The organism is Rickettsiales bacterium Ac37b, assembly GCA_000746585.2.
Taxonomy (GTDB): Bacteria; Pseudomonadota; Alphaproteobacteria; order Rickettsiales; family Arcanibacteraceae; genus Ac37b.
Genome location: CP009217.2, coordinates 346,029 through 576,714, shown reverse-complemented (window position 1 = coordinate 576,714; position 230,686 = coordinate 346,029). Strand labels below are relative to the sequence as shown.

General features: G+C 31.4%; 212 protein-coding genes and 5 tRNA genes (2 of these 217 only partly in view). 126 read left to right on the top strand and 91 right to left on the bottom strand.

Annotated elements, in window-relative coordinates; genetic code table 11:
* Together NOVO_02800 and NOVO_02795 are read left to right on the top strand one after the other, a co-directional pair.
* Nucleotides 1-453 carry the 3' portion of a hypothetical protein gene (locus NOVO_02800; GenBank protein AIL64951.1) on the top strand. 408 nt of this gene lie to the left of the window's left edge, so 453 of the gene's 861 nt are visible here — the last part of the coding sequence; the start codon falls outside the window, past its left edge; the stop codon is at nucleotides 451-453.
* Nucleotides 454-484: 31 nt separating this feature from the next.
* Nucleotides 485-1,444 (top strand): Integrase core domain protein, encoded by a 960-nt coding sequence (locus tag NOVO_02795; protein AIL64950.1) that lies wholly within the window; start codon nucleotides 485-487, stop codon nucleotides 1,442-1,444.
* A gap of 332 nt (nucleotides 1,445-1,776) precedes the next feature.
* On the opposite strand, the gene lpxK is transcribed toward NOVO_02795, so the two are convergent.
* A complete protein-coding gene (gene lpxK / locus NOVO_02790) occupies nucleotides 1,777-2,754 on the bottom strand; it encodes a Tetraacyldisaccharide 4'-kinase (GenBank protein AIL64949.1) in 978 nt (325 codons plus the stop codon).
* A 344-nt stretch (nucleotides 2,755-3,098) separates the two neighbouring features.
* On the opposite strand from lpxK, the gene NOVO_02785 reads away from it, so the two are divergent.
* The 3 genes from NOVO_02785 to murD all read left to right on the top strand — a co-directional run bounded on the left by NOVO_02785 (nucleotide 3,099) and on the right by murD (nucleotide 8,681).
* Complete coding sequence (locus NOVO_02785; protein ID AIL64948.1) at nucleotides 3,099-3,578, top strand: phosphohistidine phosphatase; 480 nt, start codon at nucleotides 3,099-3,101, stop codon at nucleotides 3,576-3,578.
* A 9-nt stretch (nucleotides 3,579-3,587) separates the two neighbouring features.
* Nucleotides 3,588-6,947 (top strand): ATP-dependent helicase/nuclease subunit A, encoded by a 3,360-nt coding sequence (gene addA, locus NOVO_02780; protein ID AIL64947.1) that lies wholly within the window; start codon nucleotides 3,588-3,590, stop codon nucleotides 6,945-6,947.
* Between the two features lie 318 nt (nucleotides 6,948-7,265).
* The gene (murD, locus tag NOVO_02775) at nucleotides 7,266-8,681 is read left to right on the top strand and encodes a UDP-N-acetylmuramoylalanine--D-glutamate ligase (protein ID AIL64946.1); all 1,416 of its coding nucleotides are present in this window, start codon (nucleotides 7,266-7,268) and stop codon (nucleotides 8,679-8,681) included.
* Between the two features lie 137 nt (nucleotides 8,682-8,818).
* Here murD and NOVO_02770 read toward each other — a convergent pair whose 3' ends face one another.
* From NOVO_02770 to map, 6 genes are all read right to left on the bottom strand, one after another.
* On the bottom strand, nucleotides 8,819-9,745 hold the full coding sequence (locus NOVO_02770; protein ID AIL64945.1) for a Ribosomal protein S6--L-glutamate ligase: 927 nt from the start codon (nucleotides 9,743-9,745) through the stop codon (nucleotides 8,819-8,821).
* Entirely contained in the window at nucleotides 9,720-10,937 is a 1,218-nt protein-coding gene (gltP, locus tag NOVO_02765) for a Proton glutamate symport protein (protein ID AIL64944.1), read from the bottom strand. The genes NOVO_02770 and gltP overlap by 26 nt, the downstream gene beginning before the upstream one ends.
* A 490-nt stretch (nucleotides 10,938-11,427) precedes the next feature.
* Nucleotides 11,428-11,514 (bottom strand) — tRNA-Leu (locus NOVO_02760).
* A 115-nt stretch (nucleotides 11,515-11,629) separates the two neighbouring features.
* Entirely contained in the window at nucleotides 11,630-14,005 is a 2,376-nt protein-coding gene (locus NOVO_02755; protein ID AIL64943.1) for a Pentapeptide repeats containing protein, read from the bottom strand.
* A gap of 126 nt (nucleotides 14,006-14,131) precedes the next feature.
* Nucleotides 14,132-14,821, bottom strand: coding sequence for a hypothetical protein (locus tag NOVO_02750; protein AIL64942.1), 690 nt, complete (start codon nucleotides 14,819-14,821; stop codon nucleotides 14,132-14,134).
* A 16-nt stretch (nucleotides 14,822-14,837) separates the two neighbouring features.
* Nucleotides 14,838-15,629: a Methionine aminopeptidase gene (map, locus tag NOVO_02745; GenBank protein ID AIL64941.1), complete on the bottom strand. Its 792-nt coding sequence runs from the start codon at nucleotides 15,627-15,629 to the stop codon at nucleotides 14,838-14,840.
* A gap of 79 nt (nucleotides 15,630-15,708) precedes the next feature.
* Here map and yfaY point away from each other — a divergent pair, with 79 nt between their 5' ends.
* From yfaY to envZ, 6 genes are all read left to right on the top strand, one after another.
* Nucleotides 15,709-16,431 (top strand): CinA-like protein, encoded by a 723-nt coding sequence (gene yfaY, locus NOVO_02740; GenBank protein ID AIL64940.1) that lies wholly within the window; start codon nucleotides 15,709-15,711, stop codon nucleotides 16,429-16,431.
* A 222-nt stretch (nucleotides 16,432-16,653) separates the two neighbouring features.
* Complete coding sequence (locus NOVO_02735; GenBank protein AIL64939.1) at nucleotides 16,654-16,902, top strand: hypothetical protein; 249 nt, start codon at nucleotides 16,654-16,656, stop codon at nucleotides 16,900-16,902.
* A gap of 89 nt (nucleotides 16,903-16,991) precedes the next feature.
* On the top strand, nucleotides 16,992-17,399 hold the full coding sequence (gene fur / locus NOVO_02730) for a Ferric uptake regulation protein (GenBank protein ID AIL64938.1): 408 nt from the start codon (nucleotides 16,992-16,994) through the stop codon (nucleotides 17,397-17,399).
* Nucleotides 17,400-17,510: 111 nt separating this feature from the next.
* Entirely contained in the window at nucleotides 17,511-18,851 is a 1,341-nt protein-coding gene (gene miaB_2, locus NOVO_02725) for a (Dimethylallyl)adenosine tRNA methylthiotransferase MiaB (protein AIL64937.1), read from the top strand.
* A 15-nt stretch (nucleotides 18,852-18,866) separates the two neighbouring features.
* Entirely contained in the window at nucleotides 18,867-19,718 is an 852-nt protein-coding gene (locus tag NOVO_02720; protein AIL64936.1) for an EamA-like transporter family protein, read from the top strand.
* Nucleotides 19,719-19,728: 10 nt separating this feature from the next.
* Nucleotides 19,729-21,054, top strand: coding sequence for an Osmolarity sensor protein EnvZ (envZ, locus tag NOVO_02715; protein ID AIL64935.1), 1,326 nt, complete (start codon nucleotides 19,729-19,731; stop codon nucleotides 21,052-21,054).
* Nucleotides 21,055-21,286: 232 nt separating this feature from the next.
* Here envZ and NOVO_02710 read toward each other — a convergent pair whose 3' ends face one another.
* Together NOVO_02710 and NOVO_02705 are read right to left on the bottom strand one after the other, a co-directional pair.
* Nucleotides 21,287-22,138, bottom strand: coding sequence for a hypothetical protein (locus NOVO_02710; protein AIL64934.1), 852 nt, complete (start codon nucleotides 22,136-22,138; stop codon nucleotides 21,287-21,289).
* Between the two features lie 164 nt (nucleotides 22,139-22,302).
* The gene (locus NOVO_02705) at nucleotides 22,303-22,980 is read right to left on the bottom strand and encodes an undecaprenyl pyrophosphate phosphatase (protein AIL64933.1); all 678 of its coding nucleotides are present in this window, start codon (nucleotides 22,978-22,980) and stop codon (nucleotides 22,303-22,305) included.
* A gap of 141 nt (nucleotides 22,981-23,121) precedes the next feature.
* Between NOVO_02705 and phnP the strand changes: the two genes are divergently transcribed.
* The 17 genes from phnP to NOVO_02620 all read left to right on the top strand — a co-directional run bounded on the left by phnP (nucleotide 23,122) and on the right by NOVO_02620 (nucleotide 42,490).
* Nucleotides 23,122-23,922: a Metallo-beta-lactamase family protein gene (gene phnP, locus NOVO_02700; GenBank protein ID AIL64932.1), complete on the top strand. Its 801-nt coding sequence runs from the start codon at nucleotides 23,122-23,124 to the stop codon at nucleotides 23,920-23,922.
* A 4-nt stretch (nucleotides 23,923-23,926) separates the two neighbouring features.
* The gene (gene egsA, locus NOVO_02695) at nucleotides 23,927-25,225 is read left to right on the top strand and encodes a Glycerol-1-phosphate dehydrogenase [NAD(P)+] (protein ID AIL64931.1); all 1,299 of its coding nucleotides are present in this window, start codon (nucleotides 23,927-23,929) and stop codon (nucleotides 25,223-25,225) included.
* 164 nt (nucleotides 25,226-25,389) lie between these two features.
* Complete coding sequence (gene rpsL / locus NOVO_02690) at nucleotides 25,390-25,761, top strand: 30S ribosomal protein S12 (protein AIL64930.1); 372 nt, start codon at nucleotides 25,390-25,392, stop codon at nucleotides 25,759-25,761.
* 29 nt (nucleotides 25,762-25,790) lie between these two features.
* Nucleotides 25,791-26,261 (top strand): Ribosomal protein S7, encoded by a 471-nt coding sequence (gene rpsG / locus NOVO_02685; protein AIL64929.1) that lies wholly within the window; start codon nucleotides 25,791-25,793, stop codon nucleotides 26,259-26,261.
* A gap of 18 nt (nucleotides 26,262-26,279) precedes the next feature.
* Nucleotides 26,280-28,361: an Elongation factor G gene (gene fusA, locus NOVO_02680; GenBank protein AIL64928.1), complete on the top strand. Its 2,082-nt coding sequence runs from the start codon at nucleotides 26,280-26,282 to the stop codon at nucleotides 28,359-28,361.
* A 31-nt stretch (nucleotides 28,362-28,392) separates the two neighbouring features.
* Nucleotides 28,393-29,592: an Elongation factor Tu gene (tufA_1, locus tag NOVO_02675; protein ID AIL64927.1), complete on the top strand. Its 1,200-nt coding sequence runs from the start codon at nucleotides 28,393-28,395 to the stop codon at nucleotides 29,590-29,592.
* Nucleotides 29,593-29,598: 6 nt separating this feature from the next.
* Nucleotides 29,599-29,674 (top strand) — tRNA-Trp (locus NOVO_02670).
* Nucleotides 29,675-29,704: 30 nt separating this feature from the next.
* Nucleotides 29,705-29,899: a preprotein translocase subunit SecE gene (locus NOVO_02665; GenBank protein ID AIL64926.1), complete on the top strand. Its 195-nt coding sequence runs from the start codon at nucleotides 29,705-29,707 to the stop codon at nucleotides 29,897-29,899.
* A gap of 3 nt (nucleotides 29,900-29,902) precedes the next feature.
* A complete protein-coding gene (gene nusG / locus NOVO_02660) occupies nucleotides 29,903-30,448 on the top strand; it encodes a Transcription antitermination protein NusG (protein AIL64925.1) in 546 nt (181 codons plus the stop codon).
* 21 nt (nucleotides 30,449-30,469) lie between these two features.
* Entirely contained in the window at nucleotides 30,470-30,910 is a 441-nt protein-coding gene (gene rplK / locus NOVO_02655) for a Ribosomal protein L11 (protein AIL64924.1), read from the top strand.
* 2 nt (nucleotides 30,911-30,912) lie between these two features.
* A complete protein-coding gene (gene rplA, locus NOVO_02650; protein AIL64923.1) occupies nucleotides 30,913-31,635 on the top strand; it encodes a Ribosomal protein L1 in 723 nt (240 codons plus the stop codon).
* Between the two features lie 16 nt (nucleotides 31,636-31,651).
* Complete coding sequence (gene rplJ, locus NOVO_02645; protein ID AIL64922.1) at nucleotides 31,652-32,164, top strand: Ribosomal protein L10; 513 nt, start codon at nucleotides 31,652-31,654, stop codon at nucleotides 32,162-32,164.
* Nucleotides 32,165-32,200: 36 nt separating this feature from the next.
* The gene (gene rplL, locus NOVO_02640) at nucleotides 32,201-32,575 is read left to right on the top strand and encodes a Ribosomal protein L7/L12 (GenBank protein ID AIL64921.1); all 375 of its coding nucleotides are present in this window, start codon (nucleotides 32,201-32,203) and stop codon (nucleotides 32,573-32,575) included.
* Between the two features lie 130 nt (nucleotides 32,576-32,705).
* A complete protein-coding gene (gene rpoB / locus NOVO_02635) occupies nucleotides 32,706-36,764 on the top strand; it encodes a DNA-directed RNA polymerase subunit beta (protein ID AIL64920.1) in 4,059 nt (1,352 codons plus the stop codon).
* Between the two features lie 17 nt (nucleotides 36,765-36,781).
* Entirely contained in the window at nucleotides 36,782-40,942 is a 4,161-nt protein-coding gene (gene rpoC / locus NOVO_02630) for a DNA-directed RNA polymerase subunit beta' (protein AIL64919.1), read from the top strand.
* A gap of 694 nt (nucleotides 40,943-41,636) precedes the next feature.
* Nucleotides 41,637-42,029: a Transposase gene (locus NOVO_02625; protein ID AIL64918.2), complete on the top strand. Its 393-nt coding sequence runs from the start codon at nucleotides 41,637-41,639 to the stop codon at nucleotides 42,027-42,029.
* Between the two features lie 152 nt (nucleotides 42,030-42,181).
* Complete coding sequence (locus tag NOVO_02620; protein ID AIL64917.1) at nucleotides 42,182-42,490, top strand: hypothetical protein; 309 nt, start codon at nucleotides 42,182-42,184, stop codon at nucleotides 42,488-42,490.
* On the opposite strand, the gene NOVO_02615 is transcribed toward NOVO_02620, so the two are convergent.
* Nucleotides 42,487-42,882 (bottom strand): Transposase, encoded by a 396-nt coding sequence (locus tag NOVO_02615; protein ID AIL64916.1) that lies wholly within the window; start codon nucleotides 42,880-42,882, stop codon nucleotides 42,487-42,489. The two genes, NOVO_02620 and NOVO_02615, sit on opposite strands and share 4 nt — an antisense overlap.
* Before the next feature lie 1,144 nt (nucleotides 42,883-44,026).
* Here NOVO_02615 and gyrA point away from each other — a divergent pair.
* From gyrA to ada, 3 genes are read left to right on the top strand one after another with little or no spacing between them, the layout of a single operon-like run.
* On the top strand, nucleotides 44,027-46,723 hold the full coding sequence (gene gyrA, locus NOVO_02610; GenBank protein ID AIL64915.1) for a DNA gyrase subunit A: 2,697 nt from the start codon (nucleotides 44,027-44,029) through the stop codon (nucleotides 46,721-46,723).
* Between the two features lie 20 nt (nucleotides 46,724-46,743).
* Entirely contained in the window at nucleotides 46,744-47,229 is a 486-nt protein-coding gene (coaD, locus tag NOVO_02605) for a Phosphopantetheine adenylyltransferase (GenBank protein AIL64914.1), read from the top strand.
* Nucleotides 47,230-47,241: 12 nt separating this feature from the next.
* On the top strand, nucleotides 47,242-47,760 hold the full coding sequence (gene ada, locus NOVO_02600; protein AIL64913.1) for a Regulatory protein of adaptative response: 519 nt from the start codon (nucleotides 47,242-47,244) through the stop codon (nucleotides 47,758-47,760).
* Nucleotides 47,761-47,975: 215 nt separating this feature from the next.
* Here the strand turns inward: ada and NOVO_02595 are convergent.
* A tRNA-Asn gene (locus tag NOVO_02595) sits at nucleotides 47,976-48,050 on the bottom strand.
* A gap of 134 nt (nucleotides 48,051-48,184) precedes the next feature.
* On the opposite strand from NOVO_02595, the gene ptrB reads away from it, so the two are divergent.
* The 4 genes from ptrB to rplT all read left to right on the top strand — a co-directional run bounded on the left by ptrB (nucleotide 48,185) and on the right by rplT (nucleotide 51,750).
* Nucleotides 48,185-50,323, top strand: coding sequence for a Protease 2 (gene ptrB, locus NOVO_02590; GenBank protein AIL64912.1), 2,139 nt, complete (start codon nucleotides 48,185-48,187; stop codon nucleotides 50,321-50,323).
* A gap of 26 nt (nucleotides 50,324-50,349) precedes the next feature.
* A complete protein-coding gene (gene hopD2, locus NOVO_02585) occupies nucleotides 50,350-51,111 on the top strand; it encodes an Effector protein hopD2 (GenBank protein ID AIL64911.1) in 762 nt (253 codons plus the stop codon).
* A gap of 78 nt (nucleotides 51,112-51,189) precedes the next feature.
* Complete coding sequence (rpmI, locus tag NOVO_02580) at nucleotides 51,190-51,393, top strand: Ribosomal protein L35 (GenBank protein AIL64910.1); 204 nt, start codon at nucleotides 51,190-51,192, stop codon at nucleotides 51,391-51,393.
* Between the two features lie 3 nt (nucleotides 51,394-51,396).
* Nucleotides 51,397-51,750, top strand: a complete 354-nt coding sequence (gene rplT, locus NOVO_02575; protein AIL64909.1) for a Ribosomal protein L20 — start codon at nucleotides 51,397-51,399, stop codon at nucleotides 51,748-51,750.
* A 567-nt stretch (nucleotides 51,751-52,317) separates the two neighbouring features.
* Here the strand turns inward: rplT and NOVO_02570 are convergent.
* Nucleotides 52,318-53,439: a Major Facilitator Superfamily protein gene (locus tag NOVO_02570; protein AIL64908.1), complete on the bottom strand. Its 1,122-nt coding sequence runs from the start codon at nucleotides 53,437-53,439 to the stop codon at nucleotides 52,318-52,320.
* Nucleotides 53,440-53,563: 124 nt separating this feature from the next.
* On the opposite strand from NOVO_02570, the gene NOVO_02565 reads away from it, so the two are divergent.
* Together NOVO_02565 and NOVO_02560 are read left to right on the top strand one after the other, a co-directional pair.
* Nucleotides 53,564-53,956, top strand: a complete 393-nt coding sequence (locus NOVO_02565; protein AIL64907.1) for a Transposase — start codon at nucleotides 53,564-53,566, stop codon at nucleotides 53,954-53,956.
* A gap of 152 nt (nucleotides 53,957-54,108) precedes the next feature.
* On the top strand, nucleotides 54,109-54,417 hold the full coding sequence (locus NOVO_02560) for a hypothetical protein (protein ID AIL64906.1): 309 nt from the start codon (nucleotides 54,109-54,111) through the stop codon (nucleotides 54,415-54,417).
* Nucleotides 54,418-54,710: 293 nt separating this feature from the next.
* On the opposite strand, the gene fliQ is transcribed toward NOVO_02560, so the two are convergent.
* From fliQ to NOVO_02540, 4 genes are read right to left on the bottom strand one after another with little or no spacing between them, the layout of a single operon-like run.
* Complete coding sequence (gene fliQ / locus NOVO_02555; GenBank protein ID AIL64905.1) at nucleotides 54,711-54,977, bottom strand: Flagellar biosynthetic protein FliQ; 267 nt, start codon at nucleotides 54,975-54,977, stop codon at nucleotides 54,711-54,713.
* A gap of 2 nt (nucleotides 54,978-54,979) precedes the next feature.
* Nucleotides 54,980-55,402 carry a Flagellar hook-basal body protein FliE gene (locus NOVO_02550; protein AIL64904.1) on the bottom strand — a complete coding sequence of 141 codons (423 nt, stop codon included), beginning with the start codon at nucleotides 55,400-55,402 and terminating at the stop codon, nucleotides 54,980-54,982.
* A 20-nt stretch (nucleotides 55,403-55,422) separates the two neighbouring features.
* The gene (flgC, locus tag NOVO_02545) at nucleotides 55,423-55,890 is read right to left on the bottom strand and encodes a Flagellar basal-body rod protein FlgC (GenBank protein ID AIL64903.1); all 468 of its coding nucleotides are present in this window, start codon (nucleotides 55,888-55,890) and stop codon (nucleotides 55,423-55,425) included.
* Nucleotides 55,887-56,234, bottom strand: coding sequence for a Flagellar basal body rod protein FlgB (locus tag NOVO_02540; GenBank protein AIL64902.1), 348 nt, complete (start codon nucleotides 56,232-56,234; stop codon nucleotides 55,887-55,889). The genes flgC and NOVO_02540 overlap by 4 nt, the downstream gene beginning before the upstream one ends.
* Nucleotides 56,235-56,400: 166 nt before the next feature.
* Between NOVO_02540 and NOVO_02535 the strand changes: the two genes are divergently transcribed.
* On the top strand, nucleotides 56,401-56,610 hold the full coding sequence (locus tag NOVO_02535; GenBank protein ID AIL64901.1) for a hypothetical protein: 210 nt from the start codon (nucleotides 56,401-56,403) through the stop codon (nucleotides 56,608-56,610).
* A gap of 22 nt (nucleotides 56,611-56,632) precedes the next feature.
* Nucleotides 56,633-57,451, top strand: coding sequence for a putative rhodanese-related sulfurtransferase (locus NOVO_02530; GenBank protein ID AIL64900.1), 819 nt, complete (start codon nucleotides 56,633-56,635; stop codon nucleotides 57,449-57,451).
* Nucleotides 57,452-57,463: 12 nt separating this feature from the next.
* Here the strand turns inward: NOVO_02530 and NOVO_02525 are convergent, their stop codons facing one another.
* From NOVO_02525 to NOVO_02515, 3 genes are read right to left on the bottom strand one after another with little or no spacing between them, the layout of a single operon-like run.
* Entirely contained in the window at nucleotides 57,464-57,595 is a 132-nt protein-coding gene (locus tag NOVO_02525) for a hypothetical protein (protein ID AIL64899.1), read from the bottom strand.
* Nucleotides 57,596-57,614: 19 nt separating this feature from the next.
* Nucleotides 57,615-58,172 carry a hypothetical protein gene (locus NOVO_02520; GenBank protein ID AIL64898.1) on the bottom strand — a complete coding sequence of 186 codons (558 nt, stop codon included), beginning with the start codon at nucleotides 58,170-58,172 and terminating at the stop codon, nucleotides 57,615-57,617.
* Complete coding sequence (locus NOVO_02515) at nucleotides 58,159-58,338, bottom strand: hypothetical protein (GenBank protein ID AIL64897.1); 180 nt, start codon at nucleotides 58,336-58,338, stop codon at nucleotides 58,159-58,161. The genes NOVO_02520 and NOVO_02515 overlap by 14 nt, the downstream gene beginning before the upstream one ends.
* A 344-nt stretch (nucleotides 58,339-58,682) precedes the next feature.
* On the opposite strand from NOVO_02515, the gene fbaB reads away from it, so the two are divergent.
* The 6 genes from fbaB to kdpE all read left to right on the top strand — a co-directional run bounded on the left by fbaB (nucleotide 58,683) and on the right by kdpE (nucleotide 64,608).
* On the top strand, nucleotides 58,683-59,609 hold the full coding sequence (gene fbaB / locus NOVO_02510) for a Fructose-bisphosphate aldolase class 1 (protein AIL64896.1): 927 nt from the start codon (nucleotides 58,683-58,685) through the stop codon (nucleotides 59,607-59,609).
* Entirely contained in the window at nucleotides 59,606-60,172 is a 567-nt protein-coding gene (gene efp / locus NOVO_02505) for an Elongation factor P (GenBank protein ID AIL64895.1), read from the top strand. Before fbaB ends, efp begins: the two co-directional genes overlap by 4 nt.
* Nucleotides 60,172-60,951: an Inositol-1-monophosphatase gene (gene suhB / locus NOVO_02500; protein ID AIL64894.1), complete on the top strand. Its 780-nt coding sequence runs from the start codon at nucleotides 60,172-60,174 to the stop codon at nucleotides 60,949-60,951. Before efp ends, suhB begins: the two co-directional genes overlap by 1 nt.
* Nucleotides 60,952-61,021: 70 nt before the next feature.
* A complete protein-coding gene (locus NOVO_02495; GenBank protein AIL64893.1) occupies nucleotides 61,022-62,104 on the top strand; it encodes an OmpA family protein in 1,083 nt (360 codons plus the stop codon).
* A gap of 297 nt (nucleotides 62,105-62,401) precedes the next feature.
* Nucleotides 62,402-63,343 carry a Malonyl CoA-acyl carrier protein transacylase gene (fabD, locus tag NOVO_02490; protein ID AIL64892.1) on the top strand — a complete coding sequence of 314 codons (942 nt, stop codon included), beginning with the start codon at nucleotides 62,402-62,404 and terminating at the stop codon, nucleotides 63,341-63,343.
* 557 nt (nucleotides 63,344-63,900) lie between these two features.
* Entirely contained in the window at nucleotides 63,901-64,608 is a 708-nt protein-coding gene (kdpE, locus tag NOVO_02485) for a KDP operon transcriptional regulatory protein KdpE (protein AIL64891.1), read from the top strand.
* A gap of 116 nt (nucleotides 64,609-64,724) precedes the next feature.
* Here the strand turns inward: kdpE and NOVO_02480 are convergent, their stop codons facing one another.
* Complete coding sequence (locus NOVO_02480; protein ID AIL64890.1) at nucleotides 64,725-65,561, bottom strand: hypothetical protein; 837 nt, start codon at nucleotides 65,559-65,561, stop codon at nucleotides 64,725-64,727.
* A gap of 120 nt (nucleotides 65,562-65,681) precedes the next feature.
* A complete protein-coding gene (gene mutL / locus NOVO_02475; protein AIL64889.1) occupies nucleotides 65,682-67,541 on the bottom strand; it encodes a DNA mismatch repair protein MutL in 1,860 nt (619 codons plus the stop codon).
* Between the two features lie 519 nt (nucleotides 67,542-68,060).
* Here mutL and sppA point away from each other — a divergent pair.
* From sppA to mraY, 7 genes are all read left to right on the top strand, one after another.
* Entirely contained in the window at nucleotides 68,061-68,966 is a 906-nt protein-coding gene (gene sppA / locus NOVO_02470; protein AIL64888.1) for a Signal peptide peptidase A, read from the top strand.
* A gap of 339 nt (nucleotides 68,967-69,305) precedes the next feature.
* On the top strand, nucleotides 69,306-69,971 hold the full coding sequence (gene phoU / locus NOVO_02465; protein AIL64887.1) for a Phosphate transport system protein PhoU: 666 nt from the start codon (nucleotides 69,306-69,308) through the stop codon (nucleotides 69,969-69,971).
* Nucleotides 69,972-69,980: 9 nt separating this feature from the next.
* Complete coding sequence (gpmI, locus tag NOVO_02460) at nucleotides 69,981-71,531, top strand: 2,3-bisphosphoglycerate-independent phosphoglycerate mutase (protein AIL64886.1); 1,551 nt, start codon at nucleotides 69,981-69,983, stop codon at nucleotides 71,529-71,531.
* Between the two features lie 15 nt (nucleotides 71,532-71,546).
* Complete coding sequence (gene lepB, locus NOVO_02455; protein ID AIL64885.1) at nucleotides 71,547-72,323, top strand: Signal peptidase I; 777 nt, start codon at nucleotides 71,547-71,549, stop codon at nucleotides 72,321-72,323.
* Complete coding sequence (rnc, locus tag NOVO_02450) at nucleotides 72,295-73,008, top strand: Ribonuclease 3 (protein ID AIL64884.1); 714 nt, start codon at nucleotides 72,295-72,297, stop codon at nucleotides 73,006-73,008. The genes lepB and rnc overlap by 29 nt, the downstream gene beginning before the upstream one ends.
* Nucleotides 73,009-73,419: 411 nt before the next feature.
* Nucleotides 73,420-74,805, top strand: a complete 1,386-nt coding sequence (gene murF, locus NOVO_02445; GenBank protein AIL64883.1) for a UDP-N-acetylmuramoyl-tripeptide--D-alanyl-D- alanine ligase — start codon at nucleotides 73,420-73,422, stop codon at nucleotides 74,803-74,805.
* The gene (gene mraY / locus NOVO_02440; protein ID AIL64882.1) at nucleotides 74,806-75,897 is read left to right on the top strand and encodes a Phospho-N-acetylmuramoyl-pentapeptide- transferase; all 1,092 of its coding nucleotides are present in this window, start codon (nucleotides 74,806-74,808) and stop codon (nucleotides 75,895-75,897) included.
* 97 nt (nucleotides 75,898-75,994) lie between these two features.
* Here the strand turns inward: mraY and NOVO_02435 are convergent, their stop codons facing one another.
* Nucleotides 75,995-76,327 carry a hypothetical protein gene (locus NOVO_02435; GenBank protein AIL64881.1) on the bottom strand — a complete coding sequence of 111 codons (333 nt, stop codon included), beginning with the start codon at nucleotides 76,325-76,327 and terminating at the stop codon, nucleotides 75,995-75,997.
* A gap of 314 nt (nucleotides 76,328-76,641) precedes the next feature.
* Here NOVO_02435 and ychF point away from each other — a divergent pair, with 314 nt between their 5' ends.
* Nucleotides 76,642-77,733 carry a Ribosome-binding ATPase YchF gene (gene ychF / locus NOVO_02430; protein AIL64880.1) on the top strand — a complete coding sequence of 364 codons (1,092 nt, stop codon included), beginning with the start codon at nucleotides 76,642-76,644 and terminating at the stop codon, nucleotides 77,731-77,733.
* Nucleotides 77,734-77,939: 206 nt separating this feature from the next.
* On the opposite strand, the gene NOVO_02425 is transcribed toward ychF, so the two are convergent.
* On the bottom strand, nucleotides 77,940-78,326 hold the full coding sequence (locus tag NOVO_02425; protein AIL64879.1) for a Helix-turn-helix domain protein: 387 nt from the start codon (nucleotides 78,324-78,326) through the stop codon (nucleotides 77,940-77,942).
* Nucleotides 78,327-78,567: 241 nt separating this feature from the next.
* Here NOVO_02425 and NOVO_02420 point away from each other — a divergent pair, with 241 nt between their 5' ends.
* Nucleotides 78,568-79,923, top strand: coding sequence for an RNA polymerase factor sigma-54 (locus tag NOVO_02420; GenBank protein ID AIL64878.1), 1,356 nt, complete (start codon nucleotides 78,568-78,570; stop codon nucleotides 79,921-79,923).
* 29 nt (nucleotides 79,924-79,952) lie between these two features.
* Nucleotides 79,953-80,315 carry a Ribosome-associated inhibitor A gene (locus NOVO_02415; protein ID AIL64877.1) on the top strand — a complete coding sequence of 121 codons (363 nt, stop codon included), beginning with the start codon at nucleotides 79,953-79,955 and terminating at the stop codon, nucleotides 80,313-80,315.
* A 233-nt stretch (nucleotides 80,316-80,548) separates the two neighbouring features.
* Here NOVO_02415 and glpX read toward each other — a convergent pair whose 3' ends face one another.
* On the bottom strand, nucleotides 80,549-81,547 hold the full coding sequence (gene glpX / locus NOVO_02410; GenBank protein AIL64876.1) for a Fructose-1,6-bisphosphatase class 2: 999 nt from the start codon (nucleotides 81,545-81,547) through the stop codon (nucleotides 80,549-80,551).
* A gap of 266 nt (nucleotides 81,548-81,813) precedes the next feature.
* Between glpX and ftsK the strand changes: the two genes are divergently transcribed.
* Both ftsK and NOVO_02400 read left to right on the top strand, forming a co-directional pair.
* Complete coding sequence (ftsK, locus tag NOVO_02405; GenBank protein AIL64875.1) at nucleotides 81,814-84,054, top strand: DNA translocase FtsK; 2,241 nt, start codon at nucleotides 81,814-81,816, stop codon at nucleotides 84,052-84,054.
* 67 nt (nucleotides 84,055-84,121) lie between these two features.
* Nucleotides 84,122-84,712: a Uracil DNA glycosylase superfamily protein gene (locus NOVO_02400; GenBank protein AIL64874.1), complete on the top strand. Its 591-nt coding sequence runs from the start codon at nucleotides 84,122-84,124 to the stop codon at nucleotides 84,710-84,712.
* Between the two features lie 50 nt (nucleotides 84,713-84,762).
* Here NOVO_02400 and NOVO_02395 read toward each other — a convergent pair whose 3' ends face one another.
* The gene (locus tag NOVO_02395; protein ID AIL64873.1) at nucleotides 84,763-86,184 is read right to left on the bottom strand and encodes a Putative malate transporter; all 1,422 of its coding nucleotides are present in this window, start codon (nucleotides 86,182-86,184) and stop codon (nucleotides 84,763-84,765) included.
* Nucleotides 86,185-86,356: 172 nt separating this feature from the next.
* Entirely contained in the window at nucleotides 86,357-86,791 is a 435-nt protein-coding gene (locus NOVO_02390) for a hypothetical protein (GenBank protein AIL64872.1), read from the bottom strand.
* A gap of 114 nt (nucleotides 86,792-86,905) precedes the next feature.
* Between NOVO_02390 and NOVO_02385 the strand changes: the two genes are divergently transcribed.
* Both NOVO_02385 and NOVO_02380 read left to right on the top strand, forming a co-directional pair.
* Nucleotides 86,906-87,190 (top strand): hypothetical protein, encoded by a 285-nt coding sequence (locus tag NOVO_02385; GenBank protein AIL64871.1) that lies wholly within the window; start codon nucleotides 86,906-86,908, stop codon nucleotides 87,188-87,190.
* Nucleotides 87,191-87,317: 127 nt separating this feature from the next.
* On the top strand, nucleotides 87,318-88,796 hold the full coding sequence (locus NOVO_02380; protein ID AIL64870.1) for a Leucine-rich repeat protein: 1,479 nt from the start codon (nucleotides 87,318-87,320) through the stop codon (nucleotides 88,794-88,796).
* Between the two features lie 121 nt (nucleotides 88,797-88,917).
* Here the strand turns inward: NOVO_02380 and rnd are convergent, their stop codons facing one another.
* Nucleotides 88,918-90,078, bottom strand: a complete 1,161-nt coding sequence (gene rnd, locus NOVO_02375) for a Ribonuclease D (GenBank protein AIL64869.1) — start codon at nucleotides 90,076-90,078, stop codon at nucleotides 88,918-88,920.
* A 319-nt stretch (nucleotides 90,079-90,397) separates the two neighbouring features.
* Between rnd and NOVO_02370 the strand changes: the two genes are divergently transcribed.
* From NOVO_02370 to flgE, 14 genes are all read left to right on the top strand, one after another.
* A tRNA-Gly gene (locus tag NOVO_02370) sits at nucleotides 90,398-90,472 on the top strand.
* A gap of 113 nt (nucleotides 90,473-90,585) precedes the next feature.
* On the top strand, nucleotides 90,586-90,948 hold the full coding sequence (locus NOVO_02365) for a Type IV secretory pathway, VirB2 components (pilins) (protein AIL64868.1): 363 nt from the start codon (nucleotides 90,586-90,588) through the stop codon (nucleotides 90,946-90,948).
* A gap of 603 nt (nucleotides 90,949-91,551) precedes the next feature.
* Nucleotides 91,552-91,905 carry a Type IV secretory pathway, VirB2 components (pilins) gene (locus NOVO_02360; protein ID AIL64867.1) on the top strand — a complete coding sequence of 118 codons (354 nt, stop codon included), beginning with the start codon at nucleotides 91,552-91,554 and terminating at the stop codon, nucleotides 91,903-91,905.
* A gap of 217 nt (nucleotides 91,906-92,122) precedes the next feature.
* On the top strand, nucleotides 92,123-92,476 hold the full coding sequence (locus tag NOVO_02355) for a Type IV secretory pathway, VirB2 components (pilins) (protein ID AIL64866.1): 354 nt from the start codon (nucleotides 92,123-92,125) through the stop codon (nucleotides 92,474-92,476).
* Nucleotides 92,477-92,592: 116 nt separating this feature from the next.
* Nucleotides 92,593-92,946, top strand: coding sequence for a Type IV secretory pathway, VirB2 components (pilins) (locus NOVO_02350; GenBank protein AIL64865.1), 354 nt, complete (start codon nucleotides 92,593-92,595; stop codon nucleotides 92,944-92,946).
* Nucleotides 92,947-93,053: 107 nt separating this feature from the next.
* Nucleotides 93,054-95,495: a Type IV secretion system protein virB4 gene (gene virB4_2 / locus NOVO_02345; GenBank protein ID AIL64864.1), complete on the top strand. Its 2,442-nt coding sequence runs from the start codon at nucleotides 93,054-93,056 to the stop codon at nucleotides 95,493-95,495.
* A complete protein-coding gene (locus NOVO_02340; GenBank protein ID AIL64863.1) occupies nucleotides 95,492-98,266 on the top strand; it encodes a hypothetical protein in 2,775 nt (924 codons plus the stop codon). The genes virB4_2 and NOVO_02340 overlap by 4 nt, the downstream gene beginning before the upstream one ends.
* Nucleotides 98,267-98,585: 319 nt before the next feature.
* Complete coding sequence (gene nrdE / locus NOVO_02335) at nucleotides 98,586-100,415, top strand: Ribonucleoside-diphosphate reductase 2 subunit alpha (protein AIL64862.1); 1,830 nt, start codon at nucleotides 98,586-98,588, stop codon at nucleotides 100,413-100,415.
* A gap of 82 nt (nucleotides 100,416-100,497) precedes the next feature.
* A complete protein-coding gene (gene nrdB / locus NOVO_02330; protein AIL64861.1) occupies nucleotides 100,498-101,481 on the top strand; it encodes a Ribonucleoside-diphosphate reductase subunit beta in 984 nt (327 codons plus the stop codon).
* Nucleotides 101,482-101,506: 25 nt separating this feature from the next.
* Nucleotides 101,507-102,424 carry a Porphobilinogen deaminase gene (gene hemC / locus NOVO_02325; GenBank protein ID AIL64860.1) on the top strand — a complete coding sequence of 306 codons (918 nt, stop codon included), beginning with the start codon at nucleotides 101,507-101,509 and terminating at the stop codon, nucleotides 102,422-102,424.
* Between the two features lie 927 nt (nucleotides 102,425-103,351).
* Nucleotides 103,352-104,542 carry a Glutamate-aspartate carrier protein gene (gene gltT_3, locus NOVO_02320; GenBank protein AIL64859.1) on the top strand — a complete coding sequence of 397 codons (1,191 nt, stop codon included), beginning with the start codon at nucleotides 103,352-103,354 and terminating at the stop codon, nucleotides 104,540-104,542.
* Nucleotides 104,543-104,964: 422 nt separating this feature from the next.
* Nucleotides 104,965-106,461, top strand: coding sequence for a Flagellar hook-length control protein FliK (locus NOVO_02315; GenBank protein AIL64858.1), 1,497 nt, complete (start codon nucleotides 104,965-104,967; stop codon nucleotides 106,459-106,461).
* Between the two features lie 17 nt (nucleotides 106,462-106,478).
* A complete protein-coding gene (flgD, locus tag NOVO_02310; GenBank protein AIL64857.1) occupies nucleotides 106,479-107,639 on the top strand; it encodes a Basal-body rod modification protein flgD in 1,161 nt (386 codons plus the stop codon).
* 21 nt (nucleotides 107,640-107,660) lie between these two features.
* On the top strand, nucleotides 107,661-110,645 hold the full coding sequence (gene flgE / locus NOVO_02305; protein AIL64856.1) for a Flagellar hook protein flgE: 2,985 nt from the start codon (nucleotides 107,661-107,663) through the stop codon (nucleotides 110,643-110,645).
* Nucleotides 110,646-110,933: 288 nt separating this feature from the next.
* Here the strand turns inward: flgE and NOVO_02300 are convergent, their stop codons facing one another.
* The 3 genes from NOVO_02300 to ppiD all read right to left on the bottom strand — a co-directional run bounded on the left by NOVO_02300 (nucleotide 110,934) and on the right by ppiD (nucleotide 114,376).
* Complete coding sequence (locus NOVO_02300) at nucleotides 110,934-112,034, bottom strand: putative DEAD-box ATP-dependent RNA helicase (GenBank protein ID AIL64855.1); 1,101 nt, start codon at nucleotides 112,032-112,034, stop codon at nucleotides 110,934-110,936.
* Between the two features lie 49 nt (nucleotides 112,035-112,083).
* Nucleotides 112,084-112,296: a Cold shock protein CspC gene (cspC, locus tag NOVO_02295; GenBank protein AIL64854.1), complete on the bottom strand. Its 213-nt coding sequence runs from the start codon at nucleotides 112,294-112,296 to the stop codon at nucleotides 112,084-112,086.
* 223 nt (nucleotides 112,297-112,519) lie between these two features.
* A complete protein-coding gene (gene ppiD / locus NOVO_02290; GenBank protein AIL64853.1) occupies nucleotides 112,520-114,376 on the bottom strand; it encodes a Peptidyl-prolyl cis-trans isomerase D in 1,857 nt (618 codons plus the stop codon).
* A 62-nt stretch (nucleotides 114,377-114,438) separates the two neighbouring features.
* On the opposite strand from ppiD, the gene tpiA reads away from it, so the two are divergent.
* From tpiA to NOVO_02260, 6 genes are all read left to right on the top strand, one after another.
* Nucleotides 114,439-115,248 (top strand): Triosephosphate isomerase, encoded by an 810-nt coding sequence (gene tpiA, locus NOVO_02285; GenBank protein AIL64852.1) that lies wholly within the window; start codon nucleotides 114,439-114,441, stop codon nucleotides 115,246-115,248.
* Nucleotides 115,249-115,254: 6 nt separating this feature from the next.
* Nucleotides 115,255-115,587, top strand: a complete 333-nt coding sequence (locus NOVO_02280; GenBank protein AIL64851.1) for a preprotein translocase subunit SecG — start codon at nucleotides 115,255-115,257, stop codon at nucleotides 115,585-115,587.
* Nucleotides 115,588-115,601: 14 nt separating this feature from the next.
* Nucleotides 115,602-117,251, top strand: a complete 1,650-nt coding sequence (gene pyrG, locus NOVO_02275; GenBank protein AIL64850.1) for a CTP synthase — start codon at nucleotides 115,602-115,604, stop codon at nucleotides 117,249-117,251.
* Nucleotides 117,252-117,294: 43 nt separating this feature from the next.
* Nucleotides 117,295-118,266: a dTDP-glucose 4,6-dehydratase gene (rfbB, locus tag NOVO_02270; GenBank protein AIL64849.1), complete on the top strand. Its 972-nt coding sequence runs from the start codon at nucleotides 117,295-117,297 to the stop codon at nucleotides 118,264-118,266.
* A gap of 26 nt (nucleotides 118,267-118,292) precedes the next feature.
* A complete protein-coding gene (locus NOVO_02265) occupies nucleotides 118,293-119,330 on the top strand; it encodes a glycoside hydrolase family protein (protein AIL64848.1) in 1,038 nt (345 codons plus the stop codon).
* Between the two features lie 247 nt (nucleotides 119,331-119,577).
* Nucleotides 119,578-120,180 (top strand): hypothetical protein, encoded by a 603-nt coding sequence (locus NOVO_02260; GenBank protein AIL64847.1) that lies wholly within the window; start codon nucleotides 119,578-119,580, stop codon nucleotides 120,178-120,180.
* Between the two features lie 72 nt (nucleotides 120,181-120,252).
* On the opposite strand, the gene rne is transcribed toward NOVO_02260, so the two are convergent.
* Nucleotides 120,253-122,415, bottom strand: coding sequence for a Ribonuclease E (gene rne, locus NOVO_02255; GenBank protein AIL64846.1), 2,163 nt, complete (start codon nucleotides 122,413-122,415; stop codon nucleotides 120,253-120,255).
* Between the two features lie 371 nt (nucleotides 122,416-122,786).
* Here rne and amiC point away from each other — a divergent pair, with 371 nt between their 5' ends.
* From amiC to pheT, 3 genes are all read left to right on the top strand, one after another.
* A complete protein-coding gene (gene amiC / locus NOVO_02250) occupies nucleotides 122,787-123,581 on the top strand; it encodes an N-acetylmuramoyl-L-alanine amidase AmiC precursor (GenBank protein ID AIL64845.1) in 795 nt (264 codons plus the stop codon).
* 136 nt (nucleotides 123,582-123,717) lie between these two features.
* Complete coding sequence (gene pheS / locus NOVO_02245; protein ID AIL64844.1) at nucleotides 123,718-124,794, top strand: Phenylalanine--tRNA ligase alpha subunit; 1,077 nt, start codon at nucleotides 123,718-123,720, stop codon at nucleotides 124,792-124,794.
* Between the two features lie 3 nt (nucleotides 124,795-124,797).
* Nucleotides 124,798-127,173 carry a Phenylalanine--tRNA ligase beta subunit gene (gene pheT, locus NOVO_02240; protein ID AIL64843.1) on the top strand — a complete coding sequence of 792 codons (2,376 nt, stop codon included), beginning with the start codon at nucleotides 124,798-124,800 and terminating at the stop codon, nucleotides 127,171-127,173.
* Nucleotides 127,174-127,211: 38 nt separating this feature from the next.
* Here pheT and NOVO_02235 read toward each other — a convergent pair whose 3' ends face one another.
* The 5 genes from NOVO_02235 to hyfB all read right to left on the bottom strand — a co-directional run bounded on the left by NOVO_02235 (nucleotide 127,212) and on the right by hyfB (nucleotide 132,629).
* Nucleotides 127,212-129,263, bottom strand: a complete 2,052-nt coding sequence (locus tag NOVO_02235; protein ID AIL64842.1) for a hypothetical protein — start codon at nucleotides 129,261-129,263, stop codon at nucleotides 127,212-127,214.
* 15 nt (nucleotides 129,264-129,278) lie between these two features.
* Entirely contained in the window at nucleotides 129,279-129,662 is a 384-nt protein-coding gene (locus NOVO_02230; GenBank protein ID AIL64841.1) for a hypothetical protein, read from the bottom strand.
* Nucleotides 129,663-129,868: 206 nt separating this feature from the next.
* Complete coding sequence (locus tag NOVO_02225) at nucleotides 129,869-130,252, bottom strand: hypothetical protein (protein AIL64840.1); 384 nt, start codon at nucleotides 130,250-130,252, stop codon at nucleotides 129,869-129,871.
* A gap of 279 nt (nucleotides 130,253-130,531) precedes the next feature.
* Nucleotides 130,532-130,915 (bottom strand): hypothetical protein, encoded by a 384-nt coding sequence (locus NOVO_02220; GenBank protein AIL64839.1) that lies wholly within the window; start codon nucleotides 130,913-130,915, stop codon nucleotides 130,532-130,534.
* A 25-nt stretch (nucleotides 130,916-130,940) separates the two neighbouring features.
* On the bottom strand, nucleotides 130,941-132,629 hold the full coding sequence (gene hyfB / locus NOVO_02215; protein AIL64838.1) for a Hydrogenase-4 component B: 1,689 nt from the start codon (nucleotides 132,627-132,629) through the stop codon (nucleotides 130,941-130,943).
* A gap of 277 nt (nucleotides 132,630-132,906) precedes the next feature.
* Between hyfB and NOVO_02210 the strand changes: the two genes are divergently transcribed.
* Together NOVO_02210 and NOVO_02205 are read left to right on the top strand one after the other, a co-directional pair.
* Complete coding sequence (locus NOVO_02210) at nucleotides 132,907-135,210, top strand: putative 3-hydroxyacyl-CoA dehydrogenase (protein AIL64837.1); 2,304 nt, start codon at nucleotides 132,907-132,909, stop codon at nucleotides 135,208-135,210.
* Between the two features lie 498 nt (nucleotides 135,211-135,708).
* Nucleotides 135,709-136,002: a hypothetical protein gene (locus NOVO_02205; GenBank protein AIL64836.1), complete on the top strand. Its 294-nt coding sequence runs from the start codon at nucleotides 135,709-135,711 to the stop codon at nucleotides 136,000-136,002.
* 226 nt (nucleotides 136,003-136,228) lie between these two features.
* On the opposite strand, the gene dnaE1 is transcribed toward NOVO_02205, so the two are convergent.
* Entirely contained in the window at nucleotides 136,229-139,663 is a 3,435-nt protein-coding gene (gene dnaE1 / locus NOVO_02200) for a DNA polymerase III subunit alpha (GenBank protein AIL64835.1), read from the bottom strand.
* A gap of 7 nt (nucleotides 139,664-139,670) precedes the next feature.
* Entirely contained in the window at nucleotides 139,671-140,648 is a 978-nt protein-coding gene (gene mdh_1 / locus NOVO_02195) for a Malate dehydrogenase (GenBank protein AIL64834.1), read from the bottom strand.
* Nucleotides 140,649-140,829: 181 nt separating this feature from the next.
* Between mdh_1 and mmpA the strand changes: the two genes are divergently transcribed.
* The 12 genes from mmpA to NOVO_02135 all read left to right on the top strand — a co-directional run bounded on the left by mmpA (nucleotide 140,830) and on the right by NOVO_02135 (nucleotide 153,592).
* On the top strand, nucleotides 140,830-141,957 hold the full coding sequence (gene mmpA / locus NOVO_02190; GenBank protein ID AIL64833.1) for a Metalloprotease mmpA: 1,128 nt from the start codon (nucleotides 140,830-140,832) through the stop codon (nucleotides 141,955-141,957).
* A gap of 10 nt (nucleotides 141,958-141,967) precedes the next feature.
* Nucleotides 141,968-144,283: an Outer membrane protein omp85 precursor gene (locus NOVO_02185; protein ID AIL64832.1), complete on the top strand. Its 2,316-nt coding sequence runs from the start codon at nucleotides 141,968-141,970 to the stop codon at nucleotides 144,281-144,283.
* 14 nt (nucleotides 144,284-144,297) lie between these two features.
* Entirely contained in the window at nucleotides 144,298-144,864 is a 567-nt protein-coding gene (locus NOVO_02180) for an Outer membrane protein (GenBank protein ID AIL64831.1), read from the top strand.
* A gap of 72 nt (nucleotides 144,865-144,936) precedes the next feature.
* The gene (gene rpiB, locus NOVO_02175; GenBank protein ID AIL64830.1) at nucleotides 144,937-145,365 is read left to right on the top strand and encodes a putative ribose-5-phosphate isomerase B; all 429 of its coding nucleotides are present in this window, start codon (nucleotides 144,937-144,939) and stop codon (nucleotides 145,363-145,365) included.
* A 72-nt stretch (nucleotides 145,366-145,437) separates the two neighbouring features.
* The gene (gene glyA2 / locus NOVO_02170; GenBank protein ID AIL64829.1) at nucleotides 145,438-146,718 is read left to right on the top strand and encodes a Serine hydroxymethyltransferase 2; all 1,281 of its coding nucleotides are present in this window, start codon (nucleotides 145,438-145,440) and stop codon (nucleotides 146,716-146,718) included.
* A gap of 60 nt (nucleotides 146,719-146,778) precedes the next feature.
* Nucleotides 146,779-147,684: a tRNA pseudouridine synthase B gene (gene truB / locus NOVO_02165; protein ID AIL64828.1), complete on the top strand. Its 906-nt coding sequence runs from the start codon at nucleotides 146,779-146,781 to the stop codon at nucleotides 147,682-147,684.
* A 15-nt stretch (nucleotides 147,685-147,699) separates the two neighbouring features.
* The gene (rpsO, locus tag NOVO_02160) at nucleotides 147,700-147,969 is read left to right on the top strand and encodes a Ribosomal protein S15 (GenBank protein ID AIL64827.1); all 270 of its coding nucleotides are present in this window, start codon (nucleotides 147,700-147,702) and stop codon (nucleotides 147,967-147,969) included.
* Nucleotides 147,970-148,190: 221 nt separating this feature from the next.
* Entirely contained in the window at nucleotides 148,191-150,428 is a 2,238-nt protein-coding gene (gene pnp, locus NOVO_02155) for a Polyribonucleotide nucleotidyltransferase (protein ID AIL64826.1), read from the top strand.
* A gap of 22 nt (nucleotides 150,429-150,450) precedes the next feature.
* Entirely contained in the window at nucleotides 150,451-151,146 is a 696-nt protein-coding gene (yciO, locus tag NOVO_02150; GenBank protein ID AIL64825.1) for a Translation factor (SUA5), read from the top strand.
* 129 nt (nucleotides 151,147-151,275) lie between these two features.
* A complete protein-coding gene (locus NOVO_02145; protein AIL64824.1) occupies nucleotides 151,276-151,659 on the top strand; it encodes a hypothetical protein in 384 nt (127 codons plus the stop codon).
* The gene (locus NOVO_02140) at nucleotides 151,660-153,237 is read left to right on the top strand and encodes a hypothetical protein (GenBank protein AIL64823.1); all 1,578 of its coding nucleotides are present in this window, start codon (nucleotides 151,660-151,662) and stop codon (nucleotides 153,235-153,237) included.
* A gap of 118 nt (nucleotides 153,238-153,355) precedes the next feature.
* Entirely contained in the window at nucleotides 153,356-153,592 is a 237-nt protein-coding gene (locus NOVO_02135) for a hypothetical protein (GenBank protein ID AIL64822.1), read from the top strand.
* 186 nt (nucleotides 153,593-153,778) lie between these two features.
* On the opposite strand, the gene NOVO_02130 is transcribed toward NOVO_02135, so the two are convergent.
* Entirely contained in the window at nucleotides 153,779-154,870 is a 1,092-nt protein-coding gene (locus NOVO_02130; GenBank protein ID AIL64821.1) for an Ankyrin repeat protein, read from the bottom strand.
* 288 nt (nucleotides 154,871-155,158) lie between these two features.
* Here NOVO_02130 and NOVO_02125 point away from each other — a divergent pair, with 288 nt between their 5' ends.
* Both NOVO_02125 and NOVO_02120 read left to right on the top strand, forming a co-directional pair.
* The gene (locus NOVO_02125) at nucleotides 155,159-156,391 is read left to right on the top strand and encodes a hypothetical protein (protein AIL64820.1); all 1,233 of its coding nucleotides are present in this window, start codon (nucleotides 155,159-155,161) and stop codon (nucleotides 156,389-156,391) included.
* A gap of 96 nt (nucleotides 156,392-156,487) precedes the next feature.
* Nucleotides 156,488-156,724: a Transposase gene (locus NOVO_02120; GenBank protein ID AIL64819.1), complete on the top strand. Its 237-nt coding sequence runs from the start codon at nucleotides 156,488-156,490 to the stop codon at nucleotides 156,722-156,724.
* 510 nt (nucleotides 156,725-157,234) lie between these two features.
* Here the strand turns inward: NOVO_02120 and NOVO_02110 are convergent.
* The 7 genes from NOVO_02110 to NOVO_02080 form a co-directional block, all read right to left on the bottom strand.
* Nucleotides 157,235-157,627, bottom strand: a complete 393-nt coding sequence (locus tag NOVO_02110; protein ID AIL64817.2) for a Transposase — start codon at nucleotides 157,625-157,627, stop codon at nucleotides 157,235-157,237.
* 69 nt (nucleotides 157,628-157,696) lie between these two features.
* Nucleotides 157,697-161,395: a preprotein translocase subunit SecA gene (gene secA_1, locus NOVO_02105; GenBank protein AIL64816.1), complete on the bottom strand. Its 3,699-nt coding sequence runs from the start codon at nucleotides 161,393-161,395 to the stop codon at nucleotides 157,697-157,699.
* A 90-nt stretch (nucleotides 161,396-161,485) separates the two neighbouring features.
* Entirely contained in the window at nucleotides 161,486-162,040 is a 555-nt protein-coding gene (locus tag NOVO_02100; GenBank protein AIL64815.1) for a hypothetical protein, read from the bottom strand.
* Between the two features lie 28 nt (nucleotides 162,041-162,068).
* Complete coding sequence (locus tag NOVO_02095) at nucleotides 162,069-162,896, bottom strand: hypothetical protein (GenBank protein ID AIL64814.1); 828 nt, start codon at nucleotides 162,894-162,896, stop codon at nucleotides 162,069-162,071.
* A gap of 294 nt (nucleotides 162,897-163,190) precedes the next feature.
* The gene (leuA, locus tag NOVO_02090; GenBank protein AIL64813.1) at nucleotides 163,191-164,165 is read right to left on the bottom strand and encodes a 2-isopropylmalate synthase; all 975 of its coding nucleotides are present in this window, start codon (nucleotides 164,163-164,165) and stop codon (nucleotides 163,191-163,193) included.
* Between the two features lie 170 nt (nucleotides 164,166-164,335).
* Nucleotides 164,336-164,755: a hypothetical protein gene (locus NOVO_02085; protein ID AIL64812.1), complete on the bottom strand. Its 420-nt coding sequence runs from the start codon at nucleotides 164,753-164,755 to the stop codon at nucleotides 164,336-164,338.
* A gap of 112 nt (nucleotides 164,756-164,867) precedes the next feature.
* Nucleotides 164,868-165,011, bottom strand: coding sequence for a hypothetical protein (locus NOVO_02080; protein AIL64811.1), 144 nt, complete (start codon nucleotides 165,009-165,011; stop codon nucleotides 164,868-164,870).
* Between the two features lie 157 nt (nucleotides 165,012-165,168).
* On the opposite strand from NOVO_02080, the gene NOVO_02075 reads away from it, so the two are divergent.
* On the top strand, nucleotides 165,169-165,798 hold the full coding sequence (locus NOVO_02075) for a hypothetical protein (GenBank protein ID AIL64810.1): 630 nt from the start codon (nucleotides 165,169-165,171) through the stop codon (nucleotides 165,796-165,798).
* Between the two features lie 37 nt (nucleotides 165,799-165,835).
* Here NOVO_02075 and NOVO_02070 read toward each other — a convergent pair whose 3' ends face one another.
* From NOVO_02070 to NOVO_02045, 6 genes are all read right to left on the bottom strand, one after another.
* A complete protein-coding gene (locus tag NOVO_02070; protein AIL64809.1) occupies nucleotides 165,836-166,375 on the bottom strand; it encodes a hypothetical protein in 540 nt (179 codons plus the stop codon).
* 127 nt (nucleotides 166,376-166,502) lie between these two features.
* Nucleotides 166,503-167,072: a hypothetical protein gene (locus NOVO_02065; protein ID AIL64808.1), complete on the bottom strand. Its 570-nt coding sequence runs from the start codon at nucleotides 167,070-167,072 to the stop codon at nucleotides 166,503-166,505.
* 22 nt (nucleotides 167,073-167,094) lie between these two features.
* On the bottom strand, nucleotides 167,095-167,487 hold the full coding sequence (locus tag NOVO_02060) for a hypothetical protein (GenBank protein ID AIL64807.1): 393 nt from the start codon (nucleotides 167,485-167,487) through the stop codon (nucleotides 167,095-167,097).
* Entirely contained in the window at nucleotides 167,474-167,722 is a 249-nt protein-coding gene (locus tag NOVO_02055) for a hypothetical protein (GenBank protein ID AIL64806.1), read from the bottom strand. The genes NOVO_02060 and NOVO_02055 overlap by 14 nt, the downstream gene beginning before the upstream one ends.
* 351 nt (nucleotides 167,723-168,073) lie before the next feature.
* Complete coding sequence (locus tag NOVO_02050; GenBank protein AIL64805.1) at nucleotides 168,074-168,376, bottom strand: hypothetical protein; 303 nt, start codon at nucleotides 168,374-168,376, stop codon at nucleotides 168,074-168,076.
* Nucleotides 168,369-168,638, bottom strand: coding sequence for a hypothetical protein (locus NOVO_02045; GenBank protein AIL64804.1), 270 nt, complete (start codon nucleotides 168,636-168,638; stop codon nucleotides 168,369-168,371). Before NOVO_02045 ends, NOVO_02050 begins: the two co-directional genes overlap by 8 nt.
* Before the next feature lie 254 nt (nucleotides 168,639-168,892).
* Here NOVO_02045 and hin point away from each other — a divergent pair, with 254 nt between their 5' ends.
* Nucleotides 168,893-169,471, top strand: coding sequence for a DNA-invertase hin (gene hin, locus NOVO_02040; protein ID AIL64803.1), 579 nt, complete (start codon nucleotides 168,893-168,895; stop codon nucleotides 169,469-169,471).
* Nucleotides 169,472-169,748: 277 nt separating this feature from the next.
* Here hin and NOVO_02035 read toward each other — a convergent pair whose 3' ends face one another.
* A complete protein-coding gene (locus NOVO_02035) occupies nucleotides 169,749-170,465 on the bottom strand; it encodes a hypothetical protein (GenBank protein AIL64802.1) in 717 nt (238 codons plus the stop codon).
* 477 nt (nucleotides 170,466-170,942) lie between these two features.
* Between NOVO_02035 and NOVO_02030 the strand changes: the two genes are divergently transcribed.
* Nucleotides 170,943-171,194: a hypothetical protein gene (locus NOVO_02030; GenBank protein ID AIL64801.1), complete on the top strand. Its 252-nt coding sequence runs from the start codon at nucleotides 170,943-170,945 to the stop codon at nucleotides 171,192-171,194.
* Nucleotides 171,195-171,309: 115 nt separating this feature from the next.
* Nucleotides 171,310-171,573: a Transposase gene (locus NOVO_02025; GenBank protein ID AIL64800.1), complete on the top strand. Its 264-nt coding sequence runs from the start codon at nucleotides 171,310-171,312 to the stop codon at nucleotides 171,571-171,573.
* A gap of 17 nt (nucleotides 171,574-171,590) precedes the next feature.
* On the opposite strand, the gene NOVO_02020 is transcribed toward NOVO_02025, so the two are convergent.
* A complete protein-coding gene (locus tag NOVO_02020; protein AIL64799.1) occupies nucleotides 171,591-172,550 on the bottom strand; it encodes an Integrase core domain protein in 960 nt (319 codons plus the stop codon).
* A gap of 126 nt (nucleotides 172,551-172,676) precedes the next feature.
* On the opposite strand from NOVO_02020, the gene NOVO_02015 reads away from it, so the two are divergent.
* The 3 genes from NOVO_02015 to NOVO_02005 are packed head-to-tail and all read left to right on the top strand — an operon-like array spanning nucleotide 172,677 to nucleotide 173,816.
* On the top strand, nucleotides 172,677-172,976 hold the full coding sequence (locus NOVO_02015) for a hypothetical protein (GenBank protein ID AIL64798.1): 300 nt from the start codon (nucleotides 172,677-172,679) through the stop codon (nucleotides 172,974-172,976).
* Nucleotides 172,977-172,981: 5 nt separating this feature from the next.
* Nucleotides 172,982-173,551 carry a hypothetical protein gene (locus tag NOVO_02010; GenBank protein ID AIL64797.1) on the top strand — a complete coding sequence of 190 codons (570 nt, stop codon included), beginning with the start codon at nucleotides 172,982-172,984 and terminating at the stop codon, nucleotides 173,549-173,551.
* The gene (locus tag NOVO_02005) at nucleotides 173,529-173,816 is read left to right on the top strand and encodes a hypothetical protein (GenBank protein ID AIL64796.1); all 288 of its coding nucleotides are present in this window, start codon (nucleotides 173,529-173,531) and stop codon (nucleotides 173,814-173,816) included. Before NOVO_02010 ends, NOVO_02005 begins: the two co-directional genes overlap by 23 nt.
* A 90-nt stretch (nucleotides 173,817-173,906) precedes the next feature.
* Here NOVO_02005 and NOVO_02000 read toward each other — a convergent pair whose 3' ends face one another.
* From NOVO_02000 to dnaC, 10 genes are all read right to left on the bottom strand, one after another.
* Nucleotides 173,907-174,083, bottom strand: a complete 177-nt coding sequence (locus tag NOVO_02000) for a hypothetical protein (GenBank protein ID AIL64795.1) — start codon at nucleotides 174,081-174,083, stop codon at nucleotides 173,907-173,909.
* Nucleotides 174,084-174,166: 83 nt separating this feature from the next.
* Nucleotides 174,167-174,436, bottom strand: coding sequence for a hypothetical protein (locus tag NOVO_01995; protein ID AIL64794.1), 270 nt, complete (start codon nucleotides 174,434-174,436; stop codon nucleotides 174,167-174,169).
* A gap of 149 nt (nucleotides 174,437-174,585) precedes the next feature.
* Nucleotides 174,586-175,818 carry a hypothetical protein gene (locus NOVO_01990; protein AIL64793.1) on the bottom strand — a complete coding sequence of 411 codons (1,233 nt, stop codon included), beginning with the start codon at nucleotides 175,816-175,818 and terminating at the stop codon, nucleotides 174,586-174,588.
* 83 nt (nucleotides 175,819-175,901) lie between these two features.
* Nucleotides 175,902-178,322 carry a hypothetical protein gene (locus NOVO_01985; GenBank protein ID AIL64792.1) on the bottom strand — a complete coding sequence of 807 codons (2,421 nt, stop codon included), beginning with the start codon at nucleotides 178,320-178,322 and terminating at the stop codon, nucleotides 175,902-175,904.
* Nucleotides 178,319-179,104, bottom strand: coding sequence for a hypothetical protein (locus NOVO_01980; GenBank protein ID AIL64791.1), 786 nt, complete (start codon nucleotides 179,102-179,104; stop codon nucleotides 178,319-178,321). Before NOVO_01980 ends, NOVO_01985 begins: the two co-directional genes overlap by 4 nt.
* A gap of 467 nt (nucleotides 179,105-179,571) precedes the next feature.
* On the bottom strand, nucleotides 179,572-179,943 hold the full coding sequence (locus NOVO_01975; protein AIL64790.1) for a hypothetical protein: 372 nt from the start codon (nucleotides 179,941-179,943) through the stop codon (nucleotides 179,572-179,574).
* 145 nt (nucleotides 179,944-180,088) lie between these two features.
* Nucleotides 180,089-181,165, bottom strand: coding sequence for a UDP-4-amino-4-deoxy-L-arabinose--oxoglutarate aminotransferase (gene arnB, locus NOVO_01970; protein AIL64789.1), 1,077 nt, complete (start codon nucleotides 181,163-181,165; stop codon nucleotides 180,089-180,091).
* A gap of 274 nt (nucleotides 181,166-181,439) precedes the next feature.
* Nucleotides 181,440-182,027: an SCO1/SenC gene (locus tag NOVO_01965; GenBank protein AIL64788.1), complete on the bottom strand. Its 588-nt coding sequence runs from the start codon at nucleotides 182,025-182,027 to the stop codon at nucleotides 181,440-181,442.
* Nucleotides 182,028-182,542: 515 nt separating this feature from the next.
* The gene (dadX, locus tag NOVO_01960; protein ID AIL64787.1) at nucleotides 182,543-183,658 is read right to left on the bottom strand and encodes an Alanine racemase, catabolic; all 1,116 of its coding nucleotides are present in this window, start codon (nucleotides 183,656-183,658) and stop codon (nucleotides 182,543-182,545) included.
* 5 nt (nucleotides 183,659-183,663) lie between these two features.
* Nucleotides 183,664-185,166: a Replicative DNA helicase gene (gene dnaC / locus NOVO_01955; protein ID AIL64786.1), complete on the bottom strand. Its 1,503-nt coding sequence runs from the start codon at nucleotides 185,164-185,166 to the stop codon at nucleotides 183,664-183,666.
* Nucleotides 185,167-185,281: 115 nt separating this feature from the next.
* Here dnaC and dapF point away from each other — a divergent pair, with 115 nt between their 5' ends.
* From dapF to ftsY, 3 genes are all read left to right on the top strand, one after another.
* Nucleotides 185,282-186,121 carry a Diaminopimelate epimerase gene (gene dapF / locus NOVO_01950; GenBank protein ID AIL64785.1) on the top strand — a complete coding sequence of 280 codons (840 nt, stop codon included), beginning with the start codon at nucleotides 185,282-185,284 and terminating at the stop codon, nucleotides 186,119-186,121.
* A gap of 231 nt (nucleotides 186,122-186,352) precedes the next feature.
* Nucleotides 186,353-187,636 carry a (Dimethylallyl)adenosine tRNA methylthiotransferase MiaB gene (gene miaB_1 / locus NOVO_01945; GenBank protein AIL64784.1) on the top strand — a complete coding sequence of 428 codons (1,284 nt, stop codon included), beginning with the start codon at nucleotides 186,353-186,355 and terminating at the stop codon, nucleotides 187,634-187,636.
* Nucleotides 187,633-188,586: a Cell division protein FtsY gene (gene ftsY, locus NOVO_01940; GenBank protein AIL64783.1), complete on the top strand. Its 954-nt coding sequence runs from the start codon at nucleotides 187,633-187,635 to the stop codon at nucleotides 188,584-188,586. Before miaB_1 ends, ftsY begins: the two co-directional genes overlap by 4 nt.
* A 310-nt stretch (nucleotides 188,587-188,896) precedes the next feature.
* Here ftsY and dacB read toward each other — a convergent pair whose 3' ends face one another.
* Nucleotides 188,897-190,264, bottom strand: a complete 1,368-nt coding sequence (gene dacB / locus NOVO_01935) for a D-alanyl-D-alanine carboxypeptidase dacB precursor (protein ID AIL64782.1) — start codon at nucleotides 190,262-190,264, stop codon at nucleotides 188,897-188,899.
* Between the two features lie 510 nt (nucleotides 190,265-190,774).
* Here dacB and NOVO_01930 point away from each other — a divergent pair.
* On the top strand, nucleotides 190,775-192,520 hold the full coding sequence (locus tag NOVO_01930; GenBank protein AIL64781.1) for a Spermidine synthase: 1,746 nt from the start codon (nucleotides 190,775-190,777) through the stop codon (nucleotides 192,518-192,520).
* 162 nt (nucleotides 192,521-192,682) lie between these two features.
* Nucleotides 192,683-193,975, top strand: coding sequence for a Proline--tRNA ligase (gene proS, locus NOVO_01925; protein AIL64780.1), 1,293 nt, complete (start codon nucleotides 192,683-192,685; stop codon nucleotides 193,973-193,975).
* A 492-nt stretch (nucleotides 193,976-194,467) separates the two neighbouring features.
* On the opposite strand, the gene NOVO_01920 is transcribed toward proS, so the two are convergent.
* Both NOVO_01920 and NOVO_01915 read right to left on the bottom strand, forming a co-directional pair.
* On the bottom strand, nucleotides 194,468-194,776 hold the full coding sequence (locus NOVO_01920) for a hypothetical protein (protein ID AIL64779.1): 309 nt from the start codon (nucleotides 194,774-194,776) through the stop codon (nucleotides 194,468-194,470).
* Nucleotides 194,777-194,928: 152 nt separating this feature from the next.
* Nucleotides 194,929-195,321 carry a Transposase gene (locus tag NOVO_01915; protein ID AIL64778.2) on the bottom strand — a complete coding sequence of 131 codons (393 nt, stop codon included), beginning with the start codon at nucleotides 195,319-195,321 and terminating at the stop codon, nucleotides 194,929-194,931.
* 218 nt (nucleotides 195,322-195,539) lie between these two features.
* On the opposite strand from NOVO_01915, the gene NOVO_01910 reads away from it, so the two are divergent.
* From NOVO_01910 to NOVO_01895, 4 genes are all read left to right on the top strand, one after another.
* The gene (locus NOVO_01910) at nucleotides 195,540-199,229 is read left to right on the top strand and encodes a LysM domain-containing protein (GenBank protein AIL64777.1); all 3,690 of its coding nucleotides are present in this window, start codon (nucleotides 195,540-195,542) and stop codon (nucleotides 199,227-199,229) included.
* 3 nt (nucleotides 199,230-199,232) lie between these two features.
* Nucleotides 199,233-199,697, top strand: coding sequence for a hypothetical protein (locus NOVO_01905; protein AIL64776.1), 465 nt, complete (start codon nucleotides 199,233-199,235; stop codon nucleotides 199,695-199,697).
* A 7-nt stretch (nucleotides 199,698-199,704) separates the two neighbouring features.
* Complete coding sequence (locus NOVO_01900) at nucleotides 199,705-200,142, top strand: hypothetical protein (protein AIL64775.1); 438 nt, start codon at nucleotides 199,705-199,707, stop codon at nucleotides 200,140-200,142.
* A gap of 131 nt (nucleotides 200,143-200,273) precedes the next feature.
* Nucleotides 200,274-200,516 carry a hypothetical protein gene (locus tag NOVO_01895; GenBank protein ID AIL64774.1) on the top strand — a complete coding sequence of 81 codons (243 nt, stop codon included), beginning with the start codon at nucleotides 200,274-200,276 and terminating at the stop codon, nucleotides 200,514-200,516.
* A gap of 98 nt (nucleotides 200,517-200,614) precedes the next feature.
* On the opposite strand, the gene NOVO_01890 is transcribed toward NOVO_01895, so the two are convergent.
* A tRNA-Pro gene (locus tag NOVO_01890) sits at nucleotides 200,615-200,691 on the bottom strand.
* Between the two features lie 141 nt (nucleotides 200,692-200,832).
* Here NOVO_01890 and pyrB point away from each other — a divergent pair.
* The 3 genes from pyrB to NOVO_01875 all read left to right on the top strand — a co-directional run bounded on the left by pyrB (nucleotide 200,833) and on the right by NOVO_01875 (nucleotide 203,071).
* On the top strand, nucleotides 200,833-201,747 hold the full coding sequence (gene pyrB, locus NOVO_01885) for an Aspartate carbamoyltransferase (protein ID AIL64773.1): 915 nt from the start codon (nucleotides 200,833-200,835) through the stop codon (nucleotides 201,745-201,747).
* A 160-nt stretch (nucleotides 201,748-201,907) separates the two neighbouring features.
* A complete protein-coding gene (locus NOVO_01880) occupies nucleotides 201,908-202,447 on the top strand; it encodes a hypothetical protein (GenBank protein AIL64772.1) in 540 nt (179 codons plus the stop codon).
* Between the two features lie 105 nt (nucleotides 202,448-202,552).
* Nucleotides 202,553-203,071, top strand: a complete 519-nt coding sequence (locus NOVO_01875) for a hypothetical protein (protein AIL64771.1) — start codon at nucleotides 202,553-202,555, stop codon at nucleotides 203,069-203,071.
* A 21-nt stretch (nucleotides 203,072-203,092) separates the two neighbouring features.
* Here NOVO_01875 and rlmCD read toward each other — a convergent pair whose 3' ends face one another.
* The 7 genes from rlmCD to gabD all read right to left on the bottom strand — a co-directional run bounded on the left by rlmCD (nucleotide 203,093) and on the right by gabD (nucleotide 210,891).
* On the bottom strand, nucleotides 203,093-204,178 hold the full coding sequence (rlmCD, locus tag NOVO_01870; GenBank protein ID AIL64770.1) for a 23S rRNA (uracil-C(5))-methyltransferase RlmCD: 1,086 nt from the start codon (nucleotides 204,176-204,178) through the stop codon (nucleotides 203,093-203,095).
* 113 nt (nucleotides 204,179-204,291) lie between these two features.
* The gene (locus NOVO_01865; GenBank protein AIL64769.1) at nucleotides 204,292-205,011 is read right to left on the bottom strand and encodes an Outer membrane protein PagN precursor; all 720 of its coding nucleotides are present in this window, start codon (nucleotides 205,009-205,011) and stop codon (nucleotides 204,292-204,294) included.
* A gap of 372 nt (nucleotides 205,012-205,383) precedes the next feature.
* The gene (locus NOVO_01860) at nucleotides 205,384-205,722 is read right to left on the bottom strand and encodes a hypothetical protein (GenBank protein AIL64768.1); all 339 of its coding nucleotides are present in this window, start codon (nucleotides 205,720-205,722) and stop codon (nucleotides 205,384-205,386) included.
* Between the two features lie 253 nt (nucleotides 205,723-205,975).
* A complete protein-coding gene (gene rmlA, locus NOVO_01855) occupies nucleotides 205,976-206,917 on the bottom strand; it encodes a Glucose-1-phosphate thymidylyltransferase (GenBank protein ID AIL64767.1) in 942 nt (313 codons plus the stop codon).
* Between the two features lie 482 nt (nucleotides 206,918-207,399).
* Entirely contained in the window at nucleotides 207,400-208,071 is a 672-nt protein-coding gene (gene lolD, locus NOVO_01850; protein AIL64766.1) for a Lipoprotein-releasing system ATP-binding protein LolD, read from the bottom strand.
* Nucleotides 208,064-209,305, bottom strand: a complete 1,242-nt coding sequence (gene lolC / locus NOVO_01845; protein AIL64765.1) for a Lipoprotein-releasing system transmembrane protein LolC — start codon at nucleotides 209,303-209,305, stop codon at nucleotides 208,064-208,066. The genes lolD and lolC overlap by 8 nt, the downstream gene beginning before the upstream one ends.
* Nucleotides 209,306-209,427: 122 nt before the next feature.
* On the bottom strand, nucleotides 209,428-210,891 hold the full coding sequence (gabD, locus tag NOVO_01840) for a Succinate-semialdehyde dehydrogenase [NADP(+)] GabD (protein ID AIL64764.1): 1,464 nt from the start codon (nucleotides 210,889-210,891) through the stop codon (nucleotides 209,428-209,430).
* A 163-nt stretch (nucleotides 210,892-211,054) separates the two neighbouring features.
* Between gabD and NOVO_01835 the strand changes: the two genes are divergently transcribed.
* On the top strand, nucleotides 211,055-211,417 hold the full coding sequence (locus NOVO_01835) for a hypothetical protein (protein AIL64763.1): 363 nt from the start codon (nucleotides 211,055-211,057) through the stop codon (nucleotides 211,415-211,417).
* 68 nt (nucleotides 211,418-211,485) lie between these two features.
* Here the strand turns inward: NOVO_01835 and ibpA are convergent, their stop codons facing one another.
* Nucleotides 211,486-211,935, bottom strand: a complete 450-nt coding sequence (ibpA, locus tag NOVO_01830; GenBank protein ID AIL64762.1) for a 16 kDa heat shock protein A — start codon at nucleotides 211,933-211,935, stop codon at nucleotides 211,486-211,488.
* A gap of 327 nt (nucleotides 211,936-212,262) precedes the next feature.
* Between ibpA and cmk the strand changes: the two genes are divergently transcribed.
* From cmk to NOVO_01805, 5 genes are all read left to right on the top strand, one after another.
* Nucleotides 212,263-212,916: a Cytidylate kinase gene (cmk, locus tag NOVO_01825; protein AIL64761.1), complete on the top strand. Its 654-nt coding sequence runs from the start codon at nucleotides 212,263-212,265 to the stop codon at nucleotides 212,914-212,916.
* A gap of 97 nt (nucleotides 212,917-213,013) precedes the next feature.
* Nucleotides 213,014-214,765 carry a Ribosomal protein S1 gene (gene rpsA, locus NOVO_01820; GenBank protein ID AIL64760.1) on the top strand — a complete coding sequence of 584 codons (1,752 nt, stop codon included), beginning with the start codon at nucleotides 213,014-213,016 and terminating at the stop codon, nucleotides 214,763-214,765.
* A 513-nt stretch (nucleotides 214,766-215,278) separates the two neighbouring features.
* On the top strand, nucleotides 215,279-215,821 hold the full coding sequence (locus NOVO_01815; GenBank protein AIL64759.1) for a LemA family protein: 543 nt from the start codon (nucleotides 215,279-215,281) through the stop codon (nucleotides 215,819-215,821).
* 61 nt (nucleotides 215,822-215,882) lie between these two features.
* Nucleotides 215,883-216,275, top strand: coding sequence for a Transposase (locus NOVO_01810; protein ID AIL64758.1), 393 nt, complete (start codon nucleotides 215,883-215,885; stop codon nucleotides 216,273-216,275).
* Between the two features lie 152 nt (nucleotides 216,276-216,427).
* Nucleotides 216,428-216,736: a hypothetical protein gene (locus NOVO_01805; protein AIL64757.1), complete on the top strand. Its 309-nt coding sequence runs from the start codon at nucleotides 216,428-216,430 to the stop codon at nucleotides 216,734-216,736.
* Nucleotides 216,737-216,740: 4 nt separating this feature from the next.
* On the opposite strand, the gene NOVO_01800 is transcribed toward NOVO_01805, so the two are convergent.
* From NOVO_01800 to NOVO_01790, 3 genes are all read right to left on the bottom strand, one after another.
* Nucleotides 216,741-217,226, bottom strand: a complete 486-nt coding sequence (locus tag NOVO_01800; protein AIL64756.1) for a hypothetical protein — start codon at nucleotides 217,224-217,226, stop codon at nucleotides 216,741-216,743.
* On the bottom strand, nucleotides 217,227-217,535 hold the full coding sequence (locus NOVO_01795; protein ID AIL64755.1) for a hypothetical protein: 309 nt from the start codon (nucleotides 217,533-217,535) through the stop codon (nucleotides 217,227-217,229).
* Nucleotides 217,536-217,687: 152 nt separating this feature from the next.
* Nucleotides 217,688-218,080, bottom strand: coding sequence for a Transposase (locus NOVO_01790; protein AIL64754.1), 393 nt, complete (start codon nucleotides 218,078-218,080; stop codon nucleotides 217,688-217,690).
* A 284-nt stretch (nucleotides 218,081-218,364) separates the two neighbouring features.
* On the opposite strand from NOVO_01790, the gene NOVO_01785 reads away from it, so the two are divergent.
* Nucleotides 218,365-218,739 carry a Transposase, IS30 family gene (locus tag NOVO_01785; GenBank protein AIL64753.1) on the top strand — a complete coding sequence of 125 codons (375 nt, stop codon included), beginning with the start codon at nucleotides 218,365-218,367 and terminating at the stop codon, nucleotides 218,737-218,739.
* 176 nt (nucleotides 218,740-218,915) lie between these two features.
* Here the strand turns inward: NOVO_01785 and NOVO_01780 are convergent, their stop codons facing one another.
* From NOVO_01780 to NOVO_01745, 8 genes are all read right to left on the bottom strand, one after another.
* Nucleotides 218,916-219,671 (bottom strand): Transposase, encoded by a 756-nt coding sequence (locus NOVO_01780; GenBank protein ID AIL64752.1) that lies wholly within the window; start codon nucleotides 219,669-219,671, stop codon nucleotides 218,916-218,918.
* A 95-nt stretch (nucleotides 219,672-219,766) separates the two neighbouring features.
* Nucleotides 219,767-220,726 (bottom strand): Integrase core domain protein, encoded by a 960-nt coding sequence (locus tag NOVO_01775; GenBank protein AIL64751.1) that lies wholly within the window; start codon nucleotides 220,724-220,726, stop codon nucleotides 219,767-219,769.
* 24 nt (nucleotides 220,727-220,750) lie between these two features.
* Nucleotides 220,751-221,272, bottom strand: a complete 522-nt coding sequence (locus tag NOVO_01770) for a hypothetical protein (protein ID AIL64750.1) — start codon at nucleotides 221,270-221,272, stop codon at nucleotides 220,751-220,753.
* Nucleotides 221,273-221,399: 127 nt separating this feature from the next.
* Complete coding sequence (locus NOVO_01765; protein ID AIL64749.1) at nucleotides 221,400-222,656, bottom strand: conjugal transfer protein TrbI; 1,257 nt, start codon at nucleotides 222,654-222,656, stop codon at nucleotides 221,400-221,402.
* Nucleotides 222,657-222,666: 10 nt separating this feature from the next.
* Entirely contained in the window at nucleotides 222,667-223,575 is a 909-nt protein-coding gene (locus NOVO_01760) for a conjugal transfer protein TrbG (GenBank protein ID AIL64748.1), read from the bottom strand.
* A 57-nt stretch (nucleotides 223,576-223,632) separates the two neighbouring features.
* Nucleotides 223,633-224,292, bottom strand: coding sequence for a conjugal transfer protein TrbF (locus NOVO_01755; GenBank protein AIL64747.1), 660 nt, complete (start codon nucleotides 224,290-224,292; stop codon nucleotides 223,633-223,635).
* Nucleotides 224,293-224,360: 68 nt separating this feature from the next.
* Nucleotides 224,361-225,728: a conjugal transfer protein TrbL gene (locus tag NOVO_01750; GenBank protein AIL64746.1), complete on the bottom strand. Its 1,368-nt coding sequence runs from the start codon at nucleotides 225,726-225,728 to the stop codon at nucleotides 224,361-224,363.
* A gap of 113 nt (nucleotides 225,729-225,841) precedes the next feature.
* On the bottom strand, nucleotides 225,842-226,213 hold the full coding sequence (locus NOVO_01745) for a hypothetical protein (protein AIL64745.1): 372 nt from the start codon (nucleotides 226,211-226,213) through the stop codon (nucleotides 225,842-225,844).
* 77 nt (nucleotides 226,214-226,290) lie between these two features.
* Here NOVO_01745 and NOVO_01740 point away from each other — a divergent pair, with 77 nt between their 5' ends.
* Together NOVO_01740 and NOVO_01735 are read left to right on the top strand one after the other, a co-directional pair.
* Nucleotides 226,291-226,482 (top strand): YcfA-like protein, encoded by a 192-nt coding sequence (locus NOVO_01740; GenBank protein AIL64744.1) that lies wholly within the window; start codon nucleotides 226,291-226,293, stop codon nucleotides 226,480-226,482.
* 1 nt (nucleotide 226,483) lies between these two features.
* Nucleotides 226,484-226,888 carry a hypothetical protein gene (locus tag NOVO_01735; protein ID AIL64743.1) on the top strand — a complete coding sequence of 135 codons (405 nt, stop codon included), beginning with the start codon at nucleotides 226,484-226,486 and terminating at the stop codon, nucleotides 226,886-226,888.
* A gap of 16 nt (nucleotides 226,889-226,904) precedes the next feature.
* Here the strand turns inward: NOVO_01735 and virB4_1 are convergent, their stop codons facing one another.
* The 4 genes from virB4_1 to NOVO_01715 form a co-directional block, all read right to left on the bottom strand.
* Nucleotides 226,905-229,370: a Type IV secretion system protein virB4 gene (gene virB4_1, locus NOVO_01730; protein AIL64742.1), complete on the bottom strand. Its 2,466-nt coding sequence runs from the start codon at nucleotides 229,368-229,370 to the stop codon at nucleotides 226,905-226,907.
* Nucleotides 229,371-229,437: 67 nt separating this feature from the next.
* Nucleotides 229,438-229,761 (bottom strand): Conjugal transfer protein TrbD, encoded by a 324-nt coding sequence (locus NOVO_01725; protein AIL64741.1) that lies wholly within the window; start codon nucleotides 229,759-229,761, stop codon nucleotides 229,438-229,440.
* A 130-nt stretch (nucleotides 229,762-229,891) separates the two neighbouring features.
* A complete protein-coding gene (locus tag NOVO_01720) occupies nucleotides 229,892-230,203 on the bottom strand; it encodes a Conjugal transfer protein TrbC (GenBank protein ID AIL64740.1) in 312 nt (103 codons plus the stop codon).
* A gap of 55 nt (nucleotides 230,204-230,258) precedes the next feature.
* A protein-coding gene (locus NOVO_01715) for a Conjugative transfer protein TrbB (GenBank protein AIL64739.1) crosses the window boundary here: on the bottom strand, nucleotides 230,259-230,686 show its 3' end. Its footprint extends 535 nt past the window's final position; the window shows 428 of its 963 coding nt (coding positions 536-963); its start codon lies off the right edge, out of view; the stop codon is at nucleotides 230,259-230,261.

Genomic DNA, 230,686 nt, shown 5'->3' with positions numbered 1-230,686 from the left:
ATTGATATGCCTATTCCAGAAGGGGTTAGTAATGAAGATCCAGTATATGATCCAGACCATGAAGTTCAAATAAAAAGTGTAAATATTAGTTCTAATGATGCCATAACTCAAGGAACAGGGAATAGTAATTTACACGTAATTGAAAATATTATCAGATCAGAAAGTTTGACTAATAGTCATGTAGAAAGAGTAGGTAAAAAAAGAAAGAATTATAATAGAAGTGATGATAGCCCTATAGAAAGAACAGGTAGAAAAAGAAATAAAAATGATGAACAATTTAAGCTTATAATCAGACCTGAACGTACTGTAATATTTGAAGATCCTAATACGGAATTGCGTCCAAAGAATCATTTAAATGGCGTAGAACGTTTAAGTCCTTCGTCTTATCAAAAGAAAGAGCCTAGGTGTACAATTTCAAGGGTTGATGGAAGAAAAAAAGAGTATATAAGTTAAGAGCTAGGGATATAATTAATTTGGAGGAATTGTGGGACAAATATTACATGGCTGCGCCACGACTACGCACGCAATTAGAAAAGAATTACAGCGATCGCAAGCTACGATCAAAGAATTAAGTGAACAATATAATATTAACCCTAAAACTGTGATAAAATGGCGTCAAAGAAAAGAAGAAGGAGTAGAAGATCGCTCTAATGCTCCTAAAAAAGCAACTACTATTTTGAAGCCCGAAGATGAAGCTTTGATTATTGCTTTTCGTAAGTCTACGCAATTACCTTTGGATGATTGCTTTGATGCACTTATTAAAGAAATACCTTATTTAACTCGTTCAAATCTTTACCGATGCCTTAAACGGTACGGTTTATCTTGTTTACCCAAAGAAGATAATATCAAAGAGAAGAAGAAATTTAAGGCTTATGAAATAGGATTTATGCATCTTGATATCACAGAAGTAAGAATTGGTGAGGGAAAATTTTACATATTTGTGGCAATATGTAGAGTGAGTAAATTTGCTTATGTTGAGCTGCATAATAATAGCAATGGCGATACTACAGTTAATTTTCTTGATAACTTGGTAAGTAGCTGTCCCTTTAAGATACATACCATATTAACTGATAATGGTGTTCAATTTGCTTACAATGGTTTAGCCAGGTACAGAGCTCCTAAAGCAAGACATAGATTTGATCTAAAATGTAAAGATTACGGTATCAGGCATCGCACAACAAGGCCTTATAGTCCAAGTACCAATGGTCAAGTAGAAAGAATGAATAGGACTATAAAAGAAGCTACTACTAAGAAGTATCATTATACTAGTAGAGAAGAGTTAGATAGTCATCTACAAGCTTTTGTTATGGCTTATAATTATGCTAAAAGGCTTTCTTCTATTGCTAGAAAAACGCCTTTTGAAATGATCTTGACTTGTTACACACAAAATGCTAATAATTTTAGAATTAATCCTAACCATCAACTACTGAAACCGTACACCTAGTAAATATAGGTAACAACTATTAACTAAAAATTTTATAGCTTTTTAATTTGTTATTTGAGACGTTGTCATTCCTCGTCTCATGTACTATTTACACGACCAGACAAAAAAAGGATGAAATGACCACTCTTTTCTTTACCATTATCATACCCCTGAAAATGTACTCGTGTCCTGGGAAAGAAGGAATAATTACTTTTTTCAGCTATCCCTTTGATGAGAAGTGAAAGAAATAGCAGCTAGGTCATACCTGGTACTTATTATTGCGCTACTTTCTTTATCAGTATCGCTTTCGTAATAATTAAGGACTTTGTAAAGTATGTAAAGTTTTTATAAAATTAAGGTAGTAATTTTCTAATATGCTTAATTAATATGTCCGTAAAAATCTCTCCTAGTTTAATTTCAATAGGCATACATATTATATTACGCTTCTGGTCAGACTCAAGGCGTACTGCGTCTTTTTCAGTGGTGATAAGCTCAGCTTGATGTGATATAGCAAGTGTTTTAAGGTGCTTGATATCTTCAACTGTATATTGATAATGATCGGGAAATATTTTACGTTTTATAATATGTCCACCTGCTTTTTCTATAGTATTAAAAAATTTTTTTGGTAAACCTATGCCTGTAAAGGCTATAAATTTTTTGTCTTTTAAATGTAAATTTTTAGCTATTTTTGTTGAAACGTTAATAACAGGGATATTTGCTGGTATTTTTGATTTTAATGAAGAATTATCTGGACCATTAATTATAATATAGTCAATTTTTTTGAGAGAAGAAGAGAATGTTTCTCTTAAAGGGCCAGCTGGTATTAAGTAGTTATTTCCTATTCCATGCAATCCATCTATAACTAAAATTTTTATATCCTTATGTATAGTTGGATTTTGCAAGCCATCATCCATAATGACCAGTTCAATACCGTCATTAGCTGCTGCTTCAATAGCATCATAACGGTTTTTGTCTATATATACGGGAGCAATTTGAGCGAGTAACATAGCTTCATCACCAACATGAGAGGCGCGATGGTTAGTTAAGTCAACTTTTGTTGTATATGTTGTGTTACCTTTATAACCTCGAGTTATAAACGCTACTTTAACATTATGTTCTAACAATACTTTAGCGATTGCAATGGAAGTTGGTGTTTTACCTGCTCCTCCTGCTGTTATATTTCCAACACATATTACAGGTATGGTAGCTTTTTTTTGCTTAGTAAATATATTTCTTATATGTACTATAAAGGAATATAAAAATGAAAGTGGTAATAGGCTATAAGCAGTATATGATTTTGGCTTATACCAAAAGCTGGGAGTAGTCCACATGATTATATTATATAAGTAATGTTATGTTACTTTACAGTAAAACACTATATTCTTGTAAATGTAAAGTTAATTTGTAATAAGAGTAATATCATTAGCGTTATTGGCTATATATAATATTTATATTCTTGGATTATAATAAATTATACTATAATATATTTTATGGTAAATTGATTTGAATTCGGGACGTTGTCGTTCGTGTACTAATTTGTACTACTTGCGCTTTGCGTACTTAGGACCATTTTAAATTGTCTGGGCTATAAATGTATAATGGAGATAGGATTATTCTTTAGTTAATGGATAGCTATGTGGTTTTTAAATAATAATTTTCTATTTTATGTAAAATTATGAAACATATATGGATTATGCGTCATGCTACTGCTGAAAATGCTTCAAAAGATTATGATAGAAAACTTGCAGAAAAAGGCACACAAGAAGCAATAAAAGCAGCCGAGTTTTTAAATAAATCTGGAACTTTGCCGGAATTAATACTTGCATCCAGTGCGAGTAGAACACGTGAAACAGCAGCATATATTAAGCAAAATATGAATAATAATGTTGACATAGAATTTATTGATGAATTATATAGAGCTGATATGAATCGTATTTTGCAGCAGTTGCAGAAAGTTAATGAACGTTATCAGGCTGTTATATTGATAGCGCATAATCCTGGGGTTTATGAATTTTCTATGGAATTTATAAAGGAAAATCAAGCGTTATTAAAAGCTACTGTACCTGCTAGTATTGCTTATTTTACTGTAGAGTGTAATTTATGGTCATTATTAGATAAGGGTCAAGGTAGTTTACGCTGGTTTTTTATGCCATAAATAATATTTATGTTTGAACAACAATTAAAAGCATCTGATCCTTATATTTCCACTTGGGTAAAAGCTTCTGCCGGTACAGGTAAAACTAAAATCCTTACAGATAGAGTATTAAGATTGTTACTTACTGGTAATAATCCAGCCAAAATATTATGCCTTACTTTTACTAAAGCAGCTGCAACTGAGATGGCCACTCGTATCAATAAAGAATTGAGTGAATGGGCAATTATTGAGGAAAATAAGCTTATCTCACGTCTGACACATATTACAGGAGCAACGCCAACTTCAGATATGCTATATCTAGCACGTCAGTTGTTTTTGATAATACTAGATTCACCAGATATACTAAAAATACAGACTATACATGCTTTTTGTCAATCGTTGATACAACAATTTCCGATTGAGGCGGGTTTATCGATACGTCATGAAGTAATTGAAGAGAATAAAGTTAAAGAATTATTGCAGGAAGCAAAATTAAGCTTATTAAATGATTTAGAACAAACTAATAATACCAAATTACATGAAGCTATAAAATATATGGCATGGTATTTACATGAAAAGACGTTCAATGAATTATTAACTGAAATTGTAAATAATCAAAAGGCTTTTCAATATTTATTTGATTATTATGAAGATTTAGATTCACTTATAGAAAATACTTATAGAGTTTTAGGACTGGAAACAAATATTACTACCTATGAAGCCTTAAAAAGTTTTTATACTTCTATTGATCAAGCAAAATTAGCTGAAATAATACAAGTAATGTTACTGGGAACCAAGACTGATGAGAAGCTAGGAAAGCAATTATTATATTGGTTGAATTTGAATAATGAACAAAAATTAGTTAATTTCGAAATATATAAAGGATTTTTTTGTACTAAAGAAAATCAGCCAAGAAAAGCATTAATGACTCAAAATTTGGTAAAAAAATATCCTGAATTTGATGAATATTTGCAGCTAGAATTAAAGAAAATTTTAGATTTTGTACCATATTACAGCTCTATTAAAGTAGCACATTTAACAGAGCATGTACTCCATATTAGTTATGCATTATTAGAAAGATATAAAATATTAAAGCAGTATAATAATTGCCTAGATTATGATGATTTAATATCTATTACATATGAGTTGTTAGAATCAGATACAGTTAACTCGTGGATTTTATATAAGCTAGATGGAGGAGTTAATCATGTTTTAATAGATGAAGCACAGGATACTAGTCCAAAGCAATGGGAAATAATTCAAAAGCTTGTGACAGAGTTTTTTGTTGGTGTAAATGAAACTGATAGAACTCTATTTGTTGTGGGAGATGAAAAACAATCTATTTTTAGTTTCCAAGGCGCTGATCCTTTACATTTTTCATATATGCAAAATTATTTTAAAGAATATATAGCTAATAATGGATTTGCTTTTAATGTTATAAAACTACCTTTATCTTTTCGTTCTACTTCTGCAATATTAAATGTAGTAGATACAATATTTAATAATCCAGAAATCTTAAAGCATGTTACATATAGTGAATCATTTATTGAACATAAGGCTTATAGGAAAGATAGTCCTGGTTTAGTAACTCTGTGGCCAATCACAACTGTTTCAGATCCTGAAAAGCAAGAAGCATGGAGTTTGCCTTTATACTATAAAGCTGAGGAGACGGTAGAAGCAAAACTCGCAGAAGACATAGCTTTTACTATTAAAAATTGGTTAGATAATAAGCGTATTCTGCAATCTAAAAATAGACCAATAACTCCAGGTGATATTTTAATATTAGTTAGAAGACGTAAGGAGTTAAGCCAATTACTAATTAGCAAATTGAAAAAATATGATATCCCTGTAGCAGGGTTAGATCGGATAAAGCTTAATGATAATTTGGCAATTATGGATTTAATTGCTTTAGGGCAATTTATGATTGTACCGGTTGACGATTATTCCTTGGCTTGTGTGTTAAAATCACCCTTAATTGGTTTGGGTGAAGAAGAATTATTTCAATTAGCAAGTTCCAGGGGAAAGAATTCTCTATGGCAGCAGTTAGAAAATTTAAGTGCTAAAAATTTAATTTTTCAAAATGCTTTTATATATCTGAAAGATTTATTATCTAAGTTAGAATATGGTCCTTATGAATTCTTTTCTTATATTATAGATACTAAGCTTGGGCGTCGTAAATTTTTAGAACGTTTTGGCCCAGAAGTATTAGATCCAATCAATTCATTTCTTGATATATTAATAGAATATGAAGGATATTATATCCCATCATTACAAGGATTTATAGAGTTTTTTACTAAAAGCGATACGGAAATTAAGCGAGATTTAGAGCATGGGATAAATCAAGTTAGGATAATGACAGTACATTCTGCTAAAGGATTACAAGCTCCCATAGTATTTTTACCTGATACAACGTTTACCACTACCAATAAAGATTTATTACTATGGACTATTGGTCAGAATTTGGTATTTCTCTCTACTAAAATTAGTAATAGTAGTTACTGTTATGATTTAAAAAATATTAGGGCAGAAAAAGATAAGGCAGAAAACCTAAGATTACTTTATGTGGCGCTTACTCGTGCTGAAGATGAATTAATAATATGTGGTACTCAAACTAAAAGTAATACCAAAAATAAATGTTGGTATGACATTATAGAAGAAGCAGTTGTTAAACTTGGCAAAATAGAGGAGGATGGAAGTTGGCATGTAGTTTCTGGATATAATGAAAAAATATATATAGATAATGATATTATAAATGCTGATACTTTAGATAGTTTACCTAAATTTCTTAATGATAAAATACCTTTAGAACTACCTTACAGCTATATTGCACCTACTACTCTCTACCGAGAAGAAAAAAATTATGGTTCATTACTAGATTATTCTTCTGTTTCTTTATTAAAAGGAAAATTATTGCACAAATTATTACAATTCTTGCCGAAAATTGGATATACTCAGAGAGAACAGTTTTTAAAAAGTTTTTTTATACAAAATAATTATGCTCCTTTGAGTGAGATAATGAAACGTGAAATAGTCAATAAAAGTTTAGCACTTATAGACTCTCCAGATCTCTGCTCTTTATTTTCAGCAAATTCTAGGAAAGAGTTACCTTTAATTGGAATTTTAAATGAAAAAGTTATAGTGACTGGCCAAATTGATAACTTAGTTACCAATAAGGATGAAGTAATAATTCTGGATTATAAAACTACCAAGTATGTTCCAAAGAATGCTCAAGAAATTCCAGTGAATTATTTACGACAATTACTGCTCTATAGAAATCTATTACACGGTATATATAATGATAAAAAGGTAAGTTGTGCAATAATATGGACTTACACAGCCACGATAATGTATATTGATGACCAGTTATTAAATTCAGTTAATATAACTTAGGAAATTATATATTACTTTGCTGTTCTTCGTTTGTTACTCTTTGTCCTATAGCATGATATAATTATACGCTTGCTAAAATAACTTAATAGTTTATTTTATCAAGATATGATAATGTTATAATATAAAGAATATAATTAAGTATGGATATTTTATATCCTAGAAAGTGTAAAAGTTTATATATAGTAAATTGATTTAAATTCGGGACGCAGTTAGATTAAAGCTCTCCTACTATTTGTAGGCTTTGCTTATTGCTCCTAATCCCAAGTACAACTTAATTTACTATATTATTCGGGTCTAAATAAAGCAATGTAGGTATTTATGATAGAGTTAACTCTATATAGAAGAAAATTAGTTGGAGTATTTGGACTTGGAAAAAGTGGAAAATCCACTATATATTCTTTAGTAAGTAGTGGTACTAATATTATAGCTTGGGATGATAATGAAAATAATCGTCAAGCATGGCTAAATGAGCTGGAGCCTGAATATATTGCTCTGGGTTTGGATCGTATATTAGTAAGTTTAGAAGATAAACGTTGGCATTTGATTGATGTTTTGGTATTAAGTCCTGGTATTCCAACTTTCTATCCAGCGTCGCATAAAGTAGTAGAAATAGCTAAAGAAATTAATTGTGAAATAACATGTGATGTAGAATTGCTATATCGTACTTGTATGCATGCTAAATATATAGGTATTACTGGTACTAATGGTAAATCTACTACCACTAGTTTAATAGCTCATATTTTAAAGTTAGCTGGTTTATATGTAGAAGTAGGAGGTAATATAGGTTTGCCTGTACTTTACTTACAGCCTTTGACTGCAGATGGTATTTATGTGCTTGAGCTATCTTCATACCAACTTGAATTAATTAAAGATACCAAATTTAATATAGCAGTATTATTAAATATTACCCAGGATCATTTAGATCGTTATTTAAATATGGACCATTATATAGAGAGTAAAGTCAAAATTTTTGCTCATCAAAAAGAACAGGATATAGCGATTATTAACGTGGATAATGCTATCACACGTGGAATATATAATAGACTTTATAGTACTCCTGAAAGACTAGCTAAAACCATTCCCATTTCTACAGAACAAATAGTAGCTGGGGGAGTGAGTATTGTAGATAATATATTATATGATGATTTAAGCGGTAATAGTGATCAGTATATACTGAAAGAACTTGAATATCTTCCAGGTAAGCATAACAAAGAAAATATTGCTGCAAGTTTTGCTGTAGCTGCATTACATGATATAGAGGTTTCTACTATTTTAGAAGCTATTTTTAGTTTTAAAGGCTTAAACCATAGATTACAATTTGTTGCTAAAATAGAGAATATCGTTTTTATTAACGATAGTAAAGCCACAAATGCAGAAGCAACTGAAAAAGCATTACTTACTTTTGAAAACATATATTGGATAGCGGGTGGTTTGCCAAAAGAAGGAGGTATAGATATGCTTACGCCTCTCTTTCATAAAATAAGACATGCATTTTTAATAGGACAGGCTGAAGATATGTTTTTTGATATTTTAAGTCAGCAAAATGTTAATACAAGTAAGTGCTATACACTTGAAAATGCATTTAATCTGGCTGTAAAATTAGCCCAGACTGAAAATAAAGAAATAGTAATTTTGCTTTCTCCAGCTTGTTCCTCTTTTGATCAATGGCATAATTTTGAAGAAAGAGGAGATGCGTTTTGTTCGATGGTTGAGGAATTCAAGCTTAGTAAATAATTTTATAGTAAATTGATTTGAATCCGGGACGTTATTACTCTTCGTTCTCCTACTATTTGTTAGGTTAGCGAAGAATGACGCATATGCTAATTCAAATCAAGAAACTATATATGTTAAAGTAATGTATCTATAATATTTCAACATAATTTATTTAATAAAAATGTTGCTAATTTATTAGTTGCTGAAATTCCAGCCTCTTGTTCTGCTTGGGTATTGTAATTAGTATTAGCGTTTATATCATATGTATAAAGTTCTCCATTAGGCGCCGTAATGAATTCTATACCAGCAATTTCAATATTATTTGCAAGTAAAAACTCTTTGTATCGAGCAAGAATTGGATGAGAAAAATCCTGTAATATCTTAAATTTGCTTTCTCCCGCATCAGATACAGCAGGGCAGAAGCTATTTTCTAACGAACAAGAATTAGCTGGGCATAAATTATATCCCATTTTAGTATTAACTTGCAGAGCATATATAAATTCTCCACCAATAAATTCTGTCCTAATAATATGAGGTGTATTAGATTCAATAAATTCTTGAACTAATGTTATACCATCAAAGGGTGTTTCATAACTATTACCATGTATATAATTAAGCAAATTGGTATGGTCATGAAATAAATATACTCCTATACCTTTCCCTCCCCAATTATGTTTAAGTATGAGAGGATAGGGCATAAGCTTAGTAGCCTTTATAATATCTTCTTTACTGAAAGCTGCCATGGTCTTAGGAGTTTTCAGTCCAGCCTTATTAAGCGCATTGAATTGTGCTATTTTGCTAACTTCAAGGTGCATAGCTTGAGTACCATTTATTACTGGTAAATTATATCTTTCTAGCCAAGTGAGTAAGGATAAAGTATAAAAAACGGAATTATGATAACCGCGTTTATACGCCGAGGGACTCATTCTATTAAAAAATACCTCCTGTGGTGGTATTTTTGTTAGATCAATTAGTCCACTATCCGATAAATTCCACTCTTCAAAGGGAGTGGAGACTTTACTTAAAGCTTCTCTTATGGGCACCATCCAATCATTGTTTTCATGAATTATGTATAATTTTTTCATTTATGCTCTCCTGATAAATATTATAATTAAAACTATGATTTAATTTATCTAATAAAAGTACTATTACTACATCTCCAGTGATGTTTAAGGTGGTACGGAAAAGATTTATGATCGGATCAATAGCAATAAGTATAAACATTTCATCCATAGGTAAGTTAAGGGTAGATAGAACTATTGGGAGAATGGATAAAGCACCACTTGGTATACCTGCGGTTCCAATGGGTATAAAAATAGCAATGCTTATTAAAATAATATATGCCTTAATATCAAAAGTAATATTATGTAATTGTGCAATAAATAATACAATTGTAACAATATATATTGCAAGTCCTATCATGTTAAGGGAAGAAGCAAGCGGTAGAAATAATTGCGCATATTTTGAAGAAATGCCTAATTTTTCTTGTGCTATTTTCATAGTAATAGGTAAGACTGCTTTACTGCTACCTGTGGAAAAGGCCATAATCTGATATTCAAGGCTTTTTTTATAAAAAGGTAGGGGAAAGGTTTTAAGAATTAATCCTAAAATGGGTGCAAAAAGTAGATATTGTAGTACAAATAATATTAATAAGATAATTAATAAATCTCTTACAATATATATTTGGTGTAGAGTTGCATGTGAGCTGAAAATAGTAGCGGTTAACATCGAGATACCGTAAGGTGTTAACTTGATTATTATATTCATCATTTCTGAAAATAAAGATGTTGCATATTTAAAGGTGGTGATAAGTTCTTTGCTATAGTGACTAAGTTTGCTAATGGTATAACCAACAAATAAAGCTAATATAACTATCTGCTGCATATTGTGTTGTATAAATGGTAAAATAAAATTAGTTGGTAATAATTGTATAAATGGCATATTGGGTTTGTTTTGGTATGTCACATCTATAGCAACATAAGTGCTAATTTGTGGTAATAATGAAAGAGATATTATGATAGATAGCAAAACAATAAAAAGGGTTATACCTATTAATAAAGTAGATGCTTTCAATATTTGAAATTTTAAGTGTTTGTAGGCATTTATTTCATTAGCAGCAATAACTAATAAGCAGAAAACTAGAGGACTGGCAATCATTTTTAATAGATCAATGAATAGTGTACCAGCATTTTTAAAGAAAAATGAAAATTGTGCTAGTGTTGTTCCAAGTAAAACACCAACTAAAATTCCTATTAAATTTTGAATCCAAAGATGCATTTCTTTACCATATAAAAAATAATTACCTTAGGGTACTGTGTGCAGCAGATTAAGTAGAACAATTACAAGAATTAGGAAATTGCAAACAGTATGTATGAGCTATGCAAGATAAGTGAGGACTCTACAACAAAGAGACATAGGTAATATTTTAATAAAAATATGCATTACAAGTAAATCCTTTAATAATAGCAGATACTGTATATTTACAAGAGATAAGTACTATATCATTGATTAAGCCATATATCAATATAATAATTTATATAGTCAAGGCAATTTAAATATTATGAAGTTGTATCAAAGCTTATGTACTTATTTGTACTACTTGCGCCTTGCACACTTAGTACTATGCATTGCCTTGCTTATGTTTTTCTGAAATGCAGTGTAAATTTAAAAATTAATTAATTTACTTGAAAAAGTTGAAAATAGGTAGAGAATGGAGGTAGTTTTATTTTTTTGGTATGTAAGAAAGGCTTTAATAAAGAATTAATAATGGTGCCCCTGGCCGGACTTGAACCAGCACGCCCTTGCGGGCAGAAGATTTTGAGTCTACCGCGTCTACCAATTCCACCACAGGGGCAATAAAATCGATTTTTTATAGTAATAAACAATAAAATACATTAAGTAAACTAAAATTCTTAATAAAGTTTGTGAATTTTATATTAATGCACATTTATAGATAATATCAACATTATTTAGTTATGATCTTTAAAAGTACTGTGAGATTTAGTGTGTTCCGGAGTAAAATGGTCTTGCCATTTGTGTAACTCCTGTGAAGAAGACTTATTTTTAATCTTTGCTTCGATGTTTTCTTGCTCTTTTAGCTCTTTATCATGGTTCTGAAGTTCTGCTTCTTTGACCTTAATATCTTGTTCTAAATCTTTAGTTGCATATTTAACAAATTTTTCAGCTCCGAATATATCAGATAACGTACTAGTTAAGCCAAAACTAAACCCTAATTTATTATGCATTAGTCTATCTATAGCGATAGCAGCTGAAAATACAGATACTAACGGTACAGCAATTGCAGCAGTTGTAGCTATCACTGTGGCTGCAAGTGCTGTAGGTAAGGCTATATTAGCGATAGCAATTACTACAATTGGTAGGGCTATTGCACCCAGTACTAGTCCTATAGCATATCTATCGTAGATTTTTTTCACTTTTTTTGCCAGAAGTTGTTCGGATTGTATATTACTATAAGTGTATTGCTCTTCACTAGATATAGTTTTAGAAAAGTCAGTATTTTCTATATAAGGTTCTTGACCTTCTTCATAAAAAAGTCCTGCTAAATCTGCATTTTCTAAATTAGTTTCATATATAGTAGCATAGCTAATGTCTGCTTTTAATCTAGCGTTATTAAACTTGGCTCTTGTTAAGTTTGCTTCTCTTAGTCTTGTACCGATTAGAGATGTACAATTTAATTCTGCTTCGGTAAAATCAGAGCCTGAAAAGTCACTATATGATAAATCACTCTGCTCAAGATTAGCACCATTATACTGAGAATTTCTGCTAAAAGTATAAGCAAGATTTATTCCTTTTGCTTGTAGTTTGGAAGCTTTAATGCTTGATAACCATGCGCCTGCAAAGTTTGTTCTATGAGCGCTAGCGCCTTTTATATTGATACCTTCAGCTTCTATATTTATTGCAATTGAATCGTCAAAATGCGCGCCAGAAGCATCTACATTATTTAGTTTAGCTGCGGTAAGGTCAGAATTTTTTAAAGATGCATCGCTTAAATAAGTTTTATCTTCTCGAAAGAAGAAACGTTTTACACTAGAAAAATCAGTACCCGATAAATTACAATTATTTAGGCTTATATGTCTTAAGTTGGCGCCATTGAATTTCGTATAAGCAAAATTACAACTATCAAAATTAGTAAATGAGAGGTTCATATATGAAAGATCTAGGTTTGATAAATCTGGAATAAAATGGCTCTCTTTTTCAGAAATTTTATGAGTCTTAATAATGAATGATTTAAAACTAGGTAGTTTTTGTTCTTTAGTATCCTGTGGTAATAAATTTCTACAGTATATGGCATAGTTCTCTACATCTTCAATACCATATTTTTTATAAACAGCTATAGACTCAGCTTCTTCATGAGTAGAGCCTTTAATATAATTAGGGTCAAATATAGGACTTTTAATAGTGAAATTATGTTCAGGCGTTTTGAGATTAATCTCTTGTGATAATACCCCAGTCTTAACTGCTTGATTTATAGTACCCTTATTATCTCCACTTACGCTAAGTTTGGGACTGATAAATTGAACCTTTCCTTCTGCCATTATCGAAGTGAATTGACTACCGATGTTATTTATAGTACTGAGATTAGTGCCTCGTAAATCCGGGCTCTTTAAAGTACAATTTTGAAACAAAGTTTGAGTAAAATAACAATCTCTTAATATGATATTGTCAATTTCTCCTTTAAATGTACAATTTTCAAAAATTGATCCACTGAAATCTGTGTTGCTAAATCTTGCGTCCAGAATTCTTTCATTGTTATCTAGAGAAAAATCAGCTATAAGCACTGTTCCTTCAGGATAATAATGCCTTAGTATATGAGCTAAATAATTATTTAAACTTCCCTGAGCCACTTCTTTGCCGTTATTACGAAGAGTAATATATTGTTCCAATTGCTGATTAGTAACTTTAATTTTAGCGACTTTAGATTGTGTTGGGTCATATATAGCATCAATCAGATTACATTTTTTAAAAATTTCAGATTTGAGTATAATATTTCCAAGATTAGTACCAGTGAGATCGATATGATTAGTAAAACTACTTCTTTCAAGATTACATCCTGTTAAATTTGCCTGTCTTAATAACACATATTTGCCATTAAACTCTACACCTTGTAGAATAGTATGAGATAAATCGGCGCCTGTTAGATCAATTGTATGATCTTTATCAAATTTGATATTTCCTAAATTAGCCCTAACTGATACCTTTTCCTGATTTTTGTATTCGCTATTTTCTTGTAAATATTCATTAAAGCTAATTTTTACACCGCTGCGTAGTGTATTCATATAGTTTTGTAAATCTTCAAAAGAAGCTGTATATTCAATAATTTTCATAATTGCTTTACTACATAAGTATTATCAACAATACTTATTATATTATTGAAAAGTAAAGATTTTACTAAAATCTAAGAGTTGTTGTAAAGTAATTATATCTCTTAATATCTCTAAATAATAATGAGTTTATAATAAACCGTTTGCTTTAAAGCTATAATGATTCTTATTACTAATAATAACATGATCATGGATTGTGATATCCATTAATAATGCGCTTTGTAATAATTGTTTGGTGACCTCTATATCTTCTTTAGAGGGTTTAATATTACCGCTTGGATGGTTATGTACGAGTATTAATGATGATGCCCCTAAAGAGAGGGCCCTTTTAAGAATTTCTCTAGGATATATCTGTATATGATTTACTGTGCCATGCTCTTGTAACTCATCAGCTACAATCATATTTTTTACATCTAAGAATAATACTCTAAATTGCTTGATCTTGATATGTCCCATGGTTGCTCTACAGTAATCTAAAAGATTTTTCCATGATTCCAATATAGGCCTGGTTGTCATATCTTCTTTGACTAATCTTATGGCTGTTTCTTGTACAAGTTTGAAAGTTGTAATAACGTTTGCACCTATCCCCTTTACATTTAATAAAGAATTTTGATCAGCAGTTAACACTTGGGCAAGACTACCATAAGTATTGATCAGAGATTTAGCTAATGGTTTTTGGTCGCTGCGTGGTTTCGCTAGGCAAAGTAGCAATTCTAGAATTTCGTAATCAGGTAAGGCACCACTATTTGAAGATAAAAAGCGTTTTTTTAATCTTTCTCTATGACCATAATAATGAGGAACAGATTCTATATCAGACATAACATACGTTATATATTTATACTTTGAAAGGAGGACAATATAAACCTTTTGGGGATAAAGTAAAGATTTCATAACCATCTTTAGTGACGCCAAGTGTATGTTCAAATTGTGCAGAAAGAGATCTGTCTCGCGTTGTCACAGTCCATCCATCCTGATTGTTTAGTTTTGTCTCAGGTTTACCTGCATTGATCATTGGCTCAATAGTAAAAAACATTCCCTCTTCCAGTACTAATCCCTTGCCCTTTTTGCCATAATGCAGAATATTTGGTGAGCCATGAAAAACACGTCCTATGCCATGTCCACAATAATCACGTACTACAGAGTAATTATGTTTTTCGGCATAAGTTTGTATGGCATATCCTATATCTCCAAGAGTAGCTCCTGGTTTTACCTGTTCTATGCCCAACATCATTGAATCATAAGTGATTTGTGTAAGGCGCTGAGCTTTGATAGATGGTTCTCCAACCCAGTACATACGGCTAGTATCACCATACCACCCGTCTAATATAACAGTAATATCTATATTTAATATATCGCCTGCAATTAATTTCCTCTCATCAGGAATGCCATGACAGATTACATGGTTGATAGAAGTGCATATTGATTTAGGAAAGCCTCTATAATTTAAGGGAGCTGGTATCGCACCGTTTTCAACTATCTTATTATGACATAAATTATTCAATTCTAAAGTAGTAACTCCTGGTACTACAAATTCAGTAATATAATCTAAAACTTCAGCGGCAAGCTTTCCAGCATTACGCATTGATATAAAATCGCTCTGATTATGAATAGTAATATCTTTATCCATTGACCAATAATACCTCTATTATATAATTTACTATATAATATAATACATAATATAATAAATGGTAGTATAATTTACAATAATGACAAATATTACAGCAGCAATTATCATAATAGGCAATGAAATATTATCTGGTAACACTATTGATGCCAATACTAGCTTTCTGGCAGTGCACTTAAATAAATTAGGTATTAAGGTTATGGAAGTTCGTATCATTCCAGATATACATGAGGAAATTGTACGTCATATAAATGAAATCCGTAGTAAATATAATTATATATTTACTACAGGAGGTATAGGTCCTACACATGATGACATTACGGCTTTAGCTATTGCAAAGGCTTTTGGTGTGGAATTAGAGTTAAATGAAGAGGCTCTTGTATATTTAAAAGAAATATATGATGAATGGGAGTTAACACCACCAAGATTAAAAATGGCCTATATTCCTGAAGGAGCTTCTTTAATTCCTAATGTAATTAGTAAGGCGCCAGGTTTTATTATAGAAAATGTTTATGTCATGGCTGGTATACCAAAAATTATGTACGCTATGTTTGAGGCGATTAAGGATGATCTCATGCATGGGAAAGAAATTTTATCTACTACAATTACTGTTATAGTTGGAGAAAGTATTATTGCTGAAAAATTATCTTCAATACAAGACATGTATCCAGACGTGGAAATTGGGAGTTATCCTATTAATACAGATAATAAATGGGTTACTAATATAGTATTGCGTGCTACGGATGCTAATAAATTAACTCATGTTTCTAATAAGTTAAGAACACTGTTAGATGACTTTTTATAAATTATTTTCAAGCTTGTACTAGCAAATTAATAAAATTTGTTTTATATATTTCTTATAAAAAATTTGTTAGGTAAAAATATACATCTAAATTTCTATAGTTTAAATAAAATACTCTAGCTTTATATATTATTTGTAATTAGTAAGTATGTTTTTGCTTGACTGTTATAGAGAATCTAAGCCAATTTTAGGTTAATTTACTATAAATATTACGTGAGGGTAAATATGGAGAATAATGTGGAATCAATTTCTTCGAATCATTTGAAACAAATTGTAGAAAAAATTGAAAGAATTGAAGAAGATAAAACTAATATTATGGAAGATATTAGAAATGTGTACGCAGAAGCAAAGGCTTCAGGATTTGATAGTAAAATCATACGTCAAATAATCAAACTACGTAAAATGGCTAAGGCAGATCGTGAAGAACAAGAGGAATTATTAGAATTGTATAAAAGCGCTATAGGTATGCTATAACTATCATATGTTTTATGTGTTTATTATTATGTTATTATGTATTAGTATATAATTAAAATTGGATAATAGGTTTAAATAGTAGGTTTTGGGTGTCTAAAATAGAAGAGCTATGTATTACAAAAGGGATTAAAATGACGGAGCAACGCAGAGTAGTAGCAACTGTCATTTCACAGTCCGATGATCATCCAGATGTAGAAGAACTATATAATCGTGCTGTAAAAATTGATCCTAATATTAGTATACCTACGGTGTATCGTACGGTGAGATTATTTGAAGAAATGGGAATTATTGAAAAACATGACTTTAAAGATAATCGTGCACGTTATGAAGGCGCTAGAGAGGAAAAGCATTATCACTTAATAGATCTAAAAACTGGTAAAGTAATAGAATTTAAGAGTGAAGAAATTGAAAAACTTAAGCAAAAGATTGCGCATCAATTAGGATATGAATTAATCGATGACAGATTAGAATTATATGGTATACCTTTGAAAGAATAAATATAAGGTAGGTATTTGCTTAAAACAAATCTTCGTAAATTATAAATCATGCTTATCAATAATATAATTTGTCAAGACTTATAAAGAAATAAATAAATAATGGAAACATTCATGATTGAAAATAAAAAACTCTATATAAAAACTTATGGATGTCAAATGAATGTTTATGATTCGGCAAAAATGGTAGATTTGCTGAAACCTTTAGGTTTTTTGACAGTAGAATCTATGGAAGATGCAGATATGGTAATTTTAAATACTTGTCATATCCGAGAGAAAGCATCAGAAAAGCTTTACTCTGAATTAGGACGAATCAGAGCAGTAAAAAATGCTAAGCAAAAATTAGATGAACATTTAGTAATTTGTGTAGCAGGATGTGTAGGTCAGGCTGAAGGTGAAGAGATTTTTTCAAGGGCACCATATGTTGATATAGTCGTAGGGCCACAATCTTATCATACCTTACCTCAATTACTTAGAGGTGTTGCTCATCAGAAAAAATGGTTGTTAAATTTAGACTTTCCTGAAATTTCCAAGTTTGATACTCTGTCTGAAGAGTCTGGTTCACAAGGAATATCTGCGTTTCTTACCATACAAGAAGGTTGTAATGAATTCTGCAAATTTTGTGTGGTGCCTTACACCAGAGGAGCAGAATTTTCGCGTCCCGTATCTGCTATTTTTAGAGAAGCTGTAAAATTAGTAGAGCAAGGAGCGCTAGAAATTACTTTATTAGGACAAAATGTAAATGCCTATAATGGTGTAGGCATAAATAATGAAGAAAGTGACTTAGGCCAGTTAATTAAAATTTTAGCTAAAATAGATGGTTTAAAACGAATACGTTATACAACTTCTCATCCCCGTAGTATGCATGATAGCTTATTTGATGCTCATGCAAATGAAGAAAAATTAATGCCATTCCTTCATTTACCTATTCAATCTGGCTCAGACAGAATGCTTTCTGCTATGAATAGGAAACACAGTGTTGAATATTATCTTAATATTATTAGGAGATTGAGATTATATCGGAAAGACATTCGTATATCATCAGATTTTATAGTGGGATATCCAGGGGAAACTGACGAGGATTTTCAGCAAACTCTTGAATTAATTGAAGAAGTAAATTACGCTAGCTGTTACTCGTTTAAATATAGTCCACGCCCAGGTACGCCAGCTGCACAGTTAAGCAATCAAGTACCAGAAGAAATAAAATCAGAAAGATTAGCTAAATTGCAGGCACTTACTAATAAGCAGCAAGAAGAATTTAATCGTAGTTCTATAGGCACAATAACAGAAGTATTATTTGATCGTGAGGGTAGGCATGCAAATCAAATTATAGGTAAAACTCCTTATATGCAGCCTGTATATATGAATGATAATAGTTATTTTGGTAAAATAGCAAAGGTGCTTTTAACCAATCTTTCTTCTAATAGTTTGTTAGCTACTATCTATGAAGAATAAAAATTAGAGGTTTTTATGGAAACACAGTTACGGGGAATCAAATGGATGCTTCTTGCTTCATTTACCTTAAGTGTGATATCTATTATTATGAACAAAGCCGAGCTTACTATTAATCTTGTACAATCATATTTTCTTATGTGTATCACTATTACAGTTATTACAGCTGGTTTAATGCTCCTAAAGAAAGAATCTTTTTATACCCATTTTATCACGTCTTACACAATACGCGCTCTTTCTACAGCTTCTAGTATGATGTTATGGTTTTACGTGCTTAAGCTATTACCGGTGAATGAATTAACTGCTATTAGTTACATGACTCCACTACTGAATGTTATGGCAGGGGTAGTAATTTTTAAAGAGTATATTACCATGAAAAGGGTAATGGCTGTTTTGATAGGTTTTATAGGTGTATTAATTATTATAAGGCCTGTATTTTCAGGAGAAGTTTATTCCTATAGTATGGCTATTCTAACAGTGATAATTTGGGTATTAGGGGATGTATTAATTAAGGCACAAACTCACCAGGATACAACTTTAATGCAGATTTTTTATGTTTATTTAACTATTTCTTTACTGCTATTACCCATTGTCATTTTTCAATGGCAAATTCCTACAGTGAAGGATATGGTATATTGTTTATTAGTAGGATTACTGCAATTTATAAATTTTTATGCTGTATTTAAAGCCTATAAATATAGTGCTTTATCTATAGTAGTGCCTTTTGATTTTTCTCGTATGTTATTTACATTAAGTATTACTTATATAATATTTGGTGAAAGGATTAGTATTACTGCTTTTGTTGGAGCTTTACTAATCATGATTGCAACTGTTTATCTAACAAAAAATTTAAAGAGGATCTATTTATAGAGCAGAATGCATGTATAAAACTATAAAATTTTTACGTGATCGCCTAATACCAGATACATTACTAGCAAGATTATTAATGATTTTGGTGATACCTACAGCTTTAACGCAAATTGTTGCTGCTTATATATTTTATGAAAGACATTGGAGTGATGTAAGTGAAAAAATATTAAACTCTATTGCAGGAGATGTAGTTATGGTAGCGCATTTTATGGAAAATAGTGAATTCCTTGATAGAGAGAAGATTATTACACTAGCACATGATAACATGCGTTTAGATATACAATATCGTTTAGGTAAAATGAATATTAGGAGTGGTTATAAAGGTGAAGAAAAATTATCTTTATTATATACAGTAATTACTAATAGGCTGAAGAAGAAAACTAACATAGAATATGCTAATATCACAGGAGACATAAAAGTTACCATACAATTAAGCAGAGGTTATATAATTGTTAATATACCGAATAAAAGATTTTCTACACCAACAACATATATCTTTATCTTGTGGATGACAGGCACAGCTTTTATTTTAACTGTTATTGCTACTATTTTTTGTCGTAACCAAGTACGCTCTATTACTAAATTATCTAAAGTTGCAGACGATTTTGGTAAAGGGTTTAAATCAAGTTATTTTAAGCCAACCGGTGCATTGGAAGTAAGAAGAGCTGGGGGAGCTTTTTTACAAATGCAAGAGAGGATTATACGGCAAATTAATCAACGTACAGAAATGCTTGCGGGTGTATCGCATGATCTACGTACACCTTTAACTCGTATGAAGTTGCAGCTTGCTATGCTTGAACCTAGTCAGGAAATTAGGGAGTTAGAGCACGATATTAATGATATGGAGTATATGATTCAGCATTATATAGATTTTGTTCAAGGTGAGGGGACAGAAAAAGTACAGTATGTCTGTATATCAGATTTATTAATACAAATTGTTAATTTTTATAATGTCCAGAAAATTAGCGTTATATCAAATATAGAAGCTAATATTATGATTAATTTAAAAGTTAATATTTTTAAAAGAGCTATAATAAATGTTATAGAAAATTCTGTATTATATGCAAAAAATCAGGTGAAAATCTCATTAATGACTTTAAAAGAAGAACTTATTATTACCATTGAAGATGATGGTCCTGGGATTCCAGCTGATAAGCGTGATATGGTGTTTAAACCATTTTATCGTTTAGATCATTCTCGTAATTTAAATATAAATGGGGTAGGGCTAGGTTTATCTATAGTACGTGAAGCTGTGAATGGTCATGGTGGACAGATAGAGCTTACAGACTCTGAATCGCTTCATGGATTAAAAACTATTATAACTTTGCCTTTATAATTTTTCAATATTGAGGGTTCTTAGCACCTATGGGACTGTTAACAAAGTCTTTATTAGCAATCTTTTGATCTAATTTTATTCTATATTTCGGTAATTTTTTTGCTAATATTACCAATATTAGCTGCAAAAATTCACTTATATACTCTAAAATTACCTCCAAAATCTTATCTAAAAATATTTTGTTAACAGTCCCATAGTAAAGTGCTTAGAAATCCGCATCAAAGCATATATTTTATCTTTCTTTTTTACTTTCTTGTTTTCGGGCATTAGGTAGAGAAGTTTTTGAAATATTATCACTTAATTCTGTATTTTTAATAATATTTTCTGCTTGTTCACGATCTTTTAATGATATAGCACTTATATCATTACTATATTGTTTCTTATTGTTCTGTTGTTGAGGAGTATTATTATCTTCTGGAACAGACTTTATATCTTGTTGAAATAACTTCTTAAATTTTTGCCATCCTTCAATTATAGGAGGAATTGCCATTTCTCCTATTTCAGCTCCTATTCTATTTCCATAAAAAGCAAGAAATGGTGCTGCCATAGGAGCTATAGGTCCGAGCATTAAAGATAAACCCCCGCCTATGACTAAACCAAGAGTGCCTCCTATTGTTCTATCTAGACTCTCCAAACGTTTGTGAACAAAATCTTTAATGCGGTCTGTAAAAGTACCTTCGGATAACCCACGCATACCAGCTTCTATAGTATTGCCAGCATACATACCAGCAAAATAGCCAGCAATTGCTAAAGCTGGGACTGCTATAGGAGCTAAGGGTCCCATAGCAAGACCTGCAGCAATACCAAGTCCTACACCTGTTGCGGCTCCCAATATTGCACCACCACCATTAGTTTCCTGTTGTTTATTCTTTTCATTGGAGCTTGTGGGGGGAGCTGAAGTAATATCTGCTATATCGTTGGAATTTTTTCCACCTATATGAACTGTATCAAGCTTTTTAGTGCTACCTATATGTATAACATCAGGTTGAGTTTTACGACGCTTTTCTTCTTCTAAATCTGTCTCTTCGATAGATGTTGCTGTAATACCTTGTGATGTGGAATTGTTGTTTGAATCTTTAGACATATAAATATTTTCATATTGGTTAAAGAATTTTTATACTATTAAGAATTGATTATAACATTTGATTTGTTAAAAAGCCACTAAAATATAAAGATGTTAATCTTTGAAGATATTATTAATAACTTCTATAACTATATGTATAATTTATCTAATATAAACCATGTGTCTTAATTAATATTAATAATTTTATTATTTATATATCCACATAGATAAGAAAAAACATATCTACATGCCTTAGTTATAAGGTAACCAAATATATAGCCTCCAATCAAATCAACAGGGAAATGTACGCCTAAAGACATACGTGATATACCAACAGTAATAACTAATAGGGCTGCTAGATATTTTGTATAATAATTTAATAGAGGCCATATGGAAGTAGCTAGTATCATTGCAAAGGTGGAATGCATGCTAGGAAAACTTCCATCCAATTTATGACAACGATTTTGTATAATATCTGCAGGAGTTTGATTAAAATAAGCAATAATGTTAACGTTCTTTAAAAAACATAAAGGCCTTGGAAATTCCAAAGCATATTTGTGTTTTATAACATAACCTATGGAGGCTGCTATTATAGAAGCAATGATAGTAAGTAATATGCTATAAATATATTGATTTGATAGATAATAAATTATATTATTTTTTGTTAGCGTAGATTTGTTATAATACAAATAAATAACTAGGATAATTAATAGTAAACTAAGGAAATTTATAAAATTAAAAAATATACTGGTAATAACCATAATTGTGCTATATACAGGATTCTCAGTAAATAAACTATTAAAAAAATAAAAAATATCAAAATTTAATGATCCCCAATTATATAAAACTTCTTTAATACCCATGAATTCTCCTACTATTAAATTTAAAAATAATATTACATACTGAGTTTAATTTTGCAATGTATTTATAAACATATTAATATTTCATGAGGTATATATTTAATTGGAGTAAATAAATATTTATTTAATATTATATAAGTAAGTATGTTAGTATTATTATTTTGGAAAAATACAATTATGTTAAAAATAGTAATTTTAGGCTGCGGGTCTTCAGCTGGCGTACCTGTTATAGGTTGCAAATGTAACATTTGTATTTCAGAAGAAAAGCGCAATAAGAGGACACGTTCTTCTATTTTAATAGTTAGTGATAATGGAAATATCCTTATAGATACCTCGCCGGATTTGCGTTATCAAGCTCTTGCCAATAACATAAATAGCATTAGTGCGATATTGTATACCCATTATCATGCAGATCATGTTAGCGGTATAGATGATTTGAGATCTTTTAATTATATATCTAAAGGCCCCTTGCCTATTTATGCCGACAAAGAAACTTTATGTTCTTTGCAATCAAAATTTTCTTATGCTTTTTTTAATGAATATGAGACATTAAATTGGTATAAACCTTCATTAATTGTGAATGAAATAACAAATGGAAAAGATTTTTTAGTTAATGGACTAAAAATTACCCCATTTAAGCAGGCACATGGTAATATTTCCAGTTTAGGATTTAAGTTTGGAAATATGGCATATTCTACAGATGTAAATTTTTTATCAGATGATGTTATTGGGCTTTTAAAAGGCATAAAGATATGGGTTGTAGACTGTTTAGGTTATAAGCCTTCAAAGTCACATGCACATCTGGATTTGGTATTATCATGGGTTGAAAAAATTAATCCTCAAAAAGTAATTTTAACTCATATGGGGCATGAAATTGATTATATAGCATTAAAGAAAAAGCTACCTAATTTCATTGAACCTGCGTATGATGGTATGATAATTTAGTATTATGCATGAATGTGTTCAAAAAGCTTTTAACGTAATTGATGGATTTCTTTCTGGATTCAAAGGCTCTCGTAATGATGAATTGTCTCTATATAAAATTTATATTAAGCAAAATCTTTTGAATGAAATAGGAGATATACTTTTAGAACTTCCTTATTTAGGAGAAAAAATTGTAGTAGTGAGTGATGAAAATACTTATAATGTAGCTGCATATAGGATCTGTAAAGCGTTAAGTATAAAAAAAATCACTTCTGTTATACTGCCTGCTAATGTTAAACCTACTATGGATGTAGTGCATAAATTACAAAAGAGAATTCAAGGAATGCATAGCCTTATTGGGGTTGGTAGTGGAACAATCAATGATTTATGTAAGTATATTTGCTATTTGGAAAAAAAGCCATATATTTTATTTGCCACTGCTCCATCAATGAATGGTTATTGTAGCGCAAATGTTTCTATTATTGTTGATGGTTATAAGCAAAGTTTAATAGCAACCTTACCTACAGTGATAATGTGTGATTTAGATATTTTATCTAAAGCACCTTTACGCTTAATACAAAGTGGAATAGGCGATTCTTTATGTAGATCAACTTGTCAGGCGGATTGGCTCATGTCTCATTTGTTATTTAATACAACATACAGTAAAATACCTTTTGAGTGGATTCAAGGATTAGAATTAATATTATGGGATAATATTGAGGAAGTGATTAATGGTTCGGTTGAATTGATACAAATATTAATGTTAATACTTATTTTATCTGGTATTGGTATGTATATGGCTAAAGGTAGTTATCCTGCTAGTCAGGGCGAGCATTTAATTGCTCATTTACTTGAATTAAAATATCCACATAACTATCATGGTGAACAAATAGCCGTGACTACAATTTTTATGGCAGAGTTGCAAGAATATTTATTGAATAAAGATAAAATTACTATTTATCCTGATAATATACATGAAACAGATATAAAAAAGCGTTTTGGCAAAAAATTAGGTAAAAAATACTTTGCTGAAATAAACGATAAATTTTTATCAAGTGTACAAGCGGAGAAAGTTCAGAGTAACATAAAAATGAAATGGTATGATATAAAAGACACAATAAGGAAAAATTATATATGTAGTATAAGATTAAAAAAAATATTATCTAATGCTAAAATGGCAGATAATTATAAAACAATAGGTTGGAAGTATAATGATTACACTGATGCAATTTTATATAGTGCATTTATTAGAAATAGAATAACTTTCTTAGATTTAGCAAGATATTCTAGGTGTTTAGAAGAGTTTGTGAGAAAAATTTTATAAAGAAAATTGTATGTCAAAAATAAGATAAATTAAAATATATTAAAAAAAAGAAAAATTTATCTTGACGATTTCATTGGTAGTTATTAAACTGCGCCATTCTTGCATTTTTATAAGAGAACGTATTGGTATCTAAATCAGATTTTTTTAGTGTTAGGAGTGAATTAATGACCACTATAAACCAATTGGTACGTAAGCCAAGAGAAAAACAGATAAAGAGGAATAAGGTTCCTGCTTTAGAAGGGTGCCCACAAAAGAGAGGTGTGTGTATTCGTGTATATACAACAACGCCAAAGAAACCTAACTCAGCTTTACGTAAAGTGGCACGTGTTAGATTAACAAATGGTTTTGAGGTAATAACATACATTCCTGGAGAAGGTCATAATTTACAAGAACACTCTGTAATTTTACTTAGAGGTGGTCGTGTAAAAGATTTGCCGGGTGTAAGATATCATACAATTAGAGGTGCATTGGATACTCAAGGAGTAAAAGATAGGAAGCGTAGTCGTTCCAAGTATGGTACTAAACGTCCAAAATAATAATGTTTAACAAATGATGAGAGTAATAAATGTCTAGACGTCGTGCAGCAGTTAGGCGCACTATTTTGCCTGATGCAAAATTTGGAGATTTGATATTAGCAAGATTTATAAATTGTATTATGAGATGTGGAAAAAAATCTGCAGCTGAGCATATCGTTTATAAAGCTCTTGAGATAGTTGAGAAAAAATCAAAGCAAAATGCGTTAGAATTTTTTCATGAAGTAATTAAGGCAGTTAGGCCTGTTATTGAAGTTAGATCTCGTAGAGTTGGAGGTGCAACTTATCAGGTTCCAGTTGAGGTACGAGATATAAGGGCTATTGCGTTAGCTATTCGTTGGATTATTGCAGCTGCGGGTAAGCGTCCTGAAAAAACTATGGAAGAAAAGCTGGCTGGAGAGTTTTTTGATGCGTACAACCAGCGCGGTTCTGCTATCAAAAAGCGTGAGGATACGCATAAAATGGCTGAAGCTAATAAGGCATTTTCACATTATAGATGGTAAGATTAAGGGAATAAATTTATGGTAACTCGTACTACTCCTCTAGCAGATGTTCGTAATATAGGTATTTGCGCTCATATAGATGCTGGTAAAACTACTACTACTGAGCGTATTTTGTATTATACGGGTAGATCTTACAAAATAGGTGAAGTACATGAAGGTACTGCTACTATGGATTGGATGCCTCAAGAGCAAGAAAGGGGTATTACTATTACTTCTGCGGCTACAACCTGTTTTTGGAATAATCATCGTATTAATATTATTGATACGCCTGGACACGTTGATTTTACTATAGAGGTAGAGCGTTCATTGCGAGTATTGGATGGTGCAGTTGCTGTATTTGATGGAGTTGCAGGTGTAGAGCCTCAGTCTGAGACTGTATGGAGGCAAGCTGATAAATATAATGTGCCTCGAATATGCTTTGTAAATAAAATGGATCGTATTGGTGCTGATTTTTTCCGTTGTGTAGAAATGATAAAGGATAGGTTAGGTGCTAGACCTATAGTAATGCAATTACCTATAGGGATAGAAGATTCATATATAGGTATTGTAGATTTAGTAAAAATGCAAGCTATAATCTGGGAAAGTGAGAATTTAGGGGCAAATTTTCATTATGAAGACATTCCAGATAATTTAAAAGAGCAAGCTGCTGAGTATCGTGAAAAGCTTTTAGATATGGTAGTGGAATTTGATGATAAGATAATGGAAGCTTATTTGGGTGGTGTAGAGCCTAGTGAAGAAGAGCTTAAAAGATGTATTAGAAAGGGAGCCATTGATGGTTCATTCTTTCCAGTATTTAATGGTAGCGCTTTTAAAAACAAAGGTGTACAGCCTTTGTTAGATGCTGTTGTAGACTTTTTACCTAGTCCTGCTGATGTACCTAATGTAAAAGGGGTGAATCCCGATAATTTAGATGAAATTATAGAAAGAAAAAGCGAGGACTCTGAACCTTTTTCTGCTTTGGCATTTAAGGTTGTGAATGATCCATTTGTAGGATCTTTAACTTTTGTGCGTGTTTATTCTGGTGTTTTAGCTGCAGGAATTAGCGTATTGAATAGTAATAAAGATACAAAAGAACGTATAGGCCGTATGTTATTAATGCATGCTAACAATAGGGAGGATATTAAAGAGGCGTACGCTGGTGATATAGTTGCTTTAGCTGGTCTTAAATCTACTACTACTGGAGATAGTTTGTGTGTGACGACTAATCCTATAATTTTAGAGCGCATGGAATTCCCTAAGCCTGTGATTGAAATCGCTATAGAGCCTAAAAGTGTAGCTGATCGTGATAGAATGGGTATTGCCCTCGCCAGATTAGTTGCAGAAGATCCTTCTTTACATGCTACTGTTGATGAGGAAAGTGGGCAGACAATATTAAAAGGTATGGGAGAATTACACCTTGAAATTATTGTTGATAGGATGAAGCGAGAATTTAAAGTAGAGGCAACAAAAGGTGCTCCTCAAGTGGCTTATCGTGAAACGATTACTAAGGTGGCAGAAGTTGACTATACACATAAAAAACAATCTGGTGGTGCTGGTCAATTTGCGCGAGTAAAAATTATATTTGAGCCTCTTGAGCCTGGTTCGGATTTTCAATTTGAAAGTAAAATTGTAGGTGGATCTGTGCCAAAAGAATATATACCAGGTGTTGAAAAAGGGTTAATGAGTGCTAAAGAAACAGGGGTAGTTGCTGGATTTCCAATGATAGATTTTAAGGCTATTTTGATTGATGGAGCCTTTCATGATGTAGATTCTAGTACTTTGGCTTTTGAGATAGCTGCTAAAGCCGCATTCCGTGAGGGGATTGTTAAGGCTCAGCCCAAATTATTAGAACCAATTATGAAAGTAGAAGTGGTAACGCCTGACGAATATATGGGAGATATTATAGGTGATTTAAATAGTAGGCGTGGACAAATTATGGGCATGGAACCGCGTGGAAATGCGCAGGTAATTAATGCTATGGTGCCTCTTGCTCAAATGTTTGGTTATGTGAATGTTTTAAGATCAATGTCGCAAGGTCGTGCTCAGTATACTATGATTTTTTCTCATTATGATCAGGTACCTCAGCAAGTGGCTGATGAAATAAAGGCAAAATTAGGATAATAAATAATTAATATTGGGAGGAGTAAATTTTATGGCAAAGGCAAAATTTGAGAGAAATAAGCCGCATTGTAATATAGGTACAATAGGTCACGTGGATCATGGTAAGACGTCATTAACAGCAGCAATAACAAAAGTATTATCTGAAGATGCGAGTATAGGTTCAGCGAGCTATGCGGCATATGATTCGATAGACAAGGCGCCAGAAGAAAGAGCAAGAGGAATAACAATTAGTACAGCGCATGTAGAGTATGAAACAAAGAATAGGCACTATGCGCATGTAGACTGTCCTGGTCACGCAGATTATGTAAAGAATATGATTACAGGAGCTGCTCAAATGGATGGAGCGATATTAGTAGTGTCAGCAGCTGATGGTCCTATGCCTCAGACAAGAGAGCATATATTATTAGCGAGACAGGTAGGAGTTCCAGCGTTAGTAGTTGCGCTAAATAAAGTAGATATGGTAGAGGATGAAGAGTTATTAGAATTAGTTGAGATGGAAGTTAGAGAATTATTGAGTTCCTATGGATTTGATGGAGATAAGATACCTATAATAAGATGCTCAGCCTTAGCGGCATTAGAGAATACAGATAATAAGCTAGGTAAAGAAGCGATTATTGAGTTGATGAAGGCAGTAGATGAGACGATACCACAACCTGAGAGGGATATAGATAGAGCCTTCTTGATGCCAGTGGAAGATGTATTTTCGATATCTGGAAGAGGGACGGTAGTAACAGGAAGGATTGAGAGAGGAATAGTCAAGACGGGTGATGAGATAGAGATAGTAGGTTTAAAGCCGACATTAAAGACGACCTGTACAGGTGTAGAGATGTTCCGTAAGCTACTAGATGAGGGTAGAGCTGGTGATAACGTTGGGGTATTGTTGCGTGGTACGAAGAGAGAGGAAGTTCAGAGGGGTCAAGTATTGGCTAAACCAGGTACGATTACTCCGCATACAGATTTTGAGACAGAAGTATATATATTAACGGCAGAAGAGGGTGGAAGACATACGCCATTTTTCAATAATTATAGGCCGCAATTTTATTTTAGAACCACGGATGTTACGGGTACTATAGAATTGCCAGAAGATAAGAAGATGGTGATGCCAGGTGATACAGTAAAATTGAGTGTAAGTTTAATAGCGCCGATTGCTATGGATGAGGGGTTAAGATTTGCGATCAGAGAAGGTGGTAGGACTGTTGGAGCTGGTTTAGTTAATAAAATAAAAAAATAGTTTTATAGGAGTGTAGCTCAATTGGTAGAGCATCGGTCTCCAAAACCGGTGGTTGGGGGTTCGAGTCCCTTCGCTCCTGCCACTGAGTTATTGGTTTGTATTTAGGTATATAATGAAAGTTACAATAGGAATGTTTTTATCTCAGGTGAAGCAAGAAGCTTTAAAAGTTTCTTGGCCTTCTAAAAAGGAAGTTATAACTTCTACTATAGTAGTGATAGTAATGTTGGTATTTTTTTCTGGCTTTTTTTTGCTTATTGATATACTGATACATTATTTAATACAAACTATATTAGGATTAAGGAGTTAAGTTGTGTCAGAAGCGCTGCAGTATTTCTGGTATGTTGTGCATGTATCATCTGGTCAAGAGAAGGCTGTAGCTAAGTCTATTAGAGATCAGGCAGAAAAAGATAATATCTCTGAGATGTTTGAACAAATTGTAGTTCCTGTTGAGGTGGCTACAGAGGTAAAGCAAAGAAGACAGATCTTAAAAGAAAAAAAGATTTTGCCTGGATATATTATTGTCAAGATGGTAATGAGCGATATTACTTGGCATTTGATAAAAAAGGTACCAAAGGTGTACGGCTTTTTAGATGCTGGAGGTAAGCCTAAAAAAATGACAGAAGCAGAAGTTGCTAATATTTTTAAATGTATGGAAGAAGGTGCTATACCTGGTAAAAATATTGTGATATATGAAACGGGTGAGTCGGTTAAGGTTATAGATGGTCCATTTGAAACTTTTGTAGGTGTGGTAGAAGAGGTAGATCCTGAAAAATCTAAACTGAAAGTATTGGTATCAATTTTTGGACGTGCTACAGCTGTAGAATTGGAATATTCACAAGTGGCTAAATTGCATTAAAGGTGAGATTAGAGGAAAGTTATGGCAAAAAAAATAGTAGGTTATATAAAACTTGAAATTCCGTCTGGTAAGGCTAATCCTTCTCCTCCTATTGGTCCGGCTTTAGGTCAGAGAGGGTTAAATATTATGGAGTTTTGTAAGGCTTTTAATGCGGCTACGCAGTCTTTTGAGATTGGTACTCCTGTGCCTGTTGTAATTACGGTTTATGCCGATCGTACATTTACTTTTATACTAAAGACTCCTCCTGTGTCGTTTTATTTGAAAAAAGCTGTAAAATTAACAAAGGGCTCTAGTGAAGCTGGTAAAAAAGCTCATATAGCTGAAGTTACTAAGGCGCAGATATTAGAAATAGCAAAATTGAAATTAGTAGATATGAACACAACTAATCTAGAAAGTGCTTGTGCAATGATAGAAGGAAGTGCTTTATCTATGGGGATAAAAGTAGTAGAAGGTAATGAATAAATATGAGTAATAAACAAAATATAAAAACTCCTGGTAAAGGAGGGAAGAGAATGAAATTAGCTAATGCGAGCTTAATAAAAGAAAAAAGTTATAATGTGTTAGAAATATTAGAGCAACTTAAGCAAAATAGTAAGGTAAAATTTGATGAAACTCTTGAAGTAGCTATCAATTTAGGGGTAGATCCTCGGCATTCTGATCAGATGGTAAGAGGGATTGTTTCTTTGCCTTATGGAATAGGAAAGTCTATTAGGGTTGCTGTATTTGCGCGTGATGCAAAAGCAGAAGAAGCTAAACTGGCTGGTGCGGATATAGTTGGTGCTGAGGATTTAGTGGAGCAAATTAGCGCTGGTAACATTGATTTTGATAAATGTATAGCTACTCCTGATCTAATGCCTTTGATTGTAAAGGTAGCCAAAATATTAGGACCACGTGGTTTAATGCCTAATCCTAAATTAGGTAGTGTTACTGCAAATATTAGTGAGGCTGTAAATTTAGCAAAAAGTGGGCAAATAGAATTTAAAGTAGAGAAAGCTGGTATAGTACATGCTCCTTTTGGGAAGGTAAATTTTTCTGTAGATGCTTTATATGATAATTTAAAAGTATTATTAAATGCTATTATAAAAGCTAAGCCTTCTGGAGCTAAAGGTGCATATATTAAATCTGTTTTTATAACTTCTACTATGGGAGTTGCTTATAAATTGGATTTTAATACTATAGGTCAATAAAAAATTGGTAAAAAATATGAAAACAAGACAACTACAAAAAAAGCAAATAGTTTCTGACTTAGGTCAATCTATTTCTAACACTAATACTATGATTGTTTCTCATTATCAAGGATTGACTGTAAAAGAAATTATGGTGTTACGTAGAAGAATAGACGAAATAGGTGGAAATTTTAAAGTGACTAAAAATAGTTTGGTCCGTCTTGCAGTAATGAATACAGGTTTTGAGCCTTTATCTTCGTTATTTTTGGGGCCAACAGCTATTGCATTTTCTGATAATTCTGTTGCTCTTGCGAAGATTATGGTAGATTATGCCAAAGAAAATGAGAAATTAATAATAAAGGGTGGAATAATAGATAGTAAACTTATTGATACAAATGATATTAAAGCTCTTGCGGCGTTACCATCTATTGAAGAATTAAGAGCTAAAATCATTGGTACGATAATTGCTCCAGCTACTAAGTTAGTATCAGTATTGCAAGCTCCTGCAGGACAACTTGTAAGGATGTTGAATACTTACTCTTCTAAGTAGTTTTAATTTTTAATATAATAATATAAAGAGGTAGAAATGGCAGAATTAAGTAAAATAGTTGATGATATCGCTTCATTATCATTGATCGAGGCATCTGAATTATCAAAGATGCTTGAAGAAAAATTAGGTGTTTCGGCTATGGCGCCAGTTGCAACTGTGGCTGCTGCAGCTCCTGTTGAATCTTCAGCTGCGCAACAAACTGAGTTTACTGTAATTTTAAAATCTGCAGGTAGTGATAAAATTAAAGTTATTAAAGAAGTTCGTGTGATTTTACCTGGGCTAAATTTAAAAGAGGCAAAAGAATTAGTTGAGACTCCAGGTAAGTCTATTAAAGAATCTATATCTAAAGAAGAAGCAGAAAAAATAGCTAAACAGTTGAAAGACGCTGGTGCTGAAGTAGAAATAAAGTAAATTTCTTTATCGATTATATACAACATACCTATACTTGTAGGATAGGTATGTTGTATAGTAAAAATTATAAAATAATATATTGAAAATATAATTTTCTGCTAATGTACCTAACAAAAATACGGAGAATTGGATGAGTTTTATGGCTTTAAGCAAACGTATACGTAAAAATTTTGGACGTATTACTCAAATGGCATCTATGCCTAATCTTATTGAGGTACAAAAAAAGTCATATGATACTTTTTTACAGATGGGATTACGGTCTGTATTTAAATCTATTTTTCCAGTTGAAGATTTAGGTGCTGAATCTACTTTAGAATTTATAGATTATACTTTTGATTCTCCAAAATATTATGTAGAAGAGTGTCGTCAGAGAGGCATTACGTATGCTTCTCCATTAAAAGTTACGTTCAGACTTATAGTGTGGGAGGTAGATCGTGATACGGGAGCAAGAGAAATAAAAGGTATTAAAGAACAGGATGTATATGTTGGTGATATACCATTAATGACAGAAAATGGTACTTTTATTATTAACGGTACTGAAAGAGTTATTGTATCTCAAATGCATAGATCTCCTGGTGTGTTTTTCGATCATGACAGAGGGAAGACTCATTCTTCAGGCAAATATTTATATTCTGCTAGGGTAATACCTTATCGAGGTTCTTGGTTGGATTTTGAATTTGATTCTAAAGATCTGATATATTTTCGTATTGACAGAAGGCGTAAATTATATGTTACAACTTTATTAAGAGCTTTGGGTTTAACTACTCAAGAAATATTGGATGTATATTATGATACTATTATTTATAAAAAAGCTAAAAATGGGTGGTCTGTATCGTTTAATCATGAAAAATTTAGGGGCATAAAGTTATTAAAAGATTTAATAGATGCAAAAACTGGTGATATTGTTGTAGAAGCAGGAATAAAAGTAACGCCGCGTTTAATAAAAAAATTAATTAGTGATGGTTTAAAAGAAATATTAGTAGATGACGATGATTTAATAGGGCAGTATATAGCCGTGAATCTAAAAGATGTTCATGGAGAAATATATTTGAATGCTGGAGATGAGTTGAAGGCAGAAACTATAGAATTATTGAAAAAAATGGGTATAAAAGAAATTCCTGTTTTGGCTATAGATTATAATAAAGTAGGGCCATATATACGCAATACCTTATTGGCAGATAAAAATTTTACTCAAGAAGAAGCATTAGTAGATATTTATAAAGTAATGCGACCAGGTGAGCCTCCATCCTTAGAAGCTGCTAAACTACTATTTGATAATTTATTTTTTAATGTAGAAAAATATGATATGTCAGTTGTGGGTAGGGTAAAGCTCAATGCTCATTTGAATTTATCTATAGAGGAAGAAATAGTGGTTTTAACTTCTGAAGATATTAAATGTATAATTAAAAAATTGGTATCATTAAAGGATGGTGATGGTGAAATTGATGATATTGATCATTTAGGTAATAGAAGAGTGCGTTCTGTAGGGGAATTAATAGAAAATCAATTCAGAATAGGATTAATTCGTATGGTACGTGCAATTATTGAGCGTATGGGAACTGTAGAAATCGATACAGTTATGCCTTATGACTTAATAAGTCCAAAGTTATTAATGGCTGTGATTAGAGAGTTTTTTGGTACTTCTCAATTGTCTCAATTTATGGATCAAACTAACCCTTTATCTGAAATTACTCATAAGAGACGTTTGTCAGCTTTAGGGCCTGGTGGATTAACTAGAGAGCGTGCAAGTTTTGAAGTACGTGATGTGCATCCTACTCATTATGGGCGTATTTGTCCTATAGAAACTCCTGAAGGGCAAAATATAGGATTAATTAATAGTTTAGCTACCTTTGCTCGTGTAAATAAGTATGGTTTTGTAGAAAGTCCTTATAGGCGCGTAATTCATAGCACGGTGATTGATGAAATAGTATATTTATCTGCGATTGAAGAAGGTAAGTATATTATTGCTCAGGCTAATGCAGAAATTGATTCATCAGGAAAATTGATTTCTAATTTAATAAGTTGTCGTCATAATGGTGATTTTGTGATGTCTACTCCCGAAGAAGTGGATTTCATTGATGTATCGCCAATGCAAATTGTATCTGTGGCTGCTTCTTTAATTCCTTTTCTTGAGAATGACGATGCTAATCGTGCATTAATGGGATCTAACATGCAAAGGCAAGCAGTACCTTTACTTAAAGCTGAAGCTCCTTTAGTGGGTACTGGTATAGAGGATGTAGTAGCAAGAGATTCAGGAGCTACTATCGTTGCTAATCATGATGGTATAGTAGATCAAGTAGATGCTACAAGGATAGTAATACGTAATATAAATAATACGGATGGTACTTCTTCAGGTGTAGATATATATAGCTTATTAAAATTTCAACGTACTAACCATAATACTTGTATTAATCAAAGGCCTTTAGTTAGGCCTGGAATGAAGGTAAAACAAGGAGAAGTTATTGCGGATGGTCCAAGTACAGATCGTGGAGAATTAGCTTTAGGTAGAAATGTACTCGTGGCATTTATGCCTTGGAATGGTTATAATTTTGAAGATTCTATTTTAATTTCTGAGCGTATAGTATCTGAAGATGTATTTACCTCTGTGCATATTGAGGAATTTGAGATTATAGCTCGTGACACTAGATTAGGCCCAGAAGAAATTACAAGAGATATACCTAATATTTCTGATGAAAATTTGCGTCATTTAGATGAGGTGGGTATAGTTCATATAGGAGCAGAGGTACAGTCAGGTGATATTCTTGTAGGTAAGGTTACCCCAAAAAGCGAATCACCTATGACGCCAGAGGAAAAATTATTGAGAGCTATATTTGGCGAAAAGGCTGCGGATATTCGTGATTCGTCTCTTTATGTACCACCTGGAGTATCTGGTACTGTTGTAGAGGTAAGAGTATTTACCAGACGTGGTATAGATAAAGATCAACGTTCTTTGGCAATTGAAAGACAGGAAATTAAAAAACTTACAAAGGATAGGGATGACGAATTATATATTATAGAGAATTTTACATATTCCAGACTTAAATCACTATTGTTAGGACAAAAATTAACTAAAGCTCCTAAGGGAAGTAAAATTGGTGCAGAAATTACAGAAGAATTGTTAGATAATTATTCTAAAGGTCAATGGTGGCAAATTGTCGTAGATAATGTAACTATCATGGAAGAGATAGAAACAACTAAAGCGCAACTTGATAAAATTACAGAAGATTTAAATAAGAAATTTGAGAATAAAATAGAAAAATTACGTGGTGGAGATGATTTACCTCAGGGAGCGCTTAAAGTAGTTAAGGTATTTATTGCAATGAAGCATAAATTGCAGCCAGGGGATAAAATGGCCGGTAGGCATGGTAATAAAGGTGTAATTTCCAGGATTTTGCCTATAGAAGATATGCCTTACTTAGAAGATGGTACTCCTGTGGATATAGTACTTAATCCTTTAGGGGTACCTTCACGTATGAATGTAGGACAAATTTTAGAAACGCATTTAGGATGGGCTGCAGTAAATGTAGGAAAAAAGCTAGGCAAATTAGTGGATCAGTTTTATGCTAAGGAAACTGAAATTTCTGGTATTAGGGATGAGTTATCTAATATATATAAACAAGAAGATATAATTCAAAACTTTAACCAAATGAATGATAGTGAGATACTAGATTTTTCTAAAGATTTAAGTAAAGGCGTGCCTGTTGCTACACCTGTATTTGATGGAGCTAAGGAAGCAGATATAGTGAATATGTTAAAGCAATCTGAAGTAGATGAATCTGGTCAAGTTAGATTGATAGATGGTCGTACAGGAGAGTATTTTGATAGAAAAGTCACAGTGGGTTACATATATATGCTTAAATTGCACCACTTAGTAGACGATAAAATACATGCTCGATCTATAGGCCCTTATAGTCTAGTGACTCAACAGCCTTTAGGGGGGAAATCGCATTTTGGTGGTCAAAGATTTGGGGAGATGGAATGTTGGGCTCTAGAAGCATATGGAGCTGCTTATACTTTACAAGAAATGTTAACTGTAAAATCAGATGACGTAGTTGGGCGTATTAAAATTTATGAATCTATTGTAAGAAGTGATCAAAGCTTTGAACCTGGTATTCCTGAATCATTTAATGTAATGGTAAAAGAATTGCGCTCTTTGGCATTAAATATAAAATTAGAGCAAACTAATTAGCGGGAAGGGTATAATAAATGAGCATTAACTTTGTAGGTAATAATGTAAATAGTGTTGAGCAGTTTAATACTATAGGTATATCCATAGCCAGTCCTGAGGACATAAGAGCGTGGAGTTATGGCGAAATAAAACGTCCTGAAACTATTAATTACCGCACTTTTAAACCTGAGCGTGATGGTTTATTTTGTGCCAGAACATTCGGTCCAATTAAGGATTATGAATGTTTGTGTGGTAAATACAAACGTATGAAATATCGTGGAGTTATATGTGAAAAATGTGGTGTTGAAGTTACTGCTTCAAAAGTACGTCGTGAAAGAATGGGACACATAGAGTTAGCAGCACCTGTAGTACATATATGGTTTTTAAGATCTCTTCCTTCTCGTATAGGGATATTATTTGATATAGCTCTAAAAGATTTAGAGCGGATTTTGTATTTTGAAGCTTATATAATTACTGATCCTGGTCTTTCTCCCTTTTCTAATGGAGAAATGCTTACTGAGGAGCAATATGTTAAAGCGCAAGACGAGTATGGAGAAGATAGTTTTACTGCTTTGACTGGCGCAGAAGCTATACAATCTATGTTATCTAATATTGATCTTGAGAAGCTTAAATGGGATTTACGTAAACAATTATCTGAAGTTAATTCAGAAGCTCGTAGTAAAAAAATTGTTAAAAGATTAAAATTAGTAGAAGATTTTATAGATTCTAATAATAAGCCTGAGTGGATGGTTATGACAGTAATTCCTGTTATACCTCCAGAATTACGTCCATTAGTGATGTTAGACGGTGGACGTTTTGCTACTTCAGATTTAAATGAGCTATATAGGCGTGTGATTAATCGTAATAATAGATTAAAAAGATTAATAGAATTAAAGGCTCCAGATATAATAATACGTAACGAAAAGCGCATGTTACAGGAAGCGGTAGATGCTTTGTTTGATAATGGGCGTAGAGGAAGAGCGGTAAAGAATGCAAATCGAAGAGCCTTTAAATCTCTTAGTGATATGTTGAAAGGTAAACAGGGTAGATTTAGACAAAATCTTTTGGGTAAAAGAGTGGATTATTCTGGACGTTCTGTTATTGTGGTAGGGCCAGAGTTAAAATTACATCAATGTGGTCTACCTAAAAAAATGGCTTTAGAGTTGTTTAAACCTTTTATATATGCTAAATTAGAATTATATGGGATGTCTACTACTTTAAAAACTGCTAAAAAAATGGTTGAAAGTGAACGTCCAGAAGTATGGGATATATTAGAAGAAGTTATACGTGAACATCCGGTTTTACTTAATAGGGCTCCCACCTTACATAGACTAGGTATACAAGCTTTTGAACCTGTGTTAATTGAGGGGAAAGCTATACAATTACACCCTTTGGTTTGTGCTGCATTTAATGCAGATTTTGATGGAGATCAAATGGCGGTGCACGTACCTTTGTCAATTGAAGCTCAGTTAGAATCACGAGTTTTAATGATGTCTACAAATAACATTTTAAGTCCCTCTAATGGTAAGCCTATTATTGTTCCTTCACAAGATATAGTGCTTGGTCTATATTATTTAACTTTGTCTTTAGAGGATGAGCCTGGTAGTGGTATGTTATTCACAGGCATTAATGAAATTCATCATGCTTTATTTGTAAAAGCTATAACATTGCATAGTAAAATAAAATGTAGACGTAAAATTAAAAATATAGGTGGTAAAGAAGAGGTGGTACTAGTGGATACTACTCCTGGTAGGATGATAGTAGCTGAATTATTGCCAGATAATAATATAGGTTTTGATTTGATCAATAAAGTCTTAACCAAAAAAGAAATATCAAATTTAATTGATGTAGTATTCCGTCATTGTGGTCAAAAGCAAACAGTGATTTTTGCTGATCGTTTAATGTCATTAGGTTTTTCTTATGCATGTAAGGCTGGGATATCATTTGGTAAAGATGATATGGTGGTACCTCAGAATAAGCATAAACATATTAATCATACTTTGGAAGAGGTAACGCAGTTTGAAAAGCAATATTCTGAAGGATTGATTACTTCTGGTGAGAAATACAATAAGGTGATAGATGCCTGGTCGCGCTGTACTGATCGTATAGCTGATGATATGATGAAAGGTATATCTGCTATCAAACAAAATCATTCATTGAAAGGTAGTGAGAAGGTTAATTCTATATATATGATGGCGCATTCTGGTGCTAGGGGTTCTGCTCCTCAGATTAAACAATTGGCAGGTATGCGTGGATTGATGGCTAAACCTTCTGGTGAAATTATTGAGACGCCTATTATATCAAATTTTAAAGAGGGTTTAACTGTTTTAGAATATTTTAATTCTACTCATGGTGCACGTAAGGGGTTGGCAGATACAGCTCTTAAGACAGCTAATTCAGGATATTTAACTAGGCGTTTAGTAGATGTATCATTAAATTGTGTGGTAACTCATCATGATTGTGGTACGCAAGAAGGTATTATAGCTAAGGCTAGTATAGAAGGTGGTGAAGTTATTGTACCTTTATCAGAAGCGATTTTAGGGAGAGTGTCTTCAATAGAAGTACGTCATCCAATGAGTAATGAAATTATTGTAAGAGCAGGTAGTTTAATAGACGAAAGTGTAGTAGAAAAAATAGATACCGCTGGTATTGAGTCAGTCAAAATAAGATCAGTATTAACATGTCAGTCCAAAGAAGGTGTATGTTCTCTATGCTATGGACGTGATTTAGCTACAGGGTTATTAGTAAGTATAGGTGAAGCTGTTGGTGTTATAGCAGCACAGTCTATTGGTGAGCCTGGTACTCAGCTTACAATGAGAACTTTCCATATAGGTGGTGCTGCGACTAAAGGTGCAGAAGTATCGGGCATAGACGCTTCGCATGATTCTAAGGTTGTATTAATAAATCGTAATATAGTTACCGATAGCCAAGGGCGTAATATCGTGATGAGTCGTTCTTGTGAATTAATACTTGTTGATAATAAAGGGCATGAACGTGCAAGGCATAAAGTTCCATATGGCGCTAAATTGTTAGTAGATGAAGGGAGCGTTGTAAATAAGGGTATTAAATTAGCGGAATGGGATCCTTATACTATACCTATTATTACCGAACGTGCGGGTATTATACAATATAGAGATTTAGTAGAAAATATATCTGTAAAAGAACAAATGGATGAAACCACTGGTATATCAAATAAAGTTATTATTGATTGGAAGCAACAAAGCCGTGGTGCAGAGTTGAGGCCAAGAATAGCTTTAGTAGATAAAAATGGTGAGATGTTAATTTTAGCTAATGGGCTAGAAGCGCGTTATTTCTTGCCAGTAAATGCAATTTTAAATATTGAAGATGGGGCTTTGGTACATGCAGGTGATGTAATAGCTCGTATCCCTAGAGAATCCACTAAAACTAGAGATATTACAGGTGGTTTGCCAAGGGTAGCTGAATTATTTGAAGCTAGAAAACCAAAAGATCATTCTATTATAAGCGAAATAGAGGGAACAGTTGAGTTTGGTAAGGACTATAAATCTAAACGTCGTATTATAATAAAGTCTAATAATGGTGAAGGAGAACCAATGGAATATTTAATTCCTAAGGGTAAGCATATTACTGTTAATGAAGGCGATTATGTACGAAAAGGTGATTTATTAATGGATGGTAGTCCGGTTCCTCATGATATTTTAAGAGTAATGGGAATAGAAGCTTTATCTCGTTATATGGTATCTGAAATTCAACAAGTTTATCGTTTACAAGGTGTAAAAATAGATGATAAGCATATTGAAGTTATACTTAGACAGATGCTGCAAAAAGTAGAAATTGTGGATTCTGGGGAAACTACTTTATTAATAGGTGAGCAGGTTGATAGAGAAGAGTTTGATGAAATTAATCAAAAAGCAATAGCTCAGAAATTTAAGCCTGCGGTAGCCATACCAGTATTACAAGGTATTACTAAAGCTTCTTTACATACTAGATCGTTTATTTCGGCGGCTTCGTTCCAAGAAACTACAAGAGTTTTAACAGAAGCGGCTGTTGCTGGAAAGCGTGATAAATTATTGGGATTAAAGGAAAACGTATTGGTAGGTCGTCTAATACCAGCTGGTACAGGATTTTATATAAATAAAATGCGTAAAATTGCTTATAGTCGAGATAATGAAGTAGTACAAAATAAGCAAAAGAATCAAGATACGGTTGAGGCTGTATAGCGTTAAAATAGACCTCTGAAATAATTTTGTTTTTAGAGGTTTATATTAACTAGGTGCATTCTATATTTTTATAATTCTTAGGTGATTAGAATTTAGTTTCAGGTTAAAAAATGATAGATAATTTGGCTTTTAATATAAAAAAAGGAATTATCATGATTAGAGCAAAAAATAATATTAGAAAATTATTTATCAATTTTAGATAATAATAGAAAAATAAATATTTCTCATAAAAAGCTAATTAGAAAATCTCTATAGTCAGCGTATTTTATAAAAATCATTGGCAACAAAATAATTTAAAATTTATAATATTATGTCACAAAAGACATAGCTATAGAAAGCCTAAAAATATCTACAATTACTTCTACTCAAAGGTGTTGATAACGGTGGGAATTAAAAAATTTCTAAGCCAAGATTAGTCCTGTATAGCTTAGCATTTAATATGATAAGAAATTTACGCATACAAGCAATAATAGCTACTTTTCCTACTTTACCATTATTAACACTTTTGACTACATAGTGTCGTCATGAGATTTTGGCCCACATAATAATAGCTTTTAAAGTAAGGGCAGCTTGAAAAGATTTTCAGTGTTTACAGCGAGTAGAGATTCCTCTTCCCCTTTTATAGTAAATTAAGTTGATAAAGACATGATATATGATATATTAAAAAGCTCATAAACCCAAAACAGTAGAAGCAATGGCATATTCCTTAGATTTACGTAAAAAAGTAATTCACTATGTTAATAAAGGTTATACCAGAGAAGAAGCTGCAAGAATTTTTGGCATAGGTGAAAGAACAATTTATAGATGGTTATCGAGATCGAAATCCGGGAATTTAGCAGCCACACGAGCAGCTAAGACATGGAAGAAGCTTGATCCAATCAAATTATTAAACGAGGTGTCTAAAAACAGCAATTGGCTATTATCTGATTTTGCAAAGGTTTTTAATGTGTCTACAGCTGCTATCTGTTTGGCATTCAAGACTTTGGGGATCACACGAAAAAAAAGACCACACTCTATCGTGAACGGGATGAAGCAAAACGGCAATTATTTTTGGCAGCTATCGCAAACTATAAAGCGGAAGATATAGTTTATATTGATGAGAGTGGAATTGATAGCTATTTGTACTATTCTTGGGGATACAGTCTCAGAGGAAGTAAAGTTTATGGTGATATCTCAGGTAAAAAACATGATTGAGAAAGCTTTATTGCAGGTAAGGTTGGGAAGAAAATTATTGCGCCAATGTGTTTCAAGGGCACATGTAATACAGAAGTTTTTAACGAGTGGGTTAGTCAGTGTTTGGTGCCCGAACTAAGATTTGGTCAAGTTGTAATACTTGATAATGCAACGTTCCATAAGTCAGCTAGAACTAGGAATTTAATAGAAGATATAGGCTGTAAACTTTTATTCTTACCACTTTACTCTCCTGATCTCAACCCAATTGAAAAATATTGGGCTCATTTAAAAGCTAAAATCAAACCTATCATTACTAATTTTAATAACCTTAGCGATGCTATTGATTATGGCTTCTCTATGCCATTCTCAACTTAATTGACTATAAATTCAAGAACAGTATTTTCTATAATATGACGCAATAGGTATAAATAATTATCAATATTTCTTTGAACTTTACGATTTTTTCTTGACGGTATAACTACTTTACAGTTAATTAATTCTGCAGATTCTACAATTCGATTAGTATCATACGCTTTATCAGCAATGAGATATTCTGCCTTTATTTCTTTGGTTAATTCAAAAGCTTCTGAGCAATCAGCTCGGGAACTTTCTGTAACAATAATTCTAACCGGTATACCATTCGCATCCACGGCCATATGTACTTTGGTGTTGATCCCCCTTTTGTCCGGTTCATTTTCTGATTTACGCCTCTTGCTCCCGATGCATGATGATGAGTCTTGATAAAAGTTGAATCTATCATCCACCATTCATAATCTGGTTCATCTATTAATTTTTCTAATATAGATTCCCAGATACCCTTATCTCTCCACCTGCAAAATCTTCGATGAGTATTCTTCCAATCTCCATAATCAGCAGGTAAATCTTGCCAGGGGGTGGCACCTGTACGGAATATCCATAAAACAGCATTAATAAATAAACGATTGTTTTTGGCTATACCTCCTCATTTACCTGGTAAATGTGTTTCTATTCTTGACCATACAACATCTTTTAAATCCTGTCTTCTGTGAGATTCTGTTTTCATTACTTACAATCCTATTATTATTTCTTTATTAGGATTTTTTTAAATAAATTTCAATACTTATCTCATGACGACGCTACCTAAATGAAATAAAGAATTTTACAAGCAGTTTTTATTGATCTAAATTATCGCTGTCTCTGGATAAGAAATTTATAAGAAATAAATTGATAGATTTATATAATTACTGGTATTAAAAGTTTTTTAATGCATCAAAAATGCCTTCAATAAAAGCCCACTTTATCTGAAGGCAATCAAAATTTTGTATACTCTTTTTATATTTTTAATCAATATAATTTCTGTTGATAAATTTTTTTAAATACTCATGATTTAAAAGTTGAATATTGATTACTTAGCTTAGATAGAGCGAATCCTCGAAATAGTAGGAGAGGGAAGAGCTAACTGAGTACGCAAATTCAAATGTTTTTACTATAGTAATTTTAAGGCAGAAATTTTAGTGATAAATAGAGATTAGAATATTTATTTTTATAATCTATAATTAAAAGTAGAATATTATATCATTAAGAAATAATTTTTAAAGTGTTTATGATAATTATCTAAACATAAATTTATGTACAGTCAGAATACTGATCTGATGGTAATGAACTTATAAATAGCTAATGGAAACATAAGATAAAATCTAGCTGTTAAAAAGGTATATTTAAAATGCTAAAAACTATAATGAAATATGTGTTTAGATTGTGGTATATTTGTAGAAAATGATTCTAAGATTTATATTGGTTTATTTTAATTATAAAATTAAGCATAATATGATTTGCAGATAAATTAAAATCCATTATTATGGTTGTGTAGTGTAAAATAAGTTTTGTTCTTATTGTTATATATAATTAAGTGTAACTCCAATAATTAGTTAAATGAATAGTAATATAAATCTTCTTAAATCTGAATTATTACCTGTTTCAATCGAAGACGAAATGAAACAAAGTTATCTGGATTACGCTATGAGTGTAATCATAAGTAGAGCAATTCCAGATGTTTGTGATGGGTTAAAACCGGTACATAGGCGTATTTTATATTCTATGTTTGAATCAGGTTGTTATTCAAATCGACCTTTTCGTAAATCAGCACGTACAGTGGGTGATGTAATAGGTAAATACCATCCACACGGAGATGCTGCTATTTATGATGCTTTAGTACGTATGGCACAGGAATTTTCTCTAAGGCTGCCCTTAATTGATGGACAAGGTAATTTTGGTTCTATGGATGGTGACCCAGCAGCGGCTATGCGTTATACAGAATCAAGATTAGCAGAAGTATCACATTTCTTATTAGATGATTTAGATAAAAATACAGTCGATTTTAGAGATAATTATGATGGGTCTGAGCGTGAACCAACTGTATTACCTGCTAAGTTTCCTAACCTTTTGGTAAATGGTTCAGGAGGAATTGCTGTAGGTATGGCTACTAATATTCCTAGCCATAATTTGGGTGAAGTTATAGATGCTTGTTGTTTATATATAAATAATCATCAAGTCACAGATGAAGAATTAATGGAGGTTGTGCATGGTCCGGATTTTCCTACGGGAGGAATTATTTTAGGCAAAGCAGGTATTAAATCTGCGTTAAGAACTGGACGAGGCTCAATTCTAATTAGGGGTAAAGCTCATATTGAAGAAACTAGAGAAAATAGGCCTTCTATCATTATTACAGAAATACCTTTCCAGGTTAATAAAGCAAAAATGATAGAACGTATAGCGGAATTAGTGCGTGAGAAGAGAATAGAAGGAATTAGTGATCTAAGAGATGAATCAAATAAATCTGGAGTAAGAGTTGTAATAGAACTAAAAAAGGATGTAATTGCTGAAGTTATATTAAATCAATTATATAACTATACTCCTTTACAGACTTCCTTTGGCGTGAATATGCTTGCCTTATATAATAACCAACCGCGTGTAATGAATTTACGTGCTATTATTACTGCTTTTGTAAAATTTAGAGAAGAAGTTATAACACGTCGTACTAGATTTTTATTAGTTAAGGCTCAAAGTCGTGCACATCTGTTAATAGGATTGTCTATAGCAGTATCTAACATAGATGAAATTGTAGCTATGATTAAGGCTGCTCCTGATCCACAAATAGCCAAAGAAAGGTTGATGGAGCGTAGTTGGGAGGCAGATAAAGTACGTTCTTTAATAGAATTAGTAGGTGATGGTAGTAATATATTGCGTGATAATAAATGTTATTTTACAGAAGAACAAGCAAAAGCAATTTTGGAAATGAGATTACAAAGATTAACGGGCTTAGAGTATGAAAAAATTTCACAAGAATTGCAAAAACTTGCTGATGATATAGTGTATTTTAGAGAGATTTTATCTTCAAGGAGTATGTTGTTATCTATATTGAACTCTGAGCTTATAGAGATTAAAAACAAGTATGCAACTAACCGTCGTACAGAAATACAGGAAGCTGAATATGAATATGATATGGAAGATTTGATTCCTAAAGAGGATATGGTTGTAACTGTTACTATGGGTGGTTATATTAAACGTGTACCTCTCTCTACATACCGTGCTCAAAAACGTGGAGGAAAAGGTAGATCTGGTGTTAATATGCATGAGGAAGATGCAATCATTGAATTATTTGTTGCAAATACTCATACTCCAATGTTGTTTTTTTCTAATTTAGGGAAAGTTTATAAACTAAAAGTACATAAATTAGTTCTGGGTAATCCTCAAACTAAAGGACGTGCTCTAGTTAATATTTTTCCTTTAGCTGAAAAAGAAGTAATTACTAACCTTATGCCATTACCTGAAGATGAAGAGCAATGGGGTCAATTGAATATAATGTTTGCTACATCTAAGGGAAATGTTCGTAGAAATAGTTTAGCTGATTTCCAAAGTATTCAGTCTAATGGTAAAATAGCTATTAGATTAGATGAAGACGATAAGTTAATATCTGCTGTTGTTTGTAAAGAAGAAGATCATATTTTATTAGCTAGTAAAGAAGGAAAATGTTTAAGATTCCCTGTTGATGCTGTACGTGTATTTAAGAGCAGAACATCGGATGGTGTAAGAGGTATGATGCTAGGTAAAAATGATTTGGTGATTTCTATGTCAGTTTTACATGGTGCAGAAGAACCTATGGAAACTAGAGAAGAGTTTTTGAAAATACCAGTAGAGGTGCGTATTGCCTTAGCAAATATATCAGAGCCTTTAGAAATGATGCATCAGTTAAGATTACAAGAATTAAAACTTAATTTATCATCAGAAAAAATCCGTGAAATGGCCCAAAGAGAGGAGTTCATTTTGACTGTTACTGAAAATGGTTTTGGTAAAAGGACCTCTGCTTATGAGTATAGAGTTACTAATAGAGGGGGTAAAGGTATATTAAATATTATTACTTCAGAACGTAATGGTAAAGTTATAGCAAGTTTCCCTATAACTCGTTCTGCTGAAATGATATTAATCAGCAATAAAGGAACTTTAATTAGATGTGCAGTATCAGATGTTAGAATTGCGGGTAGAAGTACTCAAGGTGTAGCTATTTTTAGAACTGGTACTGAAGAAGTAGTAGTATCTGCAGTACAAATTCCAGAAGACCAAGAAGAATAGTGATAAAGAGTGTAGTAAATATGTCGGAGAAAATAGGCATTTATCCAGGTACGTTTGATCCTATTACTTATGGTCATATGGATATTATATCACGAGCCTTAAAGGTAGTAGATAAACTTATTATAGCTGTTGCAATAGATGGTACTAAGATGCCGCTATTTATGCCAGACGAAAGAGTAGAAATGGTACAAGTTTCAACTATTGATATGTCTTCTGTACAAGTTAAAAGTTTTAGTGGATTGCTTGTAGATTTTGCCACTCAGCAAGGAGCTTCTGTCATTGTTAGAGGGCTAAGAGCTATTTCTGATTTTGAATATGAATTCCAAATGTCTTGTATGAATTCTAAGCTTGCTAGTCATATTCAGACTATATTTTTACCTGCTTCTGAAAAAACGCATTTTGTTTCATCACGTATTGTAAAAGAAGTATATCGTTTAGGTGGAGATGTTTCTGGTTTTGTTGCAGAGCATATAAAAGAAAAACTAAAGAGACGTTTTAAGCTTTAAAGAGAAGTGGTAATGGATAATAATCGAATAATACAATATATAATTAAAGAATCTATTTTAGGATTTGTTCTTGTGGCACAAAGTAACAAAGGGGTGTGTGCCGTGTTTATAGGGAATAATATTTCATTGTTAGTTTCTAGCTTACAAAATAAATTTTCTAAAATAATTCTTAATAATAGTGATCAGGCTCTTCAAAACGTTGCTAATCAAATAATATCTTTGATTGCCAATCCTACAACTAAGCTAAATGTAGAAATGGAAATTAACGGTACAGAATTTCAGCAAAAAATATGGAAAATGTTGCAAGAAATTCCAGTAGGAGAAACAATTAGCTATAAAGAATTGGCAAGAAGAGCTGGTAATCCTATGGCTATAAGGGCTGCGGCCAATGCTTGTGCTTCAAATCTTTTGGCAATTATTATTCCCTGTCATCGTGTTATTAAAAGTAATGGAATGATTTCTGGTTATCGGTGGGGACAGAGTATAAAGCAGCAATTACTTAAGAATGAAGTTATATCAATTGCCATTTAAAACTCTTCACTAGAAATATAAATGGTTGATAAATATATTAATTAAGTTGTATTCGGGACTAGGAGTTTTGAGCTAATTGCGTTCGTAAGTTCAAATCAATTTACTATAGTATGGGCAGAGGCTTAACTCCAAAAATAATAACGTATAGCAGCGATTGTAACTTATTATTAAAACTTAGCTAAAGATATCAGATGTAGATTTGGTATATGATATTATGGCTCCCCGGGCCGGATTCGAACCAGCGACCAAGCGGTTAACAGCCGCTTGCTCTACCACTGAGCTACCGAGGAACAGTGCAATACAAGCCTCTTATAGCAGATAGTCACGAACTAATCTAGAGTTTTTTTGATAATTTTATTACTTTTATTGTAATTTTTTGACGTTAGTAGTATAAAATAAGATTTTTATGTATATAGAGAATGTTATGGATTATGATCAAGGGTACCTTATGGCTATTAATAATATAACAGAACAGCAAGTTATCGCTAAATTTGCTCAAGAAGAAAATAAAATATTCCCTCCAATTCCTAAAAAAATCCCTCATATTTATAATTATCATAATGAAAAAGTAGTGGATAATTATTATTGGTTAAGAGATGCAAATTGGCCAGATGTAAGTAATAGTAGAATATTAAATTATATTGAGCAGGAAAATTTATATACCTCATATGTAATGAAACCCTATAAAAAACGTGAAGATAGTTTGTTTGAAGAAATTACTTCTAGGATTAAATTAGATGATGTTAGTGTAGCAGTTAAGAAAGATAATTATTTTTACTATAGTAAGACTGAAAAAGATTCAAACCATTCTATAATATGTCGTAAAAAAGAGACATTAGATGCTGCAGAGGAAGTTCTGCTAGATGCAAATGAATTAGCCAAGGGACTAGAATATTTTAATCTTGGAGGAGCTGCCGTTACTCCTGATCATAAGAAGCTAGCTTATTCTACAGATATAATTGGTGCAGAGCGGTATACCATTGTACTAAAAAATTTAAGTGATCATAAATTTTTAAATGATACTATTATCAATACAACTGGAAATATAGTATGGCATGAAAATGGCATAGGATTCTTTTATGAGAAACTTAATGAGCAGTGGCGTTCACAAGAAATATATTATCATAAATTAGGTACAGATACTACTACAGATAAATTGATTTTTAAAGAAGAAGATACACGTTTTTCTGTTAGTGTGGGTAGATCTTCTGACAAAGAATATATTTTTATTGATACGCATAGTGCAGATAGTAATGAAACTTGGTTTATCAAGATGAATGATAAAACCATGACTCCTAAATTGATATTAGCAAGGAAAGATGACCAGCTATATGAGGTAGATCATGGTAATGAGTTATTTTATCTGCGTATCAATGATCATGGTAAAAATTTTAGATTGATAACAAATAATAATACAGATTTCAAACAAAATACTTGGCAAGAACTTATACCATTTAATCCTAAAATTTATTTAACTGGCTTTGCCTTATATAAAGGATATGTGGCTATTGAATTTATACAAGAAGGATTAGATCAAATAAAAATTATAGATATGCATACTAGAAATGAAAAAGCCATTGCTTTTAAGGATCCAACGTATGATGCAGGAATAATGTTTACGACTTATGATGCCACAGCATTAAGATATGGTTATTCATCTTTAAATACGCCAAGTTCAGTGATGGAATATGATTTTGCTACAGATTCTATTACTGTTTTAAAAGAGCAAGAAGTGCTGGGTGGTTATAATAAGGATTTATATAAATCAGAAAGAATTTTTGCTGTTGCACAAGATGGTACTAAGATACCAATATCTTTAGTGTATAAAAAGGAATTATTTAAAAAAGATGGTAGTAATCCTCTCTATCTATATGGGTATGGATCATATGGTATATCAATATCTCCTAATTTTAGTACGCAGAGACTGTCACTATTAGATAGGGGATTTGTATATGCAATAGCCCATATACGTGGAGGCGATGATATGGGATATGATTGGTATGAAGCTGGTAAGTTACTTAATAAAAAGAATAGCTTTAGTGACTTTATAGATGTAACTGAACATTTGATTAAACATAATTACAGTCATAAACAAAATATAGTAATAGCTGGTGGTAGTGCTGGTGGAATGCTTATGGGTGTGTGTGCTAATGAGTGGCCAGATTTATATAAGGCAGTTATTATGCATGTACCTTTTGTGGATGTCTTAAATACTATGTATGATGAAAATCTTCCATTAACGCCAGGAGAGTTTAAAGAATGGGGCAATCCTAAAGATTTAGCCTACTATGAGTATATTAAATCTTATTCTCCTTATGATAATGTTAAAACGCAGTCCTATCCTGCAATGTATGTAACATGTGGTATAAGCGATCCTAGAGTAACTTATTGGGAAGCCGCTAAGTGGGTAGCAAAATTACGAGAAATGAAACAAGATACTAATTTATTATTATTAGAAACAAAGATGGATGCTGGACATAAAGGAGCATCTGGTAGATTTGGTTATTATCGTGATGTTGCTAAGGAATATAATTTTATTTTGAAGATTTTTGGTATAGAGTGAGAGTAATATTTTTAATTATAGTAATTATGACTTTTATCAAGAAAAGTGATGCTAGGGAGTTGATTCTGAGTTCCAAGAATCTTGCTCAAGGGTTACCAGAAAAATTTCGTTATATAGATAATGTTTCAGCAAGTGCACAATTTTCTTATGAATCTTTACTGGCATTAAAAAAATATTATAAAAATAAAAAATTTATTATTATAGATTTAAGACAAGAAACTCATTTATTTATTAATGGTCAGGCTGTTCATGTTAAAACCAAATGCAACTGGGGAAATATTAATAAAACGCTTGAGGAAATTGTTAATCAAGAAAATAAATTAGTAGAAGAAATTAAGCAATTTAATACTATAACCCTCTATAAACAAGATACTGAAGAAGCTATTAAATTTCCAATATATTCGGTGCATACTGAGAAGCAATTGGTAGAATCTTTAGGTATAGAATATGTAAGGTTACCTGTACTTGATCATAAACATCCTTCTAGCGATGTAGTAGAAAAATTTGTAAAATTAGTGAAGAACTCTAAATCGATAATACATTTTCACTGCGCAGCAGGAAAAGGTCGTAGTACAACATTTCTAGCAATGTATGACATTGTCCATAATGCTGTACTTAAGAGTTATAATCAAATTATAGAAACCCAGCTGCTCAACCATGGAAGTAATTTAATCGTTCCTGGTATAAAATATTATTTGCAAGATGAAGGATGTTTTGATATGAATGATTTTTTAGCGCGTACTCGATTTTTAAAAAATTTTTATAAAAAATATTCGCATATATTATAAAACTCTTACTTGAATTTTATTTAATTTTTGTTTATAAAGTATTACGCTGAATTAAAATGTTTGTTATAAGGGATAAAAATGCCTAAAATGAAAACAAAAAGTGGAGTAAAAAAGAGATTTTCTCTTACTGCTTCTGGTAAGGTAAGAAGTGCTCAGGCTGGAAAACGTCATGGTATGGTCAAGAGATCAAAAAGGCATATACGTAATCAAAGGGGTACTACTATTTTATGTGCTAGTGATGCTGCTATCATTAAAAATAATTTTATTCCCTATGGAGGATAAAATATGGCTCGTGTAAAACGTGGGGTAACTAAAAGTGCTCGTCATAAAAAAATATTAAAATTAGCTAAAGGTTATAGAGGCCGTTCTAAGAATTGCTATAGAATTGCAATTGAAAAAGTTGAAAAGGCTTTAAGGTATGCTTATAGAGATCGTAGAAATCGTAAGCGTGATTTCCGTGCGCTTTGGATACAGCGTATTAATGCAGCTGTTCGTGAATATGGATTAGTGTATTCCCGTTTTATAGATGGTATCAATAAATCTGGTATTACAATGGACCGTAAAGTATTAGCAGATTTAGCTGTACGTGAGCCTGAGGCTTTTAAGAGTGTGGTAGAGCAAGCTAAAGCTGCCCTTTAAAATTTGTTATAAAAAACTACCTCTTATTTTTAGGGGGTAGTTTTATGCTATAAACTTCTGTATCTCCTCTGAAATATTCTTAATAAAACAGTTTTGTATATATTTTCATCAAATTGGGATATTCTGATAGTGACCATATTGCTACAAAGAAATAGCATGACCCTATTGGGACTGTTAACAAAGCCTTTATTAGCAATCTTTTGACCTAATTTTTATTATATTTTTAGGTTTAGCTCTATCTGTTTCCTCGCTCATACTAGTATAGTATTTTTATTTGACTTAACTATGTTTGGCTAAAATTACTATAGTTCATCACAAATGTACTAGGTGTATAATTTAAATGAAATGGTATAGTAAATTGATTTGAATCCAGAACGAGGGTTAATTCAAAGCTCTCCTACCAATTGAGGCTTCGCTCTATCGCTCCTCGTTCCAAGTACAACTTAATATACCATAAAATTAGGTCAAAAGATTGCTAATAAAGGCTTTGTTAACAGTCCCATATTAGTCAGACCTATTTCTATATAACCTAGAAAAATATTTTTCTAGGTTATATAGTTTATAGTTTTATGATACAGAACTTGCTACTAATATCCTTCTTTCTTGAAGTGCAAGTAATAATAATCCTATAACACCTATAAATAAAGCTATAGGTATTATACTAACGCCATATATCAAATTATGGCTGCTTGCACTATACATGTTAGTAACAGCGCCAATACAGCTATGAAATCCATATCCAAAGCTCATCATTATCATATTAGCTATACCATTAGTTAAACCTTTGAGATGTTCTGTAACATAGGTTGAAGCTTTATAAATGATTAGGCTCTGATAAGCTGAACAAGCTCCAACAAGTAATAATCCTATAGCAATACCATTTACGGATAGGCTTTTAGATAATATAGCACCAAAAACAGCTAACATACAAGCTCCAGCAGTGATAGAAGATGCTAAATAACTTTGTGTTTTATCGGCAATATAACTAAGTAACGGTAAGCCAACAAACATACCTATAAATATCATTGATAATAGGTAGCTAGTAGTACTCGCTTCTAAGTTATATATGTTTGTTAAAAAGGCATTACCCCAAGCATCAGAAAAACCTTCAAGTGGACCTATCATAAGTCCACCACAACAACATATTGCAACTACCTTATAATTAGCAAAAATAGATTTTATATTATCTATGATACTTTGTTCCTTGGTGTATGGCTTTTCTTTTGGTATCAATATATAAGTAATGAAAGCAAGTATTATACCTATTAAAGCAAAAATTTCTATTACTGCTTTATATCCTAGTGCACTACACATATAAAGAATAGGTCCATTACCATATATTCCACCTATAAGCCCTATAACAACAGCAGCGCTTAACATAGAGGTAAACATTTTTTCATCAAATGCTAGACGAACAATTTTTAATATACCAAGTATTGCAGCTGAAGATCCTATACCTATAATAACTCTTCCTAATAACAATAGGGTCCAATTGTTAGTAAATATAATAGGTAATAATCCTATAACAGTTAACAATATACATATAGTCATTACAAGTTTTGTACCATACCGATCAAGTAAAAAAGCAATAGGTAAATGCATCAAAGCATATCCAATATAGTATATGCCTGAAAATTGGCCAAAAACTGTGGTACTTATATTGAATTGATTCATTAAATCATGCATCATAACATTTGGTATGATTCTTAAAATATATTGATATGCATAGAATATCGATATATAGTAAATTAAGTTGATAAAGACATGATATATGATATATTAAAAAGCTCATAAACCCAAAACAGTAGAAGCAATGGCATATTCCTTAGATTTACGTAAAAAAGTAATTCACTATGTTAATAAAGGTTATACCAGAGAAGAAGCTGCAAGAATTTTTGGCATAGGTGAAAGAACAATTTATAGATGGTTATCGAGATCGAAATCCGGGAATTTAGCAGCCACACGAGCAGCTAAGCCATGGAAGAAGCTTGATCCAATCAAATTATTAAACGAGGTGTCTAAAAACAGCAATTGGCTATTATCTGATTTTGCAAAGGTTTTTAATGTGTCTACAGCTGCTATCTGTTTGGCATTCAAGACTTTGGGGATCACACGAAAAAAAAGACCACACTCTATCGTGAACGGGATGAAGCAAAACGGCAATTATTTTTGGCAGCTATCGCAAACTATAAAGCGGAAGATATAGTTTATATTGATGAGAGTGGAATTGATAGCTATTTGTACTATTCTTGGGGATACAGTCTCAGAGGAAGTAAAGTTTATGGTGATATCTCAGGTAAAAAACATGATTGAGAAAGCTTTATTGCAGGTAAGGTTGGGAAGAAAATTATTGCGCCAATGTGTTTCAAGGGCACATGTAATACAGAAGTTTTTAACGAGTGGGTTAGTCAGTGTTTGGTGCCCGAACTAAGATTTGGTCAAGTTGTAATACTTGATAATGCAACGTTCCATAAGTCAGCTAGAACTAGGAATTTAATAGAAGATATAGGCTGTAAACTTTTATTCTTACCACTTTACTCTCCTGATCTCAACCCAATTGAAAAATATTGGGCTCATTTAAAAGCTAAAATCAAACCTATCATTACTAATTTTAATAACCTTAGCGATGCTATTGATTATGGCTTCTCTATGCCATTCTCAACTTAATTGACTATAATAAACCATACTGACCATGCTACTATACGTGAAGAGTACATAACTTTCTCCTACAGAATAAAATTAAAATAAATATGAATGTAATAATATGTGAAAAAAATGACCTGATCCGCGACTAGCGGAGCCAGTAAAGAATGGCAAAAATATGATAAAATATTAAGTGACAATTACTCACGAATGTAGTTCCTAAATAAGTTTTATTTTAAGTATTTTATTATAAAGGTAATTTTATGGCAGTCAAGCATAATAAATTGTTTATTAATAATTATTACAATTATAATATATTAGCTAGTAGTAATAATTAATTGATTTATATGTAAGACTAATGTTTGTAAATTTTCTAATATATAGGGCATAAAAATAATTAAAGAAAAAGCTACAGCTATTATTTTAGGTACAAAAGCAAGGGCGTTTTCTTGAATTTGTGTGAGAGCCTGAAAAAGTGATACAATTAATCCTACAATCAGCGGTATAATTAAAACTGGTAAAGATACTTTTAATAATACAAACATAGCTTCTTTGGAAATATCTAATAGTAAATTTGTTTCCATAATTAAATCTGCATAGACATGATTTCTTTATATATACCTACTAATTTATCTCGTATATATACAATTTCTTGTAATTGTAATTCTGCTTCACTTACAGTTGTGACTAAATCAGTTAAGTTTGCTTTCTTCAGGGCTGCCTTATTAGTCACTTTTTCAGATTTTTCTAATTTATGACGTAAATTATCAAATACAGATATTAAAGAGGTCATGATACCATCATTATTAGATGTATTGGAAGAGTATAAAATTGCGGAAGGGATAATTCCTTCTTTTACTATTTTATTATGATTATTTAATGTAGATTGGAATATCTGATTAAATTCTTTATTTGTGTTAGGTAATTCACTATTCATAGGTGATAAAGAAGGCTTAATGGCAGAAATTTTATTATAGGCAGTGGTCGCATTTATAAAGTTAGCAGTCATATTTATAACCTGTAAATTGTTTATCTAAGAATATCTAAAGTTTTATCCACCATTGATTTGGAAATTTCAATTGTACCCAAATTAGCTTCATAACTTCTTTGGGCTTCCTTCGCATCGGCATTTTCAATAATCTTTGAAACATTAGGATATAGTACGTATCCATCTCGGTCAGCGGCTGGATGTGAAGGATTAAAAATCTTTTTAAAATCTGAGTAATCATGTCCATATTTAGATACTACAACTTTTGATGCATTGAGCTGGCGATCAAATTTACTTTTAAATTCAATAGTTTTTCTACGATAAGGATTTTTGCCTTGAGTAGTGCTTGTTGATTCTTCATTTGCAATATTTTGAGCTATTACTTTTAATCTAGCACTTTGAGCTTTTAATGCAGAAGCTGAAACTTGGATAGAGGTTAATAAAGGATCTGCAGCAAAAAGAATATTAGGAAATAAAATAAGTAATATTAGATGGTATAATTTTCTCATACATTACTCGAGAATGGTAGTTTCCTTAACGCCTTTATCCTTTTATACATATTTGCAACTAAAGTATAATCTGTTGAATTTTCTGCAAGTTTAGTGGTTTGTTGTTCTAAATTTATATTATTACCATTCATAGTCAATTCTTGGGCATCTGGCATAGGAATAATTTTAAAATTTTGTGAGCTTTTATTACCAGCCATATGCCCAGTTTCAGTTACCATCATAGGTAGCTTTTTATGCATGGTAGCGGAAGTCAGAGATGGTAAATCGAAAGCCTTTTCTTTAGGCATGTTTACTCGTGAAATGTTATCGCTTAAAACTTGATGCCTAGTTCCATAAAAATTCATAATATGTGCTAAATTTAACAAGCTATTATCCCTTTATCAATTGAAACAAATAATGAATATTGCATATATTTATTAAAAATTGGTAAAAACGGTTGAAATTAATCTTGGCTCTTATGACATATAAGGTTATAGTACAGAAAATAATGATCAATTACATGTAGTTATTATGTTATATATTACTAGAAAAATAGGTGAAGCAATTATCATTAATAATGAAATTGAAATCAAAATTATAGAGATAAAAGGCAAAACAATAAAATTGGGTTGCTCTTTTCCCAGTGAAACAGCAATTTTGCGTAAAGAAATATACGATAAAATTATGCAAGAAAATATTTCAGCTAGCTGTACAATTTTGGATGAAGACATTGAACAATAATATAGAAAAATAGGTGGTAGATATGAGTGATATGGTTGTGAGTAGCTTTTATAAATTTACTAATCTTGATTCATATCAAGAGTGGAAATGGCCATTATTAGAGTTTTGCCGTGCTAATGAATTAAAAGGTACAATATTACTCGCGCTTGAAGGTATAAACGCATCTATTTCTGGGACCAGAAAAAATGTTACTCACTTATATGATTATTTACAAAATAATATAGGGGTTAACGTATATAATTCTTTTTTAAAAGAAAATTATGTAAAAGATCATCCATTTTTGCGTATGAAAGTTAAGTTAAAACAGGAAATCGTAAGAATGAAGGCTGGTGAATTAAATATGAAAGAAAATGGGCAATATATAGAACCTAAAGATTGGGATGAATTTATTTCACGTAAAGATGTTATCACAATAGACACTCGTAATAATTATGAAGTTGCACTGGGTATATTTGAAGGTGCTATTAATCCTAAAACGCGTACTTTTACGGAGCTTCCTATATGGATAGAAAATAATATTGCAGGAGCTAAAGATGCTAAAATAGCAATGTATTGTACGGGTGGAATTAGATGCGAGAAATCCACTGCTTACCTCAAGGAAAGAGGATTTCAAGAAGTATATCATTTAAAAGGTGGAATTTTACAGTATTTTCAAGATACAAAGAATGTAAGTGGTAAATGGCAAGGAGATTGTTTTGTTTTTGATGATAGAGTGGCTGTAGATGCAGAACTAAACCCTATTCATAGTATGCTGTGTAAAGTTTGTCAAAAAATTCTAACTACGGATGATTTAAAGCATACAGGTGAATCGATAGAGCATTGTGCAAAATGTTATAATTAAATATTTATAAACTTATGCCTCTGCTGGTGTAAGTATTATACCTGCAGGTGGAATATTTTCATAGATTGTATTAGGAATATTTTCATATATATTATCTTGTGGTGCATTTTGGTCTTGAGATATATCAGATGGTATGGGATGCATAAGTGCGTATCCAAATGCCTTAAGTAGGTTTTGTTCTACTGGGCTGAGAGGTGAGGGAGAATTTAATTTTGTATATGTATGTTTCAAGTAAATTAAAATTCCTGTAAATTATAATGAAATTTGTAAGTTGAATTGCAGCAGCTTCTAACCATGCTATATGGTGACTAGAATTATTTAGGCATGTTGTATTGTCCAGATTAGACACATCTTGAATATAAGTATCATTATGTAAAGCATTGGCAGTAATATCGTATTGCACTGGGCATATAGAATGTGAAACTGAAGCAAGTACATTACTTATATAACTATAGCTAGAATTGCCTTCTATAGAGCAATATTTGTTATATTCATCAACATGACCAGGACATATATAATTTTCAACATAATTAAATGCATTATTCAAGTAAGATATAGTACGTGTATCTACTTCTTGTTCTGTGCCATAGGTAAAACTAGACTTACAAATCACATTTTGATTAATTTGACTATATAATGAGTTATTATAATATATAACTTGTATATTGGTCGTATTATTTGCGTTTAGACTTATATTACACGAATTATCAAGTATAGTCATTATTATAAGAAGAATTTTGTATATATGGTAAAGTTAAATTTACCAATAGAACTTGAGGTTGATAGCTATTTTCGTGTTCATTTAAATCTATTTCAGAAAAATAGCCAGGTTGTTTTGGAGTATGCAGATATAAGAAGTTGGTATTGTTTAAGTTATTATTTAACATATTAATATCTCCATAAATATTTATTTAATTACTATAATAATTAAATAGTAAATACTTAATAAATTTATATGTCAATTATTGTATTTCTAAAAATAATTTAAAAATTAAGAAAACGCTTATAATACGATTAGAAATTTTATATATTAAGATAAGATAAATAAGTTAATAAGATTAAAATTTAATTCTGTTTTTAGAATATGAAGTAAAGTATTTGATTATGTTGTTAAATGTATTATATAGATAAGGATATATTATAAAAGTATATAATAAAGTAAAATTCTAAATTAGATAATGTTATTCATTAGATAAAAAGGTAAAGTTTACTATTTAGAGGAACACACAATATGGAATTAAATCAAACAATAAAAAACATTTTAGATCATTATGAGAGCGATAGTCCGGGAGTAAAAACAAATTTAAGTAGAATATTATTGCAGGGCAAATTAGGTGGTACAGGTCGATTATTAATATTGCCTGTTGATCAGGGTTTTGAGCATGGTCCAGGGCGTAGTTTTGCTGTAAATGAAGACGCTTATGATCCTTATTATCATTATAAATTAGCTATAGAAGCTGGTTTAAGTGCTTATGCAGCACCTTTTGGTATGCTTGCAGCTGGAGCTTCAAATTTTGCTGGATATATACCAACTATATTAAAATTAAATAGCTCTAATTCATTAGTTCCAAGGGATAATATACCTAATCAGGCGATTACGGCTACTGTAAAAGATGCTTTGCATTTAGGGTGCTCTGCTATTGGCTTAACTATTTATCCTGGCTCTGGGGCAGCTTTTGATATGATTGAAGAAGCCAAAGAGCTTATTGCTGAAGCTAAATCTTATGGGTTGGCCACTGTAGTATGGTCATATCCGCGTGGTGGTGATTTATCCAAGGAAGGTGAAACGGCAATAGATGTATGTGCTTACGCTGCCCATATTGCAGCTTTAATAGGTGCGCATATTATTAAAGTAAAACCTCCTACTGCATATATTGAACAAATAGAAGCTAAAAAAATATATGAAAATATGGATTTAAATAGTTTACAAAATAGAATTAAGCATATTAAACAAGCCTGTTTTAATGGTAAGCGTTTAGTAGTGTTTTCTGGCGGTGTAAATAAGAATGTTGATGATTTATATAAAGAAATTCAGGAAATTTATCATGGTGGAGGTAGTGGATCTATTATAGGTCGTAATAGTTTTCAGCGTAGCCGTAAAGATGCATTGGAAATGTTAAATAAAATTATAGAAATTTATAGAGGAAATAATTCATGAGAATAATTGCAAATGATATAAAAGCTGGAAATATTTTGGAATATAAAGGCAAATTATATATAGTAAGTAAAACTCCAACCTGGGCTATGCCTGGTAAAGGTGGAGCGTTTGTTCAAGTAGAAATGAAAGAAATTGTGACAGGTACAAAAATTAATGAAAGGTTTCGTTCTACAGAGGAAGTAGAAAAAGTACGTTTGGATCAAAAAGAATATACATATCTTTACACGGAAGATGATAAGATTACTTTTATGGATAAAGAAACATATGAACAGCTAATTATAGATCAAAATATATTAGGTGAAAAAGTAGCATTTCTAAAGGAAGGTATGGAAGTGGTTATTGAAAGTCATGACGAAAAAGCATTGAACGTTATATTACCTGATACTGTAATTCTTACTGTAATAGAAGCAGATAGTGTTATTAAAGGTCAAACAGTTTCATCTTCATATAAACCTGCTAAATTAGAAAATGGATTACGTATTATGGTGCCTCCATTTATTGAAAGTGGTACAAAAATTATTGTAAAAACTTCAGACCTTACATATGTTGAACGAGCTAAATAATGAATAATTACACTGCTAATATAAATGTAATGATAGGAGCTACGCGCAAAGCGTCTAGACGCTTGCTAAGAGATTTCGGAGAAGTAAATCAATTACAGGTATCAAGAAAAGGTACAGATAAATTTGTTGATATTGCTGCCATAAATGCAGAAAAGATAATTGTAGAAGAATTAAAGCGAGCTCGCCCTTCATATAATGTTCTATTGCATGATAGACAAATTATACATGATGAAAAATGTGAGTTTCAGTGGATAATTAATGCTTTAGATGGGCGAGTAAATTTCTTGCATGCGTCTCCATTTTTCTGTATTTCAATAGCTTTAGAAAAAGTTACCTCTAATAATAAGGAAGTAATAGCATCAGTGATAGATATGCCAATACTTGGAGAAACATATTTTGCAGAGAAAGGCCAAGGTGCGTGGTTAGAAAAACATATGGATACTACTCGAGGTAGGTATAAGTTACGAGTATCTAATAGAGAAAATTTTGATAATTCTGTTTTAGCTATAAATAATATAGAACAAACTATGGTAAATAAGCTGAACGATTTTATAAAGCATAATATATCAATACGTGTTACGGGAAGTGTGGGTTTAAATTTAGCATATGTTGCTGCTGGGCGTTATGATATAGCAATAGACAAAGATGAGTCATGTAATATTATGGCTGGTATTCTATTGTTACGCGAAGCTGGAGGAGAATTTTGTAATATAGGGCATAATGTTATAGCAACTAATAATAGTTTATATAAAAGTTTTGAGTCGATAATGAGCAAATAAGACTTGAATGTTATAAAATTTGGGGTCTATAATAGCAAGAATTGCTTGCTGGTAGGAGGAAAAGCTAATTATGAAAAAGTTATTATTGAATGTAGTACTATATACTTATTTTATGGTATCTATTTTTAATGCTGCATGGGCTTTTGAATACAAAGATATGGGATATAATAAGCCTGATGTTGAATTGCATTTAGAGGTATTAAATCAAGATAGCCCTCTTTACAGGAAAGACATGGCATTTCCAATAGTTTGTAAAGATCAAGTGTATGATAAAATAGAAAATAGAAAATATGAAAAAAATAAGCATCATAATAATATGGAAAAATATGTAGCTAAGGATATAAAGTACGGTACTGTCTTACCCAAAGCAAAGCAGTCTGTACCTAAACCTACAGAGGATCTTCATACAGAGTCAGTAGCACAGTCTAAACAAGATGAAAAAGTTTTACCAATGACGATAGTAACCCCTGTAGAAGTTGTATCCGAGCAAGGGAAGAAAACTCAAGATTTACCTAAAACAGAAATACAAAATTCTCCTGTGGTACCAAATATTGTAAAACCTGTAATGTTACCTGAAAATAATAATTCTGTACAACCTCAATCAAATAGTAAAATGTTGGTTAAAGATTCTGAAAATAAGCAAAATGTATTACCTCAAAACGGACAGATAAATGAAAATTCTTCTATTAAGCCAGTTTCTCCAGTAATACCAACGCCTCCAGTGCCTCCAGCCCCGCCAGTGGTGCCGCCTATACCTGTTCCCTCAGATTTACCTAAAAAAACATTATTAGAAAACCAATCTATGCCTAAGGAAGAGAGCGCAGTTGATCAGGGGGATAAGATTTATAATATTAATTTTGATGGTGGGACAAAGTTATTAAAAGATGTAGAAAAAAAGCTTAATATAATTGCGCGAGATTTACATGATGATAATTCCAAGATATTAAAGATTATAGGCTATATTAAAGCAGAGAAAGAACAAGATGCAGAAACCCGGAGTGCATCATTAAAAAGAGTTATATCAATACGTAATTATTTAGTTGATCAAGGTATATCTAGTACTAGGCTTATGGTGCAGGCAGGAATTTTATCTTCTGGATCTAATACATTTGAGGTTGAAATACAAGAAATGGATAAGGCTAAGCTAGATTAATGTTTTAACCAAACTTGATTTATAGTAAATTAGCTATAATATGTATATCGTAGCTTAAAAGCTCATATGTTTATTGCATGCCTTGTTAATTGGTTATTCTTAAGCTCTAATTTATTATTATATAAGTATTAGGATTGGGCGACCTATAATTCTGGATTCAATGTTTATTATAAAAAATATATTTGATAATATGAGTTGGAATTTATAATAAGTTTTGTTATATAACGGTATGTATAGCATTTGACTATACAACTTAATTTACTATAGTTTGTAAAATATAAAAATATAGAGAGATAGATGACCAAAGCTTTTGTTTTTCCTGGACAAGGTGCTCAGTTTGTAGGTATGGGTAAAAATCTAGCTGAGAATTTTGTAAATGCGCGTGAAGTATTTGAAGAAGTTGATGAAGTTTTAAAGCAAAAATTATCCTATATTATTTTTAATGGATCTATAGAAGAATTAAGTTTGACAGAAAATACACAGCCAGCCCTTATGGCTGTATCTATGGCTTTAGTACGGGTGTTAGAAAAAGATGCCAATATTGATTTGGCACAAGGCGCTTTATTTGCGGCCGGGCATTCATTAGGTGAATATAGCGCGTTAGCTGCAATGAAAGCTCTCACTCTTACAGATACAGCATTATTATTACGCACACGGGGTAAGGCTATGCAACAAGCCGTGCCTGTTGGGCAAGGAGGTATGGCTGCATTACTAGGGTTAGAATTTACAGAAGCAGAATTAATAGCAACTCAAGCTGCAGTTGGTGAAGTATGCCAAATTGCTAATGATAATTCTCCGGGACAAATAGTGTTGAGTGGTACCTCAGAAGCTATAGATCGTGCAGTAAATATAACAATTAGTGTATATGGTAAAAAAGCTATAAAACTAAATGTTAGCGCTCCTTTCCATTCAGAGTTAATGAAACCTGCGCAAGATATTATGAATAATGCTTTGGCTGAAATAGAGATTAAGGCACCAATTTTACCTATAGTTGCAAATGTAACAGCTTTAGATGTTCAAGAGCCTTTGCAAATACGTTCATTACTTGTAAAACAAGTTACTTCTATGGTAAAGTGGAGAGAATCAATAGTATTTATGAAAAATCATGGTGTTGAAACTATTATAGAAATAGGCGCTGGTCAAGTATTAACTGGCCTTACCAAGCGTATAGATAAAGATATAAAATCTATATCTATAAATGATATTGACGATATTAATACCTTAGTAAAAATATTATAAAAGTATCTAATCAGGTTAATACCTTGTTGTTTCTTAAGATTTAATCATTTAATGCTATAGGAGAGATAAGCGAGGCCTACCATTAGTCCCACTCTGGGATAAATAGTAGGAGAGCTTTGAGTTAACCGCGTTCGCAAGTTCAAATCAATTTACTATAGTTTCTTGATTTGAACTAGCATATGCATTCTTCTCTGTTCATCTAACAAAGAGTAGGTTTTGTTCACATTCCTATCTGTTAAGGAAGCTGAAAAAACTATATATCAATTTTGTATTCTCTAAAAACTACTTAATTATAATCGTTTAAATATATTATATTATTTTTTATATTTCATGGTTATTAAGTTGTATTTCATTACTTATTAATAGAGTAAATTGTAGCACCAATATCTTAATGGTTGTATTATTTGCTCTTTTATGTCTATAATTATATACAATATATTTTTCTATTAAATTTCAACTTAAAGTTGTACATTTTCTATTGTATATAACTAAAAACTTTGGTAATTTATCAAATTATTCATGCTTTATACTATGGCTTAAAAAATGAGGAGGGAGTAATGCGTAATATAAAATCTACCGTGTTAATAAGCGATACCATAGTACAAATGCGTAAATTATTAAGGAATGCATTGCAATCTGCTGGCTATAGAACTATTGAAGCTGGTACAGGTAAGGAAACTTTAAGATTATCCCAAGTTATAAAACCAGAATTAGTTTTACTTGATTTAACTTTTTCAGATATATCAAGTGTAGACATTATAGCAAAAATTAGAGCAAGATCTCAGTATATGCCTATAATTGCAACACTTGAGCAAGATAATGATTCTTTGATATTAGACGCTTTTAGTGAAGGTATAGATGACTATATAATAAAACCTTTTAATATTCATATTCTAGCTGCGAAGGTAAAAGCAGCTTTACGTACTGCAAAATTTAAAGAATTACAAGAAATTAAGCTAGAATTGGGTGAAATTATAATGGATTTAGAAAAGCATGAAGTTAGAAAAAGAGGAGAAATTGTTCAGCTTTCACCAAAGGAGTATAATTTATTAGCATATTTAATACAAAATAAAGGAAAAATGCTTACGCATACTCAAATTTTAAATAAAGTATGGGGACCTTCTCATTCGTATGATACTCAGTATTTACGCGTTTATATAGGCCAGTTGCGTAAAAAATTAGAAATGAAACCTACCTCTCCATATTATATTAGAACTGAAGTTGGAATAGGTTATCGTATGGAAAGGCTGGCCGTTAATAATTAAATGAAAAAATGGGGTTAGTCTAAATTTAGAATTGTAGTGACTAAATTCAGACTAACTCATTATTTTAGTTTATTGACCTATGTATGGATCAAAGCACATACCAATATTATGTATTTCTAAGAATTATATTCTTCTTGAGGATAGCATATATTCATAGAAGAATTGTGATAGAGAATATTTTCTATATTCTGAACAGGATTAAAATAATGATTATAAGTAGGTGTTACGGTATTTGCTAAGTTATAGATTCCTTCCTTGATTTCTTCAAGCTCATAAATATAAAAGGTAGTAGATAATAATAGGGTACCTATTAATTCTTGGGTGTTGCTATTTTTATCCAATTGCTTGTGTGCATCTGAAAAATGGTGTAGTGGATGTATTACAGCCCATAAATCATCAGCTGTATTATAGTATGTTTCTATAGATGTACCTTTGCCGGCATTATGATACCATTCGTAAATATGTGCAAGGTGAGGGCCAAAGTCAGTGTATTTTTCAGCATATAATTGTATATCATTTTTAATAAGGCTTAATCCATATAATACTACTGCACCTTTTCCTAGATTAAGCTCAGTATGTTCCATGAATACATTTATAGGAGAAGTTGTAGTGGCCAAAATATTAGACACAACATTATAGCCACAATAAGGTAAGGTTAGTAGAATGTTATGGCTATCTTGATATGGAGTAGTGACATGATTTATAATGGTTGTAGTTGCTAGGATTTCTAAATGATGTAATAAGCCTTCAATTATCAGATGTTTGGTTATAAAATGACCTACGGTTTCAGATATCTCACAGACTTTATTTAATATAGGTAAATTACAGTAGTTGTTTGTGCGTGCATAATATGCAGAATATGAAATAACGGGTGCGGCTATTATAGGTATATATTTATTCACATTGCCTCCTAATTGATAATAATTCTCATTTGCTGCCAATATAGTAACCATATTAACGAAAGTCAACTATCATTATAGTAAAAAATACTTAATCTAATTATTAAATAAAATTTATACAATTTAAATAAGGTAAGAAAAGTCTGTTATATTATTTAGAATAGAGAGAATTAATTATGAACGTCCAAAAAGTTTTTCTATATCTTTGAAGTTTAATTCTATATAGGTAGGACGACCATGATTGCATTGCCCTGAGTGGGGAGTATTTTCCATTTCACGTAGCATTGCATTCATTTCTTCTAAAGAAAGTTTTCTTCCTGCCCTAATACTATGGTGGCAAGCAAACGTTTCAAGAATATGTTCAATAGCGCTACTCAGGCTTAAATCTTCCTCATATTCTAATAATTCATCTGCAATATCTTTGATAAGGGTTGCTACATTTACCTTTCCTAGTAATAGAGGTATTTCGTTAACCATTACGGTATTATCCCCACAAATTTCATAAGTTAAACCCAATTTATCTAGATCATTTCTAGCTTTGTTAAGGGGTATAATTAATTTAGTATCTAGTTCTAAAATTTCAGGTACTAATAATCGTTGTTTAAGGATTTTGCCTTGATTATAAGATAGCTTTAATTTTTCATATATTAATCTTTCATGGGCTGCATGTTGATCTATGATTACTATGCCGGTGTCTTTTTCGGCTATGATATAAGTTGAATATAATTGACTTTTTGCATTGCCTAGATTGACTATAGGTAGTGTAATATCAGTAGATTCTGAAGATATAGTGTTTTTAGAATTTTCTTGTTTATTTATAGGTGCATGTGTAGTAGGCGTAGAGTTTTGATCTAAAAAGGAAGGTGTTACTTCTAGAGGAGTAGAGGCAACAGAAGCTATTTTTTTAGCAGATTCTAGAGGAGCATAATAATTTTTAGTTATATCATTTGATTTAAGGATAGAATTAATATACGTACTCGGAATAGCATTAATAGACGGTTTAAAACTATTAATAGCTTTAGTAGTAATGGTAGTAGAAGTGCGATGTGAACCCTGAGATAAAGCATCTTTAATAGATTTGATAATAATATTACGTATTATATCGCTATCTCTAAACCTTACCTCAGCTTTTGTTGGGTGTACATTTACATCGACTTGATCATATGGAATAGTTAGAAATAAAACTAATACTGGATAACGTTCACGTGGCATAAAATCTTGATAAGCTATTTTAGCTGCGGTGATAATCAGTTTATCCTTAACTGGTCTATTATTTACAAATAAATATAATTCAGAACTCGTATTTCTATTGAAGGTAGGTAAACTAGTATATCCTTGAATACTCAAATTTTCTACCGTTGTATTAAGAGCGAGGCTATTATTTGCAAATTCTTCACCTAATATTACGCTGATGCGCTCTAAAAGTGTTGAAGGGCGTAAGCTAAAAATTTCTTTTTTGTCAGTAGATAAGGAAAATCCCACATTAATATGCGCAATAGCTAATTTATGAACTATGTCAACAATATATTGTAATTCCGTTCTTTCACTTTTTAAAAATTTTAATCTGGTAGGAGTAGCAAAAAATAAATCACGTACCTCAATGATAGTTCCAACCAAAGAAGATGCTGGAATAGTTGGTTCTTTGTCTCCACCATTGATTGTAATCCTCCAAGCATGTTCAGAGTCTTTAGTACGACTAGTTATAGTCATACGACTTACAGAAGCTATAGAAGGTAAAGCTTCTCCACGAAAACCAAAATAAGAAATATTAAGTAAGTCATCTTCTTCTAATTTGGAGGTAGCATGGCGCTCAATAGCTATACCAAGTTCCTCCTTATTCATTCCATGCCCATTATCAGTTATTTGTATCAAATTACGTCCGGCATTTTGTAACAAAATATCTATCTGCGTAGCCTTAGCATCAATTGCATTTTCTATTAATTCTTTTACTGCAGATGCAGGCCGTTCAATAACTTCGCCTGCGGCTATTCTATTTATAGTAGTTGAAGATAAGATCTTGATAGATTTTTTCATATATGGCTTATTAAATAAAAGTTTATTAAATTTAAAATTTAATATTAGAGAATTTATATATATAGTCAAGTTTAGCTGGACTCTTTACCAAAATGCTGTACTTAGCTTAGAACTAAATTAACTGATATAGTAAATGGATTTGGATTCGGGATGTAGTTAGCTCAAAGTTATCCTTCTATTTTATGATAAGGCTTATTTTACCATCATTTAACATATAAGGCTTCGCTTTATCTGCCCTCGTCCCAAATACAACTTAATTTACTATAAAATATACGTGAATAATTACTATATAAATCTAATTATTTGATTGAAAACTAGCGTAATAATAAATAAATGTAGAAGTTTATGCTAATTAAATATACACTTGTAGTGAAAATATTTGAACTTGGGATGTCGTTAGCTCTTTGCTCTCTTACTAATTGTAGGTTTTGCTCTGTATGACTTGTATCAATGATCAACTGTTTTCACTAGTAGTCAGAAATTTATTGAATATTTTTAAGTGGTGGTTAAGGGGGAATTATGTCATTAACTTCTAATATGTTGATGGATAGAAAAAAACTGAAAAGAAATCTATTGATATGGAAGTTAATAGCCATCTTTGCTTTGCTGATTATATTATTATGTGCATTTAATAAACAAGTGCCTATTTTAACAAACCAATCCGAATATATAGCTAGAGTAAGAATAAGTGGTATTATTACTGAAGAAGCAAATTATGAAAAAGTATTATCATCTCTCGTCCAAAATCCAAGAGTAAAAGCCCTGATATTACACATTAATAGTCCTGGCGGTACTGAAGTGGGTAGTGAAATAATATTTGATGCTTTACGTGATATCTCTACCTCTAAGCCTGTGGTTGCCATAATGGGAACAATAGCAGCCTCTGGAGGATATATGATAGCATGTGCTGCTGATTATATATTAGCAAGAAATGGTAGTATTACGGGTTCAATAGGTATTATATTGCAAACATTTGAAGCCGTAGATATGGTTGAAAAAATAGGTATTAAACCATATAGCTTTAAGTCTGCACCTTTAAAGGGTACGCCATCACCTTTTGAGCGGATTACACCTCAAGTAGAACAAGAAATAAATACAGTGATTATGGATAACTATGATTTTTTTGTGAAGCTAATAGCTGAACGTAGAAAAATGACTAAAGAAGAGGTATTAGGACTTGCAGATGGCAGAATATTTACAGGTAGTCAAGCTGTAAAAAATAAACTTATTGATGCAATAGGAGGGGAAAAAGAAGCACTTATTTGGTTACAAGAAAGTAAAAACATTAAAAATCTACCAATACACGATATTAATCTACAAAAAAAGGTTGGAATATGGCAAAATATTGCTAGTATTAGTGGCTGGTTGTTTCCAAATTTATTTGATATTAAGCAAAAAATACAATATGGGCTTTTGGCTTTATAGTGATTAATAAAAATTATGTGGTGTAACCAAAGTGGAGAAAATATAATAAGTTAATTTAAATTTGTGGTATTATTATCAAAATACTTTTGATATAAAATATTATAAATTTTAAATACATATCATGTTATATATCTATCTTTAATAAAATAAATAATAATATTATTAGCAGTTATACCCTTAAGTAAATATAAGTTATAATGTGTTTATTGAAGCATAAATAATGGTTTTTAATATAGTATTAGTAAATTAGAGCTTAGAAAAATACGAGGAGTAATTTGTATGTATTTTAACTTAATTTGACTATGTAAGATAAGAAATAAATAAATGGAGGTACATATAGTGTCCCAACATATAGTAAATTCGTATGATCAGGAATTGTCTGCGCTTGTTAATGCTATTATTAATATGGGAGAGTTAGTAAAAGAATTAGTAGAAATTGCTGGAAAATCATTGCAAGAATTAGATAAAAGCTTTATTGATATAGCTAATATCACTGATCAAAAAATTAATAAATATGATTCTGAGATAGAACATAGAGCGACTGTATTATTGGCGTTAAGGCAGCCAATGGCAATTGACTTACGTCAAGTAGTATCTGCATTAAAACTAGCTGTAATTATGGAGCGTATGGGAGATTTGGCTAAAAATATAGCTAAACGTGCGTCTAAAATTAATATAGAAATAAGTAGTGATATTTTAGAAGATATAGATCAAATGATAGCTATTATTGTCACTATGCTAAAAGATGTAGTAATAGCTTTTAAAATGCATGATGATAATAAAGCTCTTAACGTAGCTGAACGAGATAGAAATGTAGATAAAATATACTATGGCTTAATGGATAAATTAATTAATAATCAGTTAAAACTTTCTTCCAATACAGCATCAATGATGCAATTAATTTTTGTAGTTAAAAATATAGAGCGTATTGGAGATTATGTAACTAAAATTGCTAAAATTACGCACTATATTATTACTGGAGAAAGATTAAAAAAAGCTTTTTAATGGAATAGAATGAATAACACAACACAATCGAGACCATTAGTATTATGTATTTTAGATGGGTGGGGTATTGGCAATAGTGATAATATCGATAATGCTATTACCCAGGCTAGGACCCCTAATTGGGATAATATACTTGAAAACTATCCTCATTCTAAGTTGTTAACTTCTGGAGCAGCCGTAGGATTACCTGAAGGACAAATGGGTAATTCTGAAGTGGGCCATATGACAATTGGTAGTGGGAGAGTTATAAAACAGGATTTACCACGCATCAATGATGCTATTAATAATGATGTTTTGAAAGAAAATGCTTTATTGCAAGCACAGATAGAATATTTAAAAAGTAATAATAAAACTTGTCATCTGCTTGGGATGCTTTCGGATGGTGGAGTACATTCGCATATTGATCATATAATATATCTTATTCAAGTGCTGAGTGCTCATAATATACAAACAATGATGCATGTTTTTTTAGATGGAAGAGATGTATTACCTGGTACTGGTATAGAGTTTATACAAAAACTTTTAAAAATTAGTGAGCATACCAGAGGAGTAGTAAAGATTGCTACGGTAGCTGGGCGATATTTTGCTATGGATCGTGATCAAAGATGGGATAGAATAGAGAAAAGTTACCGGGCAATAGTGCAATCAGAAGGTAATAGAACGGAGGATATTATCAAGGCTATATCTGATAATTATCAGAGCAATATAACGGATGAATTTATTGAGCCTATCATAGTAGGTGCTTATCAAGGTATAGAAAATGGTGATGGGTTGATTATGGCTAATTTTAGAGCTGATAGAGTAAGACAGCTTTTAGCGGCTATTTTAGATCAATCATTTAAAGAATTTTATACCTTAAATTTAGAAATATTTGCTATAGGTATGGTTGAATATTCTAATCAATTAAATAAATTTATTCCTCCTTTATTCCCTGTTGTAACTATTAGCGGAAGTTTGCCAGAAATAATTTCTAAATCTGGGTTAGCTCAATTACGGATTGCTGAAACTGAGAAATATGCTCATGTTACTTTCTTTTTGAATGGAGGGAGGGAAGAAGTATATTCTGGTGAAGAAAGAATTTTGATACCTTCTCCTAAAGTTGCTACTTATGATTTAAAACCAGAAATGTCTGCAAGGTTAATTACCGATAATTTAATTGATGCTATTAAGTCTAAAAAATTTGATTTGGTAGTTGTTAATTATGCAAATAGTGATATGGTAGGTCATAGTGGTAACATGTTAGCCACTATTCAGGCAATAGAGGTGCTTGATGAATGTTTGGGTAGATTACTAAACGCTATATTAACAGTTGGTACTACAATGTTAATTACTGCAGATCATGGTAATGCAGAACAAATGAAAGATGATATTACAGGCGCTGCTTATACCGCACATACAACTAATCCTGTGCCATTTGTAGTCATAGGTAATAATGTTAATAGGTCAATGAGATTAAAGGATGGAACTCTTGCCGATGTTGCTCCTACTATTTTGCATATAATGGATTTACCAAAATCTAATGAAATGTCAGGAGAATCTTTGATAGTTGATATAATTTAAATTTTATGGATGAAAATGTTAAAAAGGGACAAAGCTTATTACGGTGAATTTTTTAGGACGTTTTTGGTTGCTATTATAGTGGCATTAGTATTTAGGTCATTTGTATATGAGCCTTATCACGTACCATCTGGTTCAATGAAGCCTACTTTAATTGATGGAGATTATATTTTTGTTTCTAAATTTTCTTATGGATATAGCAGATATTCATTACCACTAGGATTGAATTTATTTGCAGGGCGTGTTGCTGAATTTGCTCATCCTGAGCGTGGAGATGTTATAGTATTTAGAAATCCTTATCATCCAAGTGTTAATTATATAAAAAGGCTTATAGGATTACCTGGTGATAAAATACAAGTAATGAATGGAGTAGTTTATATTAATGGGGTGGCAGTAGAGCAGATAAGAGAAGGAACATTTATTGATGGTAATGGTAAACACATTGAAAAATATGTTGAAGTTTTACCTAATGGAGTTTCGTATAACGTATTAAAAGATAAGGAACGAGGACCGCTAGATAATACAAAAATATATACTGTTCCTAAAGATAAATACTTCTTTATGGGGGATAATAGAGATAATTCTATAGATAGTAGATTTTTGGATAAAGTCGGTTATGTGCCATATGTGAATATCGTAGGTAAAGCACAATTAATTTTCTTTTCATCAAAGTCTTCTTTATGGGCTATATGGACATGGCTGTATGATTTAAATTTAGATAGATTTTTTACTAAACTAGCACCTAAACAAGTAGTGGGTAATAATTTTGAAAGCATTACAGATAGAGCAAATTAGTAATATAATTGGTTATAAGTTTAATAATGATGATCTACTGGTAGAAGCGCTTACTCATCCGAGTTTGTCTGCGCTTAATCATAATAAAAATATTTTAAAGCAAGGTAATTATGAAAGGCTAGAATTTTTAGGTGATGCGGTGCTTGGACTCATAATTACAGAATTTTTAATCAATGAATATGGTAACGAGCGTGAAGGGGCATTAGCTAAGAGAAGGTCAGCTTTGATTTGTGGTGAAGCATTATCAGAAATTGCAACTCAAATTGGGTTAGGAAATTTTTTGATGATGACCGAAGGAGAAAAAAATGGAGGTGGACAAAAAAATAAAACTAATCTTGAAAATGCTTTAGAAGCATTAATAGGTGCTATTTATATTGATTCTGGTTTCGAAAAGGCACGTCAATTTGTCTATAAATATTGGTTACCGATGGCGCGTTCTGTTAAAACACCTCCTAAAGATCCTAAGACTTCTTTGCAGGAATGGGCACAAAAACAAGGAAAATCTATACCTATATATAATATTATAGATACAAAAGGTCCTGCTCATTTACCAACATTTGTAGTAGAAGTGAAAGTAGATGGATTAGAAGGTGTTTCTGCTTCAGCTTCTTCCAAACGTTTGGCTGAAAGATATGCTGCAGAGCTATTATTGCAAAAAATTGCGTACTTAAAATTAGATAAGTGACGTTATAGTAATTTAGCAAATTTAAATTGCCAAAAAAGATTAATTTGCGATACTTCTATTATCTTAATTTTATGCTGTACAGTATCGTAATTTAGTATATATACAATTATGAGTAAGAATAGTATAGTAAAACAGTTAATCTTGCGATATCATTAATTCTTCGCTCTCCTACTATTTGTTACATTATCGGGCAAAAAAGGAGCAGGTAGTGAGCAAGTGATAAGGTGATACGCGTGAAGAACGGTATTTGGTATTAAGTATAGGAATAATATAATTAGATTCCAGCTTTCTTGGGAAGACAAAGGAAGGAATGCGCAGGAATAACCAAAACATTATAGTATTAACCATAGTTTAAGGAATTGGTATAATAATGATAAGCGTAATAAAACAATAAATTATTAGGAATTCAGAATGTCTTTATGGCAAGCGGAAAAGTTAGCTCAAATTTCACAAGGTACCTTAATTAATAGTACAAATTGGCAGGCAAATTCTTTTTCTATAGATAGCCGTTTAATCAAGCATGGGAATATATTTGTGGCATTTAAAGGCAAAGAAACGGATGGGCATTTGTATTTAGAGGACGCTTTTAGTAAAGGGGCAGTAGCAGCAATGGTAGAATATATACCTGAGAGTAATCCCCATCATTATCCTTTATTATTAATAGGTGATAATTTGCAAGCGCTCAGAACATTTGCGGCGTATAATCGTGATCGTCTTGATACCACTATGATTGCTATTACTGGTAGTGCTGGAAAAACTAGTACTAAAGAGATGATAAAAATAGCTATGAGTTCACAGGCAAATATTTTTGCAAGTTATGGTAATTATAATAATTTATTAGGTACTACCATAGGTTTAAGTAATGTATCTTTGGATATGAAATTTGCAATTTTTGAATTAGGTATGAATCACGCAGGGGAGATGGCTGAATTAAGTTCATATGTTAAACCTGATATTTCTATTATCACTACAGTTGATGCAGCTCATTTAGAGTTTTTTGGTTCAATCGAGAAAATAGCAGAGGCTAAAGCTGAGATATTTTTACATACTAACAAAAATGGGTTTGCTTTTATTAATAATGATAGTTCTTCATTTACATTGTTATATGAGAAAGCTAAGGGATGTGGGATAAAAAATATTATAAGTTTTGGTACTGGACAGAGTGCTAATTGCAAGTTAATAGAATATGCAGAAAATCAAGATTATAGCCTTATAAAAGCTGATATTTTGGGTTCAATTATTACTTATAAAATTAATAGTTGTGGGAAGCATTTCGCTTCTAATAGTTTAGCAGTTTTAGGTGCAGTAGTAGCAAGTGGTGGTGATTTAGAAATCGCAGCTCATAATTTAGGTAATTTTTCTGCTTTGCCAGGGCGTGGTGCCCACCATAATGTCACAAGAAATGGAAAGCATTTTCTAGTAATAGATGACAGTTATAATGCTAATCCTCTTTCTATTCGTGCAGCTTTAAATGTGTTAAGTAATTGTAGAAAATTGCAAGGTAGAAAAATAGCGATTTTATCGGATGTATATGAGCTAGGGGTTGATGCCCCAAAGCTGCATCAAGAGCTTGCTGCAGATGTTATAAATAATGATATTGATAAGGTAATTGCAGTAGGATATAATATGCAATTTTTGTATGATAAATTGCCATCTGAAAAAAGATTAGCTAGTTTTACTAATGTAGATGAAGTTATAAAGGTAATAGATGATTATATAGAAGATGGTGATATGATTTTAATTAAAGGGTCTTTTGGAACCTCAGTATTTAAACTAGTTAAAGAGCTATTATCGTAAATGTTATATCATCTGTTATTTCCATTATCTGAAGTTCATAGTGTTTTCAATATTTTTCGTTATATTACTTTTCGTAGTAGTGGAGCATTACTTACCTCATTGTTTTTAAGCTTTTTTATAGCGCCTAAAATTATAAAATTTTTGAATTCTATTCAAAATGGGGGCCAACCTATTCGGGATGATGGTCCAGAAAGTCATTTACTAACTAAACAAGGTACTCCAACAATGGGGGGGATTATTATATTAATTTCTGCTATAGGCTCTACCTTCATTTGGTCAAATCTTAGTAACCAATATATATTAATAGTGCTTTTTACAACCATAGGGTTTGGCTTCATAGGTTTTGTAGATGATTACCTTAAGGTTAGTAAGAGAAATCATAAGGGCGTGAGTGGTAAGCAAAAATTATTATTTCAGTTTTTAATTAGTATAATTGTGTGTATATGTATCCAACTAATAACACCTAATGAATTGAAATCTCATTTAGCATTACCATTTTTTAAAAATACTCTTATTGATTTAGGGGTATTTTACATAATATTTACCAGCATAGTTATTACTGGTGCTTCTAATGCAGTAAATTTAACAGATGGTCTAGATGGTCTAGCTATAGGAGCGGTAGTTATTGCTTCAGTATGTTTTGCTTTAATTAGCTATTTAGTTGGCAATATTATCTTTGCTAATTACTTACAAATACACTATGTACCTGGAGTTGGGGAAATTACAGTATTTTGTTCAGCTATGATGGGAGCTGGTTTAGGGTTTTTATGGTTTAATGCACCTCCTGCTAAAATTTTTATGGGGGATGTAGGGAGTTTATCGCTAGGAGCAAGTATAGGTGTAATTAGCGTTATTACTAAGCATGAGATTGTATTATCTATTATAGGTGGATTATTTGTGATGGAAGCTTTATCAGTTATGATACAAGTATATTATTATAAATTGTCAGGAGGAAAACGTTTTTTTAAAATGGCGCCGTTGCATCATCATTTTGAAAAACTAGGATGGAGTGAATCTACCATAGTAATACGTTTTTGGATTATAGCTATTATTTTTGCCCTGATAGGGCTCTCAACTTTAAAATTAAGGTAAGGACCTTAAAAAAGCTCCTTACCTTTGGCTCAATTAATACATATAATTAATACATATGATTCTTCATATCTAAAGATTATTGTATTATAAAGATTTGCTAATAGTATAGTAGATCGTCTGCTAGTGAGATATAGCCTGCAAATGGGGAGGCAGCAGCAGAAGTTTTAGCAGCAATATTCTTAACGTTATCTACAAATTTAAAGCAATGGGCACTGAATACACCCATGTTGTACATATTGGTATCCCATTCTCCAGTGTGATCTATTCCTAAAGATGCATTATCATTATGGATATAATTAAAGGTGTCTGTAGGTATTGCCATAGTATCACTAAAACCTTTGATATAATCTGTAAATAGATGAGATACACTATCTAACCCGTCTTTGATTGAAGATAAAACAGATATTAATTTATCTAAGCTTATCAACATATATATTCTCCATGTTTAAACTAATATTAAAGTATTTAATAAGCGCTTATTATTTCATCATATTATATAATAGTTAATGATTTAATAATTTAAACAATTCTTTTATTATATATAATTATTTTAAAGTTATTTTTATATTTAAAATAAAAGAATTAATTATTGACTTTTAATTTAATTTAGAAATTATGACAATATTAATGTTAGAGAAAATTCTTAATAAAACTAGAAAAATAAAGCTTTAATTGATATATTAGAATAATTTTGTTATAACAAAATTGATTTTTATTAAGAAAATATATTATGAGATTATAAATATGGGATTTAAATGTGGTATAGTTGGACTACCCAATGTAGGTAAATCAACATTATTTAATGCGCTAACTGCTACGATGAAAGCTGAAGCAGCTAATTATCCATTTTGTACTATAGATCCTAATGTAGGACGTGTATCTGTTCCAGATGGAAGGCTAAATAAATTAGCAAAAATAGCAGGATCTGCAAAGATTATACCTACCCAAATAGAATTTGTTGATATTGCTGGGTTAGTGAAAGGAGCAAGTCAAGGAGAAGGATTAGGAAATCAATTTTTATCTCACATAAGAGAAGTGGACGCTATAATACATGTTTTGAGATGTTTTCAAAATAATGATATTACACATGTTGAAGGTGAAATAGATCCTGTGCGTGATGCTGAAATTATTGAAATGGAGTTAATTATTGCTGATTTAGAATCGGCGCAAAAGCGTATTCAAGCTTTAGAAAAGAAGGCAAAAAGCGCTGATAAAAACATTCTAGATCAATTGGAAACTATAAAATATATAGAAAAATTTTTAGTAGAAGGAAAGCCAGCCAGACTAGCAAATATTGAAAAGAATAAGTTAAATGCTTTACAATTTATTACTGCTAAACCTATGATGTATGTATGTAATGTTGCTGAGTATGAGGCAGTATCAGGTAATAATTTTACTCAATTGGTTGAAAAATATGCTTTAAAGGAAAGTAGGAAATCGGTTATCATCTCCGCTCAGATTGAAGCTGAAATTTCTATGTTATCTGATGATGAGGAAAAAAAGGAATTCTTGGGTAGTATTGGATTAATGGATACTGGATTATCGCAAATAATAAAATCAGGATATAATTTATTGGATTTGATTACTTTTTTCACTATAGGTCCTAAAGAAGCGCATGCATGGACTGTCGAAAAAAATGCAACGGCTCCTCAGGCCGCTGGAGTTATTCATACTGATTTTGCAAAAGGATTTATTAGAGCAGAAACTATTTCTTATGATGATTATATAGAGCATGTTGGTGAGCAGGGTGCAAAGGAAGCAGGTAAAATGCGCCTAGAAGGAAAAGAATACATAGTGCAAGATGGCGATATATTTCATTTTAGATTTAATGTTTAATTATTTATCAATTTAGAACTGAAAGTATAATGAAAACAGTCTGTAATGAGATACAATATAATAATGCAACATAGCTGCTAAATTTAAATAATAGTACGTTTCTATAAAATAGAGCTATATAATAAGGCTTGTGTTTTTAAGTTTAATTACGATAGCTTTGAATATAATATCAAGTATAAATTGAAAATAATTCCTGATAATAAATGTTAATTACCAGATAACCCTTTGACTAAAGCTAGTATATGTCTTCTGGTTTTTTCATCACTAATATTACTATATGCTCTTACAAGACTTAAAACTTCCTTGTTATCACATTTATTTTTATCTAATAATAGATCAATTTTATCTTCTGCAAGGGCAGGACGTCCTCTTTTGCCTATACCTTCTAGGAAAAAGATTATAGGAGTATTAAGTATAGAAGCTATATCGAATAGTCTACTTAAAGACATTTTATTAATACCACGTTCATATTTTTGTATCTGTTGAAAAGTTACTCCTATAGCATTACCTAAATCTTCTTGACTCATACCTATAGTGATTCTACGAGATTTTAGTTTTTGTCCTATATGGATATCAATTGGGTGTGCTGTCATAAATTGCTAAATCTTAATCCTATATAATTTACATTTAAATTACCAATAATCTACCTTGTACGCTTGGTATTTTAATAACGCTTCGTTAGTAATGCAAGATTAAAAATCATAAATTAAAGATATTTAAACGTTTTTTTTATATTTTTTTTTCTTAAGCGTTTTTTACCAAATATTCATATATTAGTATTTATAATAGAGGTAATATAATAACAATTTAATAATTAGATAATATAAACTATTTATGAATTACAGATTACATTCCGCCTTAAAAATTAAAGCATCCTCTAATATTGTGATGACCAATTCCATGCAAGAATCCATTAAGTTATTACAATTTTCTTCAATAGAATTAGCAGAATATATTAATCAAAAATTGGAGGCAAACCCATTTTTAATTTCTGATAGTGGTGAAGCAGAAGAAAAACACGAATTAGATGAAAGTGAAATAGTAGAAAATAATTATTATAACGTACGTCCACATGGAACAGGCGATAGTACTAGTTATATTGCTTATTCAGAAACTTTTCATGAAAATATAATAAGACAAATATATACTTCAATTTCAGATCATCGAATACGGTTAATAGCTTTCAAACTTATAGAGTATATTGATGACAACGGTTATATAGAATGTGATTTTATATCTCTATCTAGAAATATAGGTTGTAGTATATCTGAGATAGAGTCTACCTTAAGTTTATTACAAAATTTTGAACCAGCTGGCATCTTTGCTAGAAATTTAGCTGAGTGCTTACGTATACAGCTAAATAATATTGGTAAATTAAGCTCTTCTATGGAAAAATTAATAGAAAATTTACCTTTGGTAGCAAATAGTGAATTTGTAAATCTTGCCAGGATTTGTAATGTAGATTTAAAAGAGATATATACTATGATTAAGGTAATTAAAACTCTTAATCCTAGACCAGCTAATATATATGCTAATATGCAGAATCATTCTATAAAACCTGATATATTACTTAAAAAAAACATTGATGGTAGTTTTATAATAGAATTGAATAGTGAAATACTGCCTAGAATATCGGTAAACTACGATTATTATTTGAAAATTAAAAATAAAATTAAAAATCATGAACAACAATATTTGTCAGAACACTTAAAAAATGCTAATATATTAGCAAGGGCAGTGGATCATCGAGTTAAAACAATTTTAAAAGTTGCTAGATTCATTGTTGAGTATCAGAAAGATTTTTTTGAAAGAGGTGTTATGTATCTAAGGCCTTTGACTTTAAAGAATGTAGCTGATGCTTTAAGTTTACATGAAAGTACCATTAGTAGATCTACGGCTCATAAATATATGTCTACTCCGCTTGGTATATTTGAGTTTAAATATTTCTTTTCTTCTTGTATTGGTTCTAATACTAATGATGATAAGCTATCTAGTATAGTAATTAAAAGCTTAATTAAAGGATTATTAGAAAAAGAGCTTACTGATGATAAAACATTATCTGATCAGCGTATAGCCGAAATATTAGGAGAACGTAATATTCAAATTTCTAGAAGGACTGTAGCCAAATACAGGGAGTCTTTGAATATTTTATCATCTTCAAAAAGGAAAATAAGTAAGATGATAGGATAGCTATCGTATTTAATATTATGGAGGGTTTTATGGAGATAATTGCCGGTAAACATATAGATGTAGGAGATGCATTAAAAAAATATGTAAATGAATCCTTTTCTAATAAAATTGAAAAAAAATATTCTGAATTTATTCAAAAAAATGAAATAATTTTATCAAAAGAGCCGCATGCTGACCCATATAGTGTAGATATTATTATTACTCCCAAATCTAAAGTAGGAGGAGAAGTACTGAAAGCAAATGGTACAGGTGATACCGCTTATAAAGCTTTTGATGAAGCTATAGGAAAAATTGAAACTCAATTAAATAAACATAAAAATAAATTAACTTCTCATCATCACAAACATACGAGTGCTAATAAAGAATCTTATTCGTTTATTGGATCACGTTAAAGTACATGAATGTAAAAATATCCAAATAAGGAGTGGTTAATACACTTCTCCTTATTTGGATAAATCAATATAATTTTTTAGAATCATAGTAATTGTCAGGTCTTTTAATCAATATACCCACAAATTTGGCAATTAAAATTAAAGCAATGCATGATATAAAACCTATAATAAGAAACAAAATTATCTCCGTATTTCTAAATTAATTATTAAATTTAATAAATATTTTGCAAGCATTAAAATTTATGCGTAGAGGTTATGTAATGTATACTCGAATTTTTAGAATAGGTAATCATAGAATGAGATGTGTAATGGTTAGATAGTTTTTCTATACCATTTAATAGGGAGCCGCTAGTTACACCTGTTGCAGCAAATATTACGTTTCCCTTAGCTAAATCATCAATCATATATTTTTGATTAGGATCGCTTATGCCCATGTTATAAGCACGTTTTTTTTCGTTATCATCATTAAATATTAGCCTACCCATCATTTGTCCTCCAGTTGCGCGTAGTGCTGCAGCAGCTAAAACTCCTTCGGGAGCACCACCTGTTCCCATGTAAATATCAACATTAGAATTGCTAATAGCTGTAGAAATTACACTTGCAATATCGCCATCACTAATAAGTTGAATTTTAGCGCCTGCCTCTCTAATTTTAGCTATAAGCTCTTTATGTCTTTCTCGCTTTAAGACTGCTACTGTTAAGTCATTAACGTGGCATTTTTTAGCTTTTGCTATATTTTGCAAATTAACGTGAGGTGTGTTATCCAAATCTATTATATTAGGGGGGAAATTGGGTCCTATAGCTATTTTTTCCATATAAACATCAGGAGCGTGTAAAAATCCTCCTTCTTCGGCAATTGCTATAACTGACATAGCTTCCGGTGCAGCATGTGCGCATATAGTAGTACCTTCAAGAGGATCCAAGGCTATATCTAGCTTAGGACCAGAACCTATACCTACTTTTTCTCCTATGTATAACATAGGTGCTTTATCTCGTTCGCCTTCTCCTATCACAATAGTAGCGTCTATGTTAAGTTGATTTAAGGACGAGCGTATAGCACTAACAGCTGCTTGATCTGCGCTTTTTTCATCTCCTTTGCCAACCCAATCAAAAGATGCTAGTGCCCCATCAATACTGACTTTTAATATATCAAACATTAAGTTTTGTTCTAAATTATGATTTCCTTTAGCAAAATTAGATTGAATTACAGTAGATGATTTTATGCTAGCCATTATATCTCCATTGATTTAAACTGCTTATTATGTATATAATATATTAAAAGTTGTAAATATGAATTTTAGGCTATGCGCACCTAATTATGATAAATAGGTTTTTATTTCTTTTGACTGCAAATGATGGTTCAACCCCTGCAATAGGTAAACTATAATTTTCGCTCAAACGCTTCTAAAAACATCCTTTTACCAAATTAGGTGTCCATAGCCTAGTAAATCATATATTGTTTCTTGCATCAGATACGCATGTACTATAATATGTTATTATGAAAATAGCACGAATATTTTATCCCTTTACCGCTAATTTGCATTATATTATAGGTATACTGCTTATAATAATTGCTTGTTTTTTAACAGTTTCTTTAATTACCTATAGTGCAAGTGATCCTTCATTTAATTTAGCTAATGATAACGCTGTACATAATTATGGAGGGGTGTATGGAGCCTTTATTGTGGATCCGTTATTACAATTATTTGGAGGGGCCTCAGCTTTATTCGCAATAATACCGCTATGCTGGGGAATAAGAATCGTAATGCAAAAGGAAATACAATTTTGGCTAGTAAGAATAGCATTTTTATTGTTGGCAGTTATGGCTGTTGCTACAGTATTTAATTTATTATTTACCAAACCTAATGATGAGATTTTTCATAATGGTTATATAGGATATTATGTAGGTATTAAATTAAAAGCTATTTGGCCTTTAACGGTTCCATTATATATTATGCCTATTTCTGTTTTACTCATTAGTATTATGGTAATATTTATTGCGTCTTCGTTGACATTTAAAGAATGCTCGAAGATTGGGGATTTTATAACCTATATATTATGCTATTTATGGAAATTAATAAAAATTACGTTTATTGTATTCAGTTATCCATTTATTTCTATATATCGTAGAAAGAAAGTAGAAGAACAAAATGTATCTTCAAATTTTTCTACAGAATTAAAACGCCAGTTAAAATCTACTACTAGACCTAAAATGAAACAAATAGTAAAACATGCTATAGAACCATTGGGATCATATAAATTGCCTTATACCTCATTATTAAATGTGATTATAGAACGAGGAAAAAAACATCATATGAGCAATAATTTGCTTGCGCATCAAGTAGAAAAACTTGAACAGGTGCTGAATGATTTTGGTATTTATGGACAAATTACTGATGTTCATCAAGGGCCAGTAGTCATTTTATATGAATTAGAACCAAAAGCTGGTACTAAATCTTCGCGCATTATAGGTCTTGCTGACGATATAGCTAGGTCAATGAGCGCAATATCTGCACGTATAGCTGTGATTCCTGGTCGGAACGTTATTGGTATAGAGTTACCTAACCAACATAGAGAAATGGTTTATTTAAGAGAATTGTTAGAAACAGACCAATACAAATCTGGAGAAGAAAAATTACCTTTAATTTTAGGTAAAGATATAGCTGGTAAGGGTGTAATTGCAGATTTAACACGTATGCCACATTTACTGGTAGCTGGTACTACTGGCTCTGGAAAATCGGTGGCTATTAATGTAATGATTTTGTCATTACTTTATAGGCTTACCCCCAAAGAATGTAAATTTATTATGATAGATCCTAAGATGTTAGAGTTATCAGTTTATGAAGGTATTCCACATTTGTTAACACCGGTGGTAACCGAGCCTCAAAAAGCGGTAGTGGCCTTGAAATGGGTAGTAAAGGAAATGGAAAATCGTTATCGAACTATGTCCAATTTGGGAGTAAGGAATATTGCCGGTTATAATAAATACATTATGGAAGCTAAAGCAAAAGGTAAGCAGTTAACCAGATCTATTCAGACAGGATTTGATGCTAAAACTGGTAAGCCTATCAATGAACAAATACCAATTTCTATGGAGCCTTTGCCCTTCATTGTAGTAATAGTAGATGAAATGGCAGATTTAATGTTGGTAGCTGGTAAAGATATAGAAGGGCTAGTACAAAGGTTATCACAGATGGCACGTGCTGCAGGTATACATATGATTATGGCAACTCAAAGACCGTCTGTAGATGTGATTACAGGAGTCATAAAAGCTAATTTTCCTACGCGTGTAAGTTTTCAGGTTACCTCACGTATAGACAGCAGAACAATTTTAGGGGAGCAAGGTGGTGCAGAGCAGCTTTTAGGTCAAGGGGATATGTTATATATGTCTGGCGGAGGGAAAATTGTTAGAGTACATGGTCCTTTTGTTGAAGACCAAGAAGTAGAAAAAATAGTATCTTATCTAATGAGCCAAGGTAGTCCTGAATATATTGAAGATATAACTTATAATAGCGATGATGAAGAAGAGGATAATACTAGTGAAGGTGAATATGATGATTTATATGATAAAGCAGTAGAATTAGTACAAAGAGAGAGAAAAGCCTCTACTAGTTATATACAGCGTTATTTTAGAATAGGATATAATCGTGCCGCTAATATAATAGAGTGTATGGAAAAAGAAGGTGTGGTTAGTAATGCCAATCATGTTGGAAGAAGAGAAGTTTTAATTAAAGAATAATACAAAAATAAAAATCAAACTGCAAAATAAAACATTATACGAAAATATCAATTTCTGATTAAAGGATATGGATAATTTAAATGAGTTATTAATAAAAATAAGAGAATGCAGTAACTGTGCTGCATTTTTACCTTTAGGGGTTCGTCCAATACTTAGAGTTAATCATTCAGCTAAACTATTAATTATAGGACAGGCTCCAGGTATTAGAGTGCATAATAGCGGGATACCTTGGAATGATCGTTCAGGTGATAGATTAAGAGAGTGGCTTGCGATGGATAAAGTAGAGTTTTATAACCATGATAATATAGCTATTATGCCTATGGGTTTTTGTTATCCAGGTATAAATAAGAATGGGGGAGATAATCCTCCACGTCGTGAGTGTGCGCCCAAATGGCATAAAAATTTATTAGATTTATTACCTAACATTAAATTAGTACTTTTGGTAGGAAGTTATGCTCAGAAATATTATTTAAAAACGGAAATGCAAAAAACTATGTGGTTAACAGTTAGACTATGGCATAGATACTTACCTTATTTTTTTCCTTTGCCTCATCCAAGTTGGCGTAATAATATTGCACTACAGAAGAATGGTTGGTTCTATACAGAGTTAGTACCTGAATTACAAGTTTCAGTAAAGAAAACAATTATCTCACGGTAGTTTCCCACGATGCTAGGTGTACACCTAGGATACAATACAAAAATTCTGCCTTACCACCATCCTAGTATATATAACCATATGGAACCTACGGCTATCCATATAATCATATTACAGGTTGATATAATCCCACCTACTTTCCACCATTCTTTTGCTGATAAATACCCGGCTCCAAAATAAATTGGTGCTGAACTAATACCGTAATGGGTTAATCCTCCAGATAGGTTAGATAATACTGCTAATGAGATACCTGCTATTAACGGAGCTACCCCTAAATGGATAAGCATAAGCATAAAAGTAGTATACATAACTGTTGCATGGGCTGTAATACTGGCAAAAAAGTAATGTATATAAAAAAATATGATACCTAAAATAAGAATTATATATGGTCCTTGGGCGTTTCCAAGCATATTTTTTATATTAACTTCAGCCCATGCTGTAATACCAAGCTTTGTTAAAAATTCTGCCATCATAAGCAAAGTAGCAAACCACATTAAAGTTTTCCATGCACCTTTTTCAGTAATAGCATCATCCCAGGATAACACCCCTGTTGTGATCAGTGCTAAAAAACCTATTAAAGCAGTAGTCGTAGCATCAATCTTCCATGCAGGTCCTACTACCCATAATAAAATCATAACGGCAAATGTAATTATCATTATAATCTCATTACGAGAAAGTTTACCCATAGCCGCTAGCGCATGACTTGCTTGTTTTGGAATTTCTACGCTATGTTTTATATCTGGAGGTAATAAAAAATACACCAAATATGGTAATATAATTAGATTTACAACTCCGGGAACAATTGTAGCTAATGACCAATTGAGCCAACTTATATGTACATTTAAAGAAGCAGCTAAACTAGCTATTAAAGGGTTAGCAGCCATTGCTGTTAAAAATAAAGCGCATGTTATAACGTTTGTGTGGAAACATACTGTAATTAAAAATGCAGCAGTATAATTTTTACCAGTTTTATGGGCAAAATAAGGAGATTTTGCATATTCCTCGGCTAAAGATTGTACTATAGGAAAAATAATACCTCCACCTCTTGCAGTAGCACTTGGAATCATTGGTGCTAACAGAAATTCAGTAAATATCAAGCTATAAGATAAACCTATAGTACTATGCCCAAATTTACTAATTAAATAGTAAGCTATTCTCTCACCTAATCCCGATTTAATAAATCCTCTTGCGATAAAAAAAGCTATAACTACTAACCATACTATATGTGAACTAAAGCCACTAAGTGCATTATGAAGTGAAAGAGTATTAGTTAGAACTAAGGTAGCTATAGCAGCAAAAGCTGTAGCTCCCATAGGCATAGGTGAGATAATAATGCCAATAACTGTAATCATGAATATAATAAGAATATGCCATCCTTTAGAGTCTAGCCCTCTTGGAGTTGGTAAATACCACAAAGCTACGCCTAAGAGAATTAAAGGCAGTAATAATTTTAAATTTATTTCCCGTTTTACCATTGGTTTATACTAATACAATTAGTTAAATGGTAACAGATATAAGATATTTATTATATAAATACAAGTAATTTTTATAAAAAAAAATTTATTTATATTTTTGTAAAAGAATTATTAAAGGCAGTCAAAATAAGGAATAAAAAAATAATGTAAGAAACTTAATGAAGAGTTAAATTTATTTTTTGGCAAATTTTAATAAAGTATACAATTGTTGTTCTGAATTATCTATATGTTCGTCTTGTGTTAACAAAGCTAATTCATACCATGCTACATATACTCTTGCTTTATCTTCTATATTTAAACTTAAGTTATTCTTTTGTATTATGTGATCAACTTTAATTATAGATTTAATTAGAGCTTCTGTATCTAGAACGTTTACAGAATGGGTAAATGAATTATTGCTTGTAGAGGATGCAGTTAAATCTTTAACCTCGCACTCTAAAACTCTAGCTAATTTTTCAAGTGTAATGTAAGTGGGATTCTTAACTCTTCCAGTAATAATATCGCGTACTGCTGTTTCGTTTAGGTGTGCACTAAGGGATAAGCCTTTCATAGAAAAGCCTTTCTTAATCATCATTGCCTTTAAGTTCGTCGCTAAATCTTTATCCATAAATACATTATGATACAATTATAAGATTTTTGCACGTGGGATGTTTCCCATTGACAAATGGGTAAAATCCCATTATATTTTGGTTTTTAATTAGCATAGTCTTTGGAGGTGATAATGTATAAAAAACCAATAGATAATCTCATAGGAGAAATGTGTAATACTCAAAAAGAATTGTCTGGTGAGGTATTATTATGGCGTATGGTAATCACACAAGCTTTCATGGATGCTTCTATTAAATCTACTAAAAAGCGTGTATATAAAATGAATAAATTACAAGCAATTTCTTGGTTATTAAGAGATAAAAAGGATTTTTATTTAGTATGTTCGCTTGCGGAGCTCTGCCCTAAGAAAGTGAGAAAATTTGCTTATCAAGAATTAAAGATAAAAGATTTAAATTAATGGGATAAAACCCAAAACAAAATGTAATAAAAAATTTAAATCTTTAATATATGTTTACATAAATTAATAATGTGTTATAATTAAATTTATAATTTTAATTAATATTAAAAATATATAGGTAAAGGAAGTGGCTATAATTGATAAATCATTTTCAAAAAAACAAATTGCAGAAGTGTTACAATTATTAGAATCAAATGCTGCTATTGAAGAGTTAATGATAAGAGATATAGAAGAGATCCAAATAGTTCAAACACTGGGATTAATATTAAGCAACAATATCAAACTAAAATGTATCGAATTTGTAGATTGTGAGATGTCACCATTTGAATATTTGGTAGATACTTTTGATACAAATAAAACTATCTCATCTCTTATAAAATATAGTGCAGACTTAGATGATAATCTTGATCTATGTTTGAAGGATATTGAAAGTTTAGCTCAAATATTGAATAAACCAGATAGTTCTATACACTCCTTAAGATTTTCTGTAAATTTAAGTGATTCAGATGATATAAGCGTATTAATGGAGCGGATAAGTGAAGTATGTCTTTCTTATAATTCACTACGCCATCTTGATCTAAGTTATAATAGTATAGGTTTAGAAGGAATTAAACATATAGCTGAAGGTTTAAGTAAAAATACTACTTTAAGGGTATTATATTTAACAGATAATACAGATCACGATCTAGATGAAGTGTTTGGTATAGGTGACAAGGGAGCATATTATCTTGCTAAGGCGCTAGAAAGTAATACTCATTTAAAATATCTTGATTTGTCAAATAATTTTATAGGAATGTTAGGTCATTCATATTTAGCTTCTACCATGAAAAATAATAAAACTTTAAATGTTTTAAAGTTAAATGTTGAGTATACAAAATACAAAATGCCTGAAATAGGGTATACAGAATGGATAAATTGTTTAAGTATTAATAAGAATATAGTTGTTTTAACATTATCTGAAAAATGTGATGAAGTTGATGAGTTACTGCAAGATAATATAGAACAAGCTACTAGATTAGCTGATATGGTAGTTAATAATAAAACTTTAAATTTATCTGATACTAGAGAATTAATTAATAGAAAATCAGCAGTGCAATATATTTTGGAAAATCATGAAATATCTTTACCAACAGGAAAAATAACTAAGTCATATAGCGAGAAAGAGTCAGCAGAGATGATAGAGAAGGTGCTATTGCCTGTGCGTGGTAAATATACTTTGAGATTGCTTGGGGTTAATCAATTACGTAATGATAATAATCAACAAGCTTCTTGGTTAGAAAATTTGCCACTAAATATTAGGGAGCAAATATTTAGATATAATGTATTTGAAGAAAATATACAGCATAATATTTCTAAAAAACATGAAATTGCTAAAAATTTTATACAAGCAATATTCGACAAAAATAATATGGTAGTTGAAACTTGTCTTTCGAAAATGAAGCATGAAAAATTTGGTATCGCTTTATTAGCTGGTAAGAATTTGGCTAAAGAGTTCTCTACCCAAGAAATAGAGCAACTTATTAATAAGCATGAACAGGAATTTGCTCAAATTACAAAATACTTAGATTTTCCCTGTAAAAATAAAAGAACAATTAGGGAGTTATAGATTATAGCTGCGCCAATTTAAATATTGCTTTGTTATTCATATCTATTCAACTCTTTCCTTAAGTTGACACCGTTGAGGCTTCGCTTTATTCTTAGCCTGGTCCCAAATACAACTTAATTTACTATAGTTCTATGACATAAATATTATTATTACGCATTGTTAATGCAATTTTTCCTTGTTGTAAATCTATCGCATATTTTCCGAAGATATCGTATCTCCAACCTTGCATAGTTTTAATTAAGTAAGAAGATAATGCTTTTTCATTGGAAGAGATAGTTAGTAATTCTTCATCTGATGCAATAATATTAGGTGATATATTATATTCTGTGCTTTTAGATTTTAATAGTAATTTTAACATAGAATATAAGGTTCTATTTGTAGCAGAGCTATCCTCTATAGAAAAACTTAGCTTGGCCTCCATAGATATATAGGATTCTTGTATAGTATTAAATAAAGAAGCTTTTAAAGTTTTATTACGTATAAAATGTTTATTAGCAGGAGTAATAATTGATTTTAATTGAATTAAGCTATCAGGTAGTATTTTGCATATTTCAATTAATGTATTATCTTTTAATAAATGTCCTCTAGGAACATCTAGTTGTTGAGCATTAATTTCACGCCAGGCGGCAAGTTTTTGTAATAATGGAATAGCATTTTTATTTTTAATTTTAGATTTAATCTTTATCCATGCGTGTTCGGGATTATTAATATAGTTAGTTGGATTTCTTATTAATAACATTTCTTCTTCGAGCCATTTCAATCTATTTAACTCCAATAATTTTTTTCTGAGTTTGATGTAAATATCCCTTAAATAATGTACATCGTTAAGAGCATAGGTAATTTGTGCATTACTTAATGGCCTTAATGACCAATCGGTAAATTGATACGTTTTATCTATTTGCACACCAATTAGTTGTGTAGAAAGATTATTATAACTAATTGAGCATCCTAGGCCACAAAACATAGCAGCTGTTTGGGTATCGAAGATAGGGTAAGGTATAGTACCCGATAGTCTGAATATAATTTCTAGATCTTGAGTTGCAGCATGAAAAACTTTAATAATATTATCGTTATTGAAGATATAAAATAAAGGTGTAATGTCTAAATGAGGACTTAGGGCGTCAATAATAACTGTGTGGTTATCCAAGCCAATTTGTATTAAACATAATTTAGGAAAATATGTTTTATCACGCAGAAATTCAGTATCTATGGTAATAAAACTTTGTGAATTTAATAAATTACATAAATTATTAAGTTCAGCAGTAGTTGTGATAATTGTCATATAGTCCTTAATTTATCTAATTCTTTAACAATATAAAAATTGCTTTTCTATGCTTTGTTAAGATTAATATAATAAAATAGTTCAAGTAAGTTGAAATAGTTTTAATATTGCTATGTTGCTTATGTACTAATTTGTACGCATCGTCTTTCTTATCATATACTATTTCAAAACTGTCTTATTCTATACATTTAAAATAACAAAATTAAACATATAATCAAATTTTTTAATATAAATAAATGTATTTTTCTTCAAATAATCTATAAATAAGTTCTTGAAAAAAGTTTTTTCTATGTTATATAGAATGGTGCTTATTACTTAAGCGGGTGTAGCTCAGGGGTAGAGCGCTGCCTTGCCAAGGCCGAAGTCGTGAGTTCGAATCTCATCACCCGCTCCATATTAAATTTGGTATTCTTCTAAAATATGATTTAATTTATGTAAGTTTATGGTGCTTAAGGTGTGCTTGCATAATTATAATTACAAATGACTTTATATAAAATAGGGGAAATAATGCACATTTATATTTTTAATACATTAGATAATAGAATTTACTTTCGTATTTGTCTTCTTTTTTTAGCAGTGTTATTAATAGCTGTAGTGCCTATTGAAGTTATGGCACAAAATAATGATGATGCTATTAGTCGAGTGCTTTGTAATATTGTAAAGCAATTAAATGGTCCTATAGGTAAAGGTATTTCTACTATTGCCATCATAGTACTTGGTATAGGTTTATTCTTGGGCAAATTATCATGGGGCCTCGCGGTTGCAACAGCTATTGGTATAGGTATGATTTTTGGTGCGGCTCAGATAGTAGCGTGGATTAGTAATGGTGTGACTGCTTCTCCAATAATATTTTCTGAGATTTGTCCATAGTTAAATTATATTTAGTTATACATATTTATTACAATTCTACCCATTTAAAATACGTAAAAAATCACTGTAATCAAAATAGTTGATGTTGAATACATCGTTGTTTATTGTTCTATTACTTTTTTTGTATGATAGTGTTCAAGTAGCACAGCACATAGTGATAAGTATAGTGATTTGAATCCAGGACGCAATTATAGCTGTGGCAATTTAAATATTACTTGTGTTGTTCGTTGCCTACAATAGCATTTCTGCGCTTTGCTCCTCACTCCTCGTATTATTTTAAATTGCCTTTGCTATAGCTTAAAGCTTTCCTACTATTTTGTAGGTTTTGCTTTATCTGCCCTCGTCCCAAATACAACTTAATTTACTATAACGATCAATACGGCAATATTTAAATTGTTTAAGCCATCTCTGCTAAGGAAGCCAAAAAACTAAATTGTATTAAAATTAGAAAAAATGACACAGTCTTATAATTTAAGACGTTAATATTCTAAAGTGATAAAAAATTAGGAAACTTATTAATACCTTTCTGTTAATTTTAAGTATGACTAAGGAATTTTTTATGAATCCTAAAATAATGTTAGTAAAAAAGATGAGGTAAGCAATATGTTAAACTATATGCCAGTATTAGAAAATAAAATATATTGGAAAATATTTACAGTTTTTTTTGCGGTTATGCTTTTATTACCGCCAGAAGTTATGGCCCAAACTAGTAATGATGCTATTAGTACGGTATTATGCAACGTTGTTAAACAATTAAACGGTCCTATAGGTAAAGGTATAGCAACTATTGCCATAATAGTACTCGGTATAGGTTTATTTCTAGGAAAATTATCATGGGGCCTCGCGGTTGCAACAGCTATTGGTATAGGTATGATATTTGGTGCTGCACAGATAGTAATGTGGATTAGTGCTGGTACTGCTGGTACTGGTGGTAATGTTACTAATATTTGTACGTAAACCAATAAAAAACTGAATGTAGTTTAAAGTAGTGTCATTTTAATACTAAAACTACTTCAGTATAGAAAAAATGTTACAGTAATAGTCAATTAAAATAGAATATTTTAAATTATCAAAAAATTAGAAGTTTGTTAATATATTTATGCTAAGTTTAGGTATCATTATAGAATTTTTAGGAATTCTACGGTGTTATAATTAAAAGAGATGAGGTAGTGCTATGTTAAATTATATGCCAGTCCTAGAAAAAAAAATATATTGGCAAGCATATGTAGTTTTTTTTCTGGCTATGCTTGTATTATCACCAGAAGTTATGGCCCAAACTAGTAATGATGCTATTAGTACAGTATTATGCAACGTTGTTAAACAATTAAACGGTCCTATAGGTAAAGGTATAGCAACTATTGCCATAATAGTACTCGGTATAGGTTTATTCCTAGGCAAATTATCATGGGGTTTAGCAGTGGCAACTGCGATTGGTATAGGTATGATATTTGGTGCCGCTCAGATAGTAATGTGGATTAGTGCTGGTACTGCTGGTACTGGTGGTAATGTTACTAATATTTGTACGTGAATTTATAAAAACATACAAAAAAGCTTTGATTTGATAGGTATGGTTAGGTGAGTTTTTGTGTATATAACTAATTCTAAGATATGATTGAAATTACAATTTAAAAAGGGGTAAATTATATGTTAAACTATATGCCAGTATTAGAAAATAAAATATATTGGAAAATATTTACAGTTTTTTTTGCGGTTATGCTTTTATTACCGCCAGAAGTTATGGCCCAAACTAGTAATGATGCTATTAGTACGGTATTATGCAACGTTGTTAAACAATTAAACGGTCCTATAGGTAAAGGTATAGCAACTATTGCCATAATAGTACTCGGTATAGGTTTATTTCTAGGAAAATTATCATGGGGCCTCGCGGTTGCAACAGCGATTGGTATAGGTATGATATTTGGTGCTGCACAGATAGTAACATGGATTGGTGCTGGTGCTGCTGGTACTGGGCAGACTATTAGTGGTATATGTTCATAAACCTATAATAAAATTGAATATATTATTTTATTTATGTAGATATAGGATAAATATCGTTTATAGTGGTAAACCGTTATGACTTGATGTGGCAAAGTGTGTAAAAGTATATGGTATTAAGTTTTATAAAGAAAGTAAGTAATTCTGAGATAAGGTTAGAAGTTCCTGTTCATGATTTTATTCCATATGCTTGCCATTATGACTCTAATACAATCCTTACCAAGAATGGGGAATTGTTACAAACTATCAAGCTTGTTGGTTTCTCTTATGAAACTATTGGTGCAGAGAAAGTTAATTTACGTGACACGGTTAGAGAATCGATATTAAAAAATATAAAGAATGACAAGCTTGCGGTATGGTTCCATACTGTTCGTACTAAAAGGAGTCTTGATCCTGGGGCGGGGATAAAATATACGAATAAATTTGTGCAAGAAACCCATAATGCTTGGAGTCATAAAAATTATTGGGATGATAAATACGTAAATGAGCTATATATCACCGTTATACATGAAGGGCATGATACTAAAATACATAATTTAAGCGATGCCATGCTATCTTTTTCGTATTCTGCGCAGCGCTATATACATGAGGAATTTTTATCTAAATCTCATACTGAGTTAAATCAGACTGTAAATAACATGCTTATAATTCTTGAGCAATATGGGGCTAAAAGGCTTGAAATTCAAGAAGATAAAGAAGGTGCTTATTCAGAATTATTACAATTCTTTGATAAAATCATACACATGAAAGAAGAGAGAATAGCAGTCCCTTTAGTAGAATTGTCTAAATATCTTGCGACTCATAAAATTGCATTTGGTAATAATAGTTTTGAAGTTAGAAATGGTAGTAAAAAATATTTTGGTTCTATATTGTCCATTAAAGAATATAGCGAATTGTCAGCTAATGATATTGATATATTATTACAACTTCCATTACAGCTTGTAGTTACTCAGTATATGGAATTTGGAAACTCTAAAAAAATTATTAAGCAATTTGATTATCAACGTTATATTGTTAACTTAACTAATGATCAAGAATTATACAAATATAGTGGTTTAGATGCTTTTGAAGATTCTGACGATAAAGGTTCTAGTTATGGGTATCACCAGCTAACTATTACTATAATAGCTGAGGATATAAATAGTTTAGACCAAAGTATAAAAAGGGCTGCTACAGCTCTTTCACGAATGGGTATTATAACGGTGCAAGAAGACATTAATATAGAGAATTGTTTTTGGTCACAATTACCAGCTAATTTTTCTTATATAAGTCGTAAAATCCCTATGAATCTTGAGTTAATAGGAGGATTTGCCTCGTTGCATAATTTTCCTGCTGGAAAAGTATCAAATGTATGGGGTAAGGCCGTAACTCTATTTAGAACAGCTTTAGGTCCGCCTTATTTCTTTAATTTTCATTATGAATCAAGTGGTCACACTTTTATAGTAGGGCCATACTCTTCTGGTAAAACTACGTTAACTAATTTCTTAATAACAGAAAGTTGTAAGTATTTGCCTAATATATTTGTTGTAGATCAGAATTATCGTTCAAAATTAACGATTAAAGCTATTAATGGTATTTATAAAGAGATTACCCTGAATGGGCCTGATTCTGAAGAAAATATATGTATTAATCCATTACTTTTACCAGATACTAGCGATAATAGAAGTTTTTTGTGTAAATGGTTTAACTATATAATCAATGGTATATCAGCTGATAGAATTTCTCCGCAGGAAGTGGAAGTAATTGAGAAAATGGTAGAAAAGTTATATGCTTTGCCTGTTGAGCAGCGTAAACTTGGCTATGTAGAACAATTGTTTCCTGATGATACTCATCCTGATATTAAAGAATTTTTCCTAAAAAACTTGGCTAAATGGCATGGTGAAGGAGTATATGCAGGTTTATTTAATCATAATTTTTCAGATAATCTAGAAAGTTTATTATCAAAACAAAGAGTGGGGTTTGATATAACAGGAGTTTTAGCTAGTGGAGAAGAATTATCGCTGCCTATAGTATCTTATCTATTATATCAATTTAAGCGTTTTTTAGATGGCAGGCCAAGCATAATAGTGATTAATGACGCATGGTCTATATTAAATAATAAAATTATAGGAAATGAGTTAGAATCGTGGCTAGCAGAATTAACCAAAATAAATGCTATAGCTTTGATTGGCATGGAAATTAGTAGCAAACCAAATGAAAACTATATAAGTAATACATTAATAAAAAATATGGATACAAAAATATTTTTGCCAGATATTAAGGTTCAAGAATATAGAGAAGCTTTTGCGTTGTCTGATAAAGAATTTAAATTAGTACAAATGATGAAGGCAATTAATAGGCATTTTTTATTGAAACAGGGACCATATGCAATTGTTGCAGAATTAAACTTAACAGGATTAGATAATATAATAGCTGTATTATCTGGTAATGAAAAGATGGTAAAAATTGCTGATGATATTATAATAGAACAAGGTGATGATGTGGATAAATGGTTACCAGTTTTTTATAAACAAGTAGAAGAATTAAATAATGAATTATTAAAGGTAAAATGAACATATTAGCTAATATAGTTAGGGCAGTTGAGAATGATACTAGGAGTGAGGATCCGAAGCCGACTAAATGCTCGGTGAGGAGTGAGCGACAACGTGACCATTCCAACTTCGCTGACTATAAAAGTCAGACTATATATAATTATAATAGGAGCCTAGGTTATTTGGTGTTACGTTATTTCTTAATATTGTTTCTTTATTTAATTCCTGTTTATAGTGCAGAAAGTTGCAGTATGCCTTGTTCAAAAGAAGACGATAATAACTGTAGTGATCCCAATCCTTGGGCAGGATCGGAGACATGTGTTAGTAGGCCTAAAAGTAGTAATTATTTTAATCCTCAAATTAGAGTATGTTCAGAAGTATGTTTTTTGCATATATGTACTTGTTCTAACATATTATTATCCAGCCGTGGGGAATGCAAGTATGTATGGCAAGGTCCAATACCTATACGTTTTTGTGCACGAGCGGCAGCTCCTGGATGTATAAAAGATGAAACAGATAGTAACGGAAATTGTACTGGTAATGTAAATAAATCTCCAAGTTTTGGTAATAATAAACCTAGAATTAGAGTATGTGCGTATCAAGATCCATGTGATTTAGGTGATTCAGATGGATTAGTTGGCACAGGTTATATGCCATATCACCATAATACTCCTAAAGGTTCTGGTGGTAGTTCAGCAGCACAAATTCTAGCTTCATCAGCTTTAGTGTTACTTGTGGTATCGCCGCCACTAGCGATACTTACTGGTATTGCAGCGGGACTTGCTGCTATATTTAATGTGTCAAACTATAATACTTGGGTTATGGATGGAGATGGTGCTCATGGATGTGTAGAGGCGCCTGCTGGGCCCCCGCCACCGCCATTTTGTCCTTTTTATCATGAGGGAGATTCAATGACACCGCCTGCGCCATCTATTAATAGAATATGTAATAAAGATGAAGTTTCAACTGGTGATAGTGTTTGTGTAAATACTTTTGGTACGTTGAATGCCTTTGGAAATAGTAGCAGTAGTTTTGAACAACCTTTAGTAAGGATTGGTTTTGACAATTTTATTCCTATCTGTTCAGTAGGGGGAATAAGTAGTAATTGTGTAGAAATTGCTACCAATAGTGGTAATGTTGATGAGATTCACAGTAAGTATCAAGATAGGATTCCAGCATGTAATGGTGGTTCTACTAATACTCCATGTGTAAAATTTATTGGTTATACTCCTATGAGTGATCAATCTAAAGGTTACAGAGTAGTATATTATATACCTGATGGCAGTTTGCCAGCTCAAACTGTTACTAATTGGTACCAAGATCCATGTGATACTCCTCCATCACAAACGAGCTGCATGGGTGCTGGTAATTCAAACTGTCAGAGATTAAATTTATCTTTATATGGTATAAATGATGGTAATTTTTATGATATAGGATATGAGTTTCCAACTCCTGGTAGTACTTCAGGAAATCCTGTCAATCAGAATAGAAGCAGTATACAAAATATCATAGATACTAATAACCGTAATAGATCGTTTAAGGCTCAAATTAATTCTGATACTCCTATGCAAATTTGTGTATCGGAATTAAATACAGATGGCTCGCCAAAAGAAGAGATAGGTTGTTTTGATAGACCTCCTATTCCAACACCTATTATAGCTAGTTGTAATGTACAAGCGTGTGCTATGCCGTGTGTAGTGGATGGTAATACTACTAGTTGTGCAAATCAGAATGTCTGCATACAAGCAGGTTGCACTACTACGCATATGAAACCACAAATGGTAGTTGGACTTGGAATGACTCAAGGCTTAGTGCAGGTTGGAGTTATAGATATGCAATCAAGTTCATCAATAACATTGCATGGTGTAAATTTAAGTGCATATATTACAAATGATGATAATGATACTCCGGATAACAATGGTAATTTGGATGATTCTTCTTATTATAATCCTCCAAATAAAACTTCGGCATGTTTTAGTAATGATCCATGTAATGGAGGAGTAATACCAAGTGGCACTGCTGGCAGCGCTTCTGCAAGTAATAGCTGTTGTTATACCGAAGGTTTAAGGTTCCTAAATGCAGTATATAGAGGTGGGGGAACTAAATTATGTCTTGATAATAATGTAAGCCAAGCAAAATATGTTTTATCTAAGGCAAATGGAGGTGCTATAAGTGCTCTTCCTAATGATGTTTTAATAAATCCTTATACTACTTGTCAATCTATTGATTATCCTGGTAGGGTAGAGCCAACTTGTCCTGTGACTACGGGATGTTGTAATAGTGTTACTGGTCCTAGATGCTCTGGTAATACACCTGATACAGCTAAAATAATTAATACGAGCACAGAAGGGATAAGAAAACAAACATCTGTGGAAGCAGGGTTATGTGTTGCTATACCACAATTATCATGTAATGAGATAACTACCCCTGGTGCAGATGATGGTAATGCAACTTGGAATGCGGCTAGTGCTGCAGATCAAGTAACTGGAACATGTGTAGCCGGATATGCTCAATCAGCTAGTGGTCCTCCAACTAGGATTTGTTATGCGTTTGGTGATCAAGGCGCTTGGGGATATGTGCAAAATCCTTGTGGCGTTGCCTCTTGTTCTAAAATTACTGCTGCACGTGCTCAGGATGGGTATGCTAGCTGGGAGGCTATTGAAGCTGGTAAAAAGCAGACTGGAAAATGTTTACCAGGACATGTACAATCCACTACTTTCCCTCCTACTAGGTATTGTAATGTTAGTGGTTCGTCTGCTGAGTGGGATACAGTAGTTAATCCTTGTAACTAAGGTAATGTGTTGCATAAAATCATTCAATCGGTATATTAATCTCAAATATTTTACTATGATATTTGATATGTACGCTATTTTGTAGGTAGATCGTATCTTTGGAATGTCAAGCTAAATTCAGGGTCGCTATACTAAATGTAGTGGTATTTTATTTTTTTCTACAATATATATTATTTTCTAGACACGTAACCAAAATATTCTATAATTACATATAGTAGGTAAATATTAAATAAATAGGCAATTATGCTAGGATGGTGTACAGAACCTAGAAGGCCTTTTTTAAAAAAGATAATTAGAACGTAAGTATTGGATGGGGAAAATGGCAACAAAATATAAAATCAAAATCAATCAAAATAGAGACAATAATATTACTGATTTTGGTAAGGCTTTATTGAAAGATAGATATTTGATAGATAAAGAAAGTTACCAAGATTTATTTTCAAGAGTTGCCAGCCATTATGCAGATAATAAAGATCATGCCAATCGTTTATATGATTATATAAGTAATTTTTGGTTTATGCCAGCTACTCCTATTTTAAGTAATGGTGGTACTAAGAGAGGCTTACCTATATCTTGTTATGTGAATGAGACTGAAGATAGTTTAGAGAGTATAGTAGATTTATGGAATGAAAATGTATGGCTAGCAGCTAGGGGGGGCGGTATAGGAAGTTATTGGGGTAAATTACGCTCTATAGGTGAGCGTGTTAGAGGAAATGGAAAAACTTCAGGTGTTATACCATTTTTAAAGGTATTAGATTCTTTAACTTTAGCAATATCGCAAGGTGATTTAAGAAGAGGTAGTGCAGCTGTATATATACCTATAGATCATCCTGAGATAGAAGAATTTATAGATTTAAGGAAGCCAACAGGTGGTGATCCTAATCGTAAAGCCTTAAATATACATCATGGTATTGTTATTACTGATAAATTTATGCAAGCTGTTGAGAAAGATATACATTGGGAATTAAGGAGTCCTAAGGATGAATCTGTCGTTAGTACAGTGCCAGCACGTGATTTATGGATTAAACTTTTAACAACTAGAATGGAAACAGGAGAGCCTTATTTATTATTTATAGATAATGTAAATAAGGCTATTCCAGAACATCATAAAAAATTAGGATTAAAAGTTAAAACATCAAATTTATGTAGTGAAATTACTCTACCTACAGGTATGGACCATCTTGGTAACATGAGAACTGCTATATGTTGTTTATCATCGTTAAATCTTGAATATTTTGAAGATTGGCAAAAAGAGGAAATGTTTATACCTGATGTTATGCGTTTTCTAGATAATGTTCTACAAGATTTTATAGATAATGCTCCTTCGTCAATGGCAAAAGCTAAATATGCTGCAATGCGTGAACGTAGTATTGGACTAGGTGTAATGGGATTTCATTCGTTTTTGCAAGCTCGTACTATACCAATAGAATCAGTAATGGCAAAAGTTTGGAATAAAAAGATCTTTGAACATATCAGGATTGAGGCAGATAAGGTTTCAAAAGAATTGGCTGAAGAGAGAGGGGCATGTCCAGATGCTGCGGAGGTTGGCGTCATGGAAAGATTTAGTAATAAGTTATCTATAGCACCAACAGCTTCTATTTCTATTATTACAGGTAATACTTCTCCTGGTATAGAGCCATATGCAGCTAATAGTTTTGTACAAAAAACTTTAAGTGGATCTTTTGCTGTTCGTAATAAGCATTTAGCTAAATTACTGGACGAAAAAGGTATGAACAATGAGCAAGTGTGGAGTTCCATAGTGACTAATGAAGGGTCTGTACAACATTTAGATTTTTTATCTCCTCTAGAAAAGGATGTATTTAAAACTGCGCCTGAAATAGATCAAATGTGGCTTATAGATTTAACAGCTGACCGTACTAAATATATATGTCAGGCTCAATCTGTAAATTTATTTTTTCCAGCTAATGTGCATAAAAAAACCTTACATCAAGCACATTATCAAGCATGGAAAAAAGGCATTAAAAGCTTGTATTATTGTCGTTCTACTTCTATACAAAGAGCTGACAAGGTATCACATAATGTGGTGAAAGTAGAAATTGAAAAATGGTTTAAAAAAACTGACTATCAAGAAAATAACACTAATATTCCTTCTATTTTAGGTGGTGATGAGTGTTTAGCATGTCAATGATTTATAAAACAGATAGATTATAGATTTTTGGAGTAATAAAGATTTTTATTTATATAGTAACAGAGATTATAATGAGGAGCACATGTCGTTATTAGATGCTAAACCAATATATAAGCCATTTTCTTATCCTTGGGCTTATAATGCATGGCAAACACAACAAAAGATTCATTGGCTACCAGAAGAAGTACCGCTTGCTGATGATGTAAAAGATTGGAAGAAAAATTTAACACCTGGTGAAAAGCATTTACTTACGCAAATATTTAGATTTTTTACTCAGGCAGATATAGAAGTAAATAATTGCTATATGAGACATTATTCTAGAGTATTTCAACCTACCGAAATACAGATGATGTTAGCAGCATTTTCAAATATGGAAACTATACATATAGCTGCCTATTCGCATTTGCTTGATACGATTGGTATGCCAGAGACTGAATACCAGGCTTTTTTGAAATACAAGGAAATGAAAGATAAATACGATTATATGCAAAAATTTGGTGTTGAAACTAAGCAAGATATAGCTACAACTTTGGCGGTATTTGGAGGGTTTACTGAAGGTCTACAGCTTTTTGCTTCTTTTGCTATTTTATTAAATTTTCAACGTTTTAATAAAATGAAAGGCATGGGACAAATAGTAACCTGGTCTGCGAGGGACGAGACTTTACATACCAATTCCATCATTAGATTATTTAAAACTTTTGTACAAGAAAATCCTGAAGTATGGAATGAAGAGCTAAGAAGTAATTTATATGAATCTTGTGCAACTATTGTACATTTTGAAGATGCATTTATAGAGTTAGCATTTGAAGTTGGCGATGTACAAGGATTAACTGCACGTGAAGTAAAACAATACATACGTTATATTGCAGATAGACGTCTTTTACAGCTAGGTCTTAGAGAAATATATTTGGTAGATAATAATCCTCTACCTTGGATGGATGAAATATTAAATGGTGTAGAACATGCTAACTTTTTTGAAAATAGAGTGACTGAGTATACTAAAGCTGCTACCGTAGGCACGTGGGAAGAGGCATTTTCTTCATTTGCTATAGAGACGGTATCTTAAAAATTATTCGTATAAGATAATATATATGCAAAAGATACGTATAGGTACGAGAAGTAGCAAGCTTGCTTTAATACAAGCAGAAATGGTTAAGAATTCATTGCTTACTGCTTGGAGTAACAGGGAGCTTGATATCGAGTTGGTACCTATTACAACAACTGGAGATAAAAGGCTGGATATTAAGTTATCTGATGCTGGTGGCAAGTGGTTATTTACTAAAGAAATTGAAGATGCGTTGTTAAAAGGTGATATAGATATAGCTGTACATTCGTGTAAGGATATGCCTGTAATATTACCTAAAGGGCTAGGTATTTGCGCTGTATTAAAGCGAGAAGATCCAAGAGATGTATTACTTGTAAATAGTAAAGGTTCATTGCATGAATTACCAAATAAAGCTACAATAGGTACTGCTTCATCTAGGCGTAAAGCTCTATTACTAAATTTTAGAAAAGATTTTAATATAATAAATTTTCGTGGTAATGTACAAACTCGTATTGAGAAATTAAATCAAAAAATGGTAGATGCTACAATCCTAGCGCTTGCAGGATTAAAAAGGTTGAATATTGATCCAAATATTTATCACATTATACCCTCAGAAATTATGCTGCCTGCTGTAGCTCAAGGTATAATTTGTGTAGAATCAAAAATTACTAATAGCAAGATTAATGAATTAATATATAAAATTAATCACTATGAAACTGAATTATGTATGAAAGTTGAGCGTACATTTTTAGAGAAGCTAGGAGGAGATTGTAGTACGCCTATTGCAGGCCTTGCAGAATTCAATAAACAAGGAAATTTAGTATTTCAAGGTATGGTAGCATCTACCGATGGACAAAAATTATATAAAATATCTGAAGAAGCTACTAAAGATGATATGTTACTACTCGGTATAAATGTAGCAGAAAAACTTCTTCAGCAAACTAAGGGAGCAAAATTATTCTAATCACCTTATAGAGAATCAAGTTGGAATGTGTGGTATAGGGAACTATTAACAAAATCTTTATTATAGTAAATTGATTTGAACTTGCGGAAGCTGTTAGCTCTCCGCTCTATCTGTCCTACTCTCAGACAAAAAAGTGAAATAGTGAACAATTAGGTTATACCCGCAAAAGCAGGTATCTCATGAGTCTGGAACATTACTAGATTACCACTTTCGTGGTAATGACATATAAGCTTTTTTTATTCAACACCATTGACTATATATATTAATAATTTGATATTTTACTCGCAACAAATAATATATTTTATCTCATAATATTAAATCCGTTCTTCTATTTTATTTTATTTTTTTTCTTATCTTTTATATTTAAACTTAAAGTATCAATAATCGTCTAAATATTTTTGTCAGCTTATTACATTTAAAGATTTTTAGGACCCTATAAACTCAGGACTCACGCTAAAAAATTATAACTGCATTTTTGGCTACAGTTAATATTAATTTTTTAATCATCATCCTTCGTAAATTCTCCTTAAGGAAATTACTCCTTAAGTACTGACCTATTCTTTAAACGATTACTGATACTCATCATGGTATATATAATTTTTGATCTATGGAAGTACCTTTTTTTAATTTTTTCAAAAATTTTTATTTTTTAATTAAAAAATAATAAAAATATAAGAAATTTAATTATTAGATGCTACTGAGATGGAAAAAACATAGGTTTTTCAAAATCTTCTGCTTATGAGAGAAGTGAAAGAGATATTATCTCCTCATATATTATCAAGTAAAGCATTAAAATAATAATATGTTGATTAATGCATTATTATTTTATTAAATAAAAATATTATTATTGACTGTTATTTTCCTGTACATTTCGCATAATTTTTTATATAAAGTATTTATATGTCTAACCGTTTATGTAGTAGGTAGGTGTTCATAAAAATTTTAAAAAATACGATTTTCCATGTCTGTTGTGCGATTATTATTGCCGTATTATGTACTTCACATTTTAATCATCAAACAAAACAACTCTTTCTTACATTAAGTATATCACTTAGAACATTATTAATTTTTATATTGCCATTTTTGATTATAACCTCAATTTCATCTGCTTTAAGTAATATACCCAAAGGAGCTAAGTATTTTGTAATACTATTACTACTTGGGGTTTGTATTTCTAATTTTTTACATGTGATATTGGGATTTAGTATCGGCAATTTAATTATTACTGAGCAAACTAGCTATAATATCAACCCTATTCATTCAGAGTTAACTCCCTTCTGGACTTTAAAGTTACCTGTTTTAATTTCAGGTAATTCACAACTAATTATAGGATTTTTATTAGGATTTATTTTAAATGTAATTCATTTACCTCGCCTTAAAAGCTCTATAAATTTTGTAAACAAGTTATGTATGCTATTTCTTTCAAAAATATTTGTGCCATGTATACCGTTATTTATATTTGGATATATGGTCAAAATTATTGATGAAAAACTTTTTAGTGATTTATTAGAAAATAACTTAGATATAATGCTAAAAATGGTAGGCTTTGTTATATTGTATATATTATTTCATATTATATTAATATCTAATTGTAATATTTATAAAATTCGTATGTTGATGAAAAGCCTTATTCCTCCTATGATATCATCATTTTCTACTATGTCTAGTTCTTCGGCATTGCCTTTTACCTTATCCACAGTAGAAAAAAATGTAGGAGATAAGAATTATGCAAATTTTGTTTGTCCTACAACAATGAATATTCATATGGTTGGTGATACTATATGTATTCCTATTATGTCTATATTATTAATGAATTTTTATGGTATAGAGGTATCACTACAGCAAATATTAATATTTGCCTGTTATTTTACATTAACCAAATTTTCAGGAGCAGGCATTCCTGGAGGAACCATTTTTATTATGTTACCTGTTTTAGAAAAAACTTTAGGATTTACAGCAGAAATGTGTAGCCTAATTACCAGTATGTATATAATAATAGATTGTATTACTTCTTCTTCCAATGTAGTAGGCAATAATATTTTTGCTATATATCTTTATCCTCTATACAAAAAATTATTCTATAATAAATTAGAGTATAAAGAAGTTTTGGAATCTTAATATATATTAAGGAATTTTATATTCTAGGAATAAATTTCCTAGTTATAGATTTTTACCAAATTCTGAATATAGTTTTATTTCTTAAAAAAGTATTAGGATCTATGCACATAGCCTAGAATGATATTGCCTATTATAGTAAATTAATTTGAATCCGGAACTCGGTTATAGCTGTGCAATTTAAATATTACTTTGTTGTTCGTTGCCTACAATAGTATTTCTACGCTTTCTGTCCCTCACGCCTCGTATTATTTTAAATTGCCTTTGCTAGAGCTCAAAGCTCTCCTACTATTTGTAGGCTTTGCTTTATCTGCCCTCGTCCCAAATACAACTTAATTTACTATATTTCTATTGTTAAGTACAATTCTTAAAAAGTTTATCTTAAATTGAAAGAAGTTGGCATATATTTTGCTTATTAGATTAGTATGGAAAATATAAATTTAAATTCAGTAAGCGTACCTGCAGTCCTTTCTACACAGAAGCCTATTTCTATGCTAGTAGATACTGGCGCAAACGTAGTAAACGATTTATCAGTCTTTAACATATTGTTAGGGGCCTTAGATACTAAAGCAAATCCCGAAGGTATAGCAGAAGACATAGAATTAATTAATAATACCGAAAGCGTAAGTGTTAATTTAGAAACTACAAAAAATGATGAAGAATTGCTACCGTTATCTATTGATGCATTATTAATGCCAATACCTACATACGTAAATTATCATCTACCAAACGAAGTGATGCTTGAGGAGAATTCAAATATCCAAGGGATTGATCACGTTAAATTTGCATCATTAAATAGAAATTCTGAAACTGAGCAAACTTATATAAACGATATTCAATTGTTACATGAAAGCAGTAGCAAGTTGCATAGTAAAAAGCCTATCTCTACGAGCGAGATTTTAGAGAGTTATTTAGAAAATAATATAAGCCAAGATTTGGCAGATTCTATATCTGAGGCTAGCGTAGAAAGAAATGAATATAATAGTAATCCTAACAGAATGGATCCGGAATATAAAATAGATAAAAATCAAAAATTAGATATTGAAAAACTCGATCTCGCAAAAAATTCCCATACTAGCATAGAAGCAGTGATTACTCGAGATGAGATAGAAATTGCTCAACAGGTGTCTGTTAAGGATAGCAACATTATAAATGTAAATAATAAGTTTTTACTACCAAAAGAATATAATAATATTTCTGATCACGACAAATTAAATATTCAAGGTAAATATAAGATGGGAGAATTGTCCTGGAATTTTATAGCTCCACCTGATGAAGCAAAACAAATTGTTTCAACGACAGTAGAAAATTCTATAGGACAAAATGTGGATATGAAAGAAATGTTCCAATCCCAAGCAATAAAAATGACTGAAATAGCTGGGACTGAAATAATTCATGATAATCGTTCTTCTGTAAATATAGAGAAATTTACTCCATCTGTTCAGATAGAAGATAAAAATCATACAGAATTTGATCAAGTAGAATTAAAGGCTATGTTTGATAAGCTTCAAATGAAGATAGCTCAAACTCGTGATACACAAGATAATACGCAAAAAATTACTATACAGTTATACCCGGAAGAACTAGGTACGCTCGAAGTGAAGATATCTCTAAACGATAAACATAATCAACATAATAATATTATAAATGTATTTATTGAAAGACCACAAACTCTTGAATTATTTAAACAAGATATGCGTGTTTTAGAACAAAATTTACAAAATTTAGGCATATTATCAGAATCTACTAACATTAATTTAAGCTTGCAATATAGCGGTTCTGGCATGCCCAAAAATTATAATACTAATGAAAATTTTGAATATCAAACTAAATATGGTGCGGATTTTTACAAACAATCAGAAGAACAAAAAATATTGCCTATATATAGACATAATAATAGGCAACTCGATATTGTAGTTTAAGGAGGAGGGAGAAGTTAATGACTAGTATTGATACTCAGAGTAGTTATGGTAATAGTCTTCAAGCTATTTCTGCAAAAATAGAAAGTAGCAGTGAAAGATTTTATAAAGATAAAGAAGCTTTTTTAAAGTTATTAACAGTGCAGCTAACTAATCAAGATCCAACTAAGCCTTTAGAAACTAATGAATTAAGTCAGCAATTAATTAGTATGGGTGCTGTTGAACAACAAATTAATACTAATAAATTGTTAGAAGAACTGGTTGCAGCTAATCAGGCTAATAAGTTAGACAAAGCTACATCTTATATTGGGCATGAGGTAGAGTTAGATTGCTCTGAAATTCTAGTCAGTCCTGATAAAGCTACAAAAGTTGTGTATAATCTTACAGGCGAGGCTGTTAGTAATAATGTAGAAATTGTTGATAAAGCTGGCAATATAATACGTACTTTTAAAGGCGATGTGGCACAAGGTATGCATGAATTTTATTGGGATGGAAAAGATGATAAAGGTAAACAAGTAGCTCTGGGTGTATATGATGTACGGGTTAAAGCTAAAAATGCATCTGGCATTGATATATATGGTAATAGTAAAATCAAAGGTATAGTAAAATCTGTGAAATTAGAAGATGGACATCCTATAGTTGTTTTAAATAAAGGAGAAGAAATAGAGTTTAATAAAATTACAGCCGTGCATGCTAATCATCACGAAGATTTAAAATCATATTTAAATAAAATGGTTGAATTTAATAATTCGAAAATTAAATGGGATGGTATACAAAGCTCAACTGTGAATTTAAATTTTAATAAGGCTGAAGAGATTGCTTTTATTAAAGTATTAGATAAAGCTGGGAATGTAGTTCGAAGCAAATCCGAGCGTAATATCCCAGCAGGAATACACCAGTTTATATGGGATGGAAAAGATAATGATGGAAAAATTCAACCGGAAGGTAAGTATAGTGTAAGCGTAGTAGGTGAGTTTGATAAACCAATTATAAATGTTAGTAATGCTAGGGGTGTTGTAACAGGTATTAATACTTCATCAGTTAATCCAACTCTTACTATCAATGAACATCTAGAAATAGATCCGAAAGATATATTGTCGGTAGTAAATAGTGTTAATAAACAAGATAATATTGAGCAACTTAAGGCTCATATAAATTCTCTAACTAAGAATAGTATGTGAATCTAAAAAGGGAGGTGTATAATGAGTATATATAATGCAATTTTAGCTGCAAAATCTGGTTTAGATGGCCAAAGCCGGGCAGTAAATACCGTTTCTAATAATATCGCTAATATCAACACAGATGCCTATAAACGCGGGGAAACAATTTTTTCTACCTTAATTACATCAGCTGGCTCAACTACTGGGAGTAGTAATGGTGGTGTTTTAGCTACTGACCGTCAATTAGTAGATCAAGAAGGTATAATTAAAAGTACGCGTATTGGTACAGATTTAGCTGTATCAGGTGAAGGATTTTTTGTAGTATCTAAGACACCAGATGTCACGACAGGTAATGGCGAATATCTATATACTAGAGTTGGGTCTTTTCGTAAAGATAATCAAGGAAATTATGTAAATTCAGCGGGTTATTATCTTCTAGCGTGGCCTCTTGATACACAAGGTAGATTGCCAGGAGATACAGGAAATACTAATACTGTTTCTAGTGCACTACTTCAGAGCTTACAGCCCGTTAATTTAAGTACATTTACTGGTTCAGCTTCAGCTACTACCCAAGTAAATGTAGGTGCAAATTTAACTAGTTCTAAAGCAGCGTTTAAAGGAAATGGAGTAAGTATTAGGATGCCATCCTTTGGAAATAATGCTCATATAGACGCTGAGGCCATTATTGATATAGATAATAGTGGTACAAGCGCATTAAATTCAGGTGATTATTTAAGATTTACACCAGATGGTCTTAATTTTTCTTATGATTTTTATTATGATGGCGTGCAGGGAAGTGACGTACCTTCAGGTATAGTGCGGAGTAATGTAATTAATAGTGTAACACCAATACTTGGCGCTGATTCTCCAACGCGTGTGTTTAATACCGGGGTAGTAGCTGGAGACAGTTTTTCAATTTCAAATGAAGCATCAGGCACTGTTACATTTACTTTTGTAGCAAATTCCCCTAATACTCTGGTAGGTGAGTTTAATAGCTTATCTAGTTTGGCTAATGCTATTAAACAAACAAAAGGCCTAACAGCGCGTATTAATAGTGCTGATAATCAATTGTTGATATCTGCTCTTGATGGTAATGAGTCTTTAACCTTTACTAATAACCAAGGCAGTTTTGTAACTGCTTTAGGTTTAACTAATACGTTGGCAGCTCCTAATAATAATAGATTTACTACTTTAAGTGGGTTATTAAATTTAGCCAAATCTGCAACAGGTTTAAATGGTAGCTTAACCGGTTCTAGTAATGATGTACTCGAAATTACCTCTAGTAATCCTCTTGGTAATTTAAGGGTAGAAGCTATAAGTGGAGGACAAGTTAATACTGGTAGCATATCTTCGCCATATAGTATTGCTTCTGAATTTGGTATTAGTACAACTTTAGGGTTAACTGATACTATACCTAATTCTGGACGTGGAGTTACTTTAGATGTTTTACCTACTTCAAATAACAATAATGGCATACTTCCAAGAGATGTTATAGATATAGACAATTCGGGCTTCAATGTTTTGAATTCAGGTGATGCCTTAAGTTTTCTTTCTTCTGCTGATGGTATGGTAGCAGTTGATCTAACTTATGATGGTATTGCTAGGAGTAATGAAGCGGCAGTTGCTACTCCTATAATGGGTGCAACTAATGGTACTGATGTATTTACAGCAGGTATTGCTGATGGCGATACAGTGACTATTACTGTAAATGCTATTCCTTATACATTTACATTTCAGACTGCAGCACCAAATCCAGCTCTTGGACAGTTTAATAGTATGGCAACCTTAGCATCGGCTATTAATACTCTTCCAGCTTCACAAGCTGTTTTATCTGCTAGGGTAAATGCGGCAAATAATAGGCTTTTAGTAACTCCTCTGGATGGAACGCAAGCCATGACTTTTACTGATAGTGTAGCGGGGGCAGTTACTGGTGCACTCGGATTAAATAATACTATTGCTCAGCCTGATAGATTTACTACTTTACAGGGACTTGTTGACTTGATCAATGCTTCTACTGCTACATCTGGCTTGCAGGCAGAAATTGTAGATAATAAAATCAATATTACCCCTGTAGATGAGGAACCAGTTGTAGTTAGTGCATCAGCAACAGCCGTAGGTATTGGTAATAGTGGAGGAACATCTACAGAAGCTTCAATTTTTGGTGAGCTTGGTATAAGTATTAATAATGGTAAGCAGCTAATACCCTCTTATGATCCAACAGGCGCAAATGCACCTAATATGGCAAGTGGAAGAATAACTCCGCATTTTTCTAGGAATACGCGTATTTATGATGCATTTGGTATAGGTCATGATTTTAGAATAAGTTTTTTAAAGACTTCACCTAATGAGTGGGCAATTGAAATATATTCACTTCATCCTGAGGAATTGACTAATATGTCAAATGAATTTGGACAAATAGCTTATGGTACAGTAAGATTTAATGGAGAAGGCACTTTGGCCAGTGTTTCTACTTCACTTCAAAATCCTATTAATATTACATGGGCAAATCAAGCTATTAATTCTTCTATAACTTTTAATTGGGGAACAGCCGGTATACCCGCAAGTTCCGCTGCTTCTAATACTAATGTTGTAATAGGTAAGGCTGATGGACTTTCTCAGCTTGATTCGGCCTTTTCTGTAAGTTTTGTAAATCAAGATGGTTTTGAAGTAGGCCAATTAAGTGGTATTAATATAGATCACACTGGTTTAGTATATGCAAACTTTAGTAATGGTACCTCTAAAGCAGTATTCCGTGTGCCACTTGCCATATTTGCCAATCCCAATGGTCTTTCAGCTTATGCTGGTAATGCATATGGACAAACTAATTTATCTGGTGAGTTTAATTTAAAAGAAATAGGTTCAGGCGGAACAGGAACTTTAACTCCTGCTGCTTTAGAGCAATCTAATGTTGATTTATCTGAAGAATTAACAAGAGCAATCATCATACAACGTGGATATCAATCTAATGCACAAGTAATTAGAGTATCAGATTCTATGTTAGAGGATTTAAGCCGTATTATTGTATAGAAACTTTAAACAATAAAAAGGATTGGTGGTAATTTTTGCCGTACATAAGTAATAATTAAAAACTATCTATAAATAATATAGATAGTTTCTTGATTTGAACTTGCGGACGTGGTTATAGCTGTGGCAATTTAAATATTACTTTGCTGTTCGTTGCCTACAATAGTATTCCTACTCTTTGCACCTCACGCCTCGTATTATTTTAAATTGCCTTTGCTATAGCTCAAAGCTTGCCTACTATTTTTAGGCTTTGCTCTATCTGCCATCGTCTCAAATACAACTAAATTATTACTAATTTATATCAATTTTTCGATTGATAGCTTTCCACTTGCTTTTATCATATGGAGAAACAAGACTTACAGCAAAACCCTCATTACCAGCGCGTCCAGTTCTTCCTATTCTATGAATATAATCATCTGAACATTGCGGTACATCATAATTAATTACATGTTTTACATGTGGTATATCAAGTCCTCGTGCTGCTATGTTAGTTGCTATCAAAATTCTATAACTCTCGTTACGGAATGATTTGATAATTTGATTTCTCTGACGTTGTTTTAAATCACCATGCATAGCTTTTGCAAAGAGTTGGTCAACTTTTAGCTTGTCTAGCAATTTTTTTGCTAAGAATCTAGTATTAACAAAAACAATTATTGAACCATCTCTATTACGTATCTCTTTAACTAAATGATTATATTTTTCTGGTTCAGAGGCATAAATCACCTGTTGCTTAATTTTGCCGTTAGATTTTTTAGAGGCAGTATCAACTGCTACTGTCACTGGCTTATTAAGATATTTTTGTGCTAAAGCTACTATATTATCTGGTAAAGTTGCAGAAAACATAAGAGTTTGGCGTGTCTTAGGTAGAAAATTAATAATTTTTTCTAATTGAATACCAAAGCCTAAATCAAGCATTGTATCTATTTCATCTAATACAAGAGATGTAATAGAAGAAGACACAATACTCTTTTCTTTTAAGTGATGATTTACGCGTCCAGGTGTGCCAATAATTAATTGTGGTTTTGCTTTAAGTTGTTTTAATTGTAATTCTATAGATGCACCCCCAATTAGAAGTGCAGTTTTTATATGAGAATTACGACCTAAAAGACTTTTAGCAAAATCAATAATTTGTGTAGCCAATTCCCGCGTTGGTGCAAGCACCATTGTGGTACTGGAAGGATTTTCAGTTAGCTTAGCAATTACAGGTATAATAAAAGCGGCTGTTTTGCCTGTACCTGTTTGTGCTGAAGCTAATACATCCTGGCCTTTCAAAATAAAGGGTATAGCCTTATTTTGTATAGGAGTAGGAGTATTATATTTGATCCTTTCTATAGACTGTAAAAGAACTTTAGGTAAATGAAATTCAGAAAAATTTGTAATAATACTAACCATTCAATAAAAAGTTTATAAAAAATTAACAATATAAAAATAGTAAGTATTATTAATTGTTTAGTAGTTTTAAGTTTGTTGCGGAAATCTTACCTTTACTTTCCGATAAATCGAAAGACACCTTATCACCTTCATTTAAAATATGAATGCCTGCTTCTTGAAGAGCACTTATATGTACAAAAACATCATTATTAGGTTTATCTGAACGTTGGATAAAACCATAACCTTTTTGTAAATTAAACCATTTTACTACACCAGTAGTCATAAAAAAACCTCCTTTAGAAATAATGTACAAGTAAAAATATACTCACAGGCGTCCAGTATTTATGTAGGAGGCTTCGGATAGAAGGGACCGTTATAATCTACTTAATGGTTAAACCCTAGGAATACATATATACACAATAAACTACTTGCTCGACATGTCGAGCAAGTAAGAAATGACCTTATATCACAAATCTAATATTAAAGCAATAATAAATATTATATTTTTATTCACTAGAGTTATATTCGTTTTTAAGCAGAGAGTAATTAATTTTTATAGGGTATTTATGATGTAAATAATTCAAGTAATCTTCTAACAAAGAAGATTCAAGTTGTTCTTGGAGATTATTGATTATCTCTTGATTAGGCATAGTTTCCTTATTGATAAGGATGGTTTTAACGATACCAAATAATTTATTTCCTTCACTATCTGTATGAATAGAGGTTACAGTATTAACTTTACTGTTAAATAATTCTTGGATTAAAGATTCCGGCCATTCCCCATGCGTATTACGTTTTATATGCTGCATATTATAGATTTTAGCTACTGGCGTAGATGAGACCATACCATTTAAATCATTAATATTTTGTTGCACTTCTTCTGCAAATTTTTGTGCTTTATTTAACACTTCCTTTAGTTGTTGGCTTTTATACCATTCATTATTTATTTGCTCTTTGATTTCTTCAAATGGTTTGGGATGTGAAGCTAATATCTGATTTACTTTGAGCAAGAAATATCCAGAATTGTCAGGTAGCATGTTAATAGTTTCCTCTTGTTCTGGTGTGTTAAACGCATATTTTAATATATCTTTAAAATAAGTAAAATCTGTAGCTTTATTACTTTGGTTAACAATATTACCATTGTTATCTAGAAAGTCAGAAGTTTTAATCTCATGCTTAAAACCAATGTTATTACTAATTTCTTCAAGAGTATTACCGGCAGCTATTTCATCTTCAATAGTTTTTCTTAAAGAAACAAGTTTTTTTTCTGATAAAAGCTGTAATAAATTATGATAAGTACTTTTTTTTGCTTCTTCTAATGTTAAAGTTTGTATAGGAAATACAGATTGGACTTTGATAACATGAAAGCCAAAAGGTGATTGAATAACATTGCTTACTTCCCCTTCTTTTAAAGAAAACGCTATATCTTTAAGTTCTGTTGGTAATTGTTCTTTAGTAATATTTTTTAAAAAGGAATTTTTCTTCGCAGAATCAAATTGCAAGTTTTTGTATGCTTCCTCTGCTTTTTCTTCTGTGTCAAACACATAGTTTATAATATTACGAGTTTCAGGTTTTTGATATTCGTTTAAATGATTTTCATATTCTTCTTTTATTTCATCCTCTGAGAAATGTGAATTTTTAGCTATAGTATCTGCGTTAATAATTAAATAACTAAATTTTCTGTATTCTGGAGCATAAAATTGAATTTTATTTTCATCATAGTATTTTAATAAATCTTCTTCAGAAGCAGGCTGTATATTAATATCGTTTGGTGAAAAAGAAATGATGTCTACGATGCGTTCTTCGGTATTGTAGCTATTCGTATATTTAGCAATATTAGTTAAAGATATGGGTTGTTTTTTAAGTGTATTAATTAAAAATTTGGAAGCTATGTCTTGTTTAACTAAATTAATGTAATGACGCTCTTTTATATTGTTGTTTGCTAAAATTTCATTAAATTTATCTTTATCAAATGTTCCAGAAGCATCATGAAAAAGAGCTTCAGATTTTATATAGCTTGCAGCGGTATTATCGCTAACTCTAATGTTAAGATTTTTAGTTTCAAGCTCTAAAAGTTTATCGTTTATTAATCTGCTTAAGATAATTTGATCGATATTGAATGATTGTAATTGTTGAGGGGTAAGGGGTGCACCAAGCATTTGCTGTAATTTGTGAAGTTCATTTCGTTTTATATTCATAAACTCATTAATACTTATGTTTACGTTACCGTCTATTTCAACAACATTATTATTATAGTTTTTGAATATATCTCCTACACCAAATATAACAAAGCTAATAACTATTAATATTAAGAATATTTTGAATAGAATATGTTGTGATGCAGAGCGCATTAATTGAAGCATTATTATAATTCACCTAATTTATTATATTTATAAATATCTAACTAAATTGACTTTATAACATTATGTACGTAAAGTGGCAAATACAAATTCTATCAAAGAACATAATAATTGTGGTTAAAATGGATAAAAAGATAATAATAGCAAATTGGAAAATGCACGGTACTCATGAATTTATAAATGAGTTTATATTGCAGATGACAAAATTCAAAAACTATTTTAATAAATGCGATGTTATAATATGTCCACCTTTTACTTTATTATACAAGCTACAAGAAATTAGTAAATATGGTATGTTTTTAGGTGCTCAAGATTGTCATTTTGTTTCAGATTATGGTGCATATACTGGAGATATTAATGCTGCTATGCTTAAATCTGAAAAATGCAGCTATATAATTGTAGGGCATTCTGAGCGCCGTAACTATCACCAGGAAAATAGTAAATTAGTAGCAGAAAAGGTAACGGCAATACATAAAGAAGGAATGATTGCAGTAGTTTGTGTTGGAGAATCTCAAACTGATAGAGATCAAGGTCAGGCTTATAGTGCTGTTTATAATCAATTAAAAGAATCTTTACCTCCTACGGTACATCCTATGAATACAATTATAGCATATGAGCCAGTTTGGGCTATAGGTACTGGTATCATACCATCTGTTTTAGACATTATGAACATGCATAAGTTTATTGGAGAAAAAATAAATAATAATGCATTTGAAAAAAAATATAAACTGATATATGGTGGCTCAGTAAAGGCAGATAATGCTGATAATATATTATCAATTAATAATGTAGATGGATTATTAGTTGGTGGTGCAAGTTTAAACGCAGAAGAATTTAGTAAAATAATTCAAAATTCAATCAAAAATATAGAGTAAAAAATAATGCAATTAGTTTTTTTTGTAATACAAATTATTATAGCAGTATTATTAGTATTGGTAATATTAATGCAAAAAACCAGTAGTGATGGATTAGCGGGCTTAGGTGGTAGTTCTAATAACCTTATGTCTAGTAAATCGTCAGCAAATTTTTTGACTAGATTGACTATTATTTTAGCAATATTATTTATGCTTAATAGTTTAATATTAGCAAAATTATCTATGGGTGAAAACAAGGAAACTTCAATATTTGATGAACAAACTTTACCAACTAAAGAAGTTATTAACAAGGATTCTCATAAGAATGAGAATCAAGGGCGTGTACCATTAGCAGAATAGAGAATTTAAATCATATGACAAGATACATATTTATTACAGGGGGAGTAGTATCATCTTTGGGTAAAGGCCTTGCCGCAGCTAGTTTAGCTGCTTTATTGCAAGCCAGAGGATTTAAGATTAGACTACGTAAATTAGATCCATATTTAAATATTGATCCTGGTACTATGAGTCCTACCCAGCATGGAGAAGTGTTTGTTACAGAAGATGGTGCTGAAACAGATTTAGACTTAGGCCATTATGAAAGATTTACAAATGTAAATGCTCAGAAAGGAGATAATGTTACGTCTGGTAAAATATACTCAACTTTATTAGCTAAAGAAAGAAGGGGAGATTATTTAGGTAGGACTGTACAGGTGATTCCGCATGTTACTGATTTAATTAAAGAGTTTATTACTGCAGAGAATGAAAATATAGATTTTGTCTTGTGTGAAATAGGTGGTACGGTAGGAGATATAGAAGGCCTACCTTTTTTTGAAGCCATAAGGCAACTTGGTTATGAAATGGGTAGAGATAAAACTTTATACATACATTTAACATTAGTGCCTTATGTTGCAGCTGCAAAAGAGCTTAAAACTAAGCCAACCCAACATTCAGTTAAAGAGTTAAGGTCTATAGGTATAGAACCTAATATATTATTGTGTCGTTCAGAAAGAGAAATACCCGATAGTGAAAGAAAAAAAATAGCATTATTTTGTAATGTAAAAGAGGAAGATGTAATTACTGCATTAGATGTTAAAACTATCTATCAAGCACCGATTGCTTATTGGAAGAAGAATTTAGATCAGCGGGTGCTAAATGCATTTGGTATTTTAAATGCTGCTGAACCAGATTTATCTAGATGGTATGATATAGTACAGAGAATTGAATCTCCAATTACAGAAGTGAAAATAGCAATTGTTGGTAAATATATTAAATTATTAGATGCATATAAATCTCTTATAGAAGCTATAAATCATTCAGCGATAGCATTAAATACTAAGGTGAGTATTAAATGGGTTAATTCAAGAAGTTTAAATAAAAATAATGTTGAAGAAAAATTATCTGATATACATGCGATTTTAGTACCGGGGGGTTTTGGACAGGAAGGTATTGCTGGTAAAATATTGGCAATTACTTATGCGCGTAATAATAATATACCATTTTTAGGGATTTGTCTTGGTATGCAATTAGCTGTAATAGAAATTGCACGTAATTTATGCCATATTACAGGCGCTTCTTCTAGTGAATTTGGTTTATGCTCAGATTCAGTAATAGGCTTGATGACGGAATGGGTGCGTGGTGATAATCAAGAGACACGTTGTTCAGATGGAGATTTAGGTGGAACTATGCGTCTTGGTGGATATAAATGTTATTTAAAGCCAGGCAGTCGTGTTAAAGAGATTTATAAAGTAGCTGAAATTGTAGAGCGTCATCGTCATCGTTATGAAGTTAATATAAATTATAAATCAAAGCTTGAACAAGCAGGGGTTACATTTTCAGGAGTTTCTCCAAATGGTCATTTGATGGAAATTATTGAATTAGAAAATCATCCTTGGTTTATAGGTGTACAATTCCATCCAGAGTTAAAATCTCGGCCTTTTGCACCTCATCCTCTGTTTTATTCGTTTGTTAAAGCTGCAATAGAGTATTCTGAACAATCAGCAGAGAGTATGATTGTGAAATAAATTATGTCCTATTTACTGGTTAATTTATGAAAGTTAAAGCAATATGATTATTATAACTGGTGTAGGTGGGTTTATAGGCTTTCATGTTGCAAAGTTTTTGTTGCAGGAAGGTAGGCAAGTATTAGGTATAGATAATCTTAATGATTACTATAATGTAAAATTAAAATTAGATAGATTAGAAATACTTAAACACTATAATAATTTTACATTTGAAAAGTTAGATATATCTGATACAAATGCAATATTATCTTTAAGCGAGCAATATAGTAAAACTCGTATTATTATAAATTTAGCTGCTCAAGCTGGAGTTCGTTATTCTCTAGAAAATCCATTTACCTATATCTCTAGTAATATACAAGGTCTAATTAATATGTTAGAGCTAAGTAGAAGATTACCCTTGCTTGAACATTTTATTTCAGCTAGCTCTAGTTCAGTATATGGTAATGGGGTTAATATGCCATTAAAAGTAGAGGATAATACCAAAAAGCCTATTTCATTATATGCCGCAACAAAGTCTTCAGGTGAATTAATGGCTTATAGCTATAGCCATTTATATAAAATACCTATGACGGTGCTTAGGTTTTTTACTGTATATGGCCCGTGGGGAAGGCCAGACATGGCTGTATACTTATTTACTAAGGCTATTATTGATGGAAAACCTTTAAAATTATTTAATCGTGGAGAGATGAGGCGCGATTTTACATATATAGATGATATTGTAGCAGGTATTATAGGATGTATAAATAAGCCTCCTATTACACAAACACCTCCTTATAAAATATATAATTTAGGTAATAACAATAGTGTTCTATTAAAAGACTTTTTAAAAATTTTAGAAGAATGTATAGGTAAAAAGGCAATTGTTGTTGAAGAAGAAATGCAGCCTGGAGATGTGCAGGATACATATGCAGATATTACTGATTCCATAAGAGATCTTAACTTTAAGCCTCAAACTGATATTAAACAAGGTTTAGAAAGATTTGTTGAATGGTTTAGAAGTTATTATAAAGTATAATAGCTATGAATAAAGATAGGTAGATTATGAATTTAGAACAAAAAATTTGCAATATGATTATGATAGGTTTTCACGGTAAATATCCTACGGATCCTGGGGTAAAACTCGTAATATCTTATTTAGAACAGAGTATGATTGGAGGAGTAATCTTATATAAATATAATATTGAATCTCCACAGCAGCTGAAAAATTTAACTGATAGTCTAAAAAAGGCTAATAAAGATGTATTTATTGCTGTTGATCAAGAAGGAGGAAAAGTAGAAAGATTATCAAAAGATAAGGGTTTTAATGGATATCCTACCGCTGAATTTGTTGCAAGGGAATATTCTCTGAGCCAGGCAGAAGAGCTATATTTCCATATGGCACATGAGCTAAATAGTTATAGTATTAATTTGAATTTTGCACCTATTGTAGATGTGAATAATATTAAAAATCCATGTCCAGTTATAGGAAAACTTCAACGGAGTTTTTCAGATCAAACTTCTATAATTATTGATTATGCTGCAGCTTTTATTGATGCGCATCATAAAAATAAAATCTTTACCTCTCTAAAACACTTTCCAGGTCATGGTTTCGCAACTTCAGATAGTCATCATGGACTTACTGATGTTACTGAGACATTTGATTTAAAAGAGTTAGTACCATTTTATGCACTTATTGAGAAAGATAAAGTGGATATGATTATGACAGCTCATATATTAAATAAAAATTTTGATAAGGATTATCCAGCAACCTTATCTCCTATAACCATTAAGTCATTATTAAGAGATAAAGGTTTTAATGGAGTTATTATCAGTGACGATTTATTTATGGGAGCAATTATCAAATACTATCCATTACATGAAGCTATAATACTAGCTGTTAAGGCAAGTTGTGATATTTTGCTATTTTCTTCTAATAAAGCAGCATATAGTACAGCTCCAGAATTTAATGAACCTGAAAATATCCCACATAGTGTTAAAAAAATTATTATAGATGCATTACATGATAATAAAATTAGTAAACAGCAGATTGATATTGCATATAATCGTATTGCATCGCTTAAAGCTAAGCATACATGGTAATTTTAAGTAAAATTGAAAATATTACTATTATTTAACACTACCATAGCTTTTTAAATTTAATTAAAGGTGCTCGACCAATCTGAATGGTTTAATTTTAGTAATTAGAATTACTTTATTATCTTTGATTTCAAAAAAAATAATATTTTACTTGGTGATAATTAATAAAAAGTAAATATTAAAAACGCTTAATTTTTTTTATAATAATTAAAAATTATGACTATCAGAAAAATTAATGAGTCTTACGCATATGTTTTTGAAAAAAAATGAAGCTGGTACAATCAAAACCATCCAAGGAGCTGGACCAGTAGAATCTGTAGTTCCTAAGCAATTTGATATTCAATCTAAATTAGCTTTCGGATTTGAAATAGGTAGGCCAGCTTATCCTGCTGATGATGAAGGTCGTAAAAAAATGTTATTGACTAATGAACAACTAGATCAAATCTTAGTTAAAAATGCTAATAAATTTGATGGAATGATTATGTGGGAAGTAAATAAACCTATATGGTCAGAAGCGGGTGTAAATAATCAAGCATCTGTTAAAGATGTGTTACAGAAGACATGTACAAAATTTAATTTAGATAAAGGTGGTTATAACTGTAATGCCGATTTTCCTGTTACAAAATTAGAACCTATACCTACGCCAGAGCCTACACCTGCACCAGAACCTACACCTACGCCAGGCAGTATTAATATTAGTGGTAATTTTGATAAAACTTGTACTTTAGCATGCGATATTATGTCTTTAAATACCAATAATATAGCTGATGATTCGGAGGGACATGTCAGTTTTGTTGGTAAAGTAGGAACATGTAATTTATCATGCGATGTAGAATTAACTACAATTGCATAATGTAAATTATGTTACTACTTTACTGGTATGCTACACCATAATTATGTAATTATGGTGTAGGTTGCTTTTATATTAACTAGAGGTTATTTTATTCCATAGACTTTTTAATAAACCACCTGCTGATTTTTCGGGAACATTGCTAGATTTATTGGTATGATTTCTAGAAAATTCATTTCTTTTATCATAATGATTAAATTTGGAATGAGATCTAGAAATTTTCTTTTTGTTTAGTGGGGGTTTACCTAAATCTCTACTACGTTTTCTATTATCAAAATTACCACGTTTAAATTTTTTGTTAGAATAGTGTTCATGAGAAGAAGTACGATGATTTTCCATATTTTCTGGGGTAGTAGGCATATATTCTTCTTGATAATTTTCTTCATCAGTAATATTACCATATTCTGGAGCTATACTAATTGGTATTGTGCTTTCTCTAGACAAAGATAGATCTACCTTTTCTATGGAAAAGCTATCAGGGGTATTTAAAATAGCAATATCAACCTTAAAATAAATTTTTAATGAATATTGTTTTTCTATTTTTAATACATCATTACGTTTATGATTTAAGATATAAGATATTACATCGAAATGGGCATATACATTAATTGCATCAGAAAAACTACCTTTGTATACTTCATTTTCTATAGTACGTAAAATCATTTCAGTTTGAGCGTTAACAGTACGTACACTGCCTTTACCGTTACATGCTTCACATTTTGTAGTATTGATTTCCATAAAGCTAGGCTTTAATCTTTGTCTAGACATTTCAAGTAGGCCTAAACTACTAATCATACTCACTTGAATCCGTGCTCTATCAAATTGTAAACTTTCTTTGAAAGCTTTCTCTACTAATCTGCGATTACGTAATTCTACCATATCAATAAAATCAATTACGATGAGTCCAGATAAATCTCTTAATCTTAGTTGTCTTGCTATTTCATAGGCAGCTTCAATATTAGTTTTAAAAGCTGTTTCTTCTATATTACGTTCTGAGGTTGATTTTCCTGAATTGACATCAATAGCTATTAAAGCTTCAGTGTGGTTAATCACAAGATAACCTCCAGAAGATAATTGTACTACAGGATTATATAGAGAAGCTATTTGCTCTTCTATATTATACCTACAAAAAATAGGTGATTTGCCCTTATATTGTTTCACTTTATTGGTATGAGAAGGTATAATGATTTTCATAAAATCTTTGGCAGTTTTATACACTTGTTCACCATGAATAAGTATTTCGCTAATACTATCGTCATAAAGATCACGAATTGTACGTTTTATTAAATCTCCTTCTGCATGAATAAATGCAGGAGTGGTTGCTGTCAGAGTAGTTTCACGAATGCTATTCCAGAGTCTTACTAAATAATTGTAGTCACGTCTTATAGCTATTTTAGTTTTATTTGATCCAGCTGTGCGTATTATTACACTTGAACCATCAGGTATACTGAGATCATCAATAATGAGCTTTAGTCTTTTTCTATCTTCAAAATTATTTATTTTACGTGAGACGCCTCCTTGTCTTGCAGCATTAGGCATCAATACACAATATCTTCCAGCAAGAGATATATAACTTGTAAAGGATGCTCCCTTATTACCACGTTCTTCTTTAATAACTTGTACTAAGATAACTTGATTACGTTTTATTACGTCCTGTATTTTATATTGCTTATATAAAGTGTTACGTACATTATTTCTACTTTCCTCAAGTTCTTCCTCGATACTGTCACTGACTTTATTATCAATAATTTCTTCTGATTGAGAAAAATCTTCATCTTGTAAAATATTATTATCAGAAAAATTAGTATCTATATTCTTATCAGAAGAATTATCATCATTAGCTACAATGTCTGTAGTAGATTCTAGTTCCTCATTTTCATCCTCATTGCTATATTCAGGAGGGGTAATAGCTCTGACTTGATATCTAATGTCTTCTCTCTCATAGTCATTTGTATCAGAAGATTCCTCAGATGTGCCCTGTCTATCAGCTAGTGGTATTTGGTAATAATCAGGATGAATTTCTGCAAACGGTAGAAATCCATGCTTCTCAGCGCCATAATCTATAAATGCAGCTTGTAAAGATGGTTCTACTCTAGTTACTTTTGCTAAATAGATATTACCTTTAATTTGCTTTCTAATAGCTGCTTCATCGTCATATTCTTGTATTAGGTTGTTTTCGTATACAACAACTCTAATATCATTTGTATTATTTGCATCAACAAAAATTTTCTTTTGCATTGGATATAAACTCCTTTTAAAAATCGTCTCTTAAGTAAATTGAGTATAAAAACTGTCTACTAATAACAAGATAGATTGTTTTATATTAAGTGTTATCTGATAAGCACATTTAAATATACCTATATTAAGGCAACTAGAAATCTAGCGATATATGCTGTATAACAAAATAAATACATAGTTTTTTAACATAGTTCGAGCTCTTATATGAGTGATTAACACACTACACTCTTAATTATATTTTCTATCTTGTTTTTTTTAAAATATAATTTCCTATTTCTATTAAATAGATTATACCTTTATTTTAAGATATATAATAAATTACTCTATAAAAAGCTATAGATATTGATTATTTTTTTAAAGTAACGTAGTGAATGGAATATAACATTAAGTTAATAAAGTCACTTTTTATCAGTATTATATTAAGCTTTATCCTGGGAAATAGCAAGACTACCCCTGTATTAGCAAGTAAAAATTATCGTCCTATAGTGGTAGTAGACGCTGGTCATGGTGGTAAAGATCCTGGAGCAGTAGGACAATTTAGTTATGAAAAAGATGTAACTTTAGCTTATGCTAAGTTACTTAAAAGGGTTTTAGAACGCAAAAAAAGATATAAAGTTGTTTTAACACGTAGCGAAGACAAATATTTGCCACTGCAAACTAGAATTAAAAAAGCTCAACAGCTACGTTCTGATATTTTTATTTCTTTACATGCAGATGCCCATGAAAATTATTCGATGCGAGGCATTTCAGTTTATACACTATCAGAAAAAGCTTCTGATAAAGAAGCCGCAAGGCTTGCTAGTGTAGAAAATAACGTGGATTATACCTTTAAAAATTTTAAAAAAGAACATCGTGAAATAAAGGAAACATTGATTGCATTATTGAGTAGAAATACAGGCAATGCATCTGCAGAATTTGCGCATCTATTAGTTAGAATGTTTGGACAAAAACTGCCTTTATTAAATAATACCCATCGTTTTGCAGGATTTAGAGTGTTAAAAGGTCTAGATACCCCGGCAGTATTAATAGAATTAGGTTATTTGTCTAATGACGAAGAAGAATTATTATTACATACTGAAAATTATCAAATGCTTATAGTTGGCACTATTGAACGGGCTTTAGATAAATATTTTTCTAAGCATTTTAATCCTGCTCGGATAAATTAAGTAAAATAATGTTGATTTATATTAGGATTTCCTTACATTATTACCATAAAATTTGTATATGTTATTTACAATTGCTTTATTATATACAGCATTTAAAATACTTTTCAAAGTTTTTCTTTAAACAAAATTTAGTAACATGAAAGAAACAATGGATTTAGATAATATAAAACAATCTTGTAGCATGGAAATTAGTACTGCTACTTCTATAGAAGCTTTAGAAAAAGTTCGTATTGAATATTTTGGTAAGAATGGTAGCGTAACTTTGTTGATGAAAAATATGGGTAGTTTTTCTGTAGAAGAGCGTAAAGCTATAGGAGCTAATTTAAATAACCTTAAAAATCACCTGCAAACTTTAATTGAAAAGAGGAAGCAAGAATTATTAGATCAGCTTTTAGAAGCAAAATTGCAAAATGAAAAAATCGATATAACTTTACCAGCAAGACCATATTCTTATGGAAAGATACATCCAATATCTCATACTATAGATGAAATACTTGCTATATTTGTATCTCAAGGATTTAAGATTACTTTAGGTCCTGATATTGAGGATGATTTTCATAACTTTACAGCTTTAAACATACCTGAAAATCATCCAGCACGTCAAATGCATGATACTTTTTATTTGAACCATAATGAAGAAAAAGTAAGACTTTTACGTACCCATACATCTCCTGTGCAGATTCGTACTATGCTCTCAGGAGCTCCTCCTTTTAAAGTAGTTGTTCCAGGCCGTACTTATCGTTCAGATTCTGATATGACGCATACCCCAATGTTTCATCAAATAGAAGGTTTATTTATTGACCAAAATATTCATATGGGGCATTTGAAATCATGCTTACTAGAATTTATTAAACGTTTTTTCGAAAATGATGCGATAGCTGTAAGATTTCGTCCTAGTTTTTTCCCTTTTACTGAGCCATCAGCCGAAGTAGATATAGCATTTATACGTAAAGATAATGAATTTAAAATAGCTACATTTGAGCAGGTAGAAAAAGGAGAAAATAGCTGGTTAGAAATTTTAGGATGTGGCATGGTAAATTATAAGGTATTAGAAAACGTTAATATAGATCCTAGTAAATATCAGGGATTTGCTTTTGGTCTGGGTGTTGAAAGAATGTCTATGCTGAAATATGGTATTAATGATTTGAGAACGTTTTTTGATAGTGATATAAGATGGCTACGTCATTACGGATTTTCATTGCTAGGAGTATAAATTATGCAAATAACTTTAAATTGGCTTAAAACTTATCTTGATACGGATGCAAATTTGGATGTAATAGAAAAAAAACTCACTCAAATAGGTCTAGAAGTAGAGGAAGTGGTAAATAGGGAGAAATTATTAAAACCTTTTATTGTAGCTGAAATAATAGAAGCGGGGCCACATCCGAAGGCTGATAAATTAAAAGTGTGTAAAGTAAATAATGGTAAAGAAATATTGCAAATAGTGTGTGGAGCGCCTAATGCAAGACAAGGCATTAAGGTGGTTTTGGCCCCTATTGGTGCAATTATACCTACAAATAATATGCAAATTAAGGCATCAAAAATTCGTGATGTTGAAAGTAAAGGAATGTTATGTTCTGCAGAAGAATTAGGTATAGAAGGTGGGCACGATGGCATAATAGAATTACCTGTAGATGCATCTATGGGAGCTCAAGCAATTCACTATTTAAATGTAAAAGATTCTACTATAGAGATAGCTATTACTCCTAATCGTGGAGATTGTTTAGGTATATATGGAGTTGCAAGAGATTTAGCTGCAGCTGGTATTGGAACTTTAAGACCTATTGAAGTGCCAAATTTTAAACCTCATTTTACTTCCCCTATTAATGTGAAAGTAGTAGATATCAATAGCCTTTGTCCATTATTAATGGGATGTTATATAAAAAATATTCAAAATAGGCCTAGTCCTAAATGGCTACAAGATATATTAAGAGATATTGGGCAGCAATCTATAAATGCAGTCGTAGATATTACTAACTATATTTGTCATAGCTTTGGTAGACCTTTACATGCTTATGATGCTGATAAAATAAAAGGATCATTAATCGCACGAAAGGCAAAGGCTAGTGAAAAATTCTTAGCTTTAAATAACAAGGAATATAGTTTTGCTGGAAGTGAAGTAGTAATTAGCGATGATGAAAAAATCTTGGGAATGGCCGGCATAATAGGGGGAATAGCTTCTAGCAGTACACTCGAAACTACTAATATATTTTTAGAGTCAGCGCTTTTTGATCGTATTAATATAGCAAAATCTGGCAGGTTACATACTATTGATAGTGATGCGCGTTATCGTTTTGAAAGAGGAGTAGATCCATTATTTGTAGAAAAAGGATTAAGTCTTGCAGTTAAAATGATATTAGATATTTGTGGCGGAGAGGTGAGTAGCTATGTATCTTCCAACCAACTAGGCTATCAACACCAAACTATGGATTTTAATGTTAAAAAAATAGAATCTCTAGGTGGTATTGAGATGCCCGTTATAAAAATTAAAGAAATTTTAGGTAAGCTAGGTTTTGAAATAGTTAGCGAAGAAAGTCAAACCTTAAAGTTACTTATACCCTCCTGGAGGCAAGATATTGAAGGACAAGCTGATATAGTAGAAGAAATAATACGTATACATGGTTATGAGAATATTTCGCCTGTAGCAATGCCATATATAAATGGAGAAGCTAATAACATACCAATTGAATATAAAAATATGAATTTAGCACGAAAAAAGCTTGCTATGCGGGGCTTAAGTGAAGTAATAACCTGGTCATTCATGTCTAGTGAAAAAGCAGCATTATTTGGAGAGCTAAGATCAGAGTTAAAATTACAAAATCCAATAAATTCTGAATTAGACTATATGCGTCCAAGTATAATAGCAAATTTGCTTGAGGCATTAAAAAAGAATCAATTTAGGAATTATAATGATATTTCTTTATTCGAAATAGGTCCGGTTTTTGATAACATTGACCAGCAATATATGGTAGCTAGTGGCATTAGATCGGGTAAAAATAACCAGCGTAATATATATAATGATTATAGAGATTATGATGTTTTTGATGTGAAAGCAGATTTAATCGCTGTACTAAGTGAAATTGGTATTAATGAAAATAATTTGCGATCTTCTAATAGTGCTAATTGGTATCATCCTGGGCGTTCAGAAAGTTTATATTTAGGTAAGATGCAAATAGCTTGCTATGGGGAATTACATCCTAAAATATTACGAGCTCTTGATATCAAAAATAGAGTAGTAGGATTTGAGATATATTTACATAATATTGATAGCAAAATACGTAATAAAAGAAAAGCGTTTGTAGTCTCTGATTATCAGGCTGTAACTAGAGATTATGCATTTATGCTAGGTTGTGAACAAGATGCAATAAGTATTGTTAATGCTGTTAAAGCTCTCAATGAAAAAATTATTCAAGATATACAATTATTTGATGTTTATATTAATGAGCAAGATGCAGAAGCTAAAAAATCTGTAGCAATAACAGTAACCATGCAAGCAGAAGATCATACCTTAAATGAAGAAGAAATTATGAAATTAAGTGATGCAATTATTAGCAGTGTTAAAGCAAAAACTGGCGCAGAATTACGTGTTTAAAAGAAAAGTAGATTGTTATATAGGTTTCAATTACTGAACTATTCAAGACTATCGTCATAATGTATTGGATTTGGATTAATATGGTGTATATCCATATAAATTGAGGTAGTAATATCTTTGAAGTGTTGCCATGCCCCAGAATAACCATATTCAAAGTGATGCCATTCTGGTAAAGTGTTATGTTCAGTATGCATCCAGCTTACAACATATCCTGATGAGCTAAAATGACTGGTATGATGGTGGTTTGAGGCTTTAGTTTTATCAGTTATATATATCATTCCATCTAAGGTTTCGCCTCTAATATTAAATTTTTGTGCTACAATAGAAAGTTTATCTTGGAAGCTAACTAAAAATTGATCACATCCTGTTTTAGTTAAATGAATTTCATTTTTTTTACTAATGAGATTAGGTATTTCTGTAACCGTTAAGGTATCTTCTCCCTTAATAATAGCAATATATACTTTTCTGGAAGGCTGTTCTATTGCTACTACAAAATTATTATCACCAAAATTTAATATATCAGGAGCGTCAAAAGTTCTTGAAGGTGGAAGCTTTATCCAGCCACTTTTTGTTGCATTTATTGTAGATAATATAGCAAAACAATTCACTTCTTCTTTAGGAGAATTATTTGTACAAGCAAGATTATCGATACCGGCTTTATTTATATCGGCATGTCCATGATCACGACATATAATACCTATAGTATTATTTTCTACGTTACTTATTTTACAATTTGGTCCATTGCCATGATAAATAATAAACTCATCGCTAAGAACATTTCCGCTATTATCATAATATTTACCTTTAAATATAGAGGTGGAGTGTTCTGGGTCTCCAAGCACATGTTCATGCCAAGTAAATAAAAATTTACCATCTGGCATTGCTCTCAAAGATTTTATATAAGCGTCATTTCTAATATTATCTAATTTTATTATATTTAATAGATTACCTTCTGGACTGAGTATGTTAAGAATATCTAGGGTATATATTACCAAATTACTGTTACTTAACGCTTCAAGTTGCATATGATAGTTTTGAATTGAGACGTTAAGAGGTTCTTCTAACTGCGTTCCATATTGATCATGGATCTGTAGGTAAGTTTCCCTATCCATCCCACTGATATCAGTATGAGTAGACCACATTATCGCTATATTGCCATTTGCTAAATATTTTAAAGTTAACATGCTCACTCTTGTTGAGCCTAACTCGACTACTTTAATATCATTTATTAGAACATCTTCTTTAGGGACTAGTTTTTCTTCTAGGTTAATAATAGGCTCGTCCTGCATAGTTTTAGCCCCAATTTTTTCCAAACCATATTCAGAAGATAAGGGTATAGTAGATATATCAACTTTGTTGTACTCAGCAAATATAGTATCCCAATCAAGATTTAGATTTTGCATAAGGTTCTCAAAATCAGTGTATTCTTGTGTACAGCTAGTTTCTCTTTCAGCGATAAACTGCTCTGCTTGTTCTTTGTTATGTTCCATAATAGAGGTTAAGCCTGCTTGCTTAAAACTTTCTTGAGTATATTCACCGTATTTACTATTGTGTTCTCTATGGGCTTTGATTATTTGGTCTGTAATGGTATGATCTAAATGCCCATCAATTCCAGGAGCCCATAATTTCTTTGCTAATAATAGAGGTTTTAAATCAACACCAATTGATTTGGCCATAAGGTTCCCAACCGTATTGCTATTCTGGACATGCCAAACTGTATTTGGAACATTCCGTATGGGCAAAGGAACCTTATAATCATAATTGCCACTATTTACTTGCTTTCCTATTTCCCACATCGTATCCATCTTAGCTTGTATTTCAGCATCTGTGCCGGTTAAGGTATATACTTCAATAAAATGTTCTGGGTCCCAATCTCCAGGAAATAGATCTTTATTTTCTGCTTTATACGAAACATAAACTGCTTTAAGATTATCAGTAATCATTGAATCTAAGCCAGTACGTTCTGGACCTGCTCTCAGTATTGTTTGTTCACCTTTACTCTTGGTGCCAACAATATATATGTGTTGAGCAAGTCCTGCCGTCCAATCCACCGGTCTAACAAATATTTTGATGTTTGGTACTATATTCATATATTAAAATCCTTACTAAATTATTATACCTTTAACCCTTTCGCTGTCGTTATGTATTACCTTATAATTCTCATCTCCCATTAACCATATAGTATAAGATTCTAACATATGTAATGTTAGCCATCCGCTACCATATTTACACCTATAAACTTTTTTATATTTTTTTAACTCATTTGGCATATCTTCATCGTGCGATCTATCTTCACATTTTGCTCCAGATTTCTCTAGCATTGTAATCGCTTCTCTTATATCAGATCCTACTGGAAATTGTTTAGCTAGCGCTGTATCTAATTGTTTATTATTTTTATATTTCTCAAATTTAAATGGCCTATTATCAAGCAGTTCTTTGGTAATTAGATATGAAAATAATATAACAATAATTATTAAAATTTTTTTCATTTAAATGTTCTCCTGCTCATTATCGGTAGAACTTAATTATTCTTTAAACTATTTATAAATTAGTAATGATCATAATATATGATTTTAAGTTTAGTACAACTATAAATTGTATAAAGTAACAAAAGCCCTTGAGTTATCCTATTCTGTACCAGCTCTTAAAATCTTTCGCTCATCTTTACTATCAGTATTAATAATATTTTTCTATGTTAAATAACTATACCTTTAATTCTTTCACCACCTATATACATTAATTTATAATTTTTATTTCCCATTATCCATATAATATAAGATTCCAACATATGTAATGTAAGAAAGCCGCTTTCGTATTTACACCAGTATACTAGACCATATTTTTCTACTTCTTTTTGTAAATCATCTTCCTGTGACCTATCTTTACATCGAGCACCTGAGTATTCTAAAATGCTAATAATTTCCTTTATATCAGATCCTGCTGGAAATTGTTTAGATAGAGCTGTATCTAATTGTTTATTATTTTTATATTTCTCAAATTTAAACGGTCTATTATCAAGTAGTTCTTTGGCAATTAAATATGAAAATAATATAGCAATAATTATTAAAATTTTTTTCATTTAAATGTTCTCCTCTCTTTATTGGTAAAACTTAAATATTTTTTCAATTATTTAGAAAGAAGTAATGATAATAATATAGGATTTTAAGTTTAGTACAACTATAAATTGTATAAAGTAACAAAAGTCCTTGACTTATCCTATTCTGTAGCAGCTCTTAAAATTTTTTGCTCACCTTTACTATTGGTACTAATAATATATATGTTCAGCTAAACCAAACGTTCCTTTAACCGGTCTAACAAATATTTGAAGATTAGCTTCTGCCATTTTTGTTTACTCCTATTAAATAACTATTCCTTTTGTAACTTCACCACCTATATGCATTAATTTATAATTCTTATCTCCCATAAGCCACATAGTATAAAATTCTAGTAAATGTAAGCTAAACCACCCACTTTCATATTCACACCAATATATTAAGTCATATTTATCGTATTCGTTAGTAATGAAAGTTGACTTTGATCTTTCCTCACATTTAGCCCCCGATTTCTCTAGTACTGTAATTGCTTCTCTTATATCAGATCCTACTGGAAATTGTTTAGCTAGCGCTGCATCTAATTGTTTGTTATTTTTATATTTCTCAAATTTAAATGGCCTATTATCAAGCAACTCTTTGGCAATTAGATATGAAAATAATATAATAATAATTATTAAAATTTTTTTCATTTAAATGTTCTCCTCTACCGGCACTTTATATTATAGAAAAAGTTATTAGGCAGAGTAATATTATAATAGTTGTGTATATGGTTAATGAAAGGATATGCTCATATTTTACTATAGATACCAATATATTATTTGATTTTTCCATCCTTTGAGAAAAGTTTGTGCGATAATTTGCAAATAGTTTTGTACATTGGTGAAGAATATTAGTTAAATCTTTAGGTAACTTACGATAGAAAAAATCTATATCTAAGCTTATAGTATTTTGCCTTTTGAGCATAGGAAGTAATAAGAAAAATGCAGCTGCAGATGATAATAATAGCTCGGAGTGTTTATATATATGACTAAAACTATAGGGTTCATAATATACTTGATTAGGTAATAAATTGTAAATTATTTTATAATCAACGCCTAAATAGATACATATAAAAGCTGCACATCCCATAGCAATTTTCATAAGCAAAGGAACTTCCGGGACAGTTCTGGAAGGTTTCCTTTGAAAAAAAGTAAACCAAGGAAATTCAAGACCTGCATGTAAAAATACTCCAGCTGATGCAATAATTAATCCCCACCATATGAAGAGATTATAATTATGCGCAGCTTCAACTATAACAGCTTTACTAATAAAGCCTGATGTTAGGGGAAATCCTGAAATTGCCGCAGCTCCTATTATAGCACATATAGCTGTGTATCTCATTGAAGTAAATAATCCTCCGAGTTCTGTACATTTATGTTTGTGAGTAGAGAAAATTACTGCTCCTGCAGACATAAATAATAAGGTTTTATAGAATATATGGCAAAATGCATGTAAAGCTGCTCCTTTGATTGCTAGGTTACTCCCTATACCTGCTGCGAGTACCATAAAGCCCACTTGGTTTACTAAACTATACGATAAAATGCGTCTTATATTATTTTCTAATATAGCATATATAATACCATAGAAAATCATAGCTAACCCAAGATATATAAGAATGGTATTGCCTGGAAAATAGGTTAATAATAAAAATACAGATGTTTTAGTGGTAAAGACAGATAAGAAGCAGCTACCTGAATAAGAGGCTTCAGGGTAACTATCTGCTATCCAGGAAGAAAAAGGTATAGAGCCTACATTAATTAAAATACTACCTAATATGAATATACTAGCTAAATTGTTGCTATTAAAAGATTCAATAGGTTGAAATGGAATAATATTAGCATTACCATTCTGCTTAATATATATAATTGTACCAATTAAAAAAATAATGCCTGCTGTGATATGGATAATAAAATAACGTTTTGATACTAAATAAGAATGAAGATTTTGCGCACTAAATATAATAATGGTAGCGCTAATACTCATCAATTCTATAGAAAAAAACATCGAGATTAAATCTCCAGATGTAATAATGGAGATAGCGCTACCTGCATAAATGAAGGCTGCTATAATTTCAGTTTTATTATATTGCTTATCACCAAAACTAAATAATAAATTTAATAAAAATACAAGAGAAAAGGCAATTATAAAGAGAGGAGCTAGAGGGGTAATATATGAAAGAAGTAATTCAAATTCTATAAAATTTAGAATTATAGGATGGTTAAATTTTGATATAAATATAAAAGTTGCAACAATAGTGCACACACCTTGAATTAAAGCACAAAGCTTAAAAAAACGAGCGGGAATAAAGCATAATACTATACCGCTTAATAATAAAATATAGGCGGGATTTATTAATATATTCATTCTTCCTTTTATTATTGTAAGTTTTACAGTAGTTAAAAAATCAGCTAAGCTGTTTATTATAGTTTTTTAATTTGAATTATATAAGTGTTGCTCTTCGCTTACGTAGTAATTTTTACTACTTGCTCATCATTCTTACCTATAATTCAAATTAATTCACTATAGATTCAGATAAGGTTTGTAACATAAAAAGCTTTGAGTCACAAGGCGTTTTAACTTTTTATTTGGGAATTATCTGTAAAATAAAAATAATGATAAATATATTATAGGGCTAGTAATTATGACAGAGATAAAAAAAGTTGCAGTTATGGGAAGCGGCGTTATGGGAGCCTCTATAGCAGCCCATCTAGCTAATGCTGGGATTGAAGTCTTATTATTCGATATAGTTTTAGAAAATGCTCAGGATCGCAGTGAACTAGCACAAAAATCAATCCAAAAACTTCTTATTACCGAGCCTCAAGCTTTTGTTGATGATAAAGCAGCTTCTCTTGTTACTCCCTATAATTTAGAAGACCATTTTGATAATATAAAACAAGTAAATTGGGTTATTGAAGCTGTTGTAGAAAAGCTTGATATAAAAAGAGCGTTATATCAAAGGTTAATAGAACTTAATGTTCCTGACTTAATTGTATCTTCAAATACTTCGACTATTCCTCTTAATAAACTGCTGGCAGGATTAAGTCAAAGCTTTGCCAAACGTTTTTTAATTACCCATTTTTTTAATCCACCTCGCTATATGAAGTTACTTGAAGTAGTAAAAGGTCCTTATACTTTGGAAAGTGTATCTAATCAGATTAGTGAATTTGCAAGAATTAGACTTGGTAAAAAAATTGTATATTGTAAAGATACAGCTGGTTTTATTGCTAATCGTATAGGATGTTTTTGGCTTGAGGTGGGGATAAAAGAAGCTCTTACTCTAAATGTGCAAGCAGACGTTGCAGATACAGTTATTAGTACACCTTTTGGGATCCCGAAAACAGGCATTTTTGGTTTAGTAGATTTAATAGGTCTAGATGTTATGAAGCTAATATCTCAGTCCTTTATTAAAAATTTACCGCCTAAAGATAGGTTTTGTCAGATATATTCTAAACATAGTTTAATAGAACAAATGTTATTGAAAGGATTAATAGGAAGAAAAGGTCCAGGTGGTTTTTATAGAATTAATAAAAAAGACGGTATAAAAACAAAACAGGTGATTAATTTTAAAACAGGGGACTATATCGATGTCGAGATAATAAGCTTACCTATATTAAAGAGTAATATTACAGATATATTAAATTCAGAGACTATCGAGGGAATTTATAGCTGGAAAGTAATGTCGGAGATGCTTGCTTATGTAGCTAATTTAATACCTGAAATTTCAGATGAAATTTATGCAGTCGATCAAGCTATGAAAAAAGGTTTTAATTGGAAATATGGACCTTTTGAGTTGATAGATAAATTAGGTGATAAACATCAATCAGGAGCTGAGTGGTTAATATCAAAATTAGAGTCAGAAAATAGAGTAGTGCCAAAGTTATTAAAACAAGTAGGAAAAAATTCGTTCTATCGCGCAGAACAAAAAAATATGTATGTGTATTCCTTAAATCATACTTATAAGCCTTTACCCGTTTTATCAGATGAATGGCAATTATCGAATATGAAAGCAAATAAATTAGCTGTGTATTCTAATAATTCATGTAATTTATGGGACATAGGAAATAATATAGTATGTTTAGAAATAAATAGTAAAATGAATACGCTTAACACTGATTTATTTTTAGCCATAGAAGAAATTATACCTATTATTTCTAAAAACTATCAAGCATTAGTTATAGGATCAGATACTGAATATTTTAGTGCAGGTGCCGATTTAAAATTTATGTTAGAGAAAATTCAAGGCAAAAAATGGAAAGAAATTGAGCAATTTATTACTCATGGTCAGAATACAATGTCACTACTTAAATATACTTCCTTTCCAATAGTAACAGCAGCATCTGGTATAGCTCTTGGTGGTGGAGCGGAATTGATTTTACATTCTCATTTTGTACAACCATATATAGAAACTTACATGGGCTTAGTTGAAATAGGGGTGGGGCTAATTCCTGGTTTTGGAGGTTGTAAAGAAATTATCTATAGGTTTTACAACGAAGGAGAAAAAAAAGTTGCAGAATCATTATTAAATATTATCTTAGGTAAGACAGCAAAATCAGCTACTCAAGCTATAGAAATGTTTAATTTAACGGTAAATAATGTAACCTTTAATCGTGATAGATTATTAAATGATGCAAAAAATTTAGCTATCTCTAGCTCGGTTAATTTTTTTCCTAAGCGTGAGATATCAATAGAAAATTTTTCTGCGAGTAAAATTACAGCTCAATTAAAAGAATTATTAGATGTTAATAATAAATATTTATCTAATTACGATAAATTCATAGCAGATAGATTCATAGAGGTGTTTTTGTATAATAACGATCAGAAAACTTTAAAAGAGCAGGATCTATTTGATGCTGAAAGAAGCTTGTTTTTTGAGCTAATTCGTAATCCTATGACAGAAGAAAGAATAGAACATATGCTGAAATATAATAAAAAGCTTGATAATTAAGATTATAGTTTCCTAATGTGAATTAAGTGGGGTGTTGATCAATGGTCTCCTAGCACTTAATCATACTACTGGACAAAAAATGTAAAGTAATGAGCAAGAAATGATGGAGTAATAAAAAAAGGAATCCCCCTTGGTCATACCCGTGAAAACTGGTATCTAGTAAAGTTTTATCCATATTACTAGATTACCGCATGCGCGGTAATGACAAAAAAGAGTATATCTTATATATAGCCTATCTTACAATTTTTTGTCCGGTAGTATGACAATTAGTAGGTTTCGGCTCCTCACGCCTTGTATTATTTTTAAATTGCCTTTGTTATATTTTACGAATCTTTCCCTTCTTTTTGAGTAATTTGTTTTCTCATTATAATATATAATATTAATATTTTATATATTTAGTACATAAATAGTTAAAAATATAATTATTTATTGACGAATATATTAGTTTACTCTAATTATAGAAACGTTTAATTATTTAACGTTAGAAGTAGGAGAAATATGCCTAAGAATATTGTTAAGAGTAAGTATAAAAACTTACCTTCCGTACATACAAAAGTTGAATCACAAAAAGGAAGTTCAAATAGTGATGTTGAACAAGATACTATAACTACGCAACCAACCTCGAATAATAGTTTAGAAAATTCTACCAATAATCAAGCTTTCTATCAAAATCATAATAACCAGCCACAATCTTCGTGCCTTAGTTTCTGTTTTAACCAACCACAACAAGTAATGGAAGTAGAGTTACAAGCTATGGGTGCATCTTCAAACCTATTATCGGAGAATCATTAATACCTCTAGAATCTCTATATACTAAAAACAGTTGAGCTTGCTACGTATAGTTTTTTAATTTGAATTAGGGGGTATTGATCAATGCTCTCCTAGCTATTAGTTATACTACCGGATAAAAAATTGTAAGATAGGCTATATATAAGATATACTCTTTTTTGTCATTATCCGTGCATGCGGTAATCTAGTAATATAGACAAAACTTCGCTATAGCTATTAATGATATTGGTTATTTGAGTTGTACTTTAATTATTCCAGGGGAGTTTTCTAACAATAAAGAATTAGTAGGAGAAATTTGATATTGACCTGGTAAATCAAGAGCTATTTCTTCTTGCTTACTATGGTCTATAACAAAAATTTTTACTTTCATACCATCGGTATTTGGGGTAGAGCATAAAGATTTAACAGCAGTTACTGCTTCTTGACCATCAATCCAAATTTGTAGCATTGAATATTGTCTATGTAAAAACTCATCTAGCTTTTGTATATTTTGTACTGTTAATCTTACTCCTCCTTCATCTTTGCGGCATTCAGCATTAATAAGTAATGGTAATTTACTAGTTAATAACTCTCTATCATTAGTAATTATGTCATTGTTAAATATGGAAATTTCATAAATACCATAAGGATCTGAAACTTGTGCTGACACAAATCTGCCTCTAGGTGATACACGTGTTTTAACAGTATTAATAATTCCAGCTAGCTTAATTGATGAAAAACCTTCGGATAAATCTTCACGTAAATACGAAGAGTTTTTAATATTATGATTATGTAAATATAGCTTCCATTTATCTAGTGGATGTGCAGACAAATAAAATCCTATAGCTTCGCATTCTTGTTGTAATTGTTCATTTTCATCCCAATTATCAACAGATAATAGCTCAGGTTCAGTAATTTTACTTATCTCTTTCATACCTCCAAATAGGCTAGCCTGTATACTATTTTTTTCTCTTTGGATGCTGCTGCTATATTTAGTAATTAGTTCCAATGATTCTAATAATTGTCTTCTATTACTATTAAGCTTATCTAATGACCCAGACTTAATTAGTCCTTCAAATTGTCTTTTATTGAAAGATTTAGGGTCAATTCTTGTAGCAAGATCAAAAATGTTTTTAAATTCTCCATGAGATTTACGTTCAGTTACAACTAGCTCAATAGCGTGTACTCCTACACCTTTTATAGCTCCTAAACCATAGCGGATAGCTGGCTTATTTTCATGTAGTTCAATACAAAAATAACCTTCAGATTTATTAATATCTGGAGGTAGAATTTTTATATTCATTAAAATAGCTTCTTCTCTAAAGATATTAATTTTATCTGTATCATCAATTTCAAGGTTCATTGAGGCAACAATAAACTCAACTGGAAAGTTAGCTTTTAAATAAGCGGTTTGGTATGAAATAATAGCATAAGCTGCTGCGTGTGATTTATTAAAGCCGTATCCAGCAAATTTTGCTACTAAATCAAAAATAGTACTAGCTTGTTCCTTATCTACTCCATTATTTATAGCTCCTTTGATAAATAATTCACGCTGTGCATCCATTTCAGCTTTGATTTTTTTACCCATAGCACGTCTTAGCAAATCTGCAGCGTGTAGAGTATATCCAGCGAGTATTTGAGCTATTTGCATCACTTGTTCTTGATATATAATAACACCAAAAGTTTCTTTTAAAACATCTTCTAATTTTGGATGGAGATAATTGGGTTTTTCTATACCATGTTTACATGCTATGTAGGTAGGTATATTTTCCATTGGTCCCGGTCTATATAAGGCTCCTAAAGCAATTAAATCTTCTATTGAATCTGGTTTTAACTTGCGCAAAGCATCTCGCATACCTGCACCTTCAAATTGAAATATACCTACAGAATTACCTTGTGAAAGTAAGTTATAGGTATTGATGTCATCTAAGACTATATTGTTAATGACAATATTGATTCCTCTTGATTGAATTAATTTACAGGTATGAGAGATTACAGTTAAAGTTTTTAGTCCTAAAAAGTCAAATTTAACTAATCCAACTGACTCAGCATATTTCATAGAATATTGTATAACTAGCATATCAGAATTTGGATCTTTATATAAAGGTACTATTTCATCTAAAGGGTCACTTGAAATAACTATACCAGCTGCGTGAGTAGAGGCATGTCTGTTTAGCCCTTCTAATTGAAGAGCTATAGAAAGTAGTTTAGCAACTTCTGGATCTTCTTCTTTTGCATTTTTAAGAGAAGGTTCCATTTCAATTGCTTGGCTAAGAGTGACAGGATTAATAGCGTTAAAGGGGACCATTTTAGCTATTTTATCAACTTGAGAATAAGGCATTTGTAACACACGTCCTACATCTCTGAGAGCTGCTCTTGCTTGCAATTTACCAAAGGTAATAATTTGAGCTACTTTATTATATCCATATTTTTCTCGTACATAATTGATTACTTCATCACGTTTTTCTTGGCAAAAATCAATATCAAAATCTGGCATAGAAATACGATCTTGGTTTAGAAATCTTTCAAATAATAAGCCAAAACGAATAGGATTTAAATCAGTAATATCTAAGCTCCAAGCTACTAACGAACCTGCGCCAGATCCTCTGCCGGGGCCAACTGGTATTGAATTATTTTTACTCCATTTAATAAAATCAGAGACTATAAGGAAATAGCCAGAAAATTTCATATTAGTAATAACGCTTAGCTCATATTCAAGCCTATCATTATACAATTTGACGGTCTCTTCTCGCTGAATGCTAGACATGTTTTCAGTGAGGACATAATCATGTAATTTTTGTTCAAGTCCTATTTTGGCTAAGTACTTTAAGGCATCTTCTACATTACGATTTTCTTCTAAAACAAAAGAGGGTAATGCAGGAGGATGCTCTTCTGATTTTACAGAACATCTTTGAGCAATTACTATAGTATTTTCTATTGCCTCAGGAATATCTGCAAATAATTTACACATTTCTTCTGCAGATTTAAAATACTGTTCAGTAGATAATTTACGACGATCTTCTGTGGAAATATATTTACCATCTGCAATGCATAATAAAACTTCTTGGGCTTCATGCATATCTCTGTGTGCAAAATATGCATCATTTGTAGCTACTAGAGCTATATCATGTTTATAAGCAAGATCAATTAATTGATGTTCAACTTTAGAAGGAGTATTATGGCGCATTAATTCTATATATACTCTATCACCAAAAATTTTTTTGAGATTTAGAAGATATTCTTCAGCCTTGTTAGCGTTATTATCTAATAAAAGCTTGTCTATAATACCATAATATCCGCCAGTTAAAATAATTAAACCTATATTAAATTGTGCTAAATCTGAGAATTTAATGTGAGGAGAAGGTGTATTATGTTCTAAAAAAGAACTGCTTACAAGTTTCAGTAAATTTTTATAGCCTTGTTCATCTTTAGCAATCACAACAAGCTGAGCAATCTCGTTTTCTGCATATTCAACCATTAAAAGGCAACCTATTATTGGTTGAATTCCTTTATCTGAGCATGATTTTGAAAATTCCAAAGAGCAAAATAAATTACCATTATCAGTGATAGCAAGAGCAGGCATTTTATGTGTAATACACAATTTTACTAGATCTTCTATTTTTATAGATCCTTCTGATAAAGAGTAGGAACTACGTACGCGTAAATGTACAAAATTAAATTTCATAAAAAATCTATTCTAAGTAAGTCATAATTTTTTTATATTGTGTATCTAAGGTTTGTTCACTAATATGTAATTTTTCTTTTTCATCATTACTTATATTAATTTCTATTATATCAGTAAAATACCTATCAACAAATTTAGCTAATTTACCTATAGATCTTTTTCCATCCCATATAGAACAGGGGAGTAAGGCTTCTTTATCGTTCAGTATATTAGTAATCATATGCATTACGGCATGGGATGGGCCAACAACTGATGAAGCGCCTGTTAATTTGATTATATCATTTCCCCTTAAAATAGTATGAGAGGTGATATAATCAATTTGTTCTAAACTAGCGAGTTCAGATAAAAGTTTTCCATTAATAGTTACATTACTAGTAATGGGTACCATAGATGGTCCATGTTCACCGAGCACTATAGCATTAATTTTAGGTTTTATTATAGATGGATATGAAGTTTTTAAAAATTCCCTTATTAAGTTTTGTAAACGCATTGTATCAATATAAGAAACACCTATAATTCTTTGAGCAATTTTGTCTTTAGTTTGACCACTTACTTCTGATATTTTATTAATAAGGTATTGGGTAAGAAAATCAACTGGGTTTGAAATGATTAGTATAAGTGTATTAGGATTTTCAGCTATAATATTAATGTAATTATCCATAATTCTAGCATTTTTACCTGCCAATTCTTCACGAGTTTCAGCCGTGTTAGTTCTTTTAGCTCCTGCTGTAATGACTATGATATTAACGTTGGATAAATCAGATAAATCAGAAGTTAACGATACTTCTCCACAATTTGGTAATTGTAAAGAATCATTCATATCCATAATAGTACCCATTTTACTTAACCAATAAGGGCTGGGTTTATTATCTACGGCATGATATCTATTAAATACAACAACATCATATCCTTGTAGGGCCATAATTTCAGCTAGATTTAATCCTATGTCTCCTGCGCCAATAATACCTATACGTTTTCTATCCATTATTTTAGTTCTCCTAGTATAATTTGCTATATTTTTAAAATCCTTGATATTATGTTGTAATATGTATTATAAGATGTTATACACGGAAAGTAAAATTGATGGAAGTATTTACTAAAAATATATATAAAATATTTGTCAATACTATGATAATTGAGGGTTTTGTTTAAAATAAGGTAGGTGGATGCAACTAATTATAGATCTATTTAATAATATAGCTGCCTTTTTAATAGTGTTAACAATAATAGTATTTGTCCATGAGTTTGGTCATTATTTTATAGCACGATTATCTGGAATAAAAATTGAAGATTTTTCCATAGGGTTTGGTAAAGAATTATTTGGATGGTATGATAAAAATGGTACTAGGTGGAAGGTATGTTGTATACCTATAGGTGGATATGTAAAAATGTTTGGCGATGCAAATTATGCAAGTAACCCTGATCAAGATAAGTTATCAAGTTTAAATCATCAAGAATTAAAACAATCCTTTTATACGCAGTCATTAAAAGTTAAATCTGCGGTTGTAGCGGCTGGACCTATTGCAAATTTTATTTTAGCTATAGTAATCTTATCAGTATTTTTTTGGTGGTATGGCGCTCCTTATGTGTCTAATCAGGTTAGTTATATTGATCCAAAAAGTAGAGCTGAGGAAGCTGATATAAAAGTGGGAGATATAATCACGGCTATTGATGGTAAAACGGTTAAAGATTTTTCTGAAATAGAGAGAATAGTAAGTATTAGTCCTGAGATAGAATTACAACTGTCTATAAATAGGATGAATCAAGTGATTATCAAGACAGTTAAACCAGAAAAATACATGGCTACTGATGATTATGGTCATAAAATAAAAGTGGGTAGGCTAGGTATAGGAGCAAATATTATAGAACATGCAAAATATAATATGTTGCAGTCTATTAATATGGCTTTTAAAACTACTATAAATATTTCCTATATTACCCTAAAAACTCTTGGACAAATGATTGTGGGTAAGAGATCAATTGATGAACTAGGGGGGCCAATACGTATTGCAAAATATTCTGGTGAGTCAATGAAAAAGGGTATGAAAATGCTCTTATGGTTTGTTGCAATTTTATCAATAAATTTAGGTTTAATTAATATTATGCCTATCCCTATCCCTATCCCTATGTTAGATGGTGGACATTTAATGCATTATTTAGTAGAAGCTATTTTAGGTAAGAATGCGTCTGAGATATTTCAACGTTATAGTACTAAAATAGGGCTGGTAATTATTATAATGATCTTTATATTATCTACCTTTAACGACTTGATACAACTTAAATTATTTAACTAAAGTTATGCATATGGTACGTATATTTTTATTAGTGTTATTTTTAGCCGCTTATAATATTTCTGAATCTATAGGAAATGAAGGTGAAAATTGGGTTATAAATTCTGTAATTATAGAAGGAAATCAAAGAGTAGAAGAAGATACTATTTTAAATTATATATATGTACATAAAGGGGATAAATTTACTTATCAAGCAATGGATGAATCGTTAAAGAGTCTGTTTGCTACAGGTTTATTTTCTGATGTATCGGTGAAGCCTAAGGGAAATACTATAGTAGTTAAAGTTTTAGAAAACCCTACTATTAATCAGATAGCTTTTGAGGGTAATAAAAAGCTTAAGTATGATGATTTAATTAAAGAAATTAGTCTAAAATCTAGGATGGTATACAATAAATCATTGTTACAGCAAGATATAAATCATTTGGTAAATATATATCATAAAATGGGTAGGTTTGCAGTATCTATAGTGCCTAAGTTAATCCAATTACCTCAGAATAGAGTGGATTTAGTATTTGAAATAAAAGAAGGTCCTAAAACTCCTATACGTAAAATATTCTTTGTGGGTAATAAACGTTTTAGTGATGCTAAATTAAGTGCTTTAATTAATACTAAAGAGTCACGTTGGTATAGATTCTTTTCTACTAGTGATAATTATGATCCAGATCGTTTAGAATACGATAAGGAATTATTACGTAGATTTTATAATTCTGAAGGTTATCCAGAATTTAAAATCATCTCAGCTAATTCTGAATTAACAAAGGACCGTAGTTCTTTTATGATAACATTTTCTCTAGAGGAAGGAGAGAGATATAGTTTTGGCACTGTTGAAATAGAAAATAAATTAAATACTGAATATAATAAGCAACTATCTCAAGAAATCATTACTAAAAAAGGCGAGATCTATGACTATGATCAAATTGAAGATAGTATAGATGCTATGACAAAGCTGTTGAATAATAATGGCTTTCCTTTTGTAAGTATTGAAGCGGTGTTAGATGATAATAGGCAAGATCATTTAATTAATATTAAATATCTTATTGAAGAAGGTAAAAGGGTATACTTAAATAAAATTAATATTAGTGGTAATGTACGTACTCGTGATCAAGTTATTAGAAGAGAATTTAGAATAGCAGAGGGTGATCCTTATAATGCGTCTTTTATAAATAGATCAGAGCAGCGTATTAAAAATCTGGATTATTTTGATAAGGTAGAATTTACTCCTAGCTCTACTCAGCATCCGGATCGTGTAGATATTAATGTTGATGTTGAAGAAAAATCAACTGCTAGAATTAATTTGGGTGGCGGATATTCTACCGTGGATGGTATTATAGGTCAGATATCTATCTCAGAAGATAATTTTTTAGGTAGAGGACAGCAGGTTGGTGTAGCATTTATGAAAGCATCTAAAAAGTTAGATATAGATTTTAATTTTACTGAGCCATATTTTATGGATAAAGAACTAGCGGCTGGTGTTGAATTATTTAATAATACTGCTGATAAAAAGCGTTGGAATCCATATAAGAGTGTAAATATTGGTGTAGTACCAAATATAGGTTATAGTATTAATGAATATCTATATCACTCTTTGCGTTATACATTAAGGAAAGACAAGATTAGTGATGTAGATAAAGATGCTTCTTATTTTATCAAAGAGCAGCAAGGTAAAAATATTATTTCGTCTATCGGTCAAAGTTTTGTTTATGATAAAACTGATAATAGAATAAGTCCTACTAAAGGGTATTTATTAAAGTTAGATCAAGAAATTGCTGGTCTAGGAGGTAATTCTAGATTCTTCCGCAATGAAGGCAATGTTAGATATTATATACCAATTAGGCGTTCAGGAGATATAGTGCTAAAATTAAGTGGAAATGCTGGATATATTGCTGGATTAGGTAAAGATGTACGAATTAATGAGAGATTTTTTATAGGAGATATAGGTAGTTATGGATTTCGAGGGTTTGCTATGGGTGGTATAGGTCCTATTGTTAGGTCTAGTTTCTCTAGTCAAAGAGAGCCTTTGGGTAGTAATGCTTATTATATTGGTACAGCTGAACTTAGTTTTCCGTTTGGTTTACCTAAGGATCTAGATATTTCTGGTTCATTATTTACGGATGTGGGAAGTGCATTTGGTGTAGATATCAAAAAATCGGATAAAAATATAAATAAAGGAAGAATATGGGATGACAAATCGCTGCGTATGTCTGTTGGTACTGGTATAGTGTGGTTAACGCGTATTGGGCCAATACGTATGGATTTTGCGTATCCTGTTATGAAGAAGAAGTATGATAAATCACAGTATTTTCATATTAGCTTTGCAACTAGTTTTTAAAGAGGGGTTTTTATATGAGAAGAATAAAAAGTTATATATTAATAATTGCTATAAGTTTGTTCATGTTTGAAGCAGAGGCGTGTGACAAAGATGGGTGTTGTAGTACAGTTGTAGTTGATATACAAAAAATTATTAATGAGTCATTGGCTGCAAAAACTATCCGTGAACAATTAGAGAAAAAGAATAGTGAATATCAATCTCAAATTAATAAAAAAGAAGAAGAATTAAATAAAAAGAGTCAAGAGCTTAGTAAACAACAAGCTACTCTTACAAAAGAAGCTTTTGATACGAAAGTAAGAGATTTTAACAATCAAGTAGCAGAAGTACAGCGTGAAACACAGGTTAAGAAGAATGCATTAGATCAGGCTTATGTAACAGCTCTAGGCGAGATGCAGAAAGTGTTAGATGAAGTTATTGGTAAATTTGCTGAGGAAAAACATTTTTGTATAGCACTACCAACTGCACAAACATTATTTTATAAAAAAGATTTAGATATTACTGATGTGGTATTGAAAGCTTTGAATGATCGTTTAAAGAAAGTTGAAGTGAAGATACCTGCAATCAATGCTACAAAACAATAAAAAATAATTAAATACGTATAATCAGATTAAATAATTTAATCTGATTATACATACGAAGTGGTAATTATTAATATGAACTATAAAGTAGCGATAGCTTCTGATCATGCTGGCTTTCAGTTAAAACAATTAATCAAAAAAACATTAGAAACAGAGTATGTTTTTTATGATCTGGGTACACATGATGAGATATCAGTAGATTATCCAGATTTTGCAAGTGAGTTAGTAAAAGTAATTGAGTCTAATATTGCCGATATAGGAGTGTTGATTTGCGCAAGCGGAATAGGTATGAGTATAGCTGCTAATAGAAATAAAAAAATTAGAGCAGCTTTATGTAACACTGAGGATATGGCTAGGTTAGCAAGAGAGCATAATAATGCTAACATATTAGTATTGGGAAGTAAAATTATTGAGCACGATATTGCAATAAAATGTGTAAGGACGTTTCTCAATACATCCTTTGAGGGAGGAAGGCATAGTAGGCGCATTGATAAGTTATCTTAAGCAAGTGATTATCACACATTTCTTAAGATTCATGCTCAGTTGTGACATAATAAGTGAAAGGAACAGTAAGTAATGGATTTATTACATATAAATAGTTTTTTTAATAATAAATTATATGAACAAGATGGTGATGTATTTACATCTATTTCAAAAGAATTAGAGCGTGAGCAATATAATATAGAATTAATAGCTTCTGAAAATATCGTAAGTAGAGCTGTATTAGAAGCTCAGGGTAGTATACTAACTAATAAATATGCTGAAGGTTATCCGCATAAAAGATATTATGGTGGATGTGAATATGTAGATGAGATAGAAGTACTAGCTATTAATAGGGCCAAGGCTTTATTTAATTGTGAATTCGTAAATGTACAACCTCATTCTGGTTCCCAAGCAAATCAGGCGGTATTTTTGGCTTTATTAAATCCTGGCGATACAATACTAGGAATGTCATTAGCTAGTGGAGGACATTTAACGCATGGAGCTAAGCCTAACTTGTCAGGTAAATGGTTTAATGCAATTCAATATGGTGTTTTGCCTACAGATGGGTTAATAGATTATAAGCAAGTAGAAGATTTAGCGTTGGAATATCAACCTAAAATAATCATTGCTGGCGGGTCTGCTTATCCCCGTATAATAGACTTTAATAAATTTAGAGTTATTGCTGATAAAGTAGGTGCGTATCTTATGGTGGATATGGCTCATTTTGCTGGGTTAGTTGCAACAGGCCTATATTCTAGTCCTTTAGAGCATGCGGATGTAGTCACAACTACTACCCATAAAACGCTAAGAGGCCCTAGAGGAGGTATGATACTCACAAATAATGCAGAAATAGCTAAAAAGATAAACTCTGCAATTTTTCCGGGATTGCAAGGTGGGCCGTTAATGCATGTCATTGCTGCTAAAGCGGTAGCGTTTCAAGAAGCTCAAAACGAAGAGTTTAAAACTTATATAAAAATGGTAGTAGATAATGCAAAGGCTTTATCAAAAACTTTGCAAGATAGGGGCTTGGACATTGTCACTGATGGTACAGATACACATTTATTGTTAGTAGATTTACGTCCTAAGCAGTTAACTGGTGATATAACAGAAAAAAGTCTTGAAAGAGCTGGGTTGACATGTAATAAAAATTCAATACCATTTGATCCTGAAAAACCAATGGTGACTTCTGGTATTCGGCTTGGTACTCCTGCTGGTACAACGCGTGGTTTTGGTACAGAAGAGTTTATAGAAATAGGATATCTAATTGGAGATGTTATAGATAGTCTAGTGCATAATAAAGCAGATAATACTAAGCAAGAAAAGATAGTTTTAGAAAAAGTAAAAGCTTTATGTAAGAAGTTTCCTATTTATTAAGTCATATATCTATAATATTTTAGAATGAGCAATTGTAATTTATCATATAAGTAGGTGAAAGTGGTAAATGGGTGGTTAATTATTGATAAACCTCTAAGTATAACCTCTTTTTCAGTGGTGTCTTTAATTAAAAAAATTATTAACAAAAGGAAAGTTGGTCATGCCGGTACTTTAGATCCAATGGCAACAGGTATATTGCCTATAGCTATTGGTGAAGCAACAAAGGTAATAGAATTTGCCATGAATTATGTTAAAGAGTATGAGTTTGTAGTTACTTTTGGAGAAGCTAGAGATACGGATGATCAAGAAGGAAAAGTTATAGCTAGATCCAATAAATATCCTAGTGTAGAAGAAATACGAAATGCTCTCAAATTTTTTACAGGGGAGATTTTCTTATCACCTCCAATTTTTTCTGCAATTAAAGTAAACGGTAAAAGAGCATATAATTTAGCTCGTCAGGGCTTAATTAATGAACTGCCTAAACGTAAGTCTATTATATATAAAATAGAATTATTAGAAGAAAGTAATCTAAACTATTGCCTAGAAACAAAGATTAGAGTATTATGCAGTAAAGGTACTTATGTTAGATCTATTGCTAGGGAACTTGCATTGTTTCTTGGTACATGTGGATATGTTTCTTACTTGCGTAGAACAAAGGTAGGTAACTTTAGTATATCTCAAGCGATTTCTCTAGAAAATTTAGAAAGGCTGCATTTGAGTAATGAACTACTAGCTTGTATTATGCCTGTAGAAGTAGTGCTGGACGACATCCCGGCTTTTACTTGTAATCCAGAGCAAGCTATGTTTTTACGACAAGGACGTGCTTTAAGTATAGAATTGTTAGAGGGTAATTTAAATTTAAGTAAAGAGGCTTGCGTAATAAAAGCTTTTTCTGGCAGTCAATTGACTGCTTTAGTAGAAAAGGCTGGTAATTACTTAAAGCCAATAAAGGTATTTAATTATTAATTTAAGGAGGATATGATGTCGATTACAGCAATCAAGAAACAAGAATTAATTAAGCAATTTGCTAGAGCTGAAGGAGATACTGGGTCTCCAGAAGTACAGTGTGCTATTTTAACGGAACGTATCATTAATTTAACAGAACATTTTAAAAAACACGCTAAAGATCATCATTCAAGGCGTGGTTTATTAATATTAGTGAGTCAACGTAGAAGACTATTAGACTATGTTAAAAAAGTATCAAAAGAACGATATGAAGATTTGATTAGTAAATTAGGTATACGTAAATAATAATATTATTTAGCCTTTTCAACACTTATGAATAGAGAGCAGAGTAAAATAATTAATTGTGAAAATATTTCTGTATTACTAGTATTTTAGTGCTATGGAAAGATCCAGCATAATTGTTAAATATTATAAATAAGGCTTGTATTTGAGATAAAAGTGACAAAAGGATAAGTTATTACGATATAACGCGCTCAAAATTGAGTTAGTATTTAGGAAGGTTATGAATGTTTAAAATAATAAAAAAGGAAATAGACTGGGCTGGTAGGAAACTTACCCTGGAAACAGGTAGAATAGCTCGTCAATCAGATGGTGCTGTATTGGTACAATATGGTAATACCGTAGTTTTATGTACAGTTGTGGGGCAGAGAGAAATAAAAGAGGGAGCGGATTTTTTTCCATTAACAGTTCATTATATAGAAAAAGCTTTTGCGGCTGGAAAAATTCCTGGAGGTTTTTATAAAAGAGAAGGGCGTCCATCTGAAAGAGAAATATTGATATCTCGTCTTATTGATAGACCTATACGTCCTTTATTTCCAGAAGGTTTTTTCAATGAGGTGCAAGTAATATGTACCCTACTTTCATATGATATGGTTAATGATCCTGATATTTTAGCGATAATTGGTACATCAGCTGCACTAGCAATATCTGGTATACCATTCAATGGTCCTATAGCGGCTACAAAGATAGGATATAAAGAGGGAGAATTTGTACTAAATCCTACCAGTGAACAGTTTGAAGGTAGTAAATTAGACTTAGTAGTAGCTGGTACAGAATCTTCAGTACTCATGGTTGAATCAGAAGCTCATGAATTAAGTGAAGAAGTAATGCTAAATGCAGTAGTATTTGGCCATCAAAATATGCAACCTATTATAGATATGATAAAAGAATTTGCAGAAGAAAGTGGTGTACATAGATGGGAATTTGCAAAACCAGAACATAATGCACTTGAATTGTTAGTAAAAGAATTAGCAGAGCATGATTTACGTGATGCTTATAAGGAGCGAGTAAAGCAAGTACGGTATGAAAAAATAAATAATATTAAAAAGCGTATGGTAGCCAAATTAGTACAAGATGGTTATGAGGAATTATTGATTAATTCAGTCATTGGGAAGTTAGAGGAATATATAGTACGTAATGATATTATTGAAAAAGGTGTAAGGATAGATGGGCGCGATAGTAAAACTGTACGCGTTATTACATCAGAAGTAGAAATACTACCTAAAACACATGGTTCTGCATTATTTACTCGTGGTGAAACTCAGGCGTTAGTTGTAACAACTTTAGGTACAGCTCAAGATGAACAAATTATAGATTCACTCGAAGGGGATTCGCGTGAACATTTTCTATTACATTATAATTTTCCTCCTTATTCAGTTGGAGAAACAACATCACTAAGATCTCCGGGCAGACGAGAAATAGGACATGGAAAATTAGCATGGAGAGCTATACGTCCGGTATTGCCAGCTAAAATATCGTTTCCATATACTATCAGGGTAGTATCTGAAATTACTGAATCTAATGGTTCTTCATCTATGGCGACAGTATGTGGCGCTTCACTTGCTTTAATGGATGCAGGAGTCCCAATAACACGTTCAGTAGCTGGTGTTGCTATGGGATTAATAAAAGAAGAGAGTAATGTAGTGATTTTATCTGATATTATGGGTGATGAAGATCATTTAGGTGATATGGATTTTAAAGTCGCTGGTACTGAGCAAGGTATTACTGCTTTACAAATGGACATTAAAATAGAAGGTATTACTACTGATATAATGCAAAGAGCTTTAGAGCAGGCAAAAGAGTCACGATTATTAATTTTAGATAACATGAATACCGTTATTACTTCTCATAGAGAGACTTTAAATGATAATGCTCCTGTTATTACTACTATAACTATTGCTAAGGATAAAATTCGAGAGGTAATAGGTTCTGGTGGAAGTGTAGTACGTAAAATATGTGATGTGACAGGTGCAAAAATTGATATTAATGATGATGGTACTGTAAAAATTGCAGCTACTAATAGTAAATCCGGTAATGCTGCTTTAAAAATGATAGAAGACATAGCAATAGATCCAGTCATAGGGTCTATCTATACTGGCAAAGTTGTTAAAGTAGTAGATTTTGGTGCATTTGTAAATTTTGTTGGTACTAGAGATGGTCTAGTGCATATTAGTGAATTAACAGATAATGAATTGACTAATATAAATGAATTTATAAAAGAAGGCGATGCAGTTAAAGTAATAGTTCTAGATATTGACAGTCGTGGTAAGATAAAATTAAGTATGCGTATGGTAGATCAAGATACTGGTGAAGCTTTATATAATATACCTCGTGATGAATATAATAATAACTCTTATAATTCTAAAAAGCCTTCTAAGTCTTTTCAACACAAAAACACTAGACCGCGGGACAAAGAAAATAAAGGAGAATCACGTGATAAAGAAAAAAGGAAATATTATAGTTAAGATTAGTTAAGTTTAAAAACTAGTGATAGTATATATCACTAGTTTTAGTTCTGCAAAAACATATCTCTATGCTATAATTATCTTAATCAAAAAGTTAAAAAGTATGTTAATTGATAAGCCTAAGTCTGTTATTAATAGAGCTGTAGATATTCTTAATGCAGGAGGAATTATTAGTTTTCCTACTGAAACTGTATATGCTTTAGCTGCAAATCCTAATGATATTTCAGCTATATCACGTCTTTATCAAATCAAAAATAGAAATGTTAATAAACCTTTTGCCATATTAGTAGATAGTATAGCAATGATTGAAGAAGTAGCTATTTTGGATAAAAGGGCATATATATTATTAGAGAAGTTTACTCCTGGTCCATTAACTATAGTGCTAAAATTGAAAGAAAGTGTAAAATATGCTGCTATGATTAGTGGAAATAACAATACCATAGGTATTAGAATCCCTCATCATAACTTAGCTCTTGAAATTATTAAAACTGTAGGAAGGCCTATAGTTGCAACAAGCGCAAATATATCTAATAATAATAGTAGTATAACAGCCCAAGAAGTAGAATCAATATTTGGCTCACAAATCGATATGATCATTGATGGAGGAAGATCTGAAATAGGTATAGGGTCTACGGTAGTTGACTTAAGTACGGATAAAATAATATTATTGCGTGAAGGTTCTATTAGTTTTAAAGAAATTTTAAATCTATTACCTTAAAGTATTTTACTGTGGGACGCAGTTAGCTCAAAGCCCTTCTACTATTTGTAGGTTTCGCTTTGTCTGAGCCTAGTTCCAAATAAAAATTAATTTACTATAGTAGAAAATTAATATAGAGGAGTTATTATAATGAGAAAAATATTAAAATTCTTGATTATAATAGTATTTTGCACAGTTATAGCTATATTAATGCATAATAACTTATATAGAAGTTCTAGAGGGGATTTACGTAATGAAGATTTTAATACTGCTGATATATTAGATACAAGGTTACAACAGCTATTTCCTCAGAGTACAAAAATTACACTAATATTTCAGGAGTTAGAAGAAGTTGGCTATAATTGCAAAAAATTTAATGATTTTAAAAATAATAAAAGACTTCAAAATTATATTTGTAAATATGATCGATTGATATCGTATCCGGTTTTTCATCATTATGACGTAATTATAGAGGCTGATAATCAAGATAAATTATTGAAATTTATTGTTAAAGAAATAAGAGATAAAAATTAAATGAATAAATATATTATAATTTTAATAAATATTTTAGTGATCGCTGGTTTTGCAGGGACTGCGAATGCAAGATGGGCTGAATATTCGGATGCAGATATAGAAATGGAAATACATAATCAGGACATTACCGTAAATGAGGATGGTACTACTGATGTGATTGTAGAAATGCAGGCTAAAATTTTAAAAGAGGCAGGGCGTGAATATGCTGCGCATTATACTTATTATTATAATGGAGACAGCTCAAAGTTTTCATTATTGGAAGCGAAAACACTTTTTGAAGGTCAGGAATATATATTATCTAAAAACTTAATAGAAGATAAACCTTTAGCTAGTACTCACTATGGATTTGATCAACAAAGACAAGTGTTATTAGCCTTTCCTAAGGCTGAAATAGGTGCTTCTATATATCTAAAGTATAAATTGTCTGTTACCAAGGTACCACTAAATCAAGTCTTTTCTACAATTTTTCATTTTGGTTCGGGAGAATATTTAAAGAAAAGTATAATAACATTACGTTCTAAAATTCCTTTACATTCTGTGGTGAATGATCCAGATCAAGTGTTAACTATTACCAAAGATCAAGAGGATAGTTTTTATTCTATAAAAATACTATTAAATAAACCTATATATAAATATGTGATCAACGAACCAGAAAATTCAATATTGGATAATGATAAGCTTACTTGGGTATTATTGTCGAGTCTAACGGATTGGAAGGATTTATCAAGGAGATTAAGTAAAGACTATATTAATGTTATGAATCAGCCTTTGCCGCTAATATTAAAAGAAATAGTGAATTCTGTATCAGAAATTAAGGATGAAGCAGACCAAATTAATAAAGTTATATCTAGCATTATAGATAAAATACAGTATATGTCAGATATGCGTACTATTGCTGGTAGATTTATTCCACAAAGTTTAGAAAAGCTGGTAACAACTCAAATGGGGGATTGCAAAGATTTTTCTACGGCTACTGCGGCAATGTTCCAAAAGTTGGGTTTTAAAGCACAGGTAGCTTTAGTATTAAGAGGTGTTAATGCAGTCTCATATAATAGTGTTTTACCTACTCTTTATGATTTTAATCATGCGATATTAAAGTTAACAAATAAAGATGGAAAAGTATATTGGCTTGATCCCACTAATCCAGTAAGCCAAGTTGGAGGCATTTTTCCTGATATTGCAGGTAAAATGAGTTTAGTGTTGGATGATAAAAATCCCGTGTATGAAAAAATACCTAATATTAATCCTAATCATGCTCAAATTATTATCGATAAGGAAATTATAAAAATTGATAATAATACAATAATTGACACTGGCAAGATTGCTTTTAAAGGTGAAAAAGCAATTAATATTACAGCAGCGGCTTTATATAGATCACAAAAATCTGTTAAAGACATGTTATTTAATATATTAAGTGATTCTTATTTAGAAGAAGAAAATAAGATAAAGATGGATATTCCTGAGCTTAGCCGTATAGTCCATGATGTAACAATAGATTACTCTTATAAGCAGCTTAATAAGACTTTTAAAACTAATCTTGGTTATGCATTCACTTTAAAGTATGATAAGCTAAATTAAAACTAATCTTGGTTATGCATTCACTTTAAAGTATGATAAGCTAAATAGTATAATAGATTCTGTAGATAGTCAAATTTCGGATTTATTTATAGATATTCCCCATACTTTTAAAAATCATATGATTTTTAAAAACGCAAAAGCAGATAAAATAGAAGGCCTAAATTTTATTGTAAAAACTCCTTGGGTAGATGTAACAAGAATATGTAATGAACATAAAAAAGGTATAGAGATTACAGATACTATAGTAGTTCATCAGTCTTTAATACTTAATAAAGATTTATCAACAACAACTTATCAAAATCTTAAAAATATACTTAAACAAAACTTAAATGCTGCATTAATTTTTAATCAATAATTTTATATCTTAAACAAATCATAAAAGCTATAGGTTGTTAATACCTTAATAGTAGATAAGTTATAACTAATGTGGATATATAGTAAAAGATTGAATTTGGGACATTTTGCCTCAAAGCTCTCCTACTATATTTTTTGCTTTATTCTTAGTCTAGTCCCAAATACCACTTAATTTACTATAGTATAATTATCCCGTGCGTGAATTTTTATTACTACCTATCTCAGATGAATTTGCACTTCTTTTCCTATGTTCTCGCTCTTGAAAAGTTAAATTAGAAGTTTCAGATTTAATATTAGATAATGGTTGATTAGCATTATTATTTACTTCTCTGAATTGATTGGGAAGAGCTGAAGTGGTGGTTATGGTAGTAGTATTTTTTTCATGAATTGGTGTTTGAGTGAATGCAAGAGTATTACCCATATATCGATTAAGTAATTGTTCTGCAAACTCTAATTTAGATTTTAATTGTAATATTTCTAAATCTTTTTCTATTAATAATGCTTCATTATTACGGTTAGATTTTTTTAGTTTCTCATTATCATTAGTTAAATCTTGAATTTGTTTTATTAAATTTGCAGGTGCATTATTGTTATTAGAAGAAGATAAATTAGGTTGAATAGTAGTATGATTTCCAGAATGAAGATTGTTAATATTAGAAGTAGAAGATATTGCGGATGTAGATAGCTGTCTTGCTGCTATTTTTGCTTGTAAAAATTGTACTGTATGGACTTGCTTAAGTTGAATAGCAAGAGATAAAGGTGTATTTCCCTTATTATCTCTTTCCTCTATATTTAAACCTTTTGAAACTAAAAACTCTATAGTATTATTATGGCCATTCCTAGCAGCATAATGCATTGCTGTAAGTCCATGATTATTTTTTTCACCTAACTTTAAACCTTTTTTTTCTAAAAACTCTATAGTATTATTATGGCCATTCCTAGCAGCATAGTGCATTGCTGTAGATCCATCGTTAGTTTTGTCATCTAGCTTTAAACCTTTTTTTTCTAAAAACTCTATAGTTACATTCTGGCCACCCTGAGCAGCAGAGTGCATTGCTGTAAGTCCATCGTTAGTTTTGTCATCTAGCTTTAAGCCTTTTTTTTCTAAAAACTCTATAGTATTATTATGGCCATTCCTAGCAGCAAGGTGCATTGCTGTAGCTCCATGATTATTTTTTATGATAATTAGCTGTGGAGACAATTGAAGCATAGCTTCTAATTTGCTTGTATTGCCTGCTAGGGCTGCCTCTAAAAATTCTTTTTCTTGTAATGTTAACATTTTGTTATACCCTGGTTAAGAAATAGTAAATTATTTTAATAATATATAATATTGTTTAATATTTGTAAACAAGTATTAACTAATTTTGTGTATCTATAATAAAAACATTTGAACTTACATTGTAGTTACTTTTTTCTCTAGCTAGCTAGTATCTAATTATCAGCTGTTTTCTCTATGTTAATTATTATTACATTAATATTAAGATTATTTTGATTTACTATTATAAAGAAATAGTAAATAACTATATATCGCTTATTGTATTAATAAAATATAAATATTGTAACATATATGCTAAATCAAAATCAATCTATGCTAAATGATTCAGAGAAATTAATGGAGAAGGTTCGGGAAATATCTCCAAAAATCTTGCCTGCAGATATGAGTATTGAAGATAAACTTATTTATATACTAAAAGAGGCTTGTGAGGAACAAGATATTAAAACTATTAATGCATTATGGAATTTAAAAGAAGTTTTTATTAGAAGACTTTTTGATGATGAATATAAAGATATATTTATAAAAGCCTTAGATAAGGAGAAGGAGAATGTTTTAGAGGCCTTACTTAACTTAGAAATGTATATATGTCAGCATAGAAGGATATTACAAAGTGGCGATAATTATATCTTTAGGACGTTAGCCGCTAAAGGATATTTGGAGATTATAAAGAAAATAACGAAAGATTTGGATAGCTATGACATTAGAGAAATGGTTAGTGCTAAAAATTATGAAGCTTTTAGGGCAGCCGCATATCATGGTCATATAGCGGTACTAGAATTTTTATTGGAGCTTGCGCCTGCTCTTCTCCCTGAAGCAATGATTTATGCTGTTGGTAAAGCTTTTAGATTTGCAGCAGAAAATGCTCATATAGCGGTACTAGAATTTTTGCTAAACCGCACACCCGTTTTCCAACGTGAAGCAATGATGCATTGTAAAGTAGATGATACCTTTAGAGGGGCAGCATTTAAGGGGCATATAAAAGTCTTAGAATTATTGGTGAAATCAATACCTGATTCAAAAAAGCAAAAAGAAATGATTTGTTCAAATAATGATGAAATATTTCATAGAAATATTACGTCTAAACCTATTATGCAATTTCTACTTAGCTTAGTGCCTGAAAAATGGAAAACTATAAAAGAGGATAATTTTTCGTACTATTATTCAAGTAAGATTTTGGAAAATAGTATAGAGTTTATTCAAAAGCTTAGTAAGGTGCCTATTGAATTTCCCCAGATAGCAATTAGCACAATACTTAATATGCAAAAATTTGCTTCAAAAATTTATAATTTTATACTTAGTAGTAAAACAATTATGATGTTACTTGCTGAGCCAGCGATGAATAGTATGTTATGTGCACTTGATGATACAAAAAGTGATCTCCTAGAATATGATAGAAGATGTGTAGTGAAAGCTATGCAAACAATATCCAACGATAACGAACCTAAACCTGAAGTGTGTTTTGTAGATAAAATCTTGAAAGAAAAATTTCCTGAAAAAATAGATAATTTATTATTATCAAAGTAAATTGTTAAGTATAGTAAAAGCATTTGAATTCAGGACGTTGCTGCTCACCTACCTCCTTGTAAAGAAGCAGAGTAAGCAACTATTAAGTATGATCTGATGCCGATATTGTTAGAAGCTATTAAAGAGTTAAAAAATAGTGGTTTTGCCTTATTACAAACTCTAGGTAAGACTTTAAGTGAGTGGAAAGATGAAATAGGGCGAATGTGGAGATTTAGCAGAAATAATGGTATTACCGAAGGCTTTCATAGAAAAATGAAACTTATTCAAAGACGTGCTTATGGATTTAAGAATTTTGAAAATTATAGATTGCGAGTTAAAGTGTTATGTGTTTAAATCCAAAATTCAGCTTTGCCTCAGAATTTGATACAGATTATATAGTCAATTAAGTTGAGAATGGCATAGAGAAGCCATAATCAATAGCATCGCTAAGGTTATTAAAATTAGTAATGATAGGTTTGATTTTAGCTTTTAAATGAGCCCAATATTTTTCAATTGGGTTGAGATCAGGAGAGTAAGGTGGTAAGAATAAAAGTTTACAGCCTATATCTTCTATTAAATTCCTAGTTCTAGCTGACTTATGGAACGTTGCATTATCAAGTATTACAACTTGACCAAATCTTAGTTCGGGCACCAAACACTGACTAACCCACTCGTTAAAAACTTCTGTATTACATGTGCCCTTGAAACACATTGGCGCAATAATTTTCTTCCCAACCTTACCTGCAATAAAGCTTTCTCAATCATGTTTTTTACCTGAGATATCACCATAAACTTTACTTCCTCTGAGACTGTATCCCCAAGAATAGTACAAATAGCTATCAATTCCACTCTCATCAATATAAACTATATCTTCCGCTTTATAGTTTGCGATAGCTGCCAAAAATAATTGCCGTTTTGCTTCATCCCGTTCACGATAGAGTGTGGTCTTTTTTTTCGTGTGATCCCCAAAGTCTTGAATGCCAAACAGATAGCAGCTGTAGACACATTAAAAACCTTTGCAAAATCAGATAATAGCCAATTGCTGTTTTTAGACACCTCGTTTAATAATTTGATTGGATCAAGCTTCTTCCATGTCTTAGCTGCTCGTGTGGCTGCTAAATTCCCGGATTTCGATCTCGATAACCATCTATAAATTGTTCTTTCACCTATGCCAAAAATTCTTGCAGCTTCTTCTCTGGTATAACCTTTATTAACATAGTGAATTACTTTTTTACGTAAATCTAAGGAATATGCCATTGCTTCTACTGTTTTGGGTTTATGAGCTTTTTAATATATCATATATCATGTCTTTATCAACTTAATTTACTATATATCTCCTGTCTCTAGTTTTTTCTTAATATTAGCTTCATCCGTGTAATCACCATATTCTAAAACTCTGGTGTAACCTTCCTCGCGTAATGAGCTTGCAATTAGCTGCATTTCCTCAATGTTACGGGCTACAATTAATACCGGCCGCTTTTCCACTTCTGTATTATGATGAACTGAATATTCTATATTACTTAACCATCCTGCCTGATCATCATAACTGACCATCTCCGGAAACATCGTTAGCTTTTTAGGCATAAAATTTGGCATTACTGCCACATCAACACCATATACATGATTGATAAAGAGATGATGACTGTCTGTCCCGGCTGTACCTGTTGCTCCATAAATATGACCTTTATACTTCAATAAATAACTTACATATGACTGGAAAACACTAGTTAGTGATTCAGGGGTCAGTTTTATAGCATGCAGAATCTGTAAAAACTGGGTAACACCATCGCTCCAGTTCATATTATATTGTACAATTCCTGTGCTTTGATCAACAGGAGCTATAATATGGTAATTAGAGGTACTGTTATAATAATGGACATTCCGTACTACATAGGTAGTGTTCTCAATGTGACTACGCGTATTAATAGTGGCGTTAACCCATCTAGGTAAATGCTCAGCAATAAACTTCTCGACATGTTTTGGTAAAGCAATTTGCTTCAGTATTTCATTATAAGCTACACCAAGAGTTAGCTCCTTAACCTGCTCCACCAACTCTTCAGGTACTTTTTTTATAAATTTTACCAGTTCACTATAAGTTTTCTCATCTAAAACTAGGGCCTTTTCATCTTCTAAATAGGCCTTATACGCCTCATAACCGAGTGACTTGATAATAATATTTTGGATACCCCACATGTAAATCAATATCTGACCAAATGACTCAAAGCCAGGTATTGGCCCTGATTTCTGTACCTTCATGTTGCTGTTATCAACAAACATATGGTCCGCTTCATCAATGATGATTACATCATTGCCTCTGCCATTCTTCACATTAAAGCTCAAATCCGATAAACTATCTCCAACGTAATTTAACATATCACCATAAACTACATCGTAATTATAACATTCCTTTAATGGATCTAATCCTTGCTCACGCCTGATATTGTGACCACTACTTATGCCAAGTAGCTTATAAAAACTTATCTGATCACCGCAGTCACGTTCTGCAAGATTTGAGGTGCTAGTGAGAATGTCCACTCTCTTGCCATCCAGCACTTTAAGGCTTGCTAACATAGCTAGAATTGTAGATTTACCCTCTCCAGTACTAACTTGCACAATCCTACCACTTGATGCTTGATACATCATTAAAACCGATAAAATTTGTGCCTTGCGCGGATAATAATGATCAGCAGAAGTACGATATACGGCTTCTTTTAGTATAGCTAAAATCTCACCTAGATTTTTCAAGCTAATTTTATTAACATGCTCTTTTTTCCAAATCTCAAACTCTTCATCATTCCAGGTGCTAAGCTTCTTCGGTCCGCTATAACCATGGCTAGTTAGAAAGCCCATCAATGCTCTTTCTTCAGCATTGGTTAGCCTCAACTCTCCTTCTTGTAACTTACTTTCTAGCTCATCTTTAAGCTTGTTATAAAGAGATAAAGAAATACCACCATCTTCTCCACCAGCACCTCTAAGTGCTATTTTTCCTATACCTACTGCTTGGATATATAACTTATTATCTTGAATAAATAATCTTATCTCCTGATTGTCTGAATTAGGTACATTGTCATAATATAACTTAAAGCCATATTGCTGCTCAAAACGCGTTATATTCTCTAAATTTGTCTTTAAATACTCTATTTGCTCTTTATTTAAATTCGTTAGTAATTCACAATTTTCAGCATTTAACTCCAGGCAGCTTTGATCGTCAATTTTAATAGATTTAATCAGCTCTTCTTCAGTTTTTTCTATAGTAACATTATTTTCTCTATAAAGCTGATTAATACTCTCTATCCAGCTATTTGCCTCCTGATTTTGAATAATTTCGGCTATATTTTCTCCTGCTCGATTGATTAACCTTAAAGATAATTGATAGTTGGAGATCTTAACAAGCACCTGCTCAAAGATATGTATCGTATCCTTATTTTGCGCCTTGGCTAGTTCACATAAGAATTCCATGGGCCAATCAGCTAATTTTAGCACTCGATGTAAATGCTGCGCGAGCCTGCTTTCTTTACGCCTTAGCTCTAACTGACGTTCTTCTTTTTCATCTTCCTGCTCTATTTTATTCTCCCAAGCAGCTGGATCCTTACTTTTTATTTCCTCGAAAATTTCATTTAAAACTCTATAACCTCGGCTATCTTCATATTGTTCTTTTGCTTCTTCTAACTTTATTATTTTCTCTTGTTGTGCTGGAGTAAAAATATAATCTTGACCAAGATTTACTATAATATCTAGAATATCAAGCTTGTTATTGATGTTACCATCTGCTTTAAGCACACTATCTATATCATTAACTTGATAAGAAGTGCTTAAATGCTTATATAATTTCAGAGCTAATCTTTGAAGATGAATATCTTCTGATCCTAGCATCTTGCTAAAATAAGTAAGTATATCTTTAGGTAGCAGAACCTTATAAGTAAATAGATGCTCAAATATTGCTATGGCGCCTTTTGCAACTTCTGCTGCATCAGAAATTTTGACAAGATCTAGGGAAGAGCTAATTGCTTTCTCCAGCAATTTGGTTGGTAAATGTTTGCTATCTCTAACTACACTATAGATAAGCTGGATTAAAGGTGAAGATTCATTATTATATTGATCTAATAGTTTAAGATGCGCATCAATTTTTGCTTTATTATCTAAAACTTGTGGCTTTGTCACTAAATCATTAAATTCTGTAACATAGTGGTTATAGTAATCTGTGATTTTAGCTATGAAATTTAAAGGTAAATCATAGCCTTTACCTGTAAGTGACTCAACCGTCCTTTCTAGCAAAGTTATTTTAGATGGATGAGAAGCTGTCTTTAACCCTAAATACTCACCCACACTCTCTAATAATCCTTCTAATAAATAATTATTTCTTTTAATAGCTGATTCACTTACTAAACTGTTCTTAGCTTTAATGGTACCTATTAACTTATCACTAAAATCAGCATTATCGCAAGCCGCTTTAGCCAAAAACTTAGCATGGCTATCATTATCTGCAAACTTTTCTGCATAATTTAGGAGGATAGTTAGGATTTTATCATCTAATTTTCTATATTTGTCTAATTTATTTTTAAATATTTCTTCAAAATAAAGAATTGAAGATTCTTTCAATTCATGAGAAAGCTTTTGAGCGAATTCATCTCTAAGTAATATATCAATATTAGCTTTTCCAAGTAAAACTTCTAAGTCAGAAGGAGATTTTTCAAGAAAATTATGTATATGTTCTTTAAACGTATTTAATTGTGTATTATTTTTTACTATATGTTTAATAAAAGATTTTATAATGTGATTATAATTTTCAATATTTTCTGAAAATGGTTTATGTACCCAATAATCTATAATACATTGATCTGGCTGATTTTGTTGATATAATAAAACATTATTATTAACAAAATATTCGTTAGGAGGAGTACATTTTGATGCGGCATTCTCTATATAATGTTGCAGTGCTGTAGATACCTCACATTCCTGATTTAAGCAAGAAGTAGTATAATAATATTCTGGGTCAAAAAATAAGCCAAGTAAATTTATAGACATTTTTTATTCCTTTATGCCCATAGGAATGTTAACTTGCATATTTTGTACAATATAAGACATTTTATTCTCCTCCCAATAAGCTCTTAAATATTAATTATGGTATTGATTGTGATAATTGTGACTTATCTTCTCTTCTCCACTTAGCTTGACTTCGTTTCCAGAAATACTTGACATAGTATTTTCAGTATTGCTAGAACTAGCGTATTCAGAATAAGTAAATCCCATCCCTTCAGTACTCCATAAGTCTTCATCATTTAATAAATTCTCTATCAGTTTTGCTTCATTCTCAACAGCAGTATTTCTATCTTTATTTGTTTGGATAATAGCTGTATCGGTATTTGCTATTAATGTCTGCACACCAGCATCCCTTGCTTTAGATTCAGCTTTATGATCATCAGCAAATTTTTCACTTAATTTTAAAGATTGTTCCAACTTTTCTTTTTGTGTTCTTAAGTTTTCTAATAATGATTTACGATCATCATCAGATATCAATGCTTGTTCAGTGAGTTGGATTTGCTCGTTAATAGCATGTAAATATTCTTTCTGTTTTTCTTTTAGACAAAAAACTTTGATATAAGGTGAAAAGCCACAGCCTTCAGGTCCTTGTCTTGTATCAGCCAAATTTACTTGAACAAAATCTACCATAATTAACATCCCCCCCTTGTTTAATTTATTAAAACCGTTGAATTAATTCGTGATCATAAGGCTTAACTATCACTACCCATCTCTCAAGCCCAGGTGACGTGCTATGGATAGTACCTTTTAGTTTACCAGCTAAATGCACTGAACCTTCCCCAAATTCAGCACTTTCACTTGTTGCTATCTTAAATAACCTATCTATGCCCTGACCTTGCATATATTCTAAATTTTCATCATAGCCATAAGAATGGGTTGAGCTATTTGCAAGTAAATTAAATTCCTCTTGCACAGTTTTATTCATTTCGTGATATAGGGTAGAAGCTCCTTTAAGAGTAATAATAAAAACATTTTGACTGGAAGCGCAGCCAAAATCAGAACCTATTTCTTCCGCAAAAGTTTTATCAATATGCCAGCTGGGAAAATATTCACCAAGCCCATTATGATAAGCAATTAAGGAAATAGTAGCATCTTCGTAACCAGAGCCATCAATGATATTGAAAGTAATTCTAGCAATTATTCCTGCTAGTTCTAGATTACTTACCATATTAACTATATGAGAATCTTGATCAATCACTGAATCTAAGAAGGTAAGTAAATTACTTATCAAGTTATTTTCAGAATATAAAGTCAGAAAATTAGTGCTAGCCAGCTTTAAGTTAGATAAAATTTCATGCTCATAATTATTGAAATGAAGATCATAAAAGGAAAATGCAGCTAAGCCATGTTCAAGATTTTCTATAGCATGATGAATCTCAGAAATTACTGCTCTATCTTCTGACCTGCATTCTTCAAATAGTACAAATGAGCTAGCATCATAGCTACTACCTTTTTCTGCACTATAAATCCATTCCAAATCCAGCATATTAAAGTCCTATTTACTTAACCATATCTATTAATTACGCTAAAAACTTAATTAATACGTATTACTAATATCATTAACAAACCTTTAATAAAAAGAGCAACAATATATCCATTTATTTATTACAATGCAAGCTTAAAATTATTAATATAATAATGATTCTTTAACGAAGCTTAACTTCTATTACCTACTAAATGCACATGCAAAGGATAGCGGCTTGCGGTCATATACAGCTCCCGTTCCCTAATATGAATAAGTCATTTTAATTTTCCTTTATTTAGTTGTTTTACTTTAGTTTTAATGGAGTTTATTTTTATGATTGGGCTTATGACTATTTGGTTCAAAGTTTTGGCCTCTCTTAAAAAAATCTTTAACTTTTTCGATAAGATTAAGATCTATTTCATCATCAGAAGATAAATCAAATGAGGCATTGATCATATTTTTGATCATTGATTTATCCATAAATAGAGAAATATGGTCTTTGATGTATTCAGCTGCTACATATAATTCACATAAATCATAGCAATTACTACCTCTTAGCTGCAGAAAACTGCAAATTGCTTCGGTTCTTAAATTGCCATTATATTTACCTAAACCATATAATGATGAACTTAAAAAGCTACTTCCTGCGTCTATTGCTGCAATACTATTTGCATGTGCTAAACCTAAATGATCTCGAGCATGTAAGCCAAGAGCAAGATTATCTTTAAAAGCTAATGAACTAAAAAGCTCAGTAATTTTACTTGGTATTAAGCTACCATTCGTATCTTCAAGCAAGATATTAGTAATGCCAGCTTTACTGATATTTCTAATATGCTCATTTAATTTTTCTCTATCGATCCTAGAAATCTTAGGTAAGGTAATAAACAATTCGAAATTATAAGTGCGTAGCTTTTCAATCATTTTAAGAGTAAAGAATGGATATTCATAATCAAAATATATATTGATAGCATCAACTCCGCTTTCTGACATTTCTTCCAGGTCATTATTATAGATATGCTGAGGATTAATCATGACGGTAAGTTTACAGTTAGATAAAAGGGACTTACAATAAGCTAAATATGGCTTACTACACACACCAGCTAAGCCTTTCTGATTTTTATCCCCTTTATCCTCACTAGCATTACTCCTATAACCCACTTCTGCATAGTCAATACCAGAGTTATTTAAGGATGAAAGCACTGTACTAATAGTTTTATTATCAAAGTAAAAACCAGTCTTATGCCCGCCATCCCGGAGCGTTATATCAATCAATTTGATTTTTTTGTTCATTTTTTACTCTTATTTGATTAATAATTATTTTAATTATGTTTCTGTAAACTTGTTTTTTCTAATTTCTGCTGCACAATAGACCATACTATATTTTTTCCTTTTGATTTGTGGCACTTATATAAGATAGAAGTTTTACCAACTCAATTAATGAGTAACTTACAAATTTTTGTTCATTCATCACTATTTACCTTCATTAAATTCTTCCTGTCAGTGCTAATTTTTAATTCTATTAGCAATAATTGCTCTTTTAAAAATTCACTGTTTTTAGATACCATGTTCTCCAGTTCTGCATTGAGCTTAGTGAGTAATAATGAGATATACTTATACTGCCTTTCGGTAACTTTATGATTATATAAAGCTGCAACCCTAAAAAAGTTACGCTTTAAAACACCATAATTTTCTGTTAATTCTAATATAGAGATTCTAACATCATTATTAATCTGATCACACCTTACTAGGGTATGATCAAGTAACTTAATAAATCCGTTTATTTTAGAATCTTGTTGCTCTATCCAAATTGGAAATTCATTTTTATTAATTTTTACTTCTTTGGCGCACTCATGATGATATTTATTTTTAGGTACAAACATCTTGTTTTCCTTTATTATCAATTAGCAATCAAACGTATATAACGTTATTTCTATATTCCTTGTTTATCCTTTGCTAATCCATATACTTGCCATGATTATATCCACTTACATATCAATTTATGCTTGCTACTTTTAACTTTTCTACTGTAGCTTTTTTTATCATTACCAGTTCATCTGCTGAAAATTCACTAATGCTCCTTAATTTACGCAATAGCTCACTTAAAGACATTTCTTCATATTGTTGGTTATTCATCATATTATTATTAAAATTAAAATTTTTATATTTAATAATTATTCATTATATTTATTTATCATTTTCTTATATTTTAAGTATTGAATTGAAAGGTAGATATTTTTTTAAAAACAGTGTATTTAAATTATAAGATTAATTATAAAAATATATAATACCCCATATGTCAGATGATCAAATTACTTCACGAATGAACAAGTCTTACGATAGATTAAGGTTTATTAGATCATTAACGGGCTTATCTAGAAAAGTTATCGCGGAAAAATATGGTTTACCAGAAGTTACTCTTAATAAGTGGGAAACAGGAGCTTTACCTATTTCCGAGAAAGGGGTAATTAGATGCCTTGATATTTATAAAAAAGAAGGAGTAATTGTTAGAGAGGAATGGATTTTATATGGAAATGGACCTATTCCACATATCACAGACCAATCTAATAAAATTCATCATAAAGGAAACTATAAAAATTTTGCTAATGATATAAATTATTTTGAAGAAAACTATGCGGATTGTATAGTTTTTAAGGTTAGTGGAGACGAAATGCTTCCCATTTATAATATAGGAGATATAGTTATAGGTTATATTTATCAAGAAAATTATAAAGAATTAGATAATAAGTATTGTATTGTAACCCTTACTGATAATAGACAGTTATTGAGAAAATTAGTTATTGCTAATGACAAGTATCATCTTCATTGTATCAATCCGCTAACGAGTTGTAAGGAACCTATTTTATTTGATGTTAAAATAAAAGAAATAGCCTCCATAATATGGCATGGAATAACTAATCACTAAAATTTTGTATTTATCCAATTCTCTAATTATAGATAAGCTACAAAGAGATATTATTGCTAGATTCTCCTATGCATTGTTGTTTTATAAAATCCTGCCAATTTTGATCATGCTGATTATTATTAGTACAATTATATTCTTGATCAGCTATTTTTTTTAGAGCAACAAAATTATTCATCGCTTTATTTGCCAGTATTTCGAGAGGAGTAATATTATGAAGAGTAGTATCAATATTTTCAGTGAACCTCAATAATTCATTACATAAATTATCATCATTATAGCTAAACATTTTATTTACTCCTAAAGCTTTTAGCATTCCTTCAATTTTAGGAGTATTACTGTTTAGAGCAATAAAAGGGGTTTTTAAACAAGCTGCAGCAATAGAATGATGAAACCTCCCTGACACAAGCATAGTAGCTTGCTCGATAACGTTTAACCATTCGTCTAAAGACTTTGCTTCTACAATTTCCCATTTAGTACTTAGTCTTTTTTCAATAAAGCTCATAAATTCTCTATCATCCTTAGCTGGATACTCTTGAGCTCCATATAAAAATTGTATCTTATAACCATGTTCAGCCATTTTATTTAAATAGCTGATAAATTCGGATAAACCCTTTTCAAATTCTTCAATATTTTCTGCTTCATTAGATAAAATATTTAAATGTAACCAAGCTGCAGAACCTGCTATAAGCAGAGTATTACTATCTTTATTGCCATGAGGTTTGTAATGATTTTATATATAAGGGCATACAATCAAAGCTCTCAACTGCATTTATATTCATTTTTTTAGCTAGAGCATAACTTATAGGTTCTCTTATGCTTGAAAAATCAATCGTATCGTAAACTAGCTTATATAATCCAGAAATTTCTGGATTATATAATAGTAAGTTATCTTGAGGGTACATTGAATGATTAATAATCTCAACATGTTTATTGAGGAATATTTTGCTAGCATATGCTATATATAACAAACTAAGAGGAGCAGATCTTACTCCATGTAAAGTGCCTTCTCCGTTAAATACTATAATATTATTTTTTTCAATAAGGGATATAATTTCAGGATTATTTTGTCTAAAGATTTCAAAATTACTTATATCTTTAAATGCTGTAGCATTGGTCGGAAAAGATGAAAATTTATAAGTTTCTGTTACTGGATAAGAAGTTAAATCATAACCTAAAGTTGTTATGCCTTCTTTTAAACCAAAGGAAGTAGCTGTACAACCAAAATGATACCAATTAGTTGTATCATTTAACAATAAAACTTTTTTTCCTTTCATAATTAATAACCCTCAATAATCGTTATCTTATACAAACTATATTTAAATTTAACATAGCTTCAAGTTTTAGCCATTGTTTGTCTGCAGTATATACAGGGATGTTATTCTGATTTGCTAAAGATAAGCATATGCAGTCTGCTAGAGATAAACCTAGATTACGTGTATTAAAAAATAATTTGCCAGCTTGCTCTGCTAGTTCTTGATCTACTGAGATGACATTTTTGATAACAGAAAGAATTTCTGTTACTTCATCTACATTGATTGATTTACGTAGTATATAATAACATTCTGAGAAATTTATTGAAGACATTATAGCATGTTTCATTATAGGTCTTACTTTTTCATGACCTACTTCCTCTGCTAAGAAAGCAAGTAATGCAGAGCTATCTAACACTATAGAGTTACTTAAGTTCATCTGATTCCTTTGTCCTTAAATCTTGTAATTCTTGAGTGAGGTGTCTTTGTTTAATGTTTTTTCTAACTAAATTTTGTGCTTTATCCAAGAGAATGTCATAAGTAGAAATAACTATTTTGTCATGATCAAATGTTACAAGTAATTCATCACCATCTTGTATGTGCATTTTATTTCTAAAATCCAAAGGTATAGATATTTTACCACCAGTGTAAACTTTTATATGATGACATTCCATATAACAACCTTATAATAAATGAATTATGTATTTAAGATACTAATATAATAAATGATATATATCAAGTAAAAAGTGAATTATAAATTTTAATTATATAAATAATACAATATTGAAATACTGAGATTAATTAACCAAATAGATATCAGGATAGGGTATACCCTATTTGGACAGCAAAGGGATTATATAAAAGATGTCAGAATAGGATACCTTTTTAAGGAAATTTAACTTACTTTAATGTAAAGGAAGAAAATATAACATTCTAACGTGTAATTAAGATCACTGTTAATATTTGAGATAGTACTATTCTTTAATAAGCTTCTTAATTTGACGATTATAAATAGGGCAGTCAGGTTAATTTATATAAGCCCCATCATGGTCAGGAAATAAACCAAGCAATACCATGTAATCACCATCACGATAAGCGGTGCCACGATATTTCTGAGAAAACCTAAAAGAGTAAAGATTATTACCTTTAGAAGTTTGTTTTGAAGTAATTAACTCCCACCTGATTCCTTTGTCAGAATATAATGTTTCCCAACGTAAGAGTTTGATTTTCTTTAAAGTATTTAACAATGCCCTTTGTTCTACTTTTTCTAAACTAAACAATTGTTCTTGAAATTTTGGGTAATTCATATCTAACAGAATTTTAGTCATTTTCTATTTTACTTACAATTTCATCATAATTATCATGTCTTGGATGATTCTCAGCCCAATCTATAGCTTCATTTAGCGCCTGTATGTTAGTTTGGTTATACAACCACATTTCACTGTCTGGTATAAATTTACCAGGCTTAATAATAAGAGTGCCGTCTTCCAATTTAGATATTTGAATTTGCTTTCCGGCATATTCTTTACCAAGCGATACTTGGCCATTCATACCAACTTGTTTAATGGTGAAATCGTAATGAGCGTGCATATAAAACCTTTTTAATCAAATCCTATTATAGGATTATATTATATTTGTAAGACAGTGTAAATATGTTTTGTGTATATTAAAAGAAATGTTAATCCTGCAAAAAAATAATCAGAAAATTTGTCTCATCAAACGACCGTTTTTTAAGACTAAAAGTTATATCTTGAAAATAATAGTGATTTATGTATTATATTATCATCTCATTAATCATAGTATGATTTACTCATTATAATGCATAAAAATAAGAAACAATTACTATGAACAGAAAAATTGGCTATGCTAGAGTAAGTAAAAATGATCAAGATCTAAAAATGCAAATTGATGCTTTAGTAAATTTTGGCTGTAATATAAAAAATATCTTTACTGACCAGGTATCAGGTTCAAAAGCTGAAAGACCTGGACTCAATAAATGTCTAGAAGAATTAAAAGCAGGGGACGTCCTTGTGGTTTGGAGATTAGATCGTTTAGGTAGATCTATGATCCATATTGTTTCTCTTATAAATGATTTTCAAAAAAGAGGAGTATCATTTAAATCTCTATGTGATGGCCCTATAGATACGACTACTGCTTCAGGTGAATTTGTTTTTAATATCTTTTCTTCACTTAGCCAATTTGAAAGAAGGCTAATACAAGAAAGGACAATAGCAGGGCTTAGTGCAGCAAGAGCTAGAGGAAGATTGGGAGGAAGAAAGAAAACATTAGCTACAAATCCAAAAGTTTTAACTGCTAAAAAAATGCATCAAGATCACAAAATGAGCATTAATGATATTTGTAGCATCTTAAAAATTTCTAGAGCAACGTTTTATCGATATATTTCTCTTGAAAAAATAGTGTAAATTAAAAGCGATAACTTTAAGAGTAGAAAGAAAATATTGTAAGATTCACAAGCCAAGAGATTAAGGAAAAGGTAAATTAGGGTATTCCAAAATCTTGGGGATCGCAAGTGAATATAAGATTTCTCGTGAGACTCATCATCAGTATTTAAAATAATACTTGACCCCAATATGGTTAAGAGAGTACAGATTTAATTCTGTAATAATTATTTATCACTAGAGAATTTTGAAAATTTACATAAATAAACTTAATAATTAGTCCAATTTTATGTTTATAAATCTAATTTAGTAAGTCAGAAAAAAAATCATAACTTTTGCATAGGATGTGGTATAATCCCAGCATAGTTGGAGAATATTGAGATGGATACATTTGATCAAAATGATCACCTTCTAAGCCTGCAAGATTATACATTTCTTGTACAAAATCTACACAATTATTGCCCAATAGTTTATATGCATAATCTTTGTCACAAGTATTAGTTAAATGCGCTACCCTACTGAATATTTTACTTGCTTGCTCTTTACTGATATTGAAGATTTTACTTTCCATATCCATTAGCTCTTCAAAGCTATACCCCCCAAAAGTTGAACTAAAATAAAGAGGATTGTTAGAAAAAGGATCTCTTAATTCGTTTATTATTTCATACCTATCATAATTCTTTATACTATGGGAATCTTTAATGAATAAATATCCAAATATAGAAAATTCAGCTAAGCTTTTTCCAGTTTTAGCATAACTGCTGTAAGGATGCCCAGAAGAATAAAGAGAACTACCAATTGAACTTTGAGTAAAAGGTATAAAAGGCATAAAAGGTTCAACATATCTAAAGAAGCCGGAATTTTTTTCATCATCATAAGATATATCATCCGTAGGATTTTCATCAGCTGGGTATAAGCCAACATAGAAACTTGCAGGTTTGGAATTGGAACAATCAGAACATTCTAATTTTATAAAAGCATGCCCTGTATCATGATAAATTGTTAATTGATTTTCCATTATAGCTACTTAATAATTAATTTTTATTAAGAAATAATTATATTAATTAAATATTAAAGTCAATATTTAAATTACAATATTAATAATTTCTAACAGTAATTTTTCTTAAATTCTTTTAAAATATAACAGAATACTGATCTTTTTGAGCCTTCAATAAAAATTATATCTACTACCAATGATTTTAGACTTTATAATTCATTTGAATATTATAATTATAAGCAAAAAGATAATCTGGATATTGCTTGTATTAAATCTAGGTTGTGTAAAGTTTTCTAGAGTATAAATTGAATAAAGTAATTGAAAATGCTGAGATTGGTGGTAGTTTGTAGTCATCAAAACTTAAAATAAACTACCGATATGAAGTATTACATAAAAACCAGTGAGTGGAAACAAATTTATTATCAATTAAGCAAAAGAAAAGACATAAGAAGCAAAAATCAAAAAAAGCTAAGAAAATTTATAGAGGCCATATGGTATATGGCTAGAATTGGCTGCCAGTGGCGTCTATTGCCCAAATATTATGGCTCATGGTGGGCTATACATTTACGTTTTCAATCTTGGTCAAAGAAAGGGATTTTTGAAGATTTATTTAAATATTTCCAAAAATATCCTGATTTAGAAGTTAGGATGATAGATTCAACTATAGTGAAAGCCCATGCTTGTAGCGCAGGTTTAAGTAAAGACAGTGGAGAAAAAGAGGTTTTAGGAAGAAGTAAGGGGGGGTACTAGCAAAATACATACATTAGTTGATGGACTGGGAAATCCTCTAAAATTTATTTTAACTCCTGGTCAAAGGAATGATATCACGCAAGGAGAAGCCTTAACTTCTGAGTTAGAAAACACTGTGTTAATTGCAGATAAAGGTTATGATGCAAACAAATTGATAGAAAGCTTAAAAACAAATGATTGCGAAATGATTATTCTTTCTAGGAAGAATCGTAAAGTAATACGTCCTCATGATAGGCATATTTATAAGGAGCGCCATCTGATTGAATGTTTGTTTGGTAAAATTAAGCATTTTCGTAGAATATTCTCAAGATTTGATAAATCTGCAAATATATTCTTAAATTTCCTTAATTTTGTAGGCATTCTTATATGGATTCGTTAAAGAAAACTTCACACAACCTAGGTGTACGGTTTCAGTAGTTGATGGTTAGGATTAATTCTAAAATTATTAGCATTTTGTGTGTAACAAGTCAAGATCATTTCAAAAGGCGTTTTTCTAGCAATAGAAGAAAGCCTTTTAGCATAATTATAAGCCATAACAAAAGCTTGTAGATGACTATCTAACTCTTCTCTACTAGTATAATGATACTTCTTAGTAGTAGCTTCTTTTATAGTCCTATTCATTCTTTCTACTTGACCATTGGTACTTGGACTATAAGGCCTTGTTGTGCGATGCCTGATACCGTAATCTTTACATTTTAGATCAAATCTATGTCTTGCTTTAGGAGCTCTGTACCTGGCTAAACCATTGTAAGCAAATTGAACACCATTATCAGTTAATATGGTATGTATCTTAAAGGGACAGCTACTTACCAAGTTATCAAGAAAATTAACTGTAGTATCGCCATTGCTATTATTATGCAGCTCAACATAAGCAAATTTACTCACTCTACATATTGCCACAAATATGTAAAATTTTCCCTCACCAATTCTTACTTCTGTGATATCAAGATGCATAAATCCTATTTCATAAGCCTTAAATTTCTTCTTCTCTTTGATATTATCTTCTTTGGGTAAACAAGATAAACCGTACCGTTTAAGGCATCGGTAAAGATTTGAACGAGTTAAATAAGGTATTTCTTTAATAAGTGCATCAAAGCAATCATCCAAAGGTAATTGCGTAGACTTACGAAAAGCAATAATCAAAGCTTCATCTTCGGGCTTCAAAATAGTAGTTGCTTTTTTAGGAGCATTAGAGCGATCTTCTACTCCTTCTTCTTTTCTTTGACGCCATTTTATCACAGTTTTAGGGTTAATATTATATTGTTCACTTAATTCTTTGATCGTAGCTTGCGATCGCTGTAATTCTTTTCTAATTGCGTGCGTAGTCGTGGCGCAGCCATGTAATATTTGTCCCACAATTCCTCCAAATTAATTATATCCCTAGCTCTTACTTATATACTCTTTTTTTCTTCCATCAACCCTTGAAATTGTACACCTAGGGGAATAGAAGATAATTTAAGTAAGAATACTAGTATAAGGTATATGGAAGTAGCATATGAATCTGAAAGTAAAGGTTATTTACCAGCATTACTTGCAGTAAGTAAAGATAGTAAGAATAATATTAGGGCTGTTCAGATAATATATCTTGATAAAGAAATAGGAAATAAAGCTGATATAAAAGTAAAGAAGAGAAGTTATGGTACATTAAAAGGATCGTTAGTAGAGATCAGTAAATCAAATAATGAAAGTAATACATATATAGTTGCAGAAGGGATAGAAACGGCTTTAAGTATAAAGGAAGCAGGTATAAACGCAAATATATATATGCTTCACTTGGTATAAGTAATATGAAGTCAATTAGCGATTATCTAAAGGACAATCTAAATACAAATAACAAAGAAAACATCCAGATTATAATAGCAGCATATAATGACGGAGATGATTCAAAAACATTTAAAACCTTAGAGAAAGTGCAAATTCATCTTAAAGAGGAAGGTTATCAAGTGCAGATAGTAATGCCAGCTAAAGAAAAAACAGATTTTAACGACCTACTAAAAGCAGAAGGTAAAGAGGTCGTTAGGGATAGTTTTACTAAGGTTCTTAAGGTGAAAGGAGAAAAGAGAGATGAAGATATGGCAATTGGTGAAATTGAAACTGCTCATCCTGGATATTTGGGTTCACAAGACACATTTTATGTAGGTAATCTAAAGGGCGTGGGACGTATTTATCAACAAACTTTTGTGGATACTTATTCTAAAATAGCTGCTGCTAAGCTTTATACGACTAAAACCCCTATAACATCTGCTGATTTACTAAATGATAAAGTATTGCCTGTATTTGAAGAGCATAATATGAATATATTACGTATTTTGACAGATAGAGGGACTGAATATTGTGGTAGACCAGATTCATCATGATTATCAGCTATATTTAGCTATTAATGATATAGATCATACTAAAACTAAAGCACATTCACCTAAGACCAATGGCATATGTGAGCATTTCCATAAAACTATATTACAAGAGTTTTATCAAGTAGCTTTTCATAAAAAAATATATCAATCTCTGGAAGAATTACAAAAAGATCTTGATAATTGGATACAATATTATAATAATGAACGTACCCATCAAGGAAAAATGTGTTGTGGTAGAACACCTATGCATACTTTCTATTTAAGGTAAACAAATCTGGAAGCAAAAAGTTGACAATCTCAATTTAAACTGACAGTAAAATACTTCCTCATTATGGGTAACTGTCACATCATGTTTGAACTAGTACACTTTAGCATATTCTCCAGCCTTAATCATTGCTTCAAATTCTAACATAACTTGATCTAAGTTTGGAGCTGCCTCTTTTTTCTGTCTTTTACTTGCTTGCCATTCCTTTTGTTCAGTATCCTTTGCAAAATGCACTCGCTTTTTATTTTCTACATTTATACTTTCTTTCATACTGATTCTCTCTTTTATATTGCCATTTAATAAAAAGCTTAATAAAAAGTAATATTTATTGCAAGATAAATAATTAAATATTGTTAACGTTCTCGGTCGTTTTTATTAATTTTTTCTTGTAGCATTTTGGTATATTTTTCTCTATTTGGAGGTAACTCTGAAGTATCTATATCTTCTACTACTATACCATTTTTTGCTAATTTTTCTTTAATATTTGTATGTTTTAAATTACTACTATCTTCTGGAGAACTATTAGGAGAGTCACTAGAAGAATAGCTTGTTTCAGCGTCTGTTATTTCTCCTGCTGCATATTCGGTATCTTTAGAAGCTGTTAATATTTGCTTAGGCACCATCTCTTCGCCTATAAACAATGCTTTACATAATTCTATAGCTTGATCTCTTAAAATTAATTTCTTTCCTTCTCTTTCTTTAACACATAAATCATAAATATTACTAGACGCTACTTTTACAGATCCAAATACCGCACATTATGAGTACAATTCTACTTACCTAAACTCATAGTGCTTGCCTGTTTACTTACTTGTTCTTGATTATATCTCTCTACAAAGCTACTTGGTCGTGGACTTTTGTTCTGCAGCGTTCTTACAACCAAATTTAAGTCTTCTGTCATCTCCCCGGTATGAGTGCTGTTAATATCTTTTATTTTTTGCTTATAAATTTCTACTATTTCTTCACTAGCATTTTCAAGCTTTAAAAATATCTTTAATCCTTCGCGAAAGTCATTACGCCTGTAATTTTTCTGACTACAGGAACTTGTAAATAATCTAAAAGCTTCATAATCGATATTGGAAATATTTTCTCTTAAATGTTTCTCGTCCAAATAATTAACAATATAACTAAGTCCTTTAATATCCAATTTTTCACATAGCTTTTTAAACAATTTCCCCTTTGCACCTGAGTATAATGCAGAAGATAGAGCTAGCTTTTCTTCTAATACGCTTGTATCATTATCTCCATACTTTTTAGTTAGATCTTGTATTTTCTCTGACGCATTATACAATCTATTTAGTTGTGATAATAAATTATAATATCTATTTTTTTCAAAGTTTTCTGTTTGATTTGCTATAATTTTTTCCCAATTAATAATTATTATTTCCCTTTGACCTAATTGCTCTAACACCCCATCAATATCCTCTCTCATTTGGTCAGTAGTATTATTAGTATCATTGATATAGGCTAGATAATGCTTACAGGCTCCTTTGACTTTATAGGATTTCTCAAATAATAGCTCTACTCCTTCTTTAAATGATTCTCTGTTTAATTGCTCACTACCCTCATTAATACGATTTGAATCAATAAATAATTTAAAAACTATATAATTCCTATACTGAAGATTCACTTTAAGATCATGTGGTGTTAAATGATCAATTAGAAATTTCATACCTTGAATATCTGTTCTAACATTTAAAGTCCTTAATAATTCACAATTATAAGACAATATTTTAGATATTTCTCTTTTTTCTAACGTGTCTCTATCTTCTTCTAATTCTTCATCTTTATAAGAGGCTATAATAGGCGCTACCATTTTTTTACATCTTGCTATAACTTTATCATACTGCCCAGCCTTAATCATTGCTTCAAATTCTAACATAACTTGATCTAAGTTTGGAGCTGCCTCTTTTTTCTGCCTTTTACTTGCTTGCCATTCCTTTTGTTCAGTATCCTTTGCAAAATGCACTCGCTTTTTATTTTCTACATTTATACTTTCTTTCATACTGATTCTCTCTTTTATATTGTCATTTAATAAAAAGCTTAATAAAAAGTAATATTTATTGCAAGATAAATAATTAAATATTGTTAACGTTCTCGGTCGTTTTTATTAATTTTTTCTTGTAGCATTTTGGTATATTTTTCTCTATTTGGAGGTAACTCTGAAGTATCTATATCTTCTACTACTATACCATTTTTTGCTAATTTTTCTTTAATATTTGTATGTTTTAAATTACTACTATCTTCTGGAGAACTATTAGGAGAGTCACTAGAAGAATAGCTTGTTTCAGCGTCTGTTATTTCTCCTGCTGCATATTCGGTATCTTTAGAAGCTGTTAATATTTGCTTAGGCACCATCTCTTCTCTGATAAACAATTCTTTACATAATTCTATAGCTTGATCTCTTAAAATTAATTTCTTTCCTTCTCTTTCTTTAACACATAAATCATAAATATTACTGGACACTACTTTTATGGATTTTAAATAATCTTCATTAGTTTTAATAAACTCTTTTAATGCCCCATCCTTGCCTTCCTTCATATCTCGTCTATTGTACATATTTTGTAGGTTTTCTAATCTCTCTTGGAATCCAACTAATCCTTTATCTTGTAATGTGTTATCTTTTCCCTCTATAACTGCTTTAAATGTATCCATCACGAGCCCCTTAGTGGGTAATACTAAGCTAAAGCTCTTTTCTATTTCAGCAGCAAACTGTGAATCATAAATAGTCTGATCTTTATTCAAGGCACTTATCAGTGCCTGTTTCACTGATTTTGCTTCAGGTAAGATTGCAATATTCTCTGATTGCTCTTCTATTATTTTACCCGCAATTTTCACTGCATTCCCATCAATAATATAATCCTCTCCTTCTTTTGCCGCATAAACATTTTGCAGGAGTTTTATTATCTCTAATCCGGTAATTCTATAATAATAAGCTCCAAGCTTCATTTCATCATCATTAGAAAGCTCAACCATAATATCAGTTTTATTCATCAGAGATGCTTGGAAATCTTGGATTTTTTGAATATTTTTGGTGGTTATTTCAGTTACAATTTCAGCATTTCTTTGAAAAATAGGTATATCATTGCTATTTTCTATCGATAACTTAAGTCCGCTTACATATAATTTAGCATATTCTTTCCTTTTATTACTTATCTCTTGCTTATACATACTCTGATCAGGAGCAAAATATTTAGCATCACTCAATGCTTCTTCCATATTAGCTGGATTTTCTGATATAGCATGCGCCATTACTTGCATATTTTCAAGCGCAAAAATTCCGCAGCTTACCTGTTTACTAGTAGATGCTTGTTCTACATCATTTTGCTGCTTTATATTTGGTTCAATTCTCTCAATAGTTATCTTATCTGCAAAGATTTCCATAACCTTATTCTCAAGCTCTTTATCTATATTCCAACCTAAAGAATCTTTATAAAACATTTTAAATTTATTATCTTCACTAGGTATCATCGCATACGTAACCCAGTGCTGGCTTTCGTTAATGTTATAAATACCGATTAAAGGCTTTTGAGGGTTCTTTGCATACTGCTCTAAAATATGGGCAGGATTTTGATCATTCTTTAAATCCCCCAGCACTTCGGCAAAATAGATATTTTCAGCATAATTTGCTTTAAAATTCTCTATAATTTTATTGATATCTTCATTCTCATAACAATATTCAAAGTTTTGATATTGATTAAAGGCATTATCTGTGCCATAGCCAAGCGCAGCTGATTTATCTTTAGGTAAATTAAGAGAGCTTATATCTTTACCTATATTCTTATCTTCAAAAGTTGGTATACTAACTTTTACCGAATTGTCCTTATCCTTTTTTGCTTTATCCAATACTTCTAGTATTTGTATTTCAGTTATTTCTTCTTTCATAAGTAAGCTATATAACTGATTTAAGCAATCATGTAAGAAGAAATTTGCAGCAATATTCTTATTTGTTAATTCTTTCTTCTTCCCTTTATCATCCTCACTAGCAGAATCTTTAGGATACATATTAGTTTCTGTAATACCTTGATGCCTAATACGTGCTTTAAATTCTGCCTTATATTGATTATACATTTCTAAATATTTATTTTTAAGAAAGGGAGGTCTTACCCACGTACTTTCTATATCATGATTGCCTCTTGAAGCAAATTCTATGGTCTTGCTTTTTTCATCTTTAGTGTGTTCTTGATCAGAATCATTTTCTTCTACAAATTGAGCTACTGCTTTACCATATTTTTCTGATAATACCTGATTTACTGCTTTTATAGCAGCACTGCAATCAGGGCAACATAGCTTTGATAAACCAATATATTGTATATTTTTATTGGTTCCGTTTAGCTTACCATCATTTTGTTCAATTTTATCCAACACTCTCTGAATAACTTGCATTTCTGCATGTAGATTACTTTTTTCCGCTTCTCCATTTATATGAATTAACTCATAACCATAATCTTTACCAGATGTTTTATCTAAATCTATATTTCTGATGGTTTCTATGTTGTAAGTTTTCAATAATGTTTTACCTTTAGCGGGCTTTCTATCAGGATCATACTTTTTCTTTGGCTCAGCATCATGCGTCCTACGTAATCAAGATGATAATTACTATGATTAAATGCTTTTCTTAACTGAGAATCTTTAGGCTCTGCTAAGACATATGTTTCAACTTTAATTAAGTCTTTGTATAGCCTTTTTATCCATTGCGCTGCTTCTCCCTTATAGGCACCAGAAACATGCTCCGCTCCTATTTCTTTTAGCTCTTCTGGTGTTAGATCAACCAACTCTTTAGATTGATCTCCATTCTTAGCTAGAAATTTACTTACCCATTGCTCAGTATAATCATCAAACTCTTCTCTATAACCTTTTTCTAAAGAACCCTTAATATATAATGTTGTTATCGATTTTAATAAACTCTCTTGTTCTCCTAAATCTCTACCTTGATTCACCGAGATATTTGCAAAGTAATCCATGACTTGCAGAATCAAATTTCTACCAGGATTCTCATTAAGATCTAGTCCAGTCGTAGCATGTAGCTTATTAGTAGAAACTAGTAGTCTCTCGCCATCAAACAAAATAGCAGCACATTTGGCATTACCAGCAACCAGACGCGCTAATGAATCAAGTTTACGAAGTGGTGATGACAAATTTGTAGAATCACGTGTCTCATTTTTATCTAGAATTTGAACATTAGATCCATCTTGTAATCCTTGATTTTCAGCCCTAGGTTTTTTGCTGGTTGACTGATTATCATAATCTAGTTCAGATTTTCTTTTTATTGAAGAATCATCTTCTTTCAATTGAGCCTCTATATATCAATGATCATTAACATGCATGGGTTTTCATCCGAAACTTATATTGCTGTACATAAAATGTTACCTTGTATGTATTAAATATAGATTAATATCTTAAATTTTATTAAACAAATAATGTCAAAAATTGATACTTTGTCGCAGTTCTGCTTACTAATGTCCCAAAGAATTAGGTAAATAAGCTTTTTTATCACTTTTACTATGAGTTTGTTATTTGATAACAGACTTTTAGGGCATATAATTAACTTGTTTTCAGAAACAATTATTTATTTGGCAATTTGTTAGCGGGTTAATTAAGTTCTAATACGTACGGTTTATTTTCAAAGCGCATATACTTTTTTGTATATATCACCTTTGCTCCTTGTATTATTCTCAAGTTAATAACTATAATATATTGGTTTTTAACTTATTAATAGAAAAAGCATTCGATTTACAATATTATATAAAAATAAAAATTAAAGAGATCTAGAATTTTTTTGTAGTTTTCTTTGTTCTGTTAGCGTTTCTACAAAACTTTTAGATTGTTTATGCTTAGGGGGGCTATTTTTAGATTTTTGTTTAAGTAAAGATTTTAAACTTTCCTCGATAGATTTTAATGCCTCTTTAGCGTTGAGAAAAAGTTGGATATTAAATCCTGTGTTAGGAGGGGTAGTAGCGGTTTTACCAAGCTCGATCATAAGAGAATTTAATAACTGATTATAAGTATGATCGTTATTTGTGGGTTGTGCTATTAAATGAAATGCTTTTTTTAAAACTGCTATAATGTGTGCATTAGTTTCTTCCTGTGTTACATTAATATGGTCTGCCTTTTGATTATGTAGATTCATATTGTTATATTCCTCATATTATATGTAAAGATATTACATAATTATTAATAATTGATCAATGTAATTCTTAATAATATTACGATTAAATATAGATATATTTTTATTTATGTTTATATATTGTTAAAAAACAATATATTAATAAAAATTAGATTGTTTTTAAAATAAGATTTGCAATTTTCCTAATGGTTTGAGGGGATAAACTATCATACATAGGTAGGCACAATATTCTTTGCGAAATATCTTCTGCAACTTTAGCATGTCCATGAGTATAGTTTAATTTTGTTAAACTTGGATAAAAATAGCGTCTAGGATAAATATTTTCTTGTTTGAGCTCATTCATTACTCTTAGTAATATTTCTTGTGAAGGAAAAATTATTGGATAATAAGCAAAATTATATTCAGTATATTCTGGAATGGTAGGTTTTTTTAAAATATTATTTTCCAGTAATATATCATCATATTGTTTAGCTATGATATAACGCTTTTTGATAATTGCTTCTATGTTTTCTAAGTTACATAATCCCATGGCTGCATGAAATTCAGAGTTTTTAGCATTAATACCTACTTCGTAAAATTCGTCTTTAGCTTTTTGTCCAAAATTGTGCATTCTTACCATACGGTCCATAAGTGTTGTATCGCTACTAATAGTTGCTCCTCCTTCTATAGTATGAAATAGTTTTGTGGCGTGAAAACTCATGATAGATATATCACCAAATTTGACTAAAGATTGTCCTTTATATTGTACTGCAAAAGCATGTGCCGCATCGTAAATAATTTTTAAATTATATTTGTTTGCAATATTTTCTAGCAATTCTGTATCACAAGGTATACCATATACATGCGTAGCTAATATTGCTTGAGTATTTTTAGTAATTTTCTTTTCTACTTCATATGGGTTAATTGTTAAAGTATCTGGTTTGATATCAGCAAATACGGCTGTACATCCTTCCCATATAATAGCAGAAGTTGTAGCTGCATAAGAAAAAGGGGTAGTAATAATTTCACCTGTAAGATTTAGAGCTTTAATAGCTAATTGTAATGCAACTGTGCCATTAGATGTAAATAATACCCTATTGGTATTAAAAAAAGTTGCTAGTTTTGCTTCCAAAGATTGTACTAAAGGGCCTGTATTAGTCAAAGTTTTATTTGACCATATAGTTTTTAAATATTCTAAATATTTTTCTAATGGTGGTAAGTATGGTTCTGTAACATTTATAGACATTTTGTGTATCCTAAAAATTATGAAATCTATGTTTATATAATACCATTTCTCATTTAAATTATCCACTAGGAGTACAAGTGGCGAGGCGGATAGCATTACTTTCGTATGCAATAGAAGCCGAATTCCCTAAATATGACAACGTGGAATTTAAATGGGAAATGGAATAAGATATTACTACATTTTTAATCTATAAAAAGCGTTTTTTGTAATCTCGTAATTTATAAAGATTTTTATATATAGCTATAGTGATTTTTATATTTGTTTATAATAAGTATTAAAAATAACTTTTAATTTGTTTAGCCATCTCATCTATATCAGAATTATAAGGAAAATGGGCAATATAACGATCTTTTTTGTCTGTAAGATAAAAGAATGAAGAATGATTCATCATATAATGCTTGCTCTTTAAATCAGCTTTAGAATAATATACCTTATATTGAGAAGCTACCTGTTTAATTTGTGCTGGGGTACCAGTTAACCCTATAAGAGGTTCGCCAAAATATTCTATATATGTTTTTATACTCTCCACATTATCCCTTTCTGGATCTATGGTAATAAAGATGGGTTGTAAATTTATAGACTCATCACCTAGAGCGTTGATTAGCTGAACTAAAGTGCTAAGTGCAGTAGGACATACATCTGGACAGCGGATGAAACCAAAATAGATAAGTTTAAATTTCTTTTTAATAGCAAAACTATTAAAAACTTTTCCATTATGATCTGTTAGAGTAAAAGAACCTCCTATATTATTAACACTTGGATTTGGTTTGTCGCGTGTACTGGAATATATCATTAAAATACTAACAGATAATATAATTAAAATAATGCTAATAACTATTACTATCGTTGTAGGTTTATGCATAATAGATCCAATTTTAAATTTTCTTAATTATGGATACTAGTTATATTTACTATTTATTTCAATAATATAGTTTAGAAAATTTTATTATGAGGTATTTTAATTTGAATTATCATATATAGTAAATGGATTTGAACTTGCGAATGCGGTTATAGCTGTTGCAATTTAAATATTATTTGTTGTGTGTTGCCTATAATAGTATTTCTACGCTGTACGCCTCATGCCTTGTATTCTTTTAAATTGCCTTTGCTATAGCTCAAAACTCTCCTACTATAGTAGTTTCAAATGGAGATGACACTCGGAATGAGGAGCCTACGCCTACTAATTGCTAGGAGAGCGACCAATGACGACATATGCATCTTCATTTGAGACTGCTATATTTGTAGGCTTGTATCTTTGCTCTATCGTTCCTAGTCCCAAATACAACTTAATTTACTATAGTAAAAGCATTTGAATTTGCGTACTTAGTTATCTTGTATCATCTCTCTTTAAGTTTATCTGCTAAGTGGTTCAGAAAATTATATATCGTTAAGCTGTATATCAATATTATATACTAATTTAAATCTATGCCCTAGATTTGTAAGGATTTCATAACCTAAGGTGTTAGCATATTTTGCTAGTTGATCCACTGTTATATTGTCGCCTATAATTTCCACAGATTGCCCCGGATATATAAAATGAGCTGGTACATTTGTAACATCTAGCGTAATTAAATCCATAGATACACGTCCTATCACGGGTGCTTTGTACCCGTTAATATAGCATATACTATTATTACTAAGTGATCTGAAATAACCATCAGCATAACCAATCGCTACAGTTGCTATTACCGAGTTTCTTTCAGCATAATAACTACCACCATATCCTACTGGAGATTGTTTGATATTATTACGTACTTGTATAATTTTAGAAGATAGATAAATTACATTATGCATAGGATTTTTTGACTGAGGTGTAGGATTTAATCCATATAATGCCATGCCAGGACGTGCTAGGTGGAAATGATAATTGGTGCCTAAAAAAATACCAGAAGAGTTTACAAAAGTAATATGCGTATTGGGCATATATTTTTGTATAATGGACATTTTTTTTAATTGTTCTGCATTTAAAGGATGAGTAGGGTTATCAGCAGCAGATAAATGGCTCATGAGATATAATATATTTAAATTTGCCACCAAGGTTTGATTATAGAATAGATCTAGAGCATCATATGTAGTTAATCCAAGGCGTGAAAGTCCGGTATCAATGTAAAGTATAGCAGGAAGTTGAATCTTTTTTGTGGAGGCAAAACAATTCCAGATTTTTATTTGATATATATCATTTAGAATGGGTGTCAGATTATAATGTATGAATTCTTGCTCTTGGTTTGGAAAAACACCATGTAATACATAAATATTATATTGCTTTGTTAAAATTGCTCTTAAAGAAATTGCTTCTTCTAAATTTGCAACAAAAAAATGCTTACAGCCATATTTAGCAAGGGTACTTGCAACATGGTTTGCGCCAATGCCGTAAGCATTTGCTTTTACTACAGCTCCGCACTCTACCGTATTTAATTTTTTTTTAAGAAATAGGTAATTATAGACAATAGAATTTAAGTCTACATTTAATATGGCATCAGCATACGAAGTCATAAAAATTACATCGCTTCAGCATGATTGTCAAATTTTGTAGTATTAGATTTAAAGTGTAATTTAACATTACCTATAGGACCGTTACGTTGCTTGGCTATAATAATTTCTGTCAAATTTGCTATTTGATCCATTTCATCTTGCCATTTGTTATGCTCTTCTGTACCAATTTTAGGTTCCCGTCTTCCAACGTAATACTCTTCCCTATATATAAACATTACTATGTCAGCATCTTGTTCAATTGAACCAGATTCACGCAAATCAGAAAGCAAAGGACGTTTATCTTCGCGTTGTTCTACAGCACGTGATAATTGTGATAAGGCTATAATAGGAATATTTAATTCTTTAGCGATTGCTTTTAATCCTTGAGTAATTTCAGAAATTTCAAGTACACGATTTGTTTCACTATTTTTACTAACACCCCGTATTAATTGTAGATAATCCACAAATAATACGGAAAGATTGTGTTTACGCTTTAATCTGCGTGCTCTGGTTCTTAGTGCTGAAATTGTGATAGCTGGTGTATCATCAATAAAAAATGGTAATTGGTGTAATTCTTTGCTTGCGGTAATTAGGCTGGTAAAGTCTTGTTCAGAGATCTGCCCTGATCGTAAACTAGAAGAGTTAATGCCAGTAGTCATAGTTAACATACGAGCAGCTAATTGTTCGGATGACATTTCAAGTGAAAAGAAGCCAACAGAAGGTGCAGATTCTTCTATAATAGGATCTTTAGTAACTTTATTAGTATAGCTATTATATAAATATTTACAAGCGTTGAAAGCTAAGTTTACTGCTAACGCAGTTTTACCCATAGAAGGACGACCAGCTAATATAAGTAAATCAGAATTTTGTAACCCACCTAAAATTTTATCTAAATCTATAAATCCTGTAGAAACCCCTGTAACTCTTTCTTTATGCTTAAAAGCAATTTCTGCTTTATTAATTGCATCTAATATTGAAACTTTTAAAGATCTAAACCCAGAAGCTCCAGAATGATTATCATTTGCTAAAGAGAATAACTCTTGTTCTGCACGTTCAATTTGTGCAGAAGCTGTAAGCTCAATTTCGTTATCATACGCGTGGTTAACTATATCTTGTCCTACATTAATTAATTTACGTCTTACAGATAAGTCATAGATCATACGTCCATAATCAAAAATATCAATAATTGTAGCTGCAAGACCTGTAATTTGTGCCAAATAATCAGCTCCACCTAATTCTTTTAAAGTCTCATCTTTATCAAAATAATTTTTTAATGTGACAGGTGTTGCAATGATACCGCGTTCAATGAAAGTATTAATAGCATTATAAATTTTTTGATGAATAGGTTCATAAAAATGTTCAGAATTTAAAAAATCATTGACCCTAAGTATAAGTTCATTGTTGATTAATATAGCACCTAATAGCGTTTGTTCCGCAAGAGTATTATATGGTATAGAACGATATATAACATCTAGTGTTGTATTATCATTATTAACTTTTGTTACAAGAGAAGTTTTAGTATTAAGCATGGGTTTATAAACTAGTTATTAGTTGCAATTAAATTATATGTAAACTATTATTAGCATATAATGTAAACGTTTATTATTGATAATCTTTTCAAGAAGATATAGCTAAAATTATTCTATGTCCATTATAAATTTTATTAAAATGCATGGTTGTGGTAATGATTTTGTGGTGATTGATACAAAGTCATTACAAGACGCGGTACTACCAATAGATGTAATAAAGAAGATTACTGATCGTCGTTATGGGGTAGGTTGTGACCAATTAATATTGATCGAAAAATCTGAAGATGCAGATTGTTTTATGAGAATTTATAATGCCGATGGTACTGAAGCAGGGGCATGTGGGAACGCTAGTCGGTGTGTGGCTAGTTTATTGGCTAATACCATTCACAAGAACAAGATTACTATAGAAACTGCTACAAATATATTGATGGCAAACATACACGCTAACGGATTAGTAACTATAGATATGGGAGTACCGAAGTTTTCGGTTTCAGATCTTAAATTATTATGGGATATAAATCCATTATCGTTGCAGATTAAAATAGATGATATGAGTATAGATGCTGCTGCAATTAACGTAGGTAATATACATTTGATATGCTTTTATGATAATGATATTAATTTAGAAAGTTTGGTTACTCAAGTTAATGCCCTCCAAATTTTTGCTGAAGAAGTGAATATCAGTGTTATTAATATTGATCATGATATAGTATATGGAAAGTTTTCTATAAAAATACGTACATGGGAACGTGGAGCAGGGGAAACTTTATCTTGCGGGACTGCTGCTTGTGCTGCTACTGTTTCAGCTATTAAAAGAGGATATATATTACATAATACAAGCGTAGAGGTACATTCTAAAGGGGGAACACTATCTATAGAGTGGTTTAGGGATAATGGAAGTATAATGATGACAGGTGAAGCAATTATTAGTTTCACTGGCCAAATTAATTTATAATAATTCTTATAATAATTCTTATAATAAGGACCACTATTGTTGCAAATTAAATTATAATTTTCGCTCAAAGGCTTTAAAAAAAAGCCTTTTACTAAATTAGGTGCATTGAGCCTAATAAATTGTAATTCCAAATTATTTATGATAAAAGAACCCATTAAGAATATATCATAATATATTTGTGCATTAATGTTTCTAGTTCCTATTTTCAAATTAAAGTTAATTGACGAGTAGGTGGTCTGGGATGATGAAGTATTTAAAGGTATAAACATGAATGAAGTGATTACATTTGGTTGTAGACTCAATATATATGAAAGTGAAGTTATTAAACAGCAATTGAATATAGCTAACGCAGAAGATGTAATAGTCATAAATAGTTGTGCTGTTACTAAAGAGGCGGAGCGCCAAGTCAAGCAGACTATTCGTAAATTATCACGAAAACATACCAATAAAAAAATTATTGTAACAGGTTGTGCCGCGCAATTGCATCCTGAAGATTTTGCTTCTATGCCTGAAGTATATAGGGTTATAGGTAATGAGCAGAAATTTATAGGAGAACATTATAGAACAGATCAGGAAATAACTCCAAAAATTATAGTAAATGATATTATGTCTCTTACTGAGACAGCTTCACATATGGTGCAGAGTTTTGAGGGCAAAGCAAGAGCTTTTATTCAAATTCAAAATGGTTGTAATCATCGTTGCACTTTTTGCATAATACCTTATGCTCGTGGCAATAGTAGAAGTGTACCAATTGGTGTGATAACTAGCCAGGTAAAGCTTTTAATAGAGGCTGGATATCAGGAAATAGTATTTACAGGTGTAGATTTAACAGATTATGGAAAAGATTTACCAGGATCACCAAGTTTAGCACAAATGATACGTAGAGTATTGAATTTAGTCCCAGAATTATCTAGATTGAGGTTATCTTCAATTGATGTGGCAGAAATTGATCAGGAGTTATTTGAGCTAATTACAGGGGAAGAAAGGTTAATGCCTCATATTCATATTAGTGCTCAGGCTGGCGATGATATGATATTAAAGCGCATGAAAAGAAGACATAGACGTGCGGACCTTATCTCTTTTTGTAAGAATGTGCGTGCTAGGAGGCCAAATGTAGCTTTTGGAGCAGATCTTATTGCTGGTTTTCCTACCGAAACTGAGGAAATGTTTACAAATACTCTAAATTTTATTAGTGAGGCAGGATTACAGTATTTGCATGTATTTCCTTATTCTGAACGCGATGGAACACCGGCTGCCCGTATGCCCCAGGTTGATTTACCAGTACGTAAGGAGAGAGCTGCAAAATTGCGTGATGCAGGCGCAAAAGAATTGAGTTCTTTTTTAAAGAAACAATTAAATAGTTTTGTTAAGGTTATTGCTGAAAAGGAACATTTAGGGCGTACAGAGAATTTTTCTGTAGTAGAATTTACTGAAGAGGTAATACCAGGAAATGTGATCAATAGCCATATAATAGCTTATACAAATGATAAATTAATAGCAGAAGTGGTAGCATGACAGAAAAAGAACAAAATTTTTCATGGTTTAACAGATTAAAGTTAGGGTTAAGTAAAAGTTCAAACAAAATATCACAAGGGATTAGTAATATATTTACTAAAAAGAAACTTGATAGGGTGAGTTTGGAAGAATTAGAGGAATTATTAATTGAAGCAGACTTAGGAGTAACTACTAGTGCTTTTATTATTAAAGAATTATCTAGAAAATACTTTGATAAAGAAGTAACAGGTGAGGAAATCAAACAAGAATTAGCTAGTATTATTGAAAATATGTTAAAGGACTATGCAGTGCCTATTAGCTTGAATGAACAGCATATTCCTCAAATTATGTTAGTTTGTGGTGTAAATGGTAATGGTAAAACTACTACCATTGGTAAACTTTCTGCTTATTATCAAAAGTTAGGTAAGAAAGTATTAGTTGCTGCATGTGATACTTTTAGAGCTGCAGCAGTATCACAATTAAAAGTGTGGGCAGAGAAAGTTGCTTGTAAAATTGTATATGGGCAAGAAAATTCTGATCCGGCAAGTGTAGCTTATCAGGCTGTTGAGCAGGCACTAGCAGAGAAGATAGATATAGTGCTTATTGATACTGCTGGTAGGTTACATAATAAAGCTAATTTAATGGAGGAATTAGCCAAAATGATTAGAGTGATAAAAAAATTATCTGCAGCAGCACCTCATAATATTGTGTTAGTTTTAGACGCTACTACTGGTCAGAATGCTGATAGACAAGTTGAAGTGTTTCAAAATCAAGTAAAAGTTTCTGGTCTTATAATTACTAAATTAGATGGTACAGCTAAAGCTGGAGTGGTTGTGAATATTGCCAAAAAATATTCTCTGCCCATACATGCTATTGGTGTGGGTGAAGGGATATTAGATTTACAGCCCTTTGATCCTAAAATGTTTGCTGAGCATTTGGTGGGTATCAGTGATTATAAAACTCTTACCTAAGAAATTTTGAATAAGGATAGGTGAAAAAGAGAATTATAGTATAGTAAATTAAGTTGTATTTGGGACGAGGAGCGATAGAGAGAAGCCTACAAAAATAGTAGTGTCAAATGAAGATGCATATGTCGTCATTCGTCGCTCTCCGAGCAATTAGTAGGCGTAGGCTCCTCATTCCGAGTGTCATCTCCATTTGACACTACTATAGGAGGAGAGCTTTGAGTTAACCCATCTCCCGAAGCAAATCAATTTACTATATCTGCTAAGCAAGCTGAAAAAGCTATATAGTAGATGTACAAAACCTGAGGAAAATTTATCAAAAATTGCTGATAAACTGGTCAATTATTTTTGATATTTCTTTCGATGGGGGAGCAAAATTATGAGCCACAATTATAAATATTTTTGGTTGTTTATGATTTATCTTATAACCACATAAACAGCTTATACCAGACATACTTCCAGTTTTCGCTCTTATATCTGGAGCTAGTTCAATTCTATCTACTAAAGTACTATTTTTTTCACCAGGAGCAGCCAAAGAAGCTATAAATTCCTTATCATAATAACCTTGCTTTAAGATTTCAAAGAAATTTCTGGGATTAATTCTATTATAGCGCGATAATCCAGACCCATCAACTATTAAACTTTCGTTAAGATCAACATTAAAATATTGCTTTACCAATTGTTTAACAATTTTGTCGCCATCATTCCAATGAATTATAGAAGTTGGGTTATCTGCATGAATAATTTTTAAATATAGACTATCAAATACTAAATTATCAGATATTTTCAAGGCAGGAGGTAAAAATTCTTTTAATTTTTTTGAATAAAATTTATTATATATGACGTGATTAGGAATTAAATTTTTATAATCACGCATAATTTCAATCTTTCCTTTAATATTTAAAATTTTCATAAGTTTTTTAAATTTATTGATTAAATAATAATCTAATTCTTGAGGGGAAATTTCTAACTCCAAAGAAGTATCTTTGATATTAATCTGCCCAGTTGCGTAAATAATATTATTATCCTGCCAAGTTAAATTAACTGAAGAAGGCTCATTAGTAGTCATGATGGTAGAATTAATTAAATATTCTGAATCGTTGATAAAATATGCTCTCTTACCAAGCTCTGTAGCCATTATTGTTACTTTGATTAAATTTTTATCTAAATTTATAGATGAAATTGGTTGAGCATAATTGGTTCCTATATCGTCTAACATTATATTAAGAGAGTGAGATGGAACTTTGAATAAGGATGCATCTAATATAATTTTACCATCAATTTGCTGATTTCTTATAGGTTCTAGTAAGGTTAATAAATTATCTGAAGTTAGATTAGGATCTCCTGCAAAAGAAATGACTATATTTTTTATATTTTGTTTTTTAGATGACGAACTAATATATAATTTAGTTTCATAGCGGAAATCTGGTCCTAAAGTTTTAAGTGCAAGCAAAGCAGTAATAGTTTTTTGACAACTTGCAGGGGTGATATATACATCTGCAAATTGTTCAGCGTTAATATAGTTATTATTAATATTACCTATTATATAAGAATAAAAAGCTGGCTTTTTGCTATATAGAAATTTTGAAGATGATGAGGTGCAGTTGGTTAAAAACAAACATAAAATTATCAAGAAAACTTTAAATAAATATCTTTTCATATTAGTGGTTTTTAGGTGTTTCATAATACAATTTTTATACTATAGTAAATTAGTTGTATTTGGGATGAGGGCAGATAGAACGAATCTTACCAATAGTAGGAAAGCTTTGAGCTAACTGTGTCCCGGATTCAAATCAATTTACTATAAGTTCTTGGACAAAGTCAACTTTATTGAATGGTGACAGAGGTATTTTAGGGCATAATAAGTGAGTATACCTAGCTACATAATATGTAAATATAGGTATTTTTCTAAGCAGCTTAAGATTTTAAGTTTTAGCATTATGGAAATATGGTATATACTTCTTTTCGATTATATAGAGTAAAAACATTTGAATTTGATATACAGCACAACTTTAGCTCATTCAGCAATGAGTAGGCTTTGCTCTTTATGCACTTAGTATAAAATTTCAAATGTTTTTACTATAGTTTTAATTTGGATTAGAATTTTATTATTTAAATTTATGTATTATTTACGTTCTAATTACTTTTCTAATGAGATTAATTGCTATCAATTCAATAAAAAAAGAGTGTTAATATGGGAGAAGATATAAAATTTATTTATAATCGTGATAATATTTATATATCATTGTTATCGTTTCTTTCCGTATGTTTGGTTTTGGGAACATCTAATTTTTTTGGTAAAGTTAATTTACTACATATTTTATTGCCTGTAGCTTTGTATAGCTTATCTTTGCTCTTTATGATTATAACCTATAAAGTTTTTAACATAAGGATTTTAATAGATAGTTTGGTTTATATATTGCTACCAACTCTAATTATTTTTTCTACAGGGGAGGAGTTTGGGTATTCTGTTTATATATTATGGATAATTGCATTTTTGGTAATGAGTATAGTGTGTATACATGAACTATTAATTGTTAAAGATAATATTAAAAGCCAGTTATTTTATTTAAATGTTATAAGTGGAATGTTACTTGGAATTATTTTTAGCTTAAGTATTATTTATTCTAGGGCTTCTACTATTATTTTACCTATGGTAGCTGTGATAGTGTATCTTCTTACCCTAGCTTGGTATAATGGCGAAAAAAATATAAGTAAGCTAGATAGTATAAAACTTTTTATTTTCTGTATAATATTATTATTATTAAAAATTAGTTGTACTACTAATATATTAAATTCCTATCATTTTTTGGTGCACATAACATATATTATATACACCATATGGCTAATTTTATCATTTAGAAATCATCTATATAAACAAAGTATAATTGTAGGCTGTCTCCTTATAATTGGGCTATTTATGCCACATAATCAAGCTAATGTATCTTTAGAAGTAGAAGCTGTAGCTTTCATTTCTGCTATTTCAGTGTTATTTTTTATTAAAACACCTACAATTTATAGTATTAAAACTAAGTATGCTCATCTTAAAATATTAGATAATAATCGTAATAACACTAGACTTTTATTTAGTAATCTTGTGTTGCAGGGTTTACAATCATTAGATGATGAAAAAAAATTTGAGCCCACTTCTTATTTTTGCAAAGAAGGCCCCATAGGGCAAGTTTTTAGAACTTTACAGGATAAGTTGAAAAATATAGCTGTAATTGGCCTTGGGACAGGTACGGCAGCTGCTTATGGTCACGAAGGACAAAATGTTACTTTTTACGAAATAGATCAGGTTATGAAGGAGATAGCTTATGATTATTTTAGTTATTTACGTGATAGTAAAGCAGATATAAAAATTGTTTTAGGAGATGCACGTGAAACGCTAGTAAATGTAAATGATCATAGTTATGATATGATTATTTGTGATGCTTATATAGGTGCAGATACTCCCCAAAATCTTATGACTTATGAGGCGATAAGGCTATATATTTCAAAATTAACGAATAATGGAATATTATGCCTACATATTTCTGGTAGAAATGAAACCTTTATAAATATGATATCTAAAAACCTAAAAGAAGCTGGTTTATATGGATTTATACAGTCATATAACTTAAATAATTTTCAAAAACCAAATATATATTGTGAGGTAGATGGACTTATAAGTATGAAAACAAAAGTAAGTTCATATAGTTTATTAGGTAAAATTCGAAAAATATCATATATATTTCTTGAAAAAATAATGGATCAAATAGGTATGGTGAATGAAAGGGCAAATGCTTGTCAATCTTCTAGGTGGATTTGTGCTGCTCGAGATGAAAAGTATTTATTTGAGTTAATTGTAAATCCTAAATGGAAACCTCTTGATTTTAAAGATAATGTACCACTTATTACAGACCAAACAATAGGATATACAACTTTTGCAGATGGATAAAATGTTGGTAATGGTTCGTAAGTGTTGAACAAATTTTCATACAACTTGATTATCTAATGATTTTCAATTATAAAAAAGTTTTAGGAATTATATGATAGATACAAATCAATTTCATAGAACCTAAAATATTTTAGTCTATTTTATTATTTATGGTATTTACATATGCGTCTTTCTAATTATTTTTTACCTATTATTAAGGAAAATCCTCAAGAAGCTTCAATAATTTCACATAGGTTAATGTTACGTGCTGGTATGATTAGGCAATTAACCTCCGGTATATATAATTGGTTGCCGCTTGGTATGAATGTGTTATCTAAAATTAGTAATATTATTAGGTCAGAAATGAATAAAATGGGTTCATTAGAAATTTTAATGCCAAGTATACAGCCAGCAGAATTATGGCAGGAATCTGGTAGGTATAATGACTACGGTAAAGAAATGCTTTGTATGAAAGATAGGCATGAAAGGAATATTTTATTTGGGCCTACGCATGAGGAAGTGGTAACTGATATTTTTCGTCATAATGTTAAATCTTATCGAGATTTGCCAAAGAATTTATACCAAATACAGTGGAAATTTAGGGATGAAATTAGGCCACGTTTTGGAGTAATGCGTGGTCGGGAATTTTTGATGAAGGATGCTTATTCTTTTGATTTAGATTTTGTGATGGCGAAAGAAACATATAATTTATTTTATAAAACTTATTTTAAGATTTTTAAGGCTTTGGGGTTAAACGCTATAGCTGTTAGCGCAGATAGTGGGGCTATTGGTGGCAATTTGAGTCATGAATTTCATATTATTGCGGATACTGGAGAGAGTGCAATATTTTATGACTCTGAATTTGATACGTTAGTTAAAGATAATACTCTAGATATAGATAGAATGCATAATTTATATGCAGCAGCTGATGAAAAGCATGATCCTAGTAATTGTCCTATTCCTGATTCCAAATTAAGTAGCAAACGAGGAATAGAAGTTGGTCATGTATTTTATTTTGGTAATAAATATTCTAAAGCTATGAACGCCTACGTAATTAATAGTAAAGGTGAACAAGTGCCAGTTGAGATGGGTTCATATGGTATAGGTGTTTCAAGGCTTGTAGGCGCTATAATTGAAGCAAATTATGATGATATTGGTATTATTTGGCCTGAACAAATTGCACCATTTTATATATCATTAATTAATTTAAGGACTAAGGATGCTGAGTGTACAAAACTTGCTGAATCAGTTTATCAGACATTACTAAAGAATAATGTGGAAGTAATATATGATGATAGTGAGCAAACAGCAGGAAGTAAGTTTGCAACACATGATCTTATAGGAATTCCGTGGCAGATAATTATAGGTCCTAAGGGTGCTAAATATGGTAAGGCTGAGTTGAAGAATCGTAAAACTATGTCTGTAGAAGAATTATCAATAGAGGCTTTATTAAATAAATTAAAAATAACCAGATAATTTTTCAGAAATATAGTAAATTAGTTGTATTTGGGACAAGGGCAGATAGAGCGAAGCCTATAAATATAGTAGTGTCAAATGAAGATGCATATGTCGTCATTCGTCGTTCTCCTAGGTTGTGTGAAGTTTTCTTTAACGAAGCCATATAAGAATGTCTACAAAATTAAGGAAATTTAAGAATATATTTGCAGATTTATCAAATCTTGAGAATATTCTACGAAAATGCTTAATTTTACCAAACAAACATTCAATCAGATGGCGCTCCTTATAAATATGCCTATCATGAGGACGTATTACTTTACGATTCTTCCTAGAAGGAATAACCACTTCGCAATCATTTGTTTTTAAGCTTTCTATCAATTTGTTCTAGCCATATACGATATGGCCTCTATAAATTTTCTTAGCTTTTTTTGATTTTTGCTTCTTATGTCTTTTCTTTTGCTCAATTGGTAATAAATTTGTTTCCAATCATTATTTTTTATGTATAGTCAATTAAGTTGAGAATGGCATAGAGAAGCCATAATCAATAGCATCGCTAAGGTTATTAAAATTAGTAATGATAGGTTTGATTTTAGCTTTTAAATGAGCCCAATATTTTTCAATTGGGTTGAGATCAGGAGAGTAAGGTGGTAAGAATAAAAGTTTACAGCCTATATCTTCTATTAAATTCCTAGTTCTAGCTGACTTATGGAACGTTGCATTATCAAGTATTACAACTTGACCAAATCTTAGTTCGGGCACCAAACACTGACTAACCCACTCGTTAAAAACTTCTGTATTACATGTGCCCTTGAAACACATTGGCGCAATAATTTTCTTCCCAACCTTACCTGCAATAAAGCTTTCTCGATCATGTTTTTTACCTGAGATATCACCATAAACTTTACTTCCTCTGAGACTGTATCCCCAAGAATAGTACAAATAGCTATCAATTCCACTCTCATCAATATAAACTATATCTTCCGCTTTATAGTTTGCGATAGCTGCCAAAAATAATTGCCGTTTTGCTTCATCCCGTTCACGATAGAGTGTGGTCTTTTTTTTCGTGTGATCCCCAAAGTCTTGAATGCCAAACAGATAGCAGCTGTAGACACATTAAAAACCTTTGCAAAATCAGATAATAGCCAATTGCTGTTTTTAGACACCTCGTTTAATAATTTGATTGGATCAAGCTTCTTCCATGTCTTAGCTGCTCGTGTGGCTGCTAAATTCCCGGATTTCGATCTCGATAACCATCTATAAATTGTTCTTTCACCTATGCCAAAAATTCTTGCAGCTTCTTCTCTGGTATAACCTTTATTAACATAGTGAATTACTTTTTTACGTAAATCTAAGGAATATGCCATTGCTTCTACTGTTTTGGGTTTATGAGCTTTTTAATATATCATATATCATGTCTTTATCAACTTAATTTACTATAGATATCACAGAGGAATTAAAATCAATAGATGAGCGAGCATATCAGCATATCGTATCAGTTTTAAAATCAGCCAAGAGTTTAACGAATAACAGTCCAACTAAATTAAGCAAAAATGATCAAGAGCTACTAAATGCGCTTCTGGCAATGAATAATCTGGTGAAAAATGGTCATCACACAACCGAGCGAGTGAAGGATCAATATGAAAATTTAATAAAAACCTCACCTCCTCCGTCTTATCAAGCTAAAGAGATATGGAAAAAGGCACCAGGCTACCATAATAAAAATAATAATCAAAATAATAAGCATAATAAGCAGACTAATACAAATAACGGAAATATAGAGCAAGAAGAGCCAGAAGAGCAAGAAATTTCGTTATCAGCCAAAAATTTAGGTGCAAGTAGCCTTGAAGAAATAGGATTGTTAGAAAACATATTAAGTCAAAATCAAGATTATAAACCAGAGCACTTGAGCCTAAAGCAGCTAGTTGATACTAAACTTCGTTTTATTTATAACTTATGGCTAAATGATATAGGGGTCTATACGAAGGAATTTGAGAGTTTACAGATTCAAGAGAACTGGGCGAAGTTACTTCGTCATCTGCAAGAGGTAATTATCAGTCACAGCCAGTGTGCAAGTCTTACTCAAAGAAAATATAACGCACATGACATTTATCCTATCACTGAACTAATGTATCAGTTAGGGCAGGATCTAATTGAAACCAATTTGATGCTGAAAAATGCATTTAGCAAATTTGCCAAAGAAATAAGCAAAGCATATAAAAGCGGTCTAGATTTGTTTACTAATCCAGCTTATTTAATTCGCAAAGCCTATAATCAGCAAGCTATTTATGATTATCAAGGTGATAACAAGAATAAGACAGCTATTTATGAATATAAACCACTCACTGCTGGTGTTGCCATGCTTGATCGTGCCATTGCGATGGACCCGGGCAAAGCCTGGCCGGCTTTAAGCGGTAAAGCTTTCCTGCAATTAATTGATGAAGGAAGAGAGATAACTGATGTTGAAGATGCAAAAGAAGGGCAAAGAGTTAAGAATCAATTTATAGATACTGAAAATGCTGCAGTAAATCTTCTTCTTACCCGGGAAATACCGGAAAATGAGATGTTACTCAATTTTATGGCAACAACGAATGTAGCGCCACTTCACTCTGAACTAGGCAAGCAGCAGCTAGTGAAACTTAACATTCTAGATAGGGTAGCAGAGCTTTATAAGAATAACACTAAGCTAGTAGAAGAAGCAGAGCCAAATCAAATGCCAAGAGTCACTCGTATTCTGGTGCTTGATGAGCTCTTTGATAAAAGCAAAAATCTCACGGAGATTGCGGGTAATCACTATAACCTAACTCAGCTAAATGATCAGAACCTCTTGATGCTAAATGAAGCAGCAAGGAGTTTTGATTTGGCGGATTATCGTGATGTGCTAGATACACTTAATCAACAAGGGGTAATTGTTTATGAGCTTGGGCTAGTTGAACTCAAAGAAGAGAGTAGCTGGTCGGGGACGATCCTTGCTGTAGTCATGGGAATTGGGCAGGTTTGCTTAGGGGTAGTGCTGATGGGGGTTGGTGGACCATTTCTTATACCATTTAGTTACGGGCTGATAGGTTCTGGGATCGGTGATCTTCTCAACTCGGGGTTGTCAATAATCCACGGGGTGCCAATAAGTCTTAGTGATTACCTTAAATCTTTCTCAATGAATTTGGCAATTAACTTGATTGGCAGTAGTATTGCTTATATTGGTAATAGCTATTTTAAGGTGGTGATAGATGCCGTAAAAGAAGGGGCGATGGCTACTCATCTCCTCAAGCAATTTGGGTTACAAGTGAGTATGATGGTGGCAAGTCAAGCACTGCAAGATATAGGTAATAAGGCTCTCGATAGTAATGATGGGGCGATTGAGGGTGAGGTACGCGCTGGGATTGAACATTTAGTTCATGATCACGAAGAAGATCTGCGCATTATCTTCTCTGCTGGTCCTGCTAAGGTGCGTGAACTACTCTCTGCTGCGCAAGATATCCTATCAGACATAGCTCGCAAAAACCATGGAACGGGTGCGCAGCTTGTTGCTTCAACTGCAAGAACCATGATCAGCACCTTTAAGCCAGGCACAACTATTCTTGCGATGGGCGCGGTGGCTGCTGCAACTATGGGGATGGGCTATGATAAAGCAGATCATGCGGTTGATGAGTTTACTAGCCGTTTTGGTGAGGCAATTCATCATATGGCAAGCCAAACCTTTCCTTTAGAGAGGATCACTAAGGAAGGGTTTGATGCTAAACTTCCAGGCTTTACGGAAAATCTCATTAGCTTCGTATTTACGCAAGTAAAGGGTGTCTATAAAGCGGATGTAGTTGGCCCACTGGCAAATTTTGGGGGCAATTTACTTGGCATGGGCTTTATGGAGTTTTTAGATGCAACTGCGCAAAAACTCTTCGGCCCTAAAATCAAAGAAGTTGAACATAAAGCGCAAACTATCTTAATTGAAAAAGCAAAAGATACCAGCGAGTTTATTGCAACTGGCGATAATAATGGTGGAGGAGCTAACGACAATAATAAACCAACTTCCTATGAAGTAAAACAGGGTGATACCTTATCTCAAATTGCTAAAAAACATGGTACGACAGTTGCAGAACTGATGAAACTGAATCCCAAAATCACTGATCCTAATACTATCTTTGCTGGTGATAAAATTAAACTGCCAAATGGCGCTAAATATAATCCATCAAAGCAAGCAAATGATAATCATCATACACAAGGGCAGAATAAGTTTCCAGCTGGAGCTCAAGATAGTAACTATATAGCTTCCAAAGCAGGAGCAAGTGCTTATAATGCGGATCATGCAGCAATTGACCGCGCAGTTGATGAAATCAAAGCTTCGGGCCTTGATAAAGATGCGATGAAAAAGGAACTGCATAAATTTGTGGATCAGTTAAGAAATGCAAGCCCTGAGCGCCGTAAAGAGATTATGACAGATTTATATAATCAAGCAAACCCTACTGAAAAGAGTCTATTTGCTAAAATTAGTGATAGCATAATCCAAACATCTCATGCTTTTGGTCCGGCAACGCCAGCAGTTTTAGCAGTTAGTTACTGCTTATCAAACCCAGTATGTAGCGCGCTCTTAGTTGGTACGGCAATTACTGTGTACCATGCCATACTCACCGAAGTGAATAAGGGCAATATTATTTATACCCCCGAGCATAAGAATGAGGGAAGCATACTGAGCACGCCAATACATCAAGAGGAAGGCAAAATCCTGTCCACACCAATGCCTGAAGCAGAAGGCATTAAAATTTTGCACACGCCAATCCCAACCAGCAAACAGTCAGTAGACCAAGGCTTTGAAATCCCTGATTCTGATGTGGATATGTCTATTTTATATAAAATCAAAATAGATAATAATGGGAAAATAGATTTTACTGACTTTGATATCAAGAATCACGAAGGTCAGGCACATAAAGGGCATACTGAATATAAACACATTGGTAGGGATATAGATTATTTGAGTGGAAGATTTGCTGAGCATAAGCAAAAAACAGGAAAAGATTTAACTGGATCTACCACCTACCCAGATTATGAAACAGCTAATAAGGTAGTAAAGGGAATTCTAGAACAGAATGAAAAGGCATTTGTAGATTGGATAAAGAATGCTGCTGTGGGCAAAAGTCAGGAATTTATAGGAAGTTTTACAGAAAATATAGGAGAAGGTTTAAAACCAGGAGAAACTAGGTTAACCCCTAGAAATAAAGCTGTTGTTCGAATACTTAAAACTCAAGATGGTCCTAAAATTATAACTTCTTTTCCAGTGGAGTGAACTATGGATATTGATCAACATAGATTTTTTTCAAACAAATATGATTGGATTTCATGTCTTTTAGGATATTTCCTAGAAGACACTTATCTTGATCTTGAAAAACCTGAAAATTTGTCGCCAAAAGAATTTGGAACGCAACTTGATCTTGGTACAATTAAGAGATATATCGAAACCTTTGAAGCTAAATATATAATGGAAACCATCAAGCAAGGAAGGGAAATTCTAGCATTAGAAGAATTTCCATCAAAATGGATAGCAGATACATGTAATTTTTCTTATCCGACTATTGAAGAACATAAGGAGTGGGTTACTTGGGTAATAGATGAGTTAGAAAAACACGCCAAGATAGCTGGTAAGTTTGTTACTGACAATCCTATAATTCAAGAGGAAAACAATGTTAACAAAACCATCTCCAAGGATAACAAAGACCTAAAACTTCCTGGGTTTGAGTTAGATTCTGGAGAGTAAGTTCAGTATGATGGTGGCATCGCAGGCACTGCAAGATATCGGAAATAAGCCAGGCACAACTATTCTTGCGATGGGCGCGGTGGCTGCTGCAACTATGGGGATGGGCTATGATAAAGCAGATCATGCGGTTGATGAGTTTACTAGCCGTTTTGGTGAGGCAATTCGCGGCAGTAGATTCAACGATATTTTAATAGGTGATTCTGGTAATAATAGATTAAGAGGAGAAAATGGTGATGATTTCTTAGAAGGTAAAGAAGGAAATGATTATTTACTAGGAGGACAAGGAGCTGATATCTTTAATTATCAATTAGACATGGAGAATGGCAATGATACTATAGGTGATTTTGATATTTATGAAGATAAAATAAAAATTACTTCTAACGCTTCTTTGACGTTCTTAGAAATTAAGTCTTCTATTACAAGTAATCCCAAAGTTATGCTGTAATTAATTTAGGTACTTGGTCTGTCACTTTGATAGGTATTGATGCAGCAGAATTAAATGAAAGTAACTTTTTGATAAGTTAATAGGATAATGGAGTTGGGATAATATTTATTTTTTGGTGGTTTCATAAAAAAATGTTAAATTCCTTACATCACAATGTAGAAATAATTAGGCCAGCATCAGCTATTAATGATTTTAAATTTATTTCAACATGGCTATTAGTAAGTATTGGGATTAATATTATTATGTGGAACTTTTCTTTTTACTCAACTGTCTATAAAACAGTTCATATATATATTATACAAAATTTGATATTTTATTTAATGGTCAAAATGAAATTTTATAATTACAAATTAATTAAAAAGGCCAAAGTTTAAGTAAAAATGAATAGCGGTCATTATTGCAATTTGCGGCACTAACGCGGCACCAAGATAATTTTGGTTTTTATGATTTTGTCTAAAACTATTGATTTTTATGGTCGGGGCAGAGAGATTTGAACTCCCGACCCTCTGGTCCCAAACCAGATGCGCTACCAGACTGCGCTATGCCCCGAACTTGAGTAGATAACATTCTAAAAGCATTTATATATGTGCTAACACTAAATTTCAAGTAGAATTTATCATTAAGTGCTGTTAATTTAGAAAAAATCAAGTATTTTTAAATTGAGATAATATAACTTGTAGGTATTTATTTATGTCTAGTAATGAAAGAAAACGTAATTTACTTAGTATAGAAGATTTATCAAGTCAGGATGTTAAGACTATCTTCAATTTTGCAACAGAATTTGCACGTAATATGCATGCCCACTTCTCTAATCTATTCCAAGGCAAAGTCGTCTTAAATGTATTTTTTGAAAATTCTACCCGTACTTTAACTTCCTTTGAAATTGCTGCAAAACGCTTAGGTGCACATGTAGTAAATATACAAATCGCACATTCTTCCATTAATAAAGGTGAAACTCTTAAAGATACTATGTTAACTTTAAATGCAATGGAACCAAATTTTTGTATTATTAGACATAACGAAAGTAGCTCCGTAAAATTACTAGCGCAATATATGTCTTGTTCAGTAATTAATGCTGGTGATGGAAGCCACGAACACCCAACACAAGCTTTGCTCGACGCTTTTACTATCAACCAAAAACTGGGTAATTTTTCAGATTTAAGAATTGCAATATGTGGAGACATTTTACATAGTAGAGTTGCCAGATCTAACTTAATTTTATTCACTAAATTAGGTGCCCATGTCAATCTTATTGCCCCATCCACTTTATTACCATCAATCAATATGCAAAATGTTAGTACATATACTAATATGAAAGAAGGTATGAAAGGCTGCGACGTAGTAATGATGTTACGTATACAACAAGAGCGTATGCATCATTCTTTTATTCCTTCATCTAGTGAATTTTTTAAATTTTATGGACTAAATAGCGAAAAATTATCCTATGCTAAGAAAGGAGCTATGGTAATGCATCCTGGACCAATTAATCGTGGTGTAGAAATTGAAAGTAACATAGCTGACAATGTTGAGAATAGCTTAATACTTGAGCAAGTTAAAAACGGTGTATTCATAAGGCAAGCAGTTTTTCAATTCCTTAATCAATAAAACATCTACACGATTCACATATATACTCCCTTATGTTTTTTCGTCACACTTTAAATTACCTTTTTAAATTATACGCTTTAACACTTTCATGATTATTTTAATATTATTTACTAGATGTTATATTTAACATTTTAATATATCAACTGGAAGGATATAAATAATGGCAATATTTTTTACTCAAAAAAAAGCTATAAGTTATAATGGTATTAATCCTGCTACAGGAGAAATCAAAACCTTTAATACAAAACAAGAGATCTACGATCAAAAGCTTTTTTATTTAAATCATAATGATATAAATGCAATAGAAATAAATGGGAAAATATTTGAAGCTAAACTAATAAATACTGGATTTACATACCTTGGTGATAATGTGATATATGATATATCCCCAACTTCCGATGGGGCAGGATATACCTGCTTAAGACCCAAAGAAAAATCATCACCATTTTTTAAAACTACTTTAGAAGCTGCTTTACCTTTCAATTTAAACAATTATGCTGCTTCTATCCTAACACATTTGAAAGGAATATATAAACTGATAGTTAAAATTGATAATAAATTCTACGAAGGACCAGAATTTTTAAATGATAAACCTTTTCTTAGTGGTAATGATGAACCAGTAAAATATTGCGGAGGTTACATCGAACTTCCAGATGAGGTTACATTTGCGGGTACTAGCAATTTTCACCCTGCAGAATAATTAATGATAAAGTGAATTAATTGACTATTACATCTACTTTCAAAGTAAGTTAATTCACTTTTATTAATATTTATAATAAGGACTATTAACAAAGGAAGAATAAAAATGACAGTATTTTTTGTTAAAAAAGCTATAACAAGTTATAATGGCTTTCATCCTGATACTAAAGAAATTAAAATTTTTTCTACTAAAGCAGAACTAAAAAAAGAAGGATTTACTTACATAACTTCTAATTATTTAGACGTTATAGAAATAAATAATCAAAATTTTAAATCGAAACTTCAAAATATCGGATATGCTTATCTAAATGATGACCTTATACTTGATCTATCACCAAGCTGTGATGGCTTAGGACGTATGTGTATAAGGCCAGGACACGATTCAAGTATTTTTAAAGATCCCTTAGGATATGGGATTGTAAATAAAATTAATGTAACTCCTTCAATATCAGATAACCTAACTGAGATATTACAGCGTCAAGTGACTATTAATAATGAACACTATTATGGTAAACAATTTTTAAATTATGACCATGATTCTATAAATAATTGTGGTAATTACATTGATATTCCTGATAACGCTGTCTTACTACTTGCGGAGAAGTGCTCTTATCATACAGAATAAATTTATTATAAAACATCATAATTAATCTCGTGATAATACAGCTACAATTTCTAAGTGATTACTCCAATAAAATTGATCAATTGCTAAAGAATTAGTCAAAGTGAAGCCTGCATTTTTAAGTATTTTAAGATCACGACTTAAAGTTTTAGGATTGCAAGATACCATAATAACTCTATTTATATTACTTTTGCCAATCTCATGCACTTGTGGTTCTGCTCCATTTCGAGGAGGGTTGATAACAGATAATTGATATTTATTGAGTTCATTCACAAGTAAAGGATATATATATAAATCCCTAAGCTCGGTAGTAATTCTATTTTCTTTACCTCTAGAAGCAGCTTTTATAGCATCTATACTACTGTTATTACCTTCTACAGCATGTACCTTAGCATATTCAATCATAACAAAACTATATGTTCCACATCCAGCATATAAATCGATAATATTTACATAATTTTTACTATGTGCAACAATAAATTCTTGAATTAATTTCTCGCTTTGTACTGTTGCTTGCAAAAAACTATCCGGAGCTACCATAACATATGTATTAGCAATTTTAATTTGAGGAGTTTTTCTAATAATAATTGGAGATATATTATGATTATTTTGCCATGATATTCTAGATATATCATATTTATAGGCAAATTGGACTAGTTCTTCCTGTATCTTTAAATTAGAAAAATTAGTAGCTTTGATTAATATATCTAACCCATTATCTACAAGAGTAATTGCAAATTCATAACTCCCTGTGTCAAATTCTATTAATAATAGTTTTAGACCACCTATAATCTTGACAATATCATCATGCAATATAGGGCATTCTTTAATATCTACAATATTATGGCTCTTATTTTGATAATAGCCTAATTTAACTCCATTTTTAGATTTAATAGCTTTAATTTGTGCTCTACGTCTTGCAGAAGGACCTACAATAATAGGATTTGATATTTTGAAATCCGCAAAGCCAGCCTGCTCTATTGCATTCTTAAATATATTATATTTATACTCTAAATATGCATGATCATCCAAATGTTGTAAACTGCATCCACCGCATTGCCCATAATGTATACATTTATTCTCTAATGTATTTACCAATATAATTACCACCTATTTTTAAATATATATTCAAAGTTTTATACACTTTTATTAATAATTTTCAATATATCTTATGGTGCCTGCAGCTAATTATGGTTGATAAATATTGCTTCTATTAAAACTTTCTAAAACTTAAATGATATACCCACTAATATATTAGAAGTATATAAATTACCTCTTATTAAAGACACAGGTGATTCTACAGGACCAACTGCAATTACATCATACTTTTTGCCCGTTTTAATCTTGCCTAAACTTCTAAATTTATAGCTAAGATTTATATCTATATTATCTGTAACTGGAACCAATATTCCAGTACCAACTTGCCAAGCAAAATTAGAGGTTTTCTGACCACGAATAATAACCCTCTCTGTTGAAGATAATTTTGTAGCTTTAATTTTATTTTGAGAATACCCTACTCCAGCTAGAACATATGGAACAATTTCTGGAATATAATCTCTAAATTGATAACTAGCATTAATAAAAACACTCTGTGTTTCCAATTTAGTTTTATAGGTACCTGATAGCGGTAGAAAACCTTCACCTAGATTTATTGTTGCAGTGTTATTAAATTTATGATTTGATGCAGCCGCTACCTCTAGTTCAATGAAAATATTATCGTATAGTTTTTTACCAAAAATCGCACCATAGTTAGCGGTATTTTTAAAACGTTCTTTAGTAATTTCAGGCTCATATATTACCCTGTCTAACAGCTCAAATTTCACTTTGTTAGTTTGCATAGAAATACCTATTTGAGGTAAAACATAATAATCTTGAGTTGCTAATACTAAATTAGGTAAAAGGGTTAGCAAAGCTGATATTGTTAGTTGTGTAGATCTTTTCATGGATAAGTACCTTTAAGCTTGAATGTATAATAAAAAATAATTTCAAACCTTACCGTTTTTATAGAAGTAAAACTAAAATATAAGATTTTACAGCAAGATATTTTTATTTAATTTTTTTTAACATATAGCCTTGGACCTTTTTATGCAACTGAAATATTATAATTTGTAATATATTACTATGTCCCTCACCACATTAATACCATAAGAACTATTAAGGCAATTTAAAATATAATTGATGAACATACTGTAGTATGTGGCAAAGGCCAAGTTTCTGAAGCGCAACAATGGAGAAATTAATATAACTAACTGGTATCAACAAACTTCCTCTATACATAATATTAGAAGCTTGTTGTAACCATTAATGAGAAATTATTATAAACTCCATTTATGTATAAATGCCATCCATCCACTATTTGCATCAGCACCAACTATATTAATAGTATTTTCATCTGTAACAGAATTATTACCATTATTAGGGGTATTTTCTGATGATAGGTTATAATCAGGTACAGTTGGCGTTTCTATTACTACAAAAGTTTCGATAGCTTTCTTTTCATGTGATAAATGAATATCTGGAAACCCTTCTAGTAATTGTTTTATGATTGGGGAATCTACATTTCCAGTTGTTGTAGTTTTTATAACTGTATGAGATTGTGGTATAATTTGTATATTTTCACGTATTGCTTGTTTTAATTTTCCTGTTCTTGCCATTTTTCTTCCTTAAATATTATTTTGTTAATGTTATTAACTTTTATTAATATATTAAATTATTCCTTAATACAAGATAATATTTTATAGTTTTATTAATATTACAAAATTGTTAATATTAATGTATAAAATTTAATTAGAGTAATATATATAAAATAATATTAGAGATCTAGCTATAGAACTTTATATAATTGTTGAAAATATGTAAGAAATTATTTGGAATAAGTAATATTTGATAACTTTATTCTAATAAACATTATATTCCATTTGCTGACTTGATTCTCTTTCTCTCTAAACCATAATTAGCTACAAAACTATGATTAAAGATTTCTTTTTGATAAATGATAGATCTAAGATAGTTTCCATAATCGTTTTTGCCATAACGATTAGCCAGTTCTAATAACTGCTCTTGATTTATATAACCTTTATTATATGCTATTTCTTCAATACACGCTATTTTTAAACCTTGTCTTACTTGGAGAGTTTGAATAAAGTTTGATGCCTGTAATAAAGAATCAAATGTCCCTGTATCAAGCCAAGCAATACCTCTTCCTAGAAACTCCACTTTCAAATTACCTTTTGCTAAATAAATATTGTTAACATCAGTAATTTCTAATTCTCCTCGCGCGGAAGCCTGCAATGATTTTGCAATTTCTACTACCTGAGAATCATAAAAATATATACCTGTAACTGCCCAAGACGAAATTGGATTCATAGGTTTTTCTATTATTGATACAGGTTTATAGCTACTATCTAATTCTACTACCCCATAACGCTCAGGATCATTAACATAATAAGCAAAAACACACCCTCCTTTGACTAAAGATGTAGCTTTACTCAGCTTATTATATAACTCATGCCCATAAAAAATATTGTCTCCAAGTATTAGACATACTGGCTCATTTCCTATAAATTCTTCACCTATAATAAAACTTTGCGCAATACCTTCCGGCTTTTCCTGTGGTAAATATGATAAATTTATTCCTAATTTTTGTCCATTTCCTAAGAGATTCTTTAATAATGGCAAATCACTAGGCGTACTTATAATAAGTATATCCCTAATATTAGCTAACATTAACGACGATAAAGGATAGTAAATCATAGGTTTATCATAAATTGGTAAAATCTGCTTACTAACAGATTGAGTAAGAGGTGATAATCTTGTCCCACTACCTCCAGCTAAAATTATACCTTTCATATAGCATTTACCCTCAATTAAGCCAGCGCAAGCAAAGAGAAACAATGTCGCAAGTCCAAATTTTTTATTATATAAGCGTAAAGCTGTAATAAAATACAGCTCTACTTTTAACCAACCTCTTCATTTAGTTTGTACAATAATTAAGTAAAAAGTTTATTAATAAAAATAGATTCGGTAAAATAATATTAAAATTATATTATTTTTCATTTGAAATGATACTCCAAGAGTATGAGTAGAGTAAATTGTTGTATAGTAAAAACAGTTTAAGTTCGATACAAGGGATGAGGCGCGAAGCGTAGAAATGCTATTATAGGCAACGAACAACAAAGTAATATTTAAATTGCCACAGCTATAACCGCTTCCCGAATTCAAATCAATTTACTATATCTGTTAAGGAAGCTGAAAAAACTATAGTGAGCCAGATAGCACATTACTTTCGTAGATAGAAGGAATTCCAGAAATACGAAACCTTATTGTTTAAATCAAATTAATATCCCGTTGGTAAGTTTTACTATTCTATCTGCTTTTGACGCAAGAGCCATATTGTGAGTTACAATTAATGAAACAACTTTATGTGTTTTTAGAAACTGAATTAAAGTGTTACTTACCTGCTCAGAAGTATCAGGATCAAGATTACCAGTAGGTTCATCTGCAAGAAATACAGATGGATTATTGGATAACGCTCTTGCAATTGCTACTCTTTGTTGTTCACCACCAGATAACTCATTTGGATAATGTTTACATCTATGCTTTAACCCTACAGAACATAATAAATGCATTGCATATTCTTCAGCTTCCTTCTTTCTTTTATTTTGTATTAGCTGAGGAATCATCACATTTTCTATTGCAGAAAATTCATGTAATAAATGATGAGCCTGATACACAAAACCTATCAAACTTCTTCTCATTAAGGTACGCTCATAATCATTAGTTAATATTAAACGCTTGCCATTGATTATAATATCACCTTTATTTGGCATATCTAAAAGACCTGCAATTTGTAGTAAAGTCGATTTGCCAGAACCAGATGGACCAACTAAAGCAACAATTTCACCCTGCATTATAGTTAGGTTTATACCTTTTAAAATTTCTAAAGTATGATTACCTTGAGTAAAGGATTTATAAATATTATTTAATATGTAAACATCATTCATAACGTAAGCTTTCAGCAGGATTAGTTTTTGCTGCTCTCCAAGCAGGATAAATAGTTGCCAAAAATGATAATAATAATGCTAGCAATATTACTTTAATAATATCACCGTTTTGTACATCACATGGCAAAGAGGATAAATAATATATTACTGGATCAAAAATTGTAGTACCAGTTAGCTTTTCCAATAAGGCTTTAATCGTATTAATATTCAGTGCAAAACTTAATCCCAAAATTGTTCCAGCAATTGTTCCAGCAATCCCAATGGTAGAACCACATATTAAAAATATACGCAATATACCAGAACGACTCATACCCATAGTACGTAATATTGCAATAGCTTTATTTTTCTCCTTAACTAACATTATCAAACTAGAAATAATATTAAAAGCAGCAACAAGAATGATTAGAGCTAAAATTAAAAACATCACTACTCTTTCAGTTTTTAATACCTGGAAAAAGCTAGCATTAATAACTTGCCAATTACTTACACTATATTCCGAACCCAAAATTGTAGATACTTTATCAGACATTTCTAAAGCCTGATTAGGGTCGGCAATCATTACCTCTATAGTATTAACCATACTAGGCATGCGGAAAAGAAGTTGTGCCTGCTCCAGAGACATAAAAAGATTAGAATTATCGTAAAGATACATATCGGTTTTAAATAAAGCTGCTACTTTATAAACTTTACTTCTAGGTATCATCCCTATGATAGTATTTGTTGCTTGAGGCGAAATAATAGTCACTAAATCACCCACACCTATATGTAAAGATGCCGCGAGTTCATTACCTAAGATTACACTATTACTATCTAAATATTCTATATTTCCAGCAATAATATTATTCGCAACTATTGCCTTATTTTTTAAATCATCTATCTTAATTCCTTTGACATACGCTCCTGCTGCAAATCCTCCACTTGCGGCCATAACTTGTGCTTCAATTAGTGGAGTTACTAAAATTACTTCATCATCTTTTGCAATTTGATTAATCAATGATTCAAAATTCCCAATAAACCCTTTACGTTTATATATATTGATATCACCGTTAAAACCTGTCATTTTATTACTAATTTCTGTATGGAATCCATTCATTACTGACATTACCACTATTAATGCCGCAACTCCAAGCATCACACCTAAAAATGAAAACCATGTAATAACAGAAATCATCATAGTTTTTTTTCTTGCTCTTAAATAACGAAATGCTATCAACAGCTCTAACTTAGAAATCATATATTATCCAAACATGTTATAATAATATTAACAACAGCAATACACTTATATACCTAATATTTATCTCTTTACACATATTTATTAAATCATTCAATATATATTATCCATATCTATTACATATTCTAGATATTGCCTACACAAATATATTTTATGTTTTGAAATTCTTTGATTCCCATATATGATCCTTCACGGCCAAATCCTGATTGCTTAATTCCTCCAAAAGGAGCCACTTCGTTAGAAATGGAAGTATTATTAATACCCACCATGCCATATTCTAAATTTTCAGTAATACGATACATACGAGAAATATCATTAGTATAAACATAAGCTGCTAAACCATAAATAGTATTATTAGCTCTTTTCACTACTTCTTCTTCAGAATTAAAACTATATAACACTGTGATAGGGCCAAAAATTTCTTCAACAAAACATTCCATCTCATCACTAGCATTCACAACTATAGTAGGCTCAAAAAAGTAGCCATGCCCCCGAATACGATTACCACCTAATACCACCTTACCACCTTTATTTATAGCATCGCCTAAAAGCCTTTCTACTTTTGATACAGCCTGGGCTGAAATAAGCGGACCCAATTTTACACCTTTCTCAAAGCCATTCCCTACTTTTAAGCTCTTTACATGCTCAACTAATAAGGCCAGTAACTTATCATATATTTTAGCATGCACAAACACACGATTAATACAGATACAAGTTTGACCATTAGCTCTATATTTTGAAGCAATAATGCCTTGAGCTGCTAATTTAAGATCAGCATCATCAAATACAATACAGGGCGCGTTACCACCTAGCTCCATTGACATACGTTTAATTGTAGAGGCACATTGACTAATCAATAACCTACCTATTTCTGTAGAACCAGTAAAGCTTAATTTACGAATTTTAGGATTAGTAGTTAATTCTGCTCCTATAGACTGAGGATGACCTGTAACAATATTAATTACCCCTTTTGGTATACCAGCTTCTTCTGCAAGCACAGCAAGCGCAAGTGCAGAAAAAGGGGTTTCCTCAGAAGGTTTCAAAATTATTGTACAGCCCGCAGCGAGTGCTGGAGCTACCTTTCTAGTAACCATACTAGATGGGAAATTCCAAGGCGTAATAGCAGCTACTACCCCTATTGGCTCTGTAGTTACCATAATTCTTTGCTTACTATTTGGAGCTGGAATAGTATCTCCATAAGTTCTTTTAGCTTCCTCAGCAAACCATTCTATAAAATTTGCTGCATATTCTATTTCCTGAATAGCTTCCTCTAGAGGCTTCCCCTGTTCAGCAGTCATTATCTTAGATAAATCATCTTTATGTATAATCACTAATTCATACCATTTACGTAAAATTTTTGCTCTTTCTTTAGCAGTATATTTTTTCCACTCCCTAAATGCTTCATGTGCCGCATTAATAGCAATTAATACATCATTATTATCCATACTCGGTACTATACCTATAATTTCACCACTTGCAGGATTAATCACAGGGACAGTCTCATTACTCATTGCAGAAACCCATTCACCGTTAATATAGGCTTTTTCCTTAAACAGGACTTTATAATTTAAAGAATTTAAAAAAGACATATAATTACCATCTAAAGCTAGTTTAATAAGTTATTCATATGACTCCAATTATATAAATAATTAAATTTATTATTTTTTCTTAATTAAGCACATAATAACGTTTGCAATCTTTATATAATAATCTAAAATACCTCCATTATATTAAAAAAATATTTATAAAATTATGCAACATTTAGCCCCTTTACCTACTTTTTTAGATTTTAATAATTGTTTAATAAAGATTGATTTAATATTAAAAGCATTTCACTATTATCATCTCACTCATCCAAAAAACAATCCACATGTAGAATGTTATTTAGAAAAATTTTCTTTACAAAACTCAATATGTAAAAATATTCTGCACCTTTTTAAAAATAAACCTGGAAATACCTTGACCGAAGATATGCTGATAAAAAATATAATATATGCTCATTCTAACAAATGGAAGATATATCTTGAAGATTATAGCTCATTTCAAGAAAAAGAGGAAAATGTAAGTTGTGTAGGAGAATCTAGCGATGAATATATAGACTATATACCATATTAACGCTATATGACAATAGGAAGCTTGCCATTAAAGAGCTAAGCTTCCTTAGAGTAATAAACTCTATATTATTATTTTTTACCAATTTTTGGTGTAACCCCTTTATTAATAGATATCTGCCTAGGTTTAACTTCTTCAGGAATTTCACGTATTAGTTCGATGGTTAATAATCCATCAACCATATTAGCATTTTCAACTCGCATATAATCTACTAGACTAAATTTTCTTTCAAATGCCCTAGTTGCAATACCTTTATATAAATAGGTGGTATCTTCCTGATTGTCACTACTTACATTACCTGAGACTGTAAGCAGGTTTTTCTGTACTGTAACATTAACGTCTTCTGGCTTAAATCCAGCAAGAGCCATAGTAATAAAATATTTATTATCATCAATTTTACCTATATTATAAGGAGGATAACCGTTACTGGTATCTTCCTTTAAACTTGTTTCTAAAAGATTATGTAAACGATCAAAACCTATGGATGAACGAAATAATGGTGAAAGATCAAAATTACGCATAATACCCTCTTAAGCAATATTAGTTAATAACTTATCCTATTTTACTAGGAAAATAAATCTAGAAAGAACCTAAAAGCATCCTTTCTTATAATAGATATAGGTATAGGGAGAAAATATTTCAAGATATTACTACTAAAATTTTATCATAATATTATATATAGGGAATTAATTTGAATTAAAGATAGGTTCAAATAGAGCAAGTGATAAAAAATTTAGTACATAAATTACAAAACTATAAATAGCTAAAATTACCTAACTAATATAATTATTGACAATTAACCCCAATATAAGTTACCTATATTTTTTGCTTTGTATAAATATTATTTTATGAATAAACCTTTCATTATTGCTATAGATGGCTTAGCGGCATCAGGTAAAGGTACTTTGGCTAAGCTTTTAGCCCAAGAACTAAACTTCCATTTTTTGCCTACTGGTAATATTTACCGCCTGATTGGCAAGCTTTTAATTAATTCCAAGACAGAGTTAAATGATATAAGCAGTATAATAAAAATTGCTCATACTCCTATAAAACTTTATGATTTACTTGATTATTCTTTAAACAATGAAAAAATTGCTAAAGTTGCTTCGAGAATTGCTACTATTCCAGAAGTACGAGAAATACTTACAAAATTTCAGCAAGAGTTTGCTGCGAATAATTATCCTGGAGTTGTCCTAGAAGGCAGAGATATTGGCACGGTTGTGTGTCCTAATGCCAATATAAAATTTTTCATTACAGCTAACTTAGAAGTACGTGCTAGGCGTAGATATCAAGAGTTACATAAAAATGAACCTAATCTTTTATATAGTGATATAATAAAAAATATGCAAGACCGTGATGAACGCGATAAGAATAGGGCTATTTCTCCCCTAATACCAGCACCAGACGCCATTATTATAGATAACAGTAATTTATCTATTGAGAATTCCTTAAAATATATATTGTCTTTTATACCACAAACTGTTAAATATACAAATATTTAATCATCTAATAATATTTACAATATTATTAGATATTTTGTTTAACCTTAAGAATAAATGGTACTATACCATTTGATATTTAATACTAGGGAAGTTTTTTATGGCAAATCACCACCGCAACGTTATAGGTAATGTTAACCTAGAGCAAGCAATTGCAGGATACTCAACTAAAGAAAGTTTTGAAGAACTTTTTAGCGCTTCTTTAAAAAATGAAAAAAAAGAAGGCACAGTAGTAAAAGGAGAAATTATATCTATTGAAAATGATTTAGTTACTATAGATATAGGCTTAAAAGCAGAAGGTCATATACCTATAAAAGAATTTACTTTAGCAGGTGAAGAAGATGATATTAAGGTAGGTGATGTAGTAGAAGTATTTTTAGAAAAATTAGAAAATCGTAGTGGTAAAACCATTATCAGTAGAGAAAAAGCTATTAGAGAAAAAGCATGGGCTGACCTAGAAAAAGCTTTAGATAAATCAGCAAGAGTAGAAGGTACTATTTCTGGTAAAGTCAAAGGAGGCTTTACTGTTGATATTAGCGGCGTACTAGCTTTCTTGCCAGGAAGCCAGGTAGACATTAGGCCAATTAAAGATATTTCTCATATGATGGGAGTTTTACAGTCTTTTCAAGTATTAAAAGTAGACAGAAAACAAGGTAATATAGTTGTATCACGTAGAGCTATTCTTGAAGAATCTAGATTAGAAGCTCGTAATGAACTTTTATCTAATATTAATGAAGGACAAGTATTAGAAGGTGTAGTCAAAAATATTACTGATTATGGTGCATTCATTGATTTAGGTAGTGTAGATGGTTTATTACATATTACTGATATTTCATGGAATCGTATTAGCCATCCTTCAGAAGTTTTAACTCATGGACAAGTTGTAAAAGTTCAAGTTATAAAATATAATCATGATACTAAACGTATTTCATTAGGCATGAAGCAGTTAGAAGGTAACCCTTGGCAAAATATAGAATCAAAATATCCAAAAGGCACAAAATCTTCAGGTAAAATTACCAATATTACTGATTATGGTGTGTTTGTAGAATTAGAAACTGGTATTGAAGGTTTAGTACATATATCTGAAATGAGCTGGTCTAAAAATAATGTTAACCCTAGAAAGATATATAGTGTAGGGCAGGAAATAGAATTTATTGTTTTAGATGTAGATATCAATAAACATAGAATTAGTCTTGGTATTAAGCAGTGTAGCAATAATCCGTGGGCTGATTTCGCAAACAATCATCCTGTAAATTCAATAGTTGAGGGTGAAGTAAAAAATATTGTAGACTTTGGTTTATTTATAGGATTTGACAACGACATCGATGGTTTAGTTTATATATCAGATTTATCATGGGATGAAGACAATGCTGATGAACTAAACAAATACCAAAAAGGTGATAAAGTATCAGCTGTAGTACTTGCAGTAGATCCTGATAAAGAACGTATTAGTTTAGGTATTAAACAATTAACAGCAAATCAATTTGCAGATAACCTTAAAGATATACAAAAAGGTGATATTATAACTTGTACCGTAACTAATATTCACGATGATGGTATAGATGTAACATTTAACGATGGAGTTACAAGCTTTATTAAAAAGTCTGATCTTGCAAGTGAAAAAGTTGAGCAACGCGTTGACCGTTTTGCAGTAGGTGATAGGGTTGATGCAAAAGTTGTATCGGTAGATAAAACAAACTGTAAAGTAAATTTATCTATAAAATCATTAGAAATCGAGGAACAAAAAAGAGCAATAGCTGAATATGGTTCAACAGATAGCGGAGCCAGCTTAGGCGATATATTAGGTGCTGCATTAAATAAAGCAGCAACTGAAGATAAAAAAGACAGCTAAAACTTAATCTATTTAAAAACATGTGGATATTAATTCCACATGTTTTTAGTATTTTATCTCACCTATTTAAAATATATTGTTTTTATAATCGACTATAGCAAAGACAATTTAAAAATAATACGAATCGTGAGGCGTGACGTAGAAATGCTACGTGATCAACGAACAACAAAGTAATATTTAAATTGCCGTAGCTATAGTAAAAACAGTTTAAGTTTGATACTAAGTGTATGAGAAGCAAGCCTACTAATTGCTTATACTACCGGACAAAAAAGTAAAGTAATGAGCAAGAAATGATGCAATAATAAAAAAAAGGAATATACCTTGGTCATACCCGTGAAAACGGGTATCTATAGCTTTTGAATTTGTAATAGGGACGTCGTCACTCTGTTAGCTTATGTATAGTAAAAAGCTTGGATTTTAATGCTAATATTATATAAATAAATTAATTAATAAATTTTTAATTTATATTTAGTACGATTAATTTTACTGAAAATATATCAAGTAAAATAAATTATGAAAGTTAATTATATAATAATTGCAGTCGCTGTTGTTGGGCTTTTTTGGACAGTCAGTATAGTAAATAAATTACCTACTCTTGATGAAAACGTTAATGCAGCCATATCTCAAATAGATAATGAATTGAAAAGACGTAATGATTTAATTCCCAATTTATTATCAGTGGTTAAAGGGTACGCAGTTCATGAAGAAGAAGTTTTTACTGAGGTTACTAATGCAAGAGCTAAAGCCATGCAAATTTCTTTCACCCCAGAATTGCTGAATGATCCTATAAAATTAAAAAAGTTTGAAGAAGCTCAAGCCCAATTAAGTTTTGGATTATCAAAATTAATGAACATCACTGAAAATTATCCAGATTTAAAATCAAATCAAAATTTTTTATCACTACAATCACAATTAGAGGGAACAGAAAATCGTATAGCAATAGCACGTAGAGATTATATTTTAACTATAAAAAACTATAATATAGCATTACGTACTTTTCCTAGCTCAATATTAGCAAAATTGATTTACCCTGATTTCAAACCTATAGTAAATTAAGTTGATAAAGACATGATATATGATATATTAAAAAGCTCATAAACCCAAAACAGTAGAAGCAATGGCATATTCCTTAGATTTACGTAAAAAAGTAATTCACTATGTTAATAAAGGTTATACCAGAGAAGAAGCTGCAAGAATTTTTGGCATAGGTGAAAGAACAATTTATAGATGGTTATCGAGATCGAAATCCGGGAATTTAGCAGCCACACGAGCAGCTAAGCCATGGAAGAAGCTTGATCCAATCAAATTATTAAACGAGGTGTCTAAAAACAGCAATTGGCTATTATCTGATTTTGCAAAGGTTTTTAATGTGTCTACAGCTGCTATCTGTTTGGCATTCAAGACTTTGGGGATCACACGAAAAAAAAGACCACACTCTATCGTGAACGGGATGAAGCAAAACGGCAATTATTTTTGGCAGCTATCGCAAACTATAAAGCGGAAGATATAGTTTATATTGATGAGAGTGGAATTGATAGCTATTTGTACTATTCTTGGGGATACAGTCTCAGAGGAAGTAAAGTTTATGGTGATATCTCAGGTAAAAAACATGATTGAGAAAGCTTTATTGCAGGTAAGGTTGGGAAGAAAATTATTGCGCCAATGTGTTTCAAGGGCACATGTAATACAGAAGTTTTTAACGAGTGGGTTAGTCAGTGTTTGGTGCCCGAACTAAGATTTGGTCAAGTTGTAATACTTGATAATGCAACGTTCCATAAGTCAGCTAGAACTAGGAATTTAATAGAAGATATAGGCTGTAAACTTTTATTCTTACCACCTTACTCTCCTGATCTCAACCCAATTGAAAAATATTGGGCTCATTTAAAAGCTAAAATCAAACCTATCATTACTAATTTTAATAACCTTAGCGATGCTATTGATTATGGCTTCTCTATGCCATTCTCAACTTAATTGACTATAAAGGTTCTGCTTGAAAACTATTTTTTATGTATTTTAAATAAATATGATCATCTTTGAGATAAATGCCAATTTGATCATCCGCAAGATTTAATTTCTTGGGCTGCATGTAACCAACAACTATTTCTTTACCAGTGGGCGAAGTTAATTTTCTGATTAAATCCAAATATTTATCAAATAATTCATCTTCCATTAGCATTTCTGGAACCTTGCAATGCATCGCAATATCCATAGCTATCAGCTCTTGTGAATCACGTTTATTCCGTAGTACAGCTATATCATCACCTGTTTCAAGATTAGCTATAACTTGCGCCGAACCTGCCTCACCCTTACGTGCTACGCGCCCAAAAGCCTGATCTTCAATACGTATACTTGATGGTAAATACGATAAAATAACATGTAAACCACCATGCTCAAGCACTTCTTTGCTCAGTTTTAGGTCCGTGCCTCTACCACCTAAATTGGTGGCGACAATTATAGTCAATTAAGTTGAGAATGGCATAGAGAAGCCATAATCAATAGCATCGCTAAGGTTATTAAAATTAGTAATGATAGGTTTGATTTTAGCTTTTAAATGAGCCCAATATTTTTCAATTGGGTTGAGATCAGGAGAGTAAGGTGGTAAGAATAAAAGTTTACAGCCTATATCTTCTATTAAATTCCTAGTTCTAGCTGACTTATGGAACGTTGCATTATCAAGTATTACAACTTGACCAAATCTTAGTTCGGGCACCAAACACTGACTAACCCACTCGTTAAAAACTTCTGTATTACATGTGCCCTTGAAACACATTGGCGCAATAATTTTCTTCCCAACCTTACCTGCAATAAAGCTTTCTCGATCATGTTTTTTACCTGAGATATCACCATAAACTTTACTTCCTCTGAGACTGTATCCCCAAGAATAGTACAAATAGCTATCAATTCCACTCTCATCAATATAAACTATATCTTCCGCTTTATAGTTTGCGATAGCTGCCAAAAATAATTGCCGTTTTGCTTCATCCCGTTCACGATAGAGTGTGGTCTTTTTTTTCGTGTGATCCCCAAAGTCTTGAATGCCAAACAGATAGCAGCTGTAGACACATTAAAAACCTTTGCAAAATCAGATAATAGCCAATTGCTGTTTTTAGACACCTCGTTTAATAATTTGATTGGATCAAGCTTCTTCCATGGCTTAGCTGCTCGTGTGGCTGCTAAATTCCCGGATTTCGATCTCGATAACCATCTATAAATTGTTCTTTCACCTATGCCAAAAATTCTTGCAGCTTCTTCTCTGGTATAACCTTTATTAACATAGTGAATTACTTTTTTACGTAAATCTAAGGAATATGCCATTGCTTCTACTGTTTTGGGTTTATGAGCTTTTTAATATATCATATATCATGTCTTTATCAACTTAATTTACTATATATCATATGACCTATTTGCGACTTAAAAATAATAGAAGGTTATGGTAAATTCTAATTAGAATTTACCATAGTAGAATACGTTTTGGTCATTGGTAAGGATATAGGATCCAATTTACTGGTAACAAAAAGAAAGTTGTAACAACATTGATTGAATGTAAATTTAGGGTAGTTCTTCTCATAAAAAATAATAGCAAGCATTCTAGAGGAATCATGAAAAGGATAAGTGATAAATTTTATAAATTGCCTCAAAAAATGTGTAAAATAATAACTTTTAATCAGGGTAGTGAATTTGCTGATTATAAATATTTAGAAAGTAAAATGCATTGCCAAGCCTATTATTGTGAAACACATTCGTCTTGGCAGAAAGGTATCAACGAAAATATGAATGGGCGGCTAAGAAGATATTTGCCAAGCGCTACTATTATCGACCACATAACTCAACAAGATCTTGATTTATTGGCTAATAAAATTAAGCTCTGCACAAGAAAATGTTTAGGGTATAAAATGTCTGAAGAAGTGTTTATACAGCAGTATAAAAGTGATGGTAGAATTATTTGGGCTGAATTTGATGCTATTGACGAATAAGTTGCGAAGGACTTGACCTATTCTTTCTTTATCTACCACGATAAAGGCGTCTTTTAAAGGAGTGAAATTAACTTGCAGCTGCTTGCCATTAATTGTAATATTTCAATAGAAGTGAGACAAATTATTTTGCCATTTTAAGACTCTAGGTGTACATCTAGGTTGTGTGCACTTAATATTTATCTCATCCATATAATCAAGGAAGCAAAAGCCAAGAATCCCATAAAAGAAGTAGCTTTCTTATCAAATCTTGCAAAAATTCTTCTAAAATGCTTTATTTTGCCAAAAAAACATTCTATTAAATGTCTTTCTTTGTATAAATCTTTGTCAAAATCTCGTAAAATCTTACGATTACGTCTTGGTAGAATAATAGCTTCACATTCCTGGTTTTCAATCTGTTCCAGTAATCTATTACTATCATAGGCCTTATCTGCTATAATATTACTGCCTTTAAATCCAGCTATCAACTCAGATGCTTGAGTGATATCATTCCTCTGTCCCCCAGTTAATCTGAATCTTAGAGCTTGTCCTAATCCATCGACTACTGCATGAATTTTAGTGGTAAAACCACCTTTGCTCCTGCCCAAACACTCTGCTTCTGCTGAATCTTTTTTATAACCAGCAGAACAAGGATGTGCTCGTATAATAGTAGAATCAATCATTATATTTTCTCCATCATAATCTCTGGTAAAATGGCTTAAAATATTGCTCCACAGATCTTTGGTACACCATGATTCATACCTCTTATGAATACTACGCCATTTGCCGTAATAACCTGGAAGTTCTCTCCATTGAGCACCTGTACGCATAATAAAATATACTGATTCTACAAATTTTCTGGTTACAAATTGATTTTTTATTCTGATGCCTTTGATAGTTTTTAAAGTTTGATAAATTGCTTTCCAATCTGATTTTTTTATGTAATAATTGCGCATGGTAATTCTCCTGTTTTGACAACGGAGATATTACCACCTATCCTTTATTTTTCAACCATCTTATACAGCTTTTTTTTTATTTAGGTGCACATGGCCTAGGTGTACGGTTTCAGTAGTTGATGGTTAGGATTAATTCTAAAATTATTAGCATTTTGTGTGTAACAAGTCAAGATCATTTCAAAAGGCGTTTTTCTAGCAATAGAAGAAAGCCTTTTAGCATAATTATAAGCCATAACAAAAGCTTGTAGATGACTATCTAACTCTTCTCTACTAGTATAATGATACTTCTTAGTAGTAGCTTCTTTTATAGTCCTATTCATTCTTTCTACTTGACCATTGGTACTTGGACTATAAGGCCTTGTTGTGCGATGCCTGATACCGTAATCTTTACATTTTAGATCAAATCTATGTCTTGCTTTAGGAGCTCTGTACCTGGCTAAACCATTGTAAGCAAATTGAACACCATTATCAGTTAATATGGTATGTATCTTAAAGGGACAGCTACTTACCAAGTTATCAAGAAAATTAACTGTAGTATCGCCATTGCTATTATTATGCAGCTCAACATAAGCAAATTTACTCACTCTACATATTGCCACAAATATGTAAAATTTTCCCTCACCAATTCTTACTTCTGTGATATCAAGATGCATAAATCCTATTTCATAAGCCTTAAATTTCTTCTTCTCTTTGATATTATCTTCTTTGGGTAAACAAGATAAACCGTACCGTTTAAGGCATCGGTAAAGATTTGAACGAGTTAAATAAGGTATTTCTTTAATAAGTGCATCAAAGCAATCATCCAAAGGTAATTGCGTAGACTTACGAAAAGCAATAATCAAAGCTTCATCTTCGGGCTTCAAAATAGTAGTTGCTTTTTTAGGAGCATTAGAGCGATCTTCTACTCCTTCTTCTTTTCTTTGACGCCATTTTATCACAGTTTTAGGGTTAATATTATATTGTTCACTTAATTCTTTGATCGTAGCTTGCGATCGCTGTAATTCTTTTCTAATTGCGTGCGTAGTCGTGGCGCAGCCATGTAATATTTGTCCCACAATTCCTCCAAATTAATTATATCCCTAGCTCTTACTTATATACTCTTTTTTTCTTCCATCAACCCTTGAAATTGTACACCTAGTATGCTCCTTTAAATCTAGCTTATCACCTAGTTCTGGGCTAATTATTATTTTCCAAAGCCTTGGATCTTCTGCTTTCTGCCAATTATCAAGAGTTTGACCGACATTTACTGCTAAACTATCTTGATTAAAGCCAGTTCCTTTTTCTCCTTTTGCTTGAGCATTTTCTCTTTGCAAATAACTTCCATGGGCTTTCCAGAGACCTTGTGTATGATTACTAGTATATTTTACAATTACTGTTGAGTTCTGCATCCGAGGAGTAAGACTAAGCGGCGAAGAGAGGCCTTTGCTATTTCCTTGATAAAAATTTCTTTTGCCTTTATTTTGCGCATTTTCAGAAAAGTTAGGTAATAAATCAGAAATCTTTTTTAATCCTTGATAAGCTACTTCAATATCATTAAGCTTAATTTTAGGAGAAACTGCTTCTATTTCATTATCATCGTTTTCTTCATCATCATACATCATCTTTACTCCTATCTTACTTTTTCTTTTTTTCTTTTTCTTTATTTTTTTATTTTGGCTTTTTTACTTTTTTCTTCTTCTATTTACTCTAATTTTTCTCCTTCCTCTCTTTTCTCTTCTTCTGCTATTTCTAATAACTTCCCGGGAAAACCATATCTTTAGTGACCATGACATTAAATTTATAGCCTGGCCTTATTTCCAGTGTTGGTTGGATATTTAAGTTTTTCTGCAGCATGTTATTAGCAGTAGCACTTAGACTAGCTCCAAGAGTTGAGGCCATTATCTGTCCTGGTGTCATACTGGTATTGTTAGAAGTAGTAACCTCGGGCTGAGTCATCATTGCTCCTGCTCCAATTAAACTCATTAAGATGCTACTGCCAAAAGTTCTAAAGTAATGATTATCTATTTGGTCTTTAAAGCCAGCATAGCCTGCAAGGTCACTTCCTGGCATTGCTTTTAAATCCATACTTGAGCCACCTGGAAAGATTAATCTATGCCAGGCAATCAAAACTCTTTCTTGACCATAAGCAATTTGGCTATCATAAAATCCAATCAGTTTAGTGCCTTGAGGAATCAGTAAAAACTCTCCTCTAGCTGTGTCATAAACATTCTCCCTTACTTGCGCAATAATTTGACCTGGTAAATCAGAATTGATGCCGCCAATCATGATAGCGGGAATGATATTACCTGCCTTGACTTCATAATGAGATAGTGGCTCTTTTTGTACAGCATTTAAGTAATGATCCTCATTACTATTTGCTGCTTCTTTTAAAAATCTTTCTTTACGAAACTGTTGACCTGGATCATCTTTAGCATTTTGATCTTCTATTTTTTGAGTATTATTAGTTTCTGTATTAGATATATTGGAATTAAATGGTATCTGAGTTGGCAGCTTATCATTTACTCTACTATGCATAGAAAATTGCTCATAACTGGTAGCTGCGCTTCTTGCTTTTAATTCATCCTCAAGTTGTTTTTCTTGTTTTTTTTCCTTTAGTTTTGTAAGTAATTCTTTTTCTCTTGTAGCTTCTACTTTAACATCACTATGAGCATTATTTACTACAGATTTAGAAACCTTATCTAGCAAATTATTATATTGACTTTGTACTTCCTCTGTCCTTACAGAAGGCATATAAATGTTATTCGGAATATCCTTATTAAAAACTTTGGCAATTTCACTTGCTGCTTCTAATTTGGTATGCTCCGCTTTACTTACCACAGCTTCATGCTTCTGGTGAACTTTAGTAATACCATAAGCAAAGATAGCAATGATTAAAGTAAATGCTAATATAAGAGCTATTTTAACATTCTTACTAATTCTAACTATTCCTGCTGGCTTACCTTTAATTTCTAATTTTTCTAACTTATAAGGTGATTTTATAGTCATAAAACTGCTCTTAATTACAGTTAAAGAAGCAAGATTTTTTTACTTGAATAGTTACCACTTCTTTGCCTTTACCTGTGCCAAGTATAAGCTGTGCTCTATCAAATAATCGATCAACTACGTAATAACCACTTTTCATGCGGTAATTGACTAGTTGTGATTCTCCATTTTTTCCTATCACCATTAAGATTGGTGCTTCATTCGCTCCTAATTTAGGACTCATTTGAAGATAAACATGCTTACCATCATTAAATACTCTAATTGGCCTGATATGACTTTTATTACTTCCTTTAATCTCATAATTAAAATCAAGTTCAGCTACGGTAAGGGCTGGAAACTCTGCTATTCTATTTTGTTCATCTTCTTCTTTAAGTTTATTATGAAGCTCCCAGCTTTGCACTAAATCATGAGGATAGTAAAAGCTAAGCCTGGTAATATAACCTGTTTTCTGCGACCTTAAATAGAGGTAATAGGTACGTTTATCAGTAGTTACTACCATATTAGTGCTAATATTCTCATCCGTTGGTTTAATGATGACATGAGGAGTAATATCAGATCCTGCACCAGAATTTGCAGGCGATAATATCCAGTGCACTTGATCACCTATGGCAACATTTAAAATCTTTTCTCCTGCTTCAAGTTCTATATCACAGATATGAAGTGGTGAGCAGGTGATAGTAGGAGATGATTCACCATAAGGATATTTAATTATCCCATTATTTGTTTTAATCGGCTTTGCCACTCCTGATCTTTGCCAAGCTTTAGTCGCTATAATTTCAGAATTACCATTTATGTTGCTTATATTACTTATGTTACTTGGTTCAATGTCTGGCACCACTTTTTTAGTTGTTTCAGCAAAACTTAGAGAAGTAGTAAGTAAGAAGCATAAAAAAGGCAAAACAATGACATTAGGTAACTTCATGGTCAAAACTCCTTTAGGGGATATATATTTAAAATTTATGGGTATGTATGACTATTTTTATAGTTGTTTAGTCCAGCTAAGCTCGGTGATAAATAATCCAAGTGGATTCATTAAGATATCTTCTTCCTGGTTAGGTGCACTAAATTCTATCGATAAAGCTGCTTTCCATTTACTACTACTTATGAGATTACCATGTAAATCTCTTGTTAATTCTTGCCATTCAATTTGCCAGCTCTTATCACTTACTTGTAATATTGAACTTATTTCTACTGCTTGAGTCACATTTCTAGCAAGCTCAAAAGGATTATGATGATTGATATATTCCTGAACAAACAGGCTAGCACTTTTTCCTTTAGGCAAATAAGCATATATTTTCTCTAAAGCTTTCTTTTGGACAATATTATCAGCTGAGATTGATCTTGCTTTTTCAATAAAACTAGCTAGTTCTGATTTAATGATCTTATGATCTGGAGTTTTATATGCTAAAGCCTGTTCTACTGCCTCTATTTTACCAAGCTTATCGACTTGGACGATATAAGGTATGATTTTGTTTTTAGTAATTGATATAGCAAGAATTACAGCAATACTACTAACAACTAAAGTGCTAATCCGCCAGTTTTTAGCTTGCACTATATAATCTCCATATCGCTCTACCCATTCTCTTCTAGCTTCCACATAAGGATTTGGTTCGTGATTATCTGTATTATCTGTATTCATATTATTTCTTCTCCTTCTTATCTTTTTTATTCTTCTTATTCTTCTACTCTTCTATTCTTCTACTCTTCTTAACTTTCAGTATGGTTTAACTTAATATGAGGTGGCATAGTATGAGCATTATCATGAGGAGTAGAGTTTCGATTAGCATTGCTAGCTATATTCTTTAAAGCTTGCTCTAGACTTGGCGGCAGATGTTTTACATTATTATTAATACTATTTGCTGCGATATTTTCTTCTGCATTTTGCATTCTATTACCGAGAATAGAGCTCATACGTCCCCCTTTAGTTTTGCCTAAATCGTAATCAAAGCCTCCTTTACTATCTTCTAAACTCGAAGAAGTAAAATGCTTTACTGCACTCCCAACTTGTCCTAAATGATCAGCTATACCATTCCCACTGTTAGTTGCTTTAGCAAGCCTTTCTAAACCTGCTACTTGCCAGGCAGAACTTGCTGCTTTACTCAAGCCTATACCACTTTTAGCTGCTCCAACTCCAAAAGCACCACTCTTAGCTGCGCTACTTACCATCATATTAGCAGAACTCGCTATCGTTGAAGCAGCAGAACCAGCTGTCATATTAGGTGCTCCAGATAACATACTTGCTGCCATAGATGGAATCTGCCATACTAAAAACATATAAACCAGGCTAGATCCCATAATAGATAAAACACTATTTACGTTAATAGGCTCTAAATTCTCTGGCCAGTTTACTACTTGGTTTTGCCCTATACCTATCAGCAAATAAAGAATAAAAAGCTTAACTCCAATAGCAAAAGCATAGGAGATATATTTACTTGTAAAATCAGTAGTCCATCTAGACCCTCCAAAGCCAAGAAAGATTATTCCGCCGCTAATTACGATATAAGATTCAATAATGGCAATGAGTAACTGCGAAGCAATTACCGCAAAAGAAAAGATAATGATAATACTTGCAACTAAGGCTGTACCTCCTGTGGCTATAGTATCCATTAAGCCGCTAAAATGTAATTTACTAAGCATTACTAAACTGGTTTTAAGTCCTGTATCAAGTACGGCTGATGGGCTTAAATCGCTAACTCCTCCTGCAAGCTGTCCTGCCTCAATAAAGCTATCAACTATTGCTGGAATCCAGCTATTTGCATTTAAAAGCAAGGCATAGAAAAATCCTATACTCATTATTTTCTTAATTAAACTACTAGTGAAAGAAGTAAACTCATCCCTCTCCAGTACCCAAATAATAGAACACCAAGCTATTTCAATAGCAGCAAGTAAAGCAAAGAGTTTCTGGCCTAAATTAAATAAAGGAGCAAACCAATTAATACTTGCTTGTTGATAGTTATCCAGAATATTATCTAAGATACCACTCTCAATTTCTGCTGCATAACTGCTATTATTCAGCAATAATGCAATGATTATGATTGTTAGGAACCAAACTTTAGATATGATAACATTTTTCATTTAAAATTATCCACTAGGAGTATAAGTAGTGAGAATGAGGAGAATACATTAGTACATGACCGAATTCGAATCCCGAAATACGACAACGTGGAAATTTAAATGAAATATTGTTATTATTTACTGCCACCTTTAAACCCTCTATATTTCTTATTTTGAGTAGACTCTGGCACAGTAAAGAAAAGATCTGCTGCCGCTTTTTTAGAGTTATTTTCTTGTTCTATTCTAGCTAGGTAATTATTCTGAGCCTGCATATGGCTCATTTGTAGCTGCCTTAGTTTTCGAAGTTGCTGAACATGTTCAATTGCAATCATATGACCTACTTGTATACCTTGCATTCTACCTTGCGTACTACTCGACATTTGCTGTAACTTATTAATCAAACTATCTTCAGTAGCTCCACCAACATTTTGATAGTAGTTATTGTTAATAGTTGTTTCATCATCTCCTCCTGCAATAACAAGTATCGGAAAAATGATTATTATCATAAATAATATCTTGAACATTTATGGTATAAAATATATATTAAAGTTGCAGAGTGTGTATAAAATAAGTATAATAAAAAATGGAAAGTAGAGAATTAATAAAAATAATAAAAGAGGATGGCTGGATACATGTCAGAACTGTAGGAAGCCACATGCAATTTAAACACCCTACGAAAAGCGGCATTGTAACCATACCTCATCCTAAAAAAGACCTACCTTCTGGTACATTAAATAGCGTTTTAAAGCAAGCTAAGCTTAAAAAAGGTAAATAATATGATTAATTATATAGCGTTAATAAGAAAAGAACCAAAATCCGATTATGGAGTTGATTTTCCTGATTTACCAGGTTGCATAACTGCTGCTAGCACTTTAGATAAAGCTAGAGAATTAGCACATGAAGCACTAAAAGTCCATCTCGAATTAATGCTAGAAAATGGTGAAATATTACCTGAGCCTAGCTCTTTAGAAAAAATTATGTCATTTTCTGAAAATAAAGATAGTGTAGCAATTTTAGTCTCTGCACCTTTAAAATCTAAAGTTGTTCGTTTCAATGCCACAATTGATCAAGATCTTCTTCATGCCATCGATCATAAAGCTCAAACCCTTGGTAAAAGTAGGTCATCATTTTTAGCCGACGCAGCAAGAATCGCTTTGAAAAACGATAATGCTCATTACTAAAACTAGCGTAGCTATTTTAACCGCGTCCAAATTTTTGCCCATTCTGTAAGTTTTTATATTTTAGCCACTCGATTTGCCAATCTTTTTGGTATTTTTCCTGTAGTAATTTGGATATTTTGATTTCTTCTTTGCTGTTTGTTGCAATAAAAGCTTTAACTAAGGGGCCAAGTTTTAATTCAAATAAGCGTCTACCATAAGGTGATAGATAGTAATAATGCTTCTTAGGTATTGAATATTTGATCAACTCAATCTGTCTATCATTTAAGCCAATTTTCCTATATTCCTCTTTAATAAACTCATTATTTGCTTCCATATTTGGGAGTAATATTTTAGTTTGACATGATTCATAAATAACTTCTCTAATTGGACTATTTGCAATATCAGATATTGACTGCGTTGCAAATATAACTGCAACATTATTCTTTCTCATCACTTTGAGCCACTCTCTGATTTTATCTCTAAACATTGGATGAGAGATAAATAACCATGCTTCATCCAGAATAAGTAAAGTTGGAGCGCCATCTAAATTTTTTTCTATCTTGTGAAACAAATAAGTTAAAACTGGAACTACACTTTTTGCTCCTAAATTCATTAAATGTTCCATCTCAAACACTTGAAATCTCTTGTGAAAGCTTTTTTGGAATTTATTTTTATTATTTAAACCATCAATATCTGCATCAAGTAACATGCCCATACTTCCAGCCAAACTATAGGGTAATAATGCTTCTCTAATTTCTATAGCTTGCACCGTATTAATAAAGTCACTCATTGTTTTACTAGGGCTGGTACTTAGTAATTCTATAGCCTCATGAATTTTTTGGCGAATATTAGGAGTAATAGTAATGTCTTGCATAATAAGTAAAGTTTCTATCCAGTCTTTTGCCCAAAATCTTTCACTCATCTGATCAATATTTGCTAAAGGACAAAAGGTAAGAGCAGAATTTTCACCTAGAATGTCAAATACTTCTCCGCCAGAAGCTTTAGCAATAATATAAGCACTATAACCTTTATCAAAGCAAAATACCTTGGCATCCTGATATCTAAAATGCTGAGCCATCATAAAGGAGAGTAAAGTAGATTTACCAGCTCCTGTTGGACCGAGTATCAGGGTATGTCCAACATCACCAACGTGAAGTGATACTCTAAAAGGCGAATTACCAGTAGTTGTACTATAAAATAAGGGCGGAGAGTTTTTTGGATAAAAAGGACAGGGATGATAAGCAAGTCCTGGCCATACTGAAGTTAAAGGCAATAAATCAGCTAAATTGATAGTATGAATCATGGATTTTCGAATATTTTGATAGCCATGACCTGGCAGGGAACCCAAATAGCTTTCAACACTATTTACAGTCTCAATACGAGCTGCAAAGCCTAAGTTACGTATTGTTTTGGCTACTAGCTCTACAGCTGATTCTAGCAATTCTAGATTTTCATTCATTAAAATAATACTGCTCGTATAATCACCAAACTTCACCATATTACTTGCTAATTCACTCATGGCATTTTCTGCATCATCTGCCATAGCTACAGCATCATAGTCAATAGCAGAACTAGTTGTATTTAGGATTTGATCTTTAAAGCTTCTGATTTTTTGCTTCCATCTTTTTCGAGTAGTATTAATAAGAGATTTAGCTTCCTCATTATCAAAAAAGATAAATCTACTATTCCACCTAAAGGGAGTTGCAATATAATTTAAGCTACTTAATACTGAAGGATAAGATTCCATAGGCAGCCCTTCTATAGAAACTATTCTAAGATGCGTATTACCAATTTGGGGATAATTTCCGCCAGTAAAATCTTGGTTACCTATTAAAGAGTCTAAATACATACCGCTAATCGGTAAATTTAGTTTATGGAATCTACCAGTTACACAATAATTTAAAAACTCAAGTAATTGATTACCACCATCCTGATGATTAGCAGAATTATTTTTCATCCTGGTAAGAGAGTTATTAAAAACATAAGCTAAAGATAACTCTAATTCCCTAATTATCTTCTTAAACCAAATAAGAGTTTTATCTCCTTCTTTCTCCTCTGCTTGATTACCATCAACTTCATAAAGAAAATCTCCTATTTTCTCCTTGGCTTTAAAGGCTTGCGTATAAGTTATAGTTAGTGCATATAAAGACTCAAAATTGTTATTTTCAGACTTATATTGTTGTTCTCTTTCATAATCAATTAATAAGCTAGTTGCGTCTTGAAAATAAGCCTTAGCTAAATCAGGATAATTAGGGGCAGATTGCCGAATACAGTCAATTTGCATCATAAATCCTTGCTCAAGCCTCATTAAAGCTAAGTTTAACCTTGCAGATAAGCTTTCTAGCTCTCCAGTTGAACTTGATTCCATATCAGAACCATAAAAATACCAACTAGCTATCAAAGATCCATCTTTGCCTTGAATGATTCCATCATCAATATAAACAGCATAATTTAAGAGATCAGCAAGGCCAATAGCCTTATCTCTCCATTCTTTGAGATACATATATAACCTTAATTACCAATTAAATTTAATAAAAGCTTGATTGTTAGTAAAAGCTTTATTGATGAACTTAATTAAAACGAATATTAATGATCGCATCATATCTACCTTTAGCAGGATAATAACTCTTATATTTACAGGAGCGAAGATAAACCTTACTAATTAAAGGATCACTCCTTGCCATGTTTCTTAACAAGAAAATTTCTATTAACCAAAGCATAGCTCCGATGATAACTCCCATCATAAAACTCATGCCAAGAGAAATTATAAGACCAATTATGAATGAACTTAAAGCACTCATGAGTACCAAACTTCTTTCTCCCCCAAGTAGCATTTGAGTTCGAGTTAGAGATTTATGAATAATTATTTTGCGCAAAGCATCGCGAGTGTTCATTGTAATCCCATCTGCTGTTTTTAATTAACCACTAGGAGAACAAGTGGTGAGAATGAGGAGCGTACCTTAGTACGTGACCGAATTCGAATCCTAAAGTGCGACAACGTGGGAATAGAAACAGGAAATGGGATCAGATTAGTGCTCCACTCACACTAAACAAGGTAGTAATAATACTAGCGCTAGATACAAGTACCGAAATAGCAAGCACTAACATCAGTATTCTTCTAGTAAAACCACTTATTTCTTCACCCCAGACTAAAGCTATGCCAGATACACACATAGCCATAATTGCAACTGTCATAGCAACAGGACCAGTTAAACTCTCTTGCAGGGTTTTAAGTGGTGCTTCCCAAGGAAGACCTGCTCCTCCAGTATAGGCATAAACTCTATTACTTAAGCTAAACAAAAATGTTAGAATTAAGAATGAAATTCTCTTATACATTAATTTTCTCCTTTTCAGGTGATTGATATGAATTTGGAATTAAATAAGTTTAATATTAGATAATTTCTAGCCTATACTGGTTATGCTTATAAGCTTTGACTTTTACAATCTCCCTTACTTTTCTCCAAGGAAACATATTAATACGTTCTATAAAAATAACCATCTTGATAGTTTCAGCTATAATTTCCGGGATAGGTTTAATTCCAGCTTCCTTGATTAATTGCTCTAGCCTGATTAAGCCGGAATAAGCAGAATTTGCATGGATGGTAGAAATACCTCCAGGGTGTCCGGTATTCCATGCTTTGATTAAAGAATTTGCTTCACTACCTCTGATTTCTCCTATGATGATCCTACAAGGTCTAAGTCTAAGAGTAGTACGTAGGACTTTAGTAATATCAATATCTTCTATCGTTCTAAGCTCCAGGCTATTTAGAGATGAACATTTTAATTCTACCGTATCTTCAATAATTATTATTCTATCCT

Coding starts and splice junctions, on each gene's coding strand:
- lpxK (AIL64949.1), bottom strand. CDS start 2,754: ATGTGGACTACTCCCAGCTTTTGGTATAAGCCAAAATCATATACTGCT.
- NOVO_02785 (AIL64948.1), top strand. CDS start 3,099: ATGAAACATATATGGATTATGCGTCATGCTACTGCTGAAAATGCTTCA.
- addA (AIL64947.1), top strand. CDS start 3,588: ATGTTTGAACAACAATTAAAAGCATCTGATCCTTATATTTCCACTTGG.
- murD (AIL64946.1), top strand. CDS start 7,266: ATGATAGAGTTAACTCTATATAGAAGAAAATTAGTTGGAGTATTTGGA.
- NOVO_02770 (AIL64945.1), bottom strand. CDS start 9,745: ATGAAAAAATTATACATAATTCATGAAAACAATGATTGGATGGTGCCC.
- gltP (AIL64944.1), bottom strand. CDS start 10,937: ATGCATCTTTGGATTCAAAATTTAATAGGAATTTTAGTTGGTGTTTTA.
- NOVO_02755 (AIL64943.1), bottom strand. CDS start 14,005: ATGAAAATTATTGAATATACAGCTTCTTTTGAAGATTTACAAAACTAT.
- NOVO_02750 (AIL64942.1), bottom strand. CDS start 14,821: ATGTCTGATATAGAATCTGTTCCTCATTATTATGGTCATAGAGAAAGA.
- map (AIL64941.1), bottom strand. CDS start 15,629: ATGGATAAAGATATTACTATTCATAATCAGAGCGATTTTATATCAATG.
- yfaY (AIL64940.1), top strand. CDS start 15,709: ATGACAAATATTACAGCAGCAATTATCATAATAGGCAATGAAATATTA.
- NOVO_02735 (AIL64939.1), top strand. CDS start 16,654: ATGGAGAATAATGTGGAATCAATTTCTTCGAATCATTTGAAACAAATT.
- miaB_2 (AIL64937.1), top strand. CDS start 17,511: ATGATTGAAAATAAAAAACTCTATATAAAAACTTATGGATGTCAAATG.
- NOVO_02720 (AIL64936.1), top strand. CDS start 18,867: ATGGAAACACAGTTACGGGGAATCAAATGGATGCTTCTTGCTTCATTT.
- envZ (AIL64935.1), top strand. CDS start 19,729: ATGTATAAAACTATAAAATTTTTACGTGATCGCCTAATACCAGATACA.
- NOVO_02710 (AIL64934.1), bottom strand. CDS start 22,138: ATGTCTAAAGATTCAAACAACAATTCCACATCACAAGGTATTACAGCA.
- NOVO_02705 (AIL64933.1), bottom strand. CDS start 22,980: ATGGGTATTAAAGAAGTTTTATATAATTGGGGATCATTAAATTTTGAT.
- phnP (AIL64932.1), top strand. CDS start 23,122: ATGTTAGTATTATTATTTTGGAAAAATACAATTATGTTAAAAATAGTA.
- egsA (AIL64931.1), top strand. CDS start 23,927: ATGCATGAATGTGTTCAAAAAGCTTTTAACGTAATTGATGGATTTCTT.
- rpsL (AIL64930.1), top strand. CDS start 25,390: ATGACCACTATAAACCAATTGGTACGTAAGCCAAGAGAAAAACAGATA.
- rpsG (AIL64929.1), top strand. CDS start 25,791: ATGTCTAGACGTCGTGCAGCAGTTAGGCGCACTATTTTGCCTGATGCA.
- fusA (AIL64928.1), top strand. CDS start 26,280: ATGGTAACTCGTACTACTCCTCTAGCAGATGTTCGTAATATAGGTATT.
- tufA_1 (AIL64927.1), top strand. CDS start 28,393: ATGGCAAAGGCAAAATTTGAGAGAAATAAGCCGCATTGTAATATAGGT.
- NOVO_02665 (AIL64926.1), top strand. CDS start 29,705: ATGAAAGTTACAATAGGAATGTTTTTATCTCAGGTGAAGCAAGAAGCT.
- rplK (AIL64924.1), top strand. CDS start 30,470: ATGGCAAAAAAAATAGTAGGTTATATAAAACTTGAAATTCCGTCTGGT.
- rplA (AIL64923.1), top strand. CDS start 30,913: ATGAGTAATAAACAAAATATAAAAACTCCTGGTAAAGGAGGGAAGAGA.
- rplJ (AIL64922.1), top strand. CDS start 31,652: ATGAAAACAAGACAACTACAAAAAAAGCAAATAGTTTCTGACTTAGGT.
- rplL (AIL64921.1), top strand. CDS start 32,201: ATGGCAGAATTAAGTAAAATAGTTGATGATATCGCTTCATTATCATTG.
- rpoB (AIL64920.1), top strand. CDS start 32,706: ATGAGTTTTATGGCTTTAAGCAAACGTATACGTAAAAATTTTGGACGT.
- rpoC (AIL64919.1), top strand. CDS start 36,782: ATGAGCATTAACTTTGTAGGTAATAATGTAAATAGTGTTGAGCAGTTT.
- NOVO_02625 (AIL64918.2), top strand. CDS start 41,637: ATGGCATATTCCTTAGATTTACGTAAAAAAGTAATTCACTATGTTAAT.
- NOVO_02620 (AIL64917.1), top strand. CDS start 42,182: ATGTGTTTCAAGGGCACATGTAATACAGAAGTTTTTAACGAGTGGGTT.
- NOVO_02615 (AIL64916.1), bottom strand. CDS start 42,882: ATGGTGGATGATAGATTCAACTTTTATCAAGACTCATCATCATGCATC.
- gyrA (AIL64915.1), top strand. CDS start 44,027: ATGAATAGTAATATAAATCTTCTTAAATCTGAATTATTACCTGTTTCA.
- coaD (AIL64914.1), top strand. CDS start 46,744: ATGTCGGAGAAAATAGGCATTTATCCAGGTACGTTTGATCCTATTACT.
- ada (AIL64913.1), top strand. CDS start 47,242: ATGGATAATAATCGAATAATACAATATATAATTAAAGAATCTATTTTA.
- ptrB (AIL64912.1), top strand. CDS start 48,185: ATGGATTATGATCAAGGGTACCTTATGGCTATTAATAATATAACAGAA.
- hopD2 (AIL64911.1), top strand. CDS start 50,350: ATGACTTTTATCAAGAAAAGTGATGCTAGGGAGTTGATTCTGAGTTCC.
- rpmI (AIL64910.1), top strand. CDS start 51,190: ATGCCTAAAATGAAAACAAAAAGTGGAGTAAAAAAGAGATTTTCTCTT.
- rplT (AIL64909.1), top strand. CDS start 51,397: ATGGCTCGTGTAAAACGTGGGGTAACTAAAAGTGCTCGTCATAAAAAA.
- NOVO_02570 (AIL64908.1), bottom strand. CDS start 53,439: ATGATGCATGATTTAATGAATCAATTCAATATAAGTACCACAGTTTTT.
- NOVO_02565 (AIL64907.1), top strand. CDS start 53,564: ATGGCATATTCCTTAGATTTACGTAAAAAAGTAATTCACTATGTTAAT.
- NOVO_02560 (AIL64906.1), top strand. CDS start 54,109: ATGTGTTTCAAGGGCACATGTAATACAGAAGTTTTTAACGAGTGGGTT.
- fliQ (AIL64905.1), bottom strand. CDS start 54,977: ATGGAAACAAATTTACTATTAGATATTTCCAAAGAAGCTATGTTTGTA.
- NOVO_02550 (AIL64904.1), bottom strand. CDS start 55,402: ATGACTGCTAACTTTATAAATGCGACCACTGCCTATAATAAAATTTCT.
- flgC (AIL64903.1), bottom strand. CDS start 55,890: ATGAGAAAATTATACCATCTAATATTACTTATTTTATTTCCTAATATT.
- NOVO_02540 (AIL64902.1), bottom strand. CDS start 56,234: ATGAATTTTTATGGAACTAGGCATCAAGTTTTAAGCGATAACATTTCA.
- NOVO_02535 (AIL64901.1), top strand. CDS start 56,401: ATGTTATATATTACTAGAAAAATAGGTGAAGCAATTATCATTAATAAT.
- NOVO_02530 (AIL64900.1), top strand. CDS start 56,633: ATGAGTGATATGGTTGTGAGTAGCTTTTATAAATTTACTAATCTTGAT.
- NOVO_02525 (AIL64899.1), bottom strand. CDS start 57,595: ATGCATCCCATACCATCTGATATATCTCAAGACCAAAATGCACCACAA.
- NOVO_02520 (AIL64898.1), bottom strand. CDS start 58,172: ATGACTATACTTGATAATTCGTGTAATATAAGTCTAAACGCAAATAAT.
- NOVO_02515 (AIL64897.1), bottom strand. CDS start 58,338: ATGTTAAATAATAACTTAAACAATACCAACTTCTTATATCTGCATACT.
- fbaB (AIL64896.1), top strand. CDS start 58,683: ATGGAATTAAATCAAACAATAAAAAACATTTTAGATCATTATGAGAGC.
- efp (AIL64895.1), top strand. CDS start 59,606: ATGAGAATAATTGCAAATGATATAAAAGCTGGAAATATTTTGGAATAT.
- suhB (AIL64894.1), top strand. CDS start 60,172: ATGAATAATTACACTGCTAATATAAATGTAATGATAGGAGCTACGCGC.
- NOVO_02495 (AIL64893.1), top strand. CDS start 61,022: ATGAAAAAGTTATTATTGAATGTAGTACTATATACTTATTTTATGGTA.
- fabD (AIL64892.1), top strand. CDS start 62,402: ATGACCAAAGCTTTTGTTTTTCCTGGACAAGGTGCTCAGTTTGTAGGT.
- kdpE (AIL64891.1), top strand. CDS start 63,901: ATGCGTAATATAAAATCTACCGTGTTAATAAGCGATACCATAGTACAA.
- NOVO_02480 (AIL64890.1), bottom strand. CDS start 65,561: ATGGTTACTATATTGGCAGCAAATGAGAATTATTATCAATTAGGAGGC.
- mutL (AIL64889.1), bottom strand. CDS start 67,541: ATGAAAAAATCTATCAAGATCTTATCTTCAACTACTATAAATAGAATA.
- sppA (AIL64888.1), top strand. CDS start 68,061: ATGTCATTAACTTCTAATATGTTGATGGATAGAAAAAAACTGAAAAGA.
- gpmI (AIL64886.1), top strand. CDS start 69,981: ATGAATAACACAACACAATCGAGACCATTAGTATTATGTATTTTAGAT.
- lepB (AIL64885.1), top strand. CDS start 71,547: ATGTTAAAAAGGGACAAAGCTTATTACGGTGAATTTTTTAGGACGTTT.
- murF (AIL64883.1), top strand. CDS start 73,420: ATGTCTTTATGGCAAGCGGAAAAGTTAGCTCAAATTTCACAAGGTACC.
- mraY (AIL64882.1), top strand. CDS start 74,806: ATGTTATATCATCTGTTATTTCCATTATCTGAAGTTCATAGTGTTTTC.
- NOVO_02435 (AIL64881.1), bottom strand. CDS start 76,327: ATGTTGATAAGCTTAGATAAATTAATATCTGTTTTATCTTCAATCAAA.
- ychF (AIL64880.1), top strand. CDS start 76,642: ATGGGATTTAAATGTGGTATAGTTGGACTACCCAATGTAGGTAAATCA.
- NOVO_02425 (AIL64879.1), bottom strand. CDS start 78,326: ATGACAGCACACCCAATTGATATCCATATAGGACAAAAACTAAAATCT.
- NOVO_02420 (AIL64878.1), top strand. CDS start 78,568: ATGAATTACAGATTACATTCCGCCTTAAAAATTAAAGCATCCTCTAAT.
- NOVO_02415 (AIL64877.1), top strand. CDS start 79,953: ATGGAGATAATTGCCGGTAAACATATAGATGTAGGAGATGCATTAAAA.
- glpX (AIL64876.1), bottom strand. CDS start 81,547: ATGGCTAGCATAAAATCATCTACTGTAATTCAATCTAATTTTGCTAAA.
- ftsK (AIL64875.1), top strand. CDS start 81,814: ATGAAAATAGCACGAATATTTTATCCCTTTACCGCTAATTTGCATTAT.
- NOVO_02400 (AIL64874.1), top strand. CDS start 84,122: ATGGATAATTTAAATGAGTTATTAATAAAAATAAGAGAATGCAGTAAC.
- NOVO_02395 (AIL64873.1), bottom strand. CDS start 86,184: ATGGTAAAACGGGAAATAAATTTAAAATTATTACTGCCTTTAATTCTC.
- NOVO_02390 (AIL64872.1), bottom strand. CDS start 86,791: ATGGATAAAGATTTAGCGACGAACTTAAAGGCAATGATGATTAAGAAA.
- NOVO_02385 (AIL64871.1), top strand. CDS start 86,906: ATGTATAAAAAACCAATAGATAATCTCATAGGAGAAATGTGTAATACT.
- rnd (AIL64869.1), bottom strand. CDS start 90,078: ATGACAATTATCACAACTACTGCTGAACTTAATAATTTATGTAATTTA.
- NOVO_02365 (AIL64868.1), top strand. CDS start 90,586: ATGCACATTTATATTTTTAATACATTAGATAATAGAATTTACTTTCGT.
- NOVO_02360 (AIL64867.1), top strand. CDS start 91,552: ATGTTAAACTATATGCCAGTATTAGAAAATAAAATATATTGGAAAATA.
- NOVO_02355 (AIL64866.1), top strand. CDS start 92,123: ATGTTAAATTATATGCCAGTCCTAGAAAAAAAAATATATTGGCAAGCA.
- NOVO_02350 (AIL64865.1), top strand. CDS start 92,593: ATGTTAAACTATATGCCAGTATTAGAAAATAAAATATATTGGAAAATA.
- virB4_2 (AIL64864.1), top strand. CDS start 93,054: ATGGTATTAAGTTTTATAAAGAAAGTAAGTAATTCTGAGATAAGGTTA.
- NOVO_02340 (AIL64863.1), top strand. CDS start 95,492: ATGAACATATTAGCTAATATAGTTAGGGCAGTTGAGAATGATACTAGG.
- nrdE (AIL64862.1), top strand. CDS start 98,586: ATGGCAACAAAATATAAAATCAAAATCAATCAAAATAGAGACAATAAT.
- nrdB (AIL64861.1), top strand. CDS start 100,498: ATGTCGTTATTAGATGCTAAACCAATATATAAGCCATTTTCTTATCCT.
- hemC (AIL64860.1), top strand. CDS start 101,507: ATGCAAAAGATACGTATAGGTACGAGAAGTAGCAAGCTTGCTTTAATA.
- NOVO_02315 (AIL64858.1), top strand. CDS start 104,965: ATGGAAAATATAAATTTAAATTCAGTAAGCGTACCTGCAGTCCTTTCT.
- flgD (AIL64857.1), top strand. CDS start 106,479: ATGACTAGTATTGATACTCAGAGTAGTTATGGTAATAGTCTTCAAGCT.
- flgE (AIL64856.1), top strand. CDS start 107,661: ATGAGTATATATAATGCAATTTTAGCTGCAAAATCTGGTTTAGATGGC.
- NOVO_02300 (AIL64855.1), bottom strand. CDS start 112,034: ATGGTTAGTATTATTACAAATTTTTCTGAATTTCATTTACCTAAAGTT.
- cspC (AIL64854.1), bottom strand. CDS start 112,296: ATGACTACTGGTGTAGTAAAATGGTTTAATTTACAAAAAGGTTATGGT.
- ppiD (AIL64853.1), bottom strand. CDS start 114,376: ATGCTTCAATTAATGCGCTCTGCATCACAACATATTCTATTCAAAATA.
- tpiA (AIL64852.1), top strand. CDS start 114,439: ATGTACGTAAAGTGGCAAATACAAATTCTATCAAAGAACATAATAATT.
- NOVO_02280 (AIL64851.1), top strand. CDS start 115,255: ATGCAATTAGTTTTTTTTGTAATACAAATTATTATAGCAGTATTATTA.
- pyrG (AIL64850.1), top strand. CDS start 115,602: ATGACAAGATACATATTTATTACAGGGGGAGTAGTATCATCTTTGGGT.
- rfbB (AIL64849.1), top strand. CDS start 117,295: ATGATTATTATAACTGGTGTAGGTGGGTTTATAGGCTTTCATGTTGCA.
- NOVO_02265 (AIL64848.1), top strand. CDS start 118,293: ATGAATTTAGAACAAAAAATTTGCAATATGATTATGATAGGTTTTCAC.
- NOVO_02260 (AIL64847.1), top strand. CDS start 119,578: ATGTTTTTGAAAAAAAATGAAGCTGGTACAATCAAAACCATCCAAGGA.
- rne (AIL64846.1), bottom strand. CDS start 122,415: ATGCAAAAGAAAATTTTTGTTGATGCAAATAATACAAATGATATTAGA.
- amiC (AIL64845.1), top strand. CDS start 122,787: ATGGAATATAACATTAAGTTAATAAAGTCACTTTTTATCAGTATTATA.
- pheS (AIL64844.1), top strand. CDS start 123,718: ATGAAAGAAACAATGGATTTAGATAATATAAAACAATCTTGTAGCATG.
- pheT (AIL64843.1), top strand. CDS start 124,798: ATGCAAATAACTTTAAATTGGCTTAAAACTTATCTTGATACGGATGCA.
- NOVO_02235 (AIL64842.1), bottom strand. CDS start 129,263: ATGAATATAGTACCAAACATCAAAATATTTGTTAGACCGGTGGATTGG.
- NOVO_02230 (AIL64841.1), bottom strand. CDS start 129,662: ATGAAAAAAATTTTAATAATTATTGTTATATTATTTTCATATCTAATT.
- NOVO_02225 (AIL64840.1), bottom strand. CDS start 130,252: ATGAAAAAAATTTTAATAATTATTGCTATATTATTTTCATATTTAATT.
- NOVO_02220 (AIL64839.1), bottom strand. CDS start 130,915: ATGAAAAAAATTTTAATAATTATTATTATATTATTTTCATATCTAATT.
- hyfB (AIL64838.1), bottom strand. CDS start 132,629: ATGAATATATTAATAAATCCCGCCTATATTTTATTATTAAGCGGTATA.
- NOVO_02210 (AIL64837.1), top strand. CDS start 132,907: ATGACAGAGATAAAAAAAGTTGCAGTTATGGGAAGCGGCGTTATGGGA.
- NOVO_02205 (AIL64836.1), top strand. CDS start 135,709: ATGCCTAAGAATATTGTTAAGAGTAAGTATAAAAACTTACCTTCCGTA.
- dnaE1 (AIL64835.1), bottom strand. CDS start 139,663: ATGAAATTTAATTTTGTACATTTACGCGTACGTAGTTCCTACTCTTTA.
- mdh_1 (AIL64834.1), bottom strand. CDS start 140,648: ATGGATAGAAAACGTATAGGTATTATTGGCGCAGGAGACATAGGATTA.
- mmpA (AIL64833.1), top strand. CDS start 140,830: ATGCAACTAATTATAGATCTATTTAATAATATAGCTGCCTTTTTAATA.
- NOVO_02185 (AIL64832.1), top strand. CDS start 141,968: ATGGTACGTATATTTTTATTAGTGTTATTTTTAGCCGCTTATAATATT.
- NOVO_02180 (AIL64831.1), top strand. CDS start 144,298: ATGAGAAGAATAAAAAGTTATATATTAATAATTGCTATAAGTTTGTTC.
- rpiB (AIL64830.1), top strand. CDS start 144,937: ATGAACTATAAAGTAGCGATAGCTTCTGATCATGCTGGCTTTCAGTTA.
- glyA2 (AIL64829.1), top strand. CDS start 145,438: ATGGATTTATTACATATAAATAGTTTTTTTAATAATAAATTATATGAA.
- rpsO (AIL64827.1), top strand. CDS start 147,700: ATGTCGATTACAGCAATCAAGAAACAAGAATTAATTAAGCAATTTGCT.
- pnp (AIL64826.1), top strand. CDS start 148,191: ATGTTTAAAATAATAAAAAAGGAAATAGACTGGGCTGGTAGGAAACTT.
- NOVO_02145 (AIL64824.1), top strand. CDS start 151,276: ATGAGAAAAATATTAAAATTCTTGATTATAATAGTATTTTGCACAGTT.
- NOVO_02140 (AIL64823.1), top strand. CDS start 151,660: ATGAATAAATATATTATAATTTTAATAAATATTTTAGTGATCGCTGGT.
- NOVO_02135 (AIL64822.1), top strand. CDS start 153,356: ATGATTTTTAAAAACGCAAAAGCAGATAAAATAGAAGGCCTAAATTTT.
- NOVO_02130 (AIL64821.1), bottom strand. CDS start 154,870: ATGTTAACATTACAAGAAAAAGAATTTTTAGAGGCAGCCCTAGCAGGC.
- NOVO_02125 (AIL64820.1), top strand. CDS start 155,159: ATGCTAAATCAAAATCAATCTATGCTAAATGATTCAGAGAAATTAATG.
- NOVO_02120 (AIL64819.1), top strand. CDS start 156,488: ATGCCGATATTGTTAGAAGCTATTAAAGAGTTAAAAAATAGTGGTTTT.
- NOVO_02110 (AIL64817.2), bottom strand. CDS start 157,627: ATGGCATATTCCTTAGATTTACGTAAAAAAGTAATTCACTATGTTAAT.
- secA_1 (AIL64816.1), bottom strand. CDS start 161,395: ATGTCTATAAATTTACTTGGCTTATTTTTTGACCCAGAATATTATTAT.
- NOVO_02100 (AIL64815.1), bottom strand. CDS start 162,040: ATGGTAGATTTTGTTCAAGTAAATTTGGCTGATACAAGACAAGGACCT.
- NOVO_02095 (AIL64814.1), bottom strand. CDS start 162,896: ATGCTGGATTTGGAATGGATTTATAGTGCAGAAAAAGGTAGTAGCTAT.
- leuA (AIL64813.1), bottom strand. CDS start 164,165: ATGAACAAAAAAATCAAATTGATTGATATAACGCTCCGGGATGGCGGG.
- NOVO_02085 (AIL64812.1), bottom strand. CDS start 164,755: ATGTTTGTACCTAAAAATAAATATCATCATGAGTGCGCCAAAGAAGTA.
- NOVO_02080 (AIL64811.1), bottom strand. CDS start 165,011: ATGATGAATAACCAACAATATGAAGAAATGTCTTTAAGTGAGCTATTG.
- NOVO_02075 (AIL64810.1), top strand. CDS start 165,169: ATGTCAGATGATCAAATTACTTCACGAATGAACAAGTCTTACGATAGA.
- NOVO_02070 (AIL64809.1), bottom strand. CDS start 166,375: ATGGCTGAACATGGTTATAAGATACAATTTTTATATGGAGCTCAAGAG.
- NOVO_02065 (AIL64808.1), bottom strand. CDS start 167,072: ATGAAAGGAAAAAAAGTTTTATTGTTAAATGATACAACTAATTGGTAT.
- NOVO_02060 (AIL64807.1), bottom strand. CDS start 167,487: ATGAACTTAAGTAACTCTATAGTGTTAGATAGCTCTGCATTACTTGCT.
- NOVO_02055 (AIL64806.1), bottom strand. CDS start 167,722: ATGGAATGTCATCATATAAAAGTTTACACTGGTGGTAAAATATCTATA.
- NOVO_02050 (AIL64805.1), bottom strand. CDS start 168,376: ATGACTAAAATTCTGTTAGATATGAATTACCCAAAATTTCAAGAACAA.
- NOVO_02045 (AIL64804.1), bottom strand. CDS start 168,638: ATGCACGCTCATTACGATTTCACCATTAAACAAGTTGGTATGAATGGC.
- hin (AIL64803.1), top strand. CDS start 168,893: ATGAACAGAAAAATTGGCTATGCTAGAGTAAGTAAAAATGATCAAGAT.
- NOVO_02035 (AIL64802.1), bottom strand. CDS start 170,465: ATGGAAAATCAATTAACAATTTATCATGATACAGGGCATGCTTTTATA.
- NOVO_02030 (AIL64801.1), top strand. CDS start 170,943: ATGGCTAGAATTGGCTGCCAGTGGCGTCTATTGCCCAAATATTATGGC.
- NOVO_02015 (AIL64798.1), top strand. CDS start 172,677: ATGGAAGTAGCATATGAATCTGAAAGTAAAGGTTATTTACCAGCATTA.
- NOVO_02010 (AIL64797.1), top strand. CDS start 172,982: ATGAAGTCAATTAGCGATTATCTAAAGGACAATCTAAATACAAATAAC.
- NOVO_02000 (AIL64795.1), bottom strand. CDS start 174,083: ATGAAAGAAAGTATAAATGTAGAAAATAAAAAGCGAGTGCATTTTGCA.
- NOVO_01995 (AIL64794.1), bottom strand. CDS start 174,436: ATGGTGCCTAAGCAAATATTAACAGCTTCTAAAGATACCGAATATGCA.
- NOVO_01990 (AIL64793.1), bottom strand. CDS start 175,818: ATGAAAGAAAGTATAAATGTAGAAAATAAAAAGCGAGTGCATTTTGCA.
- NOVO_01975 (AIL64790.1), bottom strand. CDS start 179,943: ATGAATCTACATAATCAAAAGGCAGACCATATTAATGTAACACAGGAA.
- arnB (AIL64789.1), bottom strand. CDS start 181,165: ATGTCTATAAATGTTACAGAACCATACTTACCACCATTAGAAAAATAT.
- NOVO_01965 (AIL64788.1), bottom strand. CDS start 182,027: ATGCATAAACCTACAACGATAGTAATAGTTATTAGCATTATTTTAATT.
- dadX (AIL64787.1), bottom strand. CDS start 183,658: ATGACTTCGTATGCTGATGCCATATTAAATGTAGACTTAAATTCTATT.
- dnaC (AIL64786.1), bottom strand. CDS start 185,166: ATGCTTAATACTAAAACTTCTCTTGTAACAAAAGTTAATAATGATAAT.
- dapF (AIL64785.1), top strand. CDS start 185,282: ATGTCCATTATAAATTTTATTAAAATGCATGGTTGTGGTAATGATTTT.
- ftsY (AIL64783.1), top strand. CDS start 187,633: ATGACAGAAAAAGAACAAAATTTTTCATGGTTTAACAGATTAAAGTTA.
- dacB (AIL64782.1), bottom strand. CDS start 190,264: ATGAAACACCTAAAAACCACTAATATGAAAAGATATTTATTTAAAGTT.
- NOVO_01930 (AIL64781.1), top strand. CDS start 190,775: ATGGGAGAAGATATAAAATTTATTTATAATCGTGATAATATTTATATA.
- proS (AIL64780.1), top strand. CDS start 192,683: ATGCGTCTTTCTAATTATTTTTTACCTATTATTAAGGAAAATCCTCAA.
- NOVO_01920 (AIL64779.1), bottom strand. CDS start 194,776: ATGTGTTTCAAGGGCACATGTAATACAGAAGTTTTTAACGAGTGGGTT.
- NOVO_01915 (AIL64778.2), bottom strand. CDS start 195,321: ATGGCATATTCCTTAGATTTACGTAAAAAAGTAATTCACTATGTTAAT.
- NOVO_01910 (AIL64777.1), top strand. CDS start 195,540: ATGAATAATCTGGTGAAAAATGGTCATCACACAACCGAGCGAGTGAAG.
- NOVO_01905 (AIL64776.1), top strand. CDS start 199,233: ATGGATATTGATCAACATAGATTTTTTTCAAACAAATATGATTGGATT.
- NOVO_01900 (AIL64775.1), top strand. CDS start 199,705: ATGATGGTGGCATCGCAGGCACTGCAAGATATCGGAAATAAGCCAGGC.
- NOVO_01895 (AIL64774.1), top strand. CDS start 200,274: ATGTTAAATTCCTTACATCACAATGTAGAAATAATTAGGCCAGCATCA.
- pyrB (AIL64773.1), top strand. CDS start 200,833: ATGTCTAGTAATGAAAGAAAACGTAATTTACTTAGTATAGAAGATTTA.
- NOVO_01880 (AIL64772.1), top strand. CDS start 201,908: ATGGCAATATTTTTTACTCAAAAAAAAGCTATAAGTTATAATGGTATT.
- NOVO_01875 (AIL64771.1), top strand. CDS start 202,553: ATGACAGTATTTTTTGTTAAAAAAGCTATAACAAGTTATAATGGCTTT.
- NOVO_01865 (AIL64769.1), bottom strand. CDS start 205,011: ATGAAAAGATCTACACAACTAACAATATCAGCTTTGCTAACCCTTTTA.
- NOVO_01860 (AIL64768.1), bottom strand. CDS start 205,722: ATGGCAAGAACAGGAAAATTAAAACAAGCAATACGTGAAAATATACAA.
- rmlA (AIL64767.1), bottom strand. CDS start 206,917: ATGAAAGGTATAATTTTAGCTGGAGGTAGTGGGACAAGATTATCACCT.
- lolD (AIL64766.1), bottom strand. CDS start 208,071: ATGAATGATGTTTACATATTAAATAATATTTATAAATCCTTTACTCAA.
- lolC (AIL64765.1), bottom strand. CDS start 209,305: ATGATTTCTAAGTTAGAGCTGTTGATAGCATTTCGTTATTTAAGAGCA.
- gabD (AIL64764.1), bottom strand. CDS start 210,891: ATGTCTTTTTTAAATTCTTTAAATTATAAAGTCCTGTTTAAGGAAAAA.
- NOVO_01835 (AIL64763.1), top strand. CDS start 211,055: ATGCAACATTTAGCCCCTTTACCTACTTTTTTAGATTTTAATAATTGT.
- ibpA (AIL64762.1), bottom strand. CDS start 211,935: ATGCGTAATTTTGATCTTTCACCATTATTTCGTTCATCCATAGGTTTT.
- cmk (AIL64761.1), top strand. CDS start 212,263: ATGAATAAACCTTTCATTATTGCTATAGATGGCTTAGCGGCATCAGGT.
- rpsA (AIL64760.1), top strand. CDS start 213,014: ATGGCAAATCACCACCGCAACGTTATAGGTAATGTTAACCTAGAGCAA.
- NOVO_01815 (AIL64759.1), top strand. CDS start 215,279: ATGAAAGTTAATTATATAATAATTGCAGTCGCTGTTGTTGGGCTTTTT.
- NOVO_01810 (AIL64758.1), top strand. CDS start 215,883: ATGGCATATTCCTTAGATTTACGTAAAAAAGTAATTCACTATGTTAAT.
- NOVO_01805 (AIL64757.1), top strand. CDS start 216,428: ATGTGTTTCAAGGGCACATGTAATACAGAAGTTTTTAACGAGTGGGTT.
- NOVO_01795 (AIL64755.1), bottom strand. CDS start 217,535: ATGTGTTTCAAGGGCACATGTAATACAGAAGTTTTTAACGAGTGGGTT.
- NOVO_01790 (AIL64754.1), bottom strand. CDS start 218,080: ATGGCATATTCCTTAGATTTACGTAAAAAAGTAATTCACTATGTTAAT.
- NOVO_01785 (AIL64753.1), top strand. CDS start 218,365: ATGAAAAGGATAAGTGATAAATTTTATAAATTGCCTCAAAAAATGTGT.
- NOVO_01780 (AIL64752.1), bottom strand. CDS start 219,671: ATGCGCAATTATTACATAAAAAAATCAGATTGGAAAGCAATTTATCAA.
- NOVO_01770 (AIL64750.1), bottom strand. CDS start 221,272: ATGATGTATGATGATGAAGAAAACGATGATAATGAAATAGAAGCAGTT.
- NOVO_01765 (AIL64749.1), bottom strand. CDS start 222,656: ATGACTATAAAATCACCTTATAAGTTAGAAAAATTAGAAATTAAAGGT.
- NOVO_01760 (AIL64748.1), bottom strand. CDS start 223,575: ATGAAGTTACCTAATGTCATTGTTTTGCCTTTTTTATGCTTCTTACTT.
- NOVO_01755 (AIL64747.1), bottom strand. CDS start 224,292: ATGAATACAGATAATACAGATAATCACGAACCAAATCCTTATGTGGAA.
- NOVO_01750 (AIL64746.1), bottom strand. CDS start 225,728: ATGAAAAATGTTATCATATCTAAAGTTTGGTTCCTAACAATCATAATC.
- NOVO_01745 (AIL64745.1), bottom strand. CDS start 226,213: ATGATAATAATCATTTTTCCGATACTTGTTATTGCAGGAGGAGATGAT.
- NOVO_01740 (AIL64744.1), top strand. CDS start 226,291: ATGGAAAGTAGAGAATTAATAAAAATAATAAAAGAGGATGGCTGGATA.
- NOVO_01735 (AIL64743.1), top strand. CDS start 226,484: ATGATTAATTATATAGCGTTAATAAGAAAAGAACCAAAATCCGATTAT.
- virB4_1 (AIL64742.1), bottom strand. CDS start 229,370: ATGTATCTCAAAGAATGGAGAGATAAGGCTATTGGCCTTGCTGATCTC.
- NOVO_01725 (AIL64741.1), bottom strand. CDS start 229,761: ATGAACACTCGCGATGCTTTGCGCAAAATAATTATTCATAAATCTCTA.
- NOVO_01720 (AIL64740.1), bottom strand. CDS start 230,203: ATGTATAAGAGAATTTCATTCTTAATTCTAACATTTTTGTTTAGCTTA.